General features: G+C 40.6%; 190 protein-coding genes, 4 tRNA genes, 1 other RNA gene, 3 pseudogenes and 1 riboswitch (2 of these 199 only partly in view). Of the genes and pseudogenes, 101 read left to right on the top strand and 97 right to left on the bottom strand.

Annotation, left to right across the window (positions count from 1 at the left end):
- The 3 genes from C6N34_RS01230 to C6N34_RS01220 all read left to right on the top strand — a co-directional run.
- Nucleotides 1-94, top strand: the end of a protein-coding gene (locus C6N34_RS01230; protein ID WP_006275633.1) for a BaiN/RdsA family NAD(P)/FAD-dependent oxidoreductase. Its footprint begins 1,148 nt before the window's first position; only the last 94 of its 1,242 coding nucleotides appear in the window; the start codon falls outside the window, past its left edge; the stop codon is at nucleotides 92-94.
- A 64-nt stretch (nucleotides 95-158) separates the two neighbouring features.
- The gene (gene lpxD, locus C6N34_RS01225) at nucleotides 159-1,199 is read left to right on the top strand and encodes a UDP-3-O-(3-hydroxymyristoyl)glucosamine N-acyltransferase (protein ID WP_006275632.1); all 1,041 of its coding nucleotides are present in this window, start codon (nucleotides 159-161) and stop codon (nucleotides 1,197-1,199) included.
- 84 nt (nucleotides 1,200-1,283) lie between these two features.
- Nucleotides 1,284-2,711, top strand: a complete 1,428-nt coding sequence (locus tag C6N34_RS01220) for a YcjF family protein (RefSeq protein WP_181407062.1) — start codon at nucleotides 1,284-1,286, stop codon at nucleotides 2,709-2,711.
- Here C6N34_RS01220 and C6N34_RS01215 read toward each other — a convergent pair.
- Together C6N34_RS01215 and rpaB are read right to left on the bottom strand one after the other, a co-directional pair.
- A complete protein-coding gene (locus C6N34_RS01215) occupies nucleotides 2,703-3,365 on the bottom strand; it encodes a cofactor assembly of complex C subunit B (protein ID WP_006275630.1) in 663 nt (220 codons plus the stop codon). The two genes, C6N34_RS01220 and C6N34_RS01215, sit on opposite strands and share 9 nt — an antisense overlap.
- On the bottom strand, nucleotides 3,365-4,093 hold the full coding sequence (gene rpaB, locus C6N34_RS01210; RefSeq protein WP_006275629.1) for a response regulator transcription factor RpaB: 729 nt from the start codon (nucleotides 4,091-4,093) through the stop codon (nucleotides 3,365-3,367). The genes C6N34_RS01215 and rpaB overlap by 1 nt, the downstream gene beginning before the upstream one ends.
- Nucleotides 4,094-4,272: 179 nt before the next feature.
- Between rpaB and radA the strand changes: the two genes are divergently transcribed.
- Nucleotides 4,273-5,841, top strand: coding sequence for a DNA repair protein RadA (radA, locus tag C6N34_RS01205; protein WP_115538872.1), 1,569 nt, complete (start codon nucleotides 4,273-4,275; stop codon nucleotides 5,839-5,841).
- Nucleotides 5,842-5,857: 16 nt separating this feature from the next.
- Here radA and rfbD read toward each other — a convergent pair whose 3' ends face one another.
- From rfbD to rfbB, 4 genes are read right to left on the bottom strand one after another with little or no spacing between them, the layout of a single operon-like run.
- Nucleotides 5,858-6,769 (bottom strand): dTDP-4-dehydrorhamnose reductase, encoded by a 912-nt coding sequence (gene rfbD / locus C6N34_RS01200; RefSeq protein WP_115538873.1) that lies wholly within the window; start codon nucleotides 6,767-6,769, stop codon nucleotides 5,858-5,860.
- Nucleotides 6,766-7,311 (bottom strand): dTDP-4-dehydrorhamnose 3,5-epimerase, encoded by a 546-nt coding sequence (gene rfbC / locus C6N34_RS01195; protein WP_115538874.1) that lies wholly within the window; start codon nucleotides 7,309-7,311, stop codon nucleotides 6,766-6,768. Before rfbC ends, rfbD begins: the two co-directional genes overlap by 4 nt.
- A 51-nt stretch (nucleotides 7,312-7,362) precedes the next feature.
- Nucleotides 7,363-8,244 carry a glucose-1-phosphate thymidylyltransferase RfbA gene (gene rfbA / locus C6N34_RS01190; protein ID WP_096545820.1) on the bottom strand — a complete coding sequence of 294 codons (882 nt, stop codon included), beginning with the start codon at nucleotides 8,242-8,244 and terminating at the stop codon, nucleotides 7,363-7,365.
- A gap of 2 nt (nucleotides 8,245-8,246) precedes the next feature.
- On the bottom strand, nucleotides 8,247-9,368 hold the full coding sequence (gene rfbB / locus C6N34_RS01185) for a dTDP-glucose 4,6-dehydratase (protein ID WP_057177769.1): 1,122 nt from the start codon (nucleotides 9,366-9,368) through the stop codon (nucleotides 8,247-8,249).
- 134 nt (nucleotides 9,369-9,502) lie between these two features.
- Between rfbB and C6N34_RS01180 the strand changes: the two genes are divergently transcribed.
- The 6 genes from C6N34_RS01180 (at nucleotide 9,503) to C6N34_RS01155 (ending at nucleotide 17,380) form a co-directional block, all read left to right on the top strand.
- A complete protein-coding gene (locus C6N34_RS01180; protein WP_115538875.1) occupies nucleotides 9,503-10,897 on the top strand; it encodes a hypothetical protein in 1,395 nt (464 codons plus the stop codon).
- A 182-nt stretch (nucleotides 10,898-11,079) separates the two neighbouring features.
- Nucleotides 11,080-11,541, top strand: coding sequence for a ribosome maturation factor RimP (rimP, locus tag C6N34_RS01175; RefSeq protein WP_057177829.1), 462 nt, complete (start codon nucleotides 11,080-11,082; stop codon nucleotides 11,539-11,541).
- Nucleotides 11,542-11,748: 207 nt separating this feature from the next.
- Nucleotides 11,749-13,035 (top strand): transcription termination factor NusA, encoded by a 1,287-nt coding sequence (gene nusA, locus C6N34_RS01170; protein WP_115538876.1) that lies wholly within the window; start codon nucleotides 11,749-11,751, stop codon nucleotides 13,033-13,035.
- A gap of 12 nt (nucleotides 13,036-13,047) precedes the next feature.
- Nucleotides 13,048-13,317, top strand: a complete 270-nt coding sequence (locus tag C6N34_RS01165) for a YlxR family protein (RefSeq protein ID WP_006275620.1) — start codon at nucleotides 13,048-13,050, stop codon at nucleotides 13,315-13,317.
- A gap of 472 nt (nucleotides 13,318-13,789) precedes the next feature.
- On the top strand, nucleotides 13,790-16,894 hold the full coding sequence (gene infB, locus C6N34_RS01160) for a translation initiation factor IF-2 (RefSeq protein ID WP_057177772.1): 3,105 nt from the start codon (nucleotides 13,790-13,792) through the stop codon (nucleotides 16,892-16,894).
- 288 nt (nucleotides 16,895-17,182) lie between these two features.
- The gene (locus tag C6N34_RS01155) at nucleotides 17,183-17,380 is read left to right on the top strand and encodes a hypothetical protein (protein WP_006275618.1); all 198 of its coding nucleotides are present in this window, start codon (nucleotides 17,183-17,185) and stop codon (nucleotides 17,378-17,380) included.
- Nucleotides 17,381-17,443: 63 nt separating this feature from the next.
- Here C6N34_RS01155 and C6N34_RS01150 read toward each other — a convergent pair whose 3' ends face one another.
- On the bottom strand, nucleotides 17,444-18,931 hold the full coding sequence (locus C6N34_RS01150) for a CPBP family intramembrane glutamic endopeptidase (protein WP_115538877.1): 1,488 nt from the start codon (nucleotides 18,929-18,931) through the stop codon (nucleotides 17,444-17,446).
- A 481-nt stretch (nucleotides 18,932-19,412) separates the two neighbouring features.
- Here C6N34_RS01150 and C6N34_RS01145 point away from each other — a divergent pair, with 481 nt between their 5' ends.
- Both C6N34_RS01145 and modA read left to right on the top strand, forming a co-directional pair.
- A complete protein-coding gene (locus C6N34_RS01145; protein WP_115538878.1) occupies nucleotides 19,413-20,021 on the top strand; it encodes a Uma2 family endonuclease in 609 nt (202 codons plus the stop codon).
- Nucleotides 20,022-20,074: 53 nt separating this feature from the next.
- Nucleotides 20,075-20,890: a molybdate ABC transporter substrate-binding protein gene (gene modA / locus C6N34_RS01140; protein ID WP_006275615.1), complete on the top strand. Its 816-nt coding sequence runs from the start codon at nucleotides 20,075-20,077 to the stop codon at nucleotides 20,888-20,890.
- Between the two features lie 89 nt (nucleotides 20,891-20,979).
- Here modA and C6N34_RS01135 read toward each other — a convergent pair whose 3' ends face one another.
- From C6N34_RS01135 to C6N34_RS01125, 3 genes are all read right to left on the bottom strand, one after another.
- Nucleotides 20,980-22,059 (bottom strand): fatty acid desaturase, encoded by a 1,080-nt coding sequence (locus tag C6N34_RS01135; RefSeq protein WP_006275614.1) that lies wholly within the window; start codon nucleotides 22,057-22,059, stop codon nucleotides 20,980-20,982.
- 78 nt (nucleotides 22,060-22,137) lie between these two features.
- Nucleotides 22,138-23,211, bottom strand: a complete 1,074-nt coding sequence (locus C6N34_RS01130; protein WP_006275613.1) for a fatty acid desaturase — start codon at nucleotides 23,209-23,211, stop codon at nucleotides 22,138-22,140.
- Nucleotides 23,212-23,615: 404 nt separating this feature from the next.
- Nucleotides 23,616-24,437, bottom strand: a complete 822-nt coding sequence (locus C6N34_RS01125) for an acyl-CoA desaturase (RefSeq protein WP_006275612.1) — start codon at nucleotides 24,435-24,437, stop codon at nucleotides 23,616-23,618.
- Between the two features lie 87 nt (nucleotides 24,438-24,524).
- Between C6N34_RS01125 and C6N34_RS01120 the strand changes: the two genes are divergently transcribed.
- Nucleotides 24,525-25,754: a methionine gamma-lyase family protein gene (locus C6N34_RS01120; RefSeq protein WP_115538879.1), complete on the top strand. Its 1,230-nt coding sequence runs from the start codon at nucleotides 24,525-24,527 to the stop codon at nucleotides 25,752-25,754.
- On the opposite strand, the gene C6N34_RS01115 is transcribed toward C6N34_RS01120, so the two are convergent.
- Together C6N34_RS01115 and C6N34_RS01110 are read right to left on the bottom strand one after the other, a co-directional pair.
- On the bottom strand, nucleotides 25,751-26,956 hold the full coding sequence (locus C6N34_RS01115; protein ID WP_115538880.1) for a Coenzyme F420 hydrogenase/dehydrogenase, beta subunit C-terminal domain: 1,206 nt from the start codon (nucleotides 26,954-26,956) through the stop codon (nucleotides 25,751-25,753). The two genes, C6N34_RS01120 and C6N34_RS01115, sit on opposite strands and share 4 nt — an antisense overlap.
- A 93-nt stretch (nucleotides 26,957-27,049) precedes the next feature.
- The gene (locus tag C6N34_RS01110; protein ID WP_006275609.1) at nucleotides 27,050-28,054 is read right to left on the bottom strand and encodes a phosphoribulokinase; all 1,005 of its coding nucleotides are present in this window, start codon (nucleotides 28,052-28,054) and stop codon (nucleotides 27,050-27,052) included.
- 692 nt (nucleotides 28,055-28,746) lie between these two features.
- On the opposite strand from C6N34_RS01110, the gene petH reads away from it, so the two are divergent.
- Entirely contained in the window at nucleotides 28,747-30,054 is a 1,308-nt protein-coding gene (petH, locus tag C6N34_RS01105; RefSeq protein ID WP_040007861.1) for a ferredoxin--NADP reductase, read from the top strand.
- A gap of 109 nt (nucleotides 30,055-30,163) precedes the next feature.
- A complete protein-coding gene (locus tag C6N34_RS01100; RefSeq protein WP_006275607.1) occupies nucleotides 30,164-31,453 on the top strand; it encodes a homoserine dehydrogenase in 1,290 nt (429 codons plus the stop codon).
- 195 nt (nucleotides 31,454-31,648) lie between these two features.
- On the opposite strand, the gene C6N34_RS01095 is transcribed toward C6N34_RS01100, so the two are convergent.
- Complete coding sequence (locus C6N34_RS01095; RefSeq protein WP_006275605.1) at nucleotides 31,649-32,086, bottom strand: CAAD domain-containing protein; 438 nt, start codon at nucleotides 32,084-32,086, stop codon at nucleotides 31,649-31,651.
- Nucleotides 32,087-32,296: 210 nt separating this feature from the next.
- On the opposite strand from C6N34_RS01095, the gene pcrA reads away from it, so the two are divergent.
- On the top strand, nucleotides 32,297-34,624 hold the full coding sequence (gene pcrA / locus C6N34_RS01090) for a DNA helicase PcrA (RefSeq protein ID WP_115538914.1): 2,328 nt from the start codon (nucleotides 32,297-32,299) through the stop codon (nucleotides 34,622-34,624).
- 99 nt (nucleotides 34,625-34,723) lie between these two features.
- Here the strand turns inward: pcrA and crtB are convergent, their stop codons facing one another.
- Nucleotides 34,724-35,656: a 15-cis-phytoene synthase CrtB gene (crtB, locus tag C6N34_RS01085; RefSeq protein WP_006275603.1), complete on the bottom strand. Its 933-nt coding sequence runs from the start codon at nucleotides 35,654-35,656 to the stop codon at nucleotides 34,724-34,726.
- Nucleotides 35,640-37,052: a 15-cis-phytoene desaturase gene (gene pds, locus C6N34_RS01080; RefSeq protein ID WP_115538881.1), complete on the bottom strand. Its 1,413-nt coding sequence runs from the start codon at nucleotides 37,050-37,052 to the stop codon at nucleotides 35,640-35,642. Before pds ends, crtB begins: the two co-directional genes overlap by 17 nt.
- Nucleotides 37,053-37,174: 122 nt before the next feature.
- On the opposite strand from pds, the gene nagZ reads away from it, so the two are divergent.
- Nucleotides 37,175-38,263 carry a beta-N-acetylhexosaminidase gene (gene nagZ / locus C6N34_RS01075; RefSeq protein WP_115538882.1) on the top strand — a complete coding sequence of 363 codons (1,089 nt, stop codon included), beginning with the start codon at nucleotides 37,175-37,177 and terminating at the stop codon, nucleotides 38,261-38,263.
- 135 nt (nucleotides 38,264-38,398) lie between these two features.
- On the opposite strand, the gene C6N34_RS01070 is transcribed toward nagZ, so the two are convergent.
- The 5 genes from C6N34_RS01070 to glyA form a co-directional block, all read right to left on the bottom strand.
- On the bottom strand, nucleotides 38,399-38,635 hold the full coding sequence (locus tag C6N34_RS01070; RefSeq protein WP_006275600.1) for a hypothetical protein: 237 nt from the start codon (nucleotides 38,633-38,635) through the stop codon (nucleotides 38,399-38,401).
- 164 nt (nucleotides 38,636-38,799) lie between these two features.
- A tRNA-Lys gene (locus C6N34_RS01065) sits at nucleotides 38,800-38,871 on the bottom strand.
- 78 nt (nucleotides 38,872-38,949) lie between these two features.
- On the bottom strand, nucleotides 38,950-39,375 hold the full coding sequence (locus tag C6N34_RS01060; RefSeq protein WP_057177783.1) for a hypothetical protein: 426 nt from the start codon (nucleotides 39,373-39,375) through the stop codon (nucleotides 38,950-38,952).
- 320 nt (nucleotides 39,376-39,695) lie between these two features.
- Nucleotides 39,696-40,946, bottom strand: coding sequence for a competence/damage-inducible protein A (locus tag C6N34_RS01055; RefSeq protein WP_006275598.1), 1,251 nt, complete (start codon nucleotides 40,944-40,946; stop codon nucleotides 39,696-39,698).
- 131 nt (nucleotides 40,947-41,077) lie between these two features.
- Entirely contained in the window at nucleotides 41,078-42,361 is a 1,284-nt protein-coding gene (glyA, locus tag C6N34_RS01050; RefSeq protein WP_006275597.1) for a serine hydroxymethyltransferase, read from the bottom strand.
- Between the two features lie 162 nt (nucleotides 42,362-42,523).
- Here glyA and C6N34_RS01045 point away from each other — a divergent pair, with 162 nt between their 5' ends.
- Together C6N34_RS01045 and C6N34_RS01040 are read left to right on the top strand one after the other, a co-directional pair.
- On the top strand, nucleotides 42,524-42,721 hold the full coding sequence (locus C6N34_RS01045; RefSeq protein WP_115538883.1) for a hypothetical protein: 198 nt from the start codon (nucleotides 42,524-42,526) through the stop codon (nucleotides 42,719-42,721).
- 158 nt (nucleotides 42,722-42,879) lie between these two features.
- Nucleotides 42,880-43,356 carry a Tic20 family protein gene (locus C6N34_RS01040; RefSeq protein WP_057177785.1) on the top strand — a complete coding sequence of 159 codons (477 nt, stop codon included), beginning with the start codon at nucleotides 42,880-42,882 and terminating at the stop codon, nucleotides 43,354-43,356.
- A 10-nt stretch (nucleotides 43,357-43,366) separates the two neighbouring features.
- Here the strand turns inward: C6N34_RS01040 and C6N34_RS01035 are convergent, their stop codons facing one another.
- Nucleotides 43,367-44,146 (bottom strand): fumarylacetoacetate hydrolase family protein, encoded by a 780-nt coding sequence (locus C6N34_RS01035; RefSeq protein WP_057177831.1) that lies wholly within the window; start codon nucleotides 44,144-44,146, stop codon nucleotides 43,367-43,369.
- Between the two features lie 158 nt (nucleotides 44,147-44,304).
- Here C6N34_RS01035 and rpsF point away from each other — a divergent pair, with 158 nt between their 5' ends.
- Nucleotides 44,305-44,631, top strand: coding sequence for a 30S ribosomal protein S6 (gene rpsF, locus C6N34_RS01030; protein ID WP_115538884.1), 327 nt, complete (start codon nucleotides 44,305-44,307; stop codon nucleotides 44,629-44,631).
- Nucleotides 44,632-44,747: 116 nt separating this feature from the next.
- Nucleotides 44,748-45,263, top strand: coding sequence for an Npun_F5560 family protein (locus C6N34_RS01025; RefSeq protein ID WP_115538885.1), 516 nt, complete (start codon nucleotides 44,748-44,750; stop codon nucleotides 45,261-45,263).
- A gap of 148 nt (nucleotides 45,264-45,411) precedes the next feature.
- Here the strand turns inward: C6N34_RS01025 and C6N34_RS01020 are convergent, their stop codons facing one another.
- Nucleotides 45,412-45,759, bottom strand: a complete 348-nt coding sequence (locus C6N34_RS01020; RefSeq protein WP_057177832.1) for an STAS domain-containing protein — start codon at nucleotides 45,757-45,759, stop codon at nucleotides 45,412-45,414.
- A gap of 307 nt (nucleotides 45,760-46,066) precedes the next feature.
- Between C6N34_RS01020 and C6N34_RS01015 the strand changes: the two genes are divergently transcribed.
- Entirely contained in the window at nucleotides 46,067-46,693 is a 627-nt protein-coding gene (locus C6N34_RS01015; protein ID WP_057177787.1) for a DedA family protein, read from the top strand.
- 49 nt (nucleotides 46,694-46,742) lie between these two features.
- On the opposite strand, the gene C6N34_RS01010 is transcribed toward C6N34_RS01015, so the two are convergent.
- Entirely contained in the window at nucleotides 46,743-47,945 is a 1,203-nt protein-coding gene (locus C6N34_RS01010; RefSeq protein WP_115538886.1) for an argininosuccinate synthase, read from the bottom strand.
- Between the two features lie 144 nt (nucleotides 47,946-48,089).
- Between C6N34_RS01010 and C6N34_RS01005 the strand changes: the two genes are divergently transcribed.
- Complete coding sequence (locus C6N34_RS01005) at nucleotides 48,090-49,028, top strand: glycosyltransferase family 2 protein (RefSeq protein ID WP_057177789.1); 939 nt, start codon at nucleotides 48,090-48,092, stop codon at nucleotides 49,026-49,028.
- Here the strand turns inward: C6N34_RS01005 and C6N34_RS01000 are convergent.
- From C6N34_RS01000 to C6N34_RS00990, 3 genes are read right to left on the bottom strand one after another with little or no spacing between them, the layout of a single operon-like run.
- On the bottom strand, nucleotides 49,025-49,609 hold the full coding sequence (locus tag C6N34_RS01000; protein WP_057177790.1) for a Uma2 family endonuclease: 585 nt from the start codon (nucleotides 49,607-49,609) through the stop codon (nucleotides 49,025-49,027). The two genes, C6N34_RS01005 and C6N34_RS01000, sit on opposite strands and share 4 nt — an antisense overlap.
- Nucleotides 49,610-49,635: 26 nt before the next feature.
- The gene (locus C6N34_RS00995; RefSeq protein ID WP_115538887.1) at nucleotides 49,636-53,919 is read right to left on the bottom strand and encodes a DEAD/DEAH box helicase; all 4,284 of its coding nucleotides are present in this window, start codon (nucleotides 53,917-53,919) and stop codon (nucleotides 49,636-49,638) included.
- 55 nt (nucleotides 53,920-53,974) lie between these two features.
- Nucleotides 53,975-54,769: a sucrose-phosphate phosphatase gene (locus C6N34_RS00990; RefSeq protein ID WP_115538888.1), complete on the bottom strand. Its 795-nt coding sequence runs from the start codon at nucleotides 54,767-54,769 to the stop codon at nucleotides 53,975-53,977.
- 265 nt (nucleotides 54,770-55,034) lie between these two features.
- Here C6N34_RS00990 and rpsB point away from each other — a divergent pair, with 265 nt between their 5' ends.
- From rpsB to recG, 4 genes are all read left to right on the top strand, one after another.
- Nucleotides 55,035-55,826 carry a 30S ribosomal protein S2 gene (gene rpsB, locus C6N34_RS00985; RefSeq protein WP_006275584.1) on the top strand — a complete coding sequence of 264 codons (792 nt, stop codon included), beginning with the start codon at nucleotides 55,035-55,037 and terminating at the stop codon, nucleotides 55,824-55,826.
- Between the two features lie 133 nt (nucleotides 55,827-55,959).
- Nucleotides 55,960-56,901: a translation elongation factor Ts gene (gene tsf / locus C6N34_RS00980; RefSeq protein ID WP_057177793.1), complete on the top strand. Its 942-nt coding sequence runs from the start codon at nucleotides 55,960-55,962 to the stop codon at nucleotides 56,899-56,901.
- Between the two features lie 77 nt (nucleotides 56,902-56,978).
- Nucleotides 56,979-57,770 carry a hypothetical protein gene (locus tag C6N34_RS00975; protein ID WP_115538889.1) on the top strand — a complete coding sequence of 264 codons (792 nt, stop codon included), beginning with the start codon at nucleotides 56,979-56,981 and terminating at the stop codon, nucleotides 57,768-57,770.
- Nucleotides 57,771-57,805: 35 nt separating this feature from the next.
- Entirely contained in the window at nucleotides 57,806-60,289 is a 2,484-nt protein-coding gene (gene recG, locus C6N34_RS00970) for an ATP-dependent DNA helicase RecG (protein ID WP_115538890.1), read from the top strand.
- Between the two features lie 21 nt (nucleotides 60,290-60,310).
- Here recG and purH read toward each other — a convergent pair whose 3' ends face one another.
- From purH to C6N34_RS00950, 4 genes are read right to left on the bottom strand one after another with little or no spacing between them, the layout of a single operon-like run.
- Complete coding sequence (purH, locus tag C6N34_RS00965; protein ID WP_115538891.1) at nucleotides 60,311-61,861, bottom strand: bifunctional phosphoribosylaminoimidazolecarboxamide formyltransferase/IMP cyclohydrolase; 1,551 nt, start codon at nucleotides 61,859-61,861, stop codon at nucleotides 60,311-60,313.
- A 58-nt stretch (nucleotides 61,862-61,919) separates the two neighbouring features.
- Nucleotides 61,920-62,282 (bottom strand): VOC family protein, encoded by a 363-nt coding sequence (locus tag C6N34_RS00960; protein ID WP_096545744.1) that lies wholly within the window; start codon nucleotides 62,280-62,282, stop codon nucleotides 61,920-61,922.
- Nucleotides 62,283-62,286: 4 nt separating this feature from the next.
- On the bottom strand, nucleotides 62,287-63,396 hold the full coding sequence (gene recF, locus C6N34_RS00955; RefSeq protein WP_115538892.1) for a DNA replication/repair protein RecF: 1,110 nt from the start codon (nucleotides 63,394-63,396) through the stop codon (nucleotides 62,287-62,289).
- Nucleotides 63,397-63,443: 47 nt separating this feature from the next.
- Complete coding sequence (locus tag C6N34_RS00950; protein ID WP_096545740.1) at nucleotides 63,444-66,305, bottom strand: cation-translocating P-type ATPase; 2,862 nt, start codon at nucleotides 66,303-66,305, stop codon at nucleotides 63,444-63,446.
- Between the two features lie 152 nt (nucleotides 66,306-66,457).
- Here C6N34_RS00950 and C6N34_RS00945 point away from each other — a divergent pair, with 152 nt between their 5' ends.
- The 3 genes from C6N34_RS00945 to C6N34_RS00935 all read left to right on the top strand — a co-directional run bounded on the left by C6N34_RS00945 (nucleotide 66,458) and on the right by C6N34_RS00935 (nucleotide 70,127).
- Nucleotides 66,458-68,182, top strand: a complete 1,725-nt coding sequence (locus tag C6N34_RS00945; protein ID WP_115538893.1) for a transglutaminase domain-containing protein — start codon at nucleotides 66,458-66,460, stop codon at nucleotides 68,180-68,182.
- Between the two features lie 168 nt (nucleotides 68,183-68,350).
- Nucleotides 68,351-69,778 (top strand): phosphoglucomutase/phosphomannomutase family protein, encoded by a 1,428-nt coding sequence (locus C6N34_RS00940; protein WP_115538894.1) that lies wholly within the window; start codon nucleotides 68,351-68,353, stop codon nucleotides 69,776-69,778.
- A 37-nt stretch (nucleotides 69,779-69,815) separates the two neighbouring features.
- Entirely contained in the window at nucleotides 69,816-70,127 is a 312-nt protein-coding gene (locus C6N34_RS00935; RefSeq protein ID WP_057177833.1) for a hypothetical protein, read from the top strand.
- Between the two features lie 50 nt (nucleotides 70,128-70,177).
- Here the strand turns inward: C6N34_RS00935 and C6N34_RS00930 are convergent, their stop codons facing one another.
- Nucleotides 70,178-71,407 carry a DUF4336 domain-containing protein gene (locus C6N34_RS00930; protein WP_115538895.1) on the bottom strand — a complete coding sequence of 410 codons (1,230 nt, stop codon included), beginning with the start codon at nucleotides 71,405-71,407 and terminating at the stop codon, nucleotides 70,178-70,180.
- A 14-nt stretch (nucleotides 71,408-71,421) separates the two neighbouring features.
- Nucleotides 71,422-72,417, bottom strand: coding sequence for an aldo/keto reductase (locus tag C6N34_RS00925; RefSeq protein ID WP_096545733.1), 996 nt, complete (start codon nucleotides 72,415-72,417; stop codon nucleotides 71,422-71,424).
- Nucleotides 72,418-72,793: 376 nt separating this feature from the next.
- Here C6N34_RS00925 and pabB point away from each other — a divergent pair, with 376 nt between their 5' ends.
- A complete protein-coding gene (gene pabB, locus C6N34_RS00920) occupies nucleotides 72,794-74,938 on the top strand; it encodes an aminodeoxychorismate synthase component I (RefSeq protein ID WP_057177802.1) in 2,145 nt (714 codons plus the stop codon).
- A 6-nt stretch (nucleotides 74,939-74,944) separates the two neighbouring features.
- Here pabB and C6N34_RS00915 read toward each other — a convergent pair whose 3' ends face one another.
- Nucleotides 74,945-76,444: a dolichyl-phosphate-mannose--protein mannosyltransferase gene (locus tag C6N34_RS00915; protein WP_115538896.1), complete on the bottom strand. Its 1,500-nt coding sequence runs from the start codon at nucleotides 76,442-76,444 to the stop codon at nucleotides 74,945-74,947.
- A 341-nt stretch (nucleotides 76,445-76,785) separates the two neighbouring features.
- On the opposite strand from C6N34_RS00915, the gene C6N34_RS00910 reads away from it, so the two are divergent.
- Nucleotides 76,786-77,844, top strand: a complete 1,059-nt coding sequence (locus C6N34_RS00910; protein ID WP_115538897.1) for a tellurite resistance TerB family protein — start codon at nucleotides 76,786-76,788, stop codon at nucleotides 77,842-77,844.
- Between the two features lie 75 nt (nucleotides 77,845-77,919).
- Here C6N34_RS00910 and C6N34_RS00905 read toward each other — a convergent pair whose 3' ends face one another.
- On the bottom strand, nucleotides 77,920-80,373 hold the full coding sequence (locus tag C6N34_RS00905) for an ATP-dependent Clp protease ATP-binding subunit (protein WP_115538898.1): 2,454 nt from the start codon (nucleotides 80,371-80,373) through the stop codon (nucleotides 77,920-77,922).
- 236 nt (nucleotides 80,374-80,609) lie between these two features.
- On the opposite strand from C6N34_RS00905, the gene C6N34_RS00900 reads away from it, so the two are divergent.
- Together C6N34_RS00900 and C6N34_RS00895 are read left to right on the top strand one after the other, a co-directional pair.
- On the top strand, nucleotides 80,610-80,819 hold the full coding sequence (locus C6N34_RS00900; RefSeq protein WP_057177806.1) for a hypothetical protein: 210 nt from the start codon (nucleotides 80,610-80,612) through the stop codon (nucleotides 80,817-80,819).
- A gap of 77 nt (nucleotides 80,820-80,896) precedes the next feature.
- On the top strand, nucleotides 80,897-81,193 hold the full coding sequence (locus C6N34_RS00895; protein WP_115538899.1) for a DUF3288 family protein: 297 nt from the start codon (nucleotides 80,897-80,899) through the stop codon (nucleotides 81,191-81,193).
- A gap of 2 nt (nucleotides 81,194-81,195) precedes the next feature.
- Here C6N34_RS00895 and C6N34_RS00890 read toward each other — a convergent pair whose 3' ends face one another.
- The 5 genes from C6N34_RS00890 to C6N34_RS00870 all read right to left on the bottom strand — a co-directional run bounded on the left by C6N34_RS00890 (nucleotide 81,196) and on the right by C6N34_RS00870 (nucleotide 85,019).
- Complete coding sequence (locus C6N34_RS00890) at nucleotides 81,196-82,608, bottom strand: MlaD family protein (protein ID WP_057177808.1); 1,413 nt, start codon at nucleotides 82,606-82,608, stop codon at nucleotides 81,196-81,198.
- A 24-nt stretch (nucleotides 82,609-82,632) separates the two neighbouring features.
- A complete protein-coding gene (locus C6N34_RS00885; protein WP_006275565.1) occupies nucleotides 82,633-83,421 on the bottom strand; it encodes an ABC transporter ATP-binding protein in 789 nt (262 codons plus the stop codon).
- A 109-nt stretch (nucleotides 83,422-83,530) separates the two neighbouring features.
- Nucleotides 83,531-84,097, bottom strand: a complete 567-nt coding sequence (locus C6N34_RS00880) for a thermonuclease family protein (protein ID WP_057177809.1) — start codon at nucleotides 84,095-84,097, stop codon at nucleotides 83,531-83,533.
- A gap of 18 nt (nucleotides 84,098-84,115) precedes the next feature.
- Nucleotides 84,116-84,907: a TrmH family RNA methyltransferase gene (locus C6N34_RS00875; protein WP_096547706.1), complete on the bottom strand. Its 792-nt coding sequence runs from the start codon at nucleotides 84,905-84,907 to the stop codon at nucleotides 84,116-84,118.
- A 30-nt stretch (nucleotides 84,908-84,937) separates the two neighbouring features.
- Nucleotides 84,938-85,019 (bottom strand) — tRNA-Leu (locus tag C6N34_RS00870).
- A gap of 121 nt (nucleotides 85,020-85,140) precedes the next feature.
- Here C6N34_RS00870 and murA point away from each other — a divergent pair.
- Nucleotides 85,141-86,472, top strand: a complete 1,332-nt coding sequence (murA, locus tag C6N34_RS00865) for a UDP-N-acetylglucosamine 1-carboxyvinyltransferase (RefSeq protein WP_115538900.1) — start codon at nucleotides 85,141-85,143, stop codon at nucleotides 86,470-86,472.
- Between the two features lie 76 nt (nucleotides 86,473-86,548).
- Here the strand turns inward: murA and C6N34_RS00860 are convergent, their stop codons facing one another.
- Nucleotides 86,549-87,307, bottom strand: coding sequence for a hypothetical protein (locus C6N34_RS00860; RefSeq protein ID WP_115538901.1), 759 nt, complete (start codon nucleotides 87,305-87,307; stop codon nucleotides 86,549-86,551).
- 126 nt (nucleotides 87,308-87,433) lie between these two features.
- Between C6N34_RS00860 and C6N34_RS00855 the strand changes: the two genes are divergently transcribed.
- On the top strand, nucleotides 87,434-89,023 hold the full coding sequence (locus C6N34_RS00855; protein ID WP_057177812.1) for a glycoside hydrolase family 57 protein: 1,590 nt from the start codon (nucleotides 87,434-87,436) through the stop codon (nucleotides 89,021-89,023).
- Nucleotides 89,024-89,155: 132 nt separating this feature from the next.
- Here the strand turns inward: C6N34_RS00855 and C6N34_RS00850 are convergent, their stop codons facing one another.
- Complete coding sequence (locus C6N34_RS00850) at nucleotides 89,156-89,989, bottom strand: carbohydrate ABC transporter permease (protein WP_057177834.1); 834 nt, start codon at nucleotides 89,987-89,989, stop codon at nucleotides 89,156-89,158.
- A 61-nt stretch (nucleotides 89,990-90,050) separates the two neighbouring features.
- Here C6N34_RS00850 and C6N34_RS00845 point away from each other — a divergent pair, with 61 nt between their 5' ends.
- On the top strand, nucleotides 90,051-91,715 hold the full coding sequence (locus C6N34_RS00845; RefSeq protein ID WP_115538915.1) for a metallophosphoesterase family protein: 1,665 nt from the start codon (nucleotides 90,051-90,053) through the stop codon (nucleotides 91,713-91,715).
- A 144-nt stretch (nucleotides 91,716-91,859) separates the two neighbouring features.
- Here C6N34_RS00845 and tnpA read toward each other — a convergent pair.
- Nucleotides 91,860-92,280 (bottom strand): annotated as a pseudogene (tnpA, locus tag C6N34_RS00840) (IS200/IS605 family transposase).
- A 62-nt stretch (nucleotides 92,281-92,342) separates the two neighbouring features.
- Between tnpA and C6N34_RS00835 the strand changes: the two are divergent.
- On the top strand, nucleotides 92,343-93,518 hold the full coding sequence (locus C6N34_RS00835; protein ID WP_236107278.1) for an RNA-guided endonuclease InsQ/TnpB family protein: 1,176 nt from the start codon (nucleotides 92,343-92,345) through the stop codon (nucleotides 93,516-93,518).
- A gap of 221 nt (nucleotides 93,519-93,739) precedes the next feature.
- Nucleotides 93,740-94,024 (top strand): CRISPR-associated endonuclease Cas2, encoded by a 285-nt coding sequence (cas2, locus tag C6N34_RS00830; RefSeq protein WP_115538992.1) that lies wholly within the window; start codon nucleotides 93,740-93,742, stop codon nucleotides 94,022-94,024.
- Nucleotides 94,025-94,185: 161 nt separating this feature from the next.
- Here the strand turns inward: cas2 and uvrA are convergent, their stop codons facing one another.
- Together uvrA and C6N34_RS00820 are read right to left on the bottom strand one after the other, a co-directional pair.
- Nucleotides 94,186-97,065, bottom strand: a complete 2,880-nt coding sequence (gene uvrA, locus C6N34_RS00825; RefSeq protein WP_115538991.1) for an excinuclease ABC subunit UvrA — start codon at nucleotides 97,063-97,065, stop codon at nucleotides 94,186-94,188.
- A gap of 90 nt (nucleotides 97,066-97,155) precedes the next feature.
- Nucleotides 97,156-98,040, bottom strand: a complete 885-nt coding sequence (locus C6N34_RS00820; RefSeq protein WP_115538990.1) for an alpha/beta fold hydrolase — start codon at nucleotides 98,038-98,040, stop codon at nucleotides 97,156-97,158.
- 165 nt (nucleotides 98,041-98,205) lie between these two features.
- On the opposite strand from C6N34_RS00820, the gene C6N34_RS00815 reads away from it, so the two are divergent.
- The 11 genes from C6N34_RS00815 (at nucleotide 98,206) to infC (ending at nucleotide 112,503) form a co-directional block, all read left to right on the top strand.
- Nucleotides 98,206-99,651, top strand: coding sequence for an S-layer homology domain-containing protein (locus C6N34_RS00815; RefSeq protein ID WP_057177012.1), 1,446 nt, complete (start codon nucleotides 98,206-98,208; stop codon nucleotides 99,649-99,651).
- Between the two features lie 214 nt (nucleotides 99,652-99,865).
- Nucleotides 99,866-104,242, top strand: a complete 4,377-nt coding sequence (locus tag C6N34_RS00810) for an AAA domain-containing protein (RefSeq protein ID WP_115538989.1) — start codon at nucleotides 99,866-99,868, stop codon at nucleotides 104,240-104,242.
- Complete coding sequence (locus C6N34_RS00805; RefSeq protein ID WP_236107276.1) at nucleotides 104,220-105,062, top strand: hypothetical protein; 843 nt, start codon at nucleotides 104,220-104,222, stop codon at nucleotides 105,060-105,062. The genes C6N34_RS00810 and C6N34_RS00805 overlap by 23 nt, the downstream gene beginning before the upstream one ends.
- A 42-nt stretch (nucleotides 105,063-105,104) precedes the next feature.
- Nucleotides 105,105-106,265, top strand: a complete 1,161-nt coding sequence (gshA, locus tag C6N34_RS00800; RefSeq protein ID WP_057177014.1) for a glutamate--cysteine ligase — start codon at nucleotides 105,105-105,107, stop codon at nucleotides 106,263-106,265.
- Nucleotides 106,266-106,356: 91 nt separating this feature from the next.
- Nucleotides 106,357-106,818 carry a tRNA (cytidine(34)-2'-O)-methyltransferase gene (locus C6N34_RS00795; RefSeq protein ID WP_115538988.1) on the top strand — a complete coding sequence of 154 codons (462 nt, stop codon included), beginning with the start codon at nucleotides 106,357-106,359 and terminating at the stop codon, nucleotides 106,816-106,818.
- Nucleotides 106,819-107,580: 762 nt separating this feature from the next.
- Entirely contained in the window at nucleotides 107,581-109,380 is a 1,800-nt protein-coding gene (locus C6N34_RS00790; RefSeq protein ID WP_236107498.1) for a peptidoglycan DD-metalloendopeptidase family protein, read from the top strand.
- Nucleotides 109,381-109,573: 193 nt separating this feature from the next.
- Nucleotides 109,574-109,647, top strand: a tRNA-Met gene (locus C6N34_RS00785).
- Between the two features lie 43 nt (nucleotides 109,648-109,690).
- A complete protein-coding gene (locus C6N34_RS00780) occupies nucleotides 109,691-110,158 on the top strand; it encodes a Tab2 family RNA-binding protein (RefSeq protein WP_115538987.1) in 468 nt (155 codons plus the stop codon).
- A 118-nt stretch (nucleotides 110,159-110,276) separates the two neighbouring features.
- Nucleotides 110,277-111,236, top strand: a complete 960-nt coding sequence (locus C6N34_RS00775; protein ID WP_057177017.1) for an orange carotenoid-binding protein — start codon at nucleotides 110,277-110,279, stop codon at nucleotides 111,234-111,236.
- Between the two features lie 155 nt (nucleotides 111,237-111,391).
- Nucleotides 111,392-111,727 carry a hypothetical protein gene (locus tag C6N34_RS00770; RefSeq protein WP_006278520.1) on the top strand — a complete coding sequence of 112 codons (336 nt, stop codon included), beginning with the start codon at nucleotides 111,392-111,394 and terminating at the stop codon, nucleotides 111,725-111,727.
- Nucleotides 111,728-111,969: 242 nt separating this feature from the next.
- The gene (gene infC / locus C6N34_RS00765) at nucleotides 111,970-112,503 is read left to right on the top strand and encodes a translation initiation factor IF-3 (RefSeq protein ID WP_006278519.1); all 534 of its coding nucleotides are present in this window, start codon (nucleotides 111,970-111,972) and stop codon (nucleotides 112,501-112,503) included.
- 33 nt (nucleotides 112,504-112,536) lie between these two features.
- Here infC and nifJ read toward each other — a convergent pair whose 3' ends face one another.
- Nucleotides 112,537-116,094, bottom strand: coding sequence for a pyruvate:ferredoxin (flavodoxin) oxidoreductase (gene nifJ / locus C6N34_RS00760; protein WP_057177031.1), 3,558 nt, complete (start codon nucleotides 116,092-116,094; stop codon nucleotides 112,537-112,539).
- Nucleotides 116,095-116,285: 191 nt separating this feature from the next.
- On the opposite strand from nifJ, the gene C6N34_RS00755 reads away from it, so the two are divergent.
- From C6N34_RS00755 to C6N34_RS00735, 5 genes are all read left to right on the top strand, one after another.
- The gene (locus C6N34_RS00755) at nucleotides 116,286-117,026 is read left to right on the top strand and encodes a cytochrome c biogenesis protein CcdA (RefSeq protein WP_057177018.1); all 741 of its coding nucleotides are present in this window, start codon (nucleotides 116,286-116,288) and stop codon (nucleotides 117,024-117,026) included.
- A 189-nt stretch (nucleotides 117,027-117,215) separates the two neighbouring features.
- Nucleotides 117,216-118,586 (top strand): cytochrome c biogenesis protein, encoded by a 1,371-nt coding sequence (locus C6N34_RS00750; RefSeq protein WP_057177019.1) that lies wholly within the window; start codon nucleotides 117,216-117,218, stop codon nucleotides 118,584-118,586.
- Between the two features lie 70 nt (nucleotides 118,587-118,656).
- On the top strand, nucleotides 118,657-119,364 hold the full coding sequence (locus C6N34_RS00745) for a serine/threonine-protein kinase (protein ID WP_057177020.1): 708 nt from the start codon (nucleotides 118,657-118,659) through the stop codon (nucleotides 119,362-119,364).
- Nucleotides 119,365-119,438: 74 nt separating this feature from the next.
- Nucleotides 119,439-121,055, top strand: a complete 1,617-nt coding sequence (gene murJ, locus C6N34_RS00740) for a murein biosynthesis integral membrane protein MurJ (protein ID WP_057177021.1) — start codon at nucleotides 119,439-119,441, stop codon at nucleotides 121,053-121,055.
- Nucleotides 121,052-122,632: a metallophosphoesterase family protein gene (locus C6N34_RS00735; protein WP_057177022.1), complete on the top strand. Its 1,581-nt coding sequence runs from the start codon at nucleotides 121,052-121,054 to the stop codon at nucleotides 122,630-122,632. The genes murJ and C6N34_RS00735 overlap by 4 nt, the downstream gene beginning before the upstream one ends.
- Nucleotides 122,633-122,686: 54 nt before the next feature.
- On the opposite strand, the gene C6N34_RS00730 is transcribed toward C6N34_RS00735, so the two are convergent.
- Both C6N34_RS00730 and C6N34_RS00725 read right to left on the bottom strand, forming a co-directional pair.
- On the bottom strand, nucleotides 122,687-124,273 hold the full coding sequence (locus tag C6N34_RS00730) for an NAD(P)H-hydrate dehydratase (RefSeq protein ID WP_115538986.1): 1,587 nt from the start codon (nucleotides 124,271-124,273) through the stop codon (nucleotides 122,687-122,689).
- 10 nt (nucleotides 124,274-124,283) lie between these two features.
- A complete protein-coding gene (locus C6N34_RS00725; protein ID WP_147290752.1) occupies nucleotides 124,284-125,015 on the bottom strand; it encodes a hypothetical protein in 732 nt (243 codons plus the stop codon).
- Nucleotides 125,016-125,299: 284 nt separating this feature from the next.
- Here C6N34_RS00725 and mnmA point away from each other — a divergent pair, with 284 nt between their 5' ends.
- The gene (mnmA, locus tag C6N34_RS00720; RefSeq protein WP_057177032.1) at nucleotides 125,300-126,349 is read left to right on the top strand and encodes a tRNA 2-thiouridine(34) synthase MnmA; all 1,050 of its coding nucleotides are present in this window, start codon (nucleotides 125,300-125,302) and stop codon (nucleotides 126,347-126,349) included.
- Here the strand turns inward: mnmA and C6N34_RS00715 are convergent.
- A complete protein-coding gene (locus C6N34_RS00715; protein ID WP_236107275.1) occupies nucleotides 126,339-130,364 on the bottom strand; it encodes a WD40 domain-containing protein in 4,026 nt (1,341 codons plus the stop codon). The two genes, mnmA and C6N34_RS00715, sit on opposite strands and share 11 nt — an antisense overlap.
- Nucleotides 130,365-130,757: 393 nt before the next feature.
- Between C6N34_RS00715 and C6N34_RS00710 the strand changes: the two are divergent.
- Nucleotides 130,758-131,027: pseudogene (locus tag C6N34_RS00710) on the top strand (Uma2 family endonuclease); the annotation flags it as partial.
- A 164-nt stretch (nucleotides 131,028-131,191) separates the two neighbouring features.
- Here C6N34_RS00710 and C6N34_RS00705 read toward each other — a convergent pair.
- The 6 genes from C6N34_RS00705 to groL all read right to left on the bottom strand — a co-directional run bounded on the left by C6N34_RS00705 (nucleotide 131,192) and on the right by groL (nucleotide 136,910).
- Entirely contained in the window at nucleotides 131,192-131,968 is a 777-nt protein-coding gene (locus C6N34_RS00705; RefSeq protein WP_115538984.1) for a D-Ala-D-Ala carboxypeptidase family metallohydrolase, read from the bottom strand.
- Nucleotides 131,969-132,041: 73 nt separating this feature from the next.
- Nucleotides 132,042-132,758 (bottom strand): ribonuclease III, encoded by a 717-nt coding sequence (rnc, locus tag C6N34_RS00700; RefSeq protein ID WP_057177024.1) that lies wholly within the window; start codon nucleotides 132,756-132,758, stop codon nucleotides 132,042-132,044.
- Nucleotides 132,759-132,788: 30 nt separating this feature from the next.
- Nucleotides 132,789-133,164: RNase P RNA component class A (gene rnpB, locus C6N34_RS00695), an RNA gene on the bottom strand.
- Between the two features lie 36 nt (nucleotides 133,165-133,200).
- Nucleotides 133,201-133,917, bottom strand: coding sequence for a hypothetical protein (locus C6N34_RS00690; protein ID WP_040009976.1), 717 nt, complete (start codon nucleotides 133,915-133,917; stop codon nucleotides 133,201-133,203).
- Nucleotides 133,918-133,948: 31 nt separating this feature from the next.
- Nucleotides 133,949-135,121: a magnesium/cobalt transporter CorA gene (corA, locus tag C6N34_RS00685; protein ID WP_235528899.1), complete on the bottom strand. Its 1,173-nt coding sequence runs from the start codon at nucleotides 135,119-135,121 to the stop codon at nucleotides 133,949-133,951.
- 103 nt (nucleotides 135,122-135,224) lie between these two features.
- Nucleotides 135,225-136,910, bottom strand: a complete 1,686-nt coding sequence (gene groL / locus C6N34_RS00680; RefSeq protein WP_057177025.1) for a chaperonin GroEL — start codon at nucleotides 136,908-136,910, stop codon at nucleotides 135,225-135,227.
- Nucleotides 136,911-137,152: 242 nt separating this feature from the next.
- On the opposite strand from groL, the gene C6N34_RS00675 reads away from it, so the two are divergent.
- Nucleotides 137,153-138,235, top strand: a complete 1,083-nt coding sequence (locus C6N34_RS00675) for an MraY family glycosyltransferase (protein ID WP_006278497.1) — start codon at nucleotides 137,153-137,155, stop codon at nucleotides 138,233-138,235.
- 66 nt (nucleotides 138,236-138,301) lie between these two features.
- On the opposite strand, the gene fabG is transcribed toward C6N34_RS00675, so the two are convergent.
- Together fabG and C6N34_RS00665 are read right to left on the bottom strand one after the other, a co-directional pair.
- Nucleotides 138,302-139,042, bottom strand: a complete 741-nt coding sequence (gene fabG, locus C6N34_RS00670) for a 3-oxoacyl-[acyl-carrier-protein] reductase (protein ID WP_006278496.1) — start codon at nucleotides 139,040-139,042, stop codon at nucleotides 138,302-138,304.
- A gap of 73 nt (nucleotides 139,043-139,115) precedes the next feature.
- Complete coding sequence (locus C6N34_RS00665) at nucleotides 139,116-139,274, bottom strand: hypothetical protein (protein WP_006278495.1); 159 nt, start codon at nucleotides 139,272-139,274, stop codon at nucleotides 139,116-139,118.
- A 630-nt stretch (nucleotides 139,275-139,904) separates the two neighbouring features.
- On the opposite strand from C6N34_RS00665, the gene sds reads away from it, so the two are divergent.
- A complete protein-coding gene (gene sds, locus C6N34_RS00660; RefSeq protein ID WP_006278494.1) occupies nucleotides 139,905-140,876 on the top strand; it encodes a solanesyl diphosphate synthase in 972 nt (323 codons plus the stop codon).
- 88 nt (nucleotides 140,877-140,964) lie between these two features.
- Here sds and C6N34_RS00655 read toward each other — a convergent pair whose 3' ends face one another.
- Nucleotides 140,965-141,432: a hypothetical protein gene (locus tag C6N34_RS00655; RefSeq protein WP_057177028.1), complete on the bottom strand. Its 468-nt coding sequence runs from the start codon at nucleotides 141,430-141,432 to the stop codon at nucleotides 140,965-140,967.
- Between the two features lie 19 nt (nucleotides 141,433-141,451).
- Between C6N34_RS00655 and hetZ the strand changes: the two genes are divergently transcribed.
- Nucleotides 141,452-142,648: a heterocyst differentiation protein HetZ gene (gene hetZ, locus C6N34_RS00650; protein WP_006278492.1), complete on the top strand. Its 1,197-nt coding sequence runs from the start codon at nucleotides 141,452-141,454 to the stop codon at nucleotides 142,646-142,648.
- 196 nt (nucleotides 142,649-142,844) lie between these two features.
- A complete protein-coding gene (locus C6N34_RS00645; protein WP_057178065.1) occupies nucleotides 142,845-143,621 on the top strand; it encodes a hypothetical protein in 777 nt (258 codons plus the stop codon).
- A 72-nt stretch (nucleotides 143,622-143,693) separates the two neighbouring features.
- Here the strand turns inward: C6N34_RS00645 and C6N34_RS00640 are convergent, their stop codons facing one another.
- Nucleotides 143,694-144,896, bottom strand: a complete 1,203-nt coding sequence (locus tag C6N34_RS00640) for a phosphoglycerate kinase (protein WP_057178066.1) — start codon at nucleotides 144,894-144,896, stop codon at nucleotides 143,694-143,696.
- A gap of 88 nt (nucleotides 144,897-144,984) precedes the next feature.
- Between C6N34_RS00640 and C6N34_RS00635 the strand changes: the two genes are divergently transcribed.
- Entirely contained in the window at nucleotides 144,985-145,392 is a 408-nt protein-coding gene (locus C6N34_RS00635) for a universal stress protein (protein WP_006278489.1), read from the top strand.
- Nucleotides 145,393-145,512: 120 nt separating this feature from the next.
- Nucleotides 145,513-145,836 (top strand): DUF1825 family protein, encoded by a 324-nt coding sequence (locus C6N34_RS00630; protein WP_057178067.1) that lies wholly within the window; start codon nucleotides 145,513-145,515, stop codon nucleotides 145,834-145,836.
- A gap of 24 nt (nucleotides 145,837-145,860) precedes the next feature.
- On the opposite strand, the gene C6N34_RS00625 is transcribed toward C6N34_RS00630, so the two are convergent.
- The gene (locus C6N34_RS00625; protein WP_006278487.1) at nucleotides 145,861-147,783 is read right to left on the bottom strand and encodes a transglycosylase domain-containing protein; all 1,923 of its coding nucleotides are present in this window, start codon (nucleotides 147,781-147,783) and stop codon (nucleotides 145,861-145,863) included.
- A 108-nt stretch (nucleotides 147,784-147,891) separates the two neighbouring features.
- Between C6N34_RS00625 and tyrS the strand changes: the two genes are divergently transcribed.
- From tyrS to C6N34_RS00585, 8 genes are all read left to right on the top strand, one after another.
- Entirely contained in the window at nucleotides 147,892-149,088 is a 1,197-nt protein-coding gene (tyrS, locus tag C6N34_RS00620; protein WP_006278486.1) for a tyrosine--tRNA ligase, read from the top strand.
- A 33-nt stretch (nucleotides 149,089-149,121) separates the two neighbouring features.
- Nucleotides 149,122-149,853, top strand: a complete 732-nt coding sequence (gene pyrF, locus C6N34_RS00615) for an orotidine-5'-phosphate decarboxylase (protein WP_057178069.1) — start codon at nucleotides 149,122-149,124, stop codon at nucleotides 149,851-149,853.
- Between the two features lie 107 nt (nucleotides 149,854-149,960).
- The gene (locus C6N34_RS00610) at nucleotides 149,961-150,545 is read left to right on the top strand and encodes a hypothetical protein (RefSeq protein WP_006278484.1); all 585 of its coding nucleotides are present in this window, start codon (nucleotides 149,961-149,963) and stop codon (nucleotides 150,543-150,545) included.
- 81 nt (nucleotides 150,546-150,626) lie between these two features.
- Nucleotides 150,627-150,974 (top strand): hypothetical protein, encoded by a 348-nt coding sequence (locus tag C6N34_RS00605; protein ID WP_115538982.1) that lies wholly within the window; start codon nucleotides 150,627-150,629, stop codon nucleotides 150,972-150,974.
- Nucleotides 150,967-151,251: a hypothetical protein gene (locus tag C6N34_RS00600; protein WP_115538981.1), complete on the top strand. Its 285-nt coding sequence runs from the start codon at nucleotides 150,967-150,969 to the stop codon at nucleotides 151,249-151,251. Before C6N34_RS00605 ends, C6N34_RS00600 begins: the two co-directional genes overlap by 8 nt.
- Entirely contained in the window at nucleotides 151,244-151,507 is a 264-nt protein-coding gene (locus C6N34_RS00595) for a hypothetical protein (RefSeq protein WP_115538980.1), read from the top strand. Before C6N34_RS00600 ends, C6N34_RS00595 begins: the two co-directional genes overlap by 8 nt.
- Nucleotides 151,500-151,826: a hypothetical protein gene (locus C6N34_RS00590; RefSeq protein ID WP_115538979.1), complete on the top strand. Its 327-nt coding sequence runs from the start codon at nucleotides 151,500-151,502 to the stop codon at nucleotides 151,824-151,826. The genes C6N34_RS00595 and C6N34_RS00590 overlap by 8 nt, the downstream gene beginning before the upstream one ends.
- A complete protein-coding gene (locus tag C6N34_RS00585; RefSeq protein WP_115538978.1) occupies nucleotides 151,819-152,079 on the top strand; it encodes a hypothetical protein in 261 nt (86 codons plus the stop codon). Before C6N34_RS00590 ends, C6N34_RS00585 begins: the two co-directional genes overlap by 8 nt.
- A 39-nt stretch (nucleotides 152,080-152,118) precedes the next feature.
- On the opposite strand, the gene C6N34_RS00580 is transcribed toward C6N34_RS00585, so the two are convergent.
- From C6N34_RS00580 to C6N34_RS00570, 3 genes are all read right to left on the bottom strand, one after another.
- On the bottom strand, nucleotides 152,119-153,066 hold the full coding sequence (locus tag C6N34_RS00580) for a zinc-binding dehydrogenase (protein WP_115538977.1): 948 nt from the start codon (nucleotides 153,064-153,066) through the stop codon (nucleotides 152,119-152,121).
- Between the two features lie 37 nt (nucleotides 153,067-153,103).
- Nucleotides 153,104-154,492 (bottom strand): pentapeptide repeat-containing protein, encoded by a 1,389-nt coding sequence (locus tag C6N34_RS00575; RefSeq protein ID WP_057178089.1) that lies wholly within the window; start codon nucleotides 154,490-154,492, stop codon nucleotides 153,104-153,106.
- Nucleotides 154,493-154,574: 82 nt separating this feature from the next.
- Entirely contained in the window at nucleotides 154,575-155,534 is a 960-nt protein-coding gene (locus C6N34_RS00570) for a protochlorophyllide reductase (protein ID WP_057178094.1), read from the bottom strand.
- Between the two features lie 347 nt (nucleotides 155,535-155,881).
- On the opposite strand from C6N34_RS00570, the gene C6N34_RS00565 reads away from it, so the two are divergent.
- Nucleotides 155,882-156,658, top strand: a complete 777-nt coding sequence (locus C6N34_RS00565) for a tetratricopeptide repeat protein (RefSeq protein WP_082604675.1) — start codon at nucleotides 155,882-155,884, stop codon at nucleotides 156,656-156,658.
- Nucleotides 156,659-156,741: 83 nt separating this feature from the next.
- On the opposite strand, the gene C6N34_RS00560 is transcribed toward C6N34_RS00565, so the two are convergent.
- The 6 genes from C6N34_RS00560 to C6N34_RS00535 all read right to left on the bottom strand — a co-directional run bounded on the left by C6N34_RS00560 (nucleotide 156,742) and on the right by C6N34_RS00535 (nucleotide 176,138).
- Nucleotides 156,742-159,126, bottom strand: coding sequence for a metallophosphoesterase (locus tag C6N34_RS00560; protein ID WP_115538976.1), 2,385 nt, complete (start codon nucleotides 159,124-159,126; stop codon nucleotides 156,742-156,744).
- Nucleotides 159,127-159,233: 107 nt separating this feature from the next.
- Nucleotides 159,234-161,534: a calcium-binding protein gene (locus C6N34_RS00555; protein WP_236107273.1), complete on the bottom strand. Its 2,301-nt coding sequence runs from the start codon at nucleotides 161,532-161,534 to the stop codon at nucleotides 159,234-159,236.
- Nucleotides 161,535-162,157: 623 nt separating this feature from the next.
- Nucleotides 162,158-168,754, bottom strand: coding sequence for an ExeM/NucH family extracellular endonuclease (locus tag C6N34_RS00550; protein WP_220272391.1), 6,597 nt, complete (start codon nucleotides 168,752-168,754; stop codon nucleotides 162,158-162,160).
- Nucleotides 168,755-168,836: 82 nt separating this feature from the next.
- Nucleotides 168,837-173,093, bottom strand: a complete 4,257-nt coding sequence (locus tag C6N34_RS00545; RefSeq protein WP_115538974.1) for a choice-of-anchor I family protein — start codon at nucleotides 173,091-173,093, stop codon at nucleotides 168,837-168,839.
- 199 nt (nucleotides 173,094-173,292) lie between these two features.
- Nucleotides 173,293-174,045, bottom strand: coding sequence for a GUN4 domain-containing protein (locus C6N34_RS00540; RefSeq protein ID WP_115538973.1), 753 nt, complete (start codon nucleotides 174,043-174,045; stop codon nucleotides 173,293-173,295).
- Between the two features lie 98 nt (nucleotides 174,046-174,143).
- Complete coding sequence (locus C6N34_RS00535) at nucleotides 174,144-176,138, bottom strand: DNA polymerase III subunit gamma/tau (RefSeq protein WP_115538972.1); 1,995 nt, start codon at nucleotides 176,136-176,138, stop codon at nucleotides 174,144-174,146.
- A 327-nt stretch (nucleotides 176,139-176,465) separates the two neighbouring features.
- Between C6N34_RS00535 and C6N34_RS00530 the strand changes: the two genes are divergently transcribed.
- The 3 genes from C6N34_RS00530 to C6N34_RS00520 all read left to right on the top strand — a co-directional run bounded on the left by C6N34_RS00530 (nucleotide 176,466) and on the right by C6N34_RS00520 (nucleotide 179,524).
- On the top strand, nucleotides 176,466-177,098 hold the full coding sequence (locus C6N34_RS00530; RefSeq protein ID WP_115538993.1) for a hypothetical protein: 633 nt from the start codon (nucleotides 176,466-176,468) through the stop codon (nucleotides 177,096-177,098).
- A 554-nt stretch (nucleotides 177,099-177,652) separates the two neighbouring features.
- The gene (locus C6N34_RS00525; RefSeq protein WP_006278466.1) at nucleotides 177,653-178,684 is read left to right on the top strand and encodes a 30S ribosomal protein S1; all 1,032 of its coding nucleotides are present in this window, start codon (nucleotides 177,653-177,655) and stop codon (nucleotides 178,682-178,684) included.
- Nucleotides 178,685-178,789: 105 nt separating this feature from the next.
- Complete coding sequence (locus C6N34_RS00520) at nucleotides 178,790-179,524, top strand: HAD family hydrolase (protein WP_006278465.1); 735 nt, start codon at nucleotides 178,790-178,792, stop codon at nucleotides 179,522-179,524.
- Between the two features lie 19 nt (nucleotides 179,525-179,543).
- Here C6N34_RS00520 and C6N34_RS00515 read toward each other — a convergent pair whose 3' ends face one another.
- Complete coding sequence (locus tag C6N34_RS00515) at nucleotides 179,544-180,755, bottom strand: tetratricopeptide repeat protein (RefSeq protein WP_115538971.1); 1,212 nt, start codon at nucleotides 180,753-180,755, stop codon at nucleotides 179,544-179,546.
- 55 nt (nucleotides 180,756-180,810) lie between these two features.
- Between C6N34_RS00515 and C6N34_RS00510 the strand changes: the two genes are divergently transcribed.
- On the top strand, nucleotides 180,811-181,590 hold the full coding sequence (locus C6N34_RS00510; RefSeq protein ID WP_115538970.1) for an ATP-binding cassette domain-containing protein: 780 nt from the start codon (nucleotides 180,811-180,813) through the stop codon (nucleotides 181,588-181,590).
- 7 nt (nucleotides 181,591-181,597) lie between these two features.
- On the opposite strand, the gene C6N34_RS00505 is transcribed toward C6N34_RS00510, so the two are convergent.
- From C6N34_RS00505 to rnc (C6N34_RS00445), 13 genes are all read right to left on the bottom strand, one after another.
- Nucleotides 181,598-182,155 carry an NUDIX hydrolase gene (locus C6N34_RS00505; RefSeq protein ID WP_006278462.1) on the bottom strand — a complete coding sequence of 186 codons (558 nt, stop codon included), beginning with the start codon at nucleotides 182,153-182,155 and terminating at the stop codon, nucleotides 181,598-181,600.
- 57 nt (nucleotides 182,156-182,212) lie between these two features.
- Entirely contained in the window at nucleotides 182,213-182,734 is a 522-nt protein-coding gene (folK, locus tag C6N34_RS00500; RefSeq protein WP_057177425.1) for a 2-amino-4-hydroxy-6-hydroxymethyldihydropteridine diphosphokinase, read from the bottom strand.
- 18 nt (nucleotides 182,735-182,752) lie between these two features.
- Nucleotides 182,753-182,947 (bottom strand): photosystem II assembly protein Psb35, encoded by a 195-nt coding sequence (gene psb35, locus C6N34_RS00495; RefSeq protein ID WP_006278460.1) that lies wholly within the window; start codon nucleotides 182,945-182,947, stop codon nucleotides 182,753-182,755.
- Between the two features lie 75 nt (nucleotides 182,948-183,022).
- The gene (locus tag C6N34_RS00490) at nucleotides 183,023-185,518 is read right to left on the bottom strand and encodes a transglycosylase domain-containing protein (RefSeq protein ID WP_236107270.1); all 2,496 of its coding nucleotides are present in this window, start codon (nucleotides 185,516-185,518) and stop codon (nucleotides 183,023-183,025) included.
- A gap of 96 nt (nucleotides 185,519-185,614) precedes the next feature.
- Nucleotides 185,615-186,037, bottom strand: a complete 423-nt coding sequence (locus C6N34_RS00485; RefSeq protein WP_115538968.1) for a tellurite resistance TerB family protein — start codon at nucleotides 186,035-186,037, stop codon at nucleotides 185,615-185,617.
- 63 nt (nucleotides 186,038-186,100) lie between these two features.
- Nucleotides 186,101-187,441, bottom strand: a complete 1,341-nt coding sequence (locus C6N34_RS00480) for a 16S rRNA (cytosine(967)-C(5))-methyltransferase (RefSeq protein ID WP_115538967.1) — start codon at nucleotides 187,439-187,441, stop codon at nucleotides 186,101-186,103.
- Nucleotides 187,442-187,531: 90 nt separating this feature from the next.
- Nucleotides 187,532-188,392, bottom strand: a complete 861-nt coding sequence (locus C6N34_RS00475; protein WP_050784645.1) for a hypothetical protein — start codon at nucleotides 188,390-188,392, stop codon at nucleotides 187,532-187,534.
- A 65-nt stretch (nucleotides 188,393-188,457) separates the two neighbouring features.
- Complete coding sequence (locus C6N34_RS00470; protein WP_006278455.1) at nucleotides 188,458-189,045, bottom strand: DUF1517 domain-containing protein; 588 nt, start codon at nucleotides 189,043-189,045, stop codon at nucleotides 188,458-188,460.
- Nucleotides 189,046-189,201: 156 nt separating this feature from the next.
- Complete coding sequence (gene def, locus C6N34_RS00465) at nucleotides 189,202-189,729, bottom strand: peptide deformylase (RefSeq protein ID WP_057177428.1); 528 nt, start codon at nucleotides 189,727-189,729, stop codon at nucleotides 189,202-189,204.
- A gap of 76 nt (nucleotides 189,730-189,805) precedes the next feature.
- Nucleotides 189,806-191,032 (bottom strand): HhoA/HhoB/HtrA family serine endopeptidase, encoded by a 1,227-nt coding sequence (locus tag C6N34_RS00460; RefSeq protein WP_115538966.1) that lies wholly within the window; start codon nucleotides 191,030-191,032, stop codon nucleotides 189,806-189,808.
- Nucleotides 191,033-191,099: 67 nt separating this feature from the next.
- Entirely contained in the window at nucleotides 191,100-192,437 is a 1,338-nt protein-coding gene (locus C6N34_RS00455; protein WP_040009907.1) for an SLC13 family permease, read from the bottom strand.
- A 38-nt stretch (nucleotides 192,438-192,475) separates the two neighbouring features.
- Nucleotides 192,476-193,126, bottom strand: coding sequence for a universal stress protein (locus tag C6N34_RS00450; RefSeq protein ID WP_006278452.1), 651 nt, complete (start codon nucleotides 193,124-193,126; stop codon nucleotides 192,476-192,478).
- A 228-nt stretch (nucleotides 193,127-193,354) separates the two neighbouring features.
- Nucleotides 193,355-193,493: riboswitch (cyclic di-AMP (ydaO/yuaA leader) on the bottom strand.
- Nucleotides 193,494-193,572: 79 nt separating this feature from the next.
- The gene (rnc, locus tag C6N34_RS00445; RefSeq protein WP_006278451.1) at nucleotides 193,573-194,259 is read right to left on the bottom strand and encodes a ribonuclease III; all 687 of its coding nucleotides are present in this window, start codon (nucleotides 194,257-194,259) and stop codon (nucleotides 193,573-193,575) included.
- A 438-nt stretch (nucleotides 194,260-194,697) separates the two neighbouring features.
- Here rnc (C6N34_RS00445) and C6N34_RS00440 point away from each other — a divergent pair, with 438 nt between their 5' ends.
- The 6 genes from C6N34_RS00440 (at nucleotide 194,698) to C6N34_RS00415 (ending at nucleotide 201,564) form a co-directional block, all read left to right on the top strand.
- The gene (locus C6N34_RS00440; protein ID WP_057177429.1) at nucleotides 194,698-196,050 is read left to right on the top strand and encodes a cytochrome P450; all 1,353 of its coding nucleotides are present in this window, start codon (nucleotides 194,698-194,700) and stop codon (nucleotides 196,048-196,050) included.
- A gap of 460 nt (nucleotides 196,051-196,510) precedes the next feature.
- Nucleotides 196,511-196,960, top strand: a complete 450-nt coding sequence (locus tag C6N34_RS00435; protein ID WP_057177430.1) for a tellurite resistance TerB family protein — start codon at nucleotides 196,511-196,513, stop codon at nucleotides 196,958-196,960.
- A gap of 119 nt (nucleotides 196,961-197,079) precedes the next feature.
- Nucleotides 197,080-197,763, top strand: coding sequence for a hypothetical protein (locus C6N34_RS00430; protein ID WP_057177431.1), 684 nt, complete (start codon nucleotides 197,080-197,082; stop codon nucleotides 197,761-197,763).
- An 83-nt stretch (nucleotides 197,764-197,846) separates the two neighbouring features.
- The gene (locus tag C6N34_RS00425) at nucleotides 197,847-199,787 is read left to right on the top strand and encodes a P-loop NTPase fold protein (protein WP_115538965.1); all 1,941 of its coding nucleotides are present in this window, start codon (nucleotides 197,847-197,849) and stop codon (nucleotides 199,785-199,787) included.
- A 22-nt stretch (nucleotides 199,788-199,809) separates the two neighbouring features.
- Nucleotides 199,810-201,228 (top strand): DUF1802 family protein, encoded by a 1,419-nt coding sequence (locus C6N34_RS00420; RefSeq protein WP_115538964.1) that lies wholly within the window; start codon nucleotides 199,810-199,812, stop codon nucleotides 201,226-201,228.
- A gap of 102 nt (nucleotides 201,229-201,330) precedes the next feature.
- Complete coding sequence (locus C6N34_RS00415) at nucleotides 201,331-201,564, top strand: hypothetical protein (protein ID WP_115538963.1); 234 nt, start codon at nucleotides 201,331-201,333, stop codon at nucleotides 201,562-201,564.
- A gap of 121 nt (nucleotides 201,565-201,685) precedes the next feature.
- Here C6N34_RS00415 and C6N34_RS00410 read toward each other — a convergent pair whose 3' ends face one another.
- From C6N34_RS00410 to C6N34_RS00400, 3 genes are all read right to left on the bottom strand, one after another.
- Entirely contained in the window at nucleotides 201,686-202,597 is a 912-nt protein-coding gene (locus tag C6N34_RS00410) for a hypothetical protein (protein WP_115538962.1), read from the bottom strand.
- A gap of 116 nt (nucleotides 202,598-202,713) precedes the next feature.
- Nucleotides 202,714-203,565, bottom strand: coding sequence for a cytochrome c biogenesis CcdA family protein (locus C6N34_RS00405; RefSeq protein ID WP_115538961.1), 852 nt, complete (start codon nucleotides 203,563-203,565; stop codon nucleotides 202,714-202,716).
- Nucleotides 203,566-203,621: 56 nt separating this feature from the next.
- The gene (locus C6N34_RS00400) at nucleotides 203,622-204,143 is read right to left on the bottom strand and encodes a TlpA family protein disulfide reductase (RefSeq protein WP_115538960.1); all 522 of its coding nucleotides are present in this window, start codon (nucleotides 204,141-204,143) and stop codon (nucleotides 203,622-203,624) included.
- A 211-nt stretch (nucleotides 204,144-204,354) separates the two neighbouring features.
- Here C6N34_RS00400 and C6N34_RS00395 point away from each other — a divergent pair, with 211 nt between their 5' ends.
- Both C6N34_RS00395 and C6N34_RS00390 read left to right on the top strand, forming a co-directional pair.
- Complete coding sequence (locus C6N34_RS00395; RefSeq protein WP_115538959.1) at nucleotides 204,355-206,421, top strand: FHA domain-containing protein; 2,067 nt, start codon at nucleotides 204,355-204,357, stop codon at nucleotides 206,419-206,421.
- A 55-nt stretch (nucleotides 206,422-206,476) separates the two neighbouring features.
- Nucleotides 206,477-206,923 carry a hypothetical protein gene (locus C6N34_RS00390; RefSeq protein WP_115538958.1) on the top strand — a complete coding sequence of 149 codons (447 nt, stop codon included), beginning with the start codon at nucleotides 206,477-206,479 and terminating at the stop codon, nucleotides 206,921-206,923.
- Nucleotides 206,924-207,029: 106 nt separating this feature from the next.
- Here C6N34_RS00390 and C6N34_RS00385 read toward each other — a convergent pair whose 3' ends face one another.
- Together C6N34_RS00385 and C6N34_RS00380 are read right to left on the bottom strand one after the other, a co-directional pair.
- Entirely contained in the window at nucleotides 207,030-207,956 is a 927-nt protein-coding gene (locus C6N34_RS00385) for a Fic family protein (RefSeq protein WP_200959876.1), read from the bottom strand.
- A 305-nt stretch (nucleotides 207,957-208,261) separates the two neighbouring features.
- Nucleotides 208,262-208,537, bottom strand: a pseudogene (locus C6N34_RS00380) (Uma2 family endonuclease); the annotation flags it as partial.
- 258 nt (nucleotides 208,538-208,795) lie between these two features.
- Here C6N34_RS00380 and C6N34_RS00375 point away from each other — a divergent pair.
- The 3 genes from C6N34_RS00375 to C6N34_RS00365 all read left to right on the top strand — a co-directional run bounded on the left by C6N34_RS00375 (nucleotide 208,796) and on the right by C6N34_RS00365 (nucleotide 212,047).
- Complete coding sequence (locus C6N34_RS00375) at nucleotides 208,796-210,697, top strand: polysaccharide deacetylase family protein (RefSeq protein WP_115538956.1); 1,902 nt, start codon at nucleotides 208,796-208,798, stop codon at nucleotides 210,695-210,697.
- Nucleotides 210,698-210,708: 11 nt separating this feature from the next.
- Nucleotides 210,709-211,530, top strand: a complete 822-nt coding sequence (locus tag C6N34_RS00370; protein ID WP_115538955.1) for a tetratricopeptide repeat protein — start codon at nucleotides 210,709-210,711, stop codon at nucleotides 211,528-211,530.
- 130 nt (nucleotides 211,531-211,660) lie between these two features.
- On the top strand, nucleotides 211,661-212,047 hold the full coding sequence (locus C6N34_RS00365) for a hypothetical protein (protein ID WP_006278438.1): 387 nt from the start codon (nucleotides 211,661-211,663) through the stop codon (nucleotides 212,045-212,047).
- Nucleotides 212,048-212,073: 26 nt separating this feature from the next.
- Here the strand turns inward: C6N34_RS00365 and C6N34_RS00360 are convergent, their stop codons facing one another.
- Both C6N34_RS00360 and C6N34_RS00355 read right to left on the bottom strand, forming a co-directional pair.
- On the bottom strand, nucleotides 212,074-213,255 hold the full coding sequence (locus C6N34_RS00360) for a hypothetical protein (RefSeq protein ID WP_057178831.1): 1,182 nt from the start codon (nucleotides 213,253-213,255) through the stop codon (nucleotides 212,074-212,076).
- Nucleotides 213,256-213,329: 74 nt separating this feature from the next.
- A complete protein-coding gene (locus C6N34_RS00355) occupies nucleotides 213,330-214,601 on the bottom strand; it encodes a proton extrusion protein PcxA (RefSeq protein WP_115538954.1) in 1,272 nt (423 codons plus the stop codon).
- A gap of 314 nt (nucleotides 214,602-214,915) precedes the next feature.
- Between C6N34_RS00355 and rplU the strand changes: the two genes are divergently transcribed.
- A complete protein-coding gene (gene rplU / locus C6N34_RS00350; RefSeq protein WP_006278435.1) occupies nucleotides 214,916-215,317 on the top strand; it encodes a 50S ribosomal protein L21 in 402 nt (133 codons plus the stop codon).
- Between the two features lie 49 nt (nucleotides 215,318-215,366).
- Nucleotides 215,367-215,645 (top strand): 50S ribosomal protein L27, encoded by a 279-nt coding sequence (gene rpmA, locus C6N34_RS00345; RefSeq protein WP_006278434.1) that lies wholly within the window; start codon nucleotides 215,367-215,369, stop codon nucleotides 215,643-215,645.
- Nucleotides 215,646-215,717: 72 nt separating this feature from the next.
- Here rpmA and C6N34_RS00340 read toward each other — a convergent pair whose 3' ends face one another.
- A complete protein-coding gene (locus C6N34_RS00340) occupies nucleotides 215,718-216,143 on the bottom strand; it encodes a hypothetical protein (protein WP_006278433.1) in 426 nt (141 codons plus the stop codon).
- Between the two features lie 203 nt (nucleotides 216,144-216,346).
- Here C6N34_RS00340 and cruF point away from each other — a divergent pair, with 203 nt between their 5' ends.
- Together cruF and cruG are read left to right on the top strand one after the other, a co-directional pair.
- Nucleotides 216,347-217,273: a gamma-carotene 1'-hydroxylase CruF gene (gene cruF, locus C6N34_RS00335; protein ID WP_006278432.1), complete on the top strand. Its 927-nt coding sequence runs from the start codon at nucleotides 216,347-216,349 to the stop codon at nucleotides 217,271-217,273.
- Between the two features lie 98 nt (nucleotides 217,274-217,371).
- Nucleotides 217,372-218,550, top strand: a complete 1,179-nt coding sequence (gene cruG / locus C6N34_RS00330) for a 2'-O-glycosyltransferase CruG (protein ID WP_057178833.1) — start codon at nucleotides 217,372-217,374, stop codon at nucleotides 218,548-218,550.
- A gap of 10 nt (nucleotides 218,551-218,560) precedes the next feature.
- Here cruG and rnhA read toward each other — a convergent pair whose 3' ends face one another.
- Both rnhA and C6N34_RS00320 read right to left on the bottom strand, forming a co-directional pair.
- Nucleotides 218,561-219,481: a ribonuclease HI gene (gene rnhA / locus C6N34_RS00325; RefSeq protein ID WP_115538953.1), complete on the bottom strand. Its 921-nt coding sequence runs from the start codon at nucleotides 219,479-219,481 to the stop codon at nucleotides 218,561-218,563.
- A gap of 52 nt (nucleotides 219,482-219,533) precedes the next feature.
- A complete protein-coding gene (locus C6N34_RS00320; protein ID WP_115538952.1) occupies nucleotides 219,534-220,097 on the bottom strand; it encodes a pyridoxamine 5'-phosphate oxidase family protein in 564 nt (187 codons plus the stop codon).
- A gap of 70 nt (nucleotides 220,098-220,167) precedes the next feature.
- On the opposite strand from C6N34_RS00320, the gene C6N34_RS00315 reads away from it, so the two are divergent.
- Nucleotides 220,168-221,133 carry a 1-aminocyclopropane-1-carboxylate deaminase/D-cysteine desulfhydrase gene (locus C6N34_RS00315; protein WP_057178835.1) on the top strand — a complete coding sequence of 322 codons (966 nt, stop codon included), beginning with the start codon at nucleotides 220,168-220,170 and terminating at the stop codon, nucleotides 221,131-221,133.
- 5 nt (nucleotides 221,134-221,138) lie between these two features.
- On the opposite strand, the gene C6N34_RS00310 is transcribed toward C6N34_RS00315, so the two are convergent.
- Together C6N34_RS00310 and C6N34_RS00305 are read right to left on the bottom strand one after the other, a co-directional pair.
- Nucleotides 221,139-222,734 (bottom strand): nickel-dependent hydrogenase large subunit, encoded by a 1,596-nt coding sequence (locus C6N34_RS00310; protein ID WP_006278427.1) that lies wholly within the window; start codon nucleotides 222,732-222,734, stop codon nucleotides 221,139-221,141.
- A 43-nt stretch (nucleotides 222,735-222,777) separates the two neighbouring features.
- Complete coding sequence (locus C6N34_RS00305; protein ID WP_006278426.1) at nucleotides 222,778-223,740, bottom strand: hydrogenase small subunit; 963 nt, start codon at nucleotides 223,738-223,740, stop codon at nucleotides 222,778-222,780.
- A 247-nt stretch (nucleotides 223,741-223,987) separates the two neighbouring features.
- On the opposite strand from C6N34_RS00305, the gene pgeF reads away from it, so the two are divergent.
- Nucleotides 223,988-224,776: a peptidoglycan editing factor PgeF gene (pgeF, locus tag C6N34_RS00300; protein WP_057178836.1), complete on the top strand. Its 789-nt coding sequence runs from the start codon at nucleotides 223,988-223,990 to the stop codon at nucleotides 224,774-224,776.
- Here the strand turns inward: pgeF and C6N34_RS00295 are convergent.
- Nucleotides 224,777-224,848, bottom strand: a tRNA-Thr gene (locus tag C6N34_RS00295).
- Between the two features lie 37 nt (nucleotides 224,849-224,885).
- Here C6N34_RS00295 and C6N34_RS00290 point away from each other — a divergent pair.
- Entirely contained in the window at nucleotides 224,886-225,119 is a 234-nt protein-coding gene (locus tag C6N34_RS00290) for a DUF3493 domain-containing protein (RefSeq protein ID WP_057178837.1), read from the top strand.
- Nucleotides 225,120-225,133: 14 nt separating this feature from the next.
- Here C6N34_RS00290 and C6N34_RS00285 read toward each other — a convergent pair whose 3' ends face one another.
- Together C6N34_RS00285 and ccmS are read right to left on the bottom strand one after the other, a co-directional pair.
- Complete coding sequence (locus C6N34_RS00285) at nucleotides 225,134-225,724, bottom strand: hypothetical protein (RefSeq protein WP_115538951.1); 591 nt, start codon at nucleotides 225,722-225,724, stop codon at nucleotides 225,134-225,136.
- Between the two features lie 71 nt (nucleotides 225,725-225,795).
- The gene (gene ccmS / locus C6N34_RS00280; RefSeq protein WP_006278422.1) at nucleotides 225,796-226,221 is read right to left on the bottom strand and encodes a beta-carboxysome assembly chaperone CcmS; all 426 of its coding nucleotides are present in this window, start codon (nucleotides 226,219-226,221) and stop codon (nucleotides 225,796-225,798) included.
- An 807-nt stretch (nucleotides 226,222-227,028) separates the two neighbouring features.
- On the opposite strand from ccmS, the gene gvpA (C6N34_RS00275) reads away from it, so the two are divergent.
- The 7 genes from gvpA (C6N34_RS00275) to gvpN all read left to right on the top strand — a co-directional run.
- Nucleotides 227,029-227,244, top strand: a complete 216-nt coding sequence (gene gvpA / locus C6N34_RS00275) for a gas vesicle structural protein GvpA (protein ID WP_057178839.1) — start codon at nucleotides 227,029-227,031, stop codon at nucleotides 227,242-227,244.
- 107 nt (nucleotides 227,245-227,351) lie between these two features.
- Nucleotides 227,352-227,567, top strand: coding sequence for a gas vesicle structural protein GvpA (gvpA, locus tag C6N34_RS00270; protein WP_057178839.1), 216 nt, complete (start codon nucleotides 227,352-227,354; stop codon nucleotides 227,565-227,567).
- A gap of 107 nt (nucleotides 227,568-227,674) precedes the next feature.
- Nucleotides 227,675-227,890: a gas vesicle structural protein GvpA gene (gvpA, locus tag C6N34_RS00265; RefSeq protein WP_057178839.1), complete on the top strand. Its 216-nt coding sequence runs from the start codon at nucleotides 227,675-227,677 to the stop codon at nucleotides 227,888-227,890.
- 83 nt (nucleotides 227,891-227,973) lie between these two features.
- Nucleotides 227,974-228,189, top strand: a complete 216-nt coding sequence (gene gvpA, locus C6N34_RS00260; protein ID WP_057178839.1) for a gas vesicle structural protein GvpA — start codon at nucleotides 227,974-227,976, stop codon at nucleotides 228,187-228,189.
- A gap of 83 nt (nucleotides 228,190-228,272) precedes the next feature.
- Nucleotides 228,273-228,488 (top strand): gas vesicle structural protein GvpA, encoded by a 216-nt coding sequence (gene gvpA / locus C6N34_RS00255; RefSeq protein WP_057178839.1) that lies wholly within the window; start codon nucleotides 228,273-228,275, stop codon nucleotides 228,486-228,488.
- Between the two features lie 105 nt (nucleotides 228,489-228,593).
- Entirely contained in the window at nucleotides 228,594-229,256 is a 663-nt protein-coding gene (gvpC, locus tag C6N34_RS00250) for a gas vesicle protein GvpC (RefSeq protein WP_115538950.1), read from the top strand.
- A gap of 313 nt (nucleotides 229,257-229,569) precedes the next feature.
- Nucleotides 229,570-230,686, top strand: partial view of a gas vesicle protein GvpN gene (gene gvpN, locus C6N34_RS00245; RefSeq protein ID WP_057178841.1) — the 5' portion only. The gene runs 62 nt beyond the window's last position; only the first 1,117 of its 1,179 coding nucleotides appear in the window; it begins with the start codon at nucleotides 229,570-229,572; its stop codon lies beyond the right edge, outside the window.

Below are 230,686 nucleotides of genomic sequence, written 5' to 3'. Positions count from 1 at the left end.
AGAAATTTTGGATATAGATGGCATTACGGGGGGATTTAATTTTCAAAGCGCTTGGACTACTGCATATTTAGCCGGATGTGCAATGGGTATGTAGATACAAGAGGATGAGTTATAATAGGTAATTATTAACAAGGTAATAAAATAACATCTGTCAAATTATGATATCTTTCAGCCAAGTTGTGGATAAACTCCAAAACAATATTACATCCCACAGTTTGACCTCCCACCCAGAACTGAATCCTGAAATTAGGGGAGTTGCTGCTATAGACGAAGCACAAGCGGGTACTATCAGCTATGTGGAAGGACCAAAATTTGCCTCCTTGCTTACCTCCACAAAAGCTAGTGTGTTGATTTTACCCCTAGATGAAAAATTGCATCAGCAAGCTACTGCTCAGGGTATGGCCTGGTTAGCAACCCCCCAACCCCGTCTATTGTTTGCACAGACTATCTCCCTATTCTATCAACCATATAAACCCTCCCCCTCCATTCACCCCACCGCTGTAATTGACCCTAGTGTTAAAATCGGTGATCATGTCTATATTGGCCCCCATGTAGTCATACTTGCTAATACAGAAATTGGTAATGGTGTCTTTATTTATCCCAATGTAGTTATTTATCCAGATGTAAAAATAGGCGATCGCACGGTTTTACATGCCAATTGTGCCATTCATGAACGCAGTCAAATTGGTGCGGACTGTGTAATCCACAGTGGTACTGTGATTGGTGCTGAAGGATTTGGTTTTGTTCCCACTACAACAGGCTGGTTAAAAATGGAACAGTCTGGTTATACAGTATTGGAGGATGGGGTGGAAATAGGTTGTAACAGTGCGGTGGATCGTCCAGCGGTGGGGGAAACACGTATTGGTAAACACACTAAAATTGACAATTTAGTGCAAATTGGTCACGGTTGTCAAATTGGTTCAGGTTGTGCTATTGCTGGTCAAGCGGGAATAGCTGGGGGTGTAAAAGTGGGGAACCGGGTCATTCTAGCGGGACAAACGGGAATTGCCAATCAGGTAAAAATAGGGGATGGAGCAATTGTTAGCGCCCAAGCTGGTGTTCATGGCGATATTGCACCGGGAGAAATAGTCTCAGGTTCACCTGCTCTCCCTCATAAACTCTATTTAAAGGTATCTGCTGTATATAGCAGGTTGCCAGAGATATATAATTTCTTTAAACAGTTATCAAAAAATCCATAGCAACTACCGGAATTGCCACTGGAAATCACTTTAGTGGTTGATTTTGAGATATTCTAAAAAATAATGCTCGGGAGAATGGCAACTGTGAACTTACAAAAACCAATATTAGTGGGAGGATTAGGATTATCCTTTTCTCTATGGATGTTAAACACTTGGCACGACTCTATCATACAAATGGCAGAGTTGGGTTTGTTAGGTGCTTTAGCAGTTGGTGGAGGATTATGGTTGTTGCGCAAAAATCAACCCGGTGAACAGCTACATGATAGTCCACCAGATAGAAATAAGGTGGAAGCTGTTATCAGTCAAACCCAATCTATTATTCACCAAATCGCCAATGAGGTAGCTGATCACCCCAGTCTGTCAACTCTACAAGAACAACTGGCCAAATTGACTTTGGAGCTAGATAGAAAGGAAGTCCAAATGGCGGTTACCGGTGGTAAGTCTGTAGGCAAAAGTACCATAATTCATCTCCTCAAAACTGTATCTAATTTATCTGCTAATCCCTTAGAGTTGGTGGAAACATCACCTTTATTTACGGAACTCGGTCAGGATGGTGATGCTGCTATTTTGTTAGGACTACAAAACTCTGATTTGGTGCTATTTGTCACTAATGGAGACCTTACCGCATCCCAACTAGACGTTTTGCAAAAATTACGATCTACTCAACAATTAGTTCTACTAGTTTTTAATAAGCAAGACCAGTATATGACTGAGGAACGCGCGATTATTCTCCAGTCCCTGCAACAAACATTCCCCGGTCATGTGCTCCCTATTTCTGCTTCTCCCCTACCCATAAAGGTCAGAAAGCATCTTGCTGATGGATCCATTCAAGAGGGTATGGAACAACCCACAGCCAATATTCAACAGTTGGTAGAACAGCTCAAGGTGATTTTGGCACAACAAGCACCACAGTTGGTTTGTGCAACCACATGGCGTAAGTCCCTATTTTTAAAAACCCAAGCTAGAAATTGCTTGAATTCTATTAGACGCGATCGCTCTTTACCTATTGTAGAACAAAATCAGTGGATCGCTGGTGCTGCTGCATTTGCTAATCCCCTACCCGCTCTGGATATATTAGCAACTGTGGCCATTACCGGTCAAATGGTTATGGATTTAGGTAATATCTATCAACAAAAAATCTCCCTCGATCAGGCCCAAACAGTAGCTAGAACCCTTGCAACCCTAATGTTCAAGTTGGGACTGGTGGAATTATCTACCAAAGCAGTAACGGGTATTTTAAAAACCAATGCTGTTACCTTTTTCGCTGGGGGGATGGTAGAAGGTGTCAGCGCGGCCTATTTAACTAAAATAGCTGGTTTAAGTTTAATTGAGTACTTTGAACAGCAAGACATAGCTTTAACAACTGACTACCAGTTAAATATGGAAACACTAGGTCGAGTGCTACAAAGGGTATTTCAAGAAAATCAGACTTTGGCATTATGGGAAATATTTGTCAAGCAGGGTGTTAAACGCTTATCACCTCAAACTAAACCTTCAACCATATTAGCTTGACTGCTGCTCCATTCGGTTTTCCAGGGTAACTGCTAATTTGTCCGCAATACCCTCAATCCAATTTTCATCCTGTTTCGTATAACTACGGGGAGCATTTGCTCCTAGGATTAGTACCCCCTCTTTACCAATAGGTTGACAAATTACCCCTTGTGTGTTTTCCGGTAAATAATCAAATTCAATTTTGCCAGGGTAAACCCTGAGCGCAACTAAATAAATTGGTTTTTGAGTCCCCAGAACTCTTTCTAGTATGGGTCCAGGTATTACCTCTGCTTTAGAACCTAAAATTCCACGTCTTAACAGAACCTCACCTTTATAATAAACAACGAGCGATCGCGTAACTGTATTAGTTAATAATAAACGGGATGCCCAAGCCAATTCGGTCTTGATTGTTTCTGGTAAATCTGATGCTAGAATAAATCCTTCTTTCCCAATCAGTTCCACAGTATCAGGGGATTTGGGTTGTACTTGTTGCCAAATTAGTCCAGTGAGGATTAAAACCGCACTGAGGATCACCCCCAAAACATCACCCCTAGCTTGAGATTCTGTAAGCTGGGGTGTCAACACACGATTCACCAACAACAACACAGCACCCAGACTTCCAACTACTAGGGGGAGAAGGCGTAAAATTCTGTTTGGATCAGATTTAGTAGTCATCAATCTTCCCCTGCTTCTAGGATGCGTTGAAAAAGATAACCTGTTCCCCTCGCAGTTAAGATTAATTCTGGATTACTGGGATCATCTTCTAATTTAGCTCGCAACCGAGAAATATGAACATCTACCACCCGAGTATCTACGTGACGCTCTGGTGTATATCCCCACACCTCTTGTAAAATCTCAGAACGGGAAAATGCCTCTCCAGAACGACTTACTAATAATTCTAATAGACTAAATTCCATACCAGTTAGTCGAATCCGTTCATCACCTTTATAAACTTGTCGCTTATTTGTATCTATTTTGATGTTGCCAACATGAATTACCCCGGAACTGGGAATACCAGTAGTCCCATTTTTATCAACCCTACGTAAAACTGAACGAATCCGCGCTTCCAGTTCCTTGGGGGAGAAGGGTTTGACTACGTAGTCATCTGCACCTAATTCTAAACCTGTGATCCGATCAGCTACATCCCCTAAAGCTGTTAGCATGATAATGGGGACATCGGACTCCTTACGCAGCTCTTGACATACTCCATAACCATCTAACTTAGGCATCATCACGTCTAAAACTACCAGATCTGGATCCGCTTTGCGGAAGGTTTCCAAAGCCTCTTCTCCATCACCTGCAGTTACCACATCATAACCAATCATGGAAAGGCGTGTTTCTAAAATCCGCCGAATGCTTGCTTCATCGTCCACTACGAGGATTTTTTCCTTATTACTTTCCAAGTTTTCCTACTCTCCGTTAAATTTTGTTTTGTGGAATTTTCATACCATACATAATATTAAGATATCATTCTACCTATTAATTCAAAAAAGCTAAAAAAGCAATTTCTACTACCTACCAGTTTTGCTTCTTTTACCTTTTCTTGCACCTGACCAAATTTTAATGTTTTTTAATATTACCCATGGCAAAGCCAAAGACGATTTTTATTTGCAGTAATTGTGGGTCTGAGTTCTCCCAATGGTTTGGCAAATGTTCTAATTGTGACACCTATGATTCTCTCGTGGAACAAAATGCCAATTCCTTAGGTGTGGGTGGTTGGCACAGCGCTCAACCAGCTGCTAAATCCACTAAGCCTTCTAAACCCAGAGCATCATTGACTTTTGACCAAATTAGCGATCGCCAAATTGCTCGATGGGAATCGGGATATTCGGAGTTGGATAGAGTACTTGGTGGTGGTGTAGTTCCCGGATCTATGGTTCTCATTGGTGGAGATCCGGGTATTGGCAAATCTACCCTATTACTCCAAGTATCTAATGAACTATCCCAGCGATACCGTATTCTTTATGTGACGGGAGAAGAATCAGGACAACAGGTAAAATTACGCGCTTCTCGTTTAGGAATGTCCAAACCTCTCCAGGTGGTTTCCGTAGAGGATATCAACACAAGCTCGGAAAGTTCTCACCCACTACCTGAACAAGATCCGGGGAATAATGTTGAGGATGCTGTGGAAGATGACCAGAGGGTTACCGTGGAACACCACACCATCAGCTCTGACTTGTATGTCCTTCCGGAAACAGATTTAGAAGAAATTCTCCGAGAAATTGACTCTCTCAAGCCAAATCTAGCAGTAATTGACAGTATACAAACTGTTTTCTTTCCTGCACTCACATCTGCTCCTGGTTCCGTAGCTCAAGTTCGGGAATGTACCGCAGCTTTGATGAAAGTCGCCAAACATGAAGATATTACCATGTTAATTGTGGGTCATGTTACTAAAGAGGGGACTATTGCTGGACCAAGAGTTTTAGAACACCTAGTCGATACGGTTTTATATTTTGAGGGCGATCGCTTTGCTTCCCATAGATTATTAAGAACCGTAAAAAATCGTTTCGGAGCTACCCATGAAATTGGTATATTTGAAATGGTGTCTAATGGGTTAAGAGAAGTCCCTAATCCCTCGGAGTTATTCCTGGGAAATCGGGATGAACCCTCTCCCGGTACTGCTATTGTAGTTGCTTGTGAGGGTACAAGACCAATAGTTGTGGAACTACAAGCCTTAGTTAGTCCTACAAGTTACCCTTCACCCCGTAGAGCTGGAACAGGCATAGACTTTAACCGATTAGTACAAATCCTAGCTGTGTTAGAAAAAAGAGTGGGGGTGCCCATGTCAAAGCTAGATTCTTATGTTGCATCTGCGGGAGGTTTAAGCGTAGAAGAACCTGCGGTTGATTTAGGGATTGCAGTTGCGATTGTTGCTAGTTTTCGAGATAGAATAGTTGATCCGCAAACAGTATTAATAGGGGAAGTAGGGTTAGGGGGACAAGTAAGGTCAGTGTCCCAAATGGAGCTGAGATTAAAGGAAGCTGCAAAATTAGGATTTAAACGAGCAATCATACCCAAGGGACAGAAGTTTCCTGACTTAAAGATAGAAATATTAGAAGTTTCTAAAGTTATAGATGCTATTATAGCAGCTATTCCCCATCAGGCTTTAGAAAATAGCGATTTGGATTTAGAGGAGGAGGATCAAGACTAAAAGAAAGATTATTAAACTAACTATCCAGAGCCAAATCTAAAACCTCTTGCCAATTTGATATTTTCAAACCAAAAGTATCCAATAATTTTTGGTTATCCAATAGAGAACAACTAGGTCTGGGTGCGGGTGTGGGGTATTCTGGTGTAGTGATTGGCACTAACCTTTGTAACTTGTATTGACCATATTGATCATCAGCAAATTTATCGATGAGAATAGCTTTGGCAAAACTGTACCAACTGGTTTTTCCCCCACAGGATAGGTGATATATCCCCCCTTTCTCAGCCATAAAATCAGCCAGATAACTAGTACCTGAAATCACCATTTGACCGCGAATTTGGGCAATGATTTGGGCGGTTACTTCTGCGATCATCCTGCTCCAAGTAGGTGACCCAATTTGGTCATCAACCACTCGAATTTCTTCTCTTTCTTTGGCTAATCTTTGCATAGTCAATAAAAAATTCTTACCTCTTAAACCATAAACCCAACTAGTACGAAAAATCAGGTGATTTACGCCAACAGCTTGAATAGCTTTTTCCCCTGCTAACTTAGTTTTTCCATAGACATTTTGTGGAGAGGTTTGGTCGTTTTCCTTATGGGGAATATTTTGATGGCCATCAAAAACATAATCGGTAGAATAGTGAATGATACCAGCTCCTAACCTTTTTGCTTCCTCAGCAAGAATACCGGGAGCAACACCATTAATAGACATAGCTAAATCTGGTTCTGATTCTGCTTTATCCACCGCAGTATAAGCAGCAGGATTGACAATTAAATCTGGTTTTATCTCCCTAATTGTGGAGGGAATTGTTTCATATCGGGATAAGTCTAATTCATTTCTCCCTAAACAAATCACATCCCCCACAGTCATCAAACTGCGTTGTAATTCCCAACCTACCTGACCAGAAATACCAGTTAAAAGAATTTTCATGGGTAAACCTCCACTTGGAAAAATAATTTTCCAGATTTATCCTTGGAGGAAACAATTGGTTCATCCCCAATTGGCCAAGAAATAGCTAAATCTGGATCGTTCCATAAAATACCTCGGTCATATTCTGGTGCATAATAATCCGTAGTTTTATACAAGAAATCTGCATATTCTGATAGAACTAAAAAACCATGGGCAAAACCCGGTGGAATCCAAAGTTGATGCTTATTAGCTGATGATAAATACACACCTACCCATTGAGAAAAGGTAGGGGAACTCTTCCTTAAATCCACAGCAATATCAAAAACTTCACCAGCTGCAACACGAACTAATTTTCCTTGCGGTTGCTGAATCTGATAGTGTAACCCTCGCAGCACATTTTTGCCAGAGCGAGAGTGATTATCCTGAACAAAGTGAGGAGATATTCCCGTTTTTTCTGTAAAGAGCTTTTCATTAAAACTCTCATAGAAAAAACCTCGCTCATCACCAAAAACCTGTGGTTCAATTAGTAGCACGTCTGGAATTTCTGTCTTGCTTACTTTCATAAAATTCTCTTGGGTTTATTTGATTGTTTAAATTTGATTGTTTAACAAACACTATTTAAAAGTAATTTCATCTTGTAAAATTCGTCGCAAATACATCCCATAACTACTTTTACCCATAGAATCTACTAAGAACTGGAGTTGGGGACGATCAATATATCCCTGATTGTAGGCAATTTCCTCAATGCAGGCAATTTTTACCCCCTGTCTTTCTTCTAAAGTATAAATGAAATTACTAGCTTTATGTAAGGAATCATGGGTACCCGTATCTAACCAAGCATATCCACGTCCCAAAATTTCCACCCTTAATTGCTCTTGTCGGAGATAGGTCAAATTGATATCTGTAATTTCTAATTCACCCCGCGCAGAAGGTTTTAAACTAGTAGCGATTTCTACTACCTGATCATCATAAAAATAAATGCCAGGAACAGCATATTTTGATTTGGGAATTTTTGGTTTTTCTTCAATACTAATTGCCTTTCCTAAATGGTTAAATTCAATCACACCATAGTTTTCTGGTTGGGTGACTTTATAACCAAATACTAACCCTCCATGCTCTAGTTGCACAGCACGAGTTAAAATTTCTGTTAACCCATGTCCATAAAATATATTATCTCCTAAAATCAAACAAACGGGCTGGTTTTTGATGAAGTCCTTCCCCAAAATAAAAGCCTGGGCCAATCCTTCTGGTTTTGGTTGCTCCACATAACTAAACTTTAATCCCCATTGACTACCATCCTTCAACAGTTTTTCAAATAGTGGCAAGTCTCTGGGTGTAGAAATAATCAAAATTTCTTTGATTCCCGCTAACATTAGTACGGATAAAGGATAGTAAATCATGGGCTTGTCATAAACAGACATCAGCTGTTTACTAACTACCTGAGTCAGGGGATAAAGTCTTGTCCCTGAACCACCTGCTAGAATAATTCCTTTCATTGTTACCCCTTTAACTGTGATGTTTCACGAGATTCATAGTTCTGTTTGATCCAGTTTTGGTATGCTCCACTAAGGATAGATTCTACCCAGGCTGCATTATCTAGATACCAACGCACTGTTTTGATTAATCCACTCTCAAAGTTCTCTTTGGGTTGCCAACCTAATTCTTTGGCAATTTTACTACAATCAATCGCATACCGACGGTCATGACCAGGACGGTCTTTAATAAAGGTAATTAGGGATGAGTATTCACAGTTGGGTTTGGGCGCTAGTCTTTCCAAGATCTCACAAATCTTGTTCACAACTACTAAGTTCGTTTGTTCATTCATTCCCCCAATATTATAATTTTCACCAATTCTACCCTCTTGCAGAACTAGATAAATGGCATCACAGTGATCTGTGACATATAACCAATCCCGGATGTTTTGACCATCACCATATATGGGTAGGGGCTTACCATTTATAGCGTTGATAATCATTAAGGGAATCAGTTTTTCAGGAAATTGTAATGGTCCATAATTATTAGAACAATTGGTCGTTAAGGTCGGTAGTCCATAGGTATGATGGTAAGAACGAACAAGATGATCTGCGGATGCTTTAGATGCTGCATAGGGACTGTTAGGCGCATATTGGCTATCTTCTCGAAAAGCTGTATCTTCAGCATTTAAAGAACCATACACTTCATCTGTGGATATATGTAAAAATCGGAAGGATTCCTGTTTTTTAGATGACAGTTTTTGCCAGTAGGTTTTACTGGCTTCCAGAAGCTTAAAGGTTCCAACTACATTAGTTTCAATAAAATTCCCCGGACTAAAAATAGAACGATCAACATGTGTTTCTGCTGCAAAATTTATGACTGCATCTACTTCATACTCTTCTAATAGGTAACTCACTAGCTCAGAGTTACCAATATCTCCTTGAATGAATCTATAACCCTCTTGATATTTTTCATTCCGTTCTATCTCAGTCAGGTTTTGTAGGTTACTGGCATAAGTTAGCTTATCTAGATTAATTATGTTACCATAGCCTAACCTTCTAGCATGCAGGACAAAGTTAGACCCGATGAATCCCGCGCCACCGGTGACTAGTAAATTTGGTAGATCATTTCTCTGGTAGTTTGACATATTAAATGCAATTAGGACTGATTGAATTTCTATAGATAACCCGAGGTAACAAACCTTTAAGATTTATAACATTCTTGTGTATTTAACTACATGTAAGATTACTATCTAGTTTCTAGTGAGCAACCCAATTATATATGAGTAAGTTGAGAATTTCCAAACAACATCTATGGTTAGAAAGGTTGATGGCAATCACTGCTACCCTTAATTTGGGTCTGGTGATGTTTGACTGGAGTTACGTACCTTGGCGAGATTTTTACTTTCGCAATTTGCCCCAACTTAGTCGTATTTATGATCCAATTAAAGGTATTGAACCTCATCGAGATACGGTAAACTATTTAAATAATATAGCCAGTTTACAAGTCCAGGTGAGTGAAAGTGGTTTAGGTTCCCCTGCTGTAAAAACTAAACTGGCAGAAATTCGCCGTATGAGCATGGATATGATTGATAGTAACCCCTTTGCGGGATCTGGGAAAAGTGGAACCCTAGAAAAAATTAAAAACCGCATGCGGGAAAGAGTAGGTCAGGAGTCATCAAAGAGCGCTTTTACAATTTTCTGGAGTCCGGAATATTTATCCCAGGGACGATGGGTAGAAGAAATTGAATTTTTTAATCGGCAAATTCTCCCTAGTATTGCTAGTAATTACTACCGGAGAATTGGCGAAAATGGGGAGTTGATCAATAATTTTTGGTTAGTTGATTTACCATTTGTAGCTGTATTTGGGTTGGAACTGTTATGGCGGAGTTTTTATATTAAGCGTCAAAACTCTCATCTTAGTTGGTTGGAGGCAATTTTATGGCGTTGGTATGATCTATTTCTGTTGTTTCCCTTTTGGCGCTGGCTACGTATTGTACCAGTCGTTGTACGTCTAGACCAATCAAATCTTATAAACTTATATTTAGTAAGAAAACAGATTCACCAGGGTATAGTCGCTAATTTTGCCGAAGAAATCACGGAAATTGTTGTGGTGCGGGTGATTAATCAAATTCAGTTCTCGATTCAACATAGTGATATTAGTCGTTGGTTCGACCCTAAACAAAATGAACGTGAGTATATAGATATTAATAACATTAATGAAATAGAGGCAATATCAGGAATATTAATACGTATTTTAATTGATACTGTTATGCCTAAGGTTCAACCGGAAATCAATGCCATTTTGAGTCGTAGTATGGAAGGGGCCTTAGAACAAGTCCCAATTTATCGCAACCTGTTACAGCTGCCAGGATTGAGCCAGGTACAAAATCAACTCAGTGGAGAGATAGCTGACCAAATTGGCAAAAATCTTTATTCAATAATGACTAAAGTCAGTAAAGATCCCCTAACCGCTCAAATTTTTAAGGACTTAATTGGTAAATTTACAACTACATTATCAGGAGAAATACAGGCAAAACACATACTAGTAGAACTCCAAAGTTTGCTAAATGACCTTTTAGAAGAGGTAAAAATAAACTATGTGCAGCGATTGTCCCAAGAAGACATAGAGCAAATTATAGAGCAGACGAGAAAAATGCGGTCTAAAGCAGTGTGAACAAAATCAGGCGATCGCAGAATTTTTCTTGCCAGTTAATTGGTAGCAGGGTGTCAACAGCAAAAAAATAGATTACACTAGCATAGAGAGACAAACCTAAAAAAGTTCGTCTCAGACTTCTGGGAAGATATCCCTATCGCCGGAAGTGGGTGGGTGCCCACTTTTTTTTATTCAATTATCGCATGACTCATCCCTTAGTTCCACAAATTATTGAATTAGCGACTCCACTAGCAGCAGAACTAGGACTGGAAGTTGTGGGCATGGTTTTTCATACAAACCAGCGTCCTCCCATTTTGCGTGTAGATATTCGCAATCCTCAACAAGATACTAGTCTAAACGATTGTGAAAAGATGAGCCGTGCTTTAGAAAGTTCCCTAGACGCAGCTGAGATTATTCCAGACACTTATGTTTTAGAAGTATCTAGCCCAGGGATTTCGAGGGAATTGGCAACTGACAGGGAATTTATTTCCTTTAAAGGATTTCCTGTAGTTGTATCTACCTGTGATCCCGATGATGGAGAAAAAGAATGGAGAGGTCAGTTGATTCGTCGAGATGAAACAAAAATTTACTTAAATCAAAAGGGTCGTGTAGTAGAAATTCTCAGATCCCTGGTTACCAAGGTGCAATTAGATGATCACCCCTAATGAAATTGAGATTTTTTTATGTGATTGAGAAAATATAGAGATATAGCGATCTAGAACGTCTATCCAGCAGTCACGCCATAAACCTGTTTTAAGCGTTCTTACCAAAGCTATAAAATTAGTCAACGATTTTCCTAAAAATTGGCAACATAAACAGTGCAAAATTGCAGCGTTTGCACGGATAAAAATTAAGGATTAAGGAGACTGCTTATGTCAATGGTTACTTTACCCGGATTAAAAGATTTAATTGAAAAAATTAGCCTAGAGCGAAATTTACCCCGTTTAGCAGTACAATCATCCATTAGGGAGGCACTACTTAAAGGTTATGAACGCTACCGCCGCGCCCAGAATTTAGAGCGCAGACAATTTGACGAAAATTATTTTGATAACTTTGAGGTAGAACTAGATATTGATGGGGAGGGATTTCGGGTTCTTTCCACCAAAACAATCGTAGAAGAAGTAACCAATGGTGATCATCAGATTTCCTTAGATGAAGTGCAACAGGTAGCGCCTGAGGCTCAATCTGGGGATTCAGTAGTCTTAGATGTGACACCAGATCAAGGGGAGTTTGGACGCATGGCAGCCATGCAAACCAAACAGGTTTTAGCACAGAAGTTGCGAGACCAACAGCGTCAAATGGTGCAGGAAGAATTTCAAGACTTAGAAGGTACGGTTTTACAAGCAAGAGTTTTAAGATTTGAAAGACAATCTGTAATATTAGCAGTTAGTAGTAGTTTTGGTCAGCCAGAGGTGGAGGCAGAACTACCAAAAAGGGAACAATTGCCAAATGATACTTATAGATCTAATGCAACATTTAAGGTATACTTAAAAAAAGTTTCTCAAGGACAACAAAGAGGGCCACAATTGCTAGTATCTCGTGCGGATGCAGGATTAGTAGTTTACTTATTCGCTAACGAGGTGCCAGAAATAGAGGATGAGGTAGTGCGAATAGTAGCAGTAGCTCGGGAGGCCAATCCTCCTTCCCGTTATGTTGGTCCGAGGACTAAAATAGCAGTAGATACTTTAGATCGGGATGTGGATCCGGTAGGGGCGTGCATTGGAGCTAGGGGATCAAGAATTCAAGTAGTGGTTAACGAATTGCGCGGTGAAAAAATAGATGTAATTCGCTGGTCACCGGATCCAGCCACCTATATTGCTAACGCGTTGAGTCCTGCTAGGGTAGATGAGGTACGCTTAATGGATCCTGAAAGTCGCCAGACCCACGTTTTAGTAGCTGAAGATCAGCTGAGTTTAGCCATTGGCAAAGAAGGTCAAAACGTGAGATTAGCTGCACGGTTAACCGGATGGAAAATAGATATTAAAGACCAGGCCAAATATGATTATGGAGCGGAGGATGCCAAATTTGCAGCAGTTAGAGCCAACTATCAGGAGGAGAGTAATCAACTGGATCATCAGTTTGAAGTTATGGAAGAGGAATATGAAGATGATCCAGACGCAGGGGAAGATGACTTTAACTCAATGGAGGAGGAAAATTAAAGGAAATAGCAAATGAAACCAAACTATCGGCGTTGCATTAGTTGTCGTCGGGTAGGAACAAAGACAGAGTTTTGGAGGATTGTTCGTCTGTTTCCATCTGGCAAGGTAGAATTGGATCAGGGCATGGGGCGTTCTGCTTATATTTGCCCTCAAGCCGACTGCCTGCATAAGGCACAGAGGAAAAATAAACTAGGGCGCTCCCTAAAGGGAACAGTTCCAGAAACAGTCTATGAAACATTGTGGCAAAGACTCGGTCAGGAAAATAACCACAACCAGGGTTGACCAAAGAAAATCCTGGTGCTAGTTATGATCCGATTATCATACCACAGATGTTATCCCCAAAAAGGGTAGCATTCAGTTGCTAGAATTATATGGAGCATTCGACATGGTGCGTGGAGACCCCGCGAAACCTGAACGCCCGGAAAACCGTAATAAGTTTTACTCGACTTTGTAGTGGAAAACTCAGAATCAGCAAAACCTAAACCTAAACCATGGCAACCTGGTAGCGTCAAAGCGCAGTTCGGCATCAAGGATGCCCAAGGAAATTTTTTATGAAAAAAAATTTTGCGGGATCCAGTCAACCATCATTACCGGTGGGGATGCCAGTATGAAACCGGAACATCTCTCTTTCCTAATTATTTGGAGGCACCGACAACATCACCAAGGGCAACCTAAAAAACAGTGATCAAAGGATGGAGATGTCGGAAACCAGGCAACCGTCCGTTAAAACTGTAAATTAAAGGGGAAAGAGTGGATGAACAACGGCAAAGTTAGAATCTACGAATTATCAAAGGAATTGAATTTGGATAACAAAGAGCTATTAGCAATTTGCGACCAGCTCAATATCGCGGTCAAAAGCCACAGCAGCACAATTTCTGAAACAGAAGCGACACAAATTCGCGAAGTGTCACAAAAGCTGACAGCAGCGAGAATGGCGCAAAAAAAAGAATTAGGTATAAATAACCATAAACCAAATTCCCAGAAACCTGGCTTCCGAAACCGATCTGCTGCACCTCGTCAACAACAAATTTTGGAGATTCGTAAACCCAAAATCTTGAGAAACACTACCTCCAGTGCCTTAGAGGCATCAGTTGCTACCAACGGACAGTTTGCTTCATCTGACAGTGTCAATATGACCGACCCATCGGTCACACTTCCATCACAACCACGAACTTTTGCTACATCAGCCTCACCCATGAAACCGACGGCACCAACTCGACCCATACCCAAGAATCAATCTGAAAACCCACATAAATCGGTGGTAGACACAGATCATAAGCCCCATGCTCCAGCGCCGGAAAAAATTAAGGGGGAAAAACCTGAAAAACCTCCTGCGCCCAAACCTAGAACGGAAAAGCCACAAAAACCCCAATTGGTCAGTCCCCCATCCAGACCAGCAGGGGAGAAAACTTCGGATACAGAACAACCCCTATCCACAGCGGAAAAACCCATCCTCAAACGGGAGCGTCAACAGCGTCGGGAGGAGGAACATGGCAAACCCAGAGCCACTAAGCCCCCGACAGACCAAGCGCCACCTCAAAAAACTGGTCGTCCTACCCCGCCCCCAATCAGAGCAGAGCATCGGGGGGCTAAACCGGGTGATATCCAACGCCCCACCAGACCAACAAGACCGTCGGAAACAGCAGGTGATACTTCACTAAAACCCATGGTGGGAGGAGGGAAGAAGGATCTGTTGGTGGAAGAGGTTATAGCACCACCGCTGCTGGATTTGAAACGTCCAACCCCGCCACGCAATGCTAAAACTGGTAAGAAGTGGCAAGAAGAGGAAGTAATTGACGAGCTGAAGGAAAAATCCAAGGTCGGTATTAAGAGCAAACGGGTTAAACCCATTTTGGAGGATGATTTTGAGGATGATGATCTAATGAATGAACAGGGGTTGGAAATTCCCGCCAGTGTTCAAGTTAGTTTATCTATAGCTCGTCCACCTAAACCGAAAGCACCCAAGGCTATCCAACAACCTGCTTTGGCGGTGGCTCCCCCAACAGGTCGCCATAAAAAACCCGGTGCTCAGCGTGACCAAAATCGTCGCCAACAAACAACGGAGGTTGAATTACAAGAACGACCCAACAAGCTAATTGTGACAGGACCAATGACTGTGCAAGAATTAGCAGAAGCCCTGCTAGTTGCTGATACGGAAATCGTCAAAATTCTGTTTATGAAGGCTATGGCGGTAAGTATCACCCAAAGTCTGGATATTCCTACTATTACCCTGGTGGCCAAAGAACTAGAGGTAGAAGTGGAAACGGCGGAACCGGAAGCTGAGGCCCGCAAGGTTACGGAAATGATTGACATTGAGGATCTAGACCATCTGATTCGTCGTCCTCCCGTAGTAACTATTATGGGTCATGTGGACCACGGGAAAACTACTCTCCTGGATTCTATCCGTAAAACTAAGGTGGCTGCTGGGGAAGCTGGTGGTATTACTCAGCACATTGGCGCTTACCATGTAGATGTGGAACATGAGGGGAAAACTCAACAAATCGTCTTCCTGGATACTCCCGGTCACGAAGCTTTTACTGCCATGCGAGCTAGGGGGGCGAGAGTAACAGATATTGCCATCTTAGTGGTAGCTGCTGATGATGGTGTGCGCCCTCAAACGATAGAGGCTATTAGTCACGCTCAAGCAGCTGGTGTACCTATTGTTGTAGCTATTAATAAGATTGATAAAGAGGGTGCCCAACCAGAAAGGGTTAAACAGGAATTGACTAATTATGGATTAACCGCAGAAGACTGGGGTGGAGAAACAATTATGGTTCCTGTTAGCGCTATTAAGGGTGAAAATCTGGATACCCTACTGGAAATGGTCTTATTGGTAGCAGAGGTGGCTGAACTTTCCGCTAATCCCAATCGCGCTGCTAAGGGAACGGTGATTGAAGCTCATTTGGATAAGGCTAAGGGAGCTGTGGCTACCTTGTTAATTCAAAATGGTAGTCTCCATGTGGGGGATATGTTAGTAGCAGGATCCGCATTCGGTAAGGTTCGAGCCATGGTTGATGACAGAGGTCGTAGGGTAGATGCTGCTACCCCCTCCTCCGCTGTGGAAGTCCTGGGCTTAAGCGATGTTCCTGCTGCAGGAGATGAGTTTGAAGTCTTTGAAAATGAGAAGGAAGCACGAGCGATCGCTGGTGAACGTGCAGATAAGCAACGTCAGTCTCGATTACTACAAGGTAGGGTTACTCTCACAACCCTATCTGCTCAAGCTCAAGAGGGCGAGTTGAAGGAACTGAACTTAATTCTCAAGGGGGATGTTCAGGGTTCTGTGGAAGCGATTATTGGCTCCCTCAAGCAAATACCTCAAAATGAAGTACAAATTCGTCTGTTGTTGGCTACAGCAGGGGAAATCACAGAAACTGATATTGACCTAGCTGCTGCTAGTAATGCAGTAATTATTGGTTTTAACACTACTTATGCTAGTGGTGCTAGACAGGCAGCTGACGAAGCAGGTGTGGATGTGAGGGAATACAATATCATCTACAAACTATTGGAAGATATCCAAGGTGCCCTAGAAGGTCTGCTAGAACCGGAGCTAGTTGAAGAACCCCTCGGACAAACGGAAGTGCGTGCTGTTTTCCCCGTGGGACGCGGTGCAGTTGCTGGTTGTTATGTTCAATCTGGAAAACTGGTGCGTAATTGTAAGGTGAGAATTCGTCGCCATAGTAAGGTCATCTATGAAGGAGTATTGGATTCTCTGAAACGCATGAAGGAAGACGTTCGGGAGGTGAACTCTGGCTACGAATGTGGTATTGGTATTGAAAAGTTTCATGATTGGATCGAGGGTGATATAATTGAAGCTTATCAAATGGTAACTAAACGTCGTACCCTCACCTTAACTAAGTAGGCGTTGTGGTTCTGGGATGCTGGGTTACAAAATGGTGCAACCTTTTTACAACCCGGCACTTACCTGCTTATTATTTCTAATGTTAAGTATCCGATATATTCTGGGTTTTAGTGATCCGTTACACAGAATTTAATGGAAGGAGAAGGTTATATTGAGAAAAGATTAAATAAAATTTTTGCCTCCATTACCTTTTGGTAATGCCATACCCGTTAAATCCTACTTCACCGTAGGTAGACTACAAAAAGCTAAACACAGTACATATAAGTTTTAGAAGAAGAGTGATAAACTATGATTCGTATTTCGGCACCTAAGAGTCCAGACCTTACTTATGACGACCAAGTTTGGCAAAACCTAAAATATGCCATCTCTACTACCTCTGGTTTTCAACGCTGGCAACTAGAAAGCAAATCAAAGCTAACAGGTTTACGATTAGAACAGCAAGTGCAAAAGTATTTAAGAGAGACCTTAGAAACCTTGGCCTATTAAAAGGGGATCCAGGTAGTGGATCTCCCTGGAGCAAAGCTTATAGAGGTGTGTTGCTATGGGTCCCTAACTATTGCTGCCACCCAAAATAAATAAACTGACTAAAGTACCACTATTCCATAGTCCATGGAGAAGCATAGGGGCCAAAAGATTACGAGACCGGGTATACACTACACCTAAAACTATACCCAAGGCGGTCAGTGGGAGCATTTCAGATAAACTCAGGTGAGCAATAGCAAATATAAAACTACTAACTACTATTGCCCACGAAACCGGTAGATGGGAAGTAAGGGATGGCAATAAGAACCCACGAAACAAAAATTCCTCAAACAAAGGTGCTGCGATCGCAGCGGTGAGGAAAAATATTCCTAAAGCTACACCATCCCTGTTTTCCAATGCCATTTGTAAGAGAGGATTACTTCCACCTTCTCCCTTCCATAAAATTTGATTTATCAGTGATACTATGATCACGATGGGAACTGCTGCACAGTACCCACCTATTCCCCACAACAACCAATTATCGAACAACCGGAACTTAAACCATTCTTCTGGTAAGGGTAAATAACGCTTAATGGAAATATATAAAACTGACAGTGCACCAAAGGATACTAATATGTAACTAATCAAAACAGAAAAAGCCTGAATTTGCAGGTTTTCTGAATAGGGAGAAATAGGTAGTAGTTGGAGTATTGTGGGTACAAATACTTGTCCCATGAGGAAAAATCCCACGATAAACACTTGAAGGACTATTTCCAAATTCCAGGGGGTTAACCATACCCTTTGGGCATTTTGAGCTAAGATGGATTCCCTACCTTTGATGAGACGCTGAATAATCAGGGATATCAGTAGTACAATACCAATCAAAGATATGGATCCAGGAACCACAGTGATTATAGCTAGTTTAAATACTGCTTCCTTCGCGACTACTTCCTGTGCAGCTTGAAGATCTGTCAAAGCATTGAGACGTTGCTGAACTTCATATAATTGGGTTAAGGCAGTATAGCGAAACCAACCTGCCAAATTTTTTTGGATTAGGGGTTGAGCATTGGGGAGTAATCGAGGGGGGGTATTCCATATTCCAATAAGCACTTGAGCGGTTTTGGTGAGTTCTGTTCTTTCGCTAGGTTGGATTTGATTCCAAGTGCTGATAGCAGTTTTAATATTGCCCTGTTTTGCTTGTAATATTCCCAGTTGTAGGTCTAATTCGTCCCGCAACCTAAATAATTCTTCTAGTCTAGTTTTTGAGATCTCTTGAACAGAATTTGTAACTGTTTCAGCTTTATCTATACTTTTTTGTACAGAGTTTCGTGTTTCTTCATATTGGTTATTTGCATTTTGTATAGCACCATCGCCCACTATTGCTTGCAGAATCTCGGATAATTGGTTATCATTACTATTGTACGCTTCCCAGGTTTGGGCTTGCAGAACAATATTGGTTTGGTATAGTTCTAAAATACTTTGAAACTGGGGTTTTTGCCAACTAGCAAATAGGGATAAGCCCAATAAAACCAGTGATAATAGGGTGATACCAGTCAAAAAAAATCTTTTGGTCATCTATATCCTCAATTTGACATTTCCCATATTTTGGACAATAACTGGTCGGGGTGAAAAAAACCAGAGTAGTTTAGATAGCTTAACAAATTCCTAGACATTGCTCAACAAAAGTTCACCACAGATAAATTACAGCATATTTGATTGTATCTTAACTAGTCATTTTCCACTTTCCATTCTTCCATGGGAATTTCTGCTGCTTGAATGGCTTTCACGCAAAAAGAATAAATATCTTTAGCGGATAAATTTACCTCAATAAATAATCCGCATTCTCCCTATATTTTTGCAGTGTTCCTCAGATGCGGGGTAGCCAATACCTTAACTCCTTTACAGCGTCAAATTTACCTTTGGAACGCTTGATGTCATTGTGTTGTAGGAGATCGCTGAAAATTCGGAACTTGACTGCTATACTAGCACTATAAGCCAAAAAAATCCAACTACCTTACATCCTTATGTATCCATTAATTTAATCCACAAAAGAAGTATGAAACTAGAAACTATTACACAAGAAATCAAAATAGTTACAGCTCACTATACACCAGAAGAATATTTAGAACTGGAGGAAAAATCTGATTGTAAAAATGAATATAGAAATGGAGAAATTATAAATATGGCTGGTGGAACAACAAATCATAACAAACTAGCAGGTAACTTTTATTTCCATCTTAATTTAGCACTAAATGACTTAAACTATGAAGTTTATATTAGTGATGTCAAACTGTGGATACCAAAATATCGCCAATTTACTTATCCCGACCTGATGGTAATTGAGAGTGAACCTATTTATTATGGAAATAACACCACCATAATTACCAATCCCTTATTAATAACTGAGGTTTTATCCAAATCCACAAAAGATTATGATCAGGGAGATAAATTTCTTTATTATCGTTCAATTCCCCAATTTAAAGAATATATTTTAATTGATCAGACTAGGCATTATGTAATGCAATACGTAAAAAATAATGAAAATCAGTGGTTTTTGACTGAATATGAAACGGAAGATGCGGTTTTAAATGTAGCATCAATTAAGCTAAAATTACCATTGAAGGAATTGTATAAGAAGGTTAACTTGTTAACAACAGTAGAATAAGCTGTGTCGCGCAGCCTAATATAGTCTAGCAAAAATACGGAGTAATAATTGAAATGACAATAAAATTGCCCAAAATTGATTTTACCATATTATGGAGAAAATTACCCATACTAATTGCTACAGCTCTAATCACAATGTTCCTAGCCATTGGTATATCAAACTGGACAGTAGGTCAGTCAACTACCAACCTATTGGTGTCCGCTGCTGGAAGTTTGCAAGATGTATTAAACGAACTTAAACCCATATACCAAAAAGAGCAAAAGAATGTGAACATTAGCTTCAACTTTGCTGCTTCCGGACCATTACAACAACAAATAGAACAGGGAGCATCCGTGGATATTTTTATATCTGCTGCTAAAAAACAAGTAGATGCTTTAGAAAAAAAGAACCTCTTACTTCCTGAGAGTAGAGTGATCATAGCTAAAAACCGTCTAGTATTGATTACACCAAAGAATAGTTCTGGTGTCAATAGTTTTTACAGTCTTCAAGATGAAAAAGTAAAAAGGATTGCTATTGGTGAACCTAGGAGCGTACCTGCTGGACAATATGCAAAACAAGTTTTAGAGCAGTTGAAAATCTGGTCAAATATAAAATCAAAACTGGTTTATGGCAACAATGTACGTCAGGTTTTAGCTGCTGTAGAAAGTGGTAATGCTGATGCGGGATTGGTATATGCAACCGATGCAAAAATTTCTGGACAGGTAAAAGTGGTGGTTGTAGCTGATGAAAAATTTCATTCTCCCATCATCTATCCGTTAGCAATAATTAGGGGAAGTAAAAATGTTGATGCTGCCAAAAATTTCTCTAAATTTTTAGTGAGTAATCTGTCAAAAACTGTTTTTAAAAAATATGGTTTTATTGTACCTTAGGCAAAAAGAAAAACCCCAAAGTAAACCAGAACGCCTAACTAACTTTGACTGACGTTCTGGCTAAAACTACAAAATCAATAATCTAACAATTACTTGCCATTACTTCCATAAGAGGTGTAATAAACCTGGCCACCTTGATCGGGAACAAAATGACAAACTTTGGCAGAATGTAATAATGCTTTCCAAATAGGAACCTGAGATTGGTGATAGTATTCACCTAAAATTGGTTTAATCGCTTTTGTTGCCTTCAATAAATTATAATGAGGCATATTCAAAAAGATATGATGGGCAACATGGGTGCCAATATCATGGTGAATGTGGTTGAAAATTCCATAGTCCCTATCAATAGTGGAAATTGCACCCTTTAGGAAATTCCAATTCTCACCACGATACCAGGGTAAGTCCTGTTCAGTATGATGTAAATAGGTGACTAAATCCAACCAAATTACAAATACAATATAAGGAGCAGCATAGTATTTCAATAACCACAACCAACCCCATTGATAGGTCAAGAAACCCAATAAAGTTACCATAGCAATCCATAAGGTAGTGCTGGTAATAATGTCTCCCTTTTCGGAAGGTTTAAACAAACTACTTTGAGGATTGAAGTGGGAACCACTTTTTCCGGGGGTACGTTGGAATAAATAAATAGGATAGGCTAGTGGTAAAAACAGATAGTAGCGAATTAACTTTTGTAAAAAAGGTAATTTTTGATAACTAGACTCATTCAACGGATACCAACTCTCGTCATTTTCCAAGCTACCGGTGTTTTTATGATGAGTTCGGTGACTAATTCTCCAACCATGATAGGGTACGAGAATGGGAATATGAGAAAGATGACCTACCAAATCATTTAGCCATTTATACTTGGAAAAAGATTGGTGTCCACAATCATGACCAACAACAAATAAGGCCCAAAACATTGTGCCTTGCATTATCCAGAAAACTGGCCAAAAATACCAGGAGTCTATATAAGTTGCTAGTGCATATAACCCGATGATAATCGCAATATCACGAAAAAAATAATACAGTGATTTAAGTACACTGGGTTGAAAACATTCGGGGGGAATGGCAGCTTTTAAATCTTGAAGAGTAAATGGCAACTTGTCTTCACTTTGAGAAGATTCAATGTCAAGATTTTGGTTTGATTGAACAGTTTTTAATTGCACTGGATTTTTTCTTCTTAAATGAAGGTCACAATTGGATATTTGACAGGCAAAACGCCTGTCCTGAAACTCATTTGGGGGTTATTTGCGAGTGGGTTGTTTTTGGGCGTAATACTCGTCAAAGGTGATGTAACCAATGTCCGTTTGATAAAGTTGACACTCGTTAGTAATTTTCTTCATTAAATTCCAGGAAAACTTACATTCTTTATGAAGAAATGGTCGCCAATTTTGCTTGATGCTTTTGTAAGCTAACCGTAGATTATAGGAAGGAATTGCCGTAGAAATATGATGGGGAACATGAACATTGATATCATGACAGAGTATCTCTACCCAGCGAGGATAATCACAGTGAATTGTCCCAAACAATTGGGCTAAGGCCTCATTCCATTTATCTGCTGTTTTAAAGGGAACATCTGCGGTTGTATGGTGAACAATGGTAAATGTGCTCATCCAAAAATGATAAACCATCCAGGGGATAAACCAAAACTTAATAAAGCCCCATAACCCAGTAGTGAATATCAATGTTGGGAAAACTATGATGGCAAAAGCTATCACCACACCTACAGATAACTTGACACTAGCTCGGTCTTTTCTCTGGAATTTACCAGGGTTAAAATGAACTACTGCCCAGTGCCCAATAGAACCTATCCACCACAGGCGCTTGCGTATGAATAATTCAAATGCGGACTGTCGGACTTTCCCCCAATTTGCAAAAACTTCTACTCTTATGGGATGCCACGCATTGTCTTCTTCCAGTTTATTGGTATGTTTATGGTGGTAATTATGTTTAATTCTCCAACTGTGAAACGGATAAATTAAAGGCATCATGAACAGGTGCCCAACCAAGTCATTTACCCAACGACGGTTAGCAAAGGAACGATGTCCACAGTCATGACCTATAACAAAAAACCCTGTTAAAGCAGTCCCCGTGAAAATCCATGCTATGGGTAAAAGAAACCAGGGAGAAATTGCCAGAAAATAATAGCCTAACCCAACTGTGGTTAAACTGATGATGGCCGTAGTCCATGCTTTACGTCTATTCTTCTGAAAACATTCCTTGGGTAGACTTTTGATAATGTGTTTGAATTTGACCTCGTCCTCACCCAGGGTGGGATAAACGATATTTTCCTGGTCTTTAATAAGTGATGTAGTCATGAACACCTGAGAAACAACCAATGTAAATACGCTGGCAAAATTATTTTACAGCAGATAAGTTAATTTTTGCCACTTTAAGTAATTATATTATAGCCATACCAAATAAATTAATTTTCGTTTTCTAATTTTCCCTCGACGACAATTCTCAACGGGAAATTCTCAAATTTAAAATCCCAAAAATCCCAAATCTGAAATTTCTGATAACCCAGCTAAAATCCAAATTTACTAACAAAAAGCCAATAGTTTCATGACCTCAAAACTATTGACATGAGACCTAAATTATGGTTCAAGTAGGGAGGCAAAATTATTTGTAGGATGGTTCGAGGGACGAGACCCATGCGGGCGTTGGGTTTCATACTTCAACCCAACCTACGTTGATCTTATGTTTAATTCCACCCACCCACTTACGCTTTTCTCGGCGCTAGTTTAATATTTGTAGCTAGACCCAGAACTTGTAGCAGTTGAATGGTCATCCACGTTAGGTCAATTTCCCACCATTCCAATCCATGACGAGCTGAATACTGAAAGGCATGGTGATTATTATGCCACCCTTCACCAAAAACTAGAACCGCCACCCACCAGCAGTTAGTCGACCTATCTCCGGATTCAGGATAAGTACGATATCCAAATTTATGGGTAGCACTATTAACTAGCCATGTACAGTGATAAACCCAAACTATGCGAGCAAAAATGCCCCAAACTACAAAAGACCATCCGCCTAACATTAATAGGAACAGACCTAGGAAGAGCTGGATAGGAATGAAATATTTTTGCAAGAACTGATAAACTCTGTCCTCCGCAATATCTTTTGTAAAGCGGGGAATTTGAGCATGTGCGGGAGAATGGAAAATTAACCAACCAATATGACTCCACCAGAAACCTTTGTTGGAATCATGAGGATCTTCTTGGGTGTCAGAGTGTAAATGATGAATACGATGTGTTCCTACCCACTCAATAGGACCTCCTTGGCAAGCAAGAGTACCACACAAGGCTAAAAAATACTCTAACCATTTTGGACTTTGAAAACTACGATGGGTAATCAGACGGTGAAAACCCAGGGTAATCCCCAAACCACCAGTAACCCAGTAGAGTAATAATGCCACACCAACTGCTGTCCAGCTAAAGTTACCGGGAATAAAAGCAAATAGGGCACCGATGTGCAGGAAGATGAAAAACAGGGTGTTCACCCAGTTGATTTGATGTTTAGTTGAAGTAGCAATTGTCATGCAGTAACCTTGATAGGAATTGTCCAGACTAATATGCCCGATTGAAGAATCTGCATATTCTTAAATGTTTTTTTGAATGAGGAAACAATGAACAACTTAGAACAGCTGCGAGCAGCAGAACGGGTACTATTAGAAATTTTTTATGGTATTGACGCTCAGGTCAAGCATAATCTTCAAAGAGTCTTGAACGCCTTTCGTGATCATCATCTGGGATCACACCATTTCGCAGGCGTGAGCGGGTATGGACACGATGATTTAGGAAGGGATACATTGGATCAAGTCTTTGCTCAGGTCATGGGAGCTGAGTCAGCTTTGGTGAGAGTACAGATTGTGTCAGGTACTCACGCGATCGCCTGTGCGCTTTATGGGGTACTCCGTCCTGGGGATGAGATGTTGGCAGTGGTTGGTTCTCCCTACGATACACTGGAGGAGGTCATTGGTTTGCGAGGGCAAAATCAAGGCTCCCTGATTGATTTTGGCATAAAATATCGCCAACTGGAACTAACAGACCAGGGAAAAATAAATTGGCAGAAATTAAGCACTGCCATCCAGGAAAACACCCGGTTAGTCTTGATTCAAAGATCCTGTGGATATTCCTGGCGTTCTAGTCTTTCTATTGATGAAATAAAAAGGGTAGTTGAGATAGTTAAACAACAAAACCCCCGGACAATCTGTTTTGTAGATAACTGTTACGGCGAATTTATTGATACTAGGGAACCCACCCATGTGGGGGCCGATCTGATGGCTGGGTCACTCATAAAAAATCCTGGTGGCACAATTGTTACAGCAGGAGGTTACATAGCGGGCAAAGCTGATCTGGTGGAAGCAGCAGCTTGTAGACTGACTGCTCCTGGTATTGGTAGTGCGGGAGGAGCAACTTTCGATCAAAATCGGTTATTATTCCAGGGATTATTTTTAGCACCTCAAATGGTGGGGGAAGCCATGAAGGGAACATATCTTACTGGTTACGTATTTGATAAACTAGGATATCCTGTTAATCCCCCACCCCTAGCACCCCGGGGAGATGTGATTCAAGCTGTTAAACTGGGTTCGGCCAAAAAACTCCTTGCCTTTTGTAAGGCCATTCAACAGTCTTCTCCTGTTGGTTCCTATTTGGATCCGGTTCCCGATGCTATGCCAGGTTATGAAAGTCAGGTGGTTATGGCGGGGGGAACTTTCATTGAGGGCAGCACTCTGGAGTTATCTGCTGATGGTCCGTTAAGGGAGCCTTATATTGTATATTGCCAAGGTGGTACTCATTGGACTCATGTTTCATTAGCTCTACAAGCAGCTATGGAAGCAGTAGGAGAATTTTAGTCAGTTTCTGGTAAATTATACTGGGCTACAATCCGTTTAGCAAACTCGGGGACGTGGGCTTCTAGTTTTTGAGGATGATGGCGCTTGACGTATAAATAATTTCTGGCAAAGTGAGAATCTATGGAAAACTTTCCGTATTCTAAACCTTTGGGCCCAATTCTATCTATCACGATTCCCATTAATTGGGCTACCCACATCGGCAATGTCACTGCGTCATCGTAGGCTTTTATTCCCTGCTGTACAGCAGGTTGACGGTTACCTTGAGACATGACTGGTTGAATTTCTAGTTGTTCCTTCACCAGATCTAACATTTGCTTGCCTGTATCATTTCTAACAACTATCCATTGCCAGGGATAGGGTGCACCCATATACCCCACCACTAGATCTGCTAGGGAGTTAACATAATCAAAGCAACTCATACAGGACGGGGCAAATATATCCTTGAGGATGTTGGTTTTTAAACCGAAGAAGGGCACTTTTTCTTCCGACCCGTCTTCATGTTTAAAATGTACACGAAAGTCCTGCATAAACTCGTAACTAACAACCGTTCCAGGAGAACGACTAGTAGTTTCTAAAAATTTTTGCAGTCCGGCTCTAGTAACATTATCCACACATGGTGTACCCAGAACATAGAGTTTTTCCAGTCCCAGTTGTTTTTCTACTGCACGCAAGGCTTGAATTTGACAACCTACTCCAATAACCAATAGCTTTTTCATCCCTGATTGCTCAATTTCCTCTAAAACCGAGAGATTGGGTGAAAGGGTAGGTTTATTGACCTTAGCAGCTAGTATGGCTTCAGGAGTGCGCGCAATAATGGGCATGGGTTGAAAGCGATCTTCTTGGCTATTCTGCACGCAGACAACCCCTTCTACTAAACCACGATTTAACATTTCTATAGCTATGGTACTCACAATTCCTGTCCATTGGGCACCAACGATAGGTAATTGTTTCCGAGCTGCCATCATCTCTTGATGTACACCAAAGTAAAGCTCATTTTCTTTATCTAGATCTCGACAACGCTGATGAGTATTTACTTCTAACTCCTCTATTCTTTGAGTTATAAAAGCACAAGCTTCTTTAACATAGTGGATATAGTAAGTGTCACACAGTCCACATTCGCTACAAAGTTCCTTAGCTGGACGACGACTACCAGGTTTCAGTGCTTTTGACTTTTTGTGCTTATTAGAGTTTATATTAGTCATAACTTTTACTTATTAATTACATTAATTACTAGATATGAAAAAGGGGTTCACCCGGTAGATGTTCCCCTTTTGAGTTTACCAACATGGCAAAATTTAGGCTTTCACTGCTAATTTTGCTTCCTTAGCTGTCAAAATTTCGTAAACAGAGCGCATTTTTAACCCGGTTAAGACTTGGAATAAACCAGTGCCATTATTAGAACCAGGATATTCACGATGCTGCAACAACAAGTGGGTCATTTCACCAATGTATTTAGTGGATGTATTGCTCAGATGTTTTTCCACATAGATTACTTCATCTAAATTATCAAACTGGCCATCTACTTCCAAAACAGAAACATAGCGACCATAATAAACATCAGAACCGTAGTACATTTGCATGCCAGGATAGGAACAGGTTAACTTCCTTCCACAAGGAGTCCATTGGATGGTTGAACCTTCATCAAATAGGTAAACCGGTGCAAATCCCTCTTTACCCTCTTTTTGCAGCATTCTTACCCGCAGAACCTTGCGCTCAGTGTCGTTTTTGATTAAGTTTGTAGGCAACACCTGTAAAACTACATCGGCAAATTCTCTTTGAGGCTCAATGAACTTATCAAAGTCGGGCTTGCGAGAGTTAATTTGAGCTAAAACATCTTCATATCTATGACCACGCTCTGCCATGTCTCTCTGAATCTTCCAGGCAATTTTTACCTCATCGCTGATATCAAAATAAACACTGAAATCTAAAAGGGAGCGCACTCTTTCATCATATAAAGGATGCAAACCTTCAACCACAATAATGTGATTAGGTTTAATTCGTTCCGGCGGATCAATCATGCCGGTCTCATGGTTGTAAATTGGTTTATCAACAGCATAGCCTTCTTTCAGAGCTTTAATTTGCTCATACATGAGATCGAAGTTATTAGCTCTAGGATCTAAGGCAGTAATACCAGTTTCTTTACGTTGTTTGCGGTCTAAGCAGTGATAGTCATCTAAACAGATCACTGTCATAAAATCTTCACCGAACAGGTCAATCAAACGGCGCAAAAACGTAGATTTGCCGCATCCTGAGTCCCCTGCTACTCCAATTAATACTACCCTTTCCGGTTTACCTGTCATAAATCTCCTCTCAATACTAATTGAAATGACTAAACAAAATATTTTTTCTCACAACAGATTTTTGCAGTTAGGAGTTTGTTTACCTGGGAGGTAATATCACTACCGTCACAAAAAAAGCATATCAGACTATTGATCCACCCCCCGCGATAAACAAAAAAATGAAAAAAACCTATTTTGTAATCAAATTGGCTGTTAAAGTTGCTAAATCAGTGTACTAATCATATTTGAACATATATCTGGTACTTCTTGGCAAACATTTTAGTCATGGGGATCGCCAGATGGCTAGAGCTATACAATAGCCGAAATTTACTAAAAAATAACAACTAAGAAGATTTAATTAAATTGCTTTACGACTAACATTCTTTCAAGGACACATCATCTATCTTAAAAGATACGCTGGTATGTTCTTTAACTTCTTGGTTCACCTTAACCGATACCTCTTGTTGTAGCATTGTGTCAGTTAGCAGTTATTAGTTACTAAGCACAGCAATACACAAACTGGCAAATTTAACAATTATCTAGTTTATGTATTATTAAGCGACAGTAAAAAAACTAATAGCTGATAACCGTTAATGATGTGGTTTTCCCAGACAGTCAGTTTTGTGCAACGAAAATCCGGTAAACTGAAAGCTGATAATGTGATGGGAATTATTTTTGATAAACGGTTAGTGAATATTGGAGTGGTAGAACGAATGAACAATCAAGGTCCTGTTGAGGGTGCTGCCAATATGGAATCAGGTAGCCGTGTCTTCGTATACGAAGTGGTGGGTCTGCGTCAGAACCAGGAATCTGACCAAACGAACTACCCAATTCGCAAAAGTGGCAGTGTATTCATCAGAGTACCTTACAACCGCATGAATCAAGAAATGCGAAGAATTACACGTCTGGGTGGCAAAATTGTTAGTATTTACCCGGTATCGGTTTTAGAGCAGGGTGCTAATCGAACTCTTCTCACCAATACTGAGATTGATCTCAGCAACCCAGCACCCGTAGGTGTTGAGACAAAACAGAACACAATACCAGCTACTAGTAGCGAAGCTCAAGGTTTTGCTAAACCACCAGCTAAGGATAAAAAAGGCGACACCATGACCCAAGCGAAAACTAAACACGCTGATGTTCCCGTGAACACTTATCGTCCTAACGCTCCCTTTATTGGCAAGTGTATTTCCAATGAAACCTTAGTTAAAGAAGGCGGAATAGGTAAGGTTCAACATCTTAAATTTGACCTTTCTGGTAGCCAACTCAAGTATATAGAAGGTCAAAGTATCGGTATTATCCCCCCCGGTGTTGACAAAAACGGTAAGCCAGAAAAACTCAGACTCTATTCAATCGCTTCTACACGTCACGGTGATAATGTGGATGACACAACAATATCACTCTGTGTGCGTCAACTGGAATATAAACACCCGCAAACTGGAGAAACAGTATATGGTGTTTGCTCTACCTATCTAACTGACCTTAAACCAGGTGATGATGTAAAAATTACCGGTCCCGTAGGTAAGGAAATGTTGCTACCTGATAACACTGATGCTAATGTAATTATGTTGGCAACGGGTACGGGTATTGCTCCTATGCGAGCCTATTTATGGCGGATGTTCAAGGATGCAGAAAGATCTGTTAACTCACAATACCAGTTTAACGGATTTGCTTGGCTATTGTTCGGTGTACCCACTACTCCTAATATTTTATATAAGGAGGAACTGGAAGAAATGCAAGCTCAATATCCCAATAACTTCCGTCTTACCTATGCTATCAGTCGGGAACAAAACAATCCTGAAGGTGGTAGGATGTATATCCAAGACCGTGTAGCAGAAAACGCTAATGAACTGTGGCAACTGATCAAGAACCCCAAAACTCATACGTATATTTGCGGGTTGCGTGGTATGGAAGATGGCATTGATGCTGCTTTGTCTAAAGCCGCTGCTCAAGAGGGTGTCACTTGGAGTGATTATCAAAAGGCAATCAAAAAAGAAGGACGTTGGCATGTAGAAACCTATTAATCTACTCTTGACTTTGTTTCTCAATTTTTGTCTGCAAGTTTGTAGGTGGGGTTCCATCCCACCTACAATTGTTTTATGTGTGTTTTGTATATAATAGGATGCCAAATCCGTGGGTGTAAAATTAGGAATCTTAGGATTGGGTACGGTGGGAACTGGAACTGTACAACTGTTACAGGACTTGCAAGGTCGTCACCCACTGTTACAGGAAGTGGAAATATGTCGTATAGGTGTGCGATCGCCAGACAAATCACGCCCAGTGACCTTACCCCAAGAAATCCTCAGTGGGGATTTATCAGCTATTGTCAATGACCCTCAGATAGATATCATTGTTGAGCTGATGGGTGGATTGGAACCCGCGCGATCGCTTATTCTGGAGGCTATTAAAAATGGTAAACATGTAGTAACAGCAAACAAAGCTGTTATTTCACGATTTGGAGAAGAAATATTTAATGCTGCCAATGCTGCTGGTGTATATGTTATGTTTGAAGCTGCTGTAGCTGGTGGCATTCCCGTAATTAAAACCTTAAAGCAGTCTTTAAGTGTTAACAAGGTTCATAGTATTATTGGTATTGTGAATGGCACTACCAATTACATTCTCACGAGGATGCAGACGGAAGGGAGTGAACTAGAAGAAGTCCTAGCTGATGCACAAAAACTGGGATATGCGGAAGCGGATCCAACTGCTGACATTGATGGTTTAGACGCTGGGGATAAGATTGCTATTTTAGCTTCATTGGGGTTTGGAGAGAGAATTAACTTACAAGATGTTTATTGTGAAGGGATTCGTCAAGTCACGAAAACAGACATTATCTACGCTGGCAAATTAGGATTTGTGATTAAACTGCTAGCCATTGCCAAAAATCAAACAGATGACAAATCCCAGTTGTCAGTGAGAGTTCACCCTACCCTAGTTTCTCAAACCCACCCCCTAGCTAGTATCAATGGTGTTTACAATGCGATTTTAGTGGAGGGGGAACCCATAGGTCAAGTGATGTTTTTCGGTCCGGGAGCGGGTGCTGGTCCGACGGGGAGTGCAGTTTGTTCAGATATCTTAAATCTAGTAGCAACAATCAAGACTAATACTGCTCAAGCTAATCCACTCTTATCCTGTAGACATAAGGAGTATTGTCACATAGCCCCCATATCCCAACTAGTTACCCGGTTTTATGCTCGATTTCTGACTAAAGACCACCCAGGGGTCATTGGTAAATTGGGGACTTGCTTTGGTAAATACCAAGTAAGTTTAGAATCTGTGGTGCAAACTGGTTTTCAGGGGGAAATGGCAGAAATTGTTGTTGTTACCCACGATGTCAAAGAAGGGGATTTCAGACAATCCTTAGAGGAAATCCACACCATGGAAGCCATAGATAGCATCCCTAGCATTTTACGGGTGCTTTAGCCTAGGTCTTAAAAATCTATATTAAACCGACCAAACTTAGGGACTTGACATTTATTATGTAGAAGTGGTACTTAATGATAAGCTCATATACCACTCCTACATACCCAGCTACTGTTATATGGGCTTTTGCAATACTTTGCCGCAAAACTTCTAATGCAATTTGTGCAGCAAGCATTTAAATGCGTTTTCTAATGGTTAGTCTTGCCCAAAAACTTGTGATTTTAAAGTGTCAATTTCACTTGTGAGTTCCTCTCTGGTAGAAGCTTTGAGTAAATAGCGATACACAAACCAACCAGAGTAGCCAATGCCAATTAGCTCAAAAGTGGGAGCTACCAAAGGAATATCATTTAAGGAATCTAGCACAGCCAGTATGACCTTAACAGTTACTCCAGCAGTCACGATTAATCCCAGGGTAAGAAGTGGTTGTTTATACTTGTCAAGCAACCCAACTAGATATTCTGGCAGCGTCCCTAAAAAGTTAGAAACCTCCTGACCGTATTTAAGCCACTGTTCCTGAGATTTGGGCGGGGATTGGAGTTTAGTTATAGTCCCCGTTTGAGTACTAAGATCTGGAATAGGAGTTTCCTTGGTTTTGGTTTCTGTGTATTGTGGTTCTTGCATTTCGACTTCCATAACTTTCAAATTTGGGTTTGCTAATTCGTATAATTATGACAACAATATCGTTGATTAGGCAATGGATTAAGATCTACTCATAGTTATTTCAAAGGTGACGGTTAAACATAGTTCTGCTTTTTGCAGCTGGACTTAATCACAAGGTTTTCAATCAAACTAGACTTGTCTAACTAGTAAAACTTAATTCTTAGTAAACTAACAAATATGCATATAAACACAAATAATGACTTTACTAGTCAGCTCAACTTTAGCCAGCGTATAGCAGTTGAGCATTATTGCGGTCCCTTACTAGTTGTTGCTGGTGCAGGTTCAGGTAAAACCCGCGCTCTAACCTATAGGATTGCTAATTTAATTTTACAAAACCGTGTGCACCCCGAAAACATTTTAGCAGTAACTTTCACCAATAAAGCTGCAAGGGAAATGAAAGACCGGATCCAAAGATTATTCGCGGATCAATTTGCCATAAATCAATATGGTCAGAAATTAGATTTATTGCCCGCACAACAACAAAGCGAGGTCATATCCAGTGTTTACCGTACCTACATTAAAAACATCTGGTGTGGAACCTTCCATAGTTTATTTTCCCGGATTTTGAGGTTTGATGTTGAAAAATATCAAGACGAAAAGGGTCGACACTGGCAGAAGAACTTTTCTATCTTTGATGAATCTGATGTACAAACTTTAATTAAAGAAATTGTCACAAAACAACTTAACCTAGACAGTAAAAAGTTCGACCCTAAATCCGTTAGGTATGCCATTAGTAATGCTAAAAACCAAGGTTTATCACCACGAGAATTTGAAGAGCAACAACCTAACTATCGTGGTCGAGTAATTGGGGAAGTTTATAACCTTTATCAAGATCAATTAGCGGCCAATAACAGTTTGGATTTTGATGACTTAATTCTAGTTCCCACTAGACTATTTGGGCAAAATGAGCAAGTTTTGGGCTATTGGCATAACAAGTTCCGTCATATTTTAGTAGATGAATATCAGGACACCAATCGGACTCAATATGAACTACTACGTTTATTAGTTACGAATGGTGAATGTCGCAAAAACCAATGGAATTGGGACAATCGTTCCGTGTTTGTGGTTGGTGATGCAGACCAGTCAATTTATAGTTTTAGGATGGCTGATTTTACCATTCTATTGGAGTTTCAACAGGATTTTGGAGATGGTTTAGATGATGATGACACCAGGACTATGGTGAAACTAGAGGAAAACTATCGCTCCTGTGAAAATATTCTGCAAGCTGCTAATGAACTGATTGAAAATAATACCGAACGCATTGATAAAATCCTCAAACCTACGCGAGATGTGGGCGAGTCTATTTATTTTCATAAAGCCGATGATGAAGTCGCTGAAGCAGATTTTGTTATCAATCAAATTCGGAATTTAACAACTAATAACCCTGATATTAATTGGGGAAGTTTTGCCATTCTCTATCGCACTAATGCCCAATCTCGACCCTTTGAGGAACTGCTGGTAAAATATCAAATCCCCTACACCGTGGTGGGAGGCATGAAGTTTTATGACCGAAAGGAAATCAAAGATGTTATTGCCTATTTAAGAGCAATTAATAATCCCGCAGATACAGTAAGTTTATTAAGGGTCATTAATACTCCTCGACGAGGTATCGGCAAGTGTACTATAGACGTTTTGATTAATGCTTCCCAACAATTGGGTACTACCCTGTGGGAGATATTGAGTGATGAAACTTCTGTAAACACCTTGACCGGACGTGCGGCAAAATCTGTAACTAGTTTTACTAGCATGATTAAAAAATGGCAAACTACTCAAGTTCCTGCATCAGAAGTCTTGGAAGGAATTCTGGAAGATTCTGGGTACCTCCGGGATTTAATGGACCAGGGAACAGATGAAGCTGATAATAGAATCAGTAATGTTAAGGAACTATATAATGCTGTATCCCAGTTCCAAGACGAAAACAAGGGCAGTGATATTTCTTTACAAGCATTTTTGCAAAGTGCAGCATTAAGTTCAGATTTAGACGATTTAAGCGAAACCAGGGATGTGGTTTCTCTGATGACCTTGCACGCTTCTAAGGGGTTGGAGTTCCCCATAGTGTTTTTAGTTGGTTTAGAGCAGGGACTATTTCCCGGTTATCGTTCTCTACAAGATCCTAAAGCTTTAGAAGAAGAAAGAAGATTATGTTATGTGGGAATCACCCGTACCCAAGAGCGATTGTACCTGTCCCATGCCAGAGAAAGAAGGTTATATGGCTCTAGAGAACCAGCATTACCATCACAATTTCTGGGAGAACTACCCCAGCACCTATTAACCACTAAGTCAAAAATCCGTGCTGCTAGGTCTACTAAATCCACAACAATCACGCCAGAAACTTCTGGAGAAACTAACAACTGGCGTGTTGGTGAACAAGTACTGCACAAAGCTTTTGGCAAAGGTGTAATTACTCATGTTTTTGGCAGTGATGAAAAAATATCCCTGGCAATTAAATTTACCAGTTTGGGTCAAAAAATTATCGATCCCAAGGTAGCACAACTGCAGAAAATAAACTAAACCAGCTTAGACCAGCAAATTAGGGAATGGGCATGCAATCAGTTTAACAGGAAGTTATTCTCACCGTCATACTTGTCCCATTCCAATTGTTAGTAAATGTCACAACACTTGCGATCGCATCCAAGCCAAAGGCAAGGTACTGATCTTTTGCAGTTGAGGAACGTAAGCACGTTGGTTAAACACCTGATAGTCATTACGCTCTATCACATCCAGAATTTTTCCATAGAGCATAGAAGCAGCCCAAACTGGCCAGCGAGCATCCTGGGCCAGATAGCTAATGCCACGGTCAGCCTTGGTATAAAATTCTCGAGCGCGTTTAATCTGGAATCGCATGAGAGAACGCCAACGGTCATCCAAAACGCCCTGTAATAGCTCTTCTGGAGAATAGCTGAATTTTTTCAAGTCTTCCAAGGGTATATAGATCCTACCACGACGAGCGTCTTCACCCACATCCCTGAGAATATTGGTTAACTGATTAGCTATACCCAATGCGATCGCTTCCTCAACGGGCAAATAAGGTTGTATATCTCGATACCAAGGGGCAGAATAAACATTAGTATCTACACCCATAATAGTAGTTGACATCAAACCAACAGTACCCGCCACACGATAGCAGTAGAGATATAAATCCTCAAAAGTTTCATAACGACTGCGATAGAGATCCATGCGCTGTCCAGCAATCATATCCCTAAAGGGTTGAATTTCCAGGGGAAAGTGCTGGAGAGTATCAACCAGGGCCACATCATAATTATCCAATGGGCAACCAGCAAAAATAGAATCTAACTGGGTTTCCCACTGGGCGAGAGTTTCTGGAGTAGTTTTAGTGGCCGCAGGGCCATCAACTAGTTCATCTGTACGGCGACACCAAGCATATATTGCCCAAACAGATTGACGCTTTGTCGGACTCATCAACAGGGTACCCAAGTAGAAGGTTTTAGCATACTTGGCTGTAAGTTCCTGACAAAGTTTATAGGACTCATGGACAGAGACCAGGGTTTTCATGCGCGGAGGGGAATCAGGCAGTTGCAGCATTCTTTGCAGGCGGTCGATTTAGCGTTGGGATATGGGAGATAGCCTGGGCTGTCAGTTTACCGGAAAGTACGGCCCCTTCCATGCTGCCTAAATAACGTTGCATGGTGTAACTCCCACTTAGAAAGAAATTAGTGATGGGAGTTTTTTGGGGTGGACGATACTTTTGACGACCGGGGGTTGCTTTGTAAACTGAACGGGGAGTTTTCACCACGTGAGATTTCAGCAGTTTGGCTGGTTCCTCTCCTCCAAAGTGGTGAGGAAAGAGCTTTTGTAACTCAGTCATTGTCGCTGATACTATTTCCTCGTCAGACTTATCAATCCAATCTTGGGCTGGAGCTAGAACTAGTTCCAACATTGATCGATCAGGATTAGAATATTCACGACAAGTGTTGCTCATATCAGCATAGACACTAAGTAATGGTGACCGAGAAAAAAGTAGGTGATCAATATCCGTCAATTTTTGATCAAACCATAAATGGAGATTAATTACCGGGACACCTTCCAAACCTTCCAGCTTTTGGAAAAATTCCATTTGTCGCCAAGGTTCTGGCAACATGACCTTTAGAGGATCAACGGACATAGCGGAAACGTAAAAATCAGCTGTAATGACCTCATCAGGTTTTCCATCTAACCCGCGTAACAGAAAGCCCCCAACGGTTCCATCAGGATTGAGCAAAATCTCTTTTAAAGGAGCATTAAGTCTGACCTCACCTCCCTTTTTAGTAATATAATCCACAATAGGTTGACAAAGCCTTTCCGTGGGAGATCCGTCCAAAAAGGCGATTTTGGAGCCATATCGTTCCTGTAAAAACCGATTAAGGGCAGTCAGTAAAATTGTGGAAGAAACCTCATCTGGGTTGATAAAGGTCAAAGCCTTAGAGGCAGCAATAAATACATCACTGACCACTCTTTCACCTATACCTTGTCTTTTTAACCATTCAGCAAAGCTGTATTTATCCATTTCCTCCACATATTCTTGACCTCGGACTATAGCGGGCAACAAACCAACAGCAAAACGAAGTTTTTGTTCCCATGTCAACATATCATTGTTACGTAGAATCGAGACAATGATATTAAAAGGTGAAGGAATATCAGGAACATCAAATCGTGATAGCGTTCCAGGCTTATCAGGTTGGTTAAAAATCAGCGTGTGTTGTTTCCACTGAAGTCTGTCCTCAATGCCCAATTCCTTGAGCAGTTGTAGCATGTTGGGATATGCCCCGAAAAAGGCGTGTAAACCGGTTTCATACCAGTCACCATCGGAGTCTTTCCAGGCCGCTACTAGACCACCCAATACATCCCTACGCTCCAAGACAATGGGGGTGTAACCTGCATCTATTAGATATTTTGCGCAGGAAAGTCCTGCTAGACCAGCACCGGCGATGACTACTCGCATTTAACCCTACTGTTTTCAATATTTCTTAATTGTTTTGACGTTTTCATTATACTTTGCATTCTGTTACATTTAACCTGGCTTGGGGAAAAAGTCCCGTTGCATCCCCATGTTTTTAGCAATCCATGTCCCAACATCTACAGCAATTTGGTAATCATTTAATTCTCGGAGTTTCCGGTACAACTCTCACGGATGATGACAAACGGGTACTAAGCGATTTAAAACCCGTTGGTGTGATTTTTTTCGCCAAAAACTTTCTCGATGGTACACCCTATCCCATTTGGTTAGAAGAGTTCAAAAAACTACTTATTGATATTCGTGAATATACTGAGCGAGAATTACTATTTACAGCCCTAGACCATGAGGGTGGAAAGGTAATTAGAACGCCATTACCTATCACGCGGTTCCCCGTTGCTCATTTAGTTAGATCTCGAGCATATCAAGTAGCAAAAGCCACTGGATTAGAATTGAGATCTTTAGGGATCAACCTTTCTTTTGCTCCCGTGGCGGATGTTTTTTCTAATCCTCAAAACCCTGTGATTGGTTTACGTGCTTTTGGTCAAACTGCTGACTTGGCTGGAGAAAACGCTAAAGAGTACTATCGTGGACTCAAGGAATCCGGTATTCTTGGTTGTGCTAAACATTTTCCTGGTCATGGAGATACTAGTCAAGACTCTCATCTGGAGTTACCAATCTTGAATTTGAGTTTAGAAGATTTAAAGAATCGAGAGTTAATACCTTTTGAAATTCTTATTCAGGAACAAATACCACTGATGATGACAGCGCACATACTGTTTCCACAAATTGACCCGGATCTCCCAGCTACAATATCAACTACTATTCTTCATCAGATTTTAAGACAGGAATTGAATTTTTCTGGAGTAGTGGTTTCCGATGACTTAGATATGAAAGCGGTTGCAGATATGTTTGTTTATCCTGAAACAGTAGCACGCGCTTTTAATGCTGGGTGTGATTTATTTTTAGTTTCTCGCAATATAAGCTCTTCATCCATTGAAAAAACCTATAAAATAGCTGAAAATTTCATTTCTTGTTTGCACAATGGTTCTCTAACCCCATCGGTAATAGAAAACTCCCATAACAGAATTGCCCAACTATTAACTAAAACCCCCCAATATGAGGTTTTTCCCCTAGAAAAACAGATATTAGTTGACCATGCAGAACTTGCTATCAACTGTTGTTTTGATCTTAATTGAATAAATAGACCCTGGAACCACTTTTGTAGTTTCAGGGTCTATAGGTTAAGCAATTGGACTAAGAGCAATATGAATGTTAATTATCAAGTTAGGAACGAAAAACTCAGGACTCAACAAGGCGAAGACCCTAATCGACTAGCTTCTCCAACCTTCGTACTGTGCTAATAAGGCTTCTTTACTGGTTATTTCACCAATTCCTGGAGGTGCTAAATAAGCTACCCCCAACGCTTGCAAATATCTATCACGATTGAACAGTACCGCGCCTTCTTCAACGGTTTTATCAATCATTTCCGCGCCTCCATTGATATCAGCAGCAGCTTCAGCTTGGATAGGAGTCAACAGGTCATCCACCATACCTTTGAAGTTTAACATCCGATTTTCTCCAAAATTTGCTTAACTTAATAATGCTGATTGAGACATTATCTAATATAATGACCCAACTCATCATTTACTAACATGGTAGATTTCACATTTGGGAATTACATCCGGAATATTAGATCTAGTTCAGGTAATATATAGCAATCTGATTTATTCAGTGGGTGACCTGAGATTCGAACTCAGAACCAGCGGATTAAGAGTCCGATGCTCTACCGTTGAGCTAGTCACCCCAACTGAAAAATCATGATAACAGAGTTTTGACTTTAGATCCAGTGGTACAGTCAAAAAACTGGATCAATCTGTGAGTTTTAGAGAGAATAGAAAGCACTAAGACCCCTATAGGTTATCTGTTTAGCACTTAATCGAGTGAATTCACTAACAGACGGATTGCCGTAGGGATCGATTACACCCGATACTTGCTTCCACAGATCCATAGGAGCTGGAGAAATTTCATATATACCATTATTAGACTGACGCACGTAATACCATTTTTTTTCTTGACACTCTGGACACCAAAATGCCTCCAACCACTCTCCTTGAATAGTCACAGCTGTGTATTGAGATATTACTAAAGAAGCAGTACGACGACCAAAACCTCTTTTTTGTAACTGACCTGGTTTATCCGCAAAAAGTCTATATTTTTGACTGACGCTGTCAAGGTAACAATCATGAATGGGACAGTATATAGCCCTTCTTCTGGAACGGTTCCGATTCTTATCACACCTTCTTTGCACTTGGTCCTCGCTCAATTAATTTGATACAAAAAGTCACAAGCAGATAAATTTGGTAGTTGTTGTTATATAATTACCAGGTTTTCCTGTTTACCAACCATGGGTGTTTATAGAATCATTAGGGGAAACCACCAGTGATATCAAAACTTTCGACATTTTCTATAGCAATCAACTTCATAATTTTAATTAGGTATGTAATAAGAACTGTTTGAGAGTAACACGAATGATGCAACATTTTCACCTTAAAAAAATTAAGTCTTAACAAAACTTAATGAGTTGATTGTGGCATGGCGAGGAACAAGACCAATCGAGTAAGTAAAAGTTTACACAGTCAAGAGCAGACGACGGAGATGGTCTAAAGCATTAGCAGCAGCTAGGTAACGGACTAGAGTACGAGACCTCATGGTTCCGAATCTACATTCGTAGCTATGTACCTGATGATTAGGACCTGAAATGCCAATGTACACCAAACCTATGGGTTTGGTCTCACTACCCCCAGTTGGTCCAGCAATACCTGTAATACTTAACCCCCAGGTAGTTCCTAAACTATTTTTCACACCAATAGCCATTTTTTGGGCAACCACAGGACTCACAGCACCAAATTGGTCTAAATCCCCAGGATCAACTCCTAATAATCTCACTTTTACCGAATTATCATAAGCAATCACTCCCCCCCAAAAGTAATCTGAACTACCGGGAATTTCCGTCAGCATTTGTCCCACTCCTCCACCAGTGCAAGACTCAGCTACTGACAAACTTGTTCCCGAAAGACGCAGCAATTTACCAACAACAGATGCTAATGTTTCCCCATCAACCCCATAATAGTCCAGTCCACCAATTTCTTTAAGTTTCTTTTCTACGGGGGCAATTATCTCTTCTGCGGCCACAGTATCCGGTGCTTTGGCACAAATTCTCAGTCTTACTTCTCCTTTACCCGCATAGGGAGCAACCGTGGGGTTAGATAAACTCAGGTAATCAGAAACCTTTTCCGCAAGGACTGATTCACCCACACCCCAGAATTTTAAACTGCGACTGTAGATAATTTCCTTTCCCCAACCTTGACTTTTGAGGAAAGGTACTGCTGTATCTTGCCACATTTGGTGCATTTCGCTGGGAACACCTGGAAAGGTTAAAATCGTCAGGTTTGGTCTAGGTTGCCAAATTATACCCGGTGCAGTTCCCGTGAGATTGGGTAAAACTTGGGCCCCTTGCGGAATTAAGGCCTGTTTACGGTTACTGGGAGACATTACTCTTCCTCTTTGGCTGAATTTCTCCCTAATATCCTCAATTATTTCTGGGTCTTCAATCAGGGGAACGCCAAAGTAATCAGCTATGGTCTCACAGGTTAAATCATCTGGTGTGGGACCTAGTCCACCAGTAAAAATTAGAATTTCTACCCTGGAAGCAGCAATTTCAATTACTGTTTTAAGTCTTTCTGGGTTATCTCCCACTACTGTTTGATAGTAGTGGGGAACACCTAGCTGTGCCAGTTGCTGGGCAATAAATTGGGCATTACTGTTGAGGATATCTCCTAACAGTAATTCTGTACCAACACAAATAATTTCCGCGCTCATGTTTGGGAATATGGGAATATAAGGATATTAATTGACCGTTTACACAGGTCTTAGAAAATTGACTTCTCCCCGCTCTAAAGAGACGGGGATTCATTAGAACTAGTCCAAATATTGTCGATACTTTAATATCACTATACTAACGCGGCACTGGGCAGTTCTAAGTGTGGGTATAAAGGAAAGCGATCGCACAGTGCGGCTACCCGCTGTTTACAATCCCTGCCAACTATCTGGGACTCTGGATCAAGCAGGCGATCGCTAATTATGTTTGCAATTTCAGTAAAGTCTACTACATTTAGACCTCTCGTGGTCATAGCTGGGGAACCCAGTCTCAAACCACTGGTAACAAATGGTGACTCTGAGTCGAAGGGAACTGTATTTTTATTAGCTGTGATATTAACACCACTCAATAACTGGTCTGCCTTTTTACCTGTCATGCCAATAGACCGTAAATCTACTAGTACAAGATGATTATCTGTACCGTTAGACACCAATTTTAGTCCCCTATTTTGTAGTTGATTAGCCAGGGCACGAGCATTAGCAATTACCTGACCGGAATAGGTTTTGAACTCGGATTTTAATGCTTCTCCAAAGGCCACCGCCTTACCAGCAATCACATGTTCTAGAGGGCCACCTTGAGTGCCAGGGAAAACCGACTTATCCAGCTTTTTACCTAGTTCTCCATCCCGGGTTAAAATCAAACCTCCCCTGGGACCCCGCAGAGTTTTATGGGTTGTGGTTGTGACTACATCACAGTAAGGAAGGGGATTGGGATGATGACCTGTGGCAACCAAACCTGCTATGTGGGCTATATCTGCCAATAAGTATGCTCCTACCTCATCCGCTATGCTACGGAATTTTTCAAAGTCAATAATTCTAGGATAGGCGGAATAACCACAAATGAGCAGTTTAGGACGTTCTTTAATTACTAAGTCACGAATTTGGTCATAATCTAACTGTTCTGTTTCTTTACTGACCCCATAGTGACATACTTTAAACCATTTACCAGAAACATTAACTGGTGAGCCGTGGGTTAGGTGTCCACCATGGGACAAATCCATGCCCATAATGGTGTCTCCCGGTTGCAACAAGGTGAGGAATACAGCAAAGTTCGCTTGGGCACCGGAGTGAGGCTGCACGTTAGCATGGGCAGCACCAAATAGTTCTTTAGCTCTGTCAATAGCTACCTGTTCAATTTCATCAACAAATTCACAACCACCATAATATCTTTTACCAGGTAAACCTTCTGCGTATTTGTTAGTTAGTACAGAACCCTGCGCAGCCAAAACAGCTGCGGAGGTAAAATTTTCACTAGCAATCAATTCTAAGTGATCTCTTTGCCGTTGTAGTTCTTGGTTGATTAAATTACTAATAGTAGGGTCAACAGATTTGAGAATTTCTGAGTTGGTCTTATTCACAATAATTATCCTTATAATTACCCCTTAATCGTACTACCAAAACCTCACCACCTATGGATGGGTGCGACAACCCTGAGATTTTTTCATACATTACAATTATAGTATACAATAGGAACGGGTGCGAAAAAATTTCCTTTTCTTTAATCTTACTATCGTGTGGCAATGTTAGTCATTTTAACAGACGATCAGATCTTTGCCCCGGAGCAAGTTTGTCAATCTTGCTTACTTGCTGATAATAGCGGTCAACCCCGTTGGCACGAAGGTAGGTTACGTTGTGGTCAAGCTGTAAAAAAGTGTACAGAACACCAATCGGAACAGTATGAATGTGTAATGGGCTTTAGACTGGCTAATATTCCTTAATAAGATTTTATCAATCGAGGGGTACGGATTGTTATTCTTAATATCCCAATGTCCCAATCTTAAAAGATTGCTAAAAGAAATTATGCCACAACCATAAGTTGGCATAAGATTATCAAAGTCAACATAATTATCAAAATTGCAGCACGGGAGAAATCACAATGTCTTGGCGCGGATCCACTACTATTCCTGACAGAATCTTTGCCTGTTTACCCTATTTACTACCCTTAGTTGATAGTCTGGCTTTCAGCGGGTTTTTAGTGCAACAGTTTCCCATCCTGGGAATAGTCTTGTTACCAATATTACCAATTGCTACGGTTTATCAGGCATCCGGGTATGGTCAAATCCTAGTGTTTTTTGCCCTGTTCTTCTTTGTAGTCAGAAATGAAAAAATTAACCACTTTATTCGCTTTAATGCCATGCAGGCGATCCTCTTAGACATTATCATATTTTTATCTTCCATACTACTAAGAGTATTTGGGACTCTTCCCAGCAGCGATTTTGCAGTGCAGATCTTGGAAAATACCATATTTTTAGGGATATTCGCCTGTGTTGTCTATTCCGTATTTCAGTCCTTAAATGGTCGCTATCCAGAAATACCAGCTATTTCAGAAGCAGTTCACATTCAAGTTCGTTAGTACCGGGCTATTAACTATATCTGGCAACAACTATATTTTCTAATCTGCCAATTCCTTCAATTTCTACGGACACGCGATCGCCCAAATTTAACGGACCTATACCGGATGGAGTTCCAGTCAGGATTACATCACCCGGTATGAGGGTCATAACTTGACTAATATAAGAAACTAAGATATCGGGAGGGAAGACCATTTGATCAATAGAAGCAGATTGAACAGGGTGAGACTGGTCATTCAGAAAGGTTTGTAATCTAGCACCGGGATTTAATTCCCGGACAATCCAAGGACCTAGAGGGCAAAAGGTGTCAAAACCCTTAGCTCTAGTCCATTGAGAGTCCTTACCTTGTAAGTCGCGAGCAGTAACATCATTAGCAATGGTATAACCCCAAATCTTGCTTTGAGCCTCCTGTGGCGAACAATCACAAGTGCGATCGCCAATAACCAGTGCTAACTCACCCTCATAGTCTACCCGTTGTGACTGACGGGGATATTTAATTTCCATCCCCGAAGCAATGACAGTGGTGGGTGGTTTCAAAAAAATTAGGGGTTCACAGGGAACAGATCCACCCATTTCAGCTGCGTGGTCAACATAATTCTTACCCACAGCAACAACCTTATAAGGCAAACAGGGAGCCAGTAATTGATATTTACCCGGTTCCAAAATCAAACCCGTCGGTTCTCCCTCCAACCAAGGGGGACCATCTAAAACTATCACACTCAGGGATATTTCTAGTGACCCGTAGTAAATCCTTCCTTCCTGACTTTTAACTCGCACGTACCGTTGTGCCATAATTTCTGCCATAATTTGGGTTAGACAATGGAACTGAAAACTGCTACAATTGTAATTCCTTGTTGCTTCGGATGTGGAATGGTTGGTAACCTATCAGGTTACTCTACACACATACCTACATCAGCAGCCTTTGTTGTCCATAAGGGAACTAACAATACATGACTACAGTTTACGAAACAACCTACATTCTCCGTCCTGATTTGGGAGACGACCAGGTAGACCAGGCCATAGTTAAATACCAAAACCTGTTGAACGAACAGGGCGCAGAGAATTTGGAGATTCAAAATCGTGGCAAGCGTCGTCTTGCTTACGAAATAAATCGCCATCGTGATGGTGTCTATGTCCAGTTTAACTATACAGCTCCTACAGGTGCTATTGCTGTTTTTGAGCGTAGTATGCGTCTAAATGAAGATGTTATCCGTTACCTAACTGTTAAACAGGAAGTTAAAACTACAGCGCCCGATAGCGAAGCAGTGCCAGCTTAACCACCAATAGTACTTGTACTAAAACTCGGTTGCTCTCACCTGAGCAACCTTGACCTAATGAGAAATATAAGTACATATTTTAACAACCTAAACAACTTATAGAGACATAACCCACCGTGACTGAATCCGAGAATCCCAACATCCAAGAGCTTGGTACGGAAGTGTTGCAGTTGCGTCAAGACCTGCAACTGAGAGATCAATTGGTGCAGCAGTTATCCCAAGAACTATTTCGACTGGTCAAAGGTAATCATACTTTTATCCCTGAGCAAAAAGAGTTAAAGGGTAATGTGGGACAAATAACCGCACTGCAGCAACAACTGCAAGCTATGGAAGAGCAAGTAACATTTTATCAGGAACAAATTTCTGTCCGCGATACCGAAATTCGCCAGCTAAGACAGTCAGTGCAAGAACTAACTGATCGTAGTCGCATGTTGGAGCAGGTGGTACAGGAGCTACCACAAATTTATAGTCAAAAATTTGAAGAAAGAATTAACCCATTGCAGGAAAAAATAGCCATGCTGGAAAAGGAAAATGGACAACTCCAAGCAGAATTACAAAGCGTTAGTTACAGACTTGCTCTAAAAAGCCGAAATTCAACCCATAGTGGCATAGACTTACCAAATTTCCCCTAGGGTTGTGCAAAACCTTAAATTGTTTTTAAATTTTCATAGACACAGTCCATAACGCCTACAGTATAGTACGCGTCATGGACTAGCTCCGTGGTAACTGGATAGAGCTATAGGTTGTGCTCAATTAAACTTTGGATGATTATAATATATCCTAGAATGTAGTAGAAACTAAACTAGGAGTAGAATCGGGTATATGGTAATTGTTAACTATCTCAAACACAGAATCTAGGTGAGTTAGTTCTAATACTAGCCTAACGGGAGCTTGTACATTGCAAATCACCAAACGGCAACCGCTTTCACGCACCGTTTTCAGTGCTTGAACCAGGGGAACTAAACCCGAGCTATCCATAAAATCAACCTTAGCTAAATCCATAACCCATAGCTGATCTGGCTGGGGGGTAATTTTAGCCATCTTTTCACTTAGGTCAGTACCAACTTGTAAGTTAATGCTTCCTTGAGGTTGGAACAAAATCACTTGGCGTTCTTGTGTAAGAGTCATGATTTTAACTGGATAATTGAACGGGAGAGTTGAAATGTTCACTAGAGACACTCTATTATACATCAATTACAACTCCTGATCAACAGTATTTACACTGTTTTCTAAGGGTTATAACATCCAAATCAAAAATGAATCCGATCAGGTATAAATTTTGATTTCAAACTTAATTTCTCATAGTATAGGCATAAAAATTGCCAAATTTCAGTAGCAAACTTAACAATTATAAAATTGGCAGACCGTGCAAAAATTTGAACATCAATTAAAAAGTATTCTAAAATATGGAATTGTATAAAGTTGGTGGTGTTGAATGTCTTTGGAATTATTTTCACTGGAAAAAATCCAAGAATTTGCCCAAACCTACGGTTACTGGGCGGTTTTCGTGGGGATTTTGCTAGAAAATTTGGGCATTCCTCTACCTGGTGAAACCCTAACCTTGGTCGGAGGTTTCTTAGCCGGTAGTGATGAGCTTAATTACTGGCTAGTTTTGGGTGATGCTGTTACAGGTGCTGTAATTGGCGGTATCTGTGGTTATTGGATTGGTAGGCTTGGTGGTTGGTCATTACTAGTAAAAGCGGGAAAGATATTTCGTATATCTGAAGAGCGACTAGTTAGTATTAAAGATCAATTTAGTGAAAATGCTGGTAAAACCGTGTTTTTTGGTAGATTTTTTGCCTTATTGAGGATTTTCGCTTCCCCCTTAGCTGGTATTGCGGAAATGCCATTTGGCAAATTTTTAGTATATAACTTAGCTGGTGCTTCCGCTTGGGCCAGTATAATGGTCACCCTAGCATTTTTTGCTGGGAAAATAGTTTCTTTAGAACAGTTGGTGGCTTGGGTGAGTCAGTTTGCCCTATTGGCTTTACTGATACTGGTTTTAGTGATTGTACTCCCCATTTGGTGGGAGTCACGTCAAGTTAAACATTTAGGCGAGTAGGCAACAAGGTGATGGGAGATTATATCTCTATCACCTGCTGTCCTATTTACTAATCCCTATTGTATTGGGCCCAAATTCGGGTTGGTAAACCCCAAACATAAATGAATCCTTCCGCAGCTTTGTGATCAAATTGATCCTCCGCGCCGTAAGTTGCTAAATCTGGTGTATACAGAGTATTTTCACTCCAACGTCCCACTATAGTAGCATTGCCCTTAAACAGTTTTAGACGTACTACTCCAGAAACTCGGATTTGTGTTTGCTGTATAAAAGCATCTATAGCATTTTTTAATGGACTATACCAAAGTCCATTATATACGAGCTTAGTATAAGTTTCTTCAAGACCACGCTTGTACTGTGTCACATCAGCAGTCAGAGTCAGACTTTCTAAATCTCGATGAGCATTGATTAATACCACCATAGCTGGTGATTCATAAATTTCCCGCGATTTAATTCCCACCAGTCTATTTTCAATCATATCAATACGTCCAATACCATGATTGCCAACTATGGTGTTGATTTCTTGAATTAGCTGTACTGGTGTTTTGACAGTTCCATTAATAGCAACGGGAATGCCCTTTTCAAAGCCAATTTCCAGATATTCCGGTTCATTGGGAGCATCAGCTACGGCTTTAGTCATTTCATAAATTTCCTCGGGCGGTTCATTAGCCGGGTCTTCTAATATACCAGCTTCTATACTCCGACCCAGTAGATTTTTGTCAATACTATAGGGGGAGGATTTTTTCACAGGTGCTGGAATACCGAATTTTTCACCGTAGGCAATGGTTTGTTCCCTACTCATTCCCCATTCTCTAGCAGGTGCCAGAATCTTTAACTTGGGGTTCAGTGCAGTGCAGGAAACATCAAAGCGAACTTGATCATTACCTTTGCCAGTACAACCATGAGCGATCGCATCTGCACCATAGTTTTGGGCAGTTTCTACTAGTACCTTAGCAATTAATGGTCTAGCGAGAGCTGTTCCCAGAGGATAGCGATTTTCATAGAGAGCATTAGCTTGAATCGCGGGAAATGCGTAGTCTTGGACAAAACTTTCTTTAACATCTGCTACCAAGGATTCACTGGCACCGGATTTTAAGGCCTTTTCTTTGACTGGCTCTAATTCGTCTCCCTGACCTAAATCTGCTGCTAGGGTAATAACTTCTTCCACTCCCCACTCGTGTTGCAGGTAGGGGATACAAACGGAGGTGTCTACCCCACCGGAGTATGCTAAAACAACCTTTTTGGCGCGACCCATTAATTTCTCCAGTTAGAACAACATTGATTGATGATTCTTAAAACATTGCTATTTTAGTATACAATTTACTATAATTAGAGCGTTTATTGTCCATCAACAAACCCTGACTTTGGTTGCCATTAAAATCACATTCTAGGTGAAATAGTGTTCTTTAGTGTTATTATTCCCACTTACAACCGACTACCGATTTTACAAAAGTGTCTTACCGCTTTAGAAAACCAGAGTTACACCAGTCAAGTCACAGGTTACGAAGTAGTTTTGGTGGATGATGGATCCACCGATGGCACTTTGGACTGGTTAGCAAAACATCAAGATCTATTTCCCCATGTTCGCTGCTTTCAACAGGATCATGCAGGTCCAGCAGCAGCACGAAACTTAGGAGTGCAAAATTCCATGGGGGATACAATTATTTTTATTGACAGCGATTTAGTAGTTCTAGAGAACTTCTTAGAGGCTCATAGTGATGCTTTAACTCAGGGGAAAAAAAGACTGGGCGGCGATCGCCTATTTACCTATGGTGCGGTAATTAACACTTGTAATTTTGAGGATCCCACCGCCGAACCCTATAAAATCACAGATTTTTCCGCAGCTTTTTTTGCCACGGGTAATGTAGCAATTCCCAAACACTGGTTAGAGAAAGCAGGTTTGTTTGACACAGGTTTCCAGTTATATGGTTGGGAGGATTTAGAATTAGGTGTGAGGTTAAAAAAACTGGGTTTACAACTAATCAAATGTCCCCAAGCAGTAGGTTATCATTGGCACCCACCCTTTAGTTTGCAACAAATTCACAATTTAATTGACAAGGAAATTCAAAGGGGAAAAATGGGGGTTTTGTTTTATCAGAAACATCCCACTTGGGAAGTGAAAATGATGATTCAAATGACGTTCTTTCACCGATTGCTATGGGGAATACTATCCTTGAACGGGCTATTAAACGAAAAGACAATGGCTCCCCTGTTGCAGTGGTTAATTAATTTAGGTAAACCACAGCTTGCTTTAGAAATAGCCAGAATCTTTCTTAACTGGTACAACGTTAAAGGTGTTTATCAAGCCTACAATGATATCTTTAAGAGAGCTATTTAGAAATAACATTGTTTAGTCAAATCTAAACCCCGGTAGACCTGGTCAATAGGAAAATTGAAGTTAATACTTTGCAGTTCAATAACTTCCCCCGGTTTGTAGTTAATAATCAACCAGTCACCTCTGTCATTTTTGTGATAAAGATCAACTTCCATACTAGTAGAACTAACTAGAAGATAATCTATCAAAGCTGGGTTTTTGCGGTACATTCGGAACTTGCCACCCCTATCGTATGCTTCCGTACTGGGGGATAAAACTTCAATAATAAGACAGGGGTAGGTAATATATTGAGTATTAGCTTTATCTCTATCATCACAGGTAACACTGATATCTGGGTAAGTATAGTTATTACTACCCAAAATATTCACTTTGATATCGGAATTGCCAGTAATACACCCGGTGTCTTCTAGGTAACTGTCTAGCATAGAAGTAAAGCGTATAGAGATCCGACCGTGATTGATACTACCACCACCCATGGCATAAACTTGACCATCGATATATTCGTATTTTTCCGGTTGGGTGGACTCCCAGGTGAAATACTCCTCTGGAGTCAGGTAAGGGGTTTGGTCCTTGGCTACAATCATCTGTTTTGGCTAATAAAAAGGATTACTTAACTATCATTAATCAATTGTAATAGAGCCTCCATGGAAATCTTACCACTCATATCAGTACCCTCCAATAAAGTATCCGCCAAATCTCGCTTATGATGGTGTAGTTCTACAATTTTATCTTCAATAGTATCCTTTGCTACTAGCCTATAAATAGTAACAGGGCGTTGCTGTCCAATCCGGTGGGCGCGGTCAGAAGCCTGATCTTCAACAGCTGGATTCCACCAGGGATCTGTGTGAATTACATAATCAGCAGCTGTCAAATTTAATCCTGTACCTCCTGCTTTCAAGCTAATGAGAAATATATCCCCATCTCCAGCTTGAAAACTGTCCACACTTCTTTTCCTTTCCGCCATAGGCGTACTACCATCTAAATATTGATATTTAATACTTTTGCTCTCCAGATAATTACGGATGATGTGCAAATGATCTACAAACTGACTAAATACTAATGCTTTATGATGATTTTCCAGCAGTTCCGCCAGCACCTCACCTAGCAGCTGTAATTTAGAACTAGATAAATCAGTATTAGGCATAACCAAACTGGGATTACAGCAAGCGCGACGTAGTCTCATAATTTCTGCCAGAACCTGCAAATGCTTTTTACCCGGATCTGCATCACTTTCATTCAGTTTAGAAATGGCTTGACGACGTAAAGCTTCATAGAACACCTTTTCCTCCCGACTCAATTCTACATGAAGGAGAATTTCCGTACGAGAAGGTAACTCTTGCAACACTTGACTTTTTGTCCGCCGCAGCAAAAATGGCTGAATCAGTTTTTTCAGTTTATTTCTGGCTTGTTTGTCCTGATGTTTTTCAATTGGTGTAGAAAACCGCTGATTAAAGCTATCAAAAGAACCCAATAACCCAGGATTAATAAAGCGGAACAAATTCCATAATTCACCCAAATGGTTCTCAATGGGCGTTCCAGTAGTAATTAACTTAAAATTACCTTTCAGACCCATTGCAGCTTGGGAACGTTTAGTATTGAGGTTTTTGATAGCTTGAGCTTCATCTAAAACTATGGTTTGCCATTCTACCTGAGATAGCATTCGAGCCACATCATCCTGTTGCAGTAAACCATAACTACATACCAACATATCTAAGGGTTGTAACTGATCCAATAATTTTTGCCGACTAGAAATAACTGGTGTCTCCTCTCCATCTAAATCTTTGTCAGATAAAGTGCGATCGCTAACACGAGTGTTGGCACCAAACTGAATAACATTGAGGGTAGGGGCAAATTTATTTGCTTCCACGACCCAGTTCATGCACACAGAAGTTGGGGCAATAATTAAGGTTGGTCCAGCGTGGGCATTTCTAGTAATAACAGCTAATGCTTGTACCGTTTTGCCCAGTCCCATTTGGTCAGCCAAACAAGCTCCCACACCCCAATGAGCTAATCGTGCTAACCAGCAAAAACCTTCCATCTGATAGTCTCGCAGTTCTGCTTGAAATGTTGACGGTAGTTCTGGTTGCAGGCTTTGCACTTCTTTAAGACGGCTGATATGCTGTTTCCAATGTTTATCTGCTTTCAGATTACCTACATTATCCACAAATTCTTCTAGGTTAGATGCAGCTAGAGGATGAAACATCAGTTTCTTACCATGTTTTTCTGAAAAAAGTTGTAGCTCGTCTAGTTGTTTACGAAATACTTCACTTAACGCTAAAAATTCACCATCACCCATGGGAATAAACCGACCAGGGGTTTTCTCAAGTAATTGTAACAGTTGCTCCATATCCAAAACTAGGTCTTCGCTCAATTTCAATTCACCAGTTGCAGCAAACCAATCTTTTTGGCGTTCAATGGATAGGTTAAAGTCTTTCAAGTCAGCATGATAGCTAACACGCATTTTTTCACCTTGAGGCCATTCTACAACTATCTTATCCTTTAATGCTTGTAATTCCAGTAGCAGTTCCAAACAGTTATCTGGGTCTTCTATTACCCATTCACTCCCTTGTTCGTTAACACTTATTAAAGTAGGACAGTTGTGAATAACATGTTGGGACAGTTCCTTTTCTTGAGATAAATTACGTCTGGTTTGTAAACGTTTGCCACCTATTTCAGCAATTACCCTCTCTCCACCAATACCCGGATGAAAGTATGGTCCACCTTCAGTAAAGGGATGTGATAGCAGGCTAACCTTTAAACCCGTATTAGTGGGTAATAAATGAACGTATGGTAGGGTTTGAGCGGGTAATTCTTCTATACCCTCCACATTCTCACCAATATCAGAATGAACAGTGACAATCCCAGAAACAGCATTGATAGCTGCCAAAATCTTTTTCTCCGCCATTCTAGGAACAGTCAACTTATTTTCATAACCCAAAATCTCTCCCATGCGCCTATGTTCGGGTGTAATTTCAATGACTTTAATGCGGGTGGGAGTTTCCTTGATACAAGTAATATTGTCAGTTGTTATTTTGGGTGATAATTCTATGGTTAAATGATCTTGATCATCTTTTTTTACTAAAAATTCCATCTCTCCTTTTACTATTTCTACCCGAATATTAGGAGCATCTTCCCAAAATACTAGGGGATGTCCAATTAAAGCTAAAATTGCCCTTTCGTTGAACTGATACTCAGGTTTATTGTAGGAAATTCTATAATTAGAGGCTTCAATACAGCTACAGACTTTTACATCTTGGAGCGTGATGTAGTTTAGCTCTGATAAGTTTGTACTCAACCGTTTCAAGGCGATTTGACGACCTTTACTCCATTCTCCCTTCACACTATTTTTCTGTTCCTTGGGTTGTAAAGAACATTTGCCAGAATCAAATTTTACTAGCCAGACTAAACGGGTTCCTGTGTCCGATTGGTTGATAGTCTGGGATTCTTTTTGCATCCCAGCCAAAGCTTGTAGGCGAATCTCCCATTCTTCCTGGGGTTGTAATATATCTACTATGGTTTGAATATTGGTGTATTCCTGTAGAGTTTGTGCTCTTATTTGGTAATTACTATTAGGGTCAATTCGAGCTAACAAATTTGCCGCTTCTATGGCTAACCAGTGATAACCAGCAAAGACAGCACTGCTGTATAATTTTTGTAATACCTTGGGTAGAAGCTTTCTGGCAACTTCAATATCTAGCCAGTAGATACATAGTGAGTAGAATAGTAACTCTAAACTGTTTTTTCCCTTCAGGGATGCAAAATTTGCTTCTTGGAGTAAGGTTTTTTTGGCATTGATATTGCCTTGATGAACTTGCAGTACGACGGTTAGGTTTTTATAAATTAAACTCAGAAAATTACTTGACTGACTCAGTAGATTTGCATACTCCTCTGCTTTGCTCAGAGATTTTGGTGAACCCTCCTTTAGCAGGGCTAGAATAAAGAATAATCCCGTTATGGAATTGAAATATACTTGGCGTTTGCCAATCATTTTCCGTTGAGTTTCCAATCCATCGGAATAGTATTGGATGGCTTGATCATTTTTTCCTTGCAGGAAACTTAACCAACCCCAAAAACCATTTTTCTGACCAATGGAAATATCCGTCATATCTTTTAAACTTTCTTCTGCTTCTTCTGTACAAGCCCTGAGCAAAAATTGCTCTATTAGTATTGAATAGGTATGATTCGAGGAGTGTTTACCCGAATTCTCACACTCCTCTTCTAAGAGAGAAAAAACCTCTTGACAATTAGATAAATTTAGTACTGAATTAAACAGAATATTGGTCATGAAGATCTCATATAGTTCTGGTGGTAACTTAACAAACCACGTGGGATCAAAAGGATTGTTGCACACTTCCTCTGATACATAACTAATCAGTTTTTTTGTAGATTCGTATTCACCTTTTAGATGATGATAGTCATCAATTTGTTTATAGACAAAATCCGTGTCCCCACGATAGATACCAATACGAATTTCTCTAACACACTGGTGCAAGTTGGTAAAATTTCTCCTACCCTTTATATAGGCGTTACGAATTGGTAGTTTCTCCTCTATAGCTGTAACCAATATTTCAAAAATTTCCGTTTCTATGGCATGACGAATCACACCTTCTTTAATCAGAGGATGGCATTCAACAATACCTTTGGGTCCTTGCACCACGAGATCCTGCTGTGCTAAGCTATCAATCTGGCGATTGAGAGATCTAGTATTCCATGGAACATTTCTCTCGTCGGATAAACTAGCACTAACCAAACAGGGTAAAATAGAACTTTTGTCTATTTTTTCATAAATTATGGATAATACTTGCAGGATGTTCTGATAAGCAGGAGACAACTTTAGGTAGGTTTCAAGAAGATCGGCTTGTTTGTTTTTTGTTGAAGATCTGTGATCGGTCATATTAGTTTAGATGTTATTGGATTTATTGGGGTAGAGCTGCAAAATTTGACAAGGACTAAAGCAGACTAAAATACCGTAAACCCTCAGCAATACCATCGGCAAAATTAGTTTTTGCCAAGTAACGGTTGGGGTTGGGATTATTATGATGCCAATCTAGTAATTCCCGTTGGGCATTGCCAACAATAATGCCTTTTTCTTGCCTGTTATCAAACAGGGCAATATCATTACCAGAATCACCACAGGCAACGGTTTTTTCTACATCTATTGCCAACTTTTCTCGCACAAAGGTCATAGCCATACCTTTGTTTGCTGAACTTGGTAAAATGTCTAGATTTCTATTGTATTCTTTATGGTCACTATGACTACAAATAATTTGAATTTCTACTTTGGCTTCTTTGACTAACAAGTTTTCTAACTCTAAGGCAATTTGCACAGCTTTTTCTTCTCGGACAAAATAGCTGACCTTAAACGGTCTCTGTTCGCTTTCTGGTTGGGGTTTTAAGCTGGGAAAATTGGCTGCTGTTGTGGCTACCAATTCCCTGTCCCAATTATAAGACAGATGCTTAGACCACTCCTGGTCTAGAACTAGTTCCTCCTTACTATTACAGTGGTATATTTCTGTACCCACTGCACAAACCAAAATGTCCGGTTTGATTAATTCCCTTTGTTTCCTTTTTTGAGATTCTTGGAGTTCTTGATACAAGTGAAGCGATCGCCCTGTGGAGTAGACAATTTTTGTACCATGTTGACTGCGATGGAGTTGTAAATCGTCCAAAAGCTTTACCATAGCTAGGTCATTACCTACTAAGGTATGGTCTAGATCACTGACAAATAGGAATTTTGCACACACATTATTAGGCCCTAATGTAAAAACACTATCCGCTCAAGATAGTATCATAATTTCCGTCATATTTTTGGGAAGTGGGAAGAATTCTTCTAGGTATCCTATTTTTAAAAATGAAAATTGTTGGAATTCCCCGCCAGGAGTGGCACAATTGGCCAAGATTCTGCTATCCTAGATTAGTTCATTAAATTCCGCACATCCAGGGATTCGGGTGTTTCCGCTGTAGAAATACGCCTGGATGGAGGTTTAACCCGAATAGGAGTGATTAAATATGCCCGTAGTTTCTTTGGCTCAAATGATGGAGTCAGGAGTTCACTTTGGTCATCAAACCAGACGTTGGAACCCCAAAATGTCTCCCTACATATACACTGCTCGCAATGGAGTACATATCATTGACTTAGTGCAAACAGCACAGTTGATGGATGATGCATACAATTATATGCGAAGTCAAGCAGAGCAAGGAAAAAAGTTCCTGTTTGTAGGCACAAAAAGACAAGCAGCAGGGATTATTGCCCAAGAAGCTAACCGTTGTGGTTCTCACTATATTAACCAGCGTTGGTTAGGTGGAATGCTCACCAACTGGGCAACGATTAAAACCAGAGCAGACCGTCTAAAAGATTTAGAACGACGAGAAGAAAATGGTGCCTTAGATTTATTGCCAAAGAAAGAAGCATCAATGCTGAGGCGAGAAATGTCTAAGTTACAAAAATACCTGGGTGGCATTAAGAACATGCGAAAAGTACCCGACGTGGTGATAATTGTTGACCAACGACGGGAGTATAATGCTGTTCAGGAATGTCAAAAACTGAGTATTCCCATTGTTTCCATGCTGGATACCAATTGTGATCCAGATACCGTAGATATTCCTATTCCAGCCAATGATGATGCTATTCGCTCTATTAAGCTGATTGTAGGCAAATTGGCAGATGCCATTTATGAAGGTCGTCATGGTCAACTAGAAGTAGAATCTGATTATGAAGAGTACGAAAGTGCTGAGGAAGATTACGAATACGATGAATCGGAGTTTGTAGACTCTTTCTCAGATGACGATGATGAAGAATAATAAAAATTGAGAGTTTGGGATCAGGTAGATCACTTGATCCCATAATCCCAAAATTTATCAACCTGGTAACTCTTGTCGTGACAATTAACAACGTAATTAACTAAGTATTCAATCGCAACAAAATTGAGGAAACATGGCAGAAATATCAGCAAAACTCGTGCAAGATCTACGCCAGAAAACTGGTGCAGGCATGATGGACTGTAAAAAAGCTCTAAATGAAACTCAGGGCAATATAGACGAAGCTATAGATTGGCTAAGGAAAAAAGGTATTGCTTCAGCAGGGAAGAAAAGCGATCGCGTGACTGCAGAAGGGTTAGTAGACATCTACACTACACCGGATAAGAGTGGGGGAGTGATAATAGAAGTTAACTGCCAAACAGATTTTGTAGCTAGGAATGACGCTTTTAAGTTATTAGTTAAGAATTTAGCTAAACAGGCGGTAAATGCTGACAATGTGGCCTCTTTGCTGGACCAACCGTACATTGAAAAGACCGATGTGACGGTAGATGAGTATATAAAGGAAACCATTGCTACCTTGGGTGAAAATATTCAGGTGCGTCGTTTTGTGAATTTTTCTTTGGAAGGTGCACCGGGAGCAATAGATGGATATATTCACACTGGTGGTAGAGTAGGTGTGTTAGTTTCCATTGGTGTTGACACAGAAACCGCTGCAAAAAACGAAGAATTGCAAAGCCTGGCTAAGAATACTGCCATGCAGGTAGCAGCTTGTCCCAATGTTGAATATGTAAGTGTGGATAAAATTCCTGACCAGGTTGTCGAAAAGGAAAAAGAGATTGAAATGGGTAAGGAAGATCTAGGCAATAAACCAGCCAACATTAAAGAAAAGATTGTCCAAGGAAGAATTGACAAACGTCTGAAAGAAATGACCTTGTTAGATCAGCCTTATATCCGGGATCAAAATATTTCCGTGGCGGAACTAATCAAGCAAGTGGAATCAAAAGTGTCAGAGCCAATTAAAGTACATCAGTTTGTGCGTTATATCTTAGGTGAAGGCATTGAAAAGCAAGAAAGCAACTTTGCGGAAGAAGTAGCTGCTCAAATTGGCGCTAAGTGAGTTGGTTGTTAGGATAGATTGAAACCTCCCGGATTGATCCGGGGGGTGGCTCAAATTTATTATGACTTATTATATGTATGACAAGACCAGTAGAGCGAATAGAAGAAGACATCCACAACTTAAAACAAAACTTTAGTTCTGTAGCAACAGAACTGCAAAAAAATTATGGTGATTATCTAGTTCAATTAGGAGAATCCATACACAAACAATTAATTTTAGCTGTTTACCATTTATGTACTCACGGATATCCAGAGAAGTTCTTACATCTATCCCTTAACAAACGTCAACAACTACAACAAAGTGCCCGTCAACTGGGAAGAAAAGCTGCCCAACAACTACTGGGTTACTTAGAAATAAACAAACCAGAGAATATGGAAAATACGGAAAATCCACAGGTTCCCCAGGTAGAATCCTTAGATTTTTCTAATCCCATGGAAGTGGTACAATGGCATCGCAATGTAGAAGAGGGGATACAAAACACACTAAAGACAGTTTCCTTAGAAGCTAACCTGCTGCTGCAAAAAGCAGGACTTTTACCCAAGAAATTACCAGAACCGATTTTAGCAGCAGCAGCTTCAGAAGCAACCACAGAAGTAATAGCAGGACCACCAAATTTGTTAAACTTGGTCATAGAAATTACTAATGAAAAAGAATCGGAAGATTCCACCTTCACCCAGTTAGTCACCGTCAATTTGCGATTGGGAGATGTTGAATTTGCCGATCAGAAACTATTAGAAAAGAGAAAGCAAATTCGTGTTATTTTGCTGCAAATTAACAACTTAGCTAAGGAGTATAATAAAAAACATCAAGAATTAAAAACAGCCCAAGCGGAATCCGCTTGGCGTGCTAGTTGGTTTGAGGATATTTGAGGATGATATTGAATCAATTAAGCTAATTGATAACTATGACTAATCAAACACCTGACTGGATAAGAATATATAAGGCATTATCAATAGAAGCCGATTCCGGTTTTGGGGATTTGGTAGGTAAACAATACCGCTTTAGTGAATTTATTAGTTTAACCTTTAGCCAGTTTCCACAGGGTTTACCAGGGGAAGAGAAATTACATTGGGATTATATAACCTCCCAATTTATCCAATATCCCCATTTAGCCATAGAAATTCGAGAGAAACTAGTCAAAGACTTAGGAACCTATCTGGGTCAGTTACAACACCGATTACAATCTCAACCAGATATGGAATCATCTCCATGGGAAAATCAACCAACTACCACCAGATTGGTGAAAACCACTCCCATTGTGAATGAAGTTAACCAGAAACCAGCTCCAAAAATCGATCAAAAACTTCGTGATTTACCCGAAATTGGCATCAAAAGAGCTGAAAATCTGTATCGGTTAGAATTGCTAACTGTGAGAGATCTGCTGTTTTATTACCCACGGGATTATATTGATTATGCACGTCAGGTAAATATTCGAGAATTACAAGGAGGTGAAACCGTAACCATCATTGGGGAGGTCAGACGTTGTAATTGTTTTACCAGTCCTAAAAATCAGAAATTGTCAATTTTAGAACTGATATTAAAAGACCAAACTGGACAATTAAAGGTTAGTAGATTTTACGCTGGTTCCCGCTTTAGTAGCAAAGGTTGGCAAGAAAGTTTGAAGCGACGTTATACGCCTGGTACTTTGGTTGCAGCTTGTGGTTTAGTCAAGCCTAGTAGATATGGACTAACATTAGATAATCCAGAAATAGAAGTGTTAGCCAATTCCGGTGATGCTATAGACTCTTTCACCATTGGTAGGGTTGTACCAATTTATAGTTTAACAGAGGGTGTGGTTGCTAACGCAGTCAGACAAGCAGTAATGGCAGTTTTGCCATCTGCCAAAAGTTTGCAAGATCCTTTACCACCTGGTCTACGTAAAAAATACAACTTAATTGAATTAAAACAGGCAATTCCTAACATTCATTTTCCCCAAGATAGTGACACCTTGAAAATGGCTAGGAGAAGGTTAGTATTTGATGAATTTTTCTACTTACAAGTAGGTTTATTACAAAGGCAAAAACAAGCTAAAGCTAACCAAGCTAGTGCTATTCTTGCACCTAGTGGCAAATTATTGGATCAATTTCATGAAATTTTACCTTTTAAATTTACTAACGCCCAACAAAGAGTGATTAATGATATCCTAAATGACTTACAAAAGCCCATACCCATGAATCGTTTGGTACAAGGCGATGTAGGTTCAGGTAAAACTGTTGTTGCTGTAGTTGCCATTTTAACAGCCATTCAATCAGGTTATCAAGCAGCCTTAATGGCACCTACAGAAGTATTAGCAGAACAACATTATCGTAAATTAGTAACTTGGTTTAATCTTTTGCACTTACCAGTAGAATTACTAACTGGCTCTACTAAAACTAGCAAAAGAAGAGAAATTCACTCCCAATTAGAAACGGGAGAATTACCTCTTCTGGTGGGAACCCATGCTTTAATTCAAGACAAGGTGAAATTTCACCGTTTAGGTCTAGTCGTGATTGATGAACAGCACCGATTTGGCGTAGAACAAAGGGCTAAATTACAACAAAAAGGGGAACAACCTCACGTCCTAACCATGACTGCTACACCCATTCCTAGAACTTTAGCATTAACAGTACATGGAGATTTGGATGTAAGTCAAATTGATGAGTTACCACCAGGAAGACAACAAATCAAAACTTCTCTCCTCACAGGTCATCAAAGACCACAAGCTTACGATTTAATTAGAAGAGAAATTGCCCAAGGTAGACAAGTATATGTAGTTTTACCCCTGGTAGAAGAGTCAGAAAAATTAGATTTACGTTCAGCTATAGATGAATATCAAAAATTACAAGAAACTGTTTTCCCCACTTTTCAAGTGGGATTATTGCATGGAAAAATGACTTCCACAGAAAAAGAAGAAGCTATTAATAAGTTCCGAGATAACCAAACCCAAATTTTGGTTTCTACTACTGTGGTAGAAGTAGGGGTAGACGTACCTAATGCTACTGTGATGTTAATTGAACATGCGGAGAGATTTGGACTGTCCCAGTTACACCAACTGCGGGGACGTGTGGGTAGAGGTGTGGCCCAGTCCTATTGTCTCTTAATGAGTAGTTCCAGAAACCCGGATGCTCAACAACGATTGAAGGTTTTAGAGCAGTCACAAGATGGGTTTTTTATTTCTGAAATGGATATGCGCTTTCGCGGTCCAGGAGAGGTCATGGGAACTCGTCAATCTGGAGTGGCAGATTTTACTCTTGCTAGTTTAGTGGAAGACGAGGAAGTATTGCTGTTAGCGCGACAAGCAGCGGAAAGGGTGATTGACATGGATGTTAGTTTAGAGCGTTGGCCATTGATGAAGGATGAGTTACAGTACAGGTATAAGCGTTTAATGGAAGGGGCAATTTTGACCTAGTGTTAATTTTTATTTGTCATGCTAATGCAAAAAATGCCTCACACCAGTCATCACCATTGATAAACCAAGCTCGTCAGCAGCTTTGATGGAATCTTGATCTCGTAAACTTCCTCCTGGTTGCACAATAGCAGTAATACCAGCAGCAGCAGCTGTTCTCACTGTATCGTCGAAGGGGAAAAAACCATCACTGGCTAAAACAGCACCTTTAGTTCCTGCTCCCGCTTGTTCTAGAGCTATTTTGGTTGAACCAACCCGATTCATTTGGCCTGCACCCACACCTAGAGTGGTTCTCTGTTTACTGATTACAATAGCATTAGATTTGACATGCTTGCAAACTTTCCAAGCGAATAGTAATTCTGCCAATTCTTCTGGAGTAGGTTTAACTTTAGTGACAACCTGCCATTTAGCACTATCAGCAATTGTATCATCAGCAGTTTGTACTAGAAGACCACCTGCTATTGCTTTGACTGTTTCCTTTGGTCCACTCCATAGGTCTGGTAAAATTAAGACTCGCACATTACCCTTTTTATTTAAAATCCCTTGTGCTTCTTGATCACAATCGGGAGCAACTACGCATTCTAGAAATGTCTTAGTTAGTTCCAATGCAGTTGGAGTATCAATAGGGCGATTGAGGGCGACAATTCCACCAAAAGCCGATACACTATCAGCATTGTAGGCATTTTGATAAGCAGTAAAAATAGTATCAGCTTCAGCAGTTCCACAGGGATTATTATGTTTAATAATTGTCGCTGCTGGCAGATCTGTAAATTCAGCAATAATTTGTCTAGCAGCTTCTAAATCTACTAAATTATTATAGCTAAGTTCCTTACCTTGCAACTTTATTGCTGAAGTCCAACCAGTTGGCTTACTACCTGTCCCATACCAGGTTGCAGGTTGATGAGGATTTTCACCATAACGTAGGGTTTGAATTCGCTTACCCGCAATACTGTAGTTTTCTGTCAGGTCATTTTCAGATAAACTGGGATTTTCTCTCTCTGAGAGATAAGTTGCGATCGCATGATCATAACTAGCTGTGTGCGAGAATCCCTGCAAGGCGCATTTTTGGCGAAATTCCCAAGAGACAGAGGCATTTTCGCGTAATTGCTGCAAATAACTACCATATTGTTCAGGATTACATAATACCGTTACATGGGCAAAGTTCTTTGATGCAGCGCGCAACATTGCTGGGCCCCCAATATCAATTTGTTCTACTGCTTGGGTTAGGGTGGTATCAGAGTGGGCAATAGTTTCTTCAAAGGGATATAGATTGACAACAACCAGATCAATAGGATGAATTTGATTGTTTTCCAGATCCATCATATCTTGAGGAATGTCACGTTGTGCCAAAATACCACCATGGACACGAGGATGAAGAGTTTTAACTCGTCCCCCTAATATTTCAGGAGATCCAGTGTAATCAGACACTTTAGTGACAGGTATTCCAGCTTCCTTCAGGGTTTTAGCTGTTCCTCCACTACTAACAATATCAAACTGAAATTCCTCTACTAAGGTACGGGCCAAGTCAATTATACCTGTTTTATTAGATACACTTATTAATGCCAGACGGGCCATAATTTCCTGGATTCCTTGGGGATAAAAAATTTGTGATAGAAAGTCATTTTACCAGGAATTATCCTGCTTGGGCCAGCTCAACAATATTACCATCTGGATCTTGGATAAAAATGGCGCGACGACCAGATGAGCTGGTTTGAAAGGTCACATTCTGGTTTTGTAGTTCTAGCTGTGCTGTGGTCAAATCTAGAACAGAGAAAGCTATATGGGGATTCAGACTCCATTTGTGATTTTGGTTTTGAGTAGGAACAGATGGAGCAAGAATTAAATGTATTTGATGGTGACCAATTTGATACCATACACCTGGATATTTCAGGGGGCGTTCAATTTTAGCCAGTCCTAATATAGTGCCATAAAATTGTTCTGACTTTTCTAAGTCAGTGACCAGTATGGTGGTGTGGAGACTTTGAATGATTTCCATTATATTATTTAGAAATTGTTCCGGATTTGACAAAGAGAATTTGTGAAGAATTTAGCCATTGGGCATCAAATGCTCCCAAATGAGTGGTCGTAATTAAAGTCTGAAACCGATCTTGAATAGCATCCAATAATTGATTTTGGCGCGAAAGATCTAATTCTGCCAACACATCATCCAATAATAGTAAAGGAGTATCATTAACCACTTCTTCAATTAACTGTAGTTCCGCCAATTTTAACGCTAAAACCAATGTACGCTGCTGACCTTGGGAAGCATATTGACGAGCGGGAGTTCCATTAACTATTAATTCTATTTCATCTCGGTGAGGTCCAACTAAAGTTGTACCCCGATGTAATTCTATAGGAGAATGCTGTTGCACTCTGTCCAAAAAAAAATGTGGTAATTCTTCATCTATTGGTATTGGTACATTGGGCATATAGTTGATTTGTAGTTTTTCCGTTTTACCGCTAATACTCGAATGCCAATCTGTCGCAATGGGTGCTAGTCTCTGAATTGCCCTATTTCGCCTTCTCATAACTTTTGTTCCCGTAGTGACTAACTGGGCGTCCCAAATTGCTAATTCAGAATCATGATTTTTGATTCCCGTCTGTTGACTGGTTTTTAAAAATGCATTACGTTGACGCAGGACCTGGTTATATTGATGCAAGATATGGGCATATACGGGTTCCAACTGCACTAAGAGAGTGTCTAACCAAGTCCGACGAATGGCGGGACTACCCCTCACTAATTCTAAGTCTAAACTAGAAAATTCTACGGCATTTAAAATACCCAGAAAATCCATTTGTCTGCGAACTTTCTCTCCATTTATAGCCACGCTGCGACGACCATTTCGACGCAAATGTAAGGTTAAATCATTGACTCCCGTTATTCTTTCTAATATCGCACTGACTTGTGCTATTTCTGCACCCTCCTGAATAAAATCACGATCCTTACCCAAACGATGGGATCTTAATGTGGCCAATAACTCCACTGACTCCAATAAATTAGATTTTCCCTGGGCATTATTACCAACTAAGATGGTTTTCGGTGCTGTAAACTCAACTTTTTGTTCCTGATAATTGCGAAAATGTCGCAGCTCTAAAGATTGTAAATACATTTTGATATGGAAGATTTAACCCATTTCCCCATTCCCCCAATTAACTGTTAAACATTCTTCTTACCCATAACCCGGAAGAATATTTTTTCGCACTCAACCCAAACAAACATTAAGGCACTAAACCCTATACAGATAAATAGTTCATCTAAAGGTAAATAATGGGTACCAAAGAAATCCCTCAGAGGTGGAACATAGATTAATAACAACTGTAAAATAGTTGTTGCAATTACTGCTCCTAACACAAATATATTGGATAGGGGATTCATTTCAATTGTCAGTTGGTTATTAGAACGAATGGCGATCGCATGGCCCATTTGGGCGATACACAAAGAGGTAAAAACCATAGTTTTCCAGCGTTCAGGACTCAGACCATCTCCCGTTGCGGACTTAACATGGAAATAAGCCCATTCCATCAGGATAATAGTGATGATGGCAAATACAATGCCAATGCGAACCATGTAAGATCCCAGTCCTCTGGCAAAAATACTTTCCCGGGGACTAAAGGGGGGGCGCTGCATCACATCCGGTTCCGGGGGTTCCACAGCTAAAGCCAAAGCTGGTAGACCATCAGTTACCAGGTTCATCCACAGAATTTGTAAAGGGGTGAGGGGAACACCTCCCAAACCCAAAATTGGTGCTGCTGCAATGGTGAGAACCTCACCGATATTACTGCCCAAAATGTACTTAATAAACCTTCTAATATTCGTATAAACCACTCTACCTTCTTTAGTAGCTGCTACTATGGTAGCAAAGTTGTCATCCAACAACACCATATCGCTAGCTTCCTTGCTCACATCTGTACCAGTAATGCCCATCGCAATACCAATATCAGCTTGTTTAAGAGCAGGAGCGTCATTAACCCCATCACCTGTCATGGCCACAAATCTACCGCGTCTTTGCAATGCTTGAACAATTCGCAATTTATGTTCGGGAGAAACTCTAGCGTAAATGCTGACTAAATCTACCTGGTCTTCTATTTCCTGGTCACTCATCCGTTGTAAATCTTGACCGGTAACCACCCTAGCATCCTTATCAGCAATACCCAGATCCACAGCGATCGCCCGTGCAGTTAACTGATGGTCACCAGTAATCATAATGGGGCGAATTCCAGCTTGACGACATTCTGCGACAGCTGCACGTACTTCTGGGCGGGGTGCATCCAACATACCCACTAAACCTAACCACACCAACTCATTTTCTGAGGTATCCTCGGATGCTTCTGGTGGGATTTCCTTCAAAGGTTTATAGGCCAAACCCAGAACTCGTAAACCCTGGGAAGCCATTTGATCATTGGCAATCAGAATTTGACTACGTTGCTCCTCTTCTATGGGAAAACTGCCATTACCCAAGTAAATTTGATTACAGCGAGCCAAAGTTAATTCTGGGGAACCTTTAGTGAACATTAAATAGGGTTCTGAACTGACAAATCCAGCTATTATGGGGTCAACACCACTAATGCCAGGATTACCAGTGGCCACTTCCTGTATTTGGGAGATCACGCTCATGCGTTTGCGTTCAGAAGAAAAGGGAAACTCAGACACCCGGGGTAATTTGCTATTCCACTGATCTCTTTCAATACTAGCTTTCCCCGCCAAGGTCATTAAAGCTCCTTCAGTGGGGTCTCCCAAAATTGCCCATTCTCCAGCTTCCTTTTGTAGTACGGAGTCATTACATACAGCACAGGCCACTAATAAACCAGATATTTCTGGATGGTCTTCTAAATCAATATTCTGCCCTTTTAATTGAAAATCACCCACGGGAGCATAACCTTCCCCTGTAACTCTAAAACCTTTTTGATTAGTGTAAACGGACTGCACCACCATTTTGTTTTGAGTTAAAGTCCCGGTTTTATCGGAACAGATAGTGGTTACCGATCCTAAGGTTTCCACTGCTGGGAGTTTGCGAATTAAAGCATGATGACGGACCATGCGTTGAGTCCCCAAAGCCAGAGTTACGGTAATTACCGCAGGTAAACCTTCTGGGACTACTGCTACTGCCATGCTGAGGGATACTTCCAGCAGTTCTTGTATGTTACTAAAACCACGCGCTTGGATGATGCCAGTTAGGACAACAATCCCTACTAATACTAAAGAACCGGTGACTAACACATTACCCAATTGGGTCATGCGCTGCTGTAAAGGGGTAGGTTCACTATCCACCGATTGGAGCATAGCAGCTATTTTTCCCAGCTCTGTTGTCATCCCAGTATTAGTGACCACAACCTTGGCACGACCTTGAACTACCTCTGTTCCTTGAAAAACTAAATTTAGGCGATCGCCCAATGCAGCATCTTTAGGCAAGGTAAGTACAGCTTGTTTACTTACTGCTTCAGCTTCACCGGTCAGGGCGGACTCTCTGATTTGCAGGTTTGACTGTTCCAGTAAACGTCCATCAGCAGCTACCTGCACTCCTGCTTCCAGCAACATCACATCACCGGGTACAAGGTCTTTCCCTGCTATATCCGCTAATTTGCCATTGCGAAGTACACGCACTGAGGGAGATGATAGCTTTTTCAAAGCTGCTAAAGCTTTTTCTGCTCGGCTTTCTTGGACATATCCAAGTACACCATTAAGAATCACAATTGCCATAATTGCAATTGTATCTTTAAAAGGAACTTCCCCTAACTTTAAGGTCCCCTGTTGTAGGGACAAAAAGTCCAAAAAACCAGAAATGAAGGCCACACCAATCAGCATCAACAACATGATGTTAGTGAACTGGTCGAGGAGAATTTGCCAGGGACTACGTCCACCGTGTTCTTCCAGTTCATTAGAACCATACTTGAGTAAACGTTCTTCAACTTGGGATGGTGTTAAGCCATCATCAGCATTACTATCAAGCAGCTCTAAAGCTTTATCTATCTCTAAACTATGCCAAACTGCGGCATCTTCAGGCAAAGAATGGGCAGACATTGTGTAAGTTTGTGTAAGTTACGGGAAATGGTTACAAAATTCGATCATAATTGAGTGATGGCAGAAATTCCATCAAATACCTCATTGGTGACTAGTTACTGTAAACAGTGGAGACCACCAATAAAATAATATGAATAATATGACGGAATAATATGAGTTTGATACTCCCTAATTTCAATGTTAGCCAGATGTTTGGGCAAAAAACAATTCGACCAGTGACTGCTGCTACCATCTATGGTATCGCTTTTATTAAAGATCAACTCCTTGCCATTGACTCCCTCAAGGGACATTTACTCCAAATTGACCCGGTTTCCGACAATAGTAAAATTCTCAATCCTCACCAGGTAAAAGAATTTACTGATGTCACCGGTTTAGCAGTTTGGGAAGACACCCTTTGGGTTACCCGTGGTAATAGCGTCTATTTATGTAAACTAAACTCCCTGGGTTTGGAACATTTTGCCACCCTACCATATAATGCTGATGGCATTGCTGTTTGGGATGCCACTGTTTATATTAGCTGTCAGAGAATGGGTTATATCCTGATTTTTGACAGAGACACACGTAAAGAAATTACCCGATTCTACGCCCCTGGAGTAGGTAAACAAAATTTAGCAGTCAGTCAGGAAACCCTTTGGATATGCGATCGCACGGAACAAACTGTCTACTCAATGGATCGGGCTACTGGAGAAGTTCGTTTTAGTGTCCTTACTCCCTTTGCATCCCCAACTGGTATTGCCATATACCATCAAGACCATACAGATAAAGATATTTTATACGTCTCCTATTCTTTGGAGGAGCCTTACATTCGTGACAACCCTAATGCTGATCCTAATCACGAATTAACCTATCGGGACGTAACCTTTATTCATCCATTGCACTATCATTATGATTCAGATAAACGCTATGGACTATCTAATGGTTATTTGGTGGAAATGTCCTATGTTGAAGAAATTGCTCCCCTAGAAGAAGTTTACTTAACCGATATTGAATGGCGTATTGCACTCCCATCGGAAACTGAAAGGCAAAAAGTCAAACAGGTAGAGCCCATTGGTCTACCCTTCACCGAAGAGGTAATTTCCGGACAAAGGATTGCAGTGTTCAAATTTGATACCCTTGTTCCCGGCGAAAGGCATATATTTGGTTGGAAGGCACTATTGGAAGTACGAGGTATTAAGTATCGTATTACTCCCAAAGATACGGAAGAAATACCAGAACCGACCTTGGAATTACAAACACGCTATTTAGTAGATGACGACGATTTAGCGATGAATACGGTCATCGTGCGGCGTGCTGCTCATGAAGCTGTGGGTTCAGAAACCAACCTACTGCGCAAAATGTATAGCATTCGTAACTACGTTTATGATGAGCTATCATACGGAATTAAGCCCCATATAGACACACCCGATATAGTGCTAGATCGAGGAGTTGGTTCCTGTGGAGAATACGTAGGTGTATTACTAGCTTTATGTCGTTTAAATGGCATTCCCTGTCGCACAGTGGGTAGATATAAATGTCCACCCTACCCAGAATTAAAAGGCGTTCCCCTGCAACCGGACTTTAATCACGTGTGGTTAGAGTTTTACATTCCCAATTTTGGTTGGTTACCCATGGAATCCAATCCAGACGACATTGGAGATTATGGTCCCTACCCCACCAGATTTTTCATGGGTTTATGTTGGTACCATATTGAAATTGGTAAAGGGGTTTCCTTTGAAACCATAAGCAGCAATGGTCAAAGATTAACCAAGGAAGAGTTATCCATTGGTGAATTAGCCATTAACCACATTCGGTTTACCATCCTCAAGGAATTACCACCCATAGAATTCTCAGAGCATAAAGACCAGGAAGAAAATGTCAGTCCCAATGGAATGGTTTGATCAACATCTGAAATAATCAAGAACAGTAGAGTAATCATAATCTACAACAGAGAGAACGTAGGTTGGGTTGAAGTATGAAACCCAACGCCCGCATGGGTCAAACCCATCCTACACATAATTGTGCCTCCCTACTTAGAGTAATCATAATCTACAAGAGAGAGTAGTAAAATGAGTAATCCTAGCAATTCTGGTAAAATCAAATTTGGTACAGACGGATGGCGGGGAATTATTGCCGATGATTTTACCTTTTCTAATGTTAGAAAAGTAACTAGAGCAATAGCAGCCTATCTGGAAACTGCCTACGATAAGAGTAGACCTGTTTTAATCGCCTACGACACAAGATTTCTCGCTGATGAGTTTGCCAGAACCTCCGGAGCAGTCTTGGCCGATTTAGGTTGGAATGTGAAAATTACCGTTCGAGACTGTCCAACACCAGTCATAGCTTACAATGCAAAACATCTGAATTCCGCAGGTGCTTTGATGTTTACCGCTAGTCATAATCCAGCTCCCTATTGTGGAATTAAATACATACCAGATTATGCAGGTCCAGCTACCCCAGAAATTACGGATACGATTGTCGCCAATATAGAAACGGCATCGGACGAATTACCGGGATCTAATCCATCAGGCACAATTTCCACCTTTGATCCTAAACCTGCTTACCTTGATTTCATCTACAAATTACTGGACGTAGAAAAAATTAGGAGTGCCAATTTAAAGGTTAAATATGATGCCCTGTATTCCACATCCCGTGGTTATTTAGACGAGGTATTGCAGTATTGTGGAACCCAACTGGAAAGTTTCCACACCTGGAGAGATGTGTTATTTGGCGGGGGTATGCCAGAACCTAAAGGTGACCAACTGGTAGAACTAGTGGAAGCTGTTAAAAACGACAAAGCTGATTTAGGTTTAGCAACGGATGGTGATAGCGATCGCTTTGGGATTGTAGATGAGCTGGGTAACGTGCTGACCCCCAATACAGTATTATTGGTTTTAGCCAGACATTTAATCAAAAACAAAGGTAAAAGTGGTGCCATAGTGCGAACCGTAGCGACTACCCACCTATTAGATAATTTTGCAGCCAAATATGGTTTGCCAATTTATGAAACCGCTGTGGGTTTTAAGTACATAGGCGAAAAAATGCGGGAAACCACCGTGTTAATTGGAGGTGAAGAGTCCGGTGGTTTAAGTGTGATTGGGCATATTCCGGAAAAGGATGGTGTATTAGCTGATATGCTAGTAGCAGAAGCTATAGCATACGAGGGTAAACCATTAAGTCAATTAGTTCAGGAAGCCATAGCAGAAGCGGATGGACCGCTATACAACAACCGCTTAGACTTACACCTAACGGAAGCTCACAAAAATGCTGTAATTAAATCCTACACCCAAAATCCCCCTTCCCAAGTAGCTGGTATTAGCGTTAAGGAAGTAGGTAGAAAGGATGGAATTAAACTGTATTTAGCAGAGGGTAGTTGGATCCTATTGCGTCCATCAGGTACAGAACCCCTGGTCAGAGTTTATATAGAAACCAACTCCCCAGAAAAACTGGGTGAGATTGCTAAGACCATGGAAGCAGAAATTGCTCAGTTAGCATAGTGAATAGGGATTGGGTCACGAGCGAAAATTCTACCTTTTGACCCCCCAACTCCTTTTTAATTCCTCAACCATGAAAAACCTCCCCAGTCTATTTACACTATTTCTATCAGTAGTTCTAGCTACTTGGATTCTGGCGATCGCGTTAATTTCCGTACAAAATGCCACACCAATATCCCTACGATTTTTAGTTTTTCAATCTATACAAGTTCCCTTTGGGTTAATGTTAGCCTTTTGGGTAGTGGTCGGTTTAATTACCGTATCATTTGGGCAATTGTTGGGGAACATGGGGGGATCTGGGAATTCCGCTGATGAGGAAGGGGACTTTTTTGTGGATGAGGATTTTCGGTAGAAGATAAGGTTCGGTAAACCGAACCCTGGAATTCCGGTTAAGGTTTTCAATTATGGTTTTGAATAATCCTGAGCGGGTGGGACAATTTTCCAATTATTTAATCCCTGGTCAATATCCCTCAAAACCTGTAAATCATCCTCCACCTTATTATTACTATCCGGTGAGTCACCAGAACCTTTCTCCAAAAAGTTAAAAGCTCTTCTAAATTCTTGGGGAGTAGCAGTAACGGGTGCGTCAAAATGACAGGGAATAATCCGTGCAAAATCCCACTTCGCTACCCGGTTTGCCCAATTTATAGTTACTTGGGGAGCCCTGTTTAAAATTAGGGTTCGCAAAACGGGAGCAACAAAAATTTCTCCTCCCCTGGTGAGCAACTCATAAGACTCTTCCCAGTCTGGTTTCCAGCGGAAGGGGAAAAAACCAAAATAATTTCTCAAATTGCGCTGGGACAAATTTTTGGCATCTTGCCATATATCCTTCCATGGAGGTATATCCACCACACTGGGACGGAAATAAAAAGCAAAGAGAGCAGTTCTTTGCCACCCTTTCCGTCGGTTTTGTAAACTATCAGGAACAGTATCACCACCTTTTTCCTGAGCATGGTAAAGTAGGGGGAATGGGTCCAATTGAATTATTGCTGGTGGATCCACGGAAACGGAAACTATTGTGTCCGTAACCATTAAAGTGCGGGATTGCTTATGGAAAAGAGCCACTTCTCCAAATTTGCCTAGTCCCAAATTAATTGGTCCAAGGATAGCATAATCAAACTCATCACCAAAGGGAGTCTCATAAGGATCTTCAGGTAATATTTGGGTGCGCCTCCCTGGTAGACCTAACCAACTCAAAGGTAAATTCAGGGGAAAACTCCACTGTTCGGGAGCTACAAAAACCCTTGCTCGACTAAATTCCCTAGCAAACGGTCCCACAAACACCTTATGCTCAAGTCCAGAGACTGTAGGCAAAATAATGTACTTTACATCTCCATGCAAGGACACTAATTCATTTACTAATTTAATGCACTCCCTAGTGGGAGCAACAGGTGCATATACTAACAAACCACCTTGTGCCAACCTAATCACCGTCATGCGGATGGGTACAACCACATAAAAAACCCCCTGGATTTGATCAAAGGTCCAGATAGTATCCTTAACCACCTCTTGACGAACAGTGCGACGTTGATTGTAGGGATAAATAGGGAGAACACCCCAAAACTTCCATAAATAGGGGTTGCTCCCATGGGGATCAAAATTTATATTATCTTTGTCTGGTATTATCTTCACCTTGAACCACCTTGTCAATTAGTTTGAAAAATGTTCTGCACCATTTTTTTCTCACTCTTGCTAGCTGCAACATCTAATTCAGCTATCTCACCATTATTTAAAAACCAACCCAAAGCTCCCAAGTTTTGTTTTGCTTGCTCTCGATTTTTAGCACCAGGAATAGGAATTGTTCCCTTACAGATACACCAATTAATAGCTACTTGACCCATGGTTTTACCTCGACTATTTGCTATTTCTTCTAAAGTTCCCAAAAGTCCCTTAATACCCGGTAACATTTGTCGAAATAAAATTCCCCGTATTCCTTTGGGCAATTGGCCGTTTTCTCGGAACTTACCCGTAAGTAAACCTAATGCTAAGGGACTATAGGCAATTAATTTAATCCCCAAACTATCACAAACATCTTTTAAACCCAATTCCGTTACCGGATAGGTTGATAACAAAGAATATTGTACCTGTAGACTTGTTATAGGTATACCTCTTTCGGCAAATCTTTTGTGTACCCATAAAAGTCTTTTAGTTCCGTAATTAGACAGTCCCACACCTTTGACCAAACCCTGTGCATATAAGTCAGCCAAACCATCCAATAAGCCTAATTCTTGCCAAGGTGCATAATTGGCTGTTGACCAGTGCATCTGAACTAAATCAACATTTTTACCTAGTCTTTTAGCGGAAGCATCACAAGCAGAAATAATGGATTTTCTCGTCCATCTCCAAGGATAAGCTGCTAATTTTGTCGCAATACAAATATCGCGTTGATTCAGTCTCTCTGGATGGGAATGCTCATAGTCTCTGCTGAATTTTCCTAACAGTATTTCACTTCTTCCCTTGAGTTTTCCCGTTCCATAGGAATCTCCTGTGTCAAACAGGGTGACACCATTATCTACACAAAGATTAAATACCTCTTGTAATTGCTCATCCATGCTTTGTTTGTATCCCCAAAGCAGTTGATTCCCCCAAGACCATGTCCCACATCCCATACTGGGTAATGATATTAATTGATTGGTTGCCATATGAATTGAAATGTTTACACCACTCTCGGTAAAATTATAAGCTCTTGTGGAACAGGATTGTATAATAAGGAATTTAAGTAACCGAGCGATCGCCTTCTCAGGTAATTTACCACAATAACATGGCAAAAATAAGAAAAAATTATATTTATAGGAGGTTGAGATAAGTTTTTTCGTGGTCGAAGGGGTAGGAATGTGATATCGTAGTCACTCCTGAAATGGCGCAAAATCTTAGTGTAGGTTGGGTTGAGGAACGAAACCCAACATTTTTATCCACCCACGGGGAATATCAGGTGTTGGTGGTCGTAGGGAGGATATTAGATGGGATTGACAAACAGCTCTGGAAATAAAATTTCAACCTACTTGCGAGATTTACAAAATGAAAACTCTAATTATTGACAACTATGACTCTTACACTTTCAATCTCTATCAATTAATTGCCGAAGTTAATGGAGAGTATCCGATTGTAGTATACAATGACCAAATAGCATGGGAAGAACTACAAAAGTGGGAATTTGATAATATTGTGATTTCACCAGGTCCTGGTCGTCCTGAGAACTTAAAAGATTTTGGCATTTGTCATCAAGCTATTCAAAATACAAAAGTTCCGCTTTTAGGTGTGTGTTTAGGACATCAGGGACTGGGTAATGGGTATGGAGGAAAAGTTATTCATGCACCAGAAGTTCATCATGGTCGCTTGAGTGATGTTTATCATCATGGAACTGATGTTCTTACAGGAATTCCTTCTCCTTTTTCTGTGGTGCGTTATCATTCCTTATTAGTTGCAGATGACTTACCAGACTGTTTAGAAAAGGTGGCCTGGACAGAAGACAATTTGATTATGGGAATACGTCATCGTTCTTTACCACGTTGGGGTGTGCAGTTTCATCCAGAGTCAATCTGTACTGAATATGGACATACTTTATTTGAGAATTTTAAAGAGATTACCCATAAATTTAACCAAGATAATAACAAAAATATGACTAAGAAATATTGGATGATAAATAATCAAAATGCACCTTTATTAACCAATTTTTCTGAACAAAAACAGCAACAAAAGTTTGAAATTCGTACACGCAAATTAAGTTTTTGTCCTAATACTGAGCAAATGTTTGTACATTTGTTTGGCGAATCAACCAATGCTTTCTGGTTAGATAGTAGTCGGGTTGAACCTGGTCTTTCTCGCTTTTCTTTTATGGGAGATAGTAGTGGTGAAAACAGTCTATTGATTCGTTATCAAACACAATCTCAAGAACTAACAATTACAAAATATGATCAGATCAGTTTGAAGAAAGAGGGAATTTTTGAGTATCTCAAGGGGGAACTAGAACAAAGACACTGTAAATCTGATGATTTACCCTTTGATTTTAACTGCGGGTTTGTGGGTTATTTTGGGTATGAATTAAAGGCAGAATGTGGAGTCAAATTAAAGCATCATTCTACCTTACCTGATGCTATGTTTTTGTTTGCCGATCGCATGATTGCCATTGATCATCAAGAACAAACTGTTTATTTACTTTTCCTAACTGTGTCAGGAGAAACAGCTTCAGCAGAAACCTGGTTTACATGGATGGAACAACAGCTTAAAAATCTACCTCCTCTGTCTCCTGTTATTACTGAAAAGAAAGAAACACCAGTGAATTTTCGATTAAGTCGATCTGAAAAAACTTATCTTGATGATATTCAGAAAAGTTTAGTCGAAATTCACGAAGGAGAAACTTATCAAGTTTGTTTAACCAATCAAATTAAAACAAATACCACTCCTGACCCACTGGCATTTTATCGCACCTTACGTTCAATTAATCCTGCTCCCTACTCGGCATTTTTGCGTTTTGGTAATCTAGCGATCGCCTGTTCATCTCCTGAACGATTTTTAAAAATTGATCCTCAAGGTTGGGTAGAAACTAAGCCCATTAAAGGAACACTCCCACGCGGAAAAACACCAGAAGAAGATTTTATCCTGGGTGAAAGATTACGCAATAGCGAAAAAGATCGGGCAGAAAATTTGATGATTGTGGACTTACTTAGGAATGATTTAGGAAGAGTTTGTGCAGTTGGTACTGTTCATGTTCCCAAATTAATGGAAGTAGAAACTTATGCCACTGTACATCAACTGGTAACAACTATTCGGGGTTATTTACGTGAAGGAATGACTGCTATAGATTGCATTCGTAATGCTTTCCCTGGTGGTTCAATGACGGGGGCTCCAAAAATCAGAACTATGGAAATTATTGACCGATTAGAACAAGAAGCAAGAGGAGTATATTCAGGAGCGATCGGCTTTTTGGGTTTGAATGGTTCAGCTGATTTAAACATTGTGATTCGTACTGCTGTTATAACACCCGAACAAACTTCCATCGGGGTTGGTGGTGGTATTGTCGCACTTTCAGATCCCCAAATGGAGTTTCAAGAAACACTCCTCAAAGGAAAAGCATTGATTAATACTATGATGCTCACTATTCAAGGAACAGCACTTTCTGATAATTACCAAAAAGTTGGGGAGTGCGATCGCTTTGAGTGTTGATCGTTCCTAAATCCAACTCCTAAACCACATACGTAGCCAATAATCTGCTGATGAAAGTGGTAACCCTAAATAAATTGGTAACCAAAAAATAAAAGCAGCTATTGTGGAACCAGTAACAGTCCAACCCAAAATACGCATTGACTTGTAATTACTGCGTAAACAACAATCCACAAACCAGGCTAGAGCCAAAAATACAAATACTAAAGCACTCATATAGTGATAAATAAATACACAGCGACTCACCCTCACCCAAGGCAATAAATTAGCAGCATAATTAATCACTACATATAAACCAATCCAAGTATCCACACTGATATTTCTGGGGATAAATAATCGTTTTTGTTGAATTGATGGAAGAACAATGCCAATAAATACAATTTGTAACAACAATATAATTGCAGTAATTCCAAACCACCACAAAAGAGGATTACCCATGGCGTGAACATCATAAATTACTTTGCCAGATGCAGCTGGTAAGGGTGGTCCAAACACAGGTAGGGGATCCTGAAAACTTTGGCTTTTCTGATAAAAATAAGCCATGGGTCGAGTCATTAATGGCCACTTATACCATGGAGCACAGTAAGGATGAACACTGGAATCATTACCCCCTAAATGAAGATGAAAGTTCAAAATTTGTTGATGAACTTCTATAAATCCATAACGACGATCAAGTTGGAGGTGGGGAATCCAAATCAAACTATATGTAATCAGGGGAATAACTCCTAAAAAAAATCCCATCTGCCAAATATTAATCTGGGTAATTTTTGCCAGGGGAATTATCACCATATCTGGCTCGTTTTTCACCCTTAATTCTTCGTTTGATTCTTGATGGAATCCTTGGTTTGGTTCATTTTTGCCAGGTTGTAACCACCTAATTATCCAGCCCACTATCCACATTCCATAAACACCTAGTAGAAACCACAATCCATTCCATTTTGTGGCTAAGGAAGCACCAAAGCAAATTCCTGCTACTAGTAATTTTATTAATTTCTCCCACTTTTGCCCAGGTCTTTTTTCTAATGCCAACAATAAAAACCATTGCCCAAGTAAGCCAAATAATACTATATATATATTACTCAAAGCATAACGAGATTCTACTAAAAATAAACCATCTAAAGCTGTAAATAAACCTGCTAATAGTGCAAAACCACGACGATAACTTAACTGATAACTCAAAAAAATAGCTATCACCGGAATCAAAGAACCTGTTAATGCGTTTGCCCAACGATAACTCCAAGAAGATAATAGGGAACCCGTCAAACTATTAAGACTATTTTGCCAGAAGGGAATATGACTACCTATCCAAATTCCTAGACCAATTAGGTACTGACTCAAGGGAGGATGAGCATTAAAAAATGGCGTTTTTGTTAAATAGTTGTTGCCAAATTGTGCAAAGTAAACCTCATCAAACACCAAGGTATTAAATCTAGCCAATCCCCAAAACCGTAAACCGACGGCGAATATAAATATTCCTAGTATACTGAGACGAAATGTTCTTTTGGTCATTATTTTTTCATGGTTAAGTTAAATTTAATCCTAACTTAGCTTTTTTGTGATATAACTGTGATATAATAAGGCGCTGTTGGCTATCGTCCCACTCTCTCTAAAGCTATAAATTTTTCCCTGGGATAACCGAGAAAAATTAACCATAATTTGAGATAATATAGCAGATTTTAATCAGGGTGTTAATGATCTATTACCGCGCTCTATGGATAACCCGGAGTATAACTCTCTGGGTATATACCAGTTCAAGGTCAAATCGAAAATCCAGAATTTTCTGGTGAGAGCATAAAAAGTCAATTTTTTCTGACCGGGATATTACCAATTAATAAGAGTGATCTATCATTATGACCAAGTATGATAAAATATTTAATTCCTCAGCATTTACAACTGAATCCCTAAATTCAGAGGAAGCAGTAGCAGCTATAGCAATTATTAGTGCAGCTGTTGACTGTACTATAGAAGATATAGACACGGAAAGTTTAGCGGATATCTTACTAGAATTTCAGGTTTTTGATGGGTACTCCCAAGAGGAAATCTTAGAAATGGTCAATAGACTAGTAATTATTGCTCAGGAGGAAGGATTAGGTTCCCTATTTAATACTGCCAATACAAGTTTAAAAAGTGATATAGTTTTGGATGCGTTTGCTGCTGGTGTAGTAATGCTATTGGAAGAAGAGAGTATGACCATACCCAAGGAAAAACAGTCATACATCAAACAACTACAACAAGCCTTAGAATTGCAGGATATAGAAGCTGAGGAAGTTATTAGAGAGGTAATAGCAGTAATAGAAGATCCACAAGAATTAAAACAACCGGAAATCATAGTAGATGAATTAGGACAGGAAATATACCAATCTCCTTCAAATAATTTCAGAGTTGTTGTACCTGTAACATCAGAACGAGGAGGAAAAATTGTTAGTCAACAGGGAATGGTTGGTTTCTCTGACAGTGGGGGAACTTTTATCAGAATTGATTACTATCCCCTTACTAAAGAACATTTAGAAACTATGGAGGAACAAGGACAAGAAACATATCTCCACTCTGTTTTAATTGAAAGATATTTACCTCAAGCTATTTTAAAACATATCCCGGGCGCAGAAATTAAGTATACTGAGTACCTACAGGATAGCTTACTCCAAGATACTTTAAGTAGTTATTATTATGTATTAGTGGACATGCCTAAAGGCTCAAGCATTTCCCAAAGGGAAAACAATGGTAACCCAACAAGACTAGATGCGTACCGTGGCTTATTGACATTCACTAATGGCAATTTTCTGTATATAGTTAGCAGTCAACGAACATTTTTTACTGGTGACCTTCGAGGTTCCATTCTAGATGAAGCTGAGGACATGAAGCAGAATATTTTAGAGTTTATTGAGACCATGGACTTTGGAGATAGTTAGCTGCTCAATCCTCCTAGTGACAATTCCCATGGATAGAATCCATGGGGATTGTGGGAGGACTAACCATTACTAATACTAAGCAGGAGCACTAACTAGTACCAAGTCACGGGTTTCTGCTTTCTTCACCTTCACCAAACCATCGTCATCAACATCCACAATGGCCTGGTCACCTTCTCTAATCTCACCAGACAAAATGGCCTCCGCTAAGGAATCCTCTAATAGTCTCATTATGGCCCGACGTAATGGTCTAGCACCATAACTAGGATCATAGCCTTCCGTAACTACTAGGTCTTTAAATGCTTCTGTCACCTCTAACTTAATCCCTTTCTCTTGGAGACGCTTAGCAACTTCCTCAAGCATGATCTGGGAAATTTCTTTGACCTCGTCTTTATTCAACTGACTGAAGACGATAATCTCATCAACTCGATTGAGAAATTCAGGACGGAAATAGGACTTAAGTTCTTCGTTGACTAGATTGCGAATGCGATTGTAACTAGCGTTGGCTTGATTATCAAATTCAAACCCTAAACTCATACCACCCTTTTCAATTACCTTAGACCCAATGTTGGATGTCAAGATAATTAGGGTGTTCTTGAAGTCCACTTTCCTACCTTTAGCATCCGTAAGATGACCGTCATCTAGGATTTGCAGTAACATATTGAACACATCGGGATGTGCTTTCTCAATTTCGTCAAATAGCAGCAATGTATAGGGTTTACGCCTTACAGCCTCCGTCAGTTGTCCACCCTCATCGTAGCCTACGTAACCTGGAGGTGAACCAATCAATTTGGAAACATTATGGCTTTCCATGTATTCGGACATATCTAAACGAATCATGGAATCTTCCGCACCGAAGAAGTAGCTTGCTAAAGCCTTAGCCAGTTCAGTTTTGCCTACCCCTGTAGGTCCACTGAAGATAAAACTAGCTATAGGACGATTAGGACTTTTTAACCCCACTCGGGCGCGACGAAGAGAACGGGAAACTGCTGTGACTGCTTGTTCCTGTCCAATTAGTCTTTTATGCAGGGTATCTTCCAGATGCAACAACAACTCAGATTCAGATTCGGTCAGTTTATTCACAGGTACTCCCGTCCAGGAGGCTACTATTTCAGCAATATCCTCTTCGTCTACCTGGGGAATGGTAATCTTGGGCAAATTTTGTGCGATCGCTAGTTGGGTTTGTAAATCTAGCTCTTCCTGACGCAGTTTACTAGCCTTGCCAAAGTCTTGAACTCTTACTGCTTCCGCTTTCTCCTGGCTAGTATTTTTCAGTTGTTGTTTCAGCTCTTTATTATCAATGATTCGGGAGTGCCTTAACCTTACCCGAGAACCAGCTTCATCTATTAGGTCTATGGCTTTATCAGGGAGAAAGCGATCGCTGATGTACCTATCTGATAACTCAGCTGCAGCAATAACTGCATCATCGGAAATAGTTACTTTGTGATGTTGCTCGTAAGCACTGCGCAGACCTCGAAGGATTTCTATAGTTTCTGCTACTGATGGTTCCCCTACCAAAATTGGTTGAAAACGTCTTTCTAAAGCTGCATCCCGCTCAATATACTTCCGATACTCATCCAAAGTGGTGGCACCGATACATTGTAGTTCACCCCTGGCCAGGGCGGGTTTGAGTATGTTAGCCGCATCCAAACCTCCTTCCGTACCGCCAGCACCCACGATGGTATGAATTTCATCAATCACCAAGATAATATTGCCGACGGAGCGAATTTCTTCCATCACCTTTTTCAGACGCTCTTCAAAATCTCCCCGGAAGCGTGTTCCCGCAACCAGCAAGCCCATATCCAGACTAATTACCTGTTTATTCAGCAATATTTCAGGAACATCCTGGTTCACAATCCGTTGAGCTAAACCCTCGGCAATTGCGGTTTTCCCTACCCCGGGTTCACCAATTAACACAGGATTGTTCTTGGTGCGACGACCCAATATTTGTACGGTGCGTTCAATCTCTTTTTGTCGACCCACTACCGGATCTAACCTCCCCTGTTGGGCCAACTTGGTGAGGTTACGTCCAAATTCTTCTATACTAAGATTCTGGTTGCGTCTGGGGTTGTCTTGACGACCAGCAACCACTCTATTATCTTCACCCAATATACTCATCACTCTGCTGCGTACTGTCTGCAGTTCAATCCCAAGACTCTTTAACACCTTGGCTGCAACCCCTTCTCCCGCATCAGTTAATCCTAACAATAAGTGTTCTGTATTTATGTAGTTGTGACCAAGACCGTGAGCCTCTCTAAAAGACTGCTCAAATAGACTCTTGACTTTTGGTGTAAAAGGGATTTCGGGCGGGACGAAACCAGAACCCCTACCGATAATTTTTTCAACCTCCCGACGCGCATCCTTGAGGGTGACACCCAAATCTGTCAGAACCTTCGCCGCAACGCCTGTTCCTTCCCCTATTAAACCCAGGAGAATTTGTTCTGTGCCGACAAAGTTATGACCCAGGCGGCGTGCCTCCTCCTGCGCTAACATAATTACCCTAATGGCTTCGGATGTGAAGTGTTCAAACATAGCGGGTTCTCTCTCCGATACTTTTGCTAACTACTGCTAACAAATACACTAATCGATTTTATTCAACCTGTGCCAATTAGCATAAGTGGGTAAACTCCTCGTAGACCAATCTCGGTTCCTAGACTTGATATTGCTCATCCTTGGATGTTGAAGGAATAAGGTTATCAAGGAATTTGTACTCAACCAAAAGAACCTAGCTTCTGCTGGCATTTCTCCCTACTTAGGATGAATCGCAGATGGTTGTTCGTTGGTTTAGTTGGTTTAATAGTACCACTTTGATCCGAAATTGGGCAATAGTCTTAAAGACACTGGAATTACATCCAGAATATCCTTATTTAACCATATTTGGCAGTGGTGAGAGCCGTATTAACCTGGATGTGGTAGCCGTCATTAACTCCCATCCCTATATTATAGGTCTGGTATGGTATGCTTTGTATTTGTTATAATAATATAACAATCCTCAATAGACCAGGGGTGTGTCAATTACTTCTGCCCCTTAAATCCGTAAATTTAGGTAATATTTATGACAGATGCTTCTCCCTCCAAGGAACAAAATCACCCCCGCTATCACAGCGATCGCCTGACTATTAATAGTCTACTATCTGAGGAGAAAACAGATTATAATTTAGCGGAACTGGCTCGACTAAAAATCAGATATCAGGGTTTTCCAGGAGCTCGGGACCTACAGAATGATTTAGACCGCATTTTGCAACTCTGGGGTTTGACTGCGGAAGAACTCTTTGTCAAAACACGAGCCATTCACCATGTAGGCGGGATTTACAAAAGTCGTGCTAAAAGAGAGGAAGAAGATTGGAATTAGACCTATGGTTCCTGGGAGGATGGCAAAACTGGCTCTGGTAATAACTCGGGTACAGGGGTAATTTCTGTCACCGGATTGGGAGTTGCAGGAACGGAAGGAACCACTCGATTTTCTTGTTTTTCCAACTTTTCTGCTTTTACTCCATGATTGCTAAATCCTAAATCGGAGGTTGTTTCTGACTTAGACTGACCCTGATTGATTGATAGTTTAATCGAGTCTAAAGTCAAGGCCACTTTTGTTTGTTCCTGCATATCCCCCGTGGAAGATAGCAACTTATTCAACCCATTCACCAGTTGCAACAAATTTTGCCGGAATTTAGGATCTCCCGTTAACTCATCTAAATCAGATGTGATTTTTTGAGTATTTTCAAAGGTGACTCTTGCCGCATCCAGTGTCTGCTGTAATAAAACTATGTTTTTAGGATCTGCTAAAGTCTTACTAGCATCTTTTAAACTAATCGAAGCCTCTGCTGCATTAGCTGAGAGAATCTCCAGGTTTTTGAGTATATCTCCTTGGGTTAATCTGGTTACGGCTGGTGACAGCGCATTAACTGTTTGCCTCAATTGATTGCTTGTTTCGTTAATATTATTCAAAGTACTGACTAATGCTGAACGATTTGTAGTCAATAAATCATCGAGATTATTAATTAGTTTACCCGCTTGCTTTGCTGCTGTACTGAAATCACCAGCGGTTGTATTTATCTGTGCTGCTGTTTGTTTAGTAGTAGCAGTGAGTTCATTAGTTGCACGTTGAATAGTCACAGCAGTATCAGAAAATTTTCCCACTTCTCCCTGAAAACTTCTGCTGGCAATTTGTAATTCTCGACTTAGCTTAGCTATACTAGCCGCTGCATCTGTGGAAGTAATTAACAAACGATTAATATTATCGTAAAACTGCTGATTTCCATATCTATCAGCAAAATCCGACGACTGTCTAATTAGTCTGTCAACACTAGTGCCAATTTGACCCCTTAACTTACCGGACTGATGACAGATTATCAAACCGGGATTACAATCCTTATCCAGGGGTTTAGCAGTGTTAGGATCTAAGGTAACATCACCTAGGGGAGTAATATCAACAATACTTTCACTGATTAAACCACTTTGATTAGCTTCTATTCTGGAATCGGCGGGTATTAGCAAATTAGGGTCATTGATTTCCAGCTCGACTTCCACCGCATTTGGTTTAGTAGTCATCCTGGCAATACTACCCACTTTCACCCCGCGATAGCGGACAGGATCGCCTTTTTGCATACCTCCAGCATCAGCAAATTCCACTATTACCTGATAGGAACTACGTCCTGGAGTCACTCGATTTAGCCATAAAAAAATAACACCAAATGCTCCCAAACCAATTAGGAATATTAATCCTACTGCACCTTCCCTAAAAGTCCTTGTAGTCTTGAATCCACTCATTCAATCCCCCTTTCATACTGGTTATTAGCCAATCACCTGAATTGGTCCCTGGATACTACCACTCATAAATTGTCTGATTAACTGATTATCAGTGTAATCTATTTCACTTATTTTACCTTGCCATTGTACCTTGCCTTGGTAAAGAAATATTAACTTATCCGCTGTGCGTCTGATTGTGCTATCCTGGTGGGTAACAATGCAGTAGGTACTACAAACGCCTTGAGTATGTTGCAAGTTACGGATTAAATCTTCTATAACGGTAGAAGCGATTGGATCAAGCCCAGCAGTAGGTTCATCATATAGTAGAACTTCCGGAGTATCACGGGGATAGTCGGGATTGGACATGATAGCACGGGCAAAACTTACCCTTTTTCGCATCCCACCAGAAAGTTCCGAAGGGTAAAGATTAGCAATTTCAGCTGATAACCCCACCATTTCTAATTTTTCGTTGACTAGGTTGCGAATGCGATTGGAGGCCAGTTTTGATTTTTGATATAATAGGAACCCCACATTTTCATCTACATTTAAGGAATCAAACAGGGCCGCCTGTTGAAATACCATGCCAATGCCAATGGGGTCTTTATTATCTTCAATTAAACCATTGCGTTTTTTTCCTTGAATATAAATTTCTCCTGCATCAGGTTCTAGTAGGCCTGCTATAATTCTTAGGATGGTTGATTTTCCCGTTCCTGATGGTCCAATAATTCCGAGTGCTTCTCCTCTGTAAATTTGTAAATCCACACTGTCTAAAACCCTGGTTCTTCCAAATGATTTAGAAACACCTCTCAGTTCAATCAAGGGTTGGTCTGACATACCGGATGATCTCACTAAGGATTCGTACTTGGGCAATTGGTTGTTAGTCATCGTAAATTAACTCTAAATTATATATCCTAACTGTGGTTTTTAAAAACCACCACCCACCCTATAGTTTGCGATATTCCCAGGGATTAATAAATTCATCATCACCCCAAATTCCTATTTTTTGTCTTTGGGCCTGGGTTTGTGCCTGTAACATAATATCTTTACTACTACATAGTTTCATGTATTCCGGATGGACTTTTGCCAAGCCTTCTGTCAATAAAACTTCTTGCACTAAAGTATCATCTCTCAACCGCAATTCTATAACTTTTCTACCATATTCGTCCTGGTCAACAACATTTATTTTCACCCTACGCCCTGAATTTTTAATCAATTGTGCCAGACGATTTTTTGCCCTTACCCCCCAATTAAACTGATTCATATCCCGCCTTTTTTTACTCCTCTTTTGCTTATGGGAATGGGGTATCTCTGGTGCATCTATACAACCCAGTCGTACTTTGTGTTTTTCTCCACTACCATCTCTTAATATCAATGTGTCTCCATCACTTACTTTCTCTACAACGTCTTTAATATTTGTATTCTCAAATAAGGACATGTTACAACCTGATATTACCATAAACCCTACCAACATACTGAGACTAGTAAAAGTCCTAATCAAGAACTGACTCATTCTCTTTCTTGTCAAATACTAATTTGTATTTTTTCCACAAGTTTTTTGTCGCTGCGCCTCATATAATATTAAAGAGGCAGATATAGCCACATTTAAGGATTCAACTTGAGGGCTAAGAGGTATTTTAACTTGTATATTTGCCATTGTTGCCAATTCATCTGATAAACCAGCACCTTCATTGCCCAGTAAAATAAGACTGGGTAAAGACCAATCCACTTGCCAATAGGTTAACTCAGCGGTTGGTAGGGTAGCAACCACTTGCATACCTCCTCGTTGACAATCTTGTACAGTGTCCTTTAGGTTGTGACTCACCTGCTTTTTTAAGCGAAACCACTGGCCAGCAGAAGCCCGCAAAACCTTAGGATGGTCTAAATCCACACTATCATTACTTAACCATAAACCGGAAGCATCCACAGCAGCAGCAGTACGGATAATAGTTCCCAAATTGCCTGGATCCTGAATAGTTTCCAGAGCTAGAGCCAACCCCGTCATGGGAATGGGGTGATCCTCACAACGTTTGACCATGGCCACCACACCATCCGGTTGGACCGTGGTGGCCATAGCTGCTAAAACCTCTTGGCTGACTATTTCTGTACGATGACAAGCATTACAAACATTTTGCCACAATTCCGAATGGGAATTTTGCCAATCCATAGTGCAACAAACCGTTTCCAACGGGTAATTTACACTACAAGCCTCTGTAATTAAATGGGTTCCCTCCAACACAAACAACTGTTGTTTATGTCTCTCCTTAGGGGAGTGTAACTTACGGATCTGCTTAACTAGAGGATTTTGTAAACTGGTCAGCACAACACTCCAAAGGACTAATAATTGCCCGAATGCGGAACCCGGGACTTGAACCCGGAAGCCTTACGGCACTAGAACCTGAATCTAGCGCGTCTGCCAATTCCGCCAGTTCCGCACATTACATTTAGTATTTTACCGCATTTCACTGCTGACTTAATATGATGACGTAAATCTTGGGGATTGTCAAGAGAACTAGTAAACTTTGCTGTAGAATCTAAAACTGAACGCGAACACCTATGACCGTAAATCTTAAAGGAGGTAGACTTATTAATTCTCCTAGCACCCTGTCAGATACCCAAGTAGACTCCTCAGTCTTAAAAATTTGTGGTGGATATTCCCTGGAAGGGAATGTAAGAATTAGCGGGGCCAAAAATTCAGCCCTGGTAATCATGGCTGGAGCTTTGCTTTGCTCTGGAGATTGTCGGATTAGTAATGTCCCTTTGTTAGCGGACGTAGAAAGTATGGGGCAAGTTTTAACTGCTTTAGGTTTATCCGTGGAAAGGCATAAGGATACACTGAATATTAATGCTAGAGATATTACCACATCTAAAGCACCCTATGAACTGGTAACCCAGTTGCGGGCAAGCTTTTTTGCCATTGGTCCAATTTTAGCTCGATTAGGTGTAGCACAAATGCCTTTACCAGGAGGTTGCGCTATTGGTGCCAGACCCGTTGATCTACATGTTCGCGGACTACAAGCCATGGGAGCAGATATGGAGATTGAACATGGAATTTGTCATGCCCAGGTTACTGGTAACAATGGTAGATTACAAGGTGCGCGAATTTATTTAGATACTCCCAGTGTTGGTGCCACAGAAACCTTGATGATGGCTGCTACTCTAGCTGATGGAGAAACCATCATTGAAAATGCTGCCCGAGAGCCAGAAGTAGTAGATTTGGCTAACTTCTGTAATTCTATGGGGGCAAAAATTCAAGGTGCGGGCACAGGTACAATTACCATCGTCGGTGTTGATAAACTGCACTCTACCGAATATAGTATTATTCCTGATCGCATTGAAGCAGGTACATTTTTAATTGCTGCTGCGATTACTCACTCCGAATTGCTGCTATCTCCAGTTAAATCAGACCATTTAATCCCTGTAATTGCTAAGTTGAAAGATATTGGTGTGTCCATCCTCCAAGAAGGTACAGACTGCTTGCGGGTAAAACCTGCACAAAAACTCAAAGCTACCAACATTGATACTTTACCCCATCCAGGGTTTCCTACAGATATGCAAGCGCAATTCATGGCACTATTAAGCATAGCTGATGGTGATAGTATTATTAACGAATCGGTTTTTGAAAACCGGTTGAGTCATGCTTCTGAGTTAAACCGGTTAGGAGCGGAAATTCGCGTTAAGAGTAATACGGCATTTGTTCGGGGTGTACCAATATTATCAGGGGCACCAGTTATCGGTACAGACCTAAGAGCATCCGCAGCACTAGTGTTAGCCGGTCTTGCAGCACAAGGAGAAACGATTATTCAAGGACTAAAACATTTAGATCGTGGCTATGATAGATTAGATACTAAATTACAGCAAGTTGGGGCAAAAATAATCCGTACATAAAACATAAGTAATCGCGGGTATGTAGTTTTAAATAGGACTTATTGTGATAACAGCAAGTCCTAATTTTTCCTAAGCTTTAACTACATCCCTCCACATATCCCACCTCTGGTAGCTTACCCGACCTAAAGCTAGTAACCTGCTTACCATCGGTTTCAAAAACCACGCGATACTTGTTGTCTGTCTGTTCTTTAGGAACAAAAATCAAATAATGTCCCTTGGGATTATATTCGTGGGTTTTAACTTCAATTTGTTCAGGAGGGTAAAGGGATTTGATTTTTTCTTCTGTGTCCCCAATTTTGGCACCTGAAACCGTAGTGATTTTTGGACTGTTTATATCTATCCTAGCAATGGCATCACTGGTGATGTTTTGCTGACGACCTTTTTCCTCATCTTTAGTGACCATAAAGGATATACCTTTGAGTCGCCCTTCTGCTTCAAGATAATAACAACTATCATTACCAGCATAGGAAACATATAGGCGGGTTCCCTGAGCAGCAGCAGCAGCTTCAGGAATATTCATTCCTACCCTTACTGGTCCAATACCATTGATACTTAACTGCGCTTGGGAGTTAGGCTTGGTTTTGGGAGTTTCTGGCAAGGTATTTTCCTTGACTGGTTCTTTAGTATCTGTGGACTGAGGTTGGGGATTTAAGTTGGTGCTGGGAGTTTCTGGTGCAGTATTTTGCCCTACAGACTCAACACTAGTAGTGGTACTACCCGTAGACTGGGTCTGCATCCTGGTTTGGGCAATAACTACACCTATGGTAAAAATGGCAACTGCTAGCCCCATGGCAATGAGGAAAAGCATTTTCCTTTTTCTGATTTTAATATTCATGAACTTCCGTAAATGTGACAATAGTAAACATAATTATCTTAAAATATTGTTAATTTCTACCCAACCCCGGATCTCCAATTTAACCAGATCTCTAATTTAACCTCAGTTTCTAACCCCAAAACCATTATGGCTATAGGCTACGTCGCACTTGTACTCCATGCACATTTACCCTTCGTTCGTCACCCAGAAAGTGACTATGTGCTGGAAGAGGAATGGCTATATGAGGCCATTACAGAAACATACATTCCTTTGCTCAAAGTATTTGAAGGATTGAAGCGGGATGGCATCGACTTCAAAATCACTATGAGTATGACACCACCATTGGTATCCATGCTCCGTGATCCCTTATTGCAAGAACGCTATGAACAACACCTAAGTAAGCTGGAAGAATTAATAGAGTTAGAATCAGAACGCTATCTTCAGCATGGACATTTGCATTATTTAGCTGAACACTATGCTACTGAATTCAATGAAGCACGCCACGTCTGGGAAAAATACAATGGTGATTTAGTTACAGCTTTCCAGGAATACCAACAAAGCAATAACTTAGAAATCATTACCTGTGGAGCTACCCATGGGTATTTACCCTTAATGAAAATGTATCCCCAAGCCGTATGGGCGCAAATTCAGGTAGCCTGTGAGCATTACACAGAAACTTTTGGTCAACCACCCAAGGGAATTTGGTTACCCGAATGTGCCTATTATGAAGGTTTAGAGCGAATGCTGGCGGATGCTGGACTAAGATATTTTTTGACCGATGGTCATGGTATTTTATATGCTCGTCCCCGTCCTCGCTTTGGAACTTATGCTCCTATTTTTACAGAAACAGGAGTAGCAGCTTTTGGTCGTGATCAAGAATCTTCACAACAGGTATGGTCTTCGGAAGTGGGTTATCCTGGTGCTGCTGAATATCGGGAATTTTACAAAGATCTCGGTTGGGAAGCGGAATATGAATACATCAAACCCTATATTATGCCCAATGGTCAGCGGAAAAACATAGGGATTAAGTATCATAAAATCACCGGACGTGGCTTAGGTCTTTCCGACAAAGCCTTGTATGATCCTTACTGGGCTAAGGAAAAGGCCGCAGAACATGCTGCTAACTTCATGTATAATCGGGAGAAGCAGACCGAACATCTACATGGTATTATGGGTAGACCCCCAATTATTATTTCCCCCTATGATGCGGAGTTGTTTGGTCATTGGTGGTATGAAGGTCCTTGGTTTATTGATTATCTATTTCGTAAGTCCTGGTATGACCAGGGGACATATCAAATGACCCATTTGGCAGATTACTTACGAGATAATCCCTATCAGCAAGTTTGTCGTCCCTCCCAATCTAGTTGGGGTTACAAGGGTTTCCATGAATACTGGTTAAATGATACTAATGCCTGGATTTATGCTCACTTACATAAAGCTGCTGAAAGAATGATCGAACTTTCTCGCCTTGAACCAGCGGATGAACTACAGTGGAAAGCATTGAATCAAGCAGCACGGGAATTGTTGTTGGCACAATCTTCTGACTGGGCATTTATTATGCGTACAGGAACAATGGTTCCATACGCGGTAAGAAGAACAAGGTCTCATTTGATGCGGTTTAACAAAATTTACGAAGATGTTAAAATTGGCAAGGTTGATAGCGGTTGGCTAGAGAAGGTTGAGTTAATGGATAATATTTTCCCTAGCATTAATTATCGAGTTTATAGACCTGTTTAGTTTGCTGTTGGGTATATTTTAATTATAGCTTTAGCCATAATGCTATATGAAGGGTTAATGGGTAGCTACTCAACTCGCTTCCACCCCCCTTTTAAATGGCTACAGCTATAATGAACAAATGAACAAGGGCTTCTAACCTTTGATGCCACTGCCTGTATCTGTAGGCACAATAAACTTCTGTAAAAATAAGAATAAGAGTAAAACAGGAGCAACGGAAATAATTGACCCAGCAGCTACCAATCGCCAATCTAAGGAAAATGTACCTGCTAATTTAGCTACCCCTAGTGGTAAGGTATATAGGCTTTCATCCTGGATAACAATTAATGGCCACAGAAAGTCACTCCAAGCTCCAATAAACACAAAAATTGCCAAGGTGATTAATGCTGGTTTGATAGCTGGTAGCATGATGAACCACCATAATCCCAATTCGGAACTACCATCTATACGAGCAGCTTCTTCTATTTCTTTTGGCACTCCCATAAAAGCTTGTCTCAACAGAAATATACCGAAAGCAGAGGCTAAACTGGGAAAAATCATTCCTAAATAACTGTTGGTTAAACCCAATTGAACGGTGATGATATACAGGGGAATCATCACAATCTGAAAGGGAATCATAATTGTGGAAACAATGGCAATAAAAATGGTATTTCTCCCCAGAAATGAAAGTCTAGCTAGGGGATAAGCTGCTAGGGAACAAAACAATAGGTTCAAAACTACTGTTAATATGGCTACTAAAAAACTATTGTATAGATATTGTCCAAACGGTAAGGACTCCCAAACCCGGACGAAGTTATCTAAGGTGGGTTGAAGGGGTAAGAGTTTTGGCGGAGTCTCTAAAAGATTCTCCGTAGGTGATTTTAAAGCAGTACTAATTAGCCATAGTAAGGGAAAAAGAGTCAAAAGAGCGATCGCCAGTAATAGGGCGTATACACCAAAAATTTGGATGGGAGATTTTCGGGTGTTCATAGGTTGTGGTGATATGATACAATGGTAAGATAGTATAACCATGACCGCACAGTTTTCCCAAATGACATCAAAACCTCAACTGTTAACAGATCCATTTCTACAACTACCAATGGTCAATTCGGTGCGGGTGGTTTGGTTTACAGAATTTGCGGGTGAGCAGCATTTAGTTACTCATGGTCATCATCTGGAAAAAACCACCATTGCTCAAACCACAAAACTGACTCGCGTCAGAGAAGATCAGGACTCCAGGGTAAAAGAGCAAAGAAAAAAAGGACAAGTTTACCAAAAACCAGTTCAACGAGATATTTGGCGACAGGAAGCAGAAATTACGGATCTAACCCCCAATTTACGGATTCCCTACTATGTAACAAGCATAACAGAAGATGGGGTGAAAATAAACAGTGAGGTTTTTACCCTTACACCTATTCCCCAACCAGGTAAACCCCTGAAAATTCTTCTCACCTCCGATCACCAATTAAAACCAATGACAGCGGCCAATTTACAGAAAGTGGTGGAAACGGTCGGTGTAGTTGACGCGGTGTGGTTTGCTGGAGACTTAGTCAATGTGCCAGACCGCGCTTCAGAATGGTTTGATGATCTTCGCGGTAATGCTTTTTTTCCAGGTTTACAAGGTCGTGCCCAATATACTATGGAATATAACGGGGAAAAACTTACCTATACCGGTGGTAAGATTATTCAGAATGCTCCCTTGTTCCCCTGTGTTGGTAATCATGAGATTATGGGAAGATATACGGGAAATATTAGTTTAAACCAGGAATTTAATGATACCATTCCCCGGGAAATTGCTCAGGAATGCTATAATGAAGTTTGTGGAAAAGAATATTTAAAAGACTATAGTTTTAATACTATTACCTACGAGGAAATTTTTAGTTTACCCGAGAGTAAAACCGGGGGAAAAACCTATTACGCCCTCAGTTTTGGGGATGTGAGATTAATAGTCTTATATGTGACGAACGCGTGGCGAAATCCCAAATTAGAGTCCCCTATCAAAGGTAGATATAAGGAATCAAACCAGCAACTTTCCTCCCCTGAAAATTGGGGATATGGCCAAATAATTTATGAACCAATTGTTCCAGGAAGTGACCAATATATTTGGCTCGAGGAAGAATTAAACAGTCCTGAATTTGAACAAGCAAAATATAAAGTGGTAATGTTTCACCATCCAGCACATACCCTAGGTGATAATATTGTCCCACCTTATACTAATCCCTTACAGATTATTGAAAAAGATGAATTAGGGAATATTCAGTCTGTAACCTATCAATATCCAAAGAACACCGATTATATAATTCGTGACTTGATACCCTTACTAGAGCAGGCCAAAGTTCAACTAGTCTTTTATGGACACTCCCACCTGTGGAATCGGTTTCTCAATCAAGGAGGAATCAACTTTTTAGAAACTTCTAATGTGGGTAATTCCTACGGTGCTGCTTGGGGAAAAAGAGAGCGAGACATCCCCCAGCAATATCAAGAGGATTTTCCACAAGACTACATAGCAAGTGGTAATCCCAATGGTTTACCACCAATCACACCTACTATTTCTCCACTCCTAGGGGAAGATGGTCAACCCTTACCTTATATTGCAAGCAATCAGTTCACAGTTTTTACTATTTTTGACACTGAAACCGGTACTGTTAGCAGTTATCGCTTCGATACAACAAATCCCAATTCTCCAGTTATTAAATTCGATGAGTTTAGTTTGTAATCGGCAATCATGAATCTTAATCAGTTACCAGGAGCTGAGATTATCCTACATTGAAAAAAACTTGGACCTAGGGATGGGTTTCGTTCCTCAACCCATGCGGGCGTTGGGTTTCATACTTCAACCTAACCTACGTTCATTTTATATTTAATTCGGTGAATTTTGATTTTCAATATATTTTCGTAACGTTGAGATAGTTACTCCACCACAACTAGCAACAAAATAAGACCCGTTCCAAAAAACATCTTTCCAGTAAATTTTTGCTAGATGTTCTGAAAATTCTTGGCGTAATTTCCTAGAAGAAACTGATTTAAGATTATTTATCAGTTTGCTTAATTCTAAGTCCGGATGATATTGGAATAAGCAGTGGATATGATCCTCCATTAAACTCCACAAGCTTGCAATCCCATTTAACTAATAGTTCCTCTAGGATGATATGTAATCGCTGTAACGTATCTCCAGTAAAGGCTTTGCGCCTATATTTTGTCGTTAAAACTAGATGTACTTTTAAGTCACTGACTGACCTTCCCTTTGAAACAAAACATTTTTCATAAGCTTCTTGCCATATTTCTCATAATTAGTGTATACTAGAATAGTAACAGTGCGACACCAGAAAAAGGCGATAATCAGGTGCGGATATCCTATCAATACAAAATTAAACCGACAAAAGAGCAAGCAGAAAAGATTGATAAAACGCTAGAAATGCTGCGCTATCAATACAATTATTTGCTGGCTCAACGGTTTGATTGGTATGAACAAAATCGTTCCCCTATTAATAGATGTTCCATATTCGTTTGTCATTTACCAGAACTCAAAGAGCAACCTAATTATTACAACCAAAAAGCATCATTAACTCAACTTAAAAAAGACCGTCCTTGGTACAAAGAGATTCATTCTCAGGTGCTACAGGAAGTCGCAAAGAAAGTTGAGTTAGCTTTTGACCGATGGTTAAAAGGTGATAGCAACAGCAAAAAGTCTGGTAGACCTAGATTTAAAAGTACGGGACAATATAAAACATTTACTTTTCCTCAATTCAAACAACATCACTTTGTCAATAACAAGATTACGCTATCAAAAATAGGCGATGTTAAAGTAATTGTTCATCGTCAAGTTCCCGACGGGTTTCAAATTAAAACTGTATCTGTCACTAAAAAAGCAGACGGGTATTATGTAACTCTAAGTCTTGACGACAAAACAGTTCCCACAATTAAGCCTGATTTTAATGCTAATAATATTGTTGGTATTGATGTCGGATTGATTGATTTTATTGTCACCTCAGACGGTGAAAGAATTGCCGCACCTAAGTTTCTACGCCAAGCTGAACGCAAGTTAAAATCTGCGCAACGTCGTGTCTCTCGTCGGAAGAGAGGTTCTAATCGCCGTAAAAAAGCGATTAAAAAACTGGGTATTCTACACAAGAAAGTTGTTGATACTAGAAAAGATTTCCAATTCAAAACAGCTAATAATCTACTCAAAAAGTATGACGTAGTAGCTGTTGAAAAATTAAATATAAAAGGACTTGCTAAAACAAGATTGGCTAAAAGTATTAACGATGCTGGTTGGGGACAGTTCATCACCATACTTTCAAACAAAGCCGAGAATGCTGGCTTGAAAGTGATAGCTGTAAATCCAAACGGTACGAGCCAAGAATGTTCTAACTGTGGACACAAAGTCAAAAAGCCGCTATCAGAAAGAACGCACAATTGCCCTAGTTGCAAGGTCAGCTTGTGCCGGGATCTAAATGCGGCTATAAATATAAAGGCGCGTGGGACACACGCCCTCAAAGCTCAATCAATGTCTTCATAGAAGAGTCGTTGAGAAGCCCACACTCACCTGTAAGGGAGTGTGTGGAGTATGTCACACTTATCTCCATAGGAGATTGAAACTTTTTCCTTTTAAACGAGGTATCTTGTGCTACTGCAATCAAACTCAAATAGATATCAATGTGAGGTTCAAATACTAAATAAGCAAGACTAATCACTTAAATCAAGAAATAGAAAAATATTTACCCTTAAAAGTGAGGTAGGATGATCGACGAAAGTTTTTATATCATTAGCTATGACATTTCCGAAGATAAAAGACGCAACAAAATTCATAAATGCCTCAAATCTTATGGAGAATGGAAACAGTATTCTTTGTTTGAATGTCGATTAACCTTAACTCAGTATCAAAAGTTACGACAAAGACTAGATAAATTGATTAAACCTAAGGAAGATAATATCCTACTCTACAAGTTAGGAAGATGTTGTCAGTATAACATTGAGAGAATTGGTTGCGATCCACCACGTAATCTAGATGTTTTTGTGATTTAAAGTTTGAGCAGGGATAATTAAGAATATTCAGGATTTAATTAGAGATACTTATCATGCTCCAGCACAGATTGCTTTTAATAATATTTCAGTGCGATCGCCCAACTTTGTAAGTTGGGTTTCATTCCTCAACCCAACCTTGTATATTGAGAGAAGTGGTATACTTATAACATCCGTTGTAAATATCTTCCCGTATGGGAGCGGGGATTTTGAGCAAGTTGTTCTGGAGTTCCCACACCGATGATCTCTCCCCCTTTATCACCTCCTTCTGGGCCCAAATCTATAACCCAATCCGCACAACGAATCACATCCAGGTTGTGTTCAATCACTAAGATAGAATTTCCCTTATCCACTAATCTCTGAATCACATCTAATAACTTGTGAACATCATAAAAAGATAGTCCGGTGGTGGGTTCATCTATTAAATACAATGTTTTACCCGTAGCACGTCGAGATAACTCCGTAGCTAATTTGACCCGTTGTGCTTCTCCTCCTGATAGGGTGGTAGCGGGTTGTCCCAACTGTATGTATCCCAAACCAACATCCACCAATGTTTGTAATTTGCTGACTGCTTTGGGGAGGTTTTCACAAAATGCTAGTGCTTCCTCAACGGTCATTTTTAAAACATCAGAGATGGATTTATCTTTATATTTAACTTGTAAGGTCTCTCGATTATATCTAGCTCCTTTACATACTTCACATTGAACATAAACATCCGGTAAAAAATTCATTTCTATAACATTTACTCCCTGTCCATTGCAAGCTTCACACCTACCTCCCTTGACGTTAAAGGAAAATTGTCCAGGTTTATATCCCCTAGTTTTAGCCTCGATAGTTTGAGAAAACACTTCTCTAATCAGGTCAAATACTCCTGTGTAAGTAGCTGGGTTAGATCTGGGTGTTCTCCCAATGGGTGACTGATCTATGACAATGACCTTATCCACACAGTTTAATCCTCCTATTCCACTGAGTTCTGGAGGAAAGGGTACTCTTTTTAATAAATGATGTTGTAGCGCGGGATAGAGCAATTCATTAATTAAAGTTGATTTTCCTGAACCAGAAACTCCAGTTACAGCAACTAATTTTCCCAGGGGAATTTCCACATCTAGGTTTTTTAAGTTATTGCGGTGGGCATTTTTAATGTTCAGAGTTTTGCCATTTCCCCCTCTTCTAGTTGTGGGTGTATCAATTACTATTTTTTTGGATAAATAGGATCCTGTTAGGGAATTTTCTGCCTTTAATACATCTTCAATTGTTCCTTGGGCAATAATATTTCCTCCATGAATACCTGCACCCGGACCAATGTCAATTATGTGATCTGCTGCTCTAATAGTTTCTTCATCGTGTTCCACAACAATTAGGGTATTTCCTAAGTCTCGCAGTTTGATCAAGGTTTTCAACAGTCTATCATTATCTCTTTGGTGAAGTCCAATGCTTGGTTCATCTAACACATAAAGTACTCCTGTTAAACCGGAACCAATTTGGGTCGCTAGTCTAATTCGTTGTGCTTCTCCACCTGATAAGGTCATGGCGGGACGATCTAAGGTCAAATAATCTAAACCTACATCTAGTAAAAATTGCAATCTCTGTTTAATTTCTTTAATGACTAAATCGCCAATTTGTATTTGCCGAGCAGTTAATTTTAAGTTTTCTATTCGTTCCTGAAATTCCCTAATTGATACGCTGGTTAAATCCCAAATTCCATATTGACCTAATTTCACAGCTAAAGCTTCCGGTTTTAGTCTTTTTCCGTCACAAACTTCACAAGGTTGATCGATTAAATATTCTTCTAGTCTCTGCTTGATTAGTTCCGTTCCTCCCTCGTATTGTCTTTGTAACATGGGAATTACTCCCCTAAAATTTTGTTTTCTCCCTCCCGTTGTGTTTTCTAGCTTCTCCCCATATAAAACTATTTCTTGCTGCTCTTTGCTTAGATCCCTCCACTGGGTTTGTAATTGAAATCCATGTTGCACTCCCAAGGCGTACAATAATTCTAAATAATAGGAGTTTTCCTTATCTGACCAAGGTGCTATGGCTCCATATATTGGTGCTTTATGATCGGGTATCAATAACTCAGGAGAAAATCTTTTTAGGGTGCCAATTCCATGACAGTGGGAACAAGCACCATAGGGAGAGTTAAAGGAAAATAATCTGGGGGATAATTCTTCCATTACCCCCCCATGTTCTGGACAGGCAAAGTTCTCTGAAAAGATAATCTCTGATGGTAATTCCTCTGGGGAAATATTTTTATCTACCTCATCTACAGGGTTTTTTATCATTTCAATTATGGCTATTCCCTCGGACTGTTTCAAACATGTGGTGAGAGAATCTACTAGACGCTCCTGAATACCTTCTTTTTTAACTAATCTGTCTATTACCAGTTCTATATTGTGACTAATATTTTTATCTAATTCTATACCCTCTGAAAGTTCAAAAATCTCTCCATTGATCCGCGCCCTAACAAACCCCTGGGCTGCCAAACTGGAAAGCAGTTTCCGATGGGTTCCCTTCTTTCCCCTTAGCACAGGTGCCAAAATTTGAAATCGAGTACGGTCAGGAAGTGATAAAATGCGATCGCACATTTGGTCAATGGTCTGGGGAGAAATAGAGCGATCGCAATGGGGACAATGGGGTTCACCAGCACGTCCATAAAGCAATCGCAGGTAATCATAGATTTCTGTAACTGTTCCCACGGTGGAGCGAGGGTTATGAGAGGTAGATTTTTGATCAATAGAAATAGCAGGGCTTAGTCCTTCAATGGATTCTACATCGGGTTTGTCTAATTGACCTAGAAATTGACGAGCATAGGCACTTAGTGATTCTACATAACGTCTTTGACCTTCTGCAAAGATGGTATCAAAAGCTAAGGAAGATTTTCCAGATCCAGAGACACCAGTAAATACAATTAGTTGGTCACGAGGTAGGTCTAGATCAATATTTTTCAGATTATGCTGTCTAGCACCGCGAATGCGAATGGTATTTTCCTGGTTTGGAGTGTGGGGAAGGTTATCGCTTGATAAATTTTTTGCTGATGGATTTGGCATTTGACACTACTTCACATTAACAATTGGGAATTAGAGAATTTAGTATTATAGCCTTATAGCCCCGCATTTTAGCAGCGGGACTAAATGAGCTTAAAGATTTTTCTTTCCTAACCAGTCAATAATCACCCTATTGACAAGATCTGGAACTTCATCATGGGGACAATGACCAGCATTGGGAATAGGTACAATTTCAATATCCTTACCACTAGCCGCTTCTGCATAAATATTTGTCCCAGTTATGGGTATCCAGGGATCCTTTTCACCCCACAGAACTAATAGGGGATGTGTCAACTTGGGTAGTAGGGTAATGGGAGCTGGTCCTGGAGGTGCGGTGACAATGGAAGCAAAAACTTTCCTAGCACCGCGATCGCAGGATGGTTCATAAAGTATATCTACTAGTTCATCAGTAACTGCATTGCGATCGCAATATACTTGGTATAGGGTACGACGGATTTGGGATTTGGTGCGAACTCGATTAAAAACAATAGTTCCTGTAATGGGATTAGTGACTAATTGACGAAAGGTAGCCATAAAAAACCTAGTAATGGGGTTTAATTCCCGAGGACGATGATTTAAACCTCCAGCGGAATTAATCAAAACCGCCCCACTAGCAATTTCCGGGTGTTGGGTGACAACCATTAAACTCAAAAGCGCGCCAATAGAATTACCAATAAATATAGTGGGTGATTGGATGTGTTCGTGATAAAAATCCCTTAGTAGCTCTACCCAAACTTCCATGCTATATTTTATGTCTGCTTTTTCAGAACCTCCAAATCCCAATAAATCCAGGGCAAAAACCTGATAACCCGCTTTAGCTAAAATAGGGATGTTTTTGCGCCAGTGACCAATAGAAGCTCCGAATCCGTGAACCAGAACTAGGGGTTGACCCACACCCATAACAGTATATTGGATTTTATAGTTTCGCCAAGTCCAAATTTGTTTTTCTATGGTTGGTAAATTTTCAGTGGTGATCATGGTAATTGGTTAAGATTTCTAAAGTATTGTTTCTTTATAGTAATCTTCTTCTTATCCTCCTGGCATTGTGGAAAAAATATCATGGCAGATTCAAGAAAATATCCGAAAATACAATGTTAGAATAGTCCGTGTGTCAAAATCAATCATTTGGTTAAATAAGCAACAATGACTAACAGTAAATTAACGGTATTGAAAGGGCTAGTTTTTGCCTCCCTAATTAATATAATTAATCTGTGGCCAATAGAGAACTGGGCAATTCAGTCATTGGCCACAGCAGCCACTCATGGGCAACTTTTGGCACAGGAGTCGGTTCCCATAGAAATTTCCACACCTCAACCAGTACAGGAGAAAAAATCCGGATTTACCCTCTATATTTGGCAACCTAACGGCACAATTTCTCCAGTTATTGCTCGTATATCCCTGAAAGCTAAGTATGGCGAGAAATATCTCCAAGAAAGATTTTTGGGAGATTATCAATATAAAATTAAGCAGAAAGCTAAATTTGAAAATGGGTTTAAATGGGGCGATCGCATTGTAATTAGACTATATAATACACAAAACCAACTAGTTGGTTATACGGAATTTGCTTGTTTACCGAACCACACCACAGTCAACCTGATTTTACCAGCGAATTCTCCGCCAAATCCCCTAGTCAGAGTTTTTTACGGAGTTGACAGTGATGAAGATGGGATCGTTGATCCAGACACAACCATGAGCTATGACTACTTCACGGAAATCAGGAACCAAAAGGTTACCTTCCTCAGTAGTCCACAAAACATCGATCCTACTCCCTATCAAGCTGCAGGATTTGCCAAAGTTGCTCAACCGAGTACCTATCCTGCGAGCTTTACCCAGGGGCAATTTGCCCTGGTTGGTAAAACTATTAGCATTAATGATTCCCAACTAGCAAAAGCTATCCTATCTCCCCCAGGTAGCCTAGTACAACTAACCCAACTAAATAAAAGTGCGTACCAGCTGAATAACTTATTAACTAAATATAGAGAGGTGGGAGTAGCTAAGGGAATTCGGGTACGATTTTCCGATCTTCCGCAAAATTACTGGGCCAAAGACTATATTGAGGAATTAGCCGCCATGGAGGTCATTGACGGTTATCCTGATGGCACATTTCGTCCTAATGCTCCCATCACCCGGGCCCAACTAGCTACCCTATTGCCAAAAATCTTTTTTAAAGATACAATCAGGGGGAAAGTCGCATTTCGAGACATTCCCAAGAACCACTGGGCCCATAACGCCATCCAGAAAACTTATCAGATGGGGATTTTGACCCCTAGTGCAAACAGAAAGTTTCGTCCCGACCAAAAACTCACCCGTTTAGATGTTTTAACTACCATAGCAAAAGCCTTGAATTATAAATTCACCGGTTCAACAAGAGATATATTATCTATTTACCAAGATGCTTCTACGATTAGGAGTGAACACCGGGAGCTGATTGCTGCTCTTACACAAAATGGTGTAATTGTAAATTACCCAAACATAAGATTATTAAACACTAGAAAACTAGTGACGAGGGCGGAGGTTTGCGCTTTGTTATATAGAGCAATGGTTAGCAAGGGGGATGTGCCTGATTTTTCATCTGTATACATACCATGATAATTCCAGAGTGGAAATCTCAATAAAAACCTGAATAAGATGATATACTGTTTGGATTATCTTTAAGGAATGTTAGTATTGTCTATGGGGGAAGACTTAGAAAATTAAAATCACCTAAAATCATCCTTAGAAAAAACTAACACTCAAAACTAACATCTCATACAAGAAATCACTAACAGTGACTTGTGAGAGAAATTAAGAATCAGGAACATCCATGACAAACTCAGTCAAAAATCAGTCACAGATCAATCAGTCACAAATCTGGGGATATAGCCTATTAAATTGCACAATAGATGGGTTAATTCGTAGTTTTGAAGGGCAAGAAAGAGTTAAATCATATTCAAACTTTAGAGAAAAAAAAGACCGAGCTAATGAACTCATTTTTGAATGCGTGGGGAAACAAAAATGCCTGTTTTATATTCGTCGCCAAGGTAATGTGAGGGATACAGAAGAAGAAATTTTAGATTTAATCATAGCTACAGATGAAAGTGAATTTACACTACCAAAAAGATTAAAAGAACTTGACAAGACTTTAGGTTTAAGAGCAGCACTGCAAAAAAATGGTAACGGTGGTTTAAAAATTCTCTCTACTTATTTATTACCAATTGCAAGAGGTAAAAAAGACGCTTATGCTGTTCCATTAAACTTACAACTAGTTCCTAATCACTATGAACCAGTACATATTCCACCTAAGACTTTAGCACAAATAGTCAAAATGCCAATATGTGGAAATCATGTTCCCACGGAAGAGCAATTGCGGGCGTGGAAAGCATTCTTAAAAGTAGAAGAGCGAGTAGCCAAAGCTAGACAATTTTGTGTCAATTTTGTGAATTCCTACTATGATTTAAAGCAAAGAGAAATTGCATTAAAAATTAATATTAACTCAGCTACCCTAGATGGAGATGAAGAGAACTATATAAATGAGGATAATTTTTGGGAAAGGGTAAGACAAGCAAAAAACCAGGAGATTAAATTTTCGGATGTTATACCTACAGAAAAAATCCGTCGCACCAGTCGTCAATTGGGAACCATTGAAAAGATAGACTTAGAAAGAAACATTATTCATATCAGACTAGAACAAGATCTGATAGAGTATATGGCAACTGAAAATTATCAATTACCAACAAAGGGATACTTGTTTTTTGATGCTGCTGGTGATATTAAACAGATTCAACGCAAAGAAAAGGCATTAGAGCAGTTAAAACAAGGTCGTACTCAAAATCCCTATCTAGGAGATTTTCTGTTTGATGCTTCCCAAGCAAGACCAATTGAAAAAACCATCAAGCTCCAATCTCAGGATTTATTATTACCTGCGGCCAATCCTGGACAAAAAGCTTCCGTGGAAAAGGTGCTTTCTGCTGAGGATTTAGTTCTGATTCAGGGTCCTCCCGGAACTGGTAAAACCACGGTGATAGCGGAAATTTGCTATCAAGTAGCTTTGCGTGGTGGTCGTACCTTAATTACCTCCCAAGCTAATTTGGCAGTTGACAACGCGTTAAGTCGGCTAGTACATAGTCCAGCTATTCGTGCGGTGAGAAAAGGAAAAGCAGAAAAGGTAGGAGAGGAAGGACAACCATTTCTGGAAGACCAAGTAATTGGAAGATGGCTAGAAAATACCGCCCATGACTGTGAAAATAATCTTTATCAGCGTTGGGAAAATATCCAGGTTCTTCAAGGATTACTGACAAATTATGAACGGTTCAGGGAGTATTATAATTCGATAAAGCAGTTTAATTATCAACAGCAAAAATTAAAAGCAGAAAAGAGCAAGCTAGATAGTATTTTTGAGGAAGAAGAAAGGGTTTACAGCCAATTAATTCAGGATAAACAGGATATGGAATCTCTAATAGTTGATTTAGAGAATATTCTCAATCAACCCAAGAGAACGAAAAATATTAGCAGTCATAATTTGGAAATCAGGAAAACATTATCGCGAATAAGAATCCATGGGGTGGAAAATAATCTATCTGGCAATCTATCAAAAAGTTTCCAGAAAAAAGTGGCCCAAGCTAAAAATTATATGGAGCAGTTAGGAATTAGTTGTCCTGAAGATGATATATTTAGCTTATCTCTATGGTTACAGGAAAATATAGCTCAGGAAATTGAGGGATTCCAAGCCACATTTAGTTATGCTTATGACGGAACCATGGCCATGGCCGATCTGGTGAAAATGGTCAAGGTTTTTCACAAGCATTCTGGAACTTTACAACAATTACAAAAGCAATTCCCTCCCCAAGATCGCAGTTTGGGGAAAACTGCACAAACAAGTATCAAAGACTGGGAGAATCGTCAGCGAGAGATTAACTATATTATTGATGCTATTCAAGAATGGAAAAAGAATGCTTCTGCTCATATTTATGATTTAGTGGTTAATAGCCAAACCTCTGAGGTATTGCTAACCGAAGAAATGCTGAATCTACCTTTAGGACTATTAATGTTTGCCCATCAGTTGCAGTTGCCAATACTCCCTAAAAATTCTCAAATAAAACAACCAGAATGGCAAGCTCTAATCAAAGCCATGTCCTATGAAGTTAGTGCTAAATGCTCTAATGTCAAGGGAAAACAGTATTATTTTAGTGAGTTTATACAACAACATTTTAGTCAACACTTCCTGCTTTTGCAAAAAGGCGATCGCCAAAAATGGCAAGGAATCTATCAACGGTTTAAGAAGTATCAATTTTTGAGTAACAAACAAAGGCAAATTCTAGTTGAAAGCACTCAATCCTGGTTAGTACAACTAGAACAGACCTACAGTAGAGACACATTGAATAGCTCTCAAGCTACAGCCCATTATATTACTCAAGAATTAATAGATGTGGTTCTGACCAATTCTCGGCAATGCATTCTCAAACTAAAAAAAGAAACGGAGGCACAAATAAATAATTTAAATAATTCAAGAAATAACTTGCCCAAAGAAGAATCACGGGAAATTATAGACCAGCAGAAAGTGAATTCGGAACAACTTACCAAAGCTCAAGCTATGGTAGATAAATCTAAGGAGAATGTCAAAAATCAGCTAGAACAAGTTGTGGTAATTTTAAAACAACTATATAAGCAGAAAAATTTGCCTCCGAAATTAAAAAATATTACCCAAGAATGTCTAGCCAAACCAGCAACTATTTGGGAAAGAGAGCCAGAATTTACCCAGCAGGTTAACCTATGGGAAAATTCCATCACCAATCTAGACAATTTGCAGTCGGGACTAAATCCTGTAGACCTGTTTGCTAAAATTCAAGAAGGATTGCCAGAAGAATTAATCAAAATCACCCAAAACTGTGAAATATCATGGCGCAAACTAGAGAAAGCAAAAGACCAATTAGAAGAAATGTCCACAAAATTAGGAACTGATATACCCCACGATTTAATCAGAGAAATAAAGTGGTGGGATATTCATTTACAAGATCTACCAGATAAACTAAAACCGAAAAACCCAGAAACAGATTTATTAAATTTAGATTTTCTAGATCAGATAAAAACAAGATTTGATATTTGGCATCAGGAACTAGAAAATCAACAAAATTATCTAAGTAAATATCAACAATTTATCCAGGATTGGGTAGCCAAACTGCGTCAACCCTCTGAGAGAGACAGCAACGATCTACGACAAATTTATTTGGATAATGCTAACGTTGTTGGTATTACTTGCGTGCAAGCTGCAAATTATAACTTCTCAGAAGAGTTCAAATATTTTGATGTTGTGATTATTGATGAGGTGAGTAAATGCACACCACCGGAATTACTTATTCCCGCATTAAAAGCGAAAAAATTAGTTATGGTGGGAGACCATCGCCAACTACCACCCATGATTGATAGCGATACGGTTGAGGAAGTTGCTCAAACAATGGAAAACTCCAGAGAAGAAATTGGATTTGTGGAGGAATCTCTATTTAAATTCCAGTTTGAAAAAGCAGATGATAGCATTAAGCAAATGCTAAATACCCAATATCGAATGCACCCTACTATTATGGGAGCAATTAATCAGTTTTATCATGGGAAATTGGAATGTGGTATCTTAGAAGCTGATATCAAACGGGCCCACAACTTAGCAGGAACTCTACTGCGACCAAAAGACCATTTAATTTGGGTAAAAATGCCCAAAGAAAAGAAGTTTCAAGAACAACAGCTAGGCACATCTTTTTTTAATATGGCGGAAATAGACGTGATCCAAAAAATCTGTCAACAATTTGAAGATAATTGGTGGGAAAAGATAGCCAATGGAAAACCCAAGAAGGAAATAGCCGTAATCACATTTTATGGAGCTCAGTTACGAAAAATTGAAGAGCGTCTAACTCCAGAACTTTTTCCTTCATTACATATCAGAACTGGAACAGTAGATAGGTTTCAAGGGATGGAAAGACCAGTGGTTATTGTGAGTATGGTAAGAAATAATGAACGAGGAGATGTGGGCTTTGCCAAAAAACCAGAACGGGTTAATGTCGCTTTTTCTCGCGCTCAAGAATTACTAATAATTGTTGGATGTCATGATTTATTTACCAAAAATCTCGGTGTAGTTGGTGGTATGTATTCACAAGTCGCAAATATTGTTCGTCGTCATGGAGGTTTCTTTGATGTTTCCCACTTCTTTGAATAAAAATATTGATCCCTATCTGAAAACCATGGTCGGCGAAATTGAAATTAAAAATCCCAATTTGTCCGTTTTTGCTGCTCGTCAATTTCGCTATAGTTTGTATCAAAATTCCCTAGAGCTAACCATTAAGGAATCTCGCCCATTTAATGTTTTGGAGGAGTTTATTATTCGTGCAGCAATAGAATTTAAACCCGCACCAACACCAGATGAGTTGGCAGCAATTTTGGCTCTAGACCCTGTATTCGTCCACAGTACAATTTCTGTTCTTCAATCTCTACAAACTTTGGCATTTCAAACCCCAATCACGGTTACTCAAGAAGGTAGATTATTCTATGAAAAAGGAACTGTTCCTCAACCAGCTTACAATGTACACATTTACGCTAATACAGATATTCTGGAGCGGAAATTTACTCTGACGACGGAAGCTTTTAATCATGACGTGCCCAGGCATTTACCAGACTTGTCCTTGTTGCTCAACTTGGAAGATGGTAGTTTGGACACTTCTGTATTAACCTTAACAGATATACAAGAAATTATCCAAAGTTCTCATTTGTCATTTCATCTACCAGAGACGGGGAAAATAGTCACGGGTTTTAAAATCTTACCACCAACTCAAATGATTTGGAAGTTAGTATCACTGTTTGTGGTGTTTGACGTCACAGAGCATAAGTTTCAGATACAGATTCGCAGTGGTAAGCGAATTTTGCCAGCAGCATCCACTAGGGTTGGCTATTTTTTAGATGAAGGTAGAATTTCTCTGTCAGAATTATGTGATTTACCTCAAGAAACGATTAATTTTCTCTTAGATGACAAAAATCGTTAAGTTTGATACAATTTATCTAAAAGAGCCAAGGAGCAAAATAACGTGGTCTTAACAAAAGGCTTTGAAATTGAAATATATACCGGTACTTCTGAGGGTGATATTGTCGGTCTCTCCGATCGTATTGTTTCAGAACTACAAGGTTTTATGCGAGAACCAGATAGTCGTAATGTGGAATATATCACTCCCCCATCCACTAGCTATGAATATCAGTTGTGCAACCTCCTGCTTCCTCGACAACGCTTAAGAAAGTATTTAGATAATTTGTCTAACTTGGATAAATTAAATAAATATACGCTAATTCCGGGAAGTACCTTATCCCTGGGAGGTGGCGACCGATTTTATCGCTCTGATATTACTAACCCATATCATGATTACATTGAGCAAACCTATGGCACAAAGGTAGTAACTGCTAGTGTGCATATTAATGTTGGTATACCAGATCCGGAAGTTTTGATGCGAGCTTGTCGAGTTATTCGTTTAGAGGCTCCTCTATTTTTAGCACTGAGTGCTTCATCACCCTTTTTAAATGGTCAAGCTACTGGCTATCATTCCACACGATGGGGACTATTCCCTCAAACCCCCAATTATGTACCTCTGTTTACTAGTCATACACATCATATCAACTGGGTAGAGTCTCAGTTAGAAGCAGGTACTATGAGGAATGTGCGCCATTTATGGACATCCGTTAGACCTAATGGCGATCGCCGTCCCTATAATTTGAACCGATTAGAATTGCGAATTTGTGACTTAGTGACAGATCCCATTTCTTTGTTAGCAATTACTGCTTTACTAGAGGCAAGACTGTTACAAATAATAGAGAATGATAACATAGATCCACTCAAACAGAGCGAATTTTCATTGGATGATTTAATTACCCTAACAAATAAAAACGAAATGGCAGCAGCCAAATTCAGTTTAGACGCTAAGTTACAGCACTGGCAAGATGGTAGTATTATTATAGCCAGAGAATGGATTAGTCAGTTGTATGAACAAGTGTGGAAAATAGCCAAACAAAAAGGATTTAGTTGTTTTCTCTCCCCCTTAAAGAAAATACTACGGGAAGGTAATGAAGCCCAGCAGTGGCTACAATTACACAAAGTAGGAATAGACATTCAGCAAGTCATCAAACAAGCGGTAGTTAGTACTCACGAACGGGAAAAAGAACTAGAAAGCAAGTTATTGTGTTCCTCCCCAATTGCTTAAAAGTTGCCAGATATAAGAAAAACCTATAGGTTATCCGAACTATTCGGATCCAAACCTGTTTCTGACCATTTAAAAACCTGTCTTTGATTTTATGCCTCAGGTAGTTTTAATTAACCCACAAATTCCCCCCAATACAGGCAATATTGCCCGTACCTGTGCTGCTACGGCCACCGAACTGCATTTAGTTGGCCCTTTAGGATTTGAAATCACTGACCGCTACCTCAAAAGAGCAGGGTTAGATTATTGGCCCCATGTAAAACTTAACTACCATGAATCATATCACACATTCCTCAAAGTCCATCGGCAAAGAGGGGGTAGACTGCTAGGGTTCAGCGTCAGGGGCAATATTAACTATATTCAGTACGAATTTCGCCCTGATGACTGGTTATTGTTTGGCAGTGAAACAACGGGTATACCGGAAAATATTCTCGATATTTGTGACTCTACCCTCTACATTCCTATGGATCAACCTGGTGTTCGTAGCTTAAACCTATCAGTGAGCGTAGCTGTAGCTTTATTTGAGTCACGACGACAGTTGGGATATTTAAAATAATAGTAAAATGAAGGCATGACCAAAAGACGACTTTCCACTACACAGTAATATTCAGGGTGAAGGTAGTAATATGTAGCAGTAACAACATATAAGAAATTTATATAGCAAACTTAGTTTCCCTGCACTTGTTGATTTCTAGATTTTAGCCTGTTGAGAGGGTTTTTTCTCGAGAGTAAAATTGTGGAAAGTAAGTACCATCAAGTCTTTTAGGAAATTGTGATCTAAGACACGGTTTATCAGGTGGGGAAACTAGTAAAAACTTGTACGGTTGTTTTTTAGGGAACAAGGACATAAAGTTTGATATTGGTAGAACGGATGGGAACAAAAAACCGGGTATTAAGGATGTAAAGGGGATGGTTTCTTGGTAGTCCCAGTAACTACATAAACCGCCTGATTGCAACAATCTTGAATTTTGTGAGGTGTATTAACAGAGCAGACCAAGAAAAAATTAAGATTTACTAACAACTATGAACTTGTCTAAATCAGAGAAACAGGTTAATCTTGGGTCAATATCTCTGGTAAGTGTGACTTGAATGTGATCTTGACTTATGGTTTGATGTAGTTCCAATCGTGAATTAACATCGGACATTTAAAAGAAAGATCAAAATCAGTTAAGCGAAGTTTGATCATAGGAGGTCATCTTTGAATCGAGCATTAAACAAGAGGGTAAACGCTGTGGTTAAAAATAATTCTGACAGTTTCCAATTTGCCTTGAATGAAACAAATCAAAAGGGTAATTGCCGGGCAATACCACGAGCAGCCATGATTGGTTTAGCAATTTCTATGGGTGCCACCAGCCTTTTTGTCACCCAAAAAAGCGACCAAGCGCAAGCAGCAGCCCCAGTTGGCAGTGAAAAAGCAGCCTTCGTAGGTTCAGCTACGACTGAAACCGATGTGGAAAAAATCACGGCAGAAAAGTTGGATGTCCAAACTCCCACTTTAGCAAGCGTGCCAGAAAGTATTGAAGCGCCTACCGAGGTTGACAATACTGCTGATGACCAGCTAAGGGAACAACAAGAGTTTGCACTCAACCAGCTAAAAGAAAAATCGGAACGTTTAAAAACCAATTTGAATTCCTTGCCTCAAAAGGCACAAGAATCAAGTAGTATCAACAATAACAACTTCTCAGAACAAAAATCCTTGACAGCACTGACAACTCCCCAAGTTGTGGCTCCAAAGGAAATTTCTAACTACCAGGTGAAGCCAGGTGATACATTGGAGGAAATTGCTGGTAGCTATGGAACTTCTGTGACTGAGCTAATTCAGGCTAATGGTCTGAGTGATCCTCATGATTTGCGGGTCAATCAGAAACTGATCATTCCTCAAGTTAAGTCTGGGACGGGTATACAAGAGCTACCTACTCCAACCAGTCCGGTTGTTATTCCACCCAAAAGAATTGCCCAAGTTGCTATTTCTCCTTTAGTTCCCCCTGACCGGGAAGTTAATCTGCCTAATGCGGCTGAGTTACCTTTGCCAACATCAGCGAGCAATGAGGGAGTTGCCATTGCAGTACCTCAGATCCCATCACCAAGCAGTGGATCTGCCATAAGCGTACCTGTGGCTGGCAAAAATCTCCCCCAAGTGCCCGAAGCTGGATCAATTACCCCCAATACACGGGGAATAGGTGGCTCTACAGATGGGTTTACCACTAGTGTGGCAATAACCCCAAAAACCGTTCCAACTCAGTTAGAAAAGGTTACGCCAAACAACGATCGCATTCGTAGCTTACAAGCAGAAATTGAAAGACTACGCCAAAAGTATCGCGATCAAAGATCTGCCATTACCCTGGCTAACTCTGGCAAGGTTGAGAATACTCCATCCCCATTGGGAGGAGGAAATATTGATCCCGTCAAAGTTTCACCAGGTGTTCAAATCAAAGCAGTAACAATTACCGTACCCAGGCTCGGGGAAAATGGTAATGTTTCCGTTAATTCTCAATTGGGTGTAGATGCGATCGCTCCCAATGATGAGCCTGTCAACCCTCAGTTTGTTCCTGGAAATACCAGAAGGAATCCTTCGGGTATTAGATTAAATGTGCCTCCCAGGAGGATGAACGCCCGGGATTCTCTGGGTAAATTGCGGGGTACAACCGTATCTCCAGCTTTACCTCCTTTGGCTGCAGTGGATATATATTTACCCAGAAATACAGAGGAAGAAAATAATAGTCCTGCTCTTACGGGTCACATTTGGCCTGCTAAAGGCGTTCTAACTTCCGGTTATGGTTGGCGCTGGGGTAGAATGCACAGAGGTATTGATATTGCCAATGGTGTGGGAACTCCAATTTACGCCTCTGCTCCAGGTCGAGTAGAAAGAGCAGGTTGGAATAATGGAGGTTATGGACTGTTGGTGGAAATACGCCATGAGGATGGCAGTATGACCCGTTATGCCCATAACAGCCGTATTTTAGTGCGGGTAGGTCAGGAAGTGCAACAGGGAGAAACCATTGCCGCCATGGGTAGCACTGGTTTTAGCACTGGTCCTCACACCCATTTTGAGATCCATCCCACAGGGAAAGGTGCGGTTAATCCCATCGCCTTTTTACCTTCTCAGGCACGTTTGTAATTATTTGGTTGATGTTTAACCACTTTGCTTGTTGGTTATTTAAGATAAGCTTATGGTTAAAAGCTGCCAATACCCAGCACGTCCTGATTATCCTGACCAAAATCTGCGGGATAATCAGGACCAAAAAATTTCTTTTGGGGAGTTGTCATGGAGGAAATACTGTGCTAGGATAGGTTAGACAAATAAAAAGTTAGGCTCAGTAGCTCAGTAGGTTAGAGCACGGGACTCATAAGCCTGGGGTCGTTGGTTCGAATCCGACCTGAGCCATTTAATATAGTTCGATAGTTCATAAGTTGTAGGGAGTCTCGGTATGAATCAGCTACCACCAATGCCATTACCAGAGAGCCTTTGGGGGGAGCAGTGGTGTTTTGCAAGTGTTAGTGCTGGTGATATCCTCGAAGAGTTTGGTAGTCGTTCAATTCCATTTAAGAAAATACCAGACTCCTTTGTACCAGCTAAGCTTAGTTTGGCTGTGACTGTTTCCATACCTGGAGTGATAATTTATGGTGGTAAACAGTCTTTACGTTTAGCAAGATGGTTAAATGAAAATAATCCAGTTAGTTTAAACTATATTCCTGGTGCCCCTGATGGATTGATTTTACAGTCTAGTTCAACGAATCCCTGGATAGTAGCCACTTTTACAGACATTGATGTCACAGCAGCTGGTAAAGTTTATCAACAACGTAAAAAAGTAAGTGGGGGAGTGCATTTTTTATTAGTGCAACCTGACCACTCAGGAATAACTTTCACTGGTTTTTGGTTATTAAAAGACATCTAGGTGGCGTTGCCATATTGGCAGAAAAAAGTTAAGTTTTATTTGTCTAAAAGGATAATTGGGTTCAGTTTTGTGGGATCCTTAATCTTGTGTGATGTAATTCAAGATATGGGTTTACACTATGGCAATTACAATTGACTCGGCTCGTGGGATTTTTCCACAAACTCTTTCCGCTGATGCAGTACCAGCTACAATCGCCCGATTTAAGCAGCTCAGTGCAGAAGATCAACTAGCATGGATTTGGTTTGCCTATCTTGAAATGGGCAAGACCGTTACAATTGCCGCACCAGGAGCTGCTAGCATGCAGTTCGCAGAACCTACGTTGAATCAAATTCGTCAAATGTCTTTTCCTGAACAAACACAGGCTATGTGTGACTTGGCGAATAATGCCGATACCCCAATTTGCCGCACCTACGCAGCATGGTCTCCTAATATCAAGCTAGGATTTTGGAATCAACTGGGTGAGTGGATGGAACAGGGTATTGTTGCTCCGATCCCAGCGGGATACCAACTTTCTGCTAATGCAGCAGCAGTGTTACAAGCACTGAGGGAAATGGACCAGGGACAGCAAATTACAACCTTACGCAGTACTGTAGTGGATATGGGATTTGACCCAAACAAGTTGGGTGATTATACCAGAGTATCTGAACCTGTTGTTGTTCCTACGGAAATGTCAAAGCGGACTCAAGTTACCATTGAAGGGCTAACTAACTCAACAGTGCTAAGCTACGTAAATAATTTGAATGCTAATGACTTCAGTGCCTTAATCGATCTGTTTGCTCCTGACGGTGCCCTCCAACCCCCTTTTCAAAAACCTATAGTTGGCAGAGATGCCATTCTGAGATTTTTCAATGAGGAATGTCAAAATCTGACACTGGTTCCAGAAAGAGGAGTTTCTGAACCTGTAGAAGATGGTTACACCCAAATAAAGGTGACCGGTAAAGTACAAACTCCCTGGTTTGGCTCGTCCGTGGGAATGAATATCGCTTGGCGATTCTTGCTTAATCCTCAGGGTAAGATCTTCTTTGTTGCAATTGACTTATTAGCTTCTCCTAAGGAACTGCTCAACTTGATGCGATAGGGCAGTTTTTTAGCTTGTGTAAGTGGGGGTTAGTATTCTTGCTTACACAATCTTTGTACGCTCACTTGCAACAGACGAGTTATATGGTCTTTAGCACTTTCTCCTGGGAAGTGATTTTTAATTTTGACAACTAATTTTGAGAACTAACAGTTAATATGGGGATGGTTCAAGTGAATGACATTGAGTGGTCTACAACAGAGAAGGAGTTAGCTCGAAAAGCCTTTGATCTAGCTTATGAGCGAGAGATTAATGCCTTAATAGAAACAGTTCGTGAACAAGCCGGCACGATTACAAAACTAGATGAGATATGGCAATTACACGATTTCCTGAGTGCAAGAAGGCATCAGATTGATGGCAAATACGACTATAGATACTCTGTGTTGATATTTGTTTTTGCCCAATTGGTCAGGGAAGGTTGGCTACATATTAAAGATCTAGAGGGACTAGAAGTGAATAAGATAGCTAAAGTATCAGCTCTTACACGTATGTGATAGTTAGGGCACACCAAGGGGAAAAATCCAAGGATTTTTAGTACAAATGTTTTAAAATGAGAATTGTTGTTGGTTTCGCAACTAGTCGTTTGACGACAGGTTTTGTGCTAAACTAGAATGTGAAAACGGTCAGGAAACAAGTTAAACTTTTTCCTTCGTGGTTCAAAAATTTCCATAGTAAACGCAACCAAGTAAGCCAAGACCAATCCAAATCTCTAACAAAGGATCTCTTAAAAATCATAATGCCTGTGATTGAGAAAAAAAGAACTCGCGATCTCCCCCAAATTAACGAACGTATTCGTTTCCCAAAAATTCGAGTCATTGACAGTGAAGGTGCCCAATTGGGTATCATGGCACCATTAGAAGCTCTGCGACTAGCAGAAGAAAAAGAGCTAGACCTGGTCTTGCTCAGTGATAAAGCAGACCCACCGGTTTGTCGAATCATGGACTACGGGAAATATAAGTTTGAGCAAGAAAAAAAGGCGCGGGAAGCCCGGAAAAAGCAGCACACGGCTGATGTTAAGGAAGTAAAAATGCGCTACAAAATAGAGGAGCACGACTATAATGTGCGTGTGAAGCAGGCGGAACGCTTTCTTAAAGATGGGGACAAGGTTAAAGCCACTGTAATGTTCCGGGGTCGAGAAATTCAGCACAGTGATTTAGCGGAGACCTTACTAAATCGTATGGCTACAGACCTAGAACCCTTTGGTGAGGTTCAACAAGCTCCTAAAAAAGAAGGGAGAAATATGATGATGCTCATTTCTCCTAAAAAATAAGATATGGGGCGGGGGGTTTCCCCCCCTTATCATTTATTTATTAGCCAAATATTGGTATACACCCCATCTGGTATTAACTTCCTGTTGAGCTTGTATCAACAATTGTTGGGCAATTTCCGGTTTACTCTTCATTAAGATCTTAAACCGATTCTCCTGATACATGGATTTCTCTACCAGTTCGCTGGGAGCTTTCATATCTAATTGTAGGGGGTTTTTTCCCTCCTTTTGTAATGTGGGATTATAGCGATATAACAACCATCTACCAGACTCAACTAAGGCTTTTTGCTGTTGTAAACCATTGGTCATATCTATCCCGTGAGCAATACAATGACTATAGGCAATTATTAGGGATGGACCATCAAAAGCTTCTGCTTCTAAAAAGGCTTTTAATGTTTGCTCATCCCTAGCACCTAAAGCAACACTAGCAACATAAACATTATTATATGTCATGGCCATTAAACCCAAATCTTTCTTTCCTGCTGGTTTACCACTAGCAGCAAATTTTGCCACCGCAGCAGTGGGAGTAGCTTTGGAAGATTGACCCCCCGTGTTGGAATAAACTTCCGTATCCATGACTAAAATATTCACATTTTTACCACTGGCTAAAATATGGTCAATGCCATGAAAATCAATATCATAAGCCCATCCATCGCCTCCTACTATCCACACACTCTTTTTGACCAAAAAATCAGCTAAAGATTGCAAATTCTGGATTTTTACTCCCAGGTTTTCTTCCTGGGTTTGTGCTAGAATTTCACTCAATCTCTGTTTGAGATGGGACACATTTTCCCTTTGCTCCCAAATATCTACCTCTGTTTTTTGACTGTTTCGCACTATGTCATTAACCAGGCGATCGCCTATGTGACCACGTAAATTTTGCAATAGTTCCACTGCAAATTCTGTCTGTTTATCTATAGATAGGCGATAGCCAAAACCAAACTCCGCATTATCTTCAAATAAACTATTAGACCATGCAGGACCTCGACCTTCTTGGTTTTTAGTCCATGGAGTAGTTGGGAGATTACCGCCATAAATAGAAGAGCAACCGGTAGCATTAGCAATGAGGGCGCGGTCTCCAAATAATTGGGTGAGTAATTTCAAATATGGAGTTTCTCCGCATCCTGCACAAGCTCCGGAGAATTCAAATAATGGTTCTTGCAATTGTTGTTGACGAATTTGATTTAATTTCAACTTTCTGCGGTCAGGATTGGGTAAATTCAAAAAGAATTCCCAATTTTCTTTTTCCAGCGCTCTCAAAGGTATTTGAGGGTGCATATTCAAAGCCTTTTTTGTGGGTTCTGCTTTATTTTTAGCAGGACAAATATTCACACATAAACTACAACCTGTACAGTCTTCAGGTGCAATTTGAATAGTAAATTTTTGCCCAGCAAAACTTTTATCTTTAGCATCCGTGGACTTGAAAGTTGCTGGTGCATTTAGCAATTGGTGTGGTGCATAAGTTTTGGCACGAATGGTAGCATGGGGACAAACCATGACACACTTCCCGCACTGGACACAAACATTTTCATCCCAAACGGGAATTTCCTCCGCGATATTACGTTTTTCCCACTTTGCGGTACCGGTGGGGAAAGTTCCGTCAGCAGGTAAAGCACTCACAGGTAGATCATTCCCTTCCCACACCATGATTTTGTTCAGAACCCCCTGGATAAATTCAGGTTTACCCATGGATGATTGGTAATTCACCGGGTTATCATCAACAATTCCTACTGTAGGAACTAACACCTGATGAAGATTTGCTAGGGTGTTATCAACCGCTTGCAAATTCATCTTCACCACATCATTACCTTTTTTGGCGTAGGTTTTTTCAATGGAATGTTTAATTTTGGCAATAGCTTCCACTTCTGGTAATATCCCCGCCAATTGAAAGAAGCACACCTGCATAATAGTATTAATCCTTCTTCCCATACCACTGTTTTTAGCCACTAGATTGGCATTAATAGCATAAACTTTCAGGTGTTTGTCAAGAATTTGCCGTTGCACTTTCCTAGGTAAATATTGCCAAACCTCCTCTGGTTGATAGGGACTATTGAGTAAAAACACTCCACCAGGAGCAGCATTTTTTAGGATATCAATATTCTCCAGAAACCCCCAATGATGACAACCAATAAAATTGGCTTGATTAATGAGATAGGTAGAGCGAATTTTGTCCATGCCAAAACGTAAATGAGAAACGGTCATAGAACCAGATTTTTTAGAGTCATACACAAAATAAGCCTGAGCATTATTTTCTGTCCCCTCGGCAATAATTTTGATAGAGTTTTTATTAGCACCAACTGTGCCATCGGAACCCAAACCATAAAACATGGCCCGCACCACAGTATCTGGTTCAGTAGAAAAACTAGGATCAAAACTGAGGGAAGTGAAAGTCACATCATCCTTAATCCCGATGGTAAAATGATTTTTGGGTTTGGGCTGAGTCAGGTTTTCAAAAACTGCCTTGACCATTGCTGGAGTAAATTCTTTAGAAGATAAGCCATATCTTCCGCCAACAATTTTAGGGAATGAGGATTTTTTCCACCCTTCATGAATAGCAGTAACTACCTGTAAATATAAAGGCTCTCCTACAGTTCCTGGTTCTTTGGTTCTATCCAAAACAGCAATGGATTTTACACTATTGGGTAGAGCTTCAATAAATCTTCCCACATCAAAAGGTTGAAAAAGTCGGACTTTGACAACACCTAATTTTTCTCCTTGTTGATTGAGATAATCAACAGTTTCATGAACCGTTTCGCAACCAGAACCCATGAGAACAATTACTTGTTGGGCTTGAGGATGACCGTGATATTCATATAGTTTGTAATGTCTCCCCGTCTTTTGGGCAAACCTATTCATAATCCTCTCCACAATTTCTGGACAGGTTTGATAATAGGGATTAGCACCTTCACGGGACTGAAAATAAACATCTGGATTTTGTGCTGTACCTCTTAACACTGGTTGGTCGGGAGTTAAACACCTTTGACGATGGGATAATACTAAATCTATAGGTAGGAATTCTCGTAAAACTTCATCAGATAACAACTCAATTTTTTGCACCTCATGGGAAGTTCTAAACCCATCAAAGAAATGTAAAAAGGGAACTCTAGCTTGTAAAGTTGCCACCTGAGCAATCAGAGCAAAATCATGGCTTTCTTGTACAGAAGTTGAACAAAGTAAGGCAAAACCAGTAGTTCTAGCTGCCATGACATCACTATGATCTCCAAAAATGGATAGAGCATGGGTAGCCAAAGAACGAGCAGAAACATGAAGAACAAAACTAGTTAATTCCCCTGCAATTTTAAACAAATTGGGAATCATTAATAATAAACCCTGGGAAGCAGTAAAAGTTGTACTTAAAGACCCTGTTTGTAAGGCACCATGTACAGCAGCAGCTGCACCACCTTCACTTTGCATTTGAGTCACCTGGGGAACTGTCCCCCATAAATTGGGTTTATTTTCTGCCATCCAGCCATCAGTCCATTCACCCATATTTGATGATGGAGTAATTGGATAAATAGCAATCACCTCATTTAACTTATATGCCACCCGTGCTACTGCTTCATTACCATCAATTGCAGCAAATGATTTAGTCATGATTTTTCTTCCTGTCTGTATTTTTTGGTAATTTACCCAGAGAAGCCCAAAAAATATCAGAAGCGTGACCACATTATAAACCAAACCTCCCCCAATAATCAATTCTCTCTTATCTTCCTCTTCTCCCCCTTTTGGCAAGAATTAAGCTAAGATATAGGGAAAGACTTCATAACTTGATAAAAAGATAAACCATGCTGGAGAACCTGCAAACCCAAATTTATCATCTGGAACAATTCGCTAACATCCTAGTTACCCAACAACTAAGTCATCTAACAATCATTAGTATTGCCATCATCTTTCTTGCTGGCTTGTTAACGAGTTTGACTCCTTGTATGTTATCTATGCTGCCAATTACCATTGGTTATATTGGAGGATATGAAGCTAAAAGCCGATTACAAGCCGCTGCACAATCTACCTGGTTTGCATTAGGACTAGCAACCACATTAGCGGGTTTAGGGATCCTAGCTGGTTTAGTAGGAAAGATTTATGGTCAGGTAGGAATGGGACTACCAATCATTGTGAGTATTTTGGCGATTATTATGGGTTTAAACCTATTAGAAGCTCTACCCTTACAATTTCCATCCTGGGGTGAAACCAATTGGATATCAAATGACATGCCATCTGGGGTTCGCTCCTATTGTATTGGATTAACCTTCGGGTTAGTTGCTTCACCCTGTAGCACCCCTGTACTAGCCAGTTTATTAGGTTGGGTTGCCAACAGTCAAGATTTCTTATTAGGGGCATTTTTGCTACTAGCATATACAGCTGGATATGTAACACCATTAATTTTAGCAGGTACCTTTACTGCGACCATTAAAAAACTGCTGGAATTCCGTCGGTGGTCGGGTTGGATAAACCCGGTTAGTGGTGTATTATTAGTAGGTTTTGGAGTTTTTTCCTTGCTTTCTCGATTACCTATTGGTATTTATTAGTAAGTAGGGAGGCACAATTATTTGTAGGATGCCCATGGGGGCGTTGGGTTTCGTTCCTCAACCCAACCTACGTTCATCTTGTGTTTAATTCCACTCACCCACTTATCCTATTTATCTTTACATAGTTTGGTTTTTTAACGCCAACTTACTTATCACTCTTGATTAATGTAAACCTCAAACCTTTCAGCAATGACACTCGATTCTTCATCTCCAGAATTTAACTTAGTTTCCCTTCCGATTCGTTTTATAAGAAAGGAAATTTTACCCGTACTTACCGATTTGAAATTAGCAATTGTTTTATTATTAGTCATTGCTGTTTTTAGTGTTAGTGGCACCGTAATCGAACAGGGACAAACTCCTGCTTTTTATCAGGCCAATTATCCTGAACATCCAGCTTTATTTGGTTTTCTCAGTTGGAAGGTGATTCAGGTGGTAGGGTTAGATCATGTTTATCGCACTTGGTGGTTTTTGTCCTTACTGGTCCTATTTGGTGTGAGTTTAACAGCGTGTACCTTCACACGACAACTACCAGCTTTAAAAACCGCTCAAAAGTGGCAATATTATGACGAGCCAAGAAAGTTTAATAAACTAGCTCTTAGTGCTGAATTAAATAATGTTAACTTAAATTCCATCACTGCCCTATTAAAGAAAAGCCAATATCAAATTTTCCAGCAAGAGGAAAGCAATCATCTACTTTATGCTCGTAAGGGGATAATTGGTAAGATGGGTCCTATTGTTGTACATATTGGAATTGTGATGATATTGCTAGGAGGAATATGGGGCGCAATGACGGGCTTTATGGCCCAGGAAATGATTACCTCCGGTGACACCTTCCAGGTGAAAAATATCATTGATGCGGGAGCTTGGTCTTCTCAGGATGTGTTAAAAAACTGGTCTGTTAAAGTTAACAGATTTTGGATTGATTATACTCCCAAAGGGGGAATTGACCAATTTTACTCCGATCTATCAGTTTTAAATTACCAAGGTGAAGAAGTTAACCATGAAAATATTTATGTTAATAAACCATTACGCTATCATGGTGTAGTCTTCTATCAAACAGATTGGGGAATTGCTGCGGTTAAAGTCAAAATTAATAACAGTCCTATTTTTCAATTACCCATGGCATTACTAAATACTAATGGCCAAGGTAGATTATGGGGAACCTGGATACCAACCAAACCAGATTTAAGTGCGGGAGTTTCCCTGTTAGCAAAAGATCTACAAGGTATGGTCTTAATCTATGATAACGAAGGAAAATTAGTAAATACCGTGCGCGCAGGAATGTCCATACCTGTTAACGGGGTGAATTTAAAAATTCTTGATGTTGTCGGTAGCACGGGTTTACAAATTAAATATGATCCAGGAATTCCTATTGTGTATACAGGTTTTGCCCTATTAATGCTAGGAGTGGTCATGAGTTATTTTTCTCATTCTCAAATTTGGGCCTTACAACATGGTGATGTCTTATACGTGGGTGGAAAAACTAACCGGGCCCAAGTTACCTTTGAGAGAGAAGTATTAGGAATCTTAGACCAGGTTGCTCAAACAGCAAAGAAATAATTTTTTTAGGAGTGAGGATCCTAATTGAGTGGTACATTTAATAAATGCAATACTACTCAATTTTGTATGTATGGGTACACATTCTATAGATCAAGCAAGTATTCAACCATTAGTTACCATCATTCATCAAGAACTATTACCCCAGTTAGTGGTGGAAAGTGTGCACCCCCATAATCCAGCAGTGGTTCACCATCTACCACCTCCCTGGGAGCTAATAGGTACGGGTAACTATGCAGCAGTGGTTTGTCATCCTGATTTTCCCGATGTGGTGGTCAAGATTTACGCTCCTGGTCGTCCTGGATTTGATGAGGAATTAGAAGTTTACAATCGCATAGGCTCTCATCCAGCCTATTCGCAATGCTTTTATGCCTACAATGGTCTATTAGTTCTAAAAAGATTATTTGGTGTAACCCTCTATGATTGTCTGAATCGTGGATTACGCATTCCTGTTAGGGTAATTAAAGATATTGATCGAGCGTTGGATTATGCACGTAGTCGAGGTCTATTTCCCCACGATGTTCATGGTAAAAATGTCATGATGTTTGAGGGGAGAGGTTTAGTGGTAGACATTTCTGATTTTCTCCATGAGGATAAATGTTCCAAATGGGAGGATTTAAAAAAGGCTTATTATTTGATATACTTACCAATTTTTTATCCTTTTAAGTTACGAGTACCCTATTCCTTACTCAACCAGGTTCGTCAGTCCTATCGTTTTATTAGTTCCTTTTCCGGTAAGATTTTGCAATTTTTGAAAAAACTGATTGGTCAAAAATTTTAATCCTATAGCTTTCTATATCTTTAGCTATATTTTTGATATTATCTTGGTCTAGTGTGAATCTTTAGGTATTATTCGTGACTGAACAACCACAGAAGCAGAAATCATCCCGTTCCTTTGCTGGTATTGCTGGTATAGTTGCTGCTGCAACTTTAATTAGTAAAATATTCGGGTTAATTAGACAACAAGCTATAGCAGCTGCTTTTGGTGTTGGTGCTGCTGCTACTGCTTATAGTTACGCTTATATTATTCCTGGATTTTTATTGATTTTACTTGGTGGAGTAAACGGTCCTCTACATAGTGCCCTTGTCAGCGTCTTAGCCAAACGTAAACGAGAAGAAGCGCCTCCTATTGTAGAAACAGTAACAACCCTAGTTAGCGGATTATTATTAGTAGTAACAGTCGCTCAAATTTTTTTAGCGGAACCCTTAATTGATCTGGTTGGTTATGGATTAGATGTAAAAACCAGAGAAATTGCTGTTCGTCAGCTACAAATCATGTCACCAATGGCCTTATTTTCTGGTTTAATTGGTCTTGGTTTTGGCACCCTCAATGCAGCAAACCAATATTGGCTATTATCAATTAGTCCCCTGTTATCCAGTATTACAGTAGTTATTGGTATTGGTATTTTAGCGTTAGAATATGGTAAACAAATAATTCAGCCAGAATTTGCATTTATGGGAGGGATGGTATTAGCTTGGGGAACCTTAATCGGAGCAATTTTACAATGGTCCGTACAATTAATTTTTCAGTGGAGGTTAGGTTTAGGAAAATTAAAACTGAGGTTTGATTTTAAATCTCCTGCAGTTCAAGAAGTAATTAAAATAATGATTCCTGCTACTATTTCTTCTGGTATGATGCCAATTAATGTAGCAACTGATTTATTTTTTGCAAGTCCCATCAAAGGTGCAGCAGCAGCTTTCAATTACGCTAATTTACTAGTTCAAACACCACTAGGAATTATTTCTAATATTATTTTACTTCCCCTATTACCAATGTTCGCCAAATTAGCTGAACCGCAATCTTGGCCAGATCTAAAATTACGCATTCGTCAGGGGATTATATTAACTGCTGTGACCATGCTACCTTTAGGTGGTTTAATGATAGGTTTATCTACACCCATTGTTCAGGTAGTCTATCAACGGGGTGCATTTAATCAAGAAGCTACCGAGTTAGTTGCTTCCCTATTAATAGCCTATGGCATAGGAATGTTTGTCTACTTGGGGAGAGATGTTTTAGTGAGGGTATTTTACGCTTTAGGTGACGGACAAACTCCATTCAAAATCAGTACGTTTAATATTTTTCTGAATGCAGTTTTGGATTTTGTCCTCGTGAAACCTTTTGGCGCTCCTGGTTTGGTTTTAGCCACAGTGGGTGTTAATTGTAGTTCTATGTTAATGTTATTGTGGTTGTTAAACCGTAAACTCAATGGTTTACCCCTGAGAGAATGGACTTGGCCAATTTTGGGTTTAACTTTTGGCAGTGTGGTTGCTGGTGTTAGTAGCTATCAAACCTTTGTTACTTGTCAACTGCTAATACCCAGCCAAAATTTAGTAGTTTTGATTCTTGAATTGTCCGTTACTGCTATTGTGGGAATTGCTATATTTGCCATGATTGTGGGGACAATGAAAATACCAGAAGTCAATAGTTTTGTCACCAAAATGAAACAGAAATTTTTGAGGATATCCAGATGAAATTAATTTCTGAACCCTCGGTTCCCACCAAAATTCAGAGAATGAAACAAAGAGTTAGATGGCGACATCCAGCTATTTTGGAGCATAATATTGACCAAACCGTGATGAAATTCGATGATCAAGGTAGGGAAAAAAATCAAGAATTTTCCTTTATGGTTATGGGTGACAGTGGGACGAAATCAAATTATGGCTCCCATCCGCAACGTCAAGTAACTGAAATGATGTTAAATCATCTTGATGATTGTCGTTTTATTCTACATACCGGAGATGTGGTTTATGTTGTAGGTTCTCGTGAATATTATCCAGCCAATTTCATTCAACCTTACCGGGAATTTTTACTTGGTGGAGAGAATCCAGAAAACATAGCTTATAATCACATGACCTTTAAGTTGCCCATATTACCAGTTCTCGGCAATCATGATTATTATGATGTACCTTTATTATATCGTTTGATTACAGGTTCAACCTTACCTCTACGACAAATGTTACGTTATAAAGATATTGAAATTGGTTGGCATGGTTCCAACCAAGGAGATACTTACGCTAGAGCTTTTATTGATTATCTAGCTGCTATTGGTTCCTCTGATTTGGTAGCTCACCTAAATAAATATTATACTGGGAAAGTTAATACAGGTAGATGCTTAAATTACCAACCAGGTGAATTTACGAGGTTACCCAATAGATACTATAGTTTTAATTATGGGGGAATAGATTTTTTTGCCTTGGATTCTAACACTTTTAATACTCCAGAACCTTTACCAAAAAGTCGAGCCCAGGATATTCGTCAAAAATTGTGGGAAAGTCGTCGCTCTTTGGAGCGGGAGGAGTTAGAAATTTTAGCGGTATATGAGAAGTTAGACTCAAAAAATCCGCGAGAATCAGATCTTCTAGCAGATTTAGCGGGTAAATTGGATCAATTAAATGAAGTCAAACTTGATATTGAGAAACAATTAGAAAGTCACACTAATGCGGATACAGATTTTGAGCAACTGGAATGGTTAAGGGATAGATTAATTGCATCCTGGCAAGATTTAAATGTTAGGGGAAGGGTGTTATTTTTTCATCATCCTCCCTACGTTACAGAAGCAACCAAATGGCAACAGGGACAAACTTTAGCAGTTCGTCATCGATTACGGGAGGTATTGGAACAGGTAAGGGTAGCTTTAGGAAATATGGGGAGAGAAATAACTGGGGGAAGACCCTTGGTAGATCTGGTGTTTAATGGTCACGCCCACTGTTTGGAGTTTTTAAAAACTACAGACACTGGATATGGAGATTCTGGTATTAACTATATTGTCTGTGGTGGTAGTGGTCGTCGTCCTCGTCGTCAGCGAGAGGAAGGAACTGAGTTGTTAGAGGATTTTAGCGAGCATGATAGTGCCCACACGCGAAAAGTTGCCGATTCTTTGTTGTATGTGGGACGTACCGGTTATGATTTAGAGACGAGAAAACCCTATTCTTGTGTGCGTGTGGATGTTAAAGCTGGTATTCCTCCTCAATTTGTAATTACACCACTGGTAACGGAATTAATTGAGGGAAAATGGTGTAACAAGCAATTGGATGCCATAATTGTATAGTTTTATCCGAGACCCATGGGGGTGTTGGGTTTCATACTTCAACCCAACCTACGTTCATCTTATATTTAATTCCACCCACTTACTTATCTCATCAGTTTGGATTTGAGCCAAAACTCTGTTTAAATACTGGGTCAAGGTAAAAGCATCAACTCCTAACTCCGTTCTCTCCTTTGCTGCCAAAATACCAGCTTGAGAGTGCCACCAAGCTGCTGTTGCTACCACATCCTCCATATTAACTTGTCTGTTAACCACCTGTCCTAAAATCCCCCCCATTAGTCCAGTTAATACATCACCACTCCCACCCCGAGCTAAAGCTGGTGTACTTTCAGAGTTTATCCAAGTAACTCCCTGATGTTTAGCGATCGCAGTTCTTGCTCCTTTTAATAGAACTATGGCTCTAGTTTGTGATGCTGCTGTTTGCACTCCTTTGACTCTATTTGTGATATCAATCTCAGGAAATAGGCGATGAAACTCTCCTCCATGGGGAGTGAGAATAGTAGGTTGATGGCGGTTTTTTAAAGTGGTAATTGTGCCCAATTGTGCTAGAATATTGAGAGCATCTGCATCCAGAATTATGGGAACTTCACTTTTTATTACTTGCTCCACAATAGGAGTTGCTTCTGTAGTTAATCCAGGTCCACACGCAATAACAGTAAAGGAATTTAAAGTGGTTTCTCCAGGCAATTGTAAATGGGAAATTGCTCCATTATTTGTTTCTGGACAACCAATAATGAGAGCTTCTGGTAAGTGGGAAACTAATAAAGGTTTAATACTTTCTGGCACGGCAATAGATAACATGCCAATCCCAGATGCTCTAGCACCTAAACCAGTTAAAATTGCTCCCCCTGCATAGCGTTTAGAGCCACAAATTAGTAACAGATGTCCAGATTTATATTTATGCACGATGGGAGAAAGAGGTAGGGGTAAAGTATTAATTACTAGACTTTGGGTAATGCGTTTGATGGTGGGAACTTCCCCCAAAACTGCCTGAATATCAGCCAGAGGAATATCAAAATCAACTAACTCTGTTTTTCCTGCATATTTTATTGCTTGTTCTTGTAATAAACCCTGTTTCCACAAACCCAAACAAAAAGTGTGGGAAGCACAAATAGCAGTTCCTAAAACCGCTCCCGTATCGGTGTGTATTCCCGAAGGTAAATCAATACTAAAAATTGGTTTGTTCCACAGATTAAGATGATTAATAGCCTCAGCAATGTTGCCAGTGATTTCTCTTTCTAAACCAAAGCCAAATAACCCATCAATTAAAAAATCACAATCTGGCAATTCAGCTAGTTGAGAAAAACAAGGAATTCCTAAACTTTGAGCATAGTGAAAATGTTGGTTAGTTAACTCCTTGAGTTGACCAAAAGGTTGATAAATCCAAACATTATAACCACGAAAATGTAATTCCCTTCCCACCACCAAAGCATCACCACCATTATGACCAGGCCCAGCTAAAATACCAACCCTAGAACCTTTTAATGTCATAGATAAAAGGCGATCGCAAATGAGCCTACCTACTTTTTCCATCAAAGCTGGAATGGGCATTCCTGCGGCGAAAACTCTTGATTCCACATCCCGCATCTGAGCAGCAGTGACAACAAATATTTCCTTTAGATGCTTCAAATCCTGGTTATTCATTAGTCAAATTTTATCTCCCATAATATACCCTAGCATTACCATAACCCAGTCTTTTCAAGTAGTTACTCCATTGCTCCGCTTGATAGCGATCTTTAAATTTACCCAGAGCTACGTGAAATCCTCTAGGTTCGCTTCTCATCAGAACATGAACTCTCCCTTTTACTTTGTGTCGAATTTGTTGCCAGATGGTTCGTAAATTCTCAGCACTTGTGGGAACAACCACATAATAAGACTCAACATAGTAGTGAGCTTGTTTTGTCAGGTCAATGTTAGCAGAGTTGTCAGAAGAGGTTGCAGCACCACCATCATAACCCAAGTTGGATGTAGTGGTAGAGACAGAAGATGATATTTGTCCTGGAGGGGAGACAACCATAACACGAATACCACTTACACCATTTAACTCTAAGTCCCTTACCCGTTCAGCAGCATAATAGGATTCACTAAAAACACCTGACTGAATAACACTACGTCCACCAAAAGGGCGAATATAAGCATTACTATCAACTCGACGGACTTGTTGTAAAACATATTGACTATCAGTTTCAACATAGACCACATACCTGTCCGAGTTTCTGCTAGCATAGCCACGGGGATCTAGTTGGGAGAGAATAACCACCTCACCCTGACCCATAAACTGTGTATCAAGCGTTTTGGCTAAAGCTTGTTGGCACATTATCACTAAATTACTAGATGCCAACAAGAAGAGCATAGATAAAGAGGTAGTACTATTTAAATTCGCCATATTTGTCATGTAGAGTAGGAGAATTTTAATCAATCAAACCGAATCTAAAAATCCAAAGGTAAAGTAGCCCTAACTTCAACATACTTTACCAAAAGATGAAGTTTTGCTTTAAATTTCTATCATTTATCATTTTAATCAGGATAGTCTTGGATTGATTGAACACCACAACCTACCAAACACACCATAAACTTCCAGTCAACAACCGTCAACCACTAACGCAAAACCTGTGCTACCCTAGAAAAGTGTCTATATGTTGTAAATCTCAACTATGAAAAAGATTAATGATGAAAAAAGTTGTTGTTGGTCTTTCTGGTGGCGTTGACAGTTCCGTAGCAGCGGCCATTCTACACAATCAGGGCTATGATGTCATTGGTTTGACCCTTTGGTTAATGAAAGGGAAGGGTCAGTGCTGCTCCGAGGGTATGGTGGATGCAGCTACTATTTGCCAACAACTAAGTATTCCCCATGAAATTGTTGATATGCGGGATGTGTTCCAAACTAACATTGTGGATTATCTGGTTTCCGGTTACAGCGCGGGAATCACCCCCTTACCCTGTTCCCAATGTAACAGAACTGTGAAATTTGGTCCCATGTTAGAATATGCAAGAGAAAAACTGGGATCTGATGTTATTGCTACTGGTCATTATGCCCGAATTGCTTACGACCATGGGACTGAACGTTATCAGTTACTACGTGCCTTTGACCGCAACAAAGATCAATCCTACTTTTTATATGATTTATCCCAAGAACTACTAGCAGGTACTATCTTTCCCCTGGGAGAGTTAAATAAAAATGATACTCGTAAAATTGCCGCCGAATATGGCTTAAAAACCGCCGATAAACCCGAGAGCCAGGACTTATGCTTAGTAGAGAGCAATGGTTCCATGCGGGCATTTCTAGACAAATATTTAGCTCCTAAACCTGGTGATATTGTGGACAGTAACGGCAAAATTTTAGGCAAGCATGATGGTGTTCACCATTACACTATAGGACAGCGCAAAGGCTTAGGAATTGCCGCAGCTGAACCACTATATGTCATAAAGTTAGACACAGTTAATAATCTTGTCGTAGTAGGCGATCGCACGAAAGGTACAGAGAAAGAGTGTACGGTTGAGCGAGTAAACTGGGTATCCATGGCAGAACCCAGAGGTACTATTCGTGGGGAAGTGCAAATACGTTACCGTTCTCAACCTGTACTGGCAACAATTATCCCTGGGGAAACCGACTGTGTACAACTGGTATTTGATGAACCCCAATTCAGCATCACACCTGGACAAGCAGCAGTTTGGTATGAGGGAGATAAGGTATTAGGTGGGGGGATCATCAAAAATTAGTATCAATTAACCAAGTGTTGCCATCTTTCAACGCTCTATCTAAATACCGTACAGGCCATAAGCGGGCTATTTTATCCAAAGAACCAGTAGCAAGAGTTTGGCCATCTGGGCTAAAACTCACACTTGTAACTGTATCATCATAACCCTTAAACTCTTGAATTAGCTGACCCTTTAAGTCCCATAACCGGACTGTCTTATCAACAGAAGCGGTAGCGAGAGTTTGTCCATCAGGACTGAAACTCACATTTGTTATCCCACTATCATGACCCTTGAATTCCCGAATCAGATAACCCTTTAAATTCCATAAACGAGCTATTTTGTCAACTGAACCGGTAACAACAGTTTGGCCATCGGGACTGAAACTCACACTTGTAACCCCACCCTCATGACCTGGAAATTTTCCAAGGAGGTCACCCTGCAAGTTCCATAACCTAGCTATTTTGTCAGCACTACCAGTAGCTAGAGCTTGGCCATTGGGACTGAAACTGACACTTGTAACCCAGTCCTCATGACCTAGAAATTCTCCAAGGAGGTCACCCTGCAAGCTCCATAACCTGGCTATTTTGTCCCGGGAACCAGTAGCTAGGATTTGGCCATTGGGACTGAAACTGACACTTGTAACCCAGTCCTCATGACCCTGAAATTCTCCAAGGATATCACCCTGCAAATTCCACAACCGAGCTGTTTTATCAGCAGAACCAGTCCCTATGGTTTGTCCATCTGGGCTGAAATTAACACTTGTGACTCGACTTTGATGACCTTTAAATTCTTGAATCAGACGACCTTCCCAGTTCCACAACCGAGCTGTGTTGTCTCGGGAACCAGTTGCAATATTTTGACCATCTGGGCTAAAACTCACACTGGTAACCCAATCTTCATGACCTCTAATCTCCTGAATTTTGTGTCTATTTAACCCCCACAACCGAGCTGTTTTGTCCACAGAGGTGGTAGCGATGGTTTTACCATCGGGACTGAAACTCACACTGGTGACCCAGTTCTCGTGACCATGAAATTGTTGAATGGTTTCTCCCTGCAAGTTCCATAATCTAGCTGTTTTGTCCACAGAGGTGGTAGCGATGGTTTTACCATCGGGACTGAAACTCACACTGGTGACCCAGTTCTCGTGACCATGAAATTGTTGAATGGTTTCTCCCTGCAAGTTCCATAATCTAACTGTTTTGTCCACAGAGGTGGTAGCTAGGATTTGACCATCGGGACTAAAACTCACACTTGTAACCCAGTCCTCATGACCATGAAATTGCTGGATGTTTTCCCCCTGCAAATTCCATAACCGAGCTGTTCCATCCTCAGAACCAGTTCCTATACTTTGTCCGTCTGGACTAAAACAGATACTTGTGACTCCACCTTCATGACCACGGAACTGTTGGATGTTTTTCCCCTGCAAATTCCATAACCGAGCTGTTCCATCCTCAGAACCAGTCCCTATACTTTGTCCATCTGGACTAAAACAGATACTTGTGACTCCACCTTCATGACCACGGAACTGTTGGATGTTTTTCCCCTGCAAATTCCATAACCGAGCTGTTCCATCCTCAGAACCAGTCCCTATACTTTGTCCATCGGGACTAAAACAAACACTTGTAATTCCACCTTCATGACCACGAAACTGCTGGATGTTTTCACCCCGCAAATTCCATAACCGAATTGTTTTGTCCCAGGAACCAGTCCCTATACTTTGTCCATCGGGACTAAAACAGACACTTGTAATTCCACCTTCATGACCTTTGATGATGTTGCGATCGCTGATGGTGTCAAGAATAGTATTTAATGTATAAATGGGACGAACGGTTGGGTACTTATCCAGAGGATTGTTTTGAACTATGGATTTTAATAAGTTAGCATTACCCACAGCAGTAACCAGGGATAGTAGAGGGTCAGTTTGAAACTGGTCTAAAGCAATTAGTGCATCTTCTTCCAGCTTAGTTACCAGCTGAGCTTGTTCTTCAGCTTCCCTTTCTTGTCTAAGCTCTGCTTGAATTCTCTCTAATTGTGCTGATAACTGAGTATAATATGAACGTGCATACTGATAACGAATAAACTGCACTAAACAGTCGTGAACCAGTTGATATCTATCCCTCAGTGATTCTCGCACTAGCCATACTAAACCTGAACCAACGAAAATCTTCAAAACCAAATCTAGTTTATCACTTTCCACTGACAACTGTGTTATTATTTCCGCTTGAGTTTTCAAGGGTTTAGTTCCATTTTCCCCTGTGAGCAAGTATAAAACCAATTGAGCTGTTGACTCATTCTCAGGTCCACAACTTTTAATCACATCCTGCAAGAATTTTTCTAGTAGTTTCTGTTTACCACCAAATTGTTCATATTGCTCTAAAGTATCAATTCCCTCCTTTTCTAATTGTGCACCAACAATTTGTAGTTCTAGGGGTCTAACCTCTCCTAAATTGTCCCCCAACTCTTCAACTAATTGGTCAATTAATTCCATCTGTAACTCAAATTGGTCTTTGACCATTAGAGTTTGAATAATCCTCTTAGCCACTGCTTTAGAGAAGTTACCCAAGTAGTAACGAATAGTTTTGTCAAGAATGTTATTATTAGTAACTCTTAAATCTACTAGTCTATCTATCTCCAGTAAGTAATGTAAGTATTCCTCCCGCAGGGTAAGGATAATTTTAACAAATGGAATATCTAGGCAAGAGCGTAACAATTGATAAAATGTTCTTTTTTGCTCTAGGTTATTGGCAACAAAGAAAAATTCTTCAAGTTGGTCAAATATCAAAACCGTTAATAAATTTTTATCGCCACTGATGTTTAATAGTTTAATAATTCTCTCCTGTGGAGATAATCCATTAAATGTTTCTATGGCTATAGTTGATTGTAACTTGTTCTCTAGTTTATTTAATAATTGCTCCCATAATTCTTCTAACCAGTTTGTGTACTCCCGCAGAATAATAGGTAACAGCTGTCTATCATCAATAAGTTCCTGTTCCAGAATAGGAACTAGTCCCCCCTGAATAATTGAGGTTTTACCCACTGCAAATTGTCCGTGAATCACGACTAATGGATGTTCATTGTCTGATATTCTTTGCCATAACCTTTTGATATCTTCTTCCCTACCAAATGCCATAGAACGACCATTGGAACCATTAGTCCCGTTCATGATTGGGCGTTGGGGATTTAAATAGGATGATCCCAGGAATGCTCTTAACCCATACTGTTGTTCAACTTGTAGTTGCTCTTGTCTAACATAGAACGCCTCTAAATAATTACCGTGATCAAAGTATAAACTGGCCAAAGTTTTTAAAATCTCAATGTAGAGTTGGGGATCCTGGGGAGGCGCACTATGAGTTTTAGCGATTTCTAAATTTTTAATAGCCGTGCTAGTTTCTCCTAAACCAATTTGGGAACGAGCAATCAACAAGTGATATAAACCATCATCTGGTAAAATTATGTGGTCAACACTGGTTAAGATTTCTTGTGCATACTGTGCCTGCTTTTTAGCTTCTGACCATTGTTGATTTTCTAAAGCCGCTTCTGCCAAAAACCTGTGAATTTGAGCCAAACTTTTCACTTGGTTTTCTCCATTGTAGTAATTAGGTGTGCCAATAATACTACCCCAAGTTTCTAAATCTGGTGCAACTCTCAAAATTTTTCTCAGTATTTGATCATCTATCCAAATCAATAGGGGAAAGGTAAAGTTTTTTCTAAATTCTTCTCTAATTTGGTTGGAGAACTGTAAGATAGAGTCCAGGTTGTTAACAGTCTCCAGTCCAAAGACCATCAAAACTTCTGGATGTCTATCCAACGTTAGGGATATATTATCATAGAGACTTATGGCGGAATGAGGTAGAGTAATCTCCTCAATTTTGTTGGGCGATCTTTCCCGCAATTGCGCTGCTACTTGTTCGCGTAATTCAGCATCATTACAGTGCAAAAAAATCAGGGAAAATTGACTTTGGGAAAAATCAATTACTCGTAGGATAGTTTTGATCGGTTCATAGTGATGATTGGGAATATTTTCTAGATCATTCATGGTGTTGGTCTCCGGGAAAATCCTGTTGATTCCACTAAAATTAGATTGATATTAAATCGGGAATAGCAAGTTGTGATAGTTAAAAGCGACAAATGCGGTTTTGAACGATTAATCCAGCACGTTCCAGTATAGTTTAGTTGGTAGTGCAACAGCAATGGAGAGGATAATGTAGTTTGGATTGGGGAACGAACTTCATCATCTACATGCGATCGCATCAGACAGCCACCCATAAGAAAGGAATAGAAGTAGTGCACGAGTGCAATGCGCATACCTTATTCTTGTAGTTCACGAATTTTTGTAACGATACTTGACCTTTCCAAGTTTGCATAGGTTATAATTGATGCTTGTTGAGTAAAAGTTGAACAAAAATAGATCGTGACATCAGTTGTTAAAATAGTAAAAATGGATATGCCCCATCCTTTATTGGTGATTGAAGTGGTAAGTCCTAATCAAGAAAAGCGAGATTATCGTTACAAGCGTTCTGAGTATGCAGCACGGGGTATTAATGAATATTGGATTGTCGATCCGATGGCACAAAAGGTGACTGTTTTGGAGTGGCTGGAAGGTTTATATGAGGAGCAGGTTTTTACGGGTGATGAGGTGATTTTTTCCCCTTTGTTTTCTGAGGTGAAGTTAACTGTAAATGAGATTCTAAAAGGATAATTTAAGTGGGTGAGTGTAATTAAACACAAGATGAACGTAGGTTGAGCTGAGGAACGAACAAATGTACCGAAGATGCCATTTCAATTACTTTTAGCCACTGGGGGTGGAGATAAAACCATTACAGTCTTTCCCTGTAATCCCCCTAAACCATAACTACTTACAACTTAATAGGGGAAGATTACCCTACCACCGGGTCTTACATCAGCGTGAAAAAACCCCTTGTTTTTCCCCATAAAGACCGCATCTCCCAACCCGGAAAAATTGGAAGACTTTAAGACCTCCCACAGTTTCTTGAAGTCTCCATTCATGGGAATCATATCTATGGCACGAAAGTAAAGATGCTGACTATTACGCGCACCACCTACGGAACTATTAACTGCAGGTGGGCGATACCCGGATGTAATTCTGATGGGTGAGCCAAATTTCTCCCTCACTGGCCCCCAGGTTTTTGCCACTCGGATGGCATTGGCTACATATTCCGCACTAGTAGGAACACGAGTACAGTCTTTGGTTGCTTCTCCCCAAGTTAAGGGTATACCCTCAACTATATACTGGTTGGCATAAACTATTTTACCATCGGGTAAGGTCATGCTACGACCAGTGGGAGAACCTGCATCTGGATTAACTTTTAGGTCTAATTTAATCAGGTCTTCTCTGATCGCTTCTGTTTCTTCTTTGTCTTTTAATTCTAGTAGTTCCTGAGCAGTACCTATGCCTAAACCTAATGGGTATTGTAATTGATTTAATGTTTTAAATTCTGAGAATACTTGTTTAGTCACTGGTCCAACTAAACCATCTGGATCTATTTTGAGTAGTGATTGGATTTCTTTCACTAAGTCTGGATGGGCATCCATAATAAATATGGCTGGAGCTTTCAGTCTGACAAACTCACTTAGAGACCTAATCTCTTTCGGATTGATTGCAGGGGGGTTACCCGTCATAATTGCACCTTAAGAACTATAAAAATCGGCAAACTGATAAAAATATATCCTAAAAATGTACACAATCGTGTTTTCAAGTAACGCTTTGAGTAATTGCTAAATAGGCTACCTTAGCTGCTTCTTGTTCAGCTGCTTTGATTGATCTTCCTTTCCCCTGTCCGAGAATTTTCTCATGTAACCAAACCTGGGCCAAAAAACGTTCATGGGGATTCTGGGGTTGATTAACTTCCACGACCCGATATTCCGGTAACACCTTATATCCCGCTTGAGTCCATTCTTGTAGAGCAGCTTTATAATTTAGCTTAGCTGGATCTAAACGAATTTGCTCTGCTAGTTCCTGAAAATGAGGATCCAACCAAGGACGAATTAGGATTAAATTCTGGGTACTAAGATAAAGAGCACCTAATAATGCTTCAAATGCGTCTGCTAAACGAGACTCCTGCCCAACATTATCCGCTGTGGCACTACCTGCCACTAACAAATATAATTCTAAACCATACTCCCTGGCTAATCTAGCAAGAATGCGATCGCTCACTAGAACGGAACGGATAGCAGCAAAGTCACCCACACAGCAATCAGGATAGCTTTCCCACAGGACAACAGCTGCTACTAAACGAACAACAGCATCACCGACGAATTCTAGCTGTTCATAATTTGCCGATTCAGAAACAGTAGGGTGAGTAAGTGCCAAGTCCAGCAGTGGCCACTTAATAGGACTATTTGCTGATAATCCCAACTTTTGGATTAAACTTTCAAGTTGCCGTTGACGGCGAGGGTAAACGCGGGACATTAGTAAAAAATAGAATTACAAGTTTTAAAAAAGAGAGAGCAGCACATAAGCCGGGTTCTGTTCTCTTGCGAGGGTAGTTATCTGTCTGGGATAGTTGTTACCAACTACCTCAAGCGGCTCTAATTTGCCGAAACTGGTAAAAGACCAACCATAGTTTCTCTGGCCTTGCTCCCAACCGGGGTTTACCGAGCCAGTACCTCTCGATACTGCTGGTGCGCTCTTACCGCACCTTTGCACCCTTACCAACTCTAGAATTAGCATTCTGAAAACTGGCGGTATTTTTCTGTGGCACTTTCCTCACGATCGCTCGTACTGGACGTTATCCAGCAAGTTTGGTCTTTCGGGAGCCCGGACTTTCCTCAAACCGGTGTTAATCACCAATCTGCAACCACCTACGTCTACTCTCTCCCCTACCAGTTTAACCTTTTATTTACCTTTAAGGTCAACGTCTCTTATTCCAAGGTAGAGCATAAGTCCACGGTAGTTTTTCAATGGTAAAGGGACAGTTTATGATAGACACAGGTGGTATATTTGTACCAGAAGCTAAACCAGTACGTAACTCCGATATTCTTAATACCAACTGCAGGGAGAATTCTATTTTCTTTTTCCCTTCCATAAACTCCTTGTACCAACCCTGGAGATTTCTCTGTCCCTTGGTTACCGCTATATCAACTAATGGTTTGCTAACCTCATATACTCCGCTTTCCTTATTTCGTTTTAAAATATCCTCAGCAGTTACTGTTTCAGACATAGTTTTCTTAGGCGCGATAATTGTGGGAACCTGGGGAATAGCTAGGTCTCGGATCATATCTGGAGATTGGCGAATAACACGACGGGATTTTTTACTCTGTTCAAATACCCAGGAACTATTATCCCAGTCCACATATACAGCAAAAGTTTCTGACTTGTTTTCAATGCTGATGGGTAATTGTCTTAAATTATCTTTAACTTTCTCCAAGGAATAGGTTCCCCCTCCACAGGAAATTGCTATTTCGTTGTCTAGGTTTTGCTCCTTTAATTGTTGGGCGACAGATTCTTTCTCAAACTTGAGCATGATCATATCATCAATTGATGTGATCATCCGGTTGAAGGTGTAATATAGGCATAGAATATAAACCATCAACAAAATCAGATTTTGATCACCACTTTGTAACACCATAGAATTATCTATCCTCACCAATAAATCAGACTTATTTTTGATTAATTTCAAATGAATTAGTTAACCAACCTCGACGCCAAAAAAACAACATTAAACTACTGGCAATCACTGCCATTAATCCCAGACAAAAGGGATACCCCCAATACCAGTTTAGTTCTGGCATATTATAGGGCGATTTTTCGGTACTAAAATTCATGCCATATACTCCTACAACAAATGTCAAGGGGATGAAAATAGATGAAATTACCGTGAGTAGCTTCATAATTTCGTTCATTTTGTTACTCACAGCCGACATATAAACATCCATTAAGCCCGAAACCAATTCTCGGTAATTTTCTACCATATCCAGGACCTGGACTGCGTGATCATAACAATCTCTTAGGTAAATACTTACCTCTTGGCTAATCAAGTGGCTACCATCACGAATGAGGGAACTAATCGCATCCCTTTGGGGCCAAATTCCTCTTCTTAGTTGTAATAACTCTCGTTTAACTTGATATATTTGCTTTAAAGTTTCTGATGTAGGATTAGTAATTACTTCTTCCTCCAGCTCAGCAATACGCTCCCCATACAATTCTAAGACTGGAAAAAAACCGTCAATAATGGCATCTAATAGAGAGTAAGCCAAATAATCACTTTTCTCTCCCCGGATAATACCTTTATTCTTATTAATTCTTGCCCTGACACTGTCGAAACAATCATGCTCTGATTCTTCTTGAATGGTTAAAACATAATGGGTTCCTAGGACTAAGCTAACCTGTTCACTATAAAAACTACGATTATTGGTATTTGGCACAACCATTCGGGCAATTATCACCAGTTGTTCTTCATAATCTTCAATCTTGGGTCGTTCTGCCATATTGACTACGTCTTCCAAAATCAACGGGTGTAAATCAAAAGTTTGTCCCAAGCGATGAATTACATCCCGATTTCCTAAACCTTGGACATCCACCCAAGAAACGGACTGTGTCCGGAGGTAATCACTACATTCTTCTGGATTGATGATTCGCCTTTCGACTAAATCAGTTGAGTTGTAATCCATTAAAACAATTTGTGGTTGTTGGGCATCCTCATGAATGATAATCGTCCCTGGAATAGTGCCTGGTTGATGATAATATTCCTGAGTAAAGGATTTACCGGTTTTTGCACCATCTATACCTCGATTACTCCTGTTATTCCCAGAGCGAGCATGTTTCTTATTCATCGGAAATTTCACCTAATTTTTAGTGACAAGTGGTGAAAAAAACAAAAAAGTTTGTCTTATAAAAAAGACAAACTATGAAAAATTTTACCTTAAAGGGCGGCAATTAAAACATTCCCATGCCACCCATGCCACCCATACCGCCCATACCACCCATACCGCCCATGCCAGGGTCGGGTGCAGCGGGGGCTTTCTTTTCTGGTTTTTCCACTACTAAAACCTCGGTGGTTAACACCATACCTGCAATAGATGCAGCGTTTTGTAATGAGGAACGAACTACTTTAGCGGGGTCAATAATCCCAGCGGCAATCAGGTCTTCAAATTCACCAGTAGCCGCATTGTAGCCAATATTAAAATCGCTGTTGCGAACTTGAGAAACAATTACAGAACCCTCCACACCTGCATTGTTAGCAATTTGACGTAGGGGGGCTTCTAGGGATCTTTGGACAATTTCTGCCCCAATTTTTTCTTCCCCATCCAAAGTGTCTTTAATTGCATCTACTTTTGCAACTAAATGAATTAGAGTTGTGCCACCACCTGGAACAATCCCTTCTTCTACTGCTGCTTTAGTAGCATTTAGCGCATCCTCAATTCGCAGTTTACGGTCTTTTAGTTCGGTTTCCGTAGCAGCACCGACTTTGATAACTGCCACACCGCCAGCTAATTTAGCAATCCGTTCTTGCAGTTTTTCCGCATCATAGTCAGAATCCGTTTCTTCTAGCTGCTTACGAATCTGGGCAATCCGTTTTTGGATTTCCGGTTTGTTTTCACTACCAGAAACAATGGTGGTGTTTTCCTTATCTATGGTTATTTTCCGAGCTTTCCCCAGCATTTCTAGGGTTGCTGTATCCAGACTCAAACCAATTTCTTCGGAAATCATTTGCCCATCGGTGAGAATGGCAATATCCTGTAACAAGGCTTTACGACGTTCACCAAAGCCGGGAGATTTAATAGCAGCAACGGCTAAAACTCCCCGTGCTTTGTTGACTACTAAGGTTGCTAAAGCATCTCCTTCCACATCTTCAGCAATAATTAACAAAGGCTGACCCAACCGGGCTACTTTTTCTAATATTGGCACCAGGTCCTGAATACTACTGATTTTCTTATCTGCAATTAGAATGCGGGGGTTATCAAATTCTACTGTCATCCGGTCATTGTTGGTAATGAAGTAGGGAGAAATGTAACCTCTATCAATTTGCATTCCTTCTACCACTTCCAATTCCGTTGTTAAGGATTTGGACTCTTCCACGGTAATGACACCATCTTTGGTAACCTTGGCCATGGCCTGGGCTAACATCTGGCCTACTTCTTCATCATTGCCAGCAGAAACTGTGGCAACTTGAGCAATACTGGCAGTAGGAGAATCTAATTCGCTGTCTTCTACCGGTTTAGCAATTTTGGCAATTTCCTTGACTAGTGCTTCTACGGTTTTATCTATACCCCGTTTCAATGCAATGGGATTTGTACCAGCAGCTACGTTTTTTAATCCTTCCTTAACTAGGGCTTGTGCCAGCACGGTGGCGGTTGTAGTTCCATCTCCAGCTACATCCTTGGTTTTGGAAGCCACTTCTTGAATTAGTCTGGCCCCAGTATTTTCTAGGGGGTCTTCCAATTCAATTTCTTTGGCTACTGTAATGCCATCGTTCACAATTTGGGGGATACCAAATTTTTTTTCTAACAGCACATTACGACCCCTTGGTCCCAGGGTGATTTTTACCGCATCCGCTAATGCGTTAATACCCTTTTCTAGAGCCCGACGTGATTCTTCATCAAATGCAATGATCTTAGCCATGGTTGATCTTTTCCTTAGTTTCATTAGACAATTTAGCACTCTTAATTCAGGAGTGCTAACTGTGCCGCCTATTCAATTTAGCAAATAGTTACCAAAAATGGGTGCAGCTGTGGGAGGTAAGCCAGAACGCCTATCTGGCACTCACTTTTACCGATCAACTTTGTCCTGAGCGTTTTGGCTAAGGCTATACTATTACAGTTGGTACTGGTCTGGCAAACTAATGGTTATGGTTATGGGGGGAAATGAATATAGACAACTCTCTTAAGGCTCTTGGTATTGCTAACCCTAGTGGCACCGGCTGGTTAGCAGTGGTATTTACTTTTATTTTGGCTTGGCTCATAACCTGGGGTTCAATTCCCACTGTTCGTCAATTTGCCCTCCGGGTCGGTTGGGCTGACCAACCTAATGCCCGACGACTCAATCGGGAACCTTTACCCAATGCGGGAGGCCTGGCTATCTATGCCGGCGTAATTGCTGCTGTGGTCTTTGCCAGTCTTTTCCGACCTATCGAACTCCAGGGGGTTTTAGCCCAGGTTCTCACAATTCTTTTGGGTGGATCTATTCTTGTTTTGGTTGGGTTTATAGACGACCAGTTTGGTCTGCCTCCATTTATTCGGTTATGGACACAAATTATTACTGCCCTGTTATTGGTGGCTAATGGTATGAGTATCAAGGTGATGTTTGGTACTCCTATTGATTCCTTTTTGTCTACAGCTCTCACTGTTTTATGGATAGTTGGCATTACCAATGCCGTTAATCTCATGGACGGTATGGATGGTTTAGCTGGTGGCATTAGTTTTATTACTGCCATGAGTTTGTTGGGGGTCTCTGCCCAGTTTGATAATCGAGCCGCAGCAACTCTGGTATTGGCTGCACTGTCGGGGGCAGCTCTTGGCTTTTTACGCCACAACTTTTACCCCTCCCGCATTATTATGGGTGATGCTGGAGCCTATTTTTTAGGTTATGTGCTAGCTGCTACAAGTATATTAGGTAAATTACAGGAAAGTACCATTTATTCTCTTATACCAACGGTTTTGTTTTTGATGTTGCCAGTTTTAGATACTACCCAGGTTTTTATTAAACGCCTCCTAGCAGGAAAAAACCCTCTCAGTACTCCTGGTAAGGATCATTTACATCATCGTCTATTGGCTTGGGGTTTTTCTCAACGACGCGCTAGCTTGATATTATGGTCATTAACCTTGTTCTTTAATATTTTAGCTATGTCTATACAAGCTATGACTTTACCTGTAATTTTTGCTTCCGCATCCGCTATTGTTTTATTTATGTCCTCTACTTTAATTCCACGGGTTCATAGTAACTCTTGATTGGGTATCCATGAATCCTATTACTCAATTTGGGCTTGCTATGACGCAGGCCCTATCTTCTGAATTTTAAATTACCATACCCCCATCCACGTTAAATACTTGTCCAGTAATATAGGCAGCAGCGGGATCCGTGGCTAGAAAGCTTACCATTCCTGCAATTTCTTCCGGCTTGCCAAATCTCCCTAAAGGAATGTACTGCAGGATTCCCTCCGCCTTGATTTCACTGGTCATGTCCGTTTGGATAAAACCTGGGGCAACTGCATTGACTGTAATACCACGGGATGCTAATTCTTTAGCAACGGTCTTGGTAAAGCCTATTACCCCCGCCTTGGCTGCACTGTAGTTGGCCTGCCCTGGATTGCCCATTTGCCCCGCTACAGAAGATATGTTAATTATTCTCCCCGATCTCTGCTTGAGCATAATCTTGCTCACAGCTTTTGTACATAAAAATACACCTGTCAAATTTGTATCTATTACCGCCTGCCAGTCTTCTAATTTCATCCGCAGCAATAGGGTGTCACGGGTAATACCCGCATTGTTTACCAGCAGATCAATTCGGTTGAACGTTTCTAAGGTCTTGTTCACCATGTCCTCTACCTGACCCGCTTGGGAAACATCCGCCTGCAGAGCGATCGCTTCTCCCCCTAATGCTATAATCTCAGATACTACTTTCTCCGCAGCAGTACTGGAGCTAGCATAGTTAACTACTATTTTAGCTCCTTTCTCTGCCAGTTGGAGGGCGATCGCCCGGCCAATACCTCTCGATGCTCCTGTAACAATTGCAACTTGATCTTTTACTGATGTCATTGGGTGTTTTTGAATATTGGTTAACTGCAGTATTCAGAACCACTAAGTAGGTGTTCTGGCTACAACTATAATATTAACCAAGTTCAGCAACCTTTTTGTCGAGCTTTGCTTGCTTTTGATGTTGTCCGGGAACTCTTTCTGTGCGAGACAAACTCCCGGTGCTTCGTTTAGCCAGAGCTAACAACAAATAGACAATTAACAAGTATCCGGAAGCTAAAATAAATATCATCATAGGCACATTCTCATAATTCATTTTTAAACCATCCCAACCCCCAAAAAAACATAAAGTTAGAACCGTTACTAACTACAGAGCCTATTAGCCCAGCTGAAACCACACTATCTACGTGGGAAAGTATTTTTCCCACATCAAAATTGTCGGAATAAACTTCCTGATTTCGCGGACAACAATTTATTTTGTACTCACATACGCCATGAGCAGAATTACCTACTGATGAGGAATTTCTTCTCGGAAGTGAATAGCTCAAAAATTTAAAATTTCTAGATTTTAGTCTAACATGAGGAAATAAAATTTGTGCAAAATTTTGAGTTTATTTTTCAGTTATGACCATAGTCACCTGCGTCAAGCCCTACTTGCAAGTCTAGTTTGAATTTTTACCAACTTTACACAGATATATAAGTTTTTAAGCTAATAAAAGAGATAAAATATGGTTAACCAAGTTTAATTTCATCGAGTTTTAACTTTAAACAACTAAAAGCAAATGGTAACCAGGGATACAAAAAGCCAGGAAAAGTAACAATTGTGGTCAACTATTAACCGATAACTTTGCGGCCTTGATGGTTTATCTTAAAATGAGTAAAGAATATGTAAACTTTCGTAACTAAAGTCAGAGTCCGCCCATCCATGACCCCAGCCACCTTCCTGTTTACCCCTGTGGAAGCAGACCTGCGAATACTAGCAGATAACCTGACACAGCTAGTTGGAAATCGCCACCCCATTCTCTATGCAGCAGCTGAACATTTATTCGGTGCTGGGGGTAAGCGTATCAGACCAGCCATTGTTTTATTAATATCGCGGGCTACAACGCTAGAAGAAGACATCTCCCTAGGTCACAGACGATTGGCTGAAATTACAGAGATGATTCATACAGCCAGTTTAGTTCATGATGATGTAGTGGATGAATCAGATATACGTAGAGGAGTGCCTACAGTTCATAGTTTGTTTGGCAATCGCATTGCAGTGTTAGCTGGAGATTTTCTATTTGCCCAATCTTCCTGGTACTTGGCCAATCTAGATAACCTAGAGGTAGTGAAACTGCTTTCAGAAGTAATCATGGATTTAGCGGCTGGAGAGATTCAGCAAGGGCTAAATCGCTTTGATACTAATCTGTCGATAGAAACTTACCTAAAAAAGAGTTATTACAAAACGGCTTCATTGATTGCCAACAGTGCTAAAGCCGCTGGAATTTTGAGTAACGTATCTTCAGAAAGTGCTAACAACCTATATAATTACGGTAAGGATTTAGGTTTAGCCTTTCAAATAGTAGATGATATTTTAGATTTCACTGGTTCTATGGATACTTTGGGTAAACCAGCTGCATCGGATCTCAAAAGTGGTAATCTAACTGCACCGGTTTTATTTGCCCTGGAGGAGCAACCGTCTCTGGAAGTACTAATTGAAAGAGAGTTTGCTCAAGAGGGGGATTTAGAGCAAGCTGTGAAGTTGATTTCTGATAGTCAAGGGATACCCAGAGCTAGAGAATTAGCGAATCACCACGCCAATCTAGCAAAGCAACATATTGCAGACCTAGGACCCTCTGAATCAAAGCAAGCATTAATTAACATGACGGATTACGTACTAAGTCGTCTATACTAAGCAAGTTTGGATTTTAGCTGGGAGACTGGGATTCCCCGTTCTTATGGTGGCCGCGAGCTGCCTACCCAGCTCTCAATTTTACCATTCATCAGGCTATGTTTGTGGGGGGGGGTAAGTGTTGCTGTAGGGTCTGTTGAATCATATTTTCCAGATCTGCACGTCTTACTTCCACAGCGTTGGTGTTAGTTCCAGGGGTTTCCATAAAAACTATGCTATCTACTGGTGTTATTGCCAACAGTTGAAATAAAATATCAATTATAGGTATGGGTTTAGCTACTACCTGGGGTTTAATTTCTATGTGTGAAGAGCGAATAGCATCGTTTAGTCTAGGAAAGGCGTAAATTACCTGCTTTTCTAATTCTGGATTGGCTTTGTTGCACAGTGTAGTTGAAACCCAAGATCCTTCAGAATTTTGAAGGATGTAGTATCGCGGGTGTCGAAGATTTTTCGCAGCCACCCTTAAAACTGGCGCGATGGTCGCCACAAGTTTTGGTGTTATGCCATCTTTCGGCGCATTCTGAATCAGTAATTGAATTTGTTTTTCTAAATTTGTCATAATTTTTAAAGTTACGAGTATGAATTCAACGGTAACATCAATTAATAAGGAGGATCGATCTATTGGAGTGGAGGTGATAGAAGTAATATTTGAATTTCTTCTGAGGGAACTCCAGCAGTGCACCAAATCGACAGAAAAAAACTGTCGCAATATAGCAGTGCGAATTGCCAGTGAAGTAATGAGAATTTGCAACGAAAGCAAACGCATTCAATCCTCCGGCGAAATAGAAAGCTCTGCCACCACCTTGGCCCGATATAGACTGCAACAGTGCTTGCGGTATTACCAATTAGGATCTCATAGAGGTAGGGTAGAACTACACAGTGTGTTAAGTTCAATCGTATATAGATATATTAACTTACCCCAAAGGCAATTGAGCTATCAGGGGAGAATGATTGCTATAGAGGACTTCCTGCAAGGTTTTTATTTGGAGTCTCTAAACGCCTTTCGCCGCGAGAATCAGCAACCACCTGACTATCGTCCTCAAACTCTCCTAGAGTTAGCAGAATATATGGCATTTACCGAACGGTATGCCAAACGTCGGATTCCATTACCCGGACGCCAGCAACAATTAATAATTTTAAGGGCACAGACCTTCTCCCAACAGCAACCTCTAGAAACTAGTGTTGATATTGAACAAGCTACCCAAGCAAGTGGTGGTGAATCTGATCGTTCGTGGGACGAGCCTATATTAACCCAATTGCGGGCTGCTATAGCTACACAACCAGAGCCAGAAATTGAAGAAGGTAGTTTGCGCTCCGTGGTGATTACTGAATTAATGAATTATTTAGAGCAAAAACAGCAACTAGACTGTGCGGAGTATTTTTCATTGCGACTTCAGGACTTTTCAGCCCAGGAGATTGAATCAGTTTTGGGCCTAACTCCACGCCAACGAGATTACTTGCAGCAACGATTCAAGTATCATCTAATGCGATTTTCTCTTTTGCATCGCTGGGAATTAGTGCATGAATGGCTAGAAGCGTCACTGCCAACCAACTTAGGTCTAACACCCCATGAGTGGGAATTATATATACGCAATTTAGATGAAAAAGATAGATATTTATTAGATTTAAAACATCAAGGAGAGTCTGACCAAACAATAGCTAAAAACTTGGGATTATCTGTGGCCCAGCTGCAAAAACGGTGGTTCAAAATTTTAGAAAAAGCATGGGAAATTCGCAATTCATTGTCCGGATCCACTCCATCTGCTTATGAATAAGGACTTACAACTCATACGATACTGGTATCAAAGTCACTTTTTGGCAAATTTTGTCAAAGCGGCAAGAATCTCTCAGTGGAGTGTGGGAGAATTTATCGGGTAGAAGACCCTCTGTGAAAAAGTTGCTACTTAGTAAAGTAGTAAGCCATCATTAAGGGGAGAACCCCAACCTTTTCAATTAGGAGAAATTCCTACTGTGCAAGAACGTTTTCAAGTCGTCCTTAAGCGGCGATTACAACTCGAAATCCAAAACCGCCCACCTTTATTTCCTTGGGAAAGTCAGTTAGTAGAGTATCCAGAATTTGTCGAAGATATCGGGATTGCTTTAGTTCCCGCCTGGGGGTGGTTGGCACAGCAATCTCAACTCCGTCTACCAATTCCGTTACCGGATAAGGTTTTTCAACACTTAGTGGACAGGTGTCAATCACTAGTGACATCCTGTATCCCATTGGGACCTAAATTGATACAGGCCGTGTCAGATATGTTTCCAGATGAGGATCATTTAATTAGCGACTTAGCTGGATTAGTACTCAGAAGTTCCTACAGATCCGTAAGCACCTTGGAAACCCTACCTAGTATTGACAAAGACTATTCTAAATTGCAACCGCGTCAACAAATGGCTTTGTCGCTGATAGCTGCTAAACAATTGTTAGAAAGTCTAACTTTATCTATTTCCCTTTCTAACCCAGTCGTAGAGCAACAGTGGGAAAGTTACGGTGGTACTCTAACTATTCAAGCACAATTGCTTTCCTTGGGTGCCACGATGAAGTTACGTGTTTATGGTGAGTTACCAACTCCAGGAAGTTTCACAATTCAGGGGAATGGCACATCCGTAACTACCTTCTCTAAGGAAGGTCACAAAGCCAGTTTAGAATTAAACTTTCCCCGTGCCAACCAAACCTATATCCTAGCAGTTGAATTCCCACAAGCGGAAACTCAGCCTTTGTTATTGGCAATTAATGTGACCGTGTAGTTTAAGAGAATTTATTTAGCTTCCCCGGATAAACGGGGAAGCTTAAACCTAATTAGTTAGCTAAGCTGATGATTAGGCTTCATCCAAAGCTGCAATACCGGGTAGAACCTTACCTTCTAATAATTCTAAACTAGCACCGCCACCAGTGGAAATGTGGCTCATTTGGTCAGCTAAACCTACTTTTTCTACAGCAGCTACAGAGTCACCACCACCAATAATTGTTGTGGCGCCAGTTTTACTAATTTCTGCTAAAGTCTGGGCGATCGCTTCAGTACCGACAGCAAACTTGTCAAATTCAAACACGCCCATAGGTCCATTCCAGATAACGGTTTTGCAATCAGCTAGAGCTGCTTGAAAAACTTTAACCGAGTCAGGTCCAATATCTAAACCCATACGGTCATCGGGGATATGGTCAATGGAAACAGTGACAGCATCAGCATCGGGTCCGAATTTATCAGCTGCGACAATATCCGTAGGTAACAACAAAGTCACACCACGTTCCGCTGCTTTTTTCTCTAGAGAACTGGCCAGTCCCAATTTGTCCTGTTCTACTAAGGACTTGCCCACATTTAGTCCCCGCGCTTTGTAGAAGGTAAAAATCATCCCTCCGCCAATAATCAATTTATCGCACTTTTCTAACAGGGTTTCAATGACACCGATTTTACTAGAAACCTTAGACCCACCAATAATGGCTACCAAAGGACGTTGAGGAACTTCAATAGCACCCTGCAGGTATTGTAACTCTTTTTCGACCAAATAACCAGCCACGGAAGGACTTAAATACTTAGTTACACCTTCAGTGGAAGCATGGGCCCGGTGAGCAGTACCAAAAGCATCATTAACATAGAAATCAGCATTAGCGGCTAATTGGCGGGCAAATTCTGGATCATTGTTTTCCTCTTCTTTATAGAAGCGGACATTTTCTAGCAATAGCACTTGTCCTTTTTCTAAAGCTGCTACCTGGGCGGTGACATCATCACCAATACAGTCATCAGTTTTGATCACCTCTTGTCCCAAAAGTTCAGAAAGACGTTTGGCAACGGGAGTGAGACGTAACTTCTCATCCACACCCTTGGGGCGACCAAAGTGGCTGGCTAAAATCACCTTAGCTCCCTTGCTGATTAAATCTTGAATGGTAGGGAGGGCGGCCCGAATGCGAGTGTCATCAGTAATATTCCCCTGATCATCCACGGGTACGTTAAAATCAACTCGTACCAAGGCACGTTTGTCAGAAATATCGGCAGCAGATAAACTTGCTAAACTTTTTTTTGACATGGCCAAACTCTCCTGATTCTGTTTTTGTTATTGTTTTGAAAGTATCACAATCCAGATTTTACCGGACTAAGGGGCATGGAGATAATTTATGTTTAAAACTGTTCTATTTCCCATTGATGGCAGTCGAGAAGCGCGAGAAGCTGTGGACATAGTTGTTAATATTGTCCAACAGTATAATAGCCGCCTAGTAATTCTATCAGTAGTGGAAGAAGTATCATTGGAGGAAACGAATGACACAGCAATGGCATCTCCGGAGTTGGTTGCCGGACTTTTACAGGAAGCCCAGAGTTTATTTTTTAACCATGGTATTAATCCAGAAGTGCTAGAAAAGCAGGGGAAAGCAGCTTTTACAATTTGTGATGTAGCAGATGAAGTAGGAGCAAATTTGATTGTAATGGGTTGTCGAGGTTTAGGTCTTACCCAAGAAGGTGTCAATGACAGTGTGACCACAAGGGTCATCAACCTCTCACCCTGTCCAGTTCTGGTTATCCCCTAGGAAATTGTAGATTTTGGATTTTTACTTTCCATCAAGCCCATTCTTGTAGGCTAAAATGTAGGTTAAGATAGAAAAAACTTCCAGCTACCACATACATTCGCTCAGTTGAATACAAGTAAAATGGGATTCTTTGACTCTGAGATAGTGCAACAAGAGGCCAAGCAGCTATTTGAAGATTATCAGGCACTAATTCAGCTTGGTAATAACTACGGCAAATTTGACCGTGAAGGCAAAAAGCTGTTTATTGAACAAATGGAAAACATGATGGACCGTTACCGCGTCTTTATGAAGCGGTTCGAGTTATCAGAGGATTTCATGGCACAAATGACAGTAGAGCAACTAAAAACCCAGCTCAATCAATTTGGTGTGACCCCACAGCAAATGTTCGAGCAAATGCATCTGACTCTGGAGCGCATGAAAACCGAGCTAGAAAAACAGGTGTAGATTGTCAATAGTTAACAATTCCTCCTAATTTGACTTGGGACGGGGAAACTGGGAAGGTGATTTAAAATTCTCCACTGGCACGTTTTCTAGGGCTTGCACCATAAAATCACGCCAGATAGGGGCAACCATTCCACCACCAGTCGCACCACTGGATAATTGCAGGTTATCATCCCTTCCCACCCACACTGCTGTTGTCAGTTGTGGCACCGTACCCACATACCAAATGTCTTTTTCTGAGGATGTTGTTCCTGTTTTCCCTGCTGATGGCCTACCCAATGCTGCTCCTTTACCTGTACCGCTGGTCACTACTGACTGCATAATGTCTATGGTAGCTGCTGATGCCCAAGAATCCAGAACTCTCTGAGGTTTGGGTGTATTATCTAATATAACATTACCGCTACTATCAGTAATGCGTACTATTACTGTGGCTGGAGACTGCCATCCATAATTAGCAAAGGTAGCGTAGGCACTGGCCATTTCTAGTGGTGTAACCCCAATTGCACCAAGAGGTAAGGATGTTACTGGCTCCATAGGACTCATAATACCCAAAGTCCGACAGGTTTCCACCACCTTATTCATGCCTATGCTTTTACCAAGTTTAATTACAGGTATGTTACGGGACTGGGCTAAAGCGGTGCGAATAGACATTGCACCGCTAAAACCACCATCATAGTTTCTGGGATAGTACCAACCATTGCCATCTCGATAACTCACAGGAGCATCCAATATGGTGCTATCCGGTGTATACTTACCCGTAGCAAAGGCGGCATAGTAAACAAAAGGTTTAAAAGAAGACCCAGGTTGTCTCTGAGCTTGAGTTGCACGATTGAACTCACTTGCTTTAGCATCTACGCCACCAACTAAAGCTTTGACAAAGTGTGTGCGTGGATCTATAGCAACTAAAGCAATTTGGTTTTTCCGCAGTCCCTTGCCAAGTAAATCCTGGTGCCATCTACTTACAGTGGATTCTGCCATGATTTGAAACTTAGCATCAACGGTAGTTTGCACACGCATACCCCCTTTAAGCAGTGCATCTCGACCGAACCTTCTGGAGAGTTCCTGGGCCACAGTGTTGCTAATATAGGGTAGAGCACTACCTTGAAAAGATCTAATTCGACCTAATGTAATTTTCTCATTAATTGCCTGGTCATATTCTTTAGAGGTAATCCAATCCAGTTCACGCATTCTACCCAAAACTTCTCTTTGTTTTTGTTTAGCCTTTTTCATGCTTACAAAAGGACTAAATTCTTCCGGAGCTTGAATTAAGCCAGCCATCATTGCTGACTCGCCCAAGGTTAAAAATTCTGCGGATTTGTTAAAATAGGTACGAGCTGCTGTTTGGGCACCATAGTTGTTGTGACCCCAATACACCTGATTGAGGTACATTTCCAAAATTTCATTTTTCTCTAGAATTTGTTCTAGACGAATGGCTAAGACTGCTTCTGCTAGTTTACGAGTAAATGCTCGTTTATGGGACAAAAACAGGTTTTTAACCAGCTGCATGGTGATGGTAGAGCCACCTTCTTTTACTCCACCAGCTACTAAGTTAACTACCAGGGCCCTTCCCACACCGGAGGGATTAATCCCATGGTGACCGTAAAAGTGACCATCTTCACTAGCAAGTACGGCACGTTTAAGATTAGGGGAAATCCTGTCTAGGGGGACAACTTGACGGTTAGCTTCACCATGAATACTGGCTAAAAGCTTACCTTTAATATCATATATGAAGGTGGTTTCTGTAGGAGAGAAACTGCGTAACTGTCTAACATCTGGTAAATTGCGGAAACTAATAGCCAGTCCCACCAGGGATCCGGCTATAATAGAGCTGGATAGCAAAGTAACAGATAGTAGAGTTGCACCAGCTACTTGACCTACTCCTTTAAAAAATTCAAAGCCAGGCGAAACCTGCTCTTGGGAGTTTTTGTTTGTAAAAGTTCTAGAAGACACAGCGATTTTACTTCCTCACTAATAAATTTAAATGTAATTGATGAAATGGAAAAAAGAGGTTAATTTTTTGCAATTATAGTAGTTTGGCACAATAGAAAATGACTTTATATGGCTAAAGATTTCTCCTGGTTGTATCGTGGTGTGGCGGAAATTTTTCCCCAATCCCATGATACTGATAGTGAAACTGAAAGTTTGGAAAAGCGTTTATTAAATGCTGACCATCCTTTGCGAATTAAATTGGGTATTGATCCTACCGGTGCGGATATTCATCTGGGTCATAGCATCCCAGTTAGAAAACTGCGGGCCTTTCAAGATGCTGGTCATACTGCGGTTTTGATTATTGGTGATTTTACTGCTAGAATTGGCGACCCAACAGGTAAGTCAGATGTGCGTCGTCAACTGACAGAAGAGGATGTGTCACAAAATGCCCAAACCTATCTTGAACAGGTAAGACCAATTTTAGATTTTGACACACCTGGGAGATTAGAGGTACATTATAATTCTCAATGGCTTTCCGGTTTGGATTTAGCCAAAATATTAGAGTTGCTGTCAACCATGACAGTGGGTCAGATGTTGGCTAAGGAGGGTTTTGCCGAACGTTATAAAAAAGAGAATCCTATTTTTCTTCATGAGTTCCTCTATCCTTTGATGCAGGGTTTTGATTCGGTGGCTATTAAATCTGATGTAGAATTGGGCGGTACTGATCAGAAATTTAACATTGCAGTAGGTCGGGATTTACAACGGCATTTTGGTTTACGTCCTCAGTTTGGTTTACTATTGCCCATTTTAATTGGAACTGATGGTATTCAAAAAATGTCTAAGTCCCTGGGCAATTATGTGGGGTTGTCGGAACATCCCTCCCAAAAGTACCAGAAACTACAAGGTGTTCCGGATCATCTGCTGACTCAGTATTTTGAATTACTGACGGATTTACCTTTAGACACCTTGCCAGATAATCCACGAGACCGCCAACAGTTCTTAGCTTGGGAAATTGTCCGCCAATATCATGGTGAAATCCAGGCTAATCAGGCCCAGGAGGCGGCAAAAAGTAAGGGGAAGGAAGGCGTATTACCGGAGTTTTCTTTGGCTAATATCACTCAATTCCCTGCCAAATTAGCTCATATTCTCTCGGCTTCTGGTTTGTGCAAAAGCACAGGGGAAGGTAAAAGAAAAATTCAAGAAGGTGGTGTGCGCTTGGACAGTGAAAAGATTACCGATGTGGATTTGACCTTTTTTGGTCCCGGAGATTTATCTGGTAAAGTTTTACAAGTAGGTAAAAAGAACTTTGTTCGTATTGTTCCATAGTTATCCATCCTCATAAATCACAAGTAAAAGTCCATGATTGCCAGTGAACGGATTATTGTTCCCTTAGATGTGCCAACTTTAGATCAGGCGATCGCATTAATAGAATTGCTACCAGACGTGTCCTTTTGGAAGGTTGGTTTAGAATTATTTACCAGCGTTGGTCCGAGGATTCTGGATGTTTTAAAATCCCGCCAGAAGCGAGTTTTCCTAGATTTAAAGTTTCACGACATTCCTAACACAGTAGGGAGTGCTTGTCGTGTTGCTGGTACTTATGGGGTGGATTTGTTGACAATTCACGCAACTTGTGGTAAGGATTGTCTTATGGGGGCGATGGACGCATTGTTCCAGGGAGCTAGTGGTGCAGCACCACCAAAATTAATTGCCATTACCTTGTTGACTAGCATTTCAGCACGAGATTTAGCTTTTGACTTAAAAATTCCCTTGGAATTGCCTGAATTCGCATTACAAATGGCACTCTTGGCTGAAAATGCTGGTTTAGATGGGGTAGTTTGTTCTCCCCAGGAGGTAGCACAACTGCGGGAAAGTTGTCGACCAGATTTTTTGTTGGTTTGTCCTGGAGTGCGCCCAGTGTGGGCCAATAAGGATGACCAAAAACGTTCTTTGTCTCCCGTGCAAGCTTTACAATCTGGTGCTGATTATTTAGTAATTGGCAGACCTATCACTGCTGCTACTGATCCGTTGAGCGCCTGGGCAAAGATATGTGAGGAACTAGGTTCAATTCAAAATCTATCATCTACTAGCTGAGAAAGTTCATCTATGAACTTTTGAGAAATCCCCGGTTTTCTAAACCGGAGGAGCTTAATGACTAACCACTAACCATTGATGATTTATGATTATTGGGTGTTGTGATTGTGAATAGACTATTTTTCCTACCTTATTCCTTTTATTACTGCCTATTTGTTTTTTTATCTCCTACCTACGCTAAAAATACTGCTTATGAACCCATAAACTACCCATCCAAAACCAAATTTACCACTTCTTGTTCTCAACAGAGTTGGGAAAATTTAACTACTCAGTTAATGCTTGATTTACCTAGTTATGCCAATCGGGTGACCCAACGTTCTCGTCGTCTTGGTCTAGGTGTTGACCTTTATCCCTATGTTATGGTAGCGGGGAGATCTGAGTTTAAATCTTTACCTTTAAATCCTAATATTAATACGGATTCCAGTTATGTATCCAAAGGTGTGGAACAGCTATTTTTTACTACGTTAGAACGACAATATAGCAAGGAAAAATCAATAGAGTTACAACAGTTCCACTGGTTATTTGTGACCAAAACTCCATCAGGTTGGCGATTGGTAATGATGTTTAGCCAAGCAGGTGAATATCCATTAAAATCAGTTATATCCCCACCTAGAAATAGTAGTAATGGAGTTATTGCGCAAGCTGTTAAATTGTGGTTACGAGACTGTCAAGCAGGAAGTTTAAGAAGTTAACTAATGTTAGATTGTTAATATATTTTGCGATCGCCCAAAAATCCTGAACCAAGAACAGAATTTAGCTAGTTTTAGTTTTTTATGAGCAATCAAGAACGGATAGATAACATGGAAAACCAACTGATTGATATTAGATTAGCTGTGAGCGCACTTCTAGAAACATCTGTTATATATCAGCGCAACTTTGAGGTGATGCAGCGTAACTTTGACAATGTGGTTGTAGAAATGAGACAGATGCAATCAGAAATTAGAGAAATGCAATCAGAAATGAGAGAGATCCAGTTAGAAATTAGGGAGATGCAATCAGAAATCAGAGAGATGCAATCAGAAGTAAGAGAAATACAACTAGATGTGAGGGGTTTACAAACTGAAAATCGTCGCATTTTAGATATTCTCCAAAATCTTCCACCTGGGGGAAATTATGAGTAATCAAGAACGGATGGATAGCATGGAAAACCAACTGATTGATATTAGATTAGCTGTGAGCGCACTTCTAGAAACAGTGGCTATACATCAGCGCAACTTTGAGGTGATGCAGCGTAACTTCGACAGTGTGGTTATAGAAATGAGAGAGATGCAATCAGAAATTAGAGAGATGCAATCAGAAGTAAGAGAAATACAACTAGATGTGAGGGGTTTACAAACTGAAAATCGTCGCATTTTAGATATTCTCCAAAATCTTCCACCTGGGGGAAATTATGAGTAATCAAGAACGGATGGATAGCATGGAAAACCAACTGATTGATATTAGACTAGCTGTGAGCGCACTTCTAGAAACAGTGGCTATACATCAGCGTAATTTTGAAGTAATGCAGCGTAACTTTGACAGTGTGGTTATAGAAATTAGAGAGATGCAATCAGAAGTAAGAGAAATACAACTAGATGTGAGGGGTTTACAAACTGAAAATCGTCGCATTTTAGATATTCTCCAAAATCTTCCACCTGGGGGAAATTATGAGTAATCAAGAACGGATGGATAGCATGGAAAACCAACTGATTGATATTAGACTAGCTGTGAGCGCACTTCTAGAAACAGTGGCTATACATCAGCGTAATTTTGAAGTAATGCAGCGTAACTTTGACAGTATGGTTACAGAAATGAGAGAGATACAGTTAGAAATTAGAGAAATGCGATCAGACACTAGAGAAATGCAATCAGAAATTAGGGAGATGCAATCAGAAGTAAGAGAAATACAACTGGATGTGAGGGGTTTGCAAACTGAAAATCGTCGCATTTTAGATATTCTCCAAAATCTTCCACCCGGGGGAAGTTATGAGTAATCAAGAACGGATAGATAACATAGAAAACCAACTGATTGATATTAGATTAGCTGTGAGCGCACTTCTAGAAACAGTGGCTATACATCAGCGTAATTTTGAAGTACTGCAGCGTAACTTTGATAGTGTGGTTACAGAAATGAGAGAGATACAATCAGAAGTAAGAGAAATACAACTGGATGTGAGGGGTTTACAAACTGAAAACCGCCGCATTTTAGATATTCTGCAAAATCTTCCACCACAAACGGATGGATAACAAACCAACTAATTGATATTAGATTAGCAGTAAGTGGGCTCATAAAATATGCAAAACTGCTTTACCAGGAAAACTTCTTTCCATCAACTTTTGTGCTATGTTGGCAACTTCGTTCCATGACGCTTCTATCTCAATATGGGGACGTAATTGGGCAGATTCCACTAGCTCCAACAACCATTTTAACCCTATAGCCGCTGGTTCTTGTTTCAATTCATGAAATACTATTAACCCATATATACTCGCACCACCAAGAGCATAAAGATTGCCTGCGTTAAAGGTTACTTCCCTTCCCCCAGTAGCTCCAAATACCACAGCTGTTCCATTAGAGTCCAGAAAATTGAGAGCTTGACCAAGAATATTACCACCTACAGAATCTACAATCAAGTGATAGGGTCCGTATACTTGAGCAGATGAAATATCCTCACCAATGACCACGTGACGAGCTCCCGCTTGTTTGACTACAGATTCATATTTAGATTGTCGTAGATGTGCAACTACTTTTGCTCCGCTTAATCGAGCCAGCTGAATGGCAAAGTTACCAACTCCACCAGATGCACCAGTAATTAACACGGATTTATTCAGTAGAAAACCACCTTTTTTCATGATATGGTAAGCTGTTAGACCTGCTATCGGTAGGGTAGCAGCTTGAGTAAATGATACAAAGTGTGGTAATTCGGACAGAGAATGGGTGGGTACTGGGACTAACTCTCCCCATGCACCACTGGGAACATAACCTACTACCCGTGTTCCCACAGCAGGACCAGAACCATCAGCAGCGGATTTTTCTACAGTACCAGCTAAATCCCAACCAGGACGCCAACCAGGAGTAGCTGTACTAGCACGTCTGAGTTCACCGCGATTTAATGAAGTTGATGCAACTCTAATCAAAGCTTCATTCGCAGTGGGTGTGGGTACGGGAACTTCTTTTATTGTTAAGCGCCCGGGTATATTAGGGTCAACTACAATAGCACGCATTCTATCACTCATAATTATCAATCAAAAAGATTCAAGATATTAAGATACATCAAATTTCATTTCTTGCCAATTTATTTGGTATTCCTTCACAACCACCAGGTATGGTAGTTCTGGATTTCTCTCCACACCAAGCACAACAATAGTAACGAGTTGATTCTGACATTCTTTGTACATCAGTAAAATCCACGTTCTCTACCACTGCTCCTGTATGCTCCCCTGTTTGATAGTTAGGAGGTTCAGTACGACTGCGAGGTGAAGCTTGCTCTGCTGACCCATAAAACAAACGTATACCATTTAAATCTGCTTGGTTAATATTTGCCTCGTATAGTATAGCACGAGATAGGTTAGCTTTGACTAAATCGCAACCACTTAGGTTAGCATGAACTAAATTCACTTCCGTTAAGTCTGTCCAGCGTAAATCAGTATTTGATAAATCAGAACCCGCTAACATTACTCCTAAATCTATAACCCGGGTTCCATATAATCTGTCTTCAGCATAACCACCCATACCATCAAGAATGGGTCTACCTAGACGACGGTCACGTTGTAAAGGAGTGAGGAGTTTAGAGCGAGAAAGAAATCTGAGTATTTTGGCTTTTCCACTAGCATCTACACTACTAAGAATTGCAGAGGTGCGCCCTTCAGCGATCGCTCTTTCTTGGGGCCAATCTTCTAATAGTCCTTCCTCATCTAAGACTAAGTCAGAAATTCCTTGAAAGTAGGAATCTATGGTTTGTTGTTGGGTAATAATATTTTGCTGAACTGTGAGTAGATTTTGTTGAATAGTTAGATCTTTGGAAATTATATATTGTCTCCAGGCCACATAAACGGCAATTATAGCTATAAAAATTTGACCCAAAGCTCCAAACCAATCTGCTATACTTCCTAAAGTATCCCAATTAATTTTCTGAGTTTCCTTGATGAGAACATTACCTAAACCCAAGAATTTTAAGCTGCCAATAATGGCAAAGGTAAGGGCGACAAAACCTAAAAAAATCTTCTGATCTTGTGGAGAAACCCACTCTTTAATAATTGCTCTCAACCAGGGTAAAAGTAGTTTTAAGCATAGGAAAATATTCAATATGGTGCTGATAACACCCAGAAAACTATTATTAATAGTCGCACTGATAATAGTCAAGGCGATCGCCAGGAGGGTAAAGATAAAATCTTGAGAATTAGCACCGGAGGTCAGGGTAGTGTTGTGGGAGAAAATAGAGGTAGATTTTTTGAGAAAATTGGTATATTTCGGGGATTGTAAGAAGGAAATAGCAGTTAGGGCTTGTTGAGCAAAGAAACGTTCTGAAGCCAGTGTATTTTCACCCGCTTTACCATCAAAATCATCTGGGTGTAATTGATGATCTAGCAAATGGTTACCTGATAAACTGTGAGAATCAGGACTTAAATTAGAAGTTGAATTAGAATTAGACTCCACACTCATTACTTGCTCAAACCTCAGAAAACATTAAATAGTAAATATATAGGAGATACTAAATAGTAGATAGCCCCATTCCCCCGTCTCCTTAGACGATTCCAACCAACTTAGCACTCAAATTCCACATCTTTTCGGCTTTTGCATCATCACTAGCTTCATTAGAAACCTTTTGGGCAAAAGACTGACGATTTTTCTTTTGTCTATTACCCCAACTCCAATAGATTCCAGACTGATTGTAGGTTGGGTCAGCAACCACTTGTGCCACTCTTTCACCAGCTTGTTCTTCTGTCACAAACCCACCGGTAATATATTTTTGAAAAATGGGGAACAGTTTCTGAAATAGTGGATAGTGATTGCGGAAAAGTGCCGTGGTAGCTACACAACCTGGATAGAGGGAACTAAAGGTAATACCTGTAGAATCATGATAGCGACGGTGCAATTCTCGCATGGTCAAGACATTGCATACCTTACTATCTTTATAGGCTTTCACCGGCTCAAATTTTTTTCCATCAATCATAGAATAGGGAGCTTTAAATCCAGCTGCAAACCCTTGTAAATCCCCCAAATCAGGTCGAGGGGGAATTTTACCTCCTAGCTCGTTCGGGTTATGGGTAACCGTCCCCAAAATTACTAACCTTGGTTCGGGAGCAGAGGATTTTTTCAGATCCTCTAACATGAGATTGCACAGAAGAAAGTGACCCAAATGGTTCGTGGCCACACTCAACTCATAACCATCAGGACTATACAAAGGCTCTTTTAGTAAGGGCATGTAAATAGCTGCATTGCACACCAAAGCATCCAAAGTTTTACCAGTGGATCTGAACTCTTGTACAAATCTTCTGACACTATCCAATGACGCTAGGTCTAAATTTATTATAGTATAGCTATCCGGAGCAATTCCTACTGCTTGGGCCACTTTTTTGGTTTTTTCTAGATCCCGACAAGCCATAACCACATGCCAACCCCTGGCTGCCAGAGATTTAGCTGAGTATAAGCCCACACCAGAGGATGCACCAGTAATTATAACTGTTGAATGAGGTTTTTCCATGTTTATATTTAAAATGTTGACTGTATTTTGGTTTTTATTGTGACATTCTACCGCAATAGCGGAGATTTTTAGGCGATTCTCACTAAAGTCCACTTAATTGTAGCAAGAAGTGCCTCAAATGTAAAGCCTTCCTATATGGGGACTGAGCTTCCAAACCATAATTTCCGATCATTCCTGTAAAATCCTTGACTAAATACACTAAAAATGATATTGTTTTTAGTGTATTCTTAGTCTTTTTTTACTAGAGTTGTTGAAATCTTTATTTTTCAACGGGGAAAATAAAAGATAATTAGTCCTATTATGGTTGATTTAGATACCTCATTGGCTGATTAAACAATCATAAAATTATGCTAGGAGATGATATTTTGCGTAGTTGTAGTATGTTTATTTTTCGACGCTTGATTACATCTGGGTTGATTGGTTTCCTAGTAAGCAGCTGTGCTGATGCAGCCCAATCTTCTACGGAATATACAAAACAAATTGTTCAGGAAAATAACGTAGCACGGCTAATGGCCCAGGTTCAGGATAGTCAAAAAGTCTCAAATCTATTGAGTCAGGGCAATGGTTTCTTAGATAGGGGACGCTACGAAGAAGCACTTCAGCTCTATAACCGGGTAATTGAAATTCAAAAGGATAGTGTACCATCATGGGTAAATAGGGGAAATGCTCTATTATCGCTAAAACAATACGAAGAAGCATTGAGATCTTATAATCAGGCGATCGCCCTCCGCCCTAACAAAAATGAAGCCTGGTATAATCGAGGAAATGCCCTATCAGCATTAGGTCGTTACGAAGAGGCAATAAGGTCATATAACGAGTCTATAGTGATTGAGCCAAATAAATTTGAGGCATGGATAAACAAGGGAATTGCCCTGACAAAACTAAGACGCTACCAGGAAGGTTTGGCATCCTATAATCAAGCAATTAGCATCAATCCGAATTTCGCCGCCGCATATTATAATAAGGCTTGTAATTATGCCTTACAGAAGCAGACAGACTTAGCTGTGAAGTCTTTAGCCAAAGCTATTAAGATGGAACGTCAAAAATATACTGAACTAGCAAAAGCAGATAATGACTTTATTCAAGTTAAGTATAACAGGGAATTTCAAAATTTACTGAAATAAACACCATTTTCAATTAACTTAATTTCAGCAAAAGACCCCCGATTTATCGGGGGTTGTAAAAATCACTTTTTCGGTAATCTTTACTAGCTGGCCAAAGGATTGGCAAAAACGAAGGTTGCACCTGCAGCATTCACTCCGTTAAGAGTAGCAATTAACACACCATTTAGGCTGATATCACTACCACTGAAGGTGAGGTCACCCTTAGAGTTGGCAACCTGGTTAGTAATGCCTATTACATCCGTACCGATGGTGTAGTCAACAATCGTGTTAGATGCTTTTAACTTGGTAGGGTCATCAGTGAGAATCCAAAACTGATCCGCACCAGCACCACCAGAGATTATATTACCTCCACCTTCACCCACGAAGAACCGGTCATCACCTTCACCACCGATGGCACGACCATTAACACCGAGGTAGAAGATATCATTACCCACACCACCAGAGATCCGGTAGCCACTGGCATCTGTGGCATAAAATACATCATTACCACTGCCGCCAAAACCCCGATCCTGATCATTTACCGTTATTATATCACTACCACTCCCCGTAAAAATACGATTTTGTCCCTTCAGAGTTAGGGGCAAAGACAAAGTAGTATCCACCTCATCATTTCCAGCTCCGGTCAAGATCAGGTCATTGATACCATCTGCCTGACTATTGGGGGCATTAGCAATGACCATATCAGATCCTGGTGTAGTAGTGACTAGCTTAGCTTCTAAGACCGCCACAGTAGCCTCAGGAGTTAAAGGAATATTAATCACCGATCCTTCATCCGTGACCAGCATAACCACCGGATCATCATAAACGCGGCGCTCAGTTGCCACAAGGTTATAGGTTGCATCCAGAATGGGGAAACTGTAGACCGGCGTAAACTCAATTTTGGCAGTGATTCCTGCTATAGGAGTGAAAGGTTCAATATTTACCTCCAAATGACCATAATGTTTGCCTCCGTCCACGAGTTGAGGCACACCATCAATCACTTTCCAAACCTCCGCTTCACTTTGATCGGCAGTCCACTGACTGTACTCATTATAACTAAGCAAAGGAGTACTCACCCCAGATCCCGTGCGCTTTTCACCCCGTAATCCATCACCGGACACACCAACATCGTAGTAAGTGACCCCAGTGCCATCTGCATTTTGATCGACAAAACTACGCTCAAACATCTCACTATGACCAGAGAGAACAGCAGCAACACCATAGGTTTCAAACATTCCTTGATATTGGCGTAGAGGTGTACCGCCCTGACCAGTGGATAAGTCATGATTCATAGGTTGTCCATGCTCGCCACTACTATAGGGAACATGGTGAAACTGTACAAAAATGATTTGACCATTAGCGCGCGCATCTTGAAGTTGGGCCTCTACCCAGTTCCACTGAGTACTACCGGGGTTAAAGTCTGCCAGATCAGTACCGCCAAAGCTTTCGTACTGTTGACGGGTATAATTATCCTGGGTGTCTTTTCCCGGATCAGTAAAAGTAGTACCAGTGACCTTAGGTGGCTGACCCGAACCACCATAGTTACTGCGGCGATCATCCGGTTCCCCATTAGAGCTATCTAGAGTGAGGATAGTCACAGGACCATAGTCTACCCGGTAGTAGTTGTCCCGGTGAGTTGGAGTTCCATTTTCCGGACTATCAAAGTAAACATGGTACTTATCTCGCCCAAACTTTGGTCCAAAACGGCCATCAGCATCCGTACCATACCCCCCGTTGAGAGCGCCAAAATTTTCCCAGTTCCCCAGGGCGGGTAAAATGGCGTACTTAGACAGCCCACTATCAAACTCCCCGGCGTTGTGACGGAAAAATTCATCCCAACCTGGTTGGTAGCCACCCCCTTGTACCAGGTCTCCAGGCATGAGTAAAAAGTCCGGGTTTCTACTGTTGACAATATTCAAGTTCTCTTGATACCCCTTAGTTTCCGTCAGCGCATAGCGCAAGGTTTGGGCAGCGCCAGAACCAGAGGTGCCAAAGGTGGTAGCCCACTGACTACCCGTTAAGCTAGGACGCTCAGAACCCTCCGCCAATAAACCTGGTTGCCACTCCCGATAGGTGATTCGCCCACGGGGTTCTGTTTCACTGTCGGACATGGCAATGAAGCGAATACTAGACCATTCTGTAGCAAGGGGAGCAGTTTTAAAGGTAGAAGTAAAGGTAGCACCCCCTTGGGCGACGGTGTAACTATAAGTCTGATTTGAATCTAATCCGTCTAAATTTATTCTGTGCTTGTAATTATTGTTGTCGATTAACCAACTATTTGCCAACCCCGTGATGGTCTGATTTTGCTCCGCAGTGGTGTAGGCGAGTACGGGTTCAAAGGTGGGATTACTGGTTAACACTAAAGGACTGGTCAAACCTGGGCCAGTCACTGTAAGAGTACCGTCCACATCTTCTGTAGTAAACCAAGTGACAGAAACCCCATTGGAAGAGGGATTTTGCAGATAGGGATTAACGCGAAATTTGCTCATGAATTTAAGAATAGGTTAATTAAGTTAAAGTATTTCACAAGTAATCTGTGTCTCCATGGTATAAATTCACCACAAAGACACAAAAGCTTAGACCAATTTAATCCCTACTAGCTGGCCAAAGGATTGCCAAAAACGAAGGTTGCACTTGCAGCATTCACCCCGTTAAGGGTAGCAATTAACACACCATTTAAGCTGATATTACTACCACTCAAGGTCAGGTCATCCACGGAGTCGGCCACCTGGTTGGCAATGCCTATTACATCCGTACCGATGGTGTAGTCAACAATCGTGTTAGATGCTTTTAATTTGGTAGGGTCATCAGTGAGAATCCAAAACTGATCCGCACCAGCACCACCGGAGATTATATTACCTCCACCTTCACCCACGAAGAACCGGTCATCACCATCACCACCGATGGCACGACCATTAACACCGAGGTAGAAGATGTCATTCCCCACACCACCAGAGATCCGGTAGCCAGTGGCTTCTGTAGCATCAAACTCGTCATCCCCACTACCACCAAAGGCCCGGTCTTCATCAGCCACAGAGATTGTATCCGCACCACTGCCAGTGAAAATGCTATTGGAACCTAGGTAGAGTTTAGCTCCCCCTATGGGGATATCCACTTCATCCTTGCCAGCACCTGTAAACACCAGACTATTGACTCCGGTAAATTCCCCAACCCCAGCTTGGATTGTGTCAGCATTGGGAGTGCCAGTAATCAGGGGCTTGACGAACTCAAGGGGTTCCGTAATGTTGAACATGAAAATTTGACCACCTTGGTCTGCTTTGCGTTCTGCCAGAATGCCGCCCGATTCCCCACCTTGCTGCACCACACCGATAAAGGTCTGCTCTTCCAATGGCAAACTACCAATGATTCTTTGAGCACCAGTTCCATCAAGTTCTTCCTGGGTGTAGAAACTGCCGTCTTCCTTCTTGGCTACTAAGTGGGTGACATTCCAAGTACCGGAAAACTCAGCGCCTGTAGCTCTTGAGAAGGTGCCAGGGATGGCAGCAACCTTGTCCTTAGCACGGGGGTTAAGAGAACCGCCAGCGGAAGCCAGGAAGTAACCTGTACCAGGATCTGTCAATTGTAACGTCTCGGAATCAATGGGCAGAACGTACTTCCGCTCGCCGTAATCGTTACCCGAATCTTCATCTAGGATGAGGTAGTCACCATCAGAAGTTTTGACCCACTGGAGACCATCAGGTTGATCTGCGTAGGCCTTGCCCTGTTCCACATGAATTGCATGGGTTAAAGAGCTAGCGGGGTTGTTTGGACCCGTAGGAGCTGCCCCTTTACCATTGGTTTCTAAGACGAGAGCACCATCCACACCTGCCAGGACTCGAGTTACATCTGCGGACAGGTAATCCGGTAAGCCGTTACCGTCAGCATCGTTGGTCAGATCAGTAACGATGTTGTTAAAGTCAATACCCAAAATAGAACGGGCATCCGTTAGGTTGATCACGTAGCGAGACTGGGTGATATCTGGATCTACTGCTGGGTGCTCAACTTTGCTGTCACCATTGAAGAAGGTATAACCTTCTGGTTGCTCATTTGCTTCCTTCACACCACCTACAGTGTCACCATCTTGCAGCCACCGGTAGACCTCTGTTTTACCAGCATTTTCAGGGGTGTCGAAGCCATCCCAGCGATATTTCGTGGGGTAGTAACGCACTTTGAAAGTATCAGGAGCATCTGCATCAGCGGTGTAGGCATTCAGCATTTCAGTATCCGCGTCTACGTTGGCAATGCCCAGGTCTGCATAGGTATCATTGGTGGCAGCCATACCATAGAGCTGACCGAAGAGTAAACCATTGCGACCCAGAAAGGCGTCGCGAGCAGAAGCTGTGTTGTAATTCATCGCCTTGCCCGCCGCATCCACATTCTTCTTGCCAATATAGATCTTCAGAGGCGCGGGTTCAACCTCCAGGTTATAACCGGACATAACCAGAACAACATAGTCCTTATGACCGGAGTTGATGGGCAGTATTTTCTCGTAGCCAGACTGTCCTAAAACTGGGACAGTGTAAGCAGTTTTATTGGCAATATCCACTACCATGGAAGCCAAACCCATGGTGTTGTCAGTGAAGAATTTATCTCCACCACGACTGCTATACATCTGACCAATGTTCCACTCTTCACCCATCAGCCACACATCATCGGCAAAGCCAATACCGTTACCATACTTGTTCGCTTCCTCGTAATAAGCACCGCAGAAGGAGTGGAAGAACCAGTCACCTTGAGTTAGGCGATATCTTTCGTCAAACTCGTAAAGGGTTCCATCTGCCCCCGTTTGGTTGCCCCACTTTGCACTCAAATCTTTAGGATCAGCATTCTTGCCATCTACAATTTCACCAAAAACGTTATATACGGTATTAAATAGATGTCCTGCTCCTTCAAACATCTTGCTGGCGGGACTGTTGTTGTTGAGGAAGTCAGCAAAAGCAGCCCGATTGTAGTCGATGACGTGGACGTGGGAACCGGTAAAGCTCACACCACTATCCATTTTCCACCCATAGGTTTCTTTGACGAAGGTGGCGTACGACTCAGACTGGTAGGCAACGCGGATAGTGTCTTCATCCAGTAGCCAGGCTGCTTGACCATCGGGCCAACCTGTTAATACATGCCCGGTTTTGGGATCAATTTCACCCACGGTTGCCATCGCTTTGAACTTTCCATAAGGGAAGTCAGTATCACCGCTACCACCATCGAGTAAATGTTCAGGTGCAGTGGAGGCGCCGGCCTGGGGAATTAGGGCCGTGGTTTCGCCAATGAGAATTTTTGTTATATCAGTTGCCATATCTTTCCTTATTTGCTGTGAATCTACGGTGAAATCTCAGTTTTCCCAGGATCTAGTTAAAGATATTCCTGAGAGGGTAAAACTTCTTTGGTAACTCTACAGGATAAATACAGATAATTTGTTTAAGGTATGGTTAGGGTTAAGTTAAAGTATTTCTTCAATAATCTGTGTCTTTGTGGTATAAATTCACCACAAAAACACAAAAGCTCAGGCCAATTTAATCTCTACTAGCTGGCCAAGGGACTGCCAAAAACGAAGGTTGCACTTGCAGCGTTCACCCCGTTGAGGGTGGCAATTAACACACCATTTACGCTGATATTACTACCACTCAAGGTTAGATCATCCACAGAGTCGGCCACCTGGTTGGCAATGCCTATTACATCCGTACCGATGGTGTAGTCAACAATCGTGTTAGATGCTTTTAATTTGGTAGGGTCATCAGTGAGAATCCAAAACTGATCCGCACCAGCACCACCGGAGATTATATTACCTCCACCTTCACCCACGAAGAACCGGTCATCACCATCACCACCGATGGCACGACCATTAACACCGAGGGAGAAGATGTCATTCCCCACACCACCAGAGATCCGGTAGCCAGTGGCTTCTGTGGCATCAAACTGGTCATGCCCACTACCACCAAAGGCCCGATCTCCATCAGCCACAGAGATTGTATCTGCACCACTGCCAGTGAAGATGCTATTGGAACCTAGACTGGGCTTGGCTCCGCCAATGGGAATATCTACCATATCAGAACCTGCTCCAGTAAATATGATTTGGTTTACACCAGCAAAGTTCACTCCTGCTTTTAAATTGTCTGGGCCAGAGGTTCCACTGATAATTAGAGGAGGTTCGTTAACAGAGGAGACCAGATTAAGTCCCACAATAACCGGGTCATGATCGGAGGATCGGTAAGGGGTGGTACCATCAAAAATAGCAGCATCTCTTCCGAAGTCAAGGTTATAGTCTATCCCATCGGCCTCATCACTGTTGATCGCCCACTCTGTTGCTCCTGTTACCTGCTGTGCTAGGCTTGCACTGGCAAAGGCATAGTCCAGAGTACCGGTTTGACCATCAAACACGTAGGATGCGGTAGTCCCTTGATGAAATGCGGAGGCCAGGTCGATATAGCCAGCATTTTTTAGCACTTTCACCGGATCTTCCTGAGCATAGGCGTTAAAGTCACCAAGGAGCAGATAATCTGAGTCATTCACCTTGGTAGGATTGGTGTTGAGCCAGTCCACTAGCGCCTGGATTGCTTTAGTCCGGGTATTGTTCCAGAAGCCCTGACCATCGTTTTGATCGTAGTCTGGAGAGTTGATGTCTGTTAGTTCAGAAGCGCCTTTAGACTTTAGGTGATTTACTACTACCGTAAATTTTTCGTTAGTTGCTAAATCTTGGAAGGTTTGTGCTACTGCAGGACGGTTACGATCCTGCCCTGTGTTGTTAGGATCCATAAATTCAGAACTATTCAGAATAGCTACATCCCCTAACAGACTCACCGCCATAGGTTTGTAGATCAGTCCCACCGCGATCGCATCACTGCCCACAAACTGAGTTCCTGGATTCACCCAGGCATAGGTTCCAGCGCCAGCTTTTGCATTAAGCTGATTTGTGAGGTACTCAATCCCATTCCCACTAGAACCCGCCAAAAAGTCATTTTCCAGTTCCGCTAAACCTAAAACATCCGCATTGATAGCTAGTAGGGCAGTAACTAGTTTGTCCGTTTGGCGATTAAACTCATCCATGCTGTCCGCACCACGAGGATCTTGACCAATCACCGTATTCACACCAGGCAGATCAATTGTTTTGAAGTAATTAAGGACATTAAAACCCGTAACTTTAATAGAACCACCCACTGTCTTAGGAGTTACAGGACGATCATTTACCTTAGTAAACCTATTCTGACCATCCTGAGTAGATCTTACCCGCCAGGTTGCACCACTGGCAGCATTACCGGCCCACTGATAGCTAAGAACACCAGATAAATCTGTAATTCTATCCCCCATGCGGATATTACTAGCAGTGTTAAATATAGGACCAAAGCCATCCAGATTCCCAATCAGAGCATTTTGAACACTTAACCCATCATCATAAGTGATGGTGCGGGAACCAACCTCCACCCGGTGTGCTGCATAGCCCGCTACATCCGGGTTATTAAACTGGGTGAACTGTTGGGGGCGATCGCCTTGAGCTAACTTGATCTCGTTAAAGCGATCGAGGTTAAACATCTCCGTCACCGTCAGGGTGTTCGTGAACTTAACTAACATCCCTTCAAAGGCTTCCAAATCTGGCTGAGGCGTTCCCCCTTGGCTGAGGCTAGTGGTAGGAGTGGGTAGGGTAATATTTGCCGCTGTGGGCAGGGTATTGCCAGAACTGATGATGGTAACTGTTGTGGGAGTAAGTTGGGTTTCCCCAAAGAACTCGCTAATCGTTCCTGTGATTTTAACCTTGTCTCCCCGACTGACTGCTACACTAGGATTAGAGCCGTCAAATACAAAAATACCTTCAGACGTAAGTACATTCCCATCTCCATCAGCATCTTCTTCCTGAACGTAAAAGCCGTTCAAGTTCCGCTTAGTGTCTGTATCACCAGCCTGGAAGTCACCTACTACGATTGCTTCGATTGTTACTGTCTGACCATTGAGTGGACTAATATCAGCGCGGCCACCGGCGGAAGTTTGACTGACAGCGTTACCTTGGATTTGGTGGATCTTGATCGGTCCCAAGGTCACCACTTCAGTGCGGAATTTCTGCCAGTTGTCTTGGTTCAAATTCTTGGAAGCAGTGCTGTTGCCATACCAAAAGGTGTCCCCATTATCCACCAATAGTTGAATCTTGCTATCACCAGTGAGGTTCTCAGGAACGGTGACAATGCCCTCAAAACTGCCATTGCTATCCAGGGCCGTGAGATCCGTGGCTCGCAATAGGGGTTTGTCTGTAGGGTTGCCTGTCCATGTGTAAAGACGGAAATCATTGGGAGCGCTATTTGTGGATGCGCCCACAGCTCCTGCAATGATCACATACTGCCCTGTGCTGTTGCGTTCAATGCTGCGAATGCCGCGTCCGCCCAGGTCTAGCTGAATTGGTGCGCCAAAGGTGGCGGATCCTGTAGTACCGCCATTGGTATTGAGAATGGTGCCCAAGTTGGTAACGGGAACGATTAAGGCTTTGGTGCGATCGCCAGTGGGTTCTAGCGGTGTGCGGAATGCCACATATAGGCTATTGCCATCGGGAGAAGTGGTCAAACCTTCGATATTGAAACCATTGACAACGCTTACAGATACACCCGAAGCTGCACTTGCACCAAGTCCAAGGAAGCCTACCCCCAATCCATGACCATTGCTATTGTCCCAAGCGATGAGGTCATCTTCTAAAAATTGATAGTATCCCGCAAAGGTGAGGGTGGTATTCACCCCCGTACCTGTGATGGTGGTGGCAAACAGGCGTTCACGATTGGGAGCATCTTGATTGCTGGAGTTATTACCATGGGAACCGATCCAGTAAATCCTGTTGCCAATTTTCACCGAACCTTCCAGATCCACCTCTGAGGTTAATCCCGTCACAGAACCAAAATCGAAGCTGGTAATTGGTGCGCCCGATTTAGTGCGATCGTAGAGGCGAATGCGTTGATCTTCGTCATCTCCAACCAACATATATTGATCGTCAATGGCGATCGCTGTGGAAGCATCACTGGTGCCTGTATGGAAGCGAGTAGTATTGGGGCTAACAGAACCTTGGGAAGCCGCGTAATTGATTTTGTAAGTGACAACATTATTGCCATCATTGACTGTCAAGGTGATATCGGAAAAGCCCACACCCGTAGGCGTGATCTTGAGGTTGCGGGTTATGTCTGTGCCACTCAAAACCAAATTGCCATTGGTGACAACCGTTTGATTGCTGCTACTTACTGTCACAGTAAGATTATTTAAAGACGTATCTGCATCAGCGATCGCAAAGTCAATGCCCAAGGTACTCGCGGGGTCTGTGGGATCACCAATCACCCCACTCAATACGCCTATCCCCGTGGTCGCTAAACTGATCAAAGGTGAAGTGGTATTTTCGGTAATTGAAGGAACTGCGCCCACCGCCACATCATTATCAGTAATGTTCACATTCACCGAGGGAATAGTAATACGGTTGTAGCGCGTATCCGTACTAGTGGCACTATGGCTGATTGCACCCGTATGTGCATCTTCAAACAAATTATCGTCAACCCCAGTCACTGTCACCGTTTGTGCCACATTCCAATTGGCAGGGGTAAAAGTGAGGGAAGTATTAGTTACATTCAATTGGGAACTAGCCACCACATCAACCGTAACATTGGCGGTGGGTTGGCTTCTGAGTACCACTGTGTAGGTATCAGTTGAAACACCCTCCGTAATGGCAGTATTGCCACCTGACTGCGCTATTAATATTGCGGGACTTGGCACAGACGCACTGCTATAACTACTGGGGTTACCCGTACCACCACTCAGGGAGTTATAAGAATTTAGACCATCGCCAACCGTTGACAAAGCCCATTGGGTAATATCGTTCTTGCCCAAATTGGCCGCCGCTGTCCAAGCGCTGACATTTTGGGTGCGCCCTGTACCGGGGAATCTGGTGCTGTCACCATAGATCAAGCTATCGACAAGGATTCCATTATTGTTGAAGATATTGATTTCATCTTCGCGCCCGAGGTTAACGGTTAAGCCACCGATGATTTTCACTGTTGGTGCAAGTCCCCAATCAGCACGAAAAATCTCCGCTCCAGCTTCCGTAATAATGACCGATTCCCCCGCCTGCAGGATGCCAAAGTCACTAAGTGAAACAGTACCAGCAATTCTTGAGTCATCGTCATAGCTCCATCCTGTCAAATCGATGGCCGTGTTCCCAATATTAGTCAACTCAAAAAATTCACTGCCATTGCCATCGTATTGATATTCCGTAATCCTGATTGCGGGTAGATTAGGAGCAGTATCGTTATCCCCAATGCTGATATTGAGGTTAGGAATAGTAAGACTGTTATAAGTAGAATCATTGCTAGTCACTGTATGGGCGATCGCACCAGTATGGGGCTTGAATTCAAAAATGCTGTCATCAACAGCTCGCACCGTAATTGTTTTAGCAATGCTATCCGTTAAAGCAAAAATTGCTGTGGTTGCAAAATTTACACCATCCGTACTAACCAAAGTCTGCCCATCGGTGACGGTAACATTGATATTTACCGGAGCAGTTGGGGTGGTAGTTAGGGCGAGAGTATAGGTATCAGTTGCGCCACCTTCCATAATGCTAGTGTTGCCACCGGTTTGGGTCAAGACGATGCTTGGCACAGTGCCGATTGCATAGCGTCCAGGATTACCAATATCTCCGCCTGTGGATGTCACCGAACCTTGAGCATCAGCGACAGTAGAGAGTTGCCACTTGGTCGCATCATTCAGCCCCAAATTTGTTACACCTGTCCAAGCGCTGACATTTTGGGTGCGGACAGAACCACTGATCGTGCCATCGTCATAGGTCAGGCGATCAACCCGTTGATTATTCTGATTGTAGATATTGATCTCATCAGCACGCCCCAACCCTTGATTGGAACCTGCAATCACTTTTACCGACGGCGCTAATCCCCAAGCCGTGCGGAAGTCACTGGTATTAGTTGCTTCCGTAAAGATTACCGATTCCCCAGCCTGGACAGTGCCAAAACCGCTTAATGAGAAGGAACCGGGAATTCGCGAATTGTCGTCATAGCTCCAGTCCGTAAGGTCGACCGTTGTATTGCCAATATTGGTTAATTCAACAAATTCACCATTTGCCCCTGAATACATATATTCAGTAATGCGAATCTGAATCGTAGGCGCGGTTTCTGCCTCATTATCAGTAATATTAGCAGTAACATTGGCAACAGATAAACTATTGTAATTAGTATCCGCACTTGTTACCGCATGGGTCAATGTACCCGTGTGATTACCCTCAAAGGTAGCATCATTAATCGCTGCTACTGTGACAATTTGGGCAACATTCCAGTCTTGTGGCGTAAACGTGAGACTGGTAATATTAGTAGTGAGTTGTGGACCTGCATTAATGGCGATTGTCACATTCGCGGTGGGTTGACTATTCAGCACCACAGAGTAAGTATCAGTCCCACCACCTTCAGCTAGATCGGTAGAGTTGCCCGACTGGGTAAGGGTTATTCCCGATGCCGAAGCAGTTTGTGGCGTGCCCACAATATTTATATTATCAATACCAATCCATTCATCGTTGCCTAGAGCATTTGTGGTGATAATCCTTACCTGTAATTGAGCTTGGTTTTCTGCTTCTGTGGGCAAAATAGCGCTAACAGGTGTCACCAAATTTGCGAAGCTAGGACCAGAACTGGCATCAGCAACATAACCGCTAGGAATATTCGTGAAATTACCCGTTGTTCCAATGCGATATTGCAAAGCCACCGCCTGCACTGCATTGTCCGTCGAGCCATCAATATCACGCAGGTTATAGGAGATATTGATATTGGTAACACCCAGAGTATTTAGGTGAATTAATAAAAAAGGAGCATCCGCTGTACCGGAACCCTGCAGGGAAACCACAGGATCACTAATTTCAAACTCAGCTACCCCTCCAGTAGTAACTGTATTAGGGTTGGACTGGTTAGCAATGACATTAATAACCCCAGTACCATCGGCAATTACAGTTTGCGGATCAACTCCAGTAGCACTGGTTAAATCATCACCCCTATAACCAATAATACTAGTAATGTTACTCCAGTCATTATTTATTGTAATTCCTGTGGTATCTGTCCAGTTTTGTGTAAAAGCACCCGTTGCTAAATTATGATAAGTGTTACTCATTGTGGTGTGTCTCTGAAGTGAACTAGAGGATTCCTTGTGTCTTTGTGGTGACCACAAAGACACCAAGATTACAGAGCGAGGCTTAGGGTAAATTAGCTGGAGGATTGGCAAAAACGAAGGTTGCACCTGCAGCATTCACTCCGTTAAGGGTAGCAATTAACACACCGTTTAGGCTGATATCACTACCACTGAAGGTCAGGTCGCCCACAGAGCTGGCAAACTGGTTAGTAATGCCTATTACATCCGTACCGACGGTGTAGTCAACAATCCTATTGGGGGTTTGTAAACGGGTCGGGTCATCAGTGAGAATCCAAAACTGATCCGCACCAGCACCACCAGAGATTATATTACCTCCACCTTCACCCACGAAGAACCGGTCATCACCTTCACCACCGATGGCACGACCATTAACACCGAGGTAGAAGATATCATTACCCACACCACCAGAGATCCGGTAGCCAGTGGCTTCTGTGGCATCAAATTCGTCATCCCCACTACCACCAAAGGCCCGGTCTCCATTAGCCACAGAGATTATATCTGCACCACTACCAGTGAAAATGCGATTAGAACCAACATAGGACTTGGCTCCGCCTATGGGGATATCCACTTCGTCTTTGCCAGCACCCGTAAATACCAAGCTATTAAAGCCAGTAAAACCGTTCATGCCAGCTTGGATGGTGTCAGCATTAGGAGTGCCAGTAATCAGACTTGGTTCAGGAATAACCGTGTCTTCCCGGAAGGTGAGGTTTTGAATACGAGTATCAAATGCTGGACTAACATCAGGAACTCCATAGGCCTTAGTGCTAAAGCGATCGCCAAGATACTCAGCTAAAACATCCTGTTCCGTACCAGGAAGGGCAAAGGTAAATTTGCCGGGAGCCAAAGTTAAAGCAGTATCAACCTTGCCATTGCCATTGACATCAGCCGTTTCACCACGCAAATCTACTCGGTTGGCTAGGCTTGCATTTTGCTTGACAAAAGTGGGAAAAGGATAATTGTCACCACCAAGGACAGCAGTAGCACTAGTACCCGCCAGAAAGTTTAGTGTTACCATTCTAAAGCTGCGGTTGGCATCTCCAACTAACACACCATCTTTCACAATGATGTCTACCAATGAGCCATCTTCTTTCACCACTGCTAAATTGCGAACCCGCTCACCTTGTCTACTCACTTCACCAGTCGTACTATTAAACTGAATCGATGTTTTGCTAGGATCAAAGCTAAAGTTTAACCCGGATATCTGGGGAAATTGTCCTGGGGTTGTACCTGGGGCAGTACCCGCTACTGCATGCTCAACTATGTGCTGTAGTTGTTGGGCGGTAACCGTAATTAGTGATAGGTCATTGTTAAAACGCAGGGAGTTCTCAATGTCTAACTGAGACACATCACCTTCCTTTTTATTTGGTGCTAGAGGGTTGGGCTGAGTTGGCAGCTTAATAACATCATCTTTGCTGATTGCTCCTGCACCTGTGCCAATGGCACCGATATTGTCCCGGATACCACCGCCATTTTTTAGGGCGATAACCACGCTGGGATCTAGCTGCTTGGCATACCAAAGATTGGCATCAGCGGTCAAGTTACCAAAGTTGGTTTCTTGGGTGCGCACATCCTCACGAGTACCGTTGAGAAACACACTGGCTTTGCCCACAATTAAGTTGTCTTTACTAGCAAGAAGGTTTTTGATCCCATCAGCGATCGCTACCACATTGGGGTTAGCTACAGCACGAGGATCAACATCACTGCCATAGACGCGATCAACTCCTGCATCATCTGTGGCATAAGCTCCATTAATTGCACTATCCAGTTTATTAACCTGAATCACCCCATCTTGGTCAAATTCAGCCACTAAACGCCCGACGTACTTGTAATTAGCATCTGTACTGACCACCAAAATAGGCTTACCATCTGCGCCTGTCTTGACAATGGGATAATCGCCCTTGCTGCTGTCACCTGTTCTCAGCCCATCATTGGCATCAGACAGAATAGTATGGTTCCCCCCCGCGATGATGATATCCACATCTCTCAATCGCTTCGCCAATTCATCCCGCTCAATAGTCAACTGCTGCATGTGAGCTAACAAGATAATCTTGTTAATACCCTGTGCTTTGAGTATATCTACAGAAGTCTGAATTTCCGCAGCTAATGCGTCATAGTCAATGGGGTTAGCTGGCTTAACTATAGTGCTACCACTTGAAGAAATATTTGCCAAAGTTGGTGTAGTTGCACCTACAATGCCAATTCTTTGGTCGTCAGCAGTGCCAGTAATACCATCAATACCTGCAACATTGATGATGGTACTTTTAGCAATTTTACCCTTAATAGAGCTGGCATCAGCGGTATTTTGGTTAGCGGCCAGGTCAGTTGCACTGAGGTTACCTGCTGTAATTTCAGGGCTAAAATCCAGGTTAGTACTCAAATAGGGGAAGTTGGTCCCTGGGTTACCGCTTCCTGTCCTGAGAATATCACGCACTTGTCTCACACCCAGGTCAAACTCATGGTTGCCCAATGCGGAAGCTTGAATGCCAATCCCATTCAGAATACCAATATCACCGCGTCCAATGACTGGAGTAGTGCTAGATCCCAATCCACCTACATTATTCAAGCTGGTATCGCTGGAAGCATTGAAAAATGCACCTGGGATGTAGTTATCGCCAGAAGAGAGAATCAACGTGTTGGTTTTGTATTTAGGATCATCCTTGAGTTTATTGACAACAGCTGAAAAGCCAATTGCATCGGTAACAGCAGGAATGCCACCCTCAAAGTCTGAACCATGGAGAACTTGCAGGGTGAAGTTGCCTGTACTAGTTATAGCTGCTACAGTTTCAAATACACTAACAGTGTTGCTGACTTCATTGGCAGTAATTACTAATGGTTTGCCAGTAGGACTATCAACGGACGGGACAAAAATCAACCCCTCTGCGCTACGATCTTCAGCAGTATTAACATACTGCACAAATGTTGGGTTACTGGCATTAGTAATATCATAGACGATTACATCACCAACGCGCTCTAAACCAACAAAGGCATAGGTACGCCCATCAATCACGCCAACAGTCACACCCTCTGGTTCGGGACCTTTGTTATCACTGCGGGTATCGAATCCTGCATTGGGTGCACCATCGGAGTTAAACCCTGTGGGATTAAATTGGGCAGTGAGTTTCTCTAACTGATCACCACTGTCAAAGATCAAGTTGCCACTGCTATCCCAAATGGTGAAGGATCTGGCTCCAAAGGCTTGAATTTGGTCAAAGTCACCATCACCATCCGTATCACCTGATTTGTTGCTAACTACCAAACGACCAAGTTTCTCAGGTTTTTTCAGGTCACTAGCGTTGGGGAAAACTGTAGGATCTAGTACGTAGGAAGCGTCTCCAACTCTTGACTCCTCATTGAAAATCGTCCCTTCATTGCCAAAGGAATTATTAGAGGTGGGACGTACCCGGGAATCACCTTCATTGGCTGTAATATAGTAGGTTTGACCATTGCTAATGAAACTGGCGATCGCATCAGGTTGATACATGCCAAATACTGGCCAGTTAGCAATATTGACCTTACCACCTCCACTGGAAGTGCCATTAACATCTCTATCACTAGCGTCAATACCATTACCAACCAGATTATGATTCTTTAGCCCTAGAGGTTTGATGCTGGTAATTGTGGCACTAGCAACGTCAAGAAAGGCGATCGCATTGGCTTCTTGTAGGGTAATTGCAGCGGTTAAACCATCGGGGGAAACGGCAATATACTCAGGTTCCACATCTTGCGATAGGGTTGTATTGTTCCCAATAACCCGCAGTCCTTGGGATCTTAGGGTAGCCAATTGACTATCAAAAGCGTTAAACTTAGCTTCCTGGACGGTAGCATTAGCTGGACCATTGGTTAGGTCAATGATGCTAACAGAACCTTCTGGATCAGAACTATAGTTCTCATTCGGTTCCCCTTCATTAGCCACTAAAACCTTCTTACCATCAGGGGTAAAGGTGAGCATATCAGGTAAGAAACCGACTTCCACGGAATTAATGAAGTTACCATTGCCACCATCAAAAAAGCTAACCCGACCGCGCTGATGAGTTCCTGTGGCCGTATCTTTTATTTCGTAGGCAACTGCCACTATTCCATTTTTAATCGCAATGCTATTAGGCGCAGCTGTTCCAGAAGTAGGAGTAAACCCAGGGGTCAGTTTTCCAACACTGGTTAATGCCCCTGTTGTAGTCACTGTATAGATATCTACAACACTAGCAGCAACAACATACAGACGTTTACTGATAGAGTCAAACGCGGGAATTTCTGAATTGGTTGTACTAGTGGCACCACCAACCTTATTTAGTCTAATTGCCATATTCGTCCATCTCCTCTAAATATACCAATATTTCAACTGAAAATCCATAAATTTCTGGGTGATAGCTCAAGATAGTTAAAGACTTTCTTAAGAACAAACAACTAGAGAATATACAAGATTAGGATAGACAGTCGGTTTAAGATAAGGTTATAATTAGGTTAAAAATTAAAAAATGGCAATTTTATGGGAAACTCTAATGTTATAGTCCATCATCTACATCTCCCCACAGGGGTAAATGACCAACTGGTGCGGTTATGGCAAAGTTAATATGGGAGTAGTCAAGCCATTTTCCTTCTCTTCTCCATCCCACCTGATCTCCAAATGCTCTCCAAATTAGAAGATCGTAGTTTTTACCCCCTCCCAAACTCTGATATATTCGTCGCTGGACGGAGAAACCAAATTTTCCACCACTGTGTTCTAACCATAATTGGTCAATGGTATGCAGGTCAAAACAGGGAAAATTCTCAATGTCCTGTAACTGTAAGTACCCTTGTTCCGTTCGTTTTGCCACTGTCAACATGATCTTTTCCGTTTCCAAATCTGCTTCTTTCCAGTTCTTCTCCTTGAGTAATTTGTTTAGCTGTGTATAAATATTAACTGCTGGTTCATCCGCTTTTAGTGATGACCCTTGAGAGGTATGAGATGTGTCCGTGATTAGTGTTTTGTTGTTATTCAGAGAGCTGATTAATCCACTACATTTAAATAATAGACTATAGACTACATCTTTGACCTCTGGGTTTTCTTGTTTGTCGTTGAGAATGCAAAGGAGAAATTTTGTCCCCTCCTTTCCGTAGTTTAAGGCTTGCTGTATTATTTCTGTCTTTCTGTTAAGTGGAGAGCTGTAATAGTTGATTATCAATTCTCCTATTCCACTTCCAGCAGGATTGTTTGGTACGTTATTGATACTAGTTAGGGCGGCATCGTATTTGGACAATTCTATTATGTTACTCATGAATACAGTAGCAGATAGTTTTTACATGGTTCTGACTACAACAGTTTTCATGAGATTACGGTTTGATCGGCACATTTATCACCTTACATGGGTGGTTACTACTCATAGTCATCCAGATTGTATACTTCTAGGTCGCTATCCATTGATGCACCAATTTCTGCTAGGTCAAAGTTGTCATCTGTGAGCTGAGTTATTTGTCCCGAGAAGAATTCAGCCAAACTTTTAGCTGCTTTAGCTACTTGACTGTCGTCCTGGTTGGAAACTGACCCATTAGATTTAGGTAATTGATTGGTTATGACTATGGGTTCTGGTTCCCTGTTGTGTTGAGGGGATGGAGTGCTTGGATTAGGCGTCAACTTATTGACTAGTGGTGGGTTACTAGCTAGATTATTAACTACTGTGTGAACTGTTTCAATTTTGGGTGATGGGGTTGGTTGTGGTGCTGGTTGATATGTTGGTGTGGTTAGTGATTGATAAACACGGGTCGAATCTTCTGGTATGGAATTTCTTCTGGTGGTGCTACCGGAATTTGTCTTTTCTAACTGAATCTGAATATGACGCTGAAAGGTCTGATGAAAGGCATTTTGAATAATCCCTAGGTCGGATTTACCTTTCTCGTACCATGCTTGTTTAATGCCAATCTTGGCTAAATTACCATCGAATTCTAATAGTTGACTCATCTGACGGAGCATTTCTCTCCTGGATGCTGGTTGAAGATTGCCCAGCACTTGATACCAAATTTGATTTAGGTCGTGTTCGGATGATGGTGGTATTGCTTCTGATGAGCTGGATGTAGCTTGTTCTAAATAATTAGGGGAATGCTGGGGATTATGGGTGGGTAGTGATGAAGAACTGGATACTAAATTAGGGGTTGCTTGTTGATGGGCTTGTTGATAGGCTTGTTTATAAATAGGGGATGGTGGTACATTGTAGTTAATCCCATTCTGGTTTTGTATAGTCGCTGGATAGACTGATGGGCTAGATGGAGCTACCATGGAACTCTGGGTAATGGGTAGCATTCCCAGTAGTGTCACTTCTAGCCATAAACGTGGCTGGGTGGTACTCTTTAATTGCACCTCGGCTGTTCTTAATTGTTGCTGTCCACGTAAAATAAATGTTATGTCTAATTTAGCTGCAAAGCTAACTAATTGTTGCCATGTTTCTTGAGTACAACTCACTAGATCCTGACGGCTAGAGGCAGTTTTAGCTATCAGTAAATCTCGGTAAAAAGCCCCCAGGTTTTGCAGAATAATTAGGGGTTCTCTACCTCTGTCTAAAATATTGCGCGTGTGATCTAATACCTTCTCACTATCATTTTGAGCGATCGCCTGTAATAGGGCAAATAAGTCCTTTTCGCTAACGGATCCGACTAGATCCCAAACCTGCTCTGGGGAAACTTCTCCGGGTAGTAAAGCCAATTGGTCTAATAAACTTTCAGCATCTCGTAAACCCCCCTGAGATATTTGGGCGACTAGGGTAATAGCGTCTTGGGAAATAGGGATATTTTCATTATAAGCGATTTTAGATAAATGTTTTACCATTGCTTCCAACTGAATTCGGCGAAAGTCAAATCTTTGACAACGGGAAATAATAGTTGGCAATACTCTTTGAGGGTCAGTTGTAGCCAGGACAAAAACTACGTGTTTAGGTGGTTCCTCCAAGGTTTTAAGTAGTGCATTAAATGCTGCTGCACTTAACATGTGACACTCATCAATTACATAAACCTTATATCGACACTGTACGGGGGCGAATTGGGCCTTTTCTATTAGTTCGCGAATATTATCTACACCCGTATTACTAGCAGCGTCAATTTCAATCACGTCGAGGGAATAACCCTTGGTAATGCCTTGACAAGTGTCACATACACCGCAGGGGGTAGGAGTGGGATGACCAGTTTGGAGACAATTTAATGATTTAGCTAGAATCCGGGCACTGGAAGTTTTCCCTGTACCTCTGGGACCTGTAAATAAATAAGCTGGAGCAATCTTAACCAAACTAATAGCATTTGTTAGCGTGGTAGCAATTGCTTCCTGTCCAACCAGTTCAGCAAAACTCTTGGGGCGATACTTATGATGTAGGGGCTCGTAGGACATGGGTTGGCTAGTTTCTATACCAGAATATAATTAGATGAACTTCGACCAGTCAATAGGCTTTAATTCTAGGCAATTTTGAAACATTATCAGTAAAGATTTAACCGTGTTAAACCTATTTAGTAGAAAACTACAGAAATGGGAGATTCTAATCGGATGCTGCCCAACGATTATAACTCACTCTTGAGAAATAGGTTTTCCAACAAAATTTTTGATTTAAAGGAGGTTCCAGAACTCCTACCTGGCTAAAGCTATATAATGTTTACCGGATTGTGTCAATAAAGGTAAACCTTTGCTTCCAAACTTATCCAAAATTAAATGATAGAACAGATGTTAAACCGTGTAATTAAATGGCTTAAACAAATTTTAAAAAGAGTGTTTCAAGCTTTATCAGGTCAAAGACGTAGATCTAGCCAGGCGCCACAAAATGGCGAAAAAAAGACTATACCCCCCCTAAGTGACACAGATCTAGAATTTTTGTTCACAGAACTTTTGGCAGGGGTTCGTCAGGCCAAGGGACGCACTTGGGCGCGAAACTGGTTAGATCAGATTGAACATCGGGTCACTACTGAGCAATGGTTAGACTGGTTACGCAAATTTGGTAATAAATTATTAAAATCCAAAAATCCCCACAACGAGATAGCATCTCGTCTAGTACAGTTAGGGGAGTTAGATGTGGGTGAGGTAGGTGATCTAGCCTACGAGATAGGCATGGAATTATTAACCCGCACTCCCATAGAACCAATATGGGAATATGATGGACCAGACGACGATATAGTAGGAAGTCCAGCAGGGGAAAACCTATCCCCAGAAGAACAAATAGTAACTCAGGATGACTTATTGGCTATTTTGCGGGAAAATGAACCCCTGCGCCGACAAATATCCCAAGATCTACAAATAGACTCGGATGATCCCCAGGTGATTCTTGAGGGTATAATCGACCAAGCAAAAGAGAATCTCTAAGTCGCTTTTAAGCTTCTCCGGTCTAAAGACACGGAGATTTCTGAAGAGTCCATAAACGAACTTTCTGAGGCTGGCTTAAACAGCCTCTACTGATTCTGCTAAAATTAATTCTTAGCATCACCGCTACTTTAAGTTGATTTCGAAAGTATAGCCTCAGATAAGACCTACTTGTCAATAGCAGCCACAAAATAACATAAAGACAACACTGGAATATTGAAGATCCGCATCACGGTTAAATATCAAGGCGAATAAATTCGCCGTTGGCACTTCCTGTCTAACCGTGCCTTTCGGCGATTTTCTTGTGATTCTCCAAGAGTTGAAAAAAATTTTTAGATGTGATAGAATAATCTGTCTGGAAGATAATATGTGTAAGCCTAGCTTCCGGGCTAGGATCAGGTAAGGATGTAAGTGTAGATTTACAAGGAACTGGCAAAGAACCACCCTGTGGGATAGCTTAACTAGTTTTTTGCTACACTACAAACAATCGCCTTATGGCATATAGATCGTTAACTTTGACAAAAACTTACGGAGACTAGAACCAGGAACAAATCAGCATGGTCAATCAGAACTTAACCGCCAAAGAAATTGGATTTACTCACGAAGATTTCGCTGCTCTACTTGATAAGTACGATTATCACTTCAGCCCTGGTGATATTGTACCAGGTACAGTGTTTAGTATAGAGCCGCGTGGCGCTCTGATTGACATTGGTGCTAAAACAGCAGCATACATACCTATACAGGAAATGTCTATTAACCGGGTGGATGCCCCGGAAGAAGTCTTACAATCAAATGAAACGCGGGAATTTTTCATTCTCACTGATGAAAACGAAGATGGTCAGTTGACTCTGTCTATTCGTCGTATTGAATACATGAGAGCATGGGAAAGAGTGCGGCAATTACAGAAAGAAGATGCCACTGTCCGTTCTGATGTTTTTGCGACTAATCGTGGCGGTGCATTAGTACGAATCGAGGGACTCAGGGGTTTCATTCCAGGTTCCCATATTAGCACTCGCAAGCCCAAAGAAGAACTAGTAGGGGAACAATTGCCCTTAAAATTCCTAGAAGTGGATGAGGAGCGTAACCGCTTGGTCCTCTCCCATCGTCGGGCACTGGTTGAACGTAAGATGAACCGCTTGGAAGTGGGAGAGGTAGTAATTGGCACTGTTCGCGGCATCAAACCTTATGGTGCATTTATTGATATTGGTGGTGTAAGCGGATTACTGCACATTTCTGAAATCTCTCAGGAACATATAGATACGCCTCATAGTGTATTTAATGTAAATGACGAAGTTAAAGTCATGATCATTGATTTAGATGCTGAGAGAGGTCGTATTTCTCTATCTACCAAGCAATTGGAGCCTGAACCCGGGGACATGATTAAGAATCGTGATTTAGTCTATGACAAGGCTGAAGAAATGGCAGCTAAGTATAGGGAACAAATGTTAGCTAAACAGCAGGGTATTGCCGTTGCACCAGTGGAAGGAGCAGAAACCGCACCGGTGGAAGAACTAGAAGTAGTTGCCCAAACAGAAATTCCACCAGCAATTGAAGTGGAAGAAGAAATCCCGGTGGCCGTGGAAGAGTAACATATCTGTAGCAAAACACTTAAACAAGAGGGTAATTCCCCTCTTTTTTGTTTTTGCTAACTAGCGTTGTTAATCTTAATTAATTTTATGGGGGTTAAGCTCTAAATGGCTACTATTAAATGTGGTAACGTTGTATTTTCAGATATTCAGGCAGTTTTATTCGATAAAAACGGTACTTTAGAAGACTCAGAAGATTTTTTAAGATCCCTAGGTCAAAAGGCAGTAAGACTAATAGACGCACAAATTCCGGGTATTGGGGAACCATTGTCAATGGCGTTGGGGATTAGTGGAGATGTTTTGGATTTAACAGGTTTAATGGCCGTAGCCAGTCGTAAGGAAACGGAAATTGCTGCTGCTGCTTACATTGCTGAAACTGGTAGAGGATGGTTTGATTGTTTAAAAATCGCCCGTCAAGCTTTAGAAGAAGCTCATGAATATATTGGACAAAACCCATGCCCTTTATACCCAGGAGTTTTAGATCTGTTGGAGTTATTATCATCCCAGGGAATAAAACTGGGGATTCTTTCAGCTGCGAGCACTAGAGGTGTGGAGCAGTTTGTCACTTGTTATGGTTTGAGAGACTATCTAGAATTAGAAATGGGAGTGGATGAGGGCCTTGGTAAACCAGATCCTAGATTGTTTCTACAAGCTTGTCAGACTTTAGGTGTGCAGCCTCAAAATGCTTTAATGGTAGGGGATTCTATAGGTGATATGCAAATGGCACGAGATGCTAAAGCAGGGGGTTGTATAGGGATTATCTGGAACAATAACTTGGCACAGGTACGGGGAGCGGATGTGGTTATCCATCAACTTACTGACATCCAAGTTTTAACGGACTAATGGTCGTGATCTCGAAATCTCACGGTTTCAATCCAGCAATTTTCTGGACAAAATAACCCTCTTGGTATTTTAGTTCTCGGGCAATTTTTAATCCCTGCTCAAAAGCTATTAAAGCGTTGTCACTTTCTTCTTTCTGTAGATAAATATCCCCCAGCTGATCATAGGCTTGCATTAGTCCGTAATAATTTCTGCCTAGGGTTTGGGTTTCTAGTAGAATTTTACTAGCTTGTAATGCTTCTCGAGTTTGATTTTGCGAACGATAAAGATCAATGAGTTTTTCTAATGCTTCACCAGCACTTAGATACATTTGTAATTGCCAAGCAATAATATAAGCTTCTTGATAACTGTTCAATGCTGGTTGAAGAAGGGAGGGATTTTGTGGTACTAGGGACTGATAATTTTCTGCTATTGCTATTTTTAACCGGGGAATTGCCTCCTGGTTGTCTTGTTGATTGTAAATTGATGCTAACTGATTGAGTATGTCAATTGCTTTAAGAGGTTGTTTACTTTGTTCAAAAGTATAAGCCAATTGTTGTAAGTACCTTAATTGATTGGTTCTATCACCTCTGGTTACTGCTAAATTCAGTAGTTCTTGATATGTGATGGCAGCTTGGGAATAATTAAACCAATTTAGATGTAACTCACCTATTTGATTGAGAGTTTCTACCTCAGCAACCGGGTCATTTTCACGTTTGACCAAACTTAGAACCTGCTCATAAACCTTCACTGCTAACTGGGGAGAACGCAAATTTTGATATGCTATCCCTAGCGATCGCCATAATTGTAAATCAGCATTTTTTTCATTCCGTAACTGGGTTTCAATTTTCCGTAAGCTCTCCGTGATATACTGTACTTGTTCTCGATTATTTTCTCGCCAAGCAATTGCACCTACTCTTGATATTGCTTGTACTTGTGATGGCATTCCTAAAAATCGCCTTAGTCGCAATTCTCGATTCCATATAGAAAAAGCATTTTCTTGATCTCCACTTTCTAACCTGATTCTAGCCTGTTGATTCAACTCATCTAAGGCAGCTTCTAAGGTTTTTAATTCTTCCGTAGTTAATGGTTTTTCTTTGACATTACTCCTAATGAGGGAGTCTGGTATATTAGTTTCTAGGGGATTAGGGGAAAACTTATCTATTGTTGGTTTTCGATTTTGTGCCAGTGTGACAAAACTTGACAAATGCCAGACAATAATACTAATTACTACATACTTTAATGATTTGAGCATAAACCACCCACCTCCTGTAAATAAACCGTGAAACTACCATATTTAGGCCTCTTTTATGAGTAAACTCATCCCCGCCCTCAGCATCAAAAATTTTAACTTTTATTACAACAGTCGAAAAATCCTTGAGGGTGTATCAATGAATATATGTCAAAACAAAATCACAGCCATGATTGGGCCTAGCGGTTGTGGAAAATCGACTTTTCTAAAATCTCTTAACCGTATGAGTGAACTAGAAGGAGAAGTGAAATTAGAAGGAACAGTAGAATTTTTTGGACAAAATATCCATGGTAAACGGGTAAATTTAAATCGTCTTCGCCGTCAGATTAGTATAATCTATGCCATACCAAATCTTTTTCCCATGAGCATCTATGACAATGTGGTCTACGGGGTGAAATTAATTGGCTGGCGTCCCAAAGCAGAATTAGATGAAATAGTAGAGATGGCACTCAAGAGGGCAAATATTTGGGATGAGTTGAAAAATAAACTGCACAAATCGGCCATAGAATTGTCTATGGGACAACAACAAAGACTTTGTATTGCCCGATCCCTAGCGGTAAAACCACAGGTACTATTAATAGATGAATTTTGTCTAGGACTAGACCCCATTGCCATTAAAAAGATGGAAGAACTCATAGAGTGTTTGCGATCGGAGTTAACAATTGTCTTTGTTTCTCACAATATCCAACAGGTTTTAAGACTATCAGATTTTACTGCCATATTTCAATACAATCAAAATCATGTTGGGAAGCTGGCGGATTTTGGTCCTAGCAAAAGAATCATAGCCAATAGTTTTCACTATCGGACTCGGGATTCTATAGGTAGCTATTGGCGATAGGTAAGTTTTAAGGTTTTAGCATCAAAAACGAACGAGCTAAGAAAAAGCTAGTAACGGTTTTAGCGTCTACAGGCTCTCCTCTATCAATAGCGGCTTCTAATTCTGCAGGGGCTAAAAACACAGTTTCAATATCTTCATCTTCATCTTGCTGGGGGGGTGTTTCCAGTTTTTCTAAATCCCGAGCTAAAAAAGCATAGATAATTTCATCGGAATAACCAGGGGCTAGGAAAAATTCTCCTAACTTGTCCCACTGATGAGCTTTGTAACCAATTTCTTCTTGAATTTCTCTTTGTACTGTTGTCAAGGGCTTTTCATTGGGTTCCACAGTACCAGCAGGAAATTCTAGCAACCTTCCCTGAACTGCAAAACGATATTGGCGCACCAGAATTAATTTGCCATCATCAGTAACTGGGATGGCTAAAGCACCACCAGGATGACGAATACATTCCCATTCTCCTTCCGACTTGTTAGGTAACCGTAAACGACTCACTTCAAAGTCGAATTTGCGACCCTTATGGAATAAACGTTGCTTAAGCAACTGTGGCAATTCTCTACCTAATGGCATAATAAAGTTCTAATTTTGGCAACTACTAGGAATACATACGGGGAGTAAGTGGTACAATCAGGGCCTTTGAATAATAATTTTCACAGCTGGACCACTAACCCAGTGTACATCAGAATGGTCTACATTTCTCAATAGATTCCTAATTGTCATTCCAGATATGGGATCTTGCCAATCTCCAGCAATTTCTTCTAAGGGAACTAGTACAAAACCTCGTTCATACATTCGCGGATGGGGGATTTCCAGGTCAGACTGATTTAAAATCAGATTATCATACATTAACAAGTCCAAGTCTAAGGTTCTTGCTCCCCAACGTTCTAGGCGCACGCGACCGAACTTTTGTTCTACTGCCAATAATATAGCTAATAGATTCTGAGGTGACATTGTTACCTCAAGTATAGCACAAGCATTTAAATAATCTGGTTGAGATGGACCCACAGCTTTAGTTTTATAAAAACTAGATATAGCTTTTATAATTAAGCCTGGGGTTTGAGATAATGTGTCTAAACATGCTAATAAGATATTGGCTGAATCGCCCAGGTTACTGCCTAGGGCAATTGCAGTTTTATGAGTACCCCCCATGGTTTTGAGCAGTTTTGATTATTCCTTATCAATCTTGGGAAGAAAATCAGGACGATCCTTACTTTCCCAACCTGGGGGGCGTTTGGAATTATACCAGGCGATCGAACCAATAGTAACTGCAGCAACAAAGCCAACCACATAGACTAAGGTGAAGGCCAATGGAAACTGATTTCCAGTGGACACAGGCGCTGCTTCTAGTAATATTAAACTCATGAGTGTTTTATCCCACTGCTTATAATATATGACTTTACTATAATCTCACATATTATAGGCATAGTTCAGTAAATATTAAGAATCAGGTTTGAGTCGTTCTCGCCAAGATGGTTGTCTAGCTGGGGAATTGGGAGAATTATTGACGGAATTTCTGTTTTCCCCGGTTGAGGATGGCACGGTCTGCACGTCATTGCGACGACGCCGTCTTCTTCTAGTAGAAGTGGTATTCTCCTCAGTGGAAGGTAGGACAGTCTGCACGTCATTGCGACGACGCCGTCTTCTTCTAGTAGAAGTGGTGTTCTCCTCAGTGGAAGGTAGGACAGTCTGCACGTCATTGCGACGACGCCGTCTTCTTCTAGTAGAAGTGGTATTCTCCTCAGTGGAAGGTAGGACAGTCTGCACATCGTAGCGACGACGCCGTCTTCTTCTAGTAGAGGTATCCTGATTTTGGTCTAATTGCTCATAATTGCGCTCTCTTCTACGACTTTGCCTGGTAGATAAAGTACTGTCTTGAGAGTCTGAGTTATCATCACGGTTAGAAATTTTAAAGCCAGCATTTTTTTTAGAAATTGGTTGGGCCTTGATTGTGGGTTTGCGCTTTGCCACTCGGGAAGGTCGTGGAAAGTTTTCCACTTTCAGGTCTTTTACTGCTCCCCCCATGAATTTAGACCAGGTGTAAGCAGCTGTGGAACTGGAACCATGAGTGGGGTGATTGTTATCATTGCCTAGCCAAATTCCCGTTACCATTTGGGGTATGTAGCCAATAAACCATAAATCTCTTGATTCATCAGATGTACCGGTTTTCCCTGCTACTGGCCTGCCTGGTAATTGGGCGGCCCGTCCAGTACCGTTGGTAACCACATTGGTTAACATCTTGGTCACAATACGACTGCTATCCGTATCTAAGGCTCTTTTGGGTTGGAAATTCGCACTCCAAATTACATTACCCTGACGATTAAGAATACGACGAATAGCGTGTGCTTCCGTATGTAACCCTTGAGTAGCAAAGGAACCATAGGCACTGGTTAATTCTAAAAGGTTAACTTCATTAGAACCAAGAGCTAAGGAGTAGTTATGTTCTAAAGGTGATTTAATCCCCATGTCTTGGGCAATTTTAATAGTTGGCTCATAGCCAACATCTATTAGCACCTGAAGCGAAATTGTATTGATGGATAGAGCTAATGCGTCTTGCATCGTCATTAAACCACGGAATTTCTCGCTATAATTCTTGGGTTCATAACCTCTAAATGAAATTTGCCTATCCATATATGTGTCGTTTGGACTCTTCCCTGAGGCTATGGCAGCTGCATATACAAACGTTTTAAATGTTGAACCTGGCTGTCTTTGAGCTTGGGTTACTCGGTTGAACTGAGTTTTCGCAAAATCTTTCCCCCCGACCATGACCTGAATTTCCCCATTACGAGGATTAATGGATAATAAGGCACCCTCTCGAAACCTCCCCCAGGTTCCTTCGTTTTTCAGTGTTCTTACCAGTACCTTCTCTGCCAGTTTTTGCCAATTTGGATTTAAGCTAGTTTCTACAGTCAATCCACCCGCAGCTAAAACATCAGGTTTTAGGTACTTGGGTAGCTGCTGTTGCACGTAGGCGCAAAAATAGGGTGCGGTAACTTGAAACCGTCTGGGTAAATTAGTCTTTACTGTCAATGTTTGTTGGAGTGCAGACTGTTTTTCTTGGGGTGTAATTACTCCATCTTCCTCCATTCTTTGTAAAACCGTATTTCTTCTGGCTATAGCTCCGGGGAGATTCTTGTCAGGAGCGTAAATATTGGGTGCAGGAGCAAGACCTGCGATCGTGGCCATTTCTGAAAGGTTTAGCTGATCCACTGTTTTGCCAAAATATACCCAGCTTGCATCTGCTACTCCATAAGCACCTGAACCTAAATAAACTAAGTTGAGGTAACGTTCTAAAATCTCTTGTTTGCTCAGTTCCTCTTCTATTTTCTGGGCTAAACGCACTTCCTTGAGTTTGCGCCACAGAGTCCGCTCTTGACTGAGAAAGAGAATTCTAGCCAGTTGTTGAGTAATGGTACTACCACCTTGCACAACATTTTGTGACTGGAAGTTACTAATAACAGCCCTAACAATTCCCTGAAAGTCTACTCCATCATGTCGTCTAAATCTTCTATCTTCTGATGCAATAAAGGCTAACTGCAATTTGTCTGGAATCTGTTGTATCTTTAACTGATCTCTTGTCGCTTCTCCTTGCTGCATTAAAACAGTGTTGTCTCCAGCTTTAATGGTGAGGGTTTGTTGCCTTATCATCGCATTAAGTTCTGATTTGTCTGGTAAGGAACTGTCTACTTTCCGAATACCATAATTGAAACCAATGATGGTAGTACCTAAACCTAACCCCGCCCAGAACCAAACACGCCGATAAAATGGCTTCTCACTTCTCCCAATTTTCTCTCTCACCACCAATGATAGTTGCTGAATATGCCCAACTAACAACCTCAATTTTGGTGGCATGGTCAGGGGCGGTTTTTCATCTGTGGGATTCTCGTTTTTCTGATTATTACCAACTGGCAAGAGTAATTTCTCCTTATCAGACATAGTTTAAGTGAACTCCTGAGTCGAGTCAACCACAATAATATTAATGTAAAACTGACAAATCTCTCTCTTTTGGGAGAGAGTTTGGGCGAATTTGCCTTAATTTTGTACATCCACCCAGCGACGGTAAAGTTTTTGAATTTTCCTGAGTAAGGAGGTATAAATTGTTTGATTATGATCCGAGTTTTTAGCTAAATCCTGTATTCTTGTTAATAATTTAGCCTCTTCCGTGGCAACCTCACCATCACTGTAGATTAGCCCACTGATGGATTCAATTAAGTCTTGACACTGTTCCAAACTAGGGCGATCGCCTAAATACTCCCTTACCCATTGATAGCACTGATCTGGTTTAACTTGAACTAACTCGTAGAGCCAAGGTTTGATTTCTGGATCAGTAGAAAGACCCTTAGAATGGGCTATCTCTCTGAGATATTGTCTTTCCTCTGGCTGAATTCTACCATCAATCCAAGCTGCACCAATGAGAATTTTAACTAGATTTTTTACGTCGGGATGATTAACCATTTTGCCTCCTCCAGTAGATTCGGACTCTGGTTAAATGGTACAATGGTTGGACATATTTTAACTCTAATCCTTGTTTTTTCTTAAACGCACTAAGAAGAAACCGTCCATATTCTGTTGGTGTGGCCACAGCTTTAACCATCCAGGGGAGGAAACATCCAGAAAATCAAAGTTCGGCTTTTCCACCTCCCACTGGGGATTAACATGCAAAAATTCTCTAACTAGGTCCTCGTTCTCCTGGGGATGCAAGGTGCAAGTAGCATACACCAAAACTCCTCCCGGCTTGACAAAGTTGGCAGTATAGGATATGAGTTCTTTTTGTATGTGGGCAAGATCTCCTACAGAGCTAGGGTTTTGTCGCCATCGTGCATCAGCGTGACGATGCATGGTCCCTAAACCAGAACAGGGAGCATCTAACAGTACCCGGTCAGCCACATGGTGAAATTTGGTCAAATTACGACTGTCTCCAGGAAAAATTTCAATAGATTGCAAACGGAGACGTTGGGCATTTTCAGTGAGTTTACGTAAGCGAGAAGGAGTGCGATCGCAGGCATATATTTTACCGTTATCGCCCATTAATTCGGCAATGTGGGTAGTTTTTCCACCGGGGGCGGCACAAACATCAATGATCACCTCACCAGGTCTAGGATCCAGCAAATGACCAACTAACTGGGCCGCTGCATCTTGTATGCACCACCATCCTTCAGTGAAACCTGGTAAATTTTGAATTGGTCCAGCAGGCCCAACTAACCTTAACCCTTGGGGTAAGTGGGGTATCCTATGGAGCAAAATACCAGACTTTTTAAAAACTGATTCCACCATTTCCACGGAAGCTCGCAGAATATTTACCCGTAAATCAATCGTGGGAGTTTGATTCATCCACTGACAGAGTTTTTCCGTTTCTTCCTGGCCCAACTGTGATAACCAAACCTCAATTACCCAATTAGGAAAGCTGTATAAAATACCTAGTCTTTCTACTAAATTTTCCGGGAGGATCAGGGGATCAGAGGTCTTTTCTAAAAGACGTATATATTGGCGTAAAAAACCATTCACAAAACCAGTTAACCCAGGGAAGCCATTTTCTTTTGCCAGTTGTACAGTAGTATTGACAGCAGCGGAAACGGGGATTTTTTGTTGGTAACGCAGTTGATACAAACCCAGATGCAAAATACATCGCAGATCCCTTGGCTGTTGTGGTGATTTTTTATCAGCAATTTGGTCAATTATTGCATCTAGGCTGCGTTGTCTCCTTACACTACCGTAGACCAATTCTGTCATTAATCGTCGGTCATGATCAGATAACTTAAACTTGTGTAAAGTGCGATCGATAGCAGTATCAGCATAGGCTCCCCGGTGTACTTCTCTGAGAGCAGTAAATGCTATTTGTCGAGTAGATAGGGTGTTCATAAAAGGGAGATTAGGCCATATACCGAATAAAGGGAATTGCCCTAGACAATTCCCTTCTTGTACGGTTGTCAAAGGAGCTGTGGTCTTAATTTATCTTCTTCTGCTACCAAAACCGCCCGAGCGCCGAATGCCAGAAGAACGAGATCCACTGCCAAAACTACTACCAGAATTACGTCGCAGAGAGCTAGACCCCCCCGATGAGCGGAGATTACTACCCCCAAAGCCAGATCCAGTAGCTCTACCACCAGTATTAGTCCGATTTGTCAATCCACTATTTGATCTAAGAGATCCCGTAGTCCGGAAAACTGCACGATTTCTCACAGCTGCAGGTGGTTGATTATAGCGACTTTGATAACTCGAAACTGCTGCATTATAGCTAGAACCATATCCACCATGACCATAAATACCACCGGGTTGATAAACGGGGGGTACGTAGTACTGAGGTCTGAATAACATATTACCAATGGCCTGACCTGCTATATTACCAGCTACAGCAGCTGCGAAAGGAGTCCAGAAACTAGACTCTTGACGGACAAAAACCGTTTCCTGCTGTCCGGTTTGAGGATTACTTCTGGTTTCAGTAACATTATGGACATACTCAATTTTAAAGTCTTCGGTTATATATAAGGCTGGTTGTCCATTTTCCACCTTTAAATAACTTTTTTTGCCCTCTTTGACTTCCTCGTCAGTTAAACGAGCCATTTGCAACTTCTCCGTAGCAAAAGTTGGTGGTTGATTGCCTAGTAAAAATAGGGTATACTCACCATTGGCATCGTTATAAGTAACCTGTTGTACTTGATACTGTCCATCATTGAGTTTAGTGGGGGTTGCACTTTGACTACCATTGGAATAGGTGGTATTTTGGGAAGCTCCCCCACAAGCAATGGTTGTTAAGCACAAGGTTAGGGCTAAACAAACAATTGTCAGTCTACGCATTATAGTCTTGACCATTTGAATAATTTGATTTTTCCAGGGTGTTATTTTTGATTGCCAATAACTCAAGGTTAACAAGAAACTTAGAGAGGAATCAACTCTGGATAATATTCTAACAAATGATCATCTGTTAGTTCATCGCCTAAACGTGCAGGGGAGAAATGAACCTGAATGGCTCTAAGTTTATTTTGGTAATGTAAGTTAACTAGCGATTTTAATCCAGCTTTAAGGGAAGAAATCTGGGCCAGATTTGTTTCTATTTCTGGCACTTCACCTTCAAAAGCAACTGTAAGCATTACCAGCACATTCCGGGTAACGGGAATAGATAGGGCCCGACCTGGACTGGAACCAGTATCAAGGTCAGCTCCATATCTCTGTGCGGAATCAGTAAATAATTCATTTACATAGTCACCCGCTTCTCCCTCATTCCAGAATACATCTCCCTCATTACCAGCAGCAACCCAGCACTGGTCATATCTCAAAAGGGTTTCACATACTGTGACTAGTTGCTCTCCTAGTGATTTTAAATCACCTTCAGCATCTATTGCTTCTCTAGCAGCCCCATTTAAGACTCCTAAAATTGGTGCCACTTCCTGTCCATGCAGGTGCAAAAATATACGGGAAACTACGTAACGTGTTCTACCGATAAATTTATTAAATAAATTAGTCATTTTTTTCAAAGTTTACAATCCCTACCCCCATTATAGGGCCATACGCTGAAAAACGCTAGATCTTAGGCATCCGTTTAAATAGTTCTATTAAAGGAGATAGTTTCAGCAGTATAAGGTAAAAGTAAAAAATATATATATTTATGATGATTTATCATATTACCTAGCTATTCTGTATTGATATTCTGCTTCGCTAATGAGGTCTTGGGGAGATTCCACACGCTCTAAAAATACTAAACCTTCTAAATGATCATACTCATGTTGAAAAATTCTTGCCACGAAGTTGACTAACTCCTGTTTTTGAAAATTACCATTTCTATCAGTATATTCTACTTGAATTCTTTCATACCTGGGGACTAAACCTCTGATTCCTGGAACACTTAAACAACCTTCCCATCCTTTGGTAATTTCCGTCCCATAACTAACTATTTTAGGATTAATCATTGCCGTTGGCTCCATTTCTGGTGCATGGGGATATCTAGGATTGGGACGGGAAGCTACAATAAATAGGCGCAATGACTGGGCTACTTGGGGTGCAGCAATGCCCACACCATTGGCCTGGGCAACTGTGGTTATTAAATGATCAATTAGTTGTTGTATTTCCCGATCATTAATCCCTTCAATTTCTGCAGCTTTTTGCCGCAATAGGGGATTGCCCAATTGAATAATTGATGATTTATCAGTCATATTTTAACTTCCTATTTCCTACTATTAATTACTCTACTCAGTAGTATAGCATGTTATTTAAGCCCATGCTGGAAAACTATCTTCGGGATCTTATCGGTAAAGATCCTGGCTCAACAGCTAAATTTACAGTTGTACCATTACGCTCCACTTCTATTGTCAGAGGAGTTCCAATTTGACTATTTTCTACTATTTTTTGCACTTCTTCAACTTTAGTAATTAATTGTTTGTTAATACTCTTAATTATATCCCCTGCTCTCAATCCTCCCCGCGCTGCTGGTGATTGAGGAACAATTCTAACTAAGAATACTCCTTTATCAGTAATAATATTGACTCTATCACCAAATCTACTAACTATTCTATCTTTAATCTCAGGAGTGAGGGTGATCATTTCTACTCCCAAATAAGGATGATCAACGCGACCATTGGCAATTAATTCTTGGGCAATTTTTTTGACCGTGTTAATGGGAATAGCAAAACCTAAACCTTGAGCACCTTGAATAATCGCAGTGTTCATGCCTATAGCTTCTCCGCGAGCATTTAAAAGCGGACCACCGGAATTACCTGGATTAATCGCTGCATCAGTTTGTAAGTAATCTACCCGTTTATCGCTAGCACCAATGTCAGTACTAGACCGATCTGTGGCGCTGATGATGCCCGAAGTTACGGTATTATTTAAACCCAGGGGATTACCAATAGCAATTACTGCTTCTCCAGGTTGTAAGTCACTGGAATTACCTAAAGTTAAAGTGGGTAGATTTTGAGCATTAATTTGTATAACTGCCACGTCCGTAACTGCATCTTCCCCCAACACCTTACCATCAAAACTACGCCCATCTTTCAGGGTTACTGTTACCTGATCCGCACCGTCTACCACGTGGGAATTAGTTAAAATTTGACCGGAGGCATTAATGATAAATCCTGAACCACTACCTCTTTCTACCCTCTGTTCTGGTCGGGGAAGAGCATCACCAAAAAATCTACGTAAGAATGGGTCGGAAAACTCTCCTGGTACTTGGGAGGTAACAGTTCTGGCAGAGTCAATACGGACAACCGCACTACCCACTTTTTGCACTACTTGAACAATAAAATTAGGATCACCACCAGCTACTACCACAGTGTTGGACTTGGTGGTTGATTCAACTTGAGGGTTGATTTTTTGTGGTGTGAGATTTCTGCTGTTTAAATTGGAGCAGCCTGTCACAAGTACGATTAGTCCAGTCATCAATATTGAGCGTTTCAATAAATGCCCAAATTCCTCCATACTTACATCTGCAGATTCTGTCCTTTGTCTGTCATTTACCATAAGAGTAGAATCCTTTTTTGTTTAAATCATTGGTGTTGGGTTTCCTGTCGTCCACCCAACCTACGAACTACAATAAAAATCTCACTAAAACGTATAAAGCAGCAGTAATAAGTTGTAATATAGTGATGGGAATTCCATAGTGCAAAAAGGTCTTGAAAGAGATTCTTTTGCCATGCTGTTCTGCAATACCAGCAGCAACAATATTAGATGATGCTCCCACTAAAGTGCCATTACCACCTAAAGTTGCACCAAACATCATAGCATAAAATAAAGGTAAGACCTCTGGGGGAAATTTTCCTTGAAAGTCGGTAGCTAAAACAGCTGCTGGTGCTAACCCTACATTGACAATATATTGTTTTATCATGGGGACCATTGCTACCACTAGAGGAATATTGGGAATAACGCTTGACAATGCACCAACAACGAATAATACAAGTAGGGAAGCAAATAAAATATTTTTGCCTAGAATAATACTTAAAATCCCTGATAAGCTGTTAATTACACCGGTTTTATCTAGTCCCCCAATCAAAACGAAAATGCTCATGAAAAAGATTAAAGTACCCCAGTCTACATCTCGCAGGATGTTATGAACCGAGTCAATGCGAGTTTTATGGGCCAGTAGCAAAGCTAGGGTGGCTCCTAATAAAGCTACTGCAGCAGGGGAAATAGGTATTGGTAAATAGTCGCCAATGATAAAGAATATCAATACAAAAGCGACAATAACAGCACCTAACATTAGAACCCGTGGGTGATTGATCTGAGGATGGGGTAATTCAGCTAGATTCTCTAGATTGGTTCGCCAAATTTTTCTAAATAGAATAGGTAAAGTTACTACTACAGTAATCACCGCAATGGCCCCACCTAAACTTAACTGGGTCAAATAATCTATAAAGCTGATATTGACAGCATCACCAACAATAAAGGTGGCTGGATCTCCCACTAAAGTTAACAATCCAGAACTATTAGCCACAAAAACCATTAAAATTAACAGAGGTACGAAATTTACACCTATTTCCTCCGCCATGGGTGGGATTAATGGAGCTAATAACATTACCGTTGTAGCGTTAGGCAAAAACGCACAGATAGGTGTAACTAGTAATACTATACCTAATAATAATTTTCTACCACTACCTTGAGCAAGAATGACAATTTGTGTAGCTATATAGCTGAAGATATTAGTCGGTTCAAAGGATCGGACTAACACCATTACACCAAAGAATAACCCCAATGTGCTATGGCTTTTGCCAATATAACCAACTGCTTCCCCCAAGCTCATGATGTTGGTAAATACTAGAACCAATGCCCCTAATAGAGCTGCTACGGTTAGATCGAGCAATTCAACCGTGATGGCCAAAATGACCGCAACAAAAGTGATAACACTTACAACAGCTTGCCAATTTTCCATGGTAATTCCCCTTATATTTAATTCCACCCGACCACTTCCTAATCAAGACATTTGGGAATGCCCAATACAGGACAAGGAAAATTATTGTCTAATCTCTCAATTAAGGGATGATTAATGGATTGACAACCTAAAAATAGGGCATCAGCACTTTCTAATTCTACAACTTTTCGCAGTTCTGTACACAGATTGCCAAATCGTAAATGGGATTTGAAATAACTTTGCCATTCCCGAGCTAAATTTCTGGCTTGCCACAAAATTTTATCTGCTTCTTCTGTCTTTGATTGTGTCAATACTATGGTTTTTAACATGGTTTCCAATACGGACAATTTTGAGCCCGTACTCTCTACTTCCACCGACTTTTTGGGTGATTCTAATCGATGATGAAAATAAATATCATCGGGATTATTACCCAAGTTATTAATTATCTGCTCCTCTGATACGTAAACAGCTTCAACTTTAACTTCTATTTTTGATGCTAGATGAGTTTGATGGGCTATGCAAAAGGCTATATCTAATGCTGTATGACTATTAGGAGATCCATCATAACCTACCATTAACCTGATGGGCCTAATGGCTGAATACTTATCATTATCGCACTCCTTGCCACTTGGTATCAGTAACATCTGGTCAATTAGGTCAGGTCGACCAATAGCACTCTCTAGTCGTGCTAATAACGGCTTAATTTTCACAGTTCTAATTACTCCCGCTGGAAACTAAATAGGAATGATAAGCAGGGATAACAATTTGAAATATTATTAGCTCCTATATGCTGGAAATCTACATGCCCCCACCACATACTGGATTCATACTAATCCCACTCCGGATGATTAACAAACTTGTTCCATCACAAAGCGTCTAATAAATTACAAACTGACTAAAGAAACCTCAATAATAACTGGTATAACAGCTTACATTTTGGAGGTTCCTTCCATTGCCGACGGAGTTAGCTGACGGGCTAAGACTGGAAGGTGTCTCTCAATTACGATTTGCCCCAAATACATGGTTCCTCCGCTTCAAACCCACCTTTTATGGATCCGAATTAGGCTACCCAATCACAACTTGTAACACTATTACATCAAGTATGAGGAAAGTCAAGAGGGAAAATATTGATATAAGTTATGTATAGATTATTTCTCTATGAAAATAAACCCTCTCTTTGTAAACGAGCGATCGCATCTTCTGCTGCAGCTTTTTCTGCGTCTTTTTTATTTTTACCCTTACCTTGACCAAACTCTTTACCATCTACTAAAACTCTAGAAGCAAATTCTGGTAGATGGGGGGATCCGCCTATTTGTTGAGTTTTATATTTAGGTGGATTTGCACATAATTTTTTTTGTACCCATTCTTGAAAGCGATTTTTAGAATCTACATTATAACGGGATTCAATAGTATGTTGTGACACAAAATCAAACAGAGGTTCAACTGCAACTTTAACTGCTTCTATATTACAGTTATTGTCTAAATAGTAAGCTCCAATGACAGCTTCAAATGTACTACTAAGAAGATTAGGATTTTGGTAACCGCCATCTTGAATAGTACCTTTGCCCAGGCGCATTTTCAGATTTAAACCAACTTCCAGGGCAAACTTAGCCAGCTGTTTTTCTTCCACCAATGCAGAGCGTCGACGAGTCAGTTCATCTTCACCTTTTTGTGGATAACGAGAATAGAGATACTCTCCACTAATAAAATTAAGAATGGCATCCCCCAAGAATTCCAATCTCTCGTTATGGTCTCCCTCAGTTGGATTTTCGTTAGCATAGGAACGATGAGTTAATGCTTGACGGACTAGCTTCTCATTTTTAAATATCAGAAGTTTATGCATTTTTTCTACAATTAAAAAATTATATAAAAAATTATAAATATAATCTACCTTGGGTTGAGAAAACCCAATACTAATGATTTAAACAGTCAACCGCGCTTACATCCCCACCTACAAGGGGATGGGGTTTTACGCTCGATCAATAAAGAGCTATCTGAGCATATCTATATACCCACGCGCCGATTTTTTTTCTCAATGCTGGGGGTTGACTATTGAACCTTGAACATGATACCCTCATAATGGGAACCTATTCACTTTTTTTACAGATGCTTACACTCGATTATACTTAACCCTCATAGTACCACATTTTTATCGCTTCGACCACAAAAAAACTTATCTCATCCCCTCATAAATATAATTTTTTCTTATCACTGGAGTTTAGACTAAAAATAAAAGCGATCGCATCTCTTATAATCCTAATAGTCAAAACGGGATAAAGTTATGCAAATACTACCAGGACCGAAAACATTATCTACTATTCAAGTCCTAAACTGGATATTCAGGCCTATGCCTTATATGGTAGAGTGTGCTAAAAAATACGGAGATTTGTTTGCTCTAAAACTACAAAGTGATTTACCACCACTGATATTTGTTCATTCTCCGGAAGCCATACAGCAGATGTTAAGTAATGATCAAAAAGAATTGGAAGCACCGGGGGAGTTAAATAGCATTTTTGAATATTTATTGGGCAAAAATTCTGTTATTACTCTTAGTGGTAAGGCACATCAACGTGAGCGTCAATTAATTATGCCTCCTTTTCATGGAGAAAGAATGAGAACTTATTCAAAATTAATTGAAAATATTACCACAAAGGTTTTTGCTCAACAAGAAAAAAATCAATTTTTCAATGTTAGGAATATTACCCAAGATATCACTCTTCAAGTAATGATAGAAGCTGTTTTTGGCATTTATGAAGGAGAACGAGCATTAAAACTTAAATATTTACTGTGTGAACTTTTAGAACAGGCTAGCAGTCCTTTGCGGGTGAGTTTTCTCTATCTTCCTAAATTGAAAGAGATCTTTGGGGTATCGGAAATTTGGAAACGACACATTCAGAAAAAAGAACAAGCTGATCAACTAATTTATCAGGAAATTAAAGAAAGAAGAGAAAATTTTGATCCTCAGCGGACAGATATTCTTAATTTACTTATGTCTGCTAGAGATGAAAATAATCAACCCATGACTGATGTAGAATTAAAAGATGAATTAATGACGTTATTAGTCGCGGGTCACGAAACTACCGCTACAGCTATTTCTTGGGCTTTTTACTGGATTCACAAACTCCCGGAAGTTAGAGAAAAGTTATTGGCAGAATTGGATTCTTTAGAAGAAAATTATGATTCCAGTGCTGTTTTTAAATTGCCATATTTAACTGCGGTTTGTAATGAAACATTAAGGATTCATCCCGTGGGAATGTTAACTTTTCCCAGAATGGTTAAAGAACCTATTTCTTTGGGTGGTTATCAACTTGAACCTGGAACAATTCTTCTAGGTTCAATTTACTTAGTTCATCATCGGGAAGATATTTATCCCGAGCCAGAAAAATTCAAACCAGAACGCTTTTTAGAAAAACAATTTTCACCTTATCAATTTCTACCTTTTGGTGGCGGTTCTAGGCGTTGTGTGGGTTTAGCTTTTGCCCAAATGGAAATGAAATTGATATTGGCAAAAGTTTTAAAAACATGGTCAATGAAATTAGTTAATACCCAGGAAGTTAAACCAAAAAGACGGGGGCTAGTTACCGGACCAAATGCTCCTATAAATTTGACCATTGAACAATATTCTTACCCCTAATCACATTTGCACTCCTGCTTGGTATTTTAAAACGTAGGTTGGGTTGAAGTATGAAACCCAACGCCCGCATGGGTCTCGTTCCTCGACCCATCCTACAAATAATTGTGCCTCCCTACTTATCATTTTTGCCAATAACTTATATTATATACTATATACATTAAGCGATCGCTTGCAGTCCAAATTGTGGTTTGTTGGGATCCTCAGAAGTTGCTTATTCTTAAACATTATTAAACAAAATTAATTAGATTGAACACATACCAGAAAACACTTCTACACAAGTCCCTTGGAAGTTCAAGATTATTCTCTAAACGAGTTAAATATCTATCTTGAGATAGATGTAACGGGATGATGTAACTTGCTATGGTCATTTTGAAACTTAGGTGAAAGTCTAGTATAATTTTTGCGCTAGATGTAAAAGCCGTTTTTGTTCTAAATTTAACACGTCTTGTAGGAGGCACTTATGGCTTTGTTTGGAAATCGTTTTTCACAGTTGCGTAATGAAAATCAGACCGTTATGAGTCCTGCAGAGGCTTTAGCTGGTATTGCCCTTATTTCAATTACTGCAGATGGATACTGTTCAGATGAAGAGGTATTAGGTTTAATGGCTTCGCTAAATAGGATGAAGTTATTTCGTAGTTATTCTACTGATGTGATACGAAAGTTGTTTGATAGATTGTTGTTTTTGATAAAAAGAGACGGATTTAGTAATCTTCTTCAATCTGCTGTTTCTTCCCTACCTCGTGATTTGCATGAAACTGCTTTTGCTGTGGTTTCGGATCTTATTTTAGCAGATGGGGAAGTTACTCAGGAGGAAGAAGATCTTTTGGGTGATTTATATAAAGCTTTAGACTTATCGGAGGAAGTAGCTTCAAAAATTGTTGATGTTATGTTGATTAAAAACAAGGGGTAGTTGCGTCTAAGTAAAAGTTAGGAAGTCTCAGATAGGTAGTTATTCACCCGTGAATTTTGGTAATAAAAAGAGTACCATTAAGTGTTAAGATTGTTAGAGTTGTTTAGGAACTAAGAAGTATGGCTTCAAAAAAACAAGGATTACAAGGAAACTATGCTCAGACCAGACTGCTACTGGCATTATGGGATTTAGGAGCAGGGGAGCAGAAGGTAACCAAAGGTCAGTTAGGCAAGCGCATAGTCTCTAAAGGTCAAAGAATGATTGACTATCAGCAAATAATAGAACATTTAGAAGCAGATGGTGCTATTACCATCACAAAGAAAGGTGCGACGGTTAGTTATACAATCACCATACCTGTGGGTATTAATACTTTACACAATGGACTCTCTAATAAGGAATTTAAATTTGATAAGAACGTTGGTGCTTGGGTTGCTAATGCTTTATTGCTTTTACTACGTCAATCCCACTCAACACCATCAACACCGGAAATAAAAGCTAGTGAATCTACTAATAGTAAGGTTATTGCTTCCTATGAGGAATTTAAATCCGTATTATTAGAAGTTTATAGTCTTTTGGATAATCAATACAATTTTGACAACTTAGTTCCAATTTATAGACTGAGAAGAGAAATAGGAGAAAGAGTGGAGAGGGGAAAGTTCAATCAGTGGTTAGTAGAAATGCAAGCTGATGATATTTTACAGCTCATTTCCGGGGAAATACCAGATTTCACCGCTGATAAACAGGAAGACAGTATTCTTATTCCCGGAACTCAACTGCGGTCTTACGCTAAACGGTTAGTTTAAAATGCTTCCAACTCAATTTAACTCAATACAAGAACTTCATTTTTCTTTTTGAAGTTTCCTATTCCTTAAACATAACAACAACAATGACAAACACACCGAGTTCGCCCATAGAATCCGTCAATGCTGCTATTAATAGTCACAATCCTTTTATCAATGCGGGCATTGTTAAAGAACAGAATATTTGGGGTAAAGGATTTCCTGATGTGACAACATTAAACCAGCATGCTTCTAAAAAGATATTTGAAGCCATTGAGTTTGTTCGTCAGACAAAACATAGTCAAGATAAAATAACTTCTATTGCCATTACCGCACAGCAAGGAGTTGGTAAAACTCATCTTTTGAGTCGAATTCGTCATCAATTAGAAAAAGAGGGAGGTGCTTTGTTTATTTATGCAAGTGCTAATAATTATACTGATTTAAATTTAGTAAAGTATCAATTTCAACAAACCCTAGCAGATAGTTTGAGCAAAACTGGTAGTCAAGGAGTAATGCAATGGCAAGAAGTTGCTACAGCTATGGCTAGTGAAAATAGAGAGAATACTAAACCTGCTGCAGAATTAATAAAAAACTTTGATAAAACCTATAAGAAGAAGCAAGGAACTAATCAAGACTTGATGAATGTTCTCCAAAGAATGGTAATGAAAAATAGACCCGATGCAGATCCCTATATTATTCGTGCCATCCTGTGGACACTGTCAGAAACTCAAGCTCCCTTTGCTATTAGATGGCTATCTGGTGAAGAGTTATCTGAAGCAAATGCTCATGAGTTGGGACTACCTAATCCTAGTAGAACTAATCAGGAGAGAGAAGCAGAAGCTCTGAAAAATATCCAACAAGTTCTCAATTTGGTTAGTTATTATAACTCAGTTGTCATTTGTTTTGATGAAATGGATGTCAAAAATAACTCAACAGAAGATGGGTATCCTACAGGAACCGTGATCGCCACTTTTGTAAAAATTCTTCATGACACCCTAGAAAACTCAGACTTGGGCAAAGGAGTAGTTATTATTACGGTAATGTTACCAGCAGTATGGAAAGAGCAGGTCAATTCTCTCCTCGATGGTACACCTCACCGAATTTCTAAGTTTACCCAACGAAAACCCATAGATTTAGAACCTCTCAACACAAACTCCATATTAGATATAGTCGCTATATGGCTCAATGAATATTATACTTCAAAAAATTTAATTCCTCCCCATATACTTTATCCATTTTCAGAAAGCCAACTTAAAGAATATGGTAAAAATAAACCAACTGTTAGAGAGGCCTTACAATGGTGCGCCAACAATTTTCGTGTACAAGAAGAACAGCTTCCTCAAGATCCTGCTTCCAGATTTGAACTGGGATTTACTAGGGAAATGGCTACTGATATTAAAGATTATTCAGAGGATAGCGACCTGATTGCAGAAGCTCTGTATTTTGGATTTACCACTTTAAAAGGACAGGTGCTAGAACAAGTAATGATAGAAGAAATTATTGATGATGTGCAACCAAAGAGTAAAAATAAGAATTTTATCAGGTTCAAAATTGTTGGACATGAGAATGGAAGACTGGTAAAAATTGGTTTAGCAGTTGTTCAGGATACTCTTTTCACATTAAATGCTTGCTTGAAGCGCTTAAATGATTATGAAACATTTGATTTGACTCGTGGCTGTTTGGTTCGTTCTTATGCTAAGATAGAACAAATGAAGAAAAAATCAGAGAGCTATAAGTTACTCAATGAATTGATATCAGAAAAAGGAGGAGAAAATGTAGATCTAATCGACAATCAAATTCGACCACTCATAGCAATATTGCATATTTATCAAAAGCGAGAAAATTACCAACTAACTGAACAGGAGATTTTTGATATTATTCGCCAAAACAAAATTACCTTTGATAATCTCTTATTGAGAGAAATTCTCAGTGATCCATCTGGAACCATGATTCAGGTCAGTGATGAAGACATTATAGAGGAATTGTTCTCTAATTCTGATATAAATGAAGCAGAAAAAGAAGATGACTTAGCTGATCTTTTCGGTTAAAATTGCCTAGTATTAATGAATTATGAGTAAATCTGTCTTAATTTATAATGCCCTCTGCTTACCAGATATTGATATTGAACACCTAATACAAGGACGAATTATTAGTGTTATACCACAGAAGTTACTAATGGGTAGTGGACAGGCTTTTGCCTTGTTTCCAGCTGATCTGAATTCTCAAGAAGTTTTAATAAAATGTTGGGCTAGATGTCAAGGTTGTCAAATTATTGATAAAACCGGTCCTTTAGACATTCTAGCTCAGTTAACCATGCGGGAACCAGATTTTTTTCGGCAAATACTAGAAAAACGTCCGCATTTTTTTCTAGCTCATTTACGGGTTTACTATTTAGATACATTTGTCAAAGTTAAAACATTCCCCAACATTGAGCAAAAGCTGGGAAAATTCATACCTTTAGATGATATATATACGTCAGAAAATCAACCTGTATTAGATGATTATGTGTTTCTTCAACGTCAGAAAAGACTAGAAAATCGCCAACCTCCTTTACACCCTCAAATAGAAAAACTAGATAGTCTGTTATCATCCCTGATGAAAAGTAGCCCAGAATTTCCTGTTTACCAGCAATTACAACAGGAAATTAGAGAATTTCTAGGATGGAGTAATGTTAAACAGAAAGGGACTGTAAATTCTGATTTAGATTGGATAAAAACCATTTCCTTTTTAGGGGATAGAAGTATAGAACTAGAAGAGAGGAAAAGTAACTATCAAGCAGGTACAGACTTTGAGAATATTTGTCGACGAGGTTTAGAATTTTTGGGATTTAGAGTAGAAAATAGCTATAAAGGGGGTGTAGGAGGGTTAGATTTATATTGTTCTGACCCGTTTCCTCTAGTTTGTGAATGTAAATCTGGTAAAAGTATTCCAGACCGTGCAGTAGAAGAATTAGATAGAATTGCTAAAAGACACTTGCAAGAAAATTATTTGCAAGCAGTGCGTTTAATTATTGGACCGGGTGGTCCTACCAAACAGCTGCAACAATCGTTGATCAGATCTGCCAAAATTTCCAAAACTAGTATTATCAAAGCCATGACATTACAAAAATTAGTGCAACTAAAAGCCACATATCCAGGAGCAGTAAATCTTCTAGAATTAAAGGAATATTTAGAACCTGGTCAAATAGATGATGGGATTGACGAATATATAGAAAAAGTAGAGAAGCAAATCAAGATACGATCCCATCTGGTGAGATTAGTCAAGGAATATTTGCGCAATTCAGGACTAGAATTTGCAATGGTAGGTAATTTACATGGCGTTTATTTTGGCACACCCTCATCAGTCCCATTAAAACTTGAAGAGATGCACGAAATATTGATAGAACTATCATCACCTCTGACAGGATATTTGGGTAAAAAAAGAGGTACGGATTGGAGGACTGATCAGTTTTATTATCTACGTGATCTGATTGTACTAGGTGATAATTAAGCAGGAGGTAATTTTATGATAATGGAGGTCCCCGATTTGAGGGTGCATTCTTGCAACACTTTTGGTAAGATATAGTTAGTATTTTAGCGAACTTGGGAAAATATGAAAGTTTCATTCGAAAAAACCTATCCGAATATTGCTCGATGGGTTGATGAACATGAAGGTTTGATTGAAATTGGCTACGATGACAATGGTCCCTTAAATTCTTTTATCCGTGCACTAGATTGTGGTGGAACACTTTGGGAAGGAAAAGAAACTTATGAAAGTATCGATGCAGCACTGCAAGATTTAAATGCGGGGCTAACATCTGTATTCGAAGAGATTTATGGAGAATAGGTGGTACTAAAGTAATTCCCACTCAACCCAGGAAAAGCGATCGGCTTATTGGCGTTCAATTAAAATCGGTGATTTTGAAGCCTACCGCTCTCGAATACTCAACGTATCACATAATTAATAATTATCGCACACGTAGTGTTACCGTTTCAAAGGTTTTGCCACCGGTAAAACGAACCCAAGGACGGCCAGAGAGGTTAGCAAGTGATACGCTAGAGCAAACTTCAGGTGTGGTCACATTCAAACTATCCACATTCCAATTATCATAGCCATCGAAGGGACGACGCGGCGCACCATCATGGGACAAGGTGAAGGTTGCAAGATCGCCCAGTCGTGTACCTGCAGGTAGAGATACAGAAAAATTGCGAACTGAGTTACCCGTCAGTCCCCTACCACCAGTCAAGTTCACCCTAGGTAATGTTCTACCGTCTCGAAGACGAATTTCAGCATAGGCCACACTACCCTCTCGTAGGTCATCACCACCTGTTACTATCTTTAATCCTAGAGATGAAGGACTGGCTTCACGGGATGTATCTGGGGCACGAAAGGGTACGGCTTCAAAGGTTTTGCCGCCGGTAAAACGAACCCAAGGACTACCCGTAGCGCTAGATACAGACAACCCACCGGAGCAAACTCGTGCAGTTGTTACACTCATAGCATCCACATTCCAGTTGTCATATCCATCAGGAAAGCGGCGGGGTGCGCCGTCGTGACTAATAGTAAGAAGGGATCCATCTAGATCGCCCAGTTGTATCCCAGTGGGTAAAGATACGGAAAAGGAGTTTCTGGAGTTACCACCCAAACCTCTACCACCATTTAAATTGGTTTTTGGTAAGGTTCTACCGTCTCGAAGACGAATTTCAGCATAGGCCACGCTACCTTCCCGCAAGTCATCACCACCTGTTGTGATATTTAGTTGTAGAGTGGGAACTGGGGCTGAGCGATCAGCTGTTTGGGCGCTTGCAATCATTGGCAATGATCCGAGGAGAGCTAATAGAGTTATGCCAGATAGTGTGGGAAATAAGTTCTTTTTCATTTTTTTTTCCGCGAATTATAGGTGGTCTTTGTTGATACTAATCAAGGAATCAAGACGAAGAGACACGGAAAAAATGTTCCAAGTTTTTGGCAAAACTTTATTGATTGCTCTGAACTTTAACCACCAAAAAACCATACTGTACCTGTGTACAAATAATAAATGCCTGTAAGCATTAAAGCTACACTGCCTAGTTGAATAATAGTTTCTGAGTGTTGTAACAAGTTCCTACTTTGTTTAACTAACCCTGTAAATAGACTGGCTAGAAAAATCAAAATTGTATATCCTAAAGCATAGCTGACCATGGTAAGTGTACCTAAAACTTGAGAACCAGTAGCAGCAGCTGCTGCTAACACTGCAAATAACACCGGACTAGCACAGGGAGAACTAACCAGAGCAAAGGTTAGACCTACACTGTATGGACCTGTATTAGGAAGTTTTAAGTCTATCTGGGGGAGGTAAATTTTAATTACTCCTATTAACCATAGTCCCATCACTGCCATAATTAAGCCAACTACTATGTTGATATAACCTCGGTATTCTATGATTACCATTCCAGCAAAGGATGAAACCAAACCAAATAGACTTAAAATGGTAACACTACCTAGCACAAATAAACCGGCCTGACTAAAAGCATCCCAACGGGATTTTATTTTTAGGGTACCAATATAACTTAGATTAACCGGAAGTAGGGCAAGAATACAGGGAGAAATGCTGGCTAATAATCCACCAATAAATGCCAGAGGTAGTAAAACAAAGGGGTTGGCTGTGTTCTGTTTTTCAAACCACTTTTGATAAAGGTTCTCTGCAACGGAAATTATTCTTTCTAAGGGTTCACTAATGACTGAACCTAGGGTAATAACAAGAATTAAAGCTACTAGTCCTAATGCTATATATAACAGCATCTTCCGGGATTTTTTAAGGATATATATAGGCTTTTTCCCCCTTGGTACTTTTTCTATTTCGCTCATAATAATGTCCTCAAATTGTTTAGTTGCTTTATCCGTCAAATCCCTAATCCTTACCCTTATCTCTGGGAAATTGCAGAGTTTAATACGGAGGTGTAATCACTTAAATTGGTGTTATTGCGATACTCAGCTAGAATCTTACCATTGCCAGGGGAAATAATAGTAACACTACCTGTTTGTGATTTATTTTTGGCTAAGAATTCACCCAAACCTAATTTTTTGGCTTTAACTTCTGATTCACTCACCTTGGTTTTATTGGTTACATCAAGGACAATAAAATGTGCTTTTCCTTGATATTGTTTTTTTAATTGAGAGAGGGTAGGGGCAATGTTTTTACACTTAGGGCACCAACTGGCATAAATGTCAACTACCACTGGTTTACCTTGTAATTCCTTGGCTAAGGCTCCGCCAACATTTCCTGCGATATAGGCATTAGCCGTATAGGAACTAGTCTGGCTCTGTGAAGTTAACATACCAGTAGAAGCAGAAACATTTAGGGTACTGGGAATAGTCAGAGTAACAGGAATAGCAAGGCTGAGTAAGTATAGGCCAGGCCAAAATGAGGTTGATTTCTGAAACATGGTTAAATTTCCTTTCTGGATTTTATTCTCCTCATATTTTACCATGTTGGCTAAATTAGAGTAAAAATGCGATCGCGAAGTAATCCCACCCCAACAAAGTCACTTTGGATGATGATAGGGAGTGGCTGCAATTTTATTGCGGATACTGGTATGGTAAACTAGTTTTCGTTTATGGTCATATCAGGGAAAACAAGTACAAATCATTAAACCTATGCAAATAAAACTGGTTTCTGAAAATAAAATTACTCAAGAACAGGTAGAGCAGGTTTTTAACTTGCCGATCGCTATTGGTAGAGATTTATCTGCTTTACCTCCCAATTTGAACAATGAACCGGTTAGTCCAATAGTGCTATTAGATAATAACCGCCAAATCTCTCGATTTCACGCTCAAATCAGATTGAATAATAATCGGGTTTATTTAGAAGACCAAAGTAGTAATGGTACTAAGGTTAATGGCAAATTACTGGTAAAACAAGGTCAGGTTTTAAACACTGGTGATACCATAGTCATTGGTGGTTACACGATAACTGTGGTGATTCTTGAAGGTGGTGGTCAGGATGAGGGAACAGTTATTGTGGGTGATGCTGCAACGGTTTTTAATTTTGACCCTCAAAGTCAAGTATTACCAGCATCACGACTGGAACCTATACCAAATGTTGCCTCATCTATCTCTTTTAATCCTCATACGGGCATTCTAGAACAGCAAGTAAGTTCTTCCCCATCTATTTCCCGTTCTGAATTCCCTTATAATTTAAGCTTTTGGCACAGACCACAGATTTCCCTAAGAGAAATTGAGAGTAGTGGGTTCCTGGTGCGAGAAACGGAATATCTCGCCTGTGGGGGAGGAATGGGCAGTTTTGTCTGGGTGGATATGTTGAGAATTGCAGGGGTTAAAACAGAAAATATTAAAATCCTTAGCAATCAAGAAAAACCCTATCAACGATATAAAACCCTGCTTAAAAACTGCCAAATCTCTGAAGATAAACGCATTCGCTCCGGTTCTGATTCTTGTCCTGATAATATTTGGGGATGGCCAGGATATGGATTAAGAGATGCTAAAAAGGCTTTGTTTTCTGGACAAATAGGTGCTGCTATAGGATTTTTATGGCAGGTGTTTGCAGAACCTGTTTATGCTGATACTTATACTCCTATAGCTGGAGATGTATTTGACTCTATGGATCGGGAGGCGGAACGCATAAATTGGCAGAAAATGTTAGAACCTGGAGCTATTCTCAGTTTACGTCAAACAGAGGATGGGAGATATTGTATTGCATACTGTAGCGATCCACAAAATCGTAGGCATTACCAGTTTTTGTTAGCTAGATATGTTCACATTTGCACTGGTTATCCTGGACTGAAACTATTACCAGATTTAGAAAAATACCGTCAGGAATATCCTCAAGAGACGGGAAATAGTCGAACAGTTGTCCAGGGTTATGAGGAACACGACCACATTTATACTCATTTGGAGAAACATGGTGGAACTCTAATTTTAAGAGGTTCAGGAATTGTAGCATCACAGGTGTTGGATAGAATATACCAAGCTCGTAAAAGAAATAAAAATATTGATGTCATTCATTTGAATCGTAATCCGCGTAGTGGGAATAAGTTTGAGAGATCCCAAAGATATGTAGAAAATGATTGGGAATTTCAACCATATAATTGGCCTAAAGCCACCTGGGGCGGGGATATGCGAAAACTATTGGAAGCATCGGAACCGTTTAAGCGTAGGGAATTATTAGATCTTTGGGGTGGCACAACCACTGCAAGTCGCAAACAATGGCGTAAAATTGTGCAGGAGGGTAAACAACAGGGATGGTATAAACTCTATTATGGTTTGGCGGATAAAATACAGCGCGGTTCGGAAGGTAGAATAGTTGCTTCTTTGGTAACTAATGAGGGATACAAGGAAATAAAGGCTAATTTTGTCATTGATTGTACCGGGTTAATTTCCGACCCGCTCCAAAGTCCATTTTTGAAGGATTTAATTAATCACTATGATTTGGATTTAAATCCGGATAGAAGATTTTATGTAAAAAATAACTTTGAAATTAGGCAATTGCGTCACCCTAGAGATTCTCAATCTCGTGTGTATGCAGCTGGGATTATTACTCTGGGGGGTCCCTATGCACCGGTGGATACATTTTTAGGACTGCAATACGCCGCCCATAGATCAGTGGAAGCTCTAGCAGCAATTAAAGCACCAGGTGTAAGATACATTCAGGGTATTTATTCTGTTTGGCAATGGTTCAAATGGGCCTTAAATTTACAACCTTAATTGGGACTAGGAATTTTAATCAGCTGTAATCAACTTTAATTAGCAATTAGGTGTTATGACTCCAACATTATTAGGGCGTTGGCAAACGCGGGTTTTGTTGTTATTGACGGTGGGTAATTTAGTTTCTTTACCTTTTGCTTGGGGATTTTTAGGACATGGGTCTGCCATTTACTTTTGGGTTGTGTTTTATGTGGGATTATTTGGGTTAGCTTGGGACCTACTATATGATTTCCTGCAGAAATACTTATGGGATCATGATTGGCCAGGTGTATTTCAATTCTATGCAGGAATTGTGGAGGGAGTGTTTCTGGGTCTAATTCTAGGGACTATAGGATTACCAAAAATTCCTAGAGCAGAATTTCAGCTAGTAACATTTATTCAACATTATGGACTAGTGTGGTTAGGGATTTATTTATCAGCATGGATAGTCATGCGATTGCTGTTTCCCCGTTGGCGATTTCGCGGTGGGGAATGGCTAGGAAATTGGCCTAAGGGATCTTGAACAGGTTGGGCTGAAACGAAATTTCTACACAGATATTGACAAATCTCCCGGAATATCCATTTATATTTAATTCCGCCCACCCACTTACTCTTGATTTTTTTCAAGTTTAATTGAGCAAATCTTTATATTGGGTAGAAAGTTTATACTTTCTACCTCTGTTTGAAGGGTCAACCATTTCCAGAAACCCACTTTCAACCCAGTCTTTACAAATTTGAGCGCTGGTGCGTGGTTTAAAACCAAACAACTCGCCGATCTGCTTACTGGTAACTACCTCAAACTGCTGAAACAAAGACAAAGCCTTCCTCTGTCTGGGATCTAGTTGCCTAAGTATGGGATCTTGATCTACTGAACCTTGCAATTCAGCTTCAGCCATGCGTTTCAAAACATTTTCAAAGGCGATAGCCATACCCTCCACAAAATACTCGACCCACTTAGTGATGTCAGCTTCCACTCTTCCTAAGTAATAATTGTGAGACTCTCCCACACTGATGGCTTCATAATAAGCAGTTAGGTTTCGAGCGTAGTATTCCTCCAATGAGTACAGACCCTTTAGGTCATATCCTCCTAGATGCAGAATTAAGGTTGTTAGTAGCCGCGCTGTTCTACCATTACCATCGTAGTAGGGATGAATCGTGGCAAACTGGTAGTGGGCAATGCCAGCTACTACGGGACAAGGAACTTCCTGAGACTGATGAATCCACTTCACCATTGCTTTCATCAAAAATGGTACGTCTTTTGCTTCAGGAGGCATATAGACAATTGTACCGTTAGATGCATCCCAAATCACATTTTGCCCATCCCTATAGGCGGAAGGTTGGGCTGTAGTTCTTCCGTCAGACATCACAACAGCATGTAAGGTCTGAATAATCTTTTCACTTACCTGCACACCTGCTGCTACCCATTGTTCAAGCTTTGCCAGGGCGGCGTAGTAACCTTTCACTTCTCGCTCATCTCTGTGCCTACCAGGAAAATGTCCTTCATACTTGACAACATTCTCAATCTCATCTGGTGCGAGGCGGTTTCCCTCGATCATTGTTGAGTAGTGAGTCGTGTATAGCCGCGCTGTCTCGCGCAGGGAAGCCAGCACCATTGCTGTTATAGGTAGATAACAAACTCTTTCCCTCACAGTCTCAATACGCATCAGGAATTTTGCTATCTTCGGGGTAATCGTGTAGTTAGGTGAGAAATTCATCGGCATAATATCGGCACGTTATCTGCATCTAATGGTATTACTATTATGCCGATAACGTGCAGATAATTAGCCCCTAACCAGCACTGAAAGATATTGAACCCTTGCTAGAAGAAATCCATCCCAGCGGAGACTATTGTATAGGGCAAGATATAGAAAAGCTTTTTTTTGTCCATTTCATCTTGAGTATTACCGGGAGATAAAATTTCAAACACCACCTGGGGAGGAATATTATCCTCCTCCCACTGTCGATAAGACCCCCGGTGCCCCTTGGGTCTCCCAAACACCACCATAGTGTCAGGAGCCAGTTTAATTTTGTTATTACCCTCTACTGGATACCAAAATAAGTCCCCAGCCACAAACACATCTGGATTAGACTTAAATAGTATTTCCAGATTCTCTTTGATTTTCACAATCCATGTGAAAAGCCAAGTGGCTTCCGTGCCTTTCGGCGATTTTCTTGTGATAGAATTTGCGTCTAAAAATGGGAAGGAGGAAAAAGACAGTTCCCCTCCACCTGAAAAGGGCGATTACTTCGCGAGATCCCATAGGGAGTGCTTCGCAATCGTCATGTAGTACTCAAAAAAAGCAATGAGTCTATCTAACCCAATGGTAACCGGATCTATAGCCACTAAGCCAGGGATATATATATGATATATCTGAGTCTCAAAAATTGATTACCTATGACTTCTCGGTTGCCTAAGCTCCCCCACCCAACGCTTTTCCTAATCACAGCCCTACCTGTGGTAATTGCTGCCCTTTCATTTTCTTGGTATCAGAGATCAAGGTCATTCCAAGAGGCTAAATCCACACCTACACCTGTAGTTTCTACTACCCAATCTCCTGAAGCTCTTTTAAGTCAAGGCTTCCTCAGCTTGCAAAAGTATTGTGAATCACCACCATCCCCATCTGAAAATACACAGGCTCTATTAACCCCTCACTGTCCCAACTGGGTTCCTGGAGAAAGGATATTAGAAACATCATTCCAAAAACCAGAAGCAACCGTCCCAGAGAAAAAGTCACCTGGGTGGCTTCAATCTCTCAACCACATTATCACTGGGAATGCCAATACCCAAGAGCAAAACACACCTCCACCTAAACTACAGTCAGTTACCCCTTTCCCTGAATTGAACCGTCAAGCACGACTGGCTAGAGTTCCTATCTTCATGTATCATGACATCTTACCACAAAAACAAGTGTTTTTTGATGTTACACCGGAAGAATTAGAAGCTCACTTTCAACAGCTACAAAAAGAGGGGGTTACTCCCGTTAGCCCAGATTGGTTGTTAGCCCATTTGCGAACTGGTGCACCTCTCCCCGCCAAACCCGTATTGCTATCCTTTGATGATGGTTATGGGGGACATTACGAATATGTTTATCCTCTTTTAAAAAAATACAGTTTCCCAGCTATTTTTTCCGTCTATGTTAAAAAAATGGAGGGTAAGACGGCAAGATCTAGTCTAACATGGGAACAGTTAAGGGAAATGGCAGCCAGTCCCTTGGTAACCATTGCTTCCCATTCTGTCAACCATCCTCGGGATTTACGACAACTTTCCGAGGAGGAACTTTCATCGGAAGTGATAGATTCAAAACGGATTTTACAGGAGCGTTTAGGTATTCCGATCAACTATTTTACCTATCCTGAGGGGAAATTAGATGAAAGAGTTAGGGCGCGGGTAATTGCTGCTGGTTATCAGATGGCTTTTTCCATGGATGATGTAGATGAAAAATTTGTTGGTGATTCCCCCGATTTATTTACCCTAGGTAGGTTTGGACAGTCCCGTCTTGGAGAAATCGCTCCCCTAGCTTGGGGTGGATATCCAGCACCGGTAGATCCTACAAATTTCAACTTTAATGTTGACATTGAAAAACGAGAATACAAGGTAAATAACACAGAACTAATTCTTATTGGCGGAGGTATTCCAGGTACATTTCATGCCGACAGCCGCTATCAATTACCAGATATGCTAAAAGATACACAAGTAGTTGCTGCGGTTGATGGAGGTTTCTTTTCCTTAAAATACCTAGACTCTAATACGATGATTGGACCAGTTTTGAGTGGCAATCGTGGTTTTATTCCTGGTAATGCCAGTGAAAACTTGAAATTGCGAGACCGTCCCCTAGTCCTAATTAACCCCCATTCGGTTAGTTTTATACCTTTTGTTCCGGAAACCCACAATACCCTCGAGGGAATTCAAGCAACTTCACCGGAAAATAAGGGCGTAACGGATGCCTTCGTGGGTGCAGCATGGTTAGTAAGAAATAATACACCTCGACCTGCTGCTGATTTTGGTAACTTATATGACTATGATGCTGCTCGTCATCGAGCCTTTTGGGGGATCAATTTAGCAGGAATGCCAGTAATTGGGGTGACAAAAACTCCTGTAGGTTCTGTATCTTTGGGGGAGATTCTCTATCAGTTAGGATTTCGGGATGCGGTGATGCTTGATTCGGGTGCTAGCACTTCTCTTTCATATCGAGGCAAATCCTTAGTAGCTTATACTCCTCGTCCAGTTCCCCATGCGGTTGTCCTTGTAGCACCTCAAAACCCACAACCTGTTCCTACCCAATCCCCAAATAATTAGAGACTCAATCAATGGCAAATATGGTTGGTAAAATTAAAAGTATTAGTAACACTAACAATAGAAATATTCATAGTGCTATTACTAGTATAATATGTATGATAAGTTTGACGGCTGTGGGTAATATTATGGGATGCAGCAAAAATGTATTACCCAATAATATGGACTATTCCTCAACTTCCCCTATTTTTACGCCTTCCCCCACTTTCACTAGTTCTAGTAAGTCTAAAACTGCTGCGGCTAAGTTGCGACAATTAGGACTGAGATATCGCCAGCAAGGGCGTTATACAGATGCTATTATCTCCTTAGAAGAGGCCACCTCTGTGGAACCAGAAAATCTTTCTGGACAGGTTTTATTGGGTTGGACTTTACACCTTGGTGGTAGAGAAGCATCTGCTATGAAGGTATTAGAGCAAGTATTAGAGAAAGATGCTAATTATATTCCTGCATTAAATGCTTTGGGAATAGTTTATCTAGTGAGTGGAGATTTAGACAAAGCAGTAATAACTCATGAGCGTGCAAAAGAAATAAGGGCAAATAATGAAATCGCCTATTATAATCTAACTCTCGCTTATCAACGTCTAAAGAAGTATGATTTAGCAATAGCACGGGGTAAACAAGCCACAATTTTAGAACCCACCAATCCCCATCCTTGGGTTGCTTTGGCATTGGTTTATTGGGGACAAGGGATGAAAACACAAGCACGACAAACTTATAACCAAGCAGTACAGTTGGACTCTCGTTATGGACAATCTAAATTTTTAATTAACCTTAAACAAGCTGGGTTCAGTGAAGAACAGATAGATAATGTAAGAGAGATTGTAAAAATCCTCTAAAATATAGTTTGTGCCAAAACGCGATAAACAGAGTAGATGAATAAAATTGAGTGCATGCGTTTTGGCTCCTGTCGGGTTGCTCGATCAATAAAAATGGTAGAATAGGAATAGAGTATAAAAAATTAAACGAATGAATTCTAATAACTTACAACAAAATCTTGATAGGTTCCGTCCCTGGTTAACCTTATTAGCAGTAACCTGGTTGTTAGCATCTTTGGGTCTAGGTTGGTTGGTAAACTCTTTAATAGTTATTTTCACTCTGTTCCTGATTATACCATTTGTGGCATTTTTTGGTTTTCGCTGGTGGTTGCAAGGGAATTTAGTGACTGATAAATGTCCAGTTTGTGCATTTGAATCAACCGGTTTAAATAATACCCAACTCCAATGTCCCAATTGTGGTGAGCAACTATCAGTGAAAAATGGTAGATTTAGCCGTTTAACACCAGAAGGTACAATTGATGTCACAGCAGTGGATGTGACAACAGTTGAAATAACAGCTAAATCACCGGAAGAATAAACTGCATTTATTAATTTTGCTTTTTTTCACTTTTTCACCAGAATATAGGCACTGGCATATTCTGGTAGTTGTCTAATATACTGCCTAAATTCCGTTTGATTTTTAAAAACACCCGCTAGGTAGTCTAACTGATGTAGGTTGGGTAAGAATGCTCCACCCGTGTCCGCTACCACTCCCATTTGTAGACGTTTATTTTTTCCCTGGTTATATTCAATTAATACCACTCTTCCTAAACCAATATTCAGCACGTCTCCAGCAAAAGTGACACCTGGTTTAATGGAAATTTTCGCGTCTATTTTATATCCATAACCTTTGATTTGGTCAACTGGTCTGAAATACCAATAACGCTTTTGTAGTGTGTCCTTGACTCCTCTTATGTAGGATATGCCATTATTTCTGTCTACGTTAAAAAATCCCTTAGAACCATCGGTAAAATTAATTAATATTGTCCCCTGCATTAATGCTTCCTCCAGTCCTTGACGAGTCAAATATGCTAGAGTTTCTACTTTGCCAAATTCCTTTCCACCTGGTTCATAAATTCCAGATAGTACGTCCTGCTTGGTGTATTTAGTGTAAAATTTATCGGTGGCTAAATTGTCTTTTAAGCTATAAATTGGTATGTTGTATGTACTTGTTTTGATATGAGAACCAGGATGAGTGAAAACCGCATACTTTGTAATTCTCAGTTGTTTTTGTTCTGGTTTATCTGGATTATAAGCTTTCCATTTAATTACCCGAAAATTGGCATTAATAAAATTAGGATCTTGCAGTCGGGGAGGTCGGTTTTTCTTCAGATCTTCCCGTAAGGTGCTAATCATAAAATCTAGGGTTTTTAGCACATCTTCTACCTTAACGCCTTGACTTACTAATAATCCATTTCGAGAAATATTTTGATCCTTTTGAGAATAATCTTGAAAATATTTCCTGGTATTTGTCAGTACAAACAATAAATCGTTGGCATTAAAACTCACTTTTGTATTTGGTAATTTCATGGGTTCTAAAATAGACTTCCCATTCAGACTATATTTATATTTTTGCCATTCATCAATCACCGAATAAAAGACAGATGAATCCTGGGGTTGCTCAATTCTTGGCTGTGTATGTAAGGGCTTATTGGTTGCGTGTAGAAATTGATATTGATTTACACCGATAACTGATAGAAAGGTGATCATACCCGCTAAAATTTGAACTTTGAGACCCAATCGCATGTTAATCATAAGCTGTGTTTAGACTTTTTAGACTTTGTAAAAAGAATTATTTCAGAAATTGTAGATTTTGTCTATTATTCATCCATTTCCTTTAAGGTGGCTAAAGCGGAGGGGGATAACCGACTCAAATAACGGAAAATCCAATATTTGAAGATGGTGTTTAAAATTACGGGGAAAGTAGCAATAAAAAGGAATATGACATTTCTATTTGCGGGTAATCCCAAGTGTTCTGCTAGACTTTCTAAAATAATTTCCCAACCATGGGGAGAGTGGAAACCTACAAATATATCCGTTATTAAAATAATTAGAAAAGCTTTGGCACTATCACTTAACCCATAGGCTATTTTATCTAACAATGACTGAACTACCTCTATATCTTTTTTTCTCCAACCAATAATAATGGCAAAGGAGATTAATGATATGACATCGGCAAATATATTACCTATAGCCAGACTACTATCACGACGAAATTCCTCTGCTAGATCCAATGCTTTATCTTTTACCTCTAGTTCTATTTCTTCAACAGATAAAGGGGGTGCCGTATGTAATAAATTTTGGAACTGCAATTTTCTCTCGAAGGTTTTCAGTTCATTCAGTGCTTTTTCCTCCATTTCTCGGTTTAAAAACACTCTTTGATTATCTTGACTCATCCACTGAGTAAATAGAGGTGTAAATAATAAGTTTTTAGAAAAATTTTGTACTATTAATGGGATAATTATTATTAATAGGAGGAATCTAATTCCTATCCTAGTTTTATTTCTAGAAATGCGGTAGTTGTTGATGAAATCACTCTCTGCTGTTGGGGTGAAGTCCTTAGCAATTTTACTCAAAGTTCTGGCAATTGACCCGGGAAATACTCCTTTTTTTTGATTATCATTGGAGTCTACATCTGTTGATTTATTATTGAATTGAACTTCTTTATCACTGGTTTTTAATGGTTGTGTAATTTCCATGTATTTACTATCATTACGCTTTTGAGTATAATTGCCGATAACTTCATCAATAAATTTAAGTTTTTCTAAGAGATCATTATCATAAACATATTGATTGTTGGTATCGGTAGATCTATCGGTAAAAGTCATGCCTAAATTAAATTCTGCCAGTCGAATTTTAATGGTAGTTAAATTTCTATTCAGGTCCCCTTGCCAAAATTCCATGAGATTACCACTATAGTTTGCAGACTGAGGGGAAATTTTTTGCCCGTTAAACTGTTGAATTTCAATATTTCTAATCTCCCAAGCAGCTCGATAAGCCGCTAAAACAGCTCTGTGGGGAGTGTTAATAATCCAGCTTTTCAACCCAATCCAATAGGTTGTGATTCTTTGATAGGGATCCTTAGTATTCATGATGATGAGGGAATGTATTTTGGTTCATTCGAAAATTGCCACACGCAGTTGGCTTCTTACATTAGACGAAGTCAAGCCCAAGTTGCAAATTCACCTTGACAAACACGGTGGAACGGTTTATTATGGTTGGTTGTGCACTAATTTGGGAGTATATACCAAAACCACGTCAAGTGGAATCAGTGCCAATCGTCTCTCTCATTCTCGCTCGGATCAGGTAGACACCAAAGGCTGGTAAAAAGCATACTACAGCTATAGACAGAAGATCTTTATAGATCAATGCCAGCTACCTGTACGGCAAATTTAAGGACAATCCCATGACTTACGCAATTATTGAAACCGGTGGCAAACAGTTAAAAGTAGAAGCAGGTCGTTTCTACGATATTGAACTACTCCACGCTCAACCAGATGAAAAAGTAACTATAGACGCAGTGTTACTTGTGCAACATGAGAATGGACTGTCCATAGGGCAACCAAGAGTCTCTGGTGCAACGGTAGAAGCAACTGTCTTACGGCATTTCCGAGGTCGTAAGGTCTTGGTTTACAAGATGAAACCCAAGAAGAAAACTCGCAAAAAACGTGGGCACCGTCAGGAAATTACTAGGCTTTTGATTAACTCTATTAAGCTTAATGGCGAAACTCTTGCCCATCAAGACTCTCCCCTTTCTCCTGAACTCCTTCCACTGGAAGACCCAGGTCTTGATTTGCAAGGTGAATGATAAGTTTAACCTTAATTTGAATTTAATTTGACAAGTTTGAGAGGAAAATATGGCTCATAAGAAAGGTACAGGAAGTACACGAAATGGTCGCGATTCTAATGCTCAACGCCTGGGTGTAAAGCGTTTTGGTGGACAGGTTGTACGTGCAGGAAACATCCTAGTACGCCAGCGTGGCACCAAGTTCCATCCTGGTAATAATGTTGGCATTGGCAATGATGACACCTTGTTTGCTTTAATTGATGGTGTGGTCACTTTTGAAAGAAAGGGCAAAAGTCGCAAAAAGGTTAGTGTTTATCCCCGTGTTACTGAGGAAGCGGTAGCCAGCTAGTTATCCGTGGGTGGAATAGGGGGAAATGGGTAAAAATTAAGCCCCCTTGCACTTGCTTTAATTCTAGTGTTCTTAAACAAAGGTCTTCCACAAAGCGCCTAATCCTAAGCCTGAAAAGGAAAATAGGGAGATCAACCAAAAAGTTAGGCCTGGTTTCAATCCTTGGGACTGAAAGTCTATCTTAGCTAGTATGGTTGAGGAAATAATTAGTAAAGCATCTAGAAATACTCTAAACCAAGCAATCATCAGGAAAAACAAAAAAGCCGCTAAAATTGTCACTGCAAAACTCTTGAGATTTGATTCGAACAATATAGTGTAAAAACTGACTATTTCTGACAGTGGAGTAGTTAAGCTGTTTAACAAGAGCAATAGTCCAACCCCAAGTATAAACCAGAAAAATAGGGGGGGGTTAGTCTCCGATACTAGCCAACCCAGGGCGATGTAGCTAAGAAATACCAAAATTAGAGACAACCAAGGAACTTTTTGCAATATTGACATATTAGGGGGAGATGGTTATTTGAGTCCACGGACGTTTATACTTACTTATACTTCCCATTTTTACCGTATATGCTATAAGATTAACTAACTTTTAACTTTTTGATGGACTTTCTAACCCTGGAAATTTAGTTGGGTTAAGATATTAAAGATTTGTAAATTAGTGTAACCAAGTGTCATCTTTCAAGAAAGGTCAGGGACTAATCATGAGACAACTAGTGATTTTTGAGCGCGTATGCCTGATTGGTCATATCGTTTCTATGGTTTTCGGGCTCGTGGGAATACTACTGGTAATTCCCAATGCTGAGTTAATTTTTGAAGAGGTACTAAATTTATCAGAAGTAGGACAAACAGCCATGCAGTGGAGTATGGCTGGTGGTGGTGTTGCTTACATGATTTTAGGTGCTGTAGGTGTTTTCCTCTATGCTGTCCGAAACTTAGGTTTGGCAAGATCCCTATATTTCTTGATTCCATCTTTATCTATTTCTTTGACTAGTGAGTTATTGGGAACCAGTACAGGTTTTCCTTTTGGTCACTATAGCTATTTAAGTGGTTTGGGTTATAAAATTGCAGGTCTCGTACCTTTCACTATTCCTTTATCTTGGTTTTATGTGGGAATTGTATCATACTTGTTAGGACGTACTGGTTTCGATGTAGATAGAAAACCTACTTTACTGCGTCATTTAGGTGCGATCGCATTGGGAGCTTTATTGCTCACCTCTTGGGATTTTGTGTTGGATCCAGCAATGAGTCAGACGTCCTTACCATTTTGGTATTGGCATCAACCAGGTTCTTTCTTTGGCATGCCTTATCAAAATTTTGCTGGTTGGTTTGGCACCGGTTCTTTGTTTATGACAGTATCAGCCTTATTATGGAGAAATAACCCAATTAATTTGGAAAGATCCCAATTAAACGTAGCCCTAATAGTGTATCTAGCCAACTTTGGTTTTGCTACTGTTATGAGTTTAGCTGCTGGGTTCCCTATTCCTATAATTTTGGGTCTATTCCTAGGAGTTGCACCTGCTATCCTATTATGGTCAAAAGCGCCTAGTAAATCCATTTCTGCAGGACTAGAGTCAGGAAATCAGTCGGTGATGAGCAATGTTAATAATGTTAATGTTGTTTTAAAATAATCCTCCAGTGCTGGGTGAATAAAAGATCAGATTTTTCACTCAGCACTGCGTCATAAATCTCTTTAGAGAAAGTTAATAGAAGTAACGGTATAAAGATCTTGATTAGAGAAGCCAGTATTTCCCTAGAATTACCCCTAATATTGCTAGTGTTTCAGGTTCCAGCAGTGCTAATTTTAATCTCACGGTTGCTGAAAGGACCAACAAGACACCCACCCATAGAACCACAACAACCCACCCCTGATATGTTAGGCAGTGTAAGTGTGATTGTGCCGACTTTAAATGAAGCCCTACGCATCACTCCTTTACTAAGCGGTCTGACTCGACAAAGCTACGAGGTTAGGGAAGTAATTGTTGTTGATAGCAGATCCAAGGATGGCACTCCGGATTTAGTTAAAGCAGTACAACAAAAAGATCCTCGATTTCGGGTTATGACAGATGACCCCCTACCTACTGGTTGGGTAGGTCGTCCTTGGGCCTTACATAATGGCTTTTTGTTTAGCTGTGAGGAGAGTAAGTGGTTTTTGGGAATGGATGCGGATATTCAACCCCATCCTGGGCTAGTAGCTAGTCTAGTTAGAACTGCTGAAGCTGAAGGCTATGATTTGGTTTCCCTGTCTCCTCAGTTTATCCTTAAGTATCCGGGTGAATGTTGGTTGCAACCCTCCCTGTTATTAACACTGTTATACAGATTTGATCCGGCTGGTACTCGTACATCCCAGCCTGAAAGGGTAATGGCCAATGGGCAGTGTTTCCTATGTCGACGCTCAGTTTTGGCCACTATGAATGGTTATACTAGTGCCAGGAGTTCCTTTTGTGATGATGTTACTTTGGCTCGCAATATTGCTGCTGCGGGGTTTAAAGTGGGTTTTTTAGATGGAGCTAGGGTTTTTCAAGTGCGAATGTATGAGGGCGCCATGGAAACCTGGAAAGAATGGGGTCGTAGTTTGGATTTAAAGGATGCTTCCCCACCTGGTCAAGTTTGGGGGGATCTGTGGTTATTGTTCTGTGTTCAAGGTTTACCCCTACCGGTGATTTTAGCATTCTTGCTGGTTTCCCCATCCCCCTATCTCCCTGGTTCCCTTTTATTGGCGTTAAATGTTTTTTTATTGAGCATCCGCTTTGCTCTACTGCTGGCAATTTCTCCTTCCTATGACCGAACAAATGCTTATGGTGGTTGGTTATTTTGGCTTTCCCCTTTCTCTGACCCTCTAGCAGTTATACGCATCTTTTTATCAGCACTTCGCACTCCTAAAGAGTGGCGTGGTAGAAAGTATTGATTAGTGTTAATTAATTATCATCCTTTTCCACTTGATCGCCCCTTTCCAGCTCCCACAAAATCTGATTCCCTTCTCGTCTGACTCGTGACACTATCCAGTTACGCCATCTCCACTGATCACCGCGACTTGTCACTGCACTGGCATGAACATCCATTAAATCTGCTAGTTCGGAACTGGTGATTAAGTAACCTTTCTGGGCAATTTCGTCCGCAATCTTTAGGGTTTCCATGAGATTACGGATTTGTAATATTCTCATTTCCGGGGGTTTTTCTTCCTGTGTCACCACAGATATTCCTGTAGATGTTTCCATAGTTCTTTCTTCCAATAAACAAGTTCTACCTTCCAACATATTTTGAGCAATTTTTGTTGATTTTGTTGGATAATCAGATACTTTTGTTACATCTCTTTGAGTTATTTGGGTTAAGGTTTCTTGACAATTAGTTAGCAACTGTTGGGGGGATAATTGTTGCAAAGGGGGAATTTTGCCACTCGCAAAAGAACGGGCAATAACATCGCATCTTTCATTACCTATATCACCCGCATGTCCACGTACATGTTGCCACCTGACTAGCTTGGTGTTCAGCTTGTCTATAATTTTTAGTAGCTCTTGGTTTTGCACCGGAGTGCCATCTGATTTTTTCCAACCCTTTTTTTTCCATCCATGTATCCATTTAGTCACACTATTAATTAGATATTCGCTATCGCTATATAGAGTAATAGGTTCAACTTGTCCGGATTGAGCTAATAATTGAAGTGCCCCGATCGCAGCTTGGATTTCCATTTGATTGTTTGTAGTGTAGTCAGATGCTTCCCCCATTTCATGAATTGAACCATCATGAAAGTAAACAACCACACCCCAACCACCAGGACCTGGGTTTCCCTTGCAAGCTCCATCGGTATATATACTTTTAATTATGCGTTGATTTGACATGATAATTGGTTAAAAGTCTACTTGGAGTTTATTCATATATCATATCCTTCAGTTATTTTTGATGATGCAATTGGGACAAAGGAGTTAACAACCCATCGATACTAACAAAATTTTTCTGCTGATGATATTCTCTAATACCTAGTTGGCCCTTTTTCATAGCCCAACCGATCAAAGTTTGTCTTTGTCCAAGGTATTCATAAAGTGGTACTCCAAAACCACAGGAAGTTTGTATTCTGTCAATATCCGCAACAATGATTTGTCTCGTTCCAACTATGGGAGGAAATAAGGAATATAATTGATCCCACTCATAATCATCAGGTAAAATAGTTCTTCCCTGACCATAGAGTCTGAGAATGCAGGGAGGTTCTTGGAAAGCACAAAACATGAAAGTAATTCTGCCATTTTCTAACAGATGAGCAGAGGTTTCGTTCCCACTACCTGTTAAATCCAAATAAGCAACCCGGTGGGGTGAAATGACTCGGAAACTGTCTAATCCCTTGGGAGAAACATTAACGTGGCCTGTGGAACTTAGAGGAGCTGTGCCAACCAAAAAAATATGCTGCTTGGCGATAAATCCTTGTAACTCCTCCGTAATAGAGTTAAAAACCTTAGCCATAAATAATTGGGATTTGCTAATATTTTTCTTGAGCGGTTATTTTATATTCCCAGATTAACTGCTGATACAAATGTCGTCAATATTTTTATCTCCTCCCATCCAAAAAATTCACAATCCCCTAGCTGACCATTTAAGTATTGAGTTATATGTTTTACGCTTAGATTTAATACATTTACAGATAAATGGTAACAAATGGTTTAAGTTGAAATACAATCTCTTGGAAGCGAAACATAACCAGTGTACCAGCTTGCTAACCTTTGGTGGTGCATATTCCAATCATATTTTTGCTACTGCAGCTGCGGGTAGGATTTTTGGCTTTGAAACTATTGGTGTTATCCGGGGAGAACCAACCCTACCTCTTAACCCTACCCTGCGCTTCGCCCAGGAACAAGGTATGAAATTATTATATTGCGATCGCCAAACTTACCGACAACGTCATACACAAGAAGTTCAGGAAGAGTTCAAAAAACAGTTACCAAGATCCTCAAATGAAACCTTTATTATTCCTGAAGGTGGTGGTAATTTAAATGGCGTGCGCGGGTGTATGGAAATCATGCAAGATCTACAATTTTTTGATATAATTTGCCTAGCTTGTGGTACAGCTACCACCCTCACAGGTATTGCTCTATCACCCGGGGGTAGAACCAACTTACCAACAAGAATTATGGGCTTTCCCGTATTGAAAGATGCCAGATTTTTAGAGAGGGAAATAGACAGACTAATCAGCGACTACCTAAACTCTAAGCTACCCACTTTGGTAAATCATCCTACGTCTTGGCAATTAATCTATGATTACCATTTTGGCGGATACGGAAAAATAGATCAACAACTAATTCAATTCTGTCACCAATTCCATCAACAACATCATATACCACTAGATTATATATACACTGGTAAAATGTTTTATGGAGTTATAAACTTGTTAAAACAAGGATTTTTCCCACCGAGTAAAATATTACTAATACATACTGGTGGGTTACAGGGAAATTTAGGAATAGAGCAAAAACTCACCCAAAAAAGGGATAATGACCCCTAACCCCTTTAAGCAGTGCGAAAGCGAGCCAACTCCTGACCGGTTTTAGCATCATGAGCATGAACCGTGCAGACCAAACAAGAATCAAAAGAACGAGCAACATGTCCTACTTCCACCGGATCCGTAGGATCAGTAATGGGAGTACCAATTAACGCCTGCTCCACAGGTCCAAGATGACCATTACCATCACGAGGTCCAATATTCCAAGTTCCGGGAGCAATAACCTGGTAGCTCTTAATCTTACCCTCAGCAATTTCTATCCAGTGACATAAAGCACCTCTAGCTGCTTCCGTCGCTCCCCAACCTTTACCATCTTTTTCTTGGGGTTTAATATACCAAGGTTCGTTTAATTTAAACTCTCTCAAACAACGTTCTGCTTGACGATATAACTTAACCAGCTCATGAACCCTAGCCAATTGTCTGAGATGAACACTTGCACCACCCATTTTTTTAAAAACATCCAAAATAAATGGGTCATAATGTTGCCAAGTTTCTCCACCATTCCCACCTGCAACTAATTGACGTGCCAAAGGACCTGCTTCCAATCTACCTAAATCTTGATGAAGGACTGCACTAGACCAAGAATAAGCACCGACAAAATCCTTTTGGTTGTTAATAGTTGGGGAAGTCTTGCGATCGCTTGGATGCCAATCCTGAGTACCTTCATCATACCAAGAATGGGTTAAATTTTCGCGAGTAAAAGCCTGATTCATAATAGAATGTTGATCTTTGTGACCATCATAAACACCACCCTTCATAATCACTGCTGCATTGCGCCCATCAATAGTAGGTTTATTATATTTATCCTCATGAGGTAAATATCCCCAGGTAACAAATTTTTCCACACCCACACCATACTTATCCAGTCCAATCTCTAAACCCATACGCCAATACAAACCCAGATCAGATTCTCTGTGTTTAATATCCTCCTCCAACCAAGTTTGAAAATCCTGATATGATTGAATTTCCTCATATCTTTCCAATGAACAACCCAACCACACCGGTTCTAACCAATTAGTGCGAAAATATTCCAACATTCCCCAAGCGCGGGTAATATCACTGAGAGAGGGGGCGCACATCACACCACCGGGCACCATATAACTGCTGTGAGGCCATTGCCCTCCTAATAAAGCGTAGATTTCCACCGGTTTAGCAGAAATAGTGACACCAAGTTCGTATGATTTGCCTGTAAAAGCAGCAAAGCGACGACAAGCTTCATCATAAAAATGACTACTGCGATAATTCTGGTGAGTTAAATCAATAGCAAATAATCCGTAAAAATAACGAGGGATACTTTGAATCGTCTCCACAATTTGACCTAAATTTCTAGCCAAAATTGCATTTCTAGGAACCTCTGTTTGCCAAGCAGTATCTAAGGCCCAAGATGCAGAACTTAAATGAGAACCACCGCAAATACCACAAATTCTGGGAGTAACAATTAGTCCAGCTTGAGGATCCTTATCGCGTAAAATGATTTCAAAACCGCGAAAAAGTTCTGCATGAGTCCAAGCGTTTGTCACGTATCCATCTTCTATTTCCACTCGGACATCTAAATCACCCTCAACTCTACCAACGGGTGCAATATCTAATGTTTGAATTGGCATATTTTTACAGCATTAGCAATGGGTTGACAGTAATTGTTTAGATCTAAACCAAAAAGAAATCCTCATCAGTCCATTTTGGTGCAGTATCCTTGGCTACAACCGTGAATACCGCATAATCTTTAGGATTAACTCCTGGGGGTATTTCCTTGGGAACACCCATAATGGTTTGGGTCTTAAATACTGTTCCCGGTTTTAGATCATGAAAAGGAAATTCCGGTTCTGTACAACCAATACAGGGCATACCAGCACGGGTTTTTGATGATACTCCATTCCACAAAATCCGATTACAGGAGGAATGGGTCATGGGTCCACGACAACCTAAGTCATAAAACAAACAACCTTTGCGATCGCCAAATTCTGTAGTTGTTGCCCTATAAGCAAAGTGAATATTGCGGGTACAACCGGTTTCAGCAAAGGTATTAAAGAAAGTTTGGGGACGATGTAGTTCATCTAAAGCAATATCACTTATACGTCCAGTAGCAATTGCCACTAATATTTGCGATATCCAATCGGGGTGAGCGGGACATCCGGGGATATTAATTACTGGTAACCCGCCCTTACTAATAAAATCTTCACCTAAAAACCCGCCCTTTTTCCGTTTGAGGAACTGTAAACCTTGAGATTCACTGGGGTTAGGTGACATAGCGGGAATACCCCCCCAAGTAGCACAGTCTCCAATAGCAACTACAAAATTAGCAGCTTTGGCCAAATCTTCTAACCATTGTTTCATGGGACGGTCAGCAAAGCGATTCCACTCCCCAGTACCATTGGGAGCGTTGACGACAGTACCTTCAAACACCAGGATATCCAGGGGAGTTTTACCCAAAATACATTCCCACAATAGGGTTTGTAGGTTGGTGCCCATTTCTAAACCCAGGGAGGGATGCCAGAGAATCTTAATTCCAAAGTCAGCTATCAGGTCACAAGCGGTGGGATCCTCCGCATTTAAAAAGGACATGGTGTCACCAGAACAAGCACCACCTTGTAGCCAAAGTACATTAGTCATTGGGTATATTGTGTCGTGATGGGGAAGGTTGTTAGTTTGCAGTCGTTTTAAGGTAAAAATACACAGAGAAGCGGAAACTTATAGATTTTAATTAGATTTTGATTAGATTATGTTAACCTTAATATCAAATTTCCTTCCGATGTTAATGTAACCAAAACCAAAAAATTATGATGTATAATAGTGTTACCTTAATTAATTAGATTGTTGGTTTTGTCGTTTTTTTATTAATTTATTTTTTATTTTGCAGATGCACACTTGGCAATGGCAAGAATGGCAAAGTCTACCATATCTTACTTGTAGTATTTTGACACCCTGGTCCCATGGGTTTTTTACCCAGCAGTTTTGGCCTCTCCCACCTCATGAATTGACTAGGGTATTACAACCACAGGCCAGCACTTATCGTTTAAAACAAGTTCATGGTAATATAGTGTTGACACCCCAGGAGGTAAATCAGTATTTAACTGAATTTGGTGATGAACTGGCGTTAGCAGATGGTTTAATTACCCAGGAAGCGCAACAAGCTGTTTGGGTTGCTTCTGCTGACTGCACGCCCGTTTTAATCGCTGATGCAAAAACAGGAAAAGTGGCAGCCCTACATGCGGGTTGGCGAGGTACAGCAGCTAGAATTGTTCCTCAAGCAATTGAAAAAATGCTATCTCATGGTAGTAGATTGGAGGACTTACGCATTGCTATGGGTCCTGCGATTGCTGGAGAGGTTTACCAGGTTTCTCTGGAAGTGGCAATTCAAATCGGAAGTTCGATTTTACCCGACCATGAACCGGAGAGAATAGTTGCTACTTTACAGAGTTTATCAGATTCTCCCCTTTTACCCGATGCAGAACCAGGCAAGATTCGTTTAGATGTCCGTCGGATTAATGTTTTACAATTGGAAGAGTTAGGAATTAATTCAACTCAAATTGCTGTTGCTCCTTATTGCACGTATCAATGCCCTGAACACTTTTTTTCTTACCGAAGACAAAGGGAGAAAAAAGTTCAGTGGTCGGGAATTGTCAGTGTGGAACTAGATGGAAATTAAAGCCGATGATGGGATTTGAACCCACGACCTGCTGATTACGAATCAGCTGCACTACCACTGTGCTACATCGGCACAAACAATATATAACCATAACACAATCTCGGAAAAAATGCTAGACCCAAATATTAAAAATCGCTTAAAAGCTGAAATAGGTTCGCCCTATAAAGGACTAAGACAATTTATTTATATTGGTATGGGTGCTTCTGGTCTTATAGGTGCCTTTGTGTTTTTCTTTCAAATATTGGCCGGTAGGAACCAAGCTCTACCTAATTTTGCCCTGCAAGTAGGAATTGTTGCTATAATGGCCTTATTATGGAAATGGGAACGCAAAAGCAAAACCTAGGGTTACCTTAAACTTTAATCATACAACCAAGTGTTATTAGAAAAGTCGTCCTTTTTTGTATCTGCTTTAGACTTGTCTATAAATATTTCCGGAGGACTGTAAGATTTTCTGGGGTTGATAACTAAGGACTTGGCAACCTCTTTTGTTGGTTGTGTGGATTGGACAGATTCCCCCGTAGAATTGGGTATGACTTGTTGAGCTGTTTGCTGTTTGAGTTGATTGTTTTCCTCTATTAGAGTAGAATTGGATTCAGCTAATTTTAGAGCGGTTTTTTTCGTCTCGTAGAGTTCCTTACCTAATTTCTCCGAGAGAGACCTTTGTTCTGATAAGGCGTTCTTCAATTCACATATTTCCTGCTGCATAGCAGTTTCTCGGACATGGTATCTGTTCAGGGACTCCTGAAGTTCTTGTACTGTAACTCCCCAGTGCAGACCGTTAGAATTATCACTGGTGGAATTACTTGAGACTATGGTGACAGAGTTAGATCCATCTTCAGGGAGTTCCAGATCTGGAATCTTTTTTGCTGTGGTTTCAACCACAGATTCATCGGGAGTGAACTTTTGAACTTCCTCTTGTAGTAGATCAGTGAGACGTTTTCTAGGCATTATATTCTCCGTGTTAAATATATTATCTTGTTTTATACATAAATGTTTTGACAAACAGGAGAGTTAGGTAATTAAACCACTATTTGCTCAATCATTTTCTGCTCCAACAAGTCTAGTAAAGTATCCACATCTTGGTTCACCCGTTCAAAGCATGTGCGGGGTGACGATTCAGGAGCGAACTGAATCAACTTAATTTCTCCTTGGCCAATCCCAATCATCAAAACCTCGGTTTCTGGGTTATTATTATCTATGATTCCCAAAAGTTCTTGGAGTCGTTTTTCCACCCGCTCATTTAATTTTTCTACTGCTTCTTGAGGACAATAGACAAAATGAGGCTGAGGTTGTAAATCAATACCAATAGTCCCCTGACTACTGCCATTTTCTAACCACAACCCCCAATATAAAGCTGCTAACTCCTGCTGGTTTTCTTTGACAAACTTATCTAGCTGCCTATGCCATTTTCTATCACTTATTTGCGGGTTTGGATTGTTAAACATAATTCGAGACACAGAAAATTATATGTCAACCATCGTAACACGAAGGTGTGCCTAGCTAACTAAGAATTACAGATCACATTCATTCACGCTTGCCGGAAATTCAGCCTATTCCTTAAATAAATGTTAATTTTTGTAAACATTTATTAAATTAACCGCGCCTAATTTTACATAATAAATTTCATTAGTATGACTCGAGACCTTACACCATTCTACTAGCTAGAATTTTAAACAAGTTATATTAGAGCTGTTGGGAAATTGAACCAAATTCTCAGGAAAGTAATCACTGCAGTGAAGGTTGGGATTCGTAAACTCTAATTTCTTCTATTCAAATCTGACAAATACTACTATGTATGAAAATATTATACTCAAAGTATTTAACTAGATAATTCGTGCTTTTTTATAGTTTACATTACAATAGAAATGTATTTTACTTGTAATATTTTCAGTATAAATATGGATTTGTATACAGTTAAGAAAGTAAAATTTTACCTTCTCATATTTGAATCATTTTCTTTATCAATGTAATAAATGCAAGTACAAACAATAAGTAATTTCTATTAAGAGTATAGAATGACACCCATAACAATTGTAAAGTTTTTTGTTTTTCAATTGGAAATGCTTTACATCAAAAACAAATAGTGGTATTCATATTTATGTGAACCACCAAAACAATCTTCCAGGTCAAAACCGGTTTGGGGTAAGCACTCAAATGAGTTGTTTCACCCGATTCCTCTCCGTGTTAGTCAGTTAGGTTGTTATAATTAGGTTCAGTCAACAAAAACAACAATGAGTTAAAGGTGCAAAACAATGGCAGTTGAAAAAACCAATTCTTCCTCCAGCTTGGCAGAAGTAATCGACAGAATCCTAGACAAAGGTATCGTAGTAGATGCTTGGGTTCGTGTATCCTTAGTAGGTATTGAACTATTAGCAGTTGAAGCTCGTATCGTTATTGCTTCCGTAGAAACCTACTTGAAGTATGCAGAAGCAGTAGGATTGACCCAATCCGCAGCTGTACCTGCTTAATTTTTTTGATTCGTAATTTTATTTACTAAGGCAGGGCAAACTAGAAAAAAACTGGTTGTTCTGCCCAGTGGTTCCAGAAAACAACAATGAGTTAAAGGTGCAAAACAATGGCAGTTGAAAAAACTAATTCTTCCTCCAGCTTGGCAGAAGTAATTGACAGAATTTTAGACAAAGGTATCGTAGTAGATGCTTGGGTTCGTGTATCCTTAGTAGGTATTGAACTATTAGCAGTTGAAGCTCGTATCGTTATCGCTTCCGTAGAAACCTACTTGAAGTATGCAGAAGCAGTAGGATTGACCCAATCCGCAGCTGTACCTGCTTAATTTTTTTGATTCGTAATTTTATTTACTAAGGCAGGGCAAGCTAGAAAAAAACTGGTTGTTCTGCCCAGTGTTTCCAGAAAACAACAATTAATTAAAGGTGCAAAACAATGGCAGTTGAAAAGACCAATTCTTCCTCTAGCTTGGCAGAAGTAATTGACAGAATTTTAGACAAAGGTATCGTAGTAGATGCTTGGGTTCGTGTATCCTTAGTAGGTATTGAACTATTAGCAGTTGAAGCTCGTATCGTTATTGCTTCCGTAGAAACCTACTTGAAGTATGCAGAAGCAGTAGGATTGACCCAATCCGCAGCTGTACCTGCTTAATTTTCTGACTTTGATTTAGCAGAACAACAATATGTTCTGCTAGAAAAATCTAACTAACAACAATTAATTAAAGGTGCAAAACAATGGCAGTTGAAAAGACCAATTCTTCCTCTAGCTTGGCAGAAGTAATCGACAGAATTTTAGACAAAGGTATCGTAGTAGATGCTTGGGTTCGTGTATCCTTAGTAGGTATCGAACTACTAGCAGTTGAAGCTCGTATCGTTATTGCTTCCGTAGAAACCTACTTGAAGTATGCAGAAGCAGTAGGATTGACCCAATCCGCAGCTGTACCTGCTTAATTTTCTGACTTTGATTTAGCAGAACAACAATATGTTCTGCTAGAAAAATCTAACTAACAACAATTAATTAAAGGTGCAAAACAATGGCAGTTGAAAAGACCAATTCTTCCTCTAGCTTGGCAGAAGTAATCGACAGAATCCTAGACAAAGGTATCGTAGTAGATGCTTGGGTTCGTGTATCCTTAGTAGGTATCGAACTACTAGCAGTTGAAGCTCGTATCGTTATTGCTTCCGTAGAAACCTACTTGAAGTATGCAGAAGCAGTAGGATTGACCCAATCCGCAGCTGTACCTGCTTAATTTTTTTATTAGACTACGCCAATAACCAAGTGGTAAGAAGTTCACTAGATTTGTTTTAATCTGGTGAATCTTCTCCCATTGATGTTGATATTTGAGGAGGACTTCATGGTCGCTTTGTTGCAAAAGATCAGACTGGAAAATCAGTCAATATTTCAAGAGGTCAACGATTTTCTTTCCACAAGGAAAAGTAATAGACTTGCGCAAGCTCAGAAGCAAGCCGAGGATTTAAGCCAATTTCGCCAACAACTAGAGCAAGAAATTGATCAGTTCTTAGCAAAAACCGCTCAATCTCGTCAAGCTCAAGCTCAGGCTCAAGCCCAAGAACTATATCAGTTCCGCTCTCAGCTAGAGCAAGAAACCAATGAGTTTTTGACAAAGACCACTCAAGCTCGCCATGCTCAAGCTCAAAAACAAGCAGCTGAATTAAGCGCTTTCCACAAAGAACTAGAGCAAAAAACAGAAGTGTTTCTGGCAGATACAGCGAAAGCTCGCATTGCCCAAGCTCAAAAACAAGCAGCTGAATTAAGCGCTTTCCACAAAGAACTAGAGCAAAAAACCAGTGCTTTTTTGGCAGATACAGCTAAAACTCGTATTGACGAAGCTCAAAAGCAAGCAGCAGAGTTAAGTGCTTTCCATAAAGAACTGGAGCAAAAAACTAGTGCTTTCTTGACAGCTACAACTAGCGATCGCGCTGCCAAAGCATCTGCCCAAAAAGAGGCATTGCGTCAGTTCCGCCAAGATCTATTTTTGAGTGTTATTGGTGTGTAAGGTGCTGATATATCAGGCAAATTAATTCAAATATTTTGCCTCTGACCCATCCGCATGATATTCTAGTCAAACGAAGGCCTCCTAGAGCAACAGTTTTCGAACTGAAGATTAGGAGGCACTAAACATATAACAATGAGTTTTAAAGTGCAGTTTTGATGCAGTCGTTCGTACCTGAGTCTAAGGACTGTGGTCCATGGTCTAACAGCAATAAGAACTCAGGGGGATTCATTCAAACTAACCTTGATCCCGCACCTTGATCTCAAACCTAGCATATTTTTTTAGCTAATCTCATTTCCTTACAATTTGTAACCTTATGGCTGTCAGCAACATTAACAATCAGAAAAGAGCAATTCTTCGGGTTCGTCCAGGTCAGTTTGTGATGACACCTGCTATTGAGAAGGTGGCCTTGCGAGCTTTACTCTATTTGAGATCTGGCTTCCCCGTGCACCTCCGTGGTCCTGCTGGTACAGGCAAAACCACTTTAGCATTACATTTAGCTCATTGTTTAGATAGACCAGTAATGTTGCTCTTTGGGGATGATGAGTTTAAAAGTTCAGATTTAATTGGTAGTGAATCTGGTTATACCCATAAGAAGCTTCTAGATAACTATATCCATAGCGTTGTCAAGATTGAGGACGAATTTAGGCAAAACTGGATGGATTCTAGACTAACTTTAGCTTGTCGTGAAGGCTTCACATTAGTATATGATGAATTTAACCGCTCCCGTCCAGAAGTAAATAACGTTTTGCTTTCAGCCTTAGAGGAGAAAATTCTCAGTTTGCCACCCAGCAGCAATCAGCCTGAGTATCTTCATGTTAACCCTCAGTTCCGAGTTATTTTCACCTCTAATCCAGAAGAATACTGTGGGGTTCATTCCACACAGGATGCACTGATGGATAGACTGGTAACCATTAACATGCCAGAACCTGAGCACCTAACTCAAACGGAAATATTGGTTCAAAAAACAAATATAGATAAACAATCTGCTGGTTTGATTGTGGATTTGGTCAGATCATTTCGACTGGCTACCCACGCGGAGAAAACCTCTGGATTGCGTGCAGGTTTGATGATTGCTAAGGTTTGTGCTGACAACGATATTTTGGTCGCACCAGAAGATCCTACCTTCCGCGAGATTGCTATGGATATTCTGTTCAATCGTAGTAGCTTGCCTATTGCAGACTGTACAGATATTTTCATGGATCTGCTCAACTTAGACGAACCAGAATTGCCTGTAGAAGAATTAAATGGTCATATAAACGAAGAAGAAAGTAATCACACTGCCATACCAATTGAGGAAATTGAGGGTTTAGTTACAGCCAAGGTAGTTCCCTTTGAAAAAGAAGTTTACAACTACCTACTACAAAAAAGAAGCGAGTCTGTCAATGGGATTAAAAAATTCCTAAACTCGGAATATCACACCGCCCTTAATG

Origin of the sequence: Cylindrospermopsis raciborskii Cr2010 (genome assembly GCF_003367075.2) — a bacterium.
In the GTDB taxonomy this organism is placed as follows: domain Bacteria; phylum Cyanobacteriota; class Cyanobacteriia; order Cyanobacteriales; family Nostocaceae; genus Raphidiopsis; species Raphidiopsis raciborskii.
Note: the sequence above shows the minus strand (reverse complement) of the source record. Positions and strands in the feature narration are given on the sequence as shown.

Bases quoted from the DNA above. Each gene is read 5' to 3' on its own strand.
- lpxD (WP_006275632.1), top strand. From the start codon at position 159: ATGATATCTTTCAGCCAAGTTGTGGATAAACTCCAAAACAATATTACA.
- C6N34_RS01215 (WP_006275630.1), bottom strand. From the start codon at position 3,365: ATGACTACTAAATCTGATCCAAACAGAATTTTACGCCTTCTCCCCCTA.
- radA (WP_115538872.1), top strand. From the start codon at position 4,273: ATGGCAAAGCCAAAGACGATTTTTATTTGCAGTAATTGTGGGTCTGAG.
- rfbD (WP_115538873.1), bottom strand. From the start codon at position 6,769: ATGAAAATTCTTTTAACTGGTATTTCTGGTCAGGTAGGTTGGGAATTA.
- rfbC (WP_115538874.1), bottom strand. From the start codon at position 7,311: ATGAAAGTAAGCAAGACAGAAATTCCAGACGTGCTACTAATTGAACCA.
- rfbA (WP_096545820.1), bottom strand. From the start codon at position 8,244: ATGAAAGGAATTATTCTAGCAGGTGGTTCAGGGACAAGACTTTATCCC.
- rfbB (WP_057177769.1), bottom strand. From the start codon at position 9,368: ATGTCAAACTACCAGAGAAATGATCTACCAAATTTACTAGTCACCGGT.
- C6N34_RS01180 (WP_115538875.1), top strand. From the start codon at position 9,503: ATGAGTAAGTTGAGAATTTCCAAACAACATCTATGGTTAGAAAGGTTG.
- rimP (WP_057177829.1), top strand. From the start codon at position 11,080: ATGACTCATCCCTTAGTTCCACAAATTATTGAATTAGCGACTCCACTA.
- nusA (WP_115538876.1), top strand. From the start codon at position 11,749: ATGTCAATGGTTACTTTACCCGGATTAAAAGATTTAATTGAAAAAATT.
- C6N34_RS01165 (WP_006275620.1), top strand. From the start codon at position 13,048: ATGAAACCAAACTATCGGCGTTGCATTAGTTGTCGTCGGGTAGGAACA.
- infB (WP_057177772.1), top strand. From the start codon at position 13,790: ATGAACAACGGCAAAGTTAGAATCTACGAATTATCAAAGGAATTGAAT.
- C6N34_RS01155 (WP_006275618.1), top strand. From the start codon at position 17,183: ATGATTCGTATTTCGGCACCTAAGAGTCCAGACCTTACTTATGACGAC.
- C6N34_RS01150 (WP_115538877.1), bottom strand. From the start codon at position 18,931: ATGACCAAAAGATTTTTTTTGACTGGTATCACCCTATTATCACTGGTT.
- C6N34_RS01145 (WP_115538878.1), top strand. From the start codon at position 19,413: ATGAAACTAGAAACTATTACACAAGAAATCAAAATAGTTACAGCTCAC.
- modA (WP_006275615.1), top strand. From the start codon at position 20,075: ATGACAATAAAATTGCCCAAAATTGATTTTACCATATTATGGAGAAAA.
- C6N34_RS01130 (WP_006275613.1), bottom strand. From the start codon at position 23,211: ATGACTACATCACTTATTAAAGACCAGGAAAATATCGTTTATCCCACC.
- C6N34_RS01125 (WP_006275612.1), bottom strand. From the start codon at position 24,437: ATGACAATTGCTACTTCAACTAAACATCAAATCAACTGGGTGAACACC.
- C6N34_RS01120 (WP_115538879.1), top strand. From the start codon at position 24,525: ATGAACAACTTAGAACAGCTGCGAGCAGCAGAACGGGTACTATTAGAA.
- C6N34_RS01115 (WP_115538880.1), bottom strand. From the start codon at position 26,956: ATGACTAATATAAACTCTAATAAGCACAAAAAGTCAAAAGCACTGAAA.
- C6N34_RS01110 (WP_006275609.1), bottom strand. From the start codon at position 28,054: ATGACAGGTAAACCGGAAAGGGTAGTATTAATTGGAGTAGCAGGGGAC.
- petH (WP_040007861.1), top strand. From the start codon at position 28,747: ATGAACAATCAAGGTCCTGTTGAGGGTGCTGCCAATATGGAATCAGGT.
- C6N34_RS01095 (WP_006275605.1), bottom strand. From the start codon at position 32,086: ATGGAAGTCGAAATGCAAGAACCACAATACACAGAAACCAAAACCAAG.
- crtB (WP_006275603.1), bottom strand. From the start codon at position 35,656: ATGCTGCAACTGCCTGATTCCCCTCCGCGCATGAAAACCCTGGTCTCT.
- pds (WP_115538881.1), bottom strand. From the start codon at position 37,052: ATGCGAGTAGTCATCGCCGGTGCTGGTCTAGCAGGACTTTCCTGCGCA.
- nagZ (WP_115538882.1), top strand. From the start codon at position 37,175: ATGTCCCAACATCTACAGCAATTTGGTAATCATTTAATTCTCGGAGTT.
- C6N34_RS01070 (WP_006275600.1), bottom strand. From the start codon at position 38,635: ATGTTAAACTTCAAAGGTATGGTGGATGACCTGTTGACTCCTATCCAA.
- C6N34_RS01055 (WP_006275598.1), bottom strand. From the start codon at position 40,946: ATGAGCGCGGAAATTATTTGTGTTGGTACAGAATTACTGTTAGGAGAT.
- C6N34_RS01045 (WP_115538883.1), top strand. From the start codon at position 42,524: ATGTTAGTCATTTTAACAGACGATCAGATCTTTGCCCCGGAGCAAGTT.
- C6N34_RS01040 (WP_057177785.1), top strand. From the start codon at position 42,880: ATGTCTTGGCGCGGATCCACTACTATTCCTGACAGAATCTTTGCCTGT.
- C6N34_RS01035 (WP_057177831.1), bottom strand. From the start codon at position 44,146: ATGGCACAACGGTACGTGCGAGTTAAAAGTCAGGAAGGAAGGATTTAC.
- rpsF (WP_115538884.1), top strand. From the start codon at position 44,305: ATGACTACAGTTTACGAAACAACCTACATTCTCCGTCCTGATTTGGGA.
- C6N34_RS01020 (WP_057177832.1), bottom strand. From the start codon at position 45,759: ATGACTCTTACACAAGAACGCCAAGTGATTTTGTTCCAACCTCAAGGA.
- C6N34_RS01015 (WP_057177787.1), top strand. From the start codon at position 46,067: ATGTCTTTGGAATTATTTTCACTGGAAAAAATCCAAGAATTTGCCCAA.
- C6N34_RS01010 (WP_115538886.1), bottom strand. From the start codon at position 47,945: ATGGGTCGCGCCAAAAAGGTTGTTTTAGCATACTCCGGTGGGGTAGAC.
- C6N34_RS01000 (WP_057177790.1), bottom strand. From the start codon at position 49,609: ATGATTGTAGCCAAGGACCAAACCCCTTACCTGACTCCAGAGGAGTAT.
- C6N34_RS00995 (WP_115538887.1), bottom strand. From the start codon at position 53,919: ATGACCGATCACAGATCTTCAACAAAAAACAAACAAGCCGATCTTCTT.
- rpsB (WP_006275584.1), top strand. From the start codon at position 55,035: ATGCCCGTAGTTTCTTTGGCTCAAATGATGGAGTCAGGAGTTCACTTT.
- tsf (WP_057177793.1), top strand. From the start codon at position 55,960: ATGGCAGAAATATCAGCAAAACTCGTGCAAGATCTACGCCAGAAAACT.
- C6N34_RS00975 (WP_115538889.1), top strand. From the start codon at position 56,979: ATGACAAGACCAGTAGAGCGAATAGAAGAAGACATCCACAACTTAAAA.
- recG (WP_115538890.1), top strand. From the start codon at position 57,806: ATGACTAATCAAACACCTGACTGGATAAGAATATATAAGGCATTATCA.
- purH (WP_115538891.1), bottom strand. From the start codon at position 61,861: ATGGCCCGTCTGGCATTAATAAGTGTATCTAATAAAACAGGTATAATT.
- C6N34_RS00960 (WP_096545744.1), bottom strand. From the start codon at position 62,282: ATGGAAATCATTCAAAGTCTCCACACCACCATACTGGTCACTGACTTA.
- recF (WP_115538892.1), bottom strand. From the start codon at position 63,396: ATGTATTTACAATCTTTAGAGCTGCGACATTTTCGCAATTATCAGGAA.
- C6N34_RS00950 (WP_096545740.1), bottom strand. From the start codon at position 66,305: ATGTCTGCCCATTCTTTGCCTGAAGATGCCGCAGTTTGGCATAGTTTA.
- C6N34_RS00945 (WP_115538893.1), top strand. From the start codon at position 66,458: ATGAGTTTGATACTCCCTAATTTCAATGTTAGCCAGATGTTTGGGCAA.
- C6N34_RS00940 (WP_115538894.1), top strand. From the start codon at position 68,351: ATGAGTAATCCTAGCAATTCTGGTAAAATCAAATTTGGTACAGACGGA.
- C6N34_RS00925 (WP_096545733.1), bottom strand. From the start codon at position 72,417: ATGGCAACCAATCAATTAATATCATTACCCAGTATGGGATGTGGGACA.
- pabB (WP_057177802.1), top strand. From the start codon at position 72,794: ATGAAAACTCTAATTATTGACAACTATGACTCTTACACTTTCAATCTC.
- C6N34_RS00915 (WP_115538896.1), bottom strand. From the start codon at position 76,444: ATGACCAAAAGAACATTTCGTCTCAGTATACTAGGAATATTTATATTC.
- C6N34_RS00910 (WP_115538897.1), top strand. From the start codon at position 76,786: ATGACCAAGTATGATAAAATATTTAATTCCTCAGCATTTACAACTGAA.
- C6N34_RS00905 (WP_115538898.1), bottom strand. From the start codon at position 80,373: ATGTTTGAACACTTCACATCCGAAGCCATTAGGGTAATTATGTTAGCG.
- C6N34_RS00900 (WP_057177806.1), top strand. From the start codon at position 80,610: ATGGTTGTTCGTTGGTTTAGTTGGTTTAATAGTACCACTTTGATCCGA.
- C6N34_RS00895 (WP_115538899.1), top strand. From the start codon at position 80,897: ATGACAGATGCTTCTCCCTCCAAGGAACAAAATCACCCCCGCTATCAC.
- C6N34_RS00890 (WP_057177808.1), bottom strand. From the start codon at position 82,608: ATGAGTGGATTCAAGACTACAAGGACTTTTAGGGAAGGTGCAGTAGGA.
- C6N34_RS00885 (WP_006275565.1), bottom strand. From the start codon at position 83,421: ATGTCAGACCAACCCTTGATTGAACTGAGAGGTGTTTCTAAATCATTT.
- C6N34_RS00880 (WP_057177809.1), bottom strand. From the start codon at position 84,097: ATGAGTCAGTTCTTGATTAGGACTTTTACTAGTCTCAGTATGTTGGTA.
- murA (WP_115538900.1), top strand. From the start codon at position 85,141: ATGACCGTAAATCTTAAAGGAGGTAGACTTATTAATTCTCCTAGCACC.
- C6N34_RS00860 (WP_115538901.1), bottom strand. From the start codon at position 87,307: ATGAATATTAAAATCAGAAAAAGGAAAATGCTTTTCCTCATTGCCATG.
- C6N34_RS00855 (WP_057177812.1), top strand. From the start codon at position 87,434: ATGGCTATAGGCTACGTCGCACTTGTACTCCATGCACATTTACCCTTC.
- C6N34_RS00850 (WP_057177834.1), bottom strand. From the start codon at position 89,989: ATGAACACCCGAAAATCTCCCATCCAAATTTTTGGTGTATACGCCCTA.
- C6N34_RS00845 (WP_115538915.1), top strand. From the start codon at position 90,051: ATGACATCAAAACCTCAACTGTTAACAGATCCATTTCTACAACTACCA.
- cas2 (WP_115538992.1), top strand. From the start codon at position 93,740: ATGATCGACGAAAGTTTTTATATCATTAGCTATGACATTTCCGAAGAT.
- uvrA (WP_115538991.1), bottom strand. From the start codon at position 97,065: ATGCCAAATCCATCAGCAAAAAATTTATCAAGCGATAACCTTCCCCAC.
- C6N34_RS00820 (WP_115538990.1), bottom strand. From the start codon at position 98,040: ATGATCACCACTGAAAATTTACCAACCATAGAAAAACAAATTTGGACT.
- C6N34_RS00815 (WP_057177012.1), top strand. From the start codon at position 98,206: ATGACTAACAGTAAATTAACGGTATTGAAAGGGCTAGTTTTTGCCTCC.
- C6N34_RS00810 (WP_115538989.1), top strand. From the start codon at position 99,866: ATGACAAACTCAGTCAAAAATCAGTCACAGATCAATCAGTCACAAATC.
- C6N34_RS00805 (WP_236107276.1), top strand. From the start codon at position 104,220: ATGTTTCCCACTTCTTTGAATAAAAATATTGATCCCTATCTGAAAACC.
- C6N34_RS00795 (WP_115538988.1), top strand. From the start codon at position 106,357: ATGCCTCAGGTAGTTTTAATTAACCCACAAATTCCCCCCAATACAGGC.
- C6N34_RS00790 (WP_236107498.1), top strand. From the start codon at position 107,581: ATGATTGGTTTAGCAATTTCTATGGGTGCCACCAGCCTTTTTGTCACC.
- C6N34_RS00780 (WP_115538987.1), top strand. From the start codon at position 109,691: ATGAATCAGCTACCACCAATGCCATTACCAGAGAGCCTTTGGGGGGAG.
- C6N34_RS00775 (WP_057177017.1), top strand. From the start codon at position 110,277: ATGGCAATTACAATTGACTCGGCTCGTGGGATTTTTCCACAAACTCTT.
- C6N34_RS00770 (WP_006278520.1), top strand. From the start codon at position 111,392: ATGGGGATGGTTCAAGTGAATGACATTGAGTGGTCTACAACAGAGAAG.
- infC (WP_006278519.1), top strand. From the start codon at position 111,970: ATGCCTGTGATTGAGAAAAAAAGAACTCGCGATCTCCCCCAAATTAAC.
- nifJ (WP_057177031.1), bottom strand. From the start codon at position 116,094: ATGACTAAATCATTTGCTGCAATTGATGGTAATGAAGCAGTAGCACGG.
- C6N34_RS00755 (WP_057177018.1), top strand. From the start codon at position 116,286: ATGCTGGAGAACCTGCAAACCCAAATTTATCATCTGGAACAATTCGCT.
- C6N34_RS00750 (WP_057177019.1), top strand. From the start codon at position 117,216: ATGACACTCGATTCTTCATCTCCAGAATTTAACTTAGTTTCCCTTCCG.
- C6N34_RS00745 (WP_057177020.1), top strand. From the start codon at position 118,657: ATGGGTACACATTCTATAGATCAAGCAAGTATTCAACCATTAGTTACC.
- C6N34_RS00735 (WP_057177022.1), top strand. From the start codon at position 121,052: ATGAAATTAATTTCTGAACCCTCGGTTCCCACCAAAATTCAGAGAATG.
- C6N34_RS00730 (WP_115538986.1), bottom strand. From the start codon at position 124,273: ATGAATAACCAGGATTTGAAGCATCTAAAGGAAATATTTGTTGTCACT.
- C6N34_RS00725 (WP_147290752.1), bottom strand. From the start codon at position 125,015: ATGGCGAATTTAAATAGTACTACCTCTTTATCTATGCTCTTCTTGTTG.
- mnmA (WP_057177032.1), top strand. From the start codon at position 125,300: ATGAAAAAAGTTGTTGTTGGTCTTTCTGGTGGCGTTGACAGTTCCGTA.
- C6N34_RS00715 (WP_236107275.1), bottom strand. From the start codon at position 130,364: ATGAATGATCTAGAAAATATTCCCAATCATCACTATGAACCGATCAAA.
- C6N34_RS00705 (WP_115538984.1), bottom strand. From the start codon at position 131,968: ATGACGGGTAACCCCCCTGCAATCAATCCGAAAGAGATTAGGTCTCTA.
- rnc (WP_057177024.1), bottom strand. From the start codon at position 132,758: ATGTCCCGCGTTTACCCTCGCCGTCAACGGCAACTTGAAAGTTTAATC.
- C6N34_RS00690 (WP_040009976.1), bottom strand. From the start codon at position 133,917: ATGGTGTTACAAAGTGGTGATCAAAATCTGATTTTGTTGATGGTTTAT.
- corA (WP_235528899.1), bottom strand. From the start codon at position 135,121: ATGAATAAGAAACATGCTCGCTCTGGGAATAACAGGAGTAATCGAGGT.
- groL (WP_057177025.1), bottom strand. From the start codon at position 136,910: ATGGCTAAGATCATTGCATTTGATGAAGAATCACGTCGGGCTCTAGAA.
- C6N34_RS00675 (WP_006278497.1), top strand. From the start codon at position 137,153: ATGAATATAGACAACTCTCTTAAGGCTCTTGGTATTGCTAACCCTAGT.
- fabG (WP_006278496.1), bottom strand. From the start codon at position 139,042: ATGACATCAGTAAAAGATCAAGTTGCAATTGTTACAGGAGCATCGAGA.
- C6N34_RS00665 (WP_006278495.1), bottom strand. From the start codon at position 139,274: ATGATGATATTTATTTTAGCTTCCGGATACTTGTTAATTGTCTATTTG.
- sds (WP_006278494.1), top strand. From the start codon at position 139,905: ATGACCCCAGCCACCTTCCTGTTTACCCCTGTGGAAGCAGACCTGCGA.
- C6N34_RS00655 (WP_057177028.1), bottom strand. From the start codon at position 141,432: ATGACAAATTTAGAAAAACAAATTCAATTACTGATTCAGAATGCGCCG.
- hetZ (WP_006278492.1), top strand. From the start codon at position 141,452: ATGAATTCAACGGTAACATCAATTAATAAGGAGGATCGATCTATTGGA.
- C6N34_RS00640 (WP_057178066.1), bottom strand. From the start codon at position 144,896: ATGTCAAAAAAAAGTTTAGCAAGTTTATCTGCTGCCGATATTTCTGAC.
- C6N34_RS00635 (WP_006278489.1), top strand. From the start codon at position 144,985: ATGTTTAAAACTGTTCTATTTCCCATTGATGGCAGTCGAGAAGCGCGA.
- C6N34_RS00630 (WP_057178067.1), top strand. From the start codon at position 145,513: ATGGGATTCTTTGACTCTGAGATAGTGCAACAAGAGGCCAAGCAGCTA.
- tyrS (WP_006278486.1), top strand. From the start codon at position 147,892: ATGGCTAAAGATTTCTCCTGGTTGTATCGTGGTGTGGCGGAAATTTTT.
- pyrF (WP_057178069.1), top strand. From the start codon at position 149,122: ATGATTGCCAGTGAACGGATTATTGTTCCCTTAGATGTGCCAACTTTA.
- C6N34_RS00605 (WP_115538982.1), top strand. From the start codon at position 150,627: ATGAGCAATCAAGAACGGATAGATAACATGGAAAACCAACTGATTGAT.
- C6N34_RS00600 (WP_115538981.1), top strand. From the start codon at position 150,967: ATGAGTAATCAAGAACGGATGGATAGCATGGAAAACCAACTGATTGAT.
- C6N34_RS00595 (WP_115538980.1), top strand. From the start codon at position 151,244: ATGAGTAATCAAGAACGGATGGATAGCATGGAAAACCAACTGATTGAT.
- C6N34_RS00590 (WP_115538979.1), top strand. From the start codon at position 151,500: ATGAGTAATCAAGAACGGATGGATAGCATGGAAAACCAACTGATTGAT.
- C6N34_RS00585 (WP_115538978.1), top strand. From the start codon at position 151,819: ATGAGTAATCAAGAACGGATAGATAACATAGAAAACCAACTGATTGAT.
- C6N34_RS00580 (WP_115538977.1), bottom strand. From the start codon at position 153,066: ATGAGTGATAGAATGCGTGCTATTGTAGTTGACCCTAATATACCCGGG.
- C6N34_RS00575 (WP_057178089.1), bottom strand. From the start codon at position 154,492: ATGAGTGTGGAGTCTAATTCTAATTCAACTTCTAATTTAAGTCCTGAT.
- C6N34_RS00570 (WP_057178094.1), bottom strand. From the start codon at position 155,534: ATGGAAAAACCTCATTCAACAGTTATAATTACTGGTGCATCCTCTGGT.
- C6N34_RS00565 (WP_082604675.1), top strand. From the start codon at position 155,882: ATGCTAGGAGATGATATTTTGCGTAGTTGTAGTATGTTTATTTTTCGA.
- C6N34_RS00560 (WP_115538976.1), bottom strand. From the start codon at position 159,126: ATGAGCAAATTTCGCGTTAATCCCTATCTGCAAAATCCCTCTTCCAAT.
- C6N34_RS00555 (WP_236107273.1), bottom strand. From the start codon at position 161,534: ATGTTTGAAGGAGCAGGACATCTATTTAATACCGTATATAACGTTTTT.
- C6N34_RS00550 (WP_220272391.1), bottom strand. From the start codon at position 168,754: ATGAGTAACACTTATCATAATTTAGCAACGGGTGCTTTTACACAAAAC.
- C6N34_RS00545 (WP_115538974.1), bottom strand. From the start codon at position 173,093: ATGGCAATTAGACTAAATAAGGTTGGTGGTGCCACTAGTACAACCAAT.
- C6N34_RS00540 (WP_115538973.1), bottom strand. From the start codon at position 174,045: ATGAGTAACATAATAGAATTGTCCAAATACGATGCCGCCCTAACTAGT.
- C6N34_RS00535 (WP_115538972.1), bottom strand. From the start codon at position 176,138: ATGTCCTACGAGCCCCTACATCATAAGTATCGCCCCAAGAGTTTTGCT.
- C6N34_RS00530 (WP_115538993.1), top strand. From the start codon at position 176,466: ATGTTAAACCGTGTAATTAAATGGCTTAAACAAATTTTAAAAAGAGTG.
- C6N34_RS00525 (WP_006278466.1), top strand. From the start codon at position 177,653: ATGGTCAATCAGAACTTAACCGCCAAAGAAATTGGATTTACTCACGAA.
- C6N34_RS00520 (WP_006278465.1), top strand. From the start codon at position 178,790: ATGGCTACTATTAAATGTGGTAACGTTGTATTTTCAGATATTCAGGCA.
- C6N34_RS00515 (WP_115538971.1), bottom strand. From the start codon at position 180,755: ATGCTCAAATCATTAAAGTATGTAGTAATTAGTATTATTGTCTGGCAT.
- C6N34_RS00510 (WP_115538970.1), top strand. From the start codon at position 180,811: ATGAGTAAACTCATCCCCGCCCTCAGCATCAAAAATTTTAACTTTTAT.
- C6N34_RS00505 (WP_006278462.1), bottom strand. From the start codon at position 182,155: ATGCCATTAGGTAGAGAATTGCCACAGTTGCTTAAGCAACGTTTATTC.
- folK (WP_057177425.1), bottom strand. From the start codon at position 182,734: ATGGGGGGTACTCATAAAACTGCAATTGCCCTAGGCAGTAACCTGGGC.
- psb35 (WP_006278460.1), bottom strand. From the start codon at position 182,947: ATGAGTTTAATATTACTAGAAGCAGCGCCTGTGTCCACTGGAAATCAG.
- C6N34_RS00490 (WP_236107270.1), bottom strand. From the start codon at position 185,518: ATGTCTGATAAGGAGAAATTACTCTTGCCAGTTGGTAATAATCAGAAA.
- C6N34_RS00485 (WP_115538968.1), bottom strand. From the start codon at position 186,037: ATGGTTAATCATCCCGACGTAAAAAATCTAGTTAAAATTCTCATTGGT.
- C6N34_RS00480 (WP_115538967.1), bottom strand. From the start codon at position 187,441: ATGAACACCCTATCTACTCGACAAATAGCATTTACTGCTCTCAGAGAA.
- C6N34_RS00475 (WP_050784645.1), bottom strand. From the start codon at position 188,392: ATGGTCAAGACTATAATGCGTAGACTGACAATTGTTTGTTTAGCCCTA.
- C6N34_RS00470 (WP_006278455.1), bottom strand. From the start codon at position 189,045: ATGACTAATTTATTTAATAAATTTATCGGTAGAACACGTTACGTAGTT.
- def (WP_057177428.1), bottom strand. From the start codon at position 189,729: ATGACTGATAAATCATCAATTATTCAATTGGGCAATCCCCTATTGCGG.
- C6N34_RS00460 (WP_115538966.1), bottom strand. From the start codon at position 191,032: ATGGTAAATGACAGACAAAGGACAGAATCTGCAGATGTAAGTATGGAG.
- C6N34_RS00455 (WP_040009907.1), bottom strand. From the start codon at position 192,437: ATGGAAAATTGGCAAGCTGTTGTAAGTGTTATCACTTTTGTTGCGGTC.
- rnc (WP_006278451.1), bottom strand. From the start codon at position 194,259: ATGCATAAACTTCTGATATTTAAAAATGAGAAGCTAGTCCGTCAAGCA.
- C6N34_RS00440 (WP_057177429.1), top strand. From the start codon at position 194,698: ATGCAAATACTACCAGGACCGAAAACATTATCTACTATTCAAGTCCTA.
- C6N34_RS00435 (WP_057177430.1), top strand. From the start codon at position 196,511: ATGGCTTTGTTTGGAAATCGTTTTTCACAGTTGCGTAATGAAAATCAG.
- C6N34_RS00430 (WP_057177431.1), top strand. From the start codon at position 197,080: ATGGCTTCAAAAAAACAAGGATTACAAGGAAACTATGCTCAGACCAGA.
- C6N34_RS00425 (WP_115538965.1), top strand. From the start codon at position 197,847: ATGACAAACACACCGAGTTCGCCCATAGAATCCGTCAATGCTGCTATT.
- C6N34_RS00420 (WP_115538964.1), top strand. From the start codon at position 199,810: ATGAGTAAATCTGTCTTAATTTATAATGCCCTCTGCTTACCAGATATT.
- C6N34_RS00415 (WP_115538963.1), top strand. From the start codon at position 201,331: ATGAAAGTTTCATTCGAAAAAACCTATCCGAATATTGCTCGATGGGTT.
- C6N34_RS00410 (WP_115538962.1), bottom strand. From the start codon at position 202,597: ATGAAAAAGAACTTATTTCCCACACTATCTGGCATAACTCTATTAGCT.
- C6N34_RS00405 (WP_115538961.1), bottom strand. From the start codon at position 203,565: ATGAGCGAAATAGAAAAAGTACCAAGGGGGAAAAAGCCTATATATATC.
- C6N34_RS00400 (WP_115538960.1), bottom strand. From the start codon at position 204,143: ATGTTTCAGAAATCAACCTCATTTTGGCCTGGCCTATACTTACTCAGC.
- C6N34_RS00395 (WP_115538959.1), top strand. From the start codon at position 204,355: ATGCAAATAAAACTGGTTTCTGAAAATAAAATTACTCAAGAACAGGTA.
- C6N34_RS00390 (WP_115538958.1), top strand. From the start codon at position 206,477: ATGACTCCAACATTATTAGGGCGTTGGCAAACGCGGGTTTTGTTGTTA.
- C6N34_RS00385 (WP_200959876.1), bottom strand. From the start codon at position 207,956: ATGATCGAGGGAAACCGCCTCGCACCAGATGAGATTGAGAATGTTGTC.
- C6N34_RS00375 (WP_115538956.1), top strand. From the start codon at position 208,796: ATGACTTCTCGGTTGCCTAAGCTCCCCCACCCAACGCTTTTCCTAATC.
- C6N34_RS00370 (WP_115538955.1), top strand. From the start codon at position 210,709: ATGGCAAATATGGTTGGTAAAATTAAAAGTATTAGTAACACTAACAAT.
- C6N34_RS00365 (WP_006278438.1), top strand. From the start codon at position 211,661: ATGAATTCTAATAACTTACAACAAAATCTTGATAGGTTCCGTCCCTGG.
- C6N34_RS00360 (WP_057178831.1), bottom strand. From the start codon at position 213,255: ATGCGATTGGGTCTCAAAGTTCAAATTTTAGCGGGTATGATCACCTTT.
- C6N34_RS00355 (WP_115538954.1), bottom strand. From the start codon at position 214,601: ATGAATACTAAGGATCCCTATCAAAGAATCACAACCTATTGGATTGGG.
- rplU (WP_006278435.1), top strand. From the start codon at position 214,916: ATGACTTACGCAATTATTGAAACCGGTGGCAAACAGTTAAAAGTAGAA.
- rpmA (WP_006278434.1), top strand. From the start codon at position 215,367: ATGGCTCATAAGAAAGGTACAGGAAGTACACGAAATGGTCGCGATTCT.
- C6N34_RS00340 (WP_006278433.1), bottom strand. From the start codon at position 216,143: ATGTCAATATTGCAAAAAGTTCCTTGGTTGTCTCTAATTTTGGTATTT.
- cruF (WP_006278432.1), top strand. From the start codon at position 216,347: ATGAGACAACTAGTGATTTTTGAGCGCGTATGCCTGATTGGTCATATC.
- rnhA (WP_115538953.1), bottom strand. From the start codon at position 219,481: ATGTCAAATCAACGCATAATTAAAAGTATATATACCGATGGAGCTTGC.
- C6N34_RS00320 (WP_115538952.1), bottom strand. From the start codon at position 220,097: ATGGCTAAGGTTTTTAACTCTATTACGGAGGAGTTACAAGGATTTATC.
- C6N34_RS00315 (WP_057178835.1), top strand. From the start codon at position 220,168: ATGTCGTCAATATTTTTATCTCCTCCCATCCAAAAAATTCACAATCCC.
- C6N34_RS00310 (WP_006278427.1), bottom strand. From the start codon at position 222,734: ATGCCAATTCAAACATTAGATATTGCACCCGTTGGTAGAGTTGAGGGT.
- C6N34_RS00305 (WP_006278426.1), bottom strand. From the start codon at position 223,740: ATGACTAATGTACTTTGGCTACAAGGTGGTGCTTGTTCTGGTGACACC.
- pgeF (WP_057178836.1), top strand. From the start codon at position 223,988: ATGCACACTTGGCAATGGCAAGAATGGCAAAGTCTACCATATCTTACT.
- C6N34_RS00290 (WP_057178837.1), top strand. From the start codon at position 224,886: ATGCTAGACCCAAATATTAAAAATCGCTTAAAAGCTGAAATAGGTTCG.
- C6N34_RS00285 (WP_115538951.1), bottom strand. From the start codon at position 225,724: ATGCCTAGAAAACGTCTCACTGATCTACTACAAGAGGAAGTTCAAAAG.
- ccmS (WP_006278422.1), bottom strand. From the start codon at position 226,221: ATGTTTAACAATCCAAACCCGCAAATAAGTGATAGAAAATGGCATAGG.
- gvpA (WP_057178839.1), top strand. From the start codon at position 227,029: ATGGCAGTTGAAAAAACCAATTCTTCCTCCAGCTTGGCAGAAGTAATC.
- gvpA (WP_057178839.1), top strand. From the start codon at position 227,352: ATGGCAGTTGAAAAAACTAATTCTTCCTCCAGCTTGGCAGAAGTAATT.
- gvpA (WP_057178839.1), top strand. From the start codon at position 227,675: ATGGCAGTTGAAAAGACCAATTCTTCCTCTAGCTTGGCAGAAGTAATT.
- gvpA (WP_057178839.1), top strand. From the start codon at position 227,974: ATGGCAGTTGAAAAGACCAATTCTTCCTCTAGCTTGGCAGAAGTAATC.
- gvpA (WP_057178839.1), top strand. From the start codon at position 228,273: ATGGCAGTTGAAAAGACCAATTCTTCCTCTAGCTTGGCAGAAGTAATC.
- gvpC (WP_115538950.1), top strand. From the start codon at position 228,594: ATGGTCGCTTTGTTGCAAAAGATCAGACTGGAAAATCAGTCAATATTT.